A 227338-nucleotide genomic window follows, 5' to 3' on the forward strand; every position below is an offset into this window, starting at 1 on the left:
AAGCCGCGAAGACATTCGGGTGGCGGCGTTCGCAGGCGAGCGGTAGGGCCGAACGCGCTCGCCCGCGTCGGCGAGGCGCTCGCGCTGTCCTGCGCGCAGGCGCGCTCAACGCCGCTCGCGCAGTATCGCAGACCTTGCAGACCGACGCAGCCATCTGCGGGTTCCCAGGGGGCGCGTCTCGCGCGGCAATGTGTCGCGCCGATTGCATCGACGCATGCTTGTCATTTTACAACTCAGTTGCAAAATGACATCGACCTCAGTATCATCGCGCCATGTTGCAACTTGGTTGCATTAATCGGGCCGCGAACCGCGCCATGGGACGTCCGCGCGCCGTGCCGGCCTCACAAGATCAAAGGACTTTGCTGCCATGACGATTCCTCTCGGGGCATCCGGCGACGCTGACCGTCGCCTGCCCGTGACCGTGCTTTCCGGTTTTCTCGGGGCCGGCAAGACCACGTTGCTCAACCATGTGCTGCGCAATCGCGACGGCCTGCGCGTGGCGGTGCTCGTCAACGACATGAGCGAGGTGAACATCGATGCGTCGTTCGTGGAGCGCGGTGCGGCCAAGGCGGGCGCGGCGCTCTCGCGCACGCAGGAGCGTCTCGTCGAGATGAGCAACGGCTGCATCTGTTGTACGTTGCGCGAGGATTTGCTCATCGCGGTGCGCGATCTGGCGCAGGAGGGCCGCTTCGATTACCTGCTCATCGAGTCGACGGGTATTGCCGAGCCGATGCCGGTGGCCGCGACGTTTGAATTTCGCGATGAGGCGGGCAAATCGCTCGCCGACATCGCTCGTCTCGACACGATGGTAACGGTCGTCGACGCCCTGCATGTGCTGGAGGACTTCCACAGTGTCGACACGCTCTCGCAGCGCGGCGAAGTGGCCGGTGAGGAGGATGAGCGACGTCTGGCCGAACTGCTGACCGAGCAGATCGAGTTTGCGGATGTGGTGGTCGTGAGCAAGGGGGATCGCGTGGACGCGGCGCGGCTCGACGCCGTCAAGGCGCTGATCGCCGGTCTCAATCCGTCGGCCCGCATCGTGCTGGGCGAGCACGGACAGGTACCGCTCGCCGATGTGCTGGGCACGGGGCTTTTCGATCCCGAGCGGGCAGAGCGAATGGCCGGTTGGGCGCAGGCGCTCGAGGGCGAGCCTGTGTCAGAGGCCGACACCTACGGGGTGACGAGTTTTGTGCTGCGTCGTCGTGCGCCCTTGCATCCGGCGCGCTTTGCGTCGTTCATGTCGATGCCGTTCGACGGCCTCATTCGCGCCAAGGGGTATGTCTGGGCCGCGAGCCGTCCGGCGTGGGCGCTCGCCTACTCGCGCGCCGGCAATACGGCGACGCTCGAGCCGATGGGGCAGTGGTGGGCTGCCGTGGATCGGGCGGTGTGGCCACCCGAAGGTGATCCGCAGCGCGCCGACATCGAGGCGAACTGGGAGGCGCCCTGGGGCGATCGCATCAATGAAGTGGTGTTCATCGGACGCCATATGGATCGCGACGCCATTGAAAAAGCGTTCGACGCCTGCTGCCTGAGCACCGTCGAATGCTCGTTGGGGGACAGCGCCTGGCGCGACGCGGAGCACGCGCTGCCGCTGTCGATGGAGAGCGAGAGCGCGTGAACCGGGCGCGCAAGACGCACCGCAGAGCGAGCGTGTCGCCGTACGGTGCGTCTGCGTGCCGCGCCTTAGAAGTCAGGCGTTTCCACCGGGCGCAGGTCGAACACGAGCACTTCCGCGTTGGTACCGTGCGAGAGCGTGAGCGCGGTTTCGTTGCGCACGCGCACCCCGTCGCCTTCCGCCAGCGCCACGCCATTCAAACTCACGCCACCGCGTGCCACATGCACATAGGCGTAGCGGTTCGGCGCGAGCGTCAGCGTGGCCGACTCGTCGCCGTCGAACAGTCCGGCATACACACGCGCATCCTGATGGATGTGCAGCGAGTTGTCGCTGCCATCCGGCGAGATGATCAGGCGCAGTTGGCCGCGCTTTTCTTCCGGCGTGAAGTGTTGTTGCTGATACTCGGGCGCGATACCTGCCTGATTCGGCACGATCCAGATCTGCAGGAAGTGCACCGGCGAGGTGGGCGAGTGGTTGAACTCGCTGTGCGCCACGCCGCGCCCGGCGCTCATCAACTGCACGTCGCCCGGCTCGATCACCGACCCCGTGCCCATGGTGTCCTTGTGTTCGAGTGCGCCTTCGAGCACGTACGAAAAGATCTCCATGTCGCGGTGCGGATGCTTGCCGAAGCCCTGAGCCGGGGCCACGCGGTCGTCGTTGATCACCAGCAGGTCGGAAAAGCCGACTTGCTTCGGATCGTAATAATTCGCGAACGAGAACGTGTGGTGCGAGTTGAGCCAGCCATGGTTGGCAACGCCTCGGTCCGCAGCTTTTCTGATGTCCATCATGATGGGCTCCTATGTCTTCGTCGTTTCATTGAGAGGCCGGGTTGGCCTCGATGAATGTCATTTTAGAGTCCTGCAGAAAAACCACAATCCGCCTGATTTGTGAATAATTGTCCTGATTTAGGTGACAATCACGGCCGACGACGATCCCCCCGTCTTTCGGGCGCGAGGCGGACGATTCTTAGTGCGTGGGGTTCAAGCGGCCGAAAGCGCGGGCGTTGGCGCGCGCGCCGGTGCGCGATGTGCGAGACTACGGACCTTCTTTCCCATGGCTGGCCGGCCAACGCGAGCAGGCACGGCACGCTGTTATCGGACACCTGTGCGCGCATGGCTCGAGGGCCGTGCGGTCGTCCGACCCGCCCCCACTGGAGATTCGTCATGAGCCGCACCTATGCATTTCGTATCGTCAACGTCTTCGCCGAAACGACCTTCGGAGGCAACCCGCTGTGCGTTTTCGAAGATGCGCGCGGGCTGAGCGACGAAGAGATGGGATCGCTCGCGCGACAGTTCAACTTGTCCGAGACGACGTTCATTCTGCCCTCCGAGACGGCCGACGCGCACGTGCGAATTTTCACACCCGGTTATGAAATGCGTTTTGCCGGGCATCCCACGCTGGGGACGGCGCACGTGCTGCGTGCCATGCACGCCCTGGGCGACCGCGTGACGCTGCAATTCGCCGCCGGCCTGGTGCCGGTGCAGGCCAGCGGCGATCATTGGACGCTCACGGCGCCTTCGTCGGGCGAGCCGAAGATCAAGCCTGCGAGCGAGGCCGATGCCGACATCGCCGCGCTGGTGAGGCTGGGGCGCGACGATCTCGCACAGTCGCCCCAATGGGTCGACACCGGGGCCGATCAACTGCTGATTCCGTTGCGCAACGCCGACGCGGTCGCGCGGGCGCAACCCGACAGCGCGCGTCTGGAACGCTGGCCGCTCTCGAGTCTGGAGCGTAAAACGGGCTACGTGTTTTCCATCGACGAGGCGACGGGCGGCGAGTTGCAGGTCACGGCGCGCTACTTCTTCACGACGCAGGGCGGCGGTGTGAGCGAGGACCCGGGCACGGGATCCGCTTGCGCCAACCTTGGCGGCTGGTTGATCGGACAAGGGTATCCGCTGCCGGTGCGCGCGCACGTGTCGCAGGGCGACGCCATCGAGCGACCGTGCCGGTTGACGCTCGAAGTCACGGCGGATCGTCGGATCCTGGTGGGCGGTAACGTCATCGAACTCGCACGCGGCGAAGTGCGCCTGTAAGGCGCCGGGAGACGACAGTCGTATGTATGCATTGGCAGCGCCGGTCGACACCGAGCTGGACATCAAGAAGAGCCGGTTCATCGGCATCGTCATGCCGGTAACGTCGCGCGAGGCGGCCATGCGCGAACTCGGCGCGCTGCGTGTGCGCTACCCCAACGCCACGCATTATTGCTGGGTGTTGTTGTGCGAGGGCGCGTCGGGTTTCGACGACGATGGCGAGCCGGGCGGCACGGCGGCCAAGCCCATGTACAACGTGCTCATGCACAAGGGCCTGACGAATGTGCTGGCGGTCGTCGTGCGCTATTACGGCGGTATCAAACTGGGCGCGGGCGGCCTGACCCGCGCCTACGGGCAGGCGGTGAGCGAAGCGCTCAAGCTCGCCACGCTCACGGCGGTCGAGCCGACGACCGAGCCGCGCTACCGCTGCACCTTTGCCCACGAAGCGACGCTGCGCCGGTTGGCGGAGCGTCATGGCGCCGAGGTGCTCGACGCCACCTACGACGACGCCGTCACGCTGCGGTTACGACTGAAGATGCGTGACGTGGCGGCGTTCGAAGCCGACGCGACGCAAGCCCTCAGCGGCGGCCTCAAGCGGAGCGATTGAGACGATGAGGCGGCCGGTCGTCGCGTGAGACGGCGCGCCGTGGCCGGACAGGGGCAGAAACGGCGAAGCGCGGCGTCAATGCTCGAAGAGGTGGAAGGCCTCGAAGTGGTTCCGCCGTCGCGAGAGCGCCACGAGATTGACGATGCACACGAGCGCAACCAGCGCGAAGAGGGGCGCGGAGACTTCGATGGTGTCGCGCGCGAGCAGCGAGACGAGTGTCAACGCCACCATGATCGCCAGCATCGCACGATGCAGCCACGTCGCCAGCCGCAGATGCCGCTCGGATTGCGCCACGAGCACGATCAGCGAGACATAGAACGGCGCGGCAAGCAGGGCCAGCACGCAAAGCGCTAGGAGCACGCCAAGCACGCTGGCGAGCAGTGCATGCCCGTCGGCGGCGCTCGATTGCACGCCGACGACCGTTGCCGCAGCGAGATAGAGCAGCATCAAACCATCCAGAACAATCGCGGTTCGGTTCATGACATCTCTCCGACGAAAAAGGTGCGGAGGTGAGATCGCCCCGCGCAAGGCGACGGGGTCCGGTTGCGGTCCAACGCTCAGAGGAAGGTTTCGGTACTTGGCGGCAGGCCAGATTAGCCACGCGATGCGATAGCACCGTGACAGCCGCCCGCGGTTCGGAAGTCGTCGTCAGCGGGGTGGTTTCGGTGTGGCCAACGAACGTGGCGTGTCGTCCAGGCCGTCCGCGTTGCCGGCCATCGGTGGCGCCAGGCCCAGCCAGACGGCGGCCGCGTCAATGGCTACCGGGTCCACCGTGGCTTGTATGCGGTAGATCGACACGTTGCCACTTTCGTCGGCACAGAACAGGTCGCGCTCCAGATCCGCCAGGATGTCGAGCCGTTGCTGACATCGGTAGAAGCCCAGTGGCGTGAGATCCTGGACCAGCGCGGCCAGCGTTTCGGGATAGAGGTAGAGGCGGCGCGGCCAATGACCGTGCCGGGAGCGGAACGTGCCGAGGGCGCCGAGCACGTGGGCCAGCGTGCCGCCATGACCGCGAACGCACTCCATCAGGCACGACGGGTCATGCGCCAACGCAATGTCAGGGTCTGGCGTGCCGGGGCGAAGTCGGCCGGGAAGGGTCGGGTGTCCCATGGTTCACCCCGCGTAACGCACGACCATGCGTGCGCACGGCAAGCCAAGTATTGCCGATAACGTACAGGTATCCACAAACACTCCGTTGACTTCCCGAAGTTGCGTGCCCGGCGAATATTGGTCTAGTGATTTGATAGTTGCAGACGACTGCAACGGGCGAAATCCGCACTTTCGCCTAATCCGTCGGCATGAGGTGCCGACGATCTCGCACTGGACGGCGACACGGACTCTGTGGCGCGTGAGCACGCAATGAAAACCGGCGGACTGAGCCGCCGGTTGATGCCCCATCGGGGCGTCGCCAGCCGCGTGTACCGGCGCGGCATGGTATGGGCCAAGCAGACTTGGCACCGGAAGGCATTGCCGTCATGCACTGAACCGTTTCCAGTTCCCGGCCGTGCCCATGCAGTTTGACTGCCCCTTGAGTATAGGTCGCGCGCGTGTAAGCGAATCGACTTTTCGGATGAGGGGCGCCACGGGCGGGCCCTTCGGTGGGCAAGCCCCGAATTGACACAGGATTTGCGTCGTGCCCACGGTTTCGTCCGCGCCGACTTTGGGGTCTAATGTCACCATTCACGACGTGATCGCAACGCATGCGGCTCCCGCATCGTCATCGCGCGATACGACGCCAGACCCCAGCCGAACATTCCAATGATGGCAATTAATTCTCTACAACGATGGACCCTGCTTGCCTGCCTCTGTGCGGCGCAGTCGGCGATCGCCGCCGACCAGTGCGAGGGTATCCTCATGCTGGCCAAGAGCGCGCAGACTGGCTTTGACAACATCTCCGGCCCGCTTGCGGCCAAGAACGACCGCGGCGAGAGCTATCAGGCCACCTACTCGGTGCCGGGCGGCGACTGCAAGGTGTTCCGGGCAAAGGGGCTCGCACCGACTTACGAATGTGTCTGGGATTACCAGAAGATCACGCCGGCGGATCTGCGCCGCGAGGCGCAGGGATTCGCCACGCAGGTCTCGCGCTGCACCCGGGGCGTGACCACGCTGCGCACGACCACGACAAACGCTGCCGGTTTGCCGGCCGAATGGCAGAGTGCGAGCCGGAAGTATGCGCGTCCGGTCAACTTCACCGTCACGGCACAGGACTTGGTCACACCGCGCGGCGAGCGCCTGCGAGAAATCTCGCTGTCCGTCGAAAAGCAGATCGAGAAGTAAGCGGTGCGCTACCGTCGCCCGGGGGGACCCCCTCTCGCGCGAGGCCGCTCGGTGGCGCGCCCCGTCCCGCTGGAAGGGGCTGGCGCCACCATGAAGCGGCCGTTACAAACGGTTGCAGACCGCGCCACGCATTAACATCTTTTCGGTCGACGCTCATTCGACCGACCCGGTACAGTCATTCTTGAGGCGTATGGCGCACAGGTAACCCATCGGTGCCGTCCGCGTCTCGTGCCAACCGGCCCCACATTAGGGCCGGCCGCGATGGCTGAACCCAAATGAGTGCCCGACTTCGTTACTGTTTCCTGTTGCTGCTTGTGTGTGCCTATCCTGCCTGGGCAGGGGGCGGGCGCGGGCGCGACATGCTGGATTTGAACAAGGCATCGCTGCGGGAAGACATCAGCCGTTTCAGCGCCGATCGCGGTCGCGGTCAGGCGGCCTATCCGAACTGGGCGGCCCCGGCGGAGCCGCGTGAGCGCCAATACTCGCCGCAAGGCGAGCCACGCGGGTCGCGCGGCGGTGGCGGTGGCGGCCGTCGCGGTCGCTGACGCTTGTTGCCGCGGGCGGTCCCCCGCCGGCGTTGCTGTCCCCACTTCCAGTTTTTCCCCTCCCCTCCGATGTCCTTGGACGAGCCAGGCGTTGCACATGTGCAACATCGGATGCGCTCGCCCATTCCCAGCAACGTCTGCCAATCACGCGTCCCGCGCCTCCATTATTTCCCGACATCACGGCGAATGTGAGCAATCGCTAACTTGCTGATGTAAGGGACATATCGATTTCGTTATACCGAGACTAACTTTGGCGCGGATGGTCGGCTGAATTTTGTCTCCCCACCATTTCCCGGCCACTTCGTGTGGTGCGTTTTTTCTCGACGGTTCGGCCTATCTGCGCACGGCACGCCTGTGCGAGAATCACGGCCGTTTATCAGGGAGGCGCTTCGCCAGCGGGCGCCAGCCGCTCCCGTGCACATCGGGAACGGGCACACAAAAGACATAAACCAAGGAGAAGTGAATGAAGCGGAGCATGGCCAAGGGCATTGGCGGGGCACTCGTGTTGGGCGCGTGCATGAGCGCGCCGGCGTTCGCACAATCGAACGTCACGCTGTACGGTCAGGTCGACGCCTGGATGGGCGCGGTCAAGAACCCGGGCGGCGATCGCGCCTGGACGCAGGGCGGCGGCGGCATGTCGACATCGTACTGGGGCATGAAGGGTAACGAAGATCTCGGCGGCGGCCTGAAGGCGGTGTTCGTGCTGGAGGACTTCTTCCGTCCGCAGAATGGTCAATACGGCCGCTTCCAGGGCGACTCGATGTTCTCGCGCAACGCGTACGTCGGTTTGTCGTCGGACACCGCCGGCACGGTCACGCTCGGCCGTCTCACCACTTCGTACTTCGTCTCGACGATCCTGTTCAACCCGTTCGTCGATTCGTACACCTTCAGCCCGATGGTGTTCCACACGTTCATTGGCGCGGCAGGCCAAGGCATCGTGGGCGACTCCGGCTGGAGCAACGCCGTGATGTACACGACGCCGAACTTCAAGGGGCTGTCGGGCAGCGTCTCGTATGCGTTCGGCAACAAGGCCGGTGAGACGGGGCAGAACAAGTGGAGCGCGTCGGCGTTGTACTTCAACGGTCCGTTTGCGGCGAGCGTCGCTTACCAGCAGGTGAAGTTCGATTCGCAACCGGACGACCTCGCCGGCATGACGGGCTTTCGCAGCCAGCAGGCCGTGCAAGTAGGGGCGACGTACGACCTGCATGTGGTGAAGTTGTTCGGCCAGTATCAGTACATCCGCAACAACATCACCGGCGGCGGTGTGTCGGAGAATGGCGGCCAGCTCGGCGTGTCGGTGCCGCTGGGCAACGGCAGCGTGCTCGCGTCGTACGCTTACACGAAGAGTTCGGGCGCGAGCAATGTCAACCGCAAGACGTGGGCGCTCGGTTACGACTACCCGCTGTCGAAGCGTACGGATGTCTATGCTGCGTACATGAACGACCGGGTGAGCACGCTGTCGGGCGGCGATACCTTCGGCGGCGGCGTTCGCATGAAGTTCTGACGTTCCCCGCGCACGCGGACTTTATGCGCGTGCCGAAGGAATCATCGAAGGGGGCAGACGCCGATTGGGCGCGTCTGCCCCCTTCGTTCGTTATGTCGATCGCGATGTCATGGTTTGCCGACACCGACACCGACACGCCCGGCAGATCACACGCCAGAGTCAGCATCGTTTCGCAGAGCGGTTTCATGTGTCACCGAATCCACGGGTCCGCGCTATGATTTGTGCACCGCGCAAGACGGTATTCCCGCCATCCCCCGAGCACAAACGGAGTAGAGACGACATGACGATTCAACACGTAGGCATCATTGGCGCAGGCACCATGGGCAACGGCATTGCACAGGCCTGTGCGGTGGCCGGGCTGCCGGTGACGATGGTCGATATCAGCGATGCCGCCGTACAGAAAGGCGTGGCGACGATTGCCGGCAGCCTCGATCGCCTGATCAAAAAAGACAAGCTCACGGCCGCCGACAAGCAAGCCGCACTGGCGCGCATCACGACCTCAACCGACTACGCCTCGCTGGCCGACGCCGACATCGTGATCGAGGCGGCCACGGAGAACTTCGATCTGAAGGTCAAGATTCTCAAACAGCTCGAGGGCGCGACGAAGGACAGTGCGATTCTCGCGTCCAACACGTCGTCGATCTCGATCACTCAGCTTGCCGCCGTGGTCGCCAAGCCGACGCAATTCATCGGCATGCACTTCTTCAACCCGGTGCCGCTGATGGCGCTCGTGGAGATCATTCGCGGCTTGCAGACGAGCGACGAGACGCATGCGCGTGTCGATGCCCTCGCGCGCCGACTCGGCAAGTCGCCGATCACGGTGAAGAACGCGCCGGGCTTCGTCGTCAACCGGATCCTGGTGCCGATGATCAATGAGGCCTTCTTCGTGCTGGCCGAGCATCTGGCGTCGCCCGAAGAGATCGACGAAGGCATGAAGCTCGGCTGCAATCATCCGATCGGACCGTTGGCGCTCGCCGACATGATCGGTCTCGATGTTTGCCTGTCCGTGATGAACGTCTATTACGAATCATTTGCGGACTCGAAGTACCGTCCGTGCCCGTTGCTCAAGGAAATGGTCGCCGCCGGGTATCTCGGACGCAAGACCGGGCGCGGCGTGTACACGTATTGATGCGCGCCGGCTGAACGGGCGGCAGCTCCGGCGCGTGCGACGCGCCGGGGCCGGATGCGCAGGCGGATCCGAATGCGCGTGACCCGGGTCTCACTCCGACGGCGCGGGGCCGGTGCCTCGCGACAACACCGTTTCCGACGATGTCCGGCTGGTGTCCTGGCTGGCGCTGGCCGATGCCGAAGGCCCCAGCGAACTCCCTGAACTCCCTGAACTCCCCAAACGCTCACGGCCGACCGACCCCTTCGGGCTGGGCCGGTGGATGCCGAGCGGGCGGGTCAGGGATACGGCGTAGGGGGTGCCCGGCAGATGCCCGATATCGGTGAGTGCCCGGTTGATGATGCGCCCAGCCTCGTAACGGGACGTGGCGCCCGCGAACGAGATGGCTTTCGTGGTGCTCCACGGGTCCAGCAGCAATGTCGAATGGCGCGTCAAGTAGGCGGCTTCCCGGAAGAATTCCCGACTGATGCCGTCGCGATGGTGCGGATGGGGCGGGTTGGGCGTTGAGCGATCCAGTAGCTTGATGAAGTGTTCGGACTCCGTATAAAGCACCATGACATGGGGCGGCCGATTTTGCGGCTTGAAGGTAATCATGCGGATTTGCTCTTTGGCGACACCGTTTGCGATCAGGCGATGGAAGAGAATCTCGGCGTTCTCCTGACAAAAAGCTTCCGCCGCGGAGTTCCACTCGTAATACATTGACGTGATCTCGGCTGCAACGCGTTGTTGTTTGGGCAACGGCAAGGTCGGATCAATCTCCTTGCTCATGGAGCCGCGAAGGGCCGTGCGATGGCCGATGATCGAGTTGTCGCGATTCGGCTGGAGATCTGCGCGATTCGTCCGCAGCAAATGCAGTTCACTGAGTTCGGCAAATGCGAGTTGAATGGCTTCTTGCGAACTTTCGTCGGGAACGTGGCGGACAGCATGCGAAATGTCTTCGAAACTGGTGGCGATGCTGTCGGGCGGATACGCCAGATGGCTCGAACCGCATCCGCCACCACACAGTCGCAGCGGGGCATGGGCGTGCCAGGTGCCGGTGCTCGCATCGTAAGTCACTGGCACTTGCGCGCGGCTTTCGGCGCTTAGAGGGGCATCGACCAGCCAGTGATCGCCACTGAGGCCGCGCCGGGCCCGGTAGTAACCGGCTTCACCCCTCAGGTAATGCTGGCCCTTTACCACAACGACGCGCGCTGGCTTCCCAGCGGGGAGTTGATCGGCCGGCAAGAGCAGCTCGTAGCCACGCAGATACTCGTCTTCGTCAACGATTTCCGGTTCGTTCACGCGCGCGGGGGCGTTCGCAGGGCTGGCCGGTGGTGCGGGGGCAAAACGAGCGACGTCTCCCGCGTCGGCAGAGTCATCGGCATCGATACCCACGCTCTCGTCATGCGCATCGCTTTGCGCGCCGGATGGGATGGGGTTGCCCGGACCGGCACCGTCGACGACTTGCGGCGCAATACCGTCGACCATCGCTTCGGCAGGCATCGCGTCGGCGTGACGCGTCTGTAAGGACTTGATGATCGGCCGAGGCGCCGACGGCGCGGGCACCGGCGCGGACGAATCGCCGCGAAGCGGCGGCGCCGACCCCATGACGCGCGGATCGGCATATTGGAGAAATCCGGCGATTTTTTCCGGATCGAGGCTTTTGCCTTCGAGTTCGTCGCAGGCGATGTCGGCCAGGTCGCCAGGCAGCCGCAATAGCGGCACGACGGGCAGCAAGTCTGTCGCAAGGTCCAGCGCTTCGCCGCCTTGTCGAACGCGTTGCCGCACCTGCGGATCGACCTCCTCGCCACTCAGGATCTCGTAGGCGTCACCCACCGATTCGCCGAGGTAGCGGAACGGTGCGCGGGCTGCGGCCACCGCTTTCAGGAAGTCGTGAAACGTGTAATCCGACTTGATCAACGGGTGATCCACCGGCCGTATGTCCACGTCGTCGAACTCGGTTCTTGTGGTTGTGTTGGCCAACGCAAGCGCTTCGGCATCGATCGCCGTGTCGATGTTGGCACTGACTTCGCCGGAGCGGTCGGGGGCAAGGTCGCGTTTTGGCACGGCGCCGGATGCGGGGGGCGCGAGATTGGCGACCAGCATGATCGCGAGGGCGGCAGGCCATGCCGCGTTGTGTGTCGGCCGGCCGGTGCCCACGCGCTCAAGAAGTGCTGGGACGTGTAGCCCGGTCCCGGGTCGCCCGAGGCGCGCGCCGCGAAACGCATGGGACAAGCCCGCGGCGGGCCCCGACCCGTTCGCGCGATGTTGGGGCGCATGCGGGAGTCCGTAGCACGGGGAGACACGGGGGAGGCGGTGGTGTGAAGCAAATGGCATGAAGTCCTCCAAAGGGGCGGTCGGTGAGGCACACCGACCGCCATAACGCGCAGCGCGCGACAAAGCGGGCTGTGAGGGCGAACCCCACCGTCACGCGAGGGCGTGTGGCGAGGGCGGGGCATCCTTCCGACGATGCGGATTCGCCTCGGCGCTCCGCCCGCTCGGGGTCGCGCTATGCATGCCGAGCGGGCGCGTCACGGAAACGACATAGGGATGTCCGGGAACGTGTCCAATATCGGCGAGTGCCCGGTGGATCATGCGGCCGGTCGTGCGCCGGCTGGTCGCGCGCGCAAACGAGATGGCTTTCGTAGTGCTCCACGGGTCCAGCAGCACCGTTGAATCGCGCGTCAAGTAGGCGGCTTCCTGGAACAACTCGTGACTGATGCCGTCGCCGTGAAGGGCCGACGGTGGCTGCGGTGTCGAGCGGTCCAGCAACTCGATGAAGCTGTCGGATTCCGTGTACAGCACCGCGACATGCGACGGCTTGTTGTGCGGCTTGAGGGTGATCATGCGAATCCGATCTCGCGAAATACCGTTCTCGAGCAGGCGATGAAACAGGATCTCGGCGTTCTCCTGGCAAAACGCTTCACTTGCCTCGCGCCATCCGTAATGCGTCGCCGTGATCGTGGACGCGATGCGTTGCTGCTTGATCAGCGGCGCGTTCGGATCGATCCGTTTTCTCATGGCGCCGCGCAAAGCGATTCGGTGATGGATGATCGAGTTGTCGCGACCGGGTTGCAGATCGGGTCGATTCGTTCGTCGCAAGCGTAAGGCGCTCAATTCGGAGAACGCCGTTTGAATCGCCTTTTTCGCCCCTTCGTCCGGAACATGGCCTATCGCCTGCGCGATGTCTTCAACGCTGTTGGCGATGCTGTCCGGCGCATCGGCGGGGCGACTCGCCCCACATCCACCGCCGCACAGGCGCAGCGGCGCGTGAGCGTGCCATGTGCCGGTGCTTGGGTCGTACGTCACCGGCACTTGCGCCCGTCGCTCGCTGCCCGGCGGGGCATCTATCAGCCAATGGTCGGCGCTCACGCCGCGATGTGCCCGGTAATAGCCTGCGTTCCCTTTCAGGTAGTGATGGCCGTTCACGAGGACGAGATCCGGCGATTCGCCGCCGGGGCGCCGAGCGGCCGGCAGCGGTTGCGCATAGCCGCGCAGATGGGTATGTTCGTCGACGATGCGGTGCCGGTTCGCCGGTGCCGGTTCGCGTGCCACGCCCGCCGCAGGGTGCTGGGCGGGCCGGGCGGGGTGTGCTGCGGCCGCAGTGCGAGTGCCCGCGATTTCGCCCCGCGCGGTCGCTCGCGCGAGCGTTCGCGGCGCCGATCCCATCACGCGCGGGTCGGCATATTGCAGCAGGCCGGCGAGCTTGCCGGGGTCGGGAGGTTTGTGCCCGAGTTCATCGTCGAACAAGTCCGCCAGATCGCCGGGAAGTCGCAACAGCCGCACGCCGGGCAGCACGGAGGTCGCGAGATCCAGGACATCGGCGCCTTGCTCAACGCGGCGGTGTACGTCTGGATCCATCGTCCGGCCGCTGAGGACTTCGTAGGCGTCGCCCACCGACGCCAACAGGTAGTGGAAAGGGGCGCGCGCGGTGGAGACGGCTTTCAGGACGTCGCGAAACGTATAGTCCGTCTTGATCGTTGTCGAGTGCTTCACGGGGCGGCGAATCACCTCCGCGTGCGCGGACGCGGCCAGGGTGCCCGACGGCGGCACCGCGTTGGCATTGATTGATCCGACGCACGGGGTGCCCGCGCCCTCGCCCTCGCGCGTGTGATGCGAGGATGCGGGCACGCGCGCGAGGGCCGGTGCGGCGAGATTGGCGACAAGCAGGAGGGCCAGCGCGGCGGGCCAGACGTGATCGCCGGGCGTGTGTTGGGTGGCAGACCGCTCACGCGGTACGCGGGTCGACGAACCGGACTCGGCGCGTGTCGGGCGCGCACCGCGGAAGGCACGGCACAAGCCCGTCGCGCCGCTTGGCGTGCTTTCGTGCCGTCGCGGTACGTGAGGTATGTGAGTGACGCGAGGTGCATTCGGTAGCCCGTAACAAGGCGCGACTCGCGTGTCGCGGCGGTGCGAAGCGAATGGCATGAATGCCTCCAAAGGGAAGGGGGATCAATTGTCCGAGGCCGCGAGGGCGGGAAGGCGCAATGCGCGAATCGGAATCGTCGGCGTGTGCTAACGCGTGACACGCGCCGGTATCAGACCGGCGTACCGTGTTCGCCGCCCGCAAGTTGAATCGGCGGGTTCCGGCGCACCGAGCCGGACCTTGGCAAGGTGCCGGCCGAACTGATGACCGGACTTCTTGCGTCGGCGGCGCCGCCCGTGGCTGCCGCAGCGCGCTCGCGCGGTGTGGGGTAGGGCCGGGTCAGCGACACCGTGTAGGGGTTGCCGGTGCGGTGGCCGGCATCCGCGAGCGAGACGTCCAACATGCCCATCAACGCCTCGACATCGTTCGCGTGCCGGAACGACGATGCCTTGATTCGGCTCCAGGGGTCGAGCAGCACGGTGGTGTCGCGCGTCAGGAACACCGCGGCCGTGAAACGATTGCCGTTGATGCCGTCGACATGCCCTTTCACCGGCGGTTGCGGCGTGGACAGATCGAGCAGATCGATGAATTGATCCGATTCGGTGTAAAGCACCATGACATGCGGCGGGCGGCCTTGGGGCTGCACGGTGATCATGCGGATATGGTGGCTGGGAACGCCGCGGACCAGAAGATAGTGAAAGAGAATCTCCGCGTTTTCCTGGCAGAAGGCTTCGGCACTGAGTTCGTGGATGTTGTATTCCGGGTAGTTGTCATAGTGCATCGCCGTGATCAGGGCGGCCTCGCGCTGTTGTTCGAACAAGGTGGAATACGGGTCGATGCGCATCAGTTGGGGTACCAGGACACGGCGGTGCTCAATGATCGAGTTGTCGCGCAATGCCCGCAGGTCCTCACGGTTCGTTCGCATCAGGTGCAGCGCTCCCAGATCGCTGTACGCCTGCAGTATCGCGCGCCGCACGTCATGATCGGCGAGGTGGCGGATGGCGTCGGCGACGTCGTTCTTGCTCATGGCAACGCTGTCGGGGGTGGACGAGCGGCTCGGACCGCATCCGCCGCCGCACAGGCGCAACGGGGCGTCTGCATGCCATTCGCCGGACGGCGCGTCGTAGGTCACCGGCACTTGCGCGCGCGCGCCGCGCGGCGCGTTGATCAACCATTCGCCCGCGCGCTGTCCGGGCGTCACTTGGTAATAGCCGGATTCCCCGCGAAGATAGTGGCGGCCGTTGATCGTCATCAGTTGGCGCCGTGACCCTTCCGGAATGCTCTCGGGCGGCAACGATTGTTCGTATCCCTTAAGGTGTTCGCGCTCGCCTTCGATGCGCAATCCGTGTCCGACACCGAGACCTTCGACGTCGGCGGCCTGCGCATCGACGATCTCGGCGCCGTGCTCAGGCGTCGCGTCGCGCGGCGGTTCGAGTCCGTCGCCGTCAACGTCAACGTCGCGTACCACGGGCGCGTCGGCCTCGACGCCAGGCGCTGACACCGGCGCATGCACCGGCCCACGCCTGAATAGCACCGGTTGTGCCGGCGCGGACGCGTCCTGAATCGGCATGTCTCTGCCGATCGTGCGCGGGTCGCCATATTGCAGAAAGTCGGTGAGCTTGGCCGACGACGGCGGTCTACCGTCGAGTAGGTCGGCGGCCAGATCGGCGAAATGTCCGGGCAATCGCGCGATTTGGACTTCCGGGATTAGCCCGGTGGCGACGTCCACCACACCGCCGAGGCGTTGCGCCGCGTCGAGCGTCGGTCGATCCACGGGGTTGCCGCTCACCGCGCTGTAGGCCTCGCCGATGGATCTTCCAAGATGCCGAAACGGTGCGCTGGCGGTGGCCACGGCCCTGAGAAATTCCTGGAAGGTGTAGTGGGTCTTGATCAGCGAGAGGGGGAGCGGGTGTATTTCGACGTCGCTTGGGACGTCTGGTAGTCCGTCTGAAGGCAGCGCCGTGGCGTTGGCGAGTGGACTGTCTTCCCGCACACGGCTGTCGAGGAGGCGGGGGAGCATCGGTGTGGCGCGTACCGTGGGGGCCATGAGATTGGCGACCAGCATCACGGCGAAGGCCGCCGGCCAGGGACTGGCGGGCGAGGCCTTGGGGGGGCTGACGCGATGGCGCATGGCCGCGTCGTCATGACAGCGCCTTTGGGAATTGCGTGTGCCGTCGAACGCGTGCGGGAAGTCGGGTGAAGTGGGCGCCGGCGTCCTGCGAGCGGGCGTGGCGTCGCGGGCCTGGTTGCGAGGGGGAGGGTGGATTGCGCGACAATGCGACGAAAACCGCATGAAATTGCCTCCTGACGATGGGGTGAAGGTGCGTGCCGGCGCCAACATGAAGCCGAATCGACGTCCATGGGCGAAGACTGCCATCGCGTGAAGGGGCGTGTTTGCGCTTCGGCCGAGCGCACTGTCGATTCCGGCGCATTGCCGCGAGGTGCGGACGTGACGTCATGACGCGACCGGCCACCGGCGCGACGGGGCATTGTGTCCGGCGACGGGCGCGACGAGGCCGCGGCGAATGGCGAGGCGGGAGCGGTGGTGAGGGGGCGAAGTGGGCGGCGGGGAGAGCGGCGGCCGTCGAGTCGCAGTGAAACGCCGCGCCGAAACGTCGATTCGTCCGGCGCGCGCGTGCGTTGTCAGCCGGCCAGTCGTTTGCGCGTGTCGTCGTATTCCTGCTTCAGGCGCGCAATGATCTCGGCTGCGGGGCGCACGTCGTCCATCAATCCCACCCCCTGACCCGCGCCCCAGATGTCCTTCCACGCCTTCGCCTTGGAGAAGTTCATGGCGCTCTTGTCGGCCGTGGGCAGGTCATCGGGGTCGAGGCCCGCATTCAGAATGCTCTGGCGGATGTAGTTGCCCGACACGCCGGTGAACAGGTTCGTATAGATGATGTCGTTGGCGCTGGCCTCGACGATCGCCTGTTTGTAGGTGTCGCTGGCGTTGGCTTCGGAAGAGGCGATAAACCGCGTGCCGATATACGCGAGATCGGCGCCCATGGCCTGGGCGGCGAGAATCGATCCGCCGTTGGCAATCGCGCCGGAGAGCACGATGGGGCCGTCGAAGATCTTGCGCACCTCGCCCACCAGCGCGAACGGCGAGAGCATGCCCGCGTGGCCGCCCGCCCCGGCGGCGACGAGGATCAGCCCATCCACACCGGCTTCGAGCGCCTTGTTCGCATGACGCAGATTGATCACGTCGTGCAGCACGATGCCGCCATAGCTGTGCACGGCGTCGAGCACCTCCTTGGGCGGCGCGCGCAAGCTGGTGATGAAGATCGGCACGCGATGCTCCACGCACACCCGCACGTCGTGTTCGAGCCGCTGGTTCGACTGGTGCACGATCTGATTGACGGCGAGCGGACCCACGATGGCGTCCGGATTGGCCGCCTGGTATGCGGCGAGTTCCTCGGTGATGCGTGAGAGCCAGTCTTCGAGAATTTGCGGCTCACGCGCGTTCAGCGCAGGGAACGAGCCGACGATCCCAGCCTTGCACTGCGCGAGCACCAGTTCCGGGTAACTCACGATGAACATCGGTGACGCCACCACGGGCAGCGCCAGGTTTTGCAGAATCTTGGGAAGGGCCATGAAGTCTCCTCGAGCAGGACATTCGGCGAGCGACATCATTGCGTCGACGCCCAATTCGCAGCGGGTTAATTTCGCGAACGATCGTTCGATTATAGGGGGATTCGTTCGTCGACCGTTGAGCGGGCACTCGAAGAAAGCTTCGGTTCCGTCGAGGGAATTCGCGCGCGTATCAGGGAAAGTCCCCTTGGGGGACGGGGGCGTCGCGACTAGGATGAAAGCGCGTGCCAAGCGGCGTCAGCATCAAGACGCCACAGGACGGGCGCCGCGTTAGCGACCGCAGCGTTCGTCCGGCACGTCACGTCCTCAAACGCCGCTTGCCGTGACTGGCAAGCGGCGTTGTTTTTTTCAAAGATCTCGAAAGCCCGGTGCGCCTAGACGGCGTACAACGTATCCGTCTCACACTCGTAGCGCACTGCGCCTGCCTTGGCGAGTTCCGCCACGAGGCGGTCGAGCAGATCGGGCCAGGCCGACGGCGGCGCAAGCATCGCGGCGGCGCTGCGCCATGCCCGCGCGGTGTCGAGTGTGGCCTTGAGCGCTGTGCCCGTCATCTCATTCTCGGCCATGAGACGGAAGACGATCAGCACCTTGAGCGCGTTGCGCGCATTGCGTGCCGGATCGCTTTGCAGATAGTCAAGGCGCGCGCGCGCGGTGGCGAGTGCGCCGTCGATATCGCCGAACGGCTTGCCGTGTCCTGGAATCACCTGCGCCACATCGAGTTGCTCGATGAGGTCGAGCACGGCCGCCTGTTCGGCGAATCCGGACTCGCCGTCGAGCTCCGGAAAGATCACGCCGAAGCCGCGTTCCCACAGCGCATCGCCGGAAATCAGGATGCCGTCGGTGGCGTTGTAGAGCATCAGCGCGTGCGGATCGTGGCCCGGGGCGCCGAGAACGAGCCATTCGCGCTCGCCGAGCGTCATCGCGTCGCCGGGCGAGAGGGTGTCGTCGAAGGTGAAGCGCGCGCACTGCTGGCCGGTCGCCTCGAACGACAGACGCCGCGCATCCCAATGGCGCACGGGATCGGCGTCGGCGGCGGGGACCCATGTGCGGCAACCGTAGCGAGCTTGAAGTGCCGCGTTGCCGCCGCAGTGATCGGAGTGCAGATGCGTGTTGACGAGCCGTGCGAGCGGCTGACCCTGCGGCAGCGCGTGCGCGACGAGCGCGAGCGTCTGCTCCGCATGCGTGACGTAGCCGCTGTCGACGAGTGTTGGCGCGTCGCCGAGGAACAGGACATTGTTCGAGGAGAGCCAGCCGCGCTCGAACACGCGAAGCCCGGGGGGCAAGGCAAGCGAGGTCATGGACGTAGGGGCGTAAGGGGCAACACGAGGCGCTGGCGGCGTATCAGGCCGGTTTGGCGCTCACGAGGATCTTGGCCGTGGCCGCGATCACCGTCTCGCCGCGTTGATTGACGGCCTCGCCGTCGAGCGACACGATGTCGCCCGCGAGTTTGTCTTTCCACAGGCTGTCGGTCACGGTCCAGCGCACGGTGATGTCGTCGCCCGCGTGCACGGCGCGGCGCAACTTCATGTCGAATTCGAGCCCGAGCGGTTGGGCCGTCTTCGAATAGTGCGTGGCGAGCAGGGCGGCCAGATAGGACATCTGCTGCGTGCCCGACGAGATCAGTCCGCCGAAACGCAGGTCGGCGGCCGCATAGTCCGCGTCGTGGTGCAGTGGATTGAAGTCGTGCGCGAGCGCGGAAAATTCGCGGATCGAGTCAGGCGAAAAATGGTGGGTGGCGGCGAAGGTCTCGCCAATGGCAACGATTTTTCCCATATGCGGTATAGAAAGCGTTATGCGTCGGGGCGCGTTATGCGTTGCCCGAGCCGGGGTCGTTGGCGATCACACGGCGATACTGCACCGGCGGCGGCTCGTGTTCGACACGTCGTGCGGGCAACAGCGACCAAATGTGGCGCTTGTCGCCCTCGGCCATCGTCGACCACGCGGCAATTTCGTCGAGCGTGCGCCAGCAACCCGAGCACCACCCCGTCGCTGGATTCATGCGGCAGATGTTGGTGCAGGGCGACGGCACGGGGGACTCGGGCAGGGTCATGATGGCCTTGGGGGCGCTTAGTCGCGCAGCGCCACGTCGACGACGGGCGCGCCCGTCATCGCCACGAGCTGCGTTGGCGTGAGGTTGAACACGGCATGCGGGTGCCCGGCGGCGGCCCACAGGCTGGTGAGCTTGAGCAGGTCTTCGTCGATCAGCGTGAGCGGCGACACGACGTGCCCGATCGGGCAGACGCCACCAATTGAATAGCCCGTCTTCTCCTTGACGAAACGCGCATCGGCGCGGGCAAGGTCGCCGACCTGTGCCGCCACCTTCTTCTCGTCGACGCGATTGATGCCGCTCGCGATGACCAGCACCGGGGTGTCGTCGGCGGCGCGGCGAAAGAGGATCGACTTGGCGATCTGGGCCACGTCGCAACCGAGGCCGGCAGCGGCCTCGGCCGAGGTCTTGCCGGTGCTCGGCAGAAGCACGATCGGCTGGTCGTGGCCCAGGCCGGCGAGCAGCCGTGCAACGTGACGTGCGCCTTCAGGAAGCGCGTCCTGTTCGGCGGGTTCGGGAGTCCGGGGTGTCTCGCTCATGGTCGTGTCAGTGTCTTCGAATCACGGGGTCGACGCGGGCACATTGGCCCGCGCGGTATCACACACAGGTGGGCGCGCCGTCCTGCAGTTTCGCGAGCATGGCGCGGCCGACGCGTGACGCGTTCGGCCGGTCGATGGCGCGCGAAATGAAGTCGCCCGTGCGTACGACGGCGTCCAGATCGATGCCGGTCTCGATGCCGAGACCCTGCAGCAGATACACCACGTCTTCCGTCGCCACGTTCCCCGTTGCGCCCTTGGCGTACGGGCAGCCGCCAAGACCGGCGACGGACGAGTGGAAAATCGAGATGCCCGAGAGCAGCGCGGCGTAGACGTTGGCAGTCGCCTGGCCGTAGGTGTCGTGGAAGTGGCCGGACAGACGCTCGATCGGGAACACCTTCGCGCAGGCTTCCATGACTTCGCGGGTGCGCGACGGCGTGCCCACACCGATGGTGTCGGCAATGTCGATTTCGTCGCAGCCGAGCGCCGCGAGTCGTTGCACCACGTCGACCACGCTCGCGACGGACACTTCCCCTTGGTACGGGCAGCCGAGCGCGCACGAGATGCTGCCGCGCAAGCGCAGACCGGCGTCCTTCGCCGCGCGCGCGACGGGTTCGAAGCGCTCGATGCTCTCCACGATGGAGCAGTTGATATTGCGCTGCGAGAACGCTTCGCTCGCGGCGCCGAAGATCACCACTTCGTCGGCCTTGGCCGCCACCGCCCCCTCGAAGCCGCGCAGGTTCGGCGTGAGCACCGAGTAGATCGTGCCGGGACGACGCGTAATGCCCGCCATCACCTCGGCGCCGTCGGCCATCTGCGGCACCCATTTGGGCGAGACGAACGACGTCGATTCGATATTGGCGAAGCCGGCGGCCGACAGTCGGTCGATCAGCGCAATCTTGATGTCGGTCGGTACCGGCTGCTTTTCGTTTTGCAGACCGTCGCGCGGGCCGACTTCGACCACTTTCACGTGCTTCGGCAGATTAGACGTGGACAAGGACATGCGGTGTCTCCTTGGAGGGGTTCGGGCAATGGCGCGCGTGGGCGACGGCTCAGTAGCCGCGCGTCGGATCGACGATGCCGGTGATCGTTTCGCCGCGTTCGAGCGCGGCGATCTTCCCGGCGATCTGCGCGACCGTTTCGTCGCGCAACGTCAGGGCGGAAATGTGCGGTGTGAGCGTCAGGCGAGGTGCGTGCCAGAACGGATGGTCGGCCGGCAACGGCTCGGTGCGAAACACGTCGAGCGTGGCCGCGGCGATCTGGCCGCTGTCCAGCGCGGCAAGGAGATCGTCTTCCACCAGGTGCGCGCCGCGCGCGACGTTGATCAGGAACGCCCCTTGCGCCAACTTCGCAAACAGCCTGGCGTTGAGCACATCGACCGTTTGCGGCGTGAGAGGCAGCAGGTTGACGAGTATGCGGGCGCCGGACACGCAGGCATCGAAGCCGGCGTCGCCGTGGTGCAATTCGATGCCGCTATCGTCGCTGCGCTGGCTGCGGGTCCATGCACGTACCGGAAAGCCGAACGCCTTGAGTGCCTTGGCGACGTGCGCGCCGAGCGTGCCGTAACCGAGCACCGCGACGGGGAAGTCCGCGAGACGGTTCGGCTTCTGGAACTTCCACTGACCTCGGGTTTGCTGCGCATCGAATTCGTCGAGACGGCGGAAGTAGCGCAATGCGGCGGCGCTCACGTACTGCGCCATCTGGTCGGCCATGCCGGCGTCTTCGAGACGGACCAGCGGCACGCCCGCCGGCAGGCGATGTGCGCCTTCGCCGTGCGCGCCGAGCACGCCGTCCACCCCGGCGCCCAGGTTGAAAATCGCTTTCAGGCGCTCGCGCGGTTGCAACACTTCGGCATTCGGCTTCCAGAGCACCAGGTAGTCGGCCGGTGCCGTGTCGCCGGGCTGCCAGCCGCGAATGCCGGCCTGCGGCAAATGCTCGGCGAGGCCGGATTCGTAGGCGGCGGTCTTGCCGTCCGGAGAAAAGATCAGGATGTCCATGAGTTGCGGGGCAGACGCGTATAGGAATGAGCCATGGCGATAGGGCCAGCGAGGTGACGACCGGTGCCGGTCTTTCTGGGGGGCGTTGGAGACGCGGCCGTGTTCACTCGATTGACGTTAACGTCAAGTGTAACGCAGCTTGTGGTGTCGCGCGTACTGCGGCGAGGCCGGAGGCGCGGAGGGCGGCGAGCCGCGTGGACGGAGAGAACGGCGAGGAGGGCGAGGGCGGCGAGAACGGCGAGAACGGCGAGGAGGGCGAGGAGGGCGAGGAGGGCGAGGAGGGCGAGGAGGGCGAGGGCGGGGCGGTGACGTTGTGACGCGGCGCAGCGGCACAGCGGCACAGCGGCACAGCGGCACAGCGCGCCGCGCCGCCGTCGGGGAATGCCCGAAGCCGGTCAGTCGTTGGCGGCCGCGCGCAACGTCACGAGGTTGACGGCGAAATTGTGGCTGTCGTCGGCGATCCAGACTTCACCGTCCTGAATCGTGCACTGGAGGCGCATCGTGCGCGCGGCGAGTGCCGTGAGCGCCTCGGCGGATGTCTCATCGAGCATGCGCACCGTGAGGTTCGACAAGCGGGTGATCTGCGACTCGGTCGCCTGCCACCAGACGGCGGCGGGTTTGCCGCCGTACGCTACGACGTCGACATGCGTCGCGCGGCCCGCGGCTTTGACAAGGCGCCGTGCGTCGGGCTGCCCGACGTCGATCCAACGGACGATGTCGCCCCCGAAGTCGTGTTCCCACAGGTCGGGCTCGTCGGCGTTGGAGAGGCCCTTGCCGAACGTGAGCCGTTCATCGGCATACAGCATGAAGGCCAGCAGGCGCACCATCATGCGTTCGTCGGTTTCCGACGGATGCCGGGCGAGCGTCAGGCTATGGGCGGCGTAGTAGTGGCGGTCGAGGTTGGTGATCTGCACCTCGGCCTTGTATATGGTGGCTTTGAGTGCCATGCCGGGAAACCGCAGGAATGAAGGGAGTCGCAAGCATACACTAGCGCGTAGTCCCCGCTCTCCCAGGCGGCATGGCAGGCCGATGGCGCACGGCGGCAAGCGGGCGGCAAGCGGGCGGCAAGCTCGGTATACTGGCGGCCCGCCTTACCTGATGTGTCTCCCATGCCGGTTCCTGTACCGCAAACGATCGACGTCAACGGTTATCCGATGGCGTACGTCGAGACCCCTGCCCCCGCCGACGCCAGTGGCGCGCCGCTGTTGCTGGTTCACGGTTCGCTTTGCGATTGCCGTTACTTCAAGCCGAACATGGCGCCGTTGGCGCAGCGGCGGCGGGTGATCTCAGTGAGTCTGCGTCACTACTGGCCCGAAGCCTGGAGCGGCCACGACGGCACGTTCTCGGGGGAGCAGCACGCCGAGGACCTGGCCGCGTTCGTCACGGCGTTGGGCGTCGGCCCGGTCCATATGCTCGGCCATTCGCGCGGCGGCTATGTCGCGTTGCGCACGGCGCTGCTCGCGCCCGACACCGTACGCTCGCTGATACTGGCGGACCCGGGCGTGGAAATCAGCGGCGGTCCGGCGCAGACGCCACTCGACCGCGAGCGGGGCAGCTTCCGCGAACAGGCGCTTGCCGCCATCGAGTCCGGCGATATCGACGGCGGACTGGCGATCTTTATCGACACCGTGAGCGGCCCGGATACGTGGCGGCGCATGGTGCCGTGGTTCAAGCAGATGGTGCGCGACAACGCGCACACCCTGATCGGTCAGGTGGCCGAACCGCGTACGCCGTTGCCGATCGACGCCCTTGGCGCGTTGCATGCGCCGGTGCTTCTGATGGGCGGCGCGCAAAGTCCCGCACCCTATCCCGACGTGCTGAATGCGCTCGCGTGCGCCATGCCGGAAGCCCGTCGCATGGTGATCCAGGACGCATCGCACGGCATGAATCTGGCCAATCCGATTGCGTTTCACCGCGCGGTGGACGCCTTCCTCGGGAACGACTGAACCCGAGTAGCGACGCCGGCGCGCGGGCCGGCGTTGCCCGGCGCCGGACACGCGCGCGCCGCGCGGCCGTCGCGTCCCGCGATCAATCGTCCCGCTCTCATTCGTCGCGCAACACGCCGTGGCCCAGACGCAAGCTCAGCGTGCGGACCAGATCGGCCATCCACGCCTGATCGCGGTCCGACAGTTTCTGCATGGCCCGGTTGAGCGAGGGATACGGATCGCAGGGCACCGCCACCCCCGAGTCAGCCACCATGCCGTTCGACGAATCGAACGCCAGCAACTCATGCGGCGGCAGTCCCAACGTGTCGGCGAGAATGCAGATGTTGCGCAGCGAGATATTGCGCTTGCCTCGCTCGACACCGCTCAGGTATGAGCGCGCCAGACCGCTTTCCAGGGCAAGCTTGTCTTGCGCCCAGTTGTACTTCTTGCGCAAACCGGCCAGGTGTCGGCCGAATCTGAATAAATTGGTGTCCATAAGAATGTTTTCCTTGTTAGGGACAAGAAGATTGAAACAAAAAACCGGCATTGGGGACGGTGCCTCGGGTATCCCCCGTTTGCGAGGCACGAACTACCGGGTCCGCAACGCGGATTTTTTGCAGACTTTCGGAGAAGGCACAAAGAGTGCGTGCTTTCAGACGGTAGTGGTGGCGCCAGTTTGCGTACCGCTCTGCTGGTGTTTCGATACGCTTTGTCGCACTCCCGTGAACCGGAGCCGCGCAGTGTGACACCGGACATGGCGGCGCAAGCCATCACGCGATTCTGAAAGTTTCCGCCTTGGGATGTCACTCGATGTTGACGGGGCGAACCGGACGTTGTGTCGAGCGGCGCGAATGGTCGGCAGTCATCGGCCGGCTGTCATGCTTGATAGGCTTGGCGTGCGTGAGATAGGCACGGCGCGGCGATACGTCCATTGCGGGGATGTAAGACGCTCGCCGCAGCGAGCGTTTTCACGGAAGGCCAGGTCACGCTTACAAGACGAACGCTCGCGCAACGTCCCCGCGATGCTGGGGGGACTTTGCGCAATGTCCTAAGAATCAATTGCCTCGCTTTCGCTCACTCGTCATCGCCGGTGGGGAAATGCCGCGAGTCTTCGCGTGCGATGGCGTCGGATCTGGCGGTATTGGACGACGTGACGGATGCGTCGTGGCGTTCGGATGGGGTGCGCCCGGGGTCACAGATGCGCGCGACGGGATGGGCGGCGTCGGTGCCGGTGTCGTCGGCAACGCGGTAGTCAGCTTCCCTAGGCGCGGCGAGTTGAAGATGGGCAGGAAAGCCTGCGGAGAACGCTGGGGCGATGGGCGTCTGTCTAGCGGCGTTGGGAAGCGCCGCGGGCGGAGGGGCGGCATCATCGAGGTCGTCGAAATCGTCGAGATCCTCGGCATCGTCGATGTCGTCGCGCGCTTCGTGTCGATTGCGCGTATCTCGCGCATCGCAGCAGGCACTGCCGTGTGCGACAGACAAGGGGCCGCATCGGTCTGCGTAAGCGTCGGTCGCCAACGGCGGCGCCGCCTGACTCAGGCGGGAGCTGAGGCTTCGAATGATCTCGGCGAGCCAGACCTGATCGCGGTTCTCGAGGCGGCACAGCGAACGGCTGATCTGCGGCAGTGGCGTGCGATCGGGCAGCGCTGCGGTGTCCGCGGCCCCGGCCGCCTGCGCAAAGCGCAGCATTTCTGACGTTGGCACGCCGAGCGTATCGGCCAGTACGCAGATATTGACCAGGGCGACGTTGCGTCGACCGCGCTCGATGCCGCTGACGTACGAGCGTGCCAGGCCGCTCTCGAGCGCCAGTTTCTCCTGCGACCAGCCGCGCGCCTTGCGCAGGCAGGCCAGATGGTCTCCGAACAGCGCGAGTGGATTCGTTTGCATGGCGGAACTCCGTTGACGAGTCAGACAGCGTAATCAATCCCCCCGCGTCTTGCGACGTTATATCGCTCTCCTCCCCATGCGTTACAGGCGGGCCTCTATACAGAGTTGGCGACCTCTATAGCGCAGAACTTATCGGACGCTTCCCAATTCGTGGGGCCGCGCCATCACACGGGACGTTGTCAGCCGATGGGGCGACACGCTGACATGGAACGGCGCCAGTGCATCGGATGATGCTGGCCGTGGCGTAGGGCAATGATGTCGATCAGCGCAGGCAGAAGCGGGCTAGCGCTCCGCGCAGGACGGCGGGCAGCGCGGCGGCGAAACCGAACGGGCGCGACAGCGTGGCCAGGCCCTCGCCATTGAGCACGCGAGCGCCTTCCAGGTGGGTGGCCAGCCGGCAGAAATCTTCTCGATTCATGCCGACGCGCTCGCAGGCGATATCGAGCTGTTTCACATCGTTCGGATGCAGCTCGAGGGTGAGGGTGATGCGCTCTGAGGCGGTGTTCATGTCTGCCAATTTTCTCGGGTTCAAAACATTGGGCATGCCGCGCGGGTGAAGCGCATGCCGAAGCGCCCACGCAATAACGCGAGCGAGCGTGATCCGACGGCGCGCGATGGAGGGCGTCGGGGGGCTAATGCAATGCGTGGGCAATACGAGGCTGTGGGCGCGAAATCGGCCGCCCGAGCCGTGGGCGGCGGTACGGCGCTAACGCGTGAGAGCGATGCCTCGTAACGGCGGGGAGGGATGACTCTCTATCCGGCTAGGACATCTGTGCCGGAATACAGCATGAGTACTGCGGACTACGGACTACGGACTGTGACTTCAAGTACGACGACAACTCGGTGCGACTCGTTGAACGGTCACTGACGACTTCGGTTCCGGCAGCGTCTGCGCCAACGGTGGCTGGCCAACGTCAAATTACGCGGCGTCCTTCAAGCGAATGCGCGAGCAAGGGGTACGGCGATGACTACGGCGATATCGCAAGACTCGTGAGACGTGGGTCGCCGCCGCGGTGCGTGCGGCAGCGCGTTGCAGTTGCATGACACGTGCCACTGTCGCCGTGACGGCGAGCGTCGCGACCCCTAGCCAGATGACGAAAATCACAAACCCTCTCCCTAAGCGACGACAGCGCGGCGTAACAACAGACCTAAGCGATGACTGTGCCCAGTGACGACCGGCCCGAGTGGCGGCAGCGCGAGAGACATCGGCGCGCGTCGAACGCAAGGCGAAATTCAGAAAGCGGGGACGCCAGTCGTCGCAAGTCGGTTGCTACCGCAACAAACTTCAACAGGAGCGAATTCTAAATAGATTCCCGAATAGGGTAAATACCAATAACGCAAATTGTGTATTTTTTAAGACAGAGGAATCGGAATTGTCCAAACGATCGTTTGAATTCCAGGTGCTTAAATTCATTGGAGAAATCGGCCCGAACCCGCGGGCTTCCACGTGTTCGGGCCGATCGGGACGAAGGGGCGTCAGAAGCTGTGCTTCAGGCCCATGCCGACCAGCAATTGCGTTCGTGCGCCGGCGTTGAAGCCGTACGAACCGACCGACGCGGTGGCTTCCACCGTTTGACCGCGATCCAGCGTCTTGCCGATGGCCTGTTGATAGCCACCGATGACGTAGGTCGACGTGCGCTTGGACAGCGCATAGGTGACGCCGGCATTGAACTGGTTGTAGTGAGCGCCGAGGTTGCGCGCACCGCGCATTCGCGTGTAGCTATAGCCGATGCCCGTGTTGATCGCCGGCGTCAGGGCATACGTGGCGAAGGCGTTCACGGTGTCGAATGTCGCCGTGCCGGTGAATTCCGACAGACCATCGCTCGCGTACTGGGCATTCGAATACGACAGCCCAAGGATCGCCGGGCCAACGGCATACTTGCCGGCCACGCGCGCGATGCGTACCTTACTCGCCGTACGGAAGCCACTGTTGATCGGCGAGTTGAACAGCGAGCCCGCGCTGCTGGTCCACTCGCGATAGCCATAGGCCGCCCGCGTGTTGCCACCGTCCGCGAAGAAAAAACCGGCGCCGAGCGCGAGCGGACCGTTGTTGTAGGCACCGGCGATGCCATACGACCGGCCGGCCCCGGTTTCCCCGGCCACGTTGCCCGATGCGTACATGCCTTCGAACTGCAAGCCGCCGAAGTTCGGTGTGGCGTAGCGGATCGAGTTGTTGATGCGTGCGCCATTGTCGTAGTTGTCGACGTCGCCCGGCGTGGCAAAGAACCCACCGAAGTAGCCGTCTGCGGTCATGCCCTGCACGAGATTGACGACCGGGTCGTACTGACGGCCGATCGTCACTTCGCCCCATTCGGTGCTCTTCAGGCCGACGATGGATTTGCGTCCGAACGCCCGGCCGCCGTTCCCCATCTCGCCGTTGACCGCATTGAAGCCGCTTTCGATCTGGAACATCGCGGACAGTCCGCGGCCCAGCGGCTCGGTACCGCGCAGGCCCCAGCGGCTGCCGGAGATGATGTTGCTCGTGATCATCGATCGCGATTGCGGGCCGTTGACGCTGGCCGTGTGATTGGCGTGGACGAAGCCGGAATCGATCGTGCCGTAGAGGGTGACGTTGCTTTGCGCATTGGCGCTGGCAGACAAAGTCAGGAGGGTGAGTGTGGCGGCGAGCGCAATGGCGCGCGGGCCGATGAACGAGTGAGGACGTTGAGTCATGGTGTCGAGCGCTTAACCGCGCATGGTGGAAATCGACACCGAGAATATTTCCGAACAGCCATTCGGATTCCTTATGAAAATTCCGAATGCGCTGAAATCCCCATGGCAGCGACCCCCTGTCGGGGGCGCTGCCGAAGTTTCTAGGAAGTGTCCTCAAATTTCATCGAGCGCTACCGCAGTAAGCGGTAGCGCGAAAAGCACCGTCCTGCGCGAGTCAATGGGGATCCGCGCCATCGTGCGCTGCGGCGTGATGCCGGAGCACCGCGCCAGGACGATCGCTATCGCTTGAACGCCAGCAACTGGGCGCCTTCCGGCACCTGGTCGCCGACGGCGAACAGCACCTCTTCGATTTCACCGTCCGCGGGTGCGCTGATGGTGTGCTCCATCTTCATCGCTTCCATCACGAGCAGCGGCGCGCCCTTCTCGACCTTCGTACCGGCGGGCGCGAGCACGGCGATGACCTTGCCCGGCATCGGCGCCGTCAGCCGCCCCTCGCCCCCTTCCTGCGCCCCCGCTTGTGCCAGCGGATCGTGCCAGCGCAGCGTCCAGGACTGACCGTCGGCGAAGACGTGCGCGGCGTCGTGCTCGAAGTCGACATGCCCTTGAACGCGGCGATCGCCGAGCGTCACGCGATACACCCCGGCGTCGTGGGCGTAGCGATACGGGTACGTCTGCCCGTCCACGGTGAGCGTGCTCGCCTGCGGCCCGCTCGTGAGGAGAACCGATAGCCGCGTCTCGCCGTGATCGAAGGCGAGGGTGCGCTGGTAGTCGCCGTTCAGGCGCCACCCGGTGGCGAGCTGCCACGGCGAGTGGTGATCGATGCTGTCCTGATATTTGCGGCGGCCGATCACGGTTTCGCGGGCCAGCTGCGCCGCGACGGCCAGTGCCAGCGTGGTCGCCGGTACCGGGGCGGCGGCCGGGAACAGCGTGTCGCGATGGCGCTCGATCAGCCCGGTGTCGAGATCGGCCGCCGCGAACGGCTCGCTGGCGACCAGGCGTCCGAGGAACGCGATGTTCGTCTGCACGCCCACCACGCGATACTGGCCCAGCGCGCGTCGCATGCGGGCGAGTGCTTCGTCGCGGTCCCGACCCCACACGATCAGCTTGGCGATCATCGGATCGTAGAAGGGCGAGATGGTGTCGCCTTCGCGCACGCCCGAGTCGATGCGCACGGCGGCCGGTGCGTCGGCGCTGCCGATCTCGAACTGGACCGCTGCGGGCGGACGCAGCGTGCAGAGCGTGCCCGTCGACGGCAGGAAGTTGTTATCCGGATTCTCGGCGTAGATACGGGCTTCGAGCGCATGCCCCTGAATGCGCAACGCGTCCTGCTTGCGCGGCAACACTTCGCCCGCCGCCACGCGCAATTGCCATTCGACCAGATCGAGCCCGGTGATCATTTCCGTGACCGGATGCTCGACCTGCAGGCGCGTGTTCATCTCCATGAAGTAGAAAGAGCCGTCCTGATTGGCGATGAACTCGACCGTGCCCGCGCCGACGTAGCCCACGGCCCGCGCGGCATTACAGGCGGCTTCGCCCATGGCGCGACGACGCTCGTCGGTCATGCCCGGGGCGGGGGCTTCTTCCAGGACCTTCTGGTGACGGCGCTGCACCGAGCAGTCGCGCTCGAACAGATAGACGCAGTTGCCGTGCGTGTCGGCAAATACCTGAATCTCGATATGGCGCGGACGCGTCAGATACTTTTCGACCAACACGCGCTCGTCGCCGAAGCTGCTGGCGGCTTCGCGCTGGCAGGACGTGAGCGCGGCGCGAAACGCCGAACTGCGCTCAACCACGCGCATGCCCTTGCCGCCGCCGCCTGCGCTGGCCTTGAGCAGCACGGGGTAGCCGATCTCGTCGGCGCGCTCGTGCAGGAACGCGGCGTCTTGATTGTCGCCGTGGTAGCCCGGCACCAGCGGCACTGCGGCGCCTTCCATCAGGGTTTTCGCGGCGCTCTTGCTGCCCATCGCATGAATGGCGCCGACCGGCGGGCCGATGAAGACGATGCCGGCCTCGTGACACGCAGCGGCGAAGGCTTCGTTCTCGGACAGGAAGCCGTAGCCCGGGTGGATGGCCTGGGCGCCGGTGGCCTTGGCGGCGTTGATGATGGCATCGATGCGCAGATAGCTCTCGCGCGCGGCGGCGCCACCCACGTGCACCGCTTCGTCGCACACGGCGACATGCTTGGCGTGCGCGTCGGCGTCGGAATAGACGGCCACCGTGCGAATGCCCAGCCGTGCGGCCGTGGCGGCCACGCGGCAGGCGATTTCGCCGCGGTTGGCGATGAGGATCTTGTCGAACATGCTGCCTCCGGAAAATGATCGATTGGGGCGGCGCCTGCACATCGCACTTCGCTTGTGACGAAGGGCCACTGCACTTGCGCCATTCTCTTTGCTATCCAACTTCGCCGCGTCGGCGGATCGTCTTTTTGCGATCTCGTCGCCGTCGTGGCGGCTTAACCTGTCAACACATCCTTCAACGCCAGCCCTTCACCGTGCCGAAAACGCTCAGTGCGTGGCGCAGGCCGTCAGGCCATTGCACTCGCCTGCGGGCTCGGCGGCGCCGAGCTGTTGCTCGGTCGACGTGTGCATGCCGAGACGCGCGAGCAACGCGCGGTCGTGTTCGGCTTGCGGGTTTTGGGTTACGAGCAGTTTCTCGCCGTAGAACATCGAATTCGCACCGGCGAGAAAGCACAACGATTGCAGGGCGTCGTCCATCATCTCGCGCCCGGCCGACAGCCGCACCATTGCGCGCGGCATCGTGATGCGCGCCACGGCGATCATGCGCACGAAGTCGAACGGATCGACGGCGTCGTTGTTCTCCAGCGGCGTGCCTTCGACCTTCATCAGGTTGTTGATGGGCACCGATTCGGGATACGGCGACAGGTTGGCGAGCTGTGCGATCAGGCCGGCGCGCTCGCGGCTTGTCTCGCCCAGGCCGACGATGCCGCCGCAGCACACTTTCAGTCCCGCGTCGCGCACGCGGGCCAGCGTGTCCAGGCGATCCTGATAGGTGCGCGTGGTGATGATCTGCCCGTAGAACTCGGGCGACGTGTCGAGGTTGTGGTTGTAGTAGTCGAGGCCGGCGTCGCGCAATTGCTGCGCTTGCCCGTCACGCAGCATGCCGAGCGTGACGCACGTCTCCAGGCCCAGCGCCTTGACGCTGCGCACCATCTCGCCCACCGCGTCGACCTGGTGCGGCTTCGGGCTGCGCCATGCGGCGCCCATGCAAAAGCGGGTGGCGCCGGCGTCTTTGGCGCGCTGCGCGGCGGCGACCACTTCCTCCACCGGCATGAGCTTCTCGGCTTCCACGCCGGTGTCATAGCGCGCCGATTGCGGGCAATAGGCGCAGTCCTCCGGGCACCCGCCTGTCTTGATCGAGAGCAGCGTCGAGAGCTGCACGGCATTGGCGTCGAAGTGTTCCCGATGCACTTGCTGTGCGCGGAAGATCAGGTCGTTGAACGGCAGCGCGAAGAGCGCCTCGATGTCGGCGACGCTCCAGGGCGTGTCGTTGCGGCGCAGGGCTTCGTCGTGACCGTGAGCGGCCGTGTGGGCGTGAACTTGCATGATGTGATTCCTTGAATTCGGTGAGTTCGTTAATGTCGCGCGATAGGGCAGTGGCGCGCTCAAGGCCGCGTCATGTCGACGAGCGGCCCGATGTCGAGATAGCCGGAGGCGGTCGCCGCGTCGGGGTGCGCCAGATGCGGCACTCGCCCGAGCAGCGGCGCGGGCAAGCGCGCGGCAAGTGTGTCGATGTTCGCCGCCACGTGACGCATCTCCGGATCGACGTGATTGGCGACCCAACCCGCGAGCGTGAGCCCGCGGGCGGTGATGGCTTCGGCGGTGAGCAGGGCGTGGTTGATGCAGCCGAGCCGCAAACCGACGACCAGGATCACCGGCAGGCCGAGCTGGCGCGCCAGCTCGGCCGTATCCGGTGCATTGGCATCGGCGCCGAGCGGCACGCGAAAGCCGCCCACGCCCTCGACGATCACCAGATCGGCTCGTGCGGCGACACGCGCATAGCCCGCACGGATCACGCCGCAATCGAGCGCGATGCCCTCGGCGGCGGCGGCGATGTGCGGTGCCGTGGCGTCTTTCAGCACGTAAGGGCAGTACCAGTCGTCGGGCAGCTTCAGGTTGCTTGCCTGATGCAACTGCTCGACGTCGTCGTTCACGAAGCGCCCGTTGTGCTCGGAGGCGCCTGCCGCGACCGACTTGAGCCCCGCACACACCAGCCCGCGGCGACCGGCCGCGTGCAGCAATGCCGACGAGACGAGCGTCTTGCCGATCTCGGTGTCGGTGCCCGTGACGAAGAACGCATGGCGCGCGGGCGTGGCGCGTTCGGCGGGCATATCGAGGGGGGCGCTGAGATGCGGGTCATCCATGCGCGTGCTCCGTCCAGTCTCGGTCGAGTTGATTGATGGCGGTGGCGAGCCGGGCGACGTCGTCCGCCGTGTGCGTGGCGCAGAGCGTCAACCGCAGTCGCGATGTACCGGGCGCCACGGTCGGCGGACGAATGGCCGGCACCCACAGCCCTGCTTCGGCCAGCCCTGCCTGCGCGTGCAGCGCGGCGGCGTTCTCGCCGAGGATGATCGGCTGCACGCCGGTGGGCGAGACCATGTGCCGCCAATGCCGGAGCGTGAGCGAGTCGCGCAGTTGGGCGATACGCGCTTGCAGCGCGGCGCGGCGCTCGCGGCCCTCGTCGCCGGCGATCAGCGCCAGGCTCGTGAGCAGTGCGTGGGCCTGCGACGGCGCGGCGGCCGTGGTGAAGATATACGGCCGCGCACGATTGACGAGCCATTCGATGACACGCTCGTTGGCGGCGACGAATGCGCCGCCGACACCGGCAGCCTTGCCGAGCGTGCCGATGATGACAAGGTTCGGCGAGCGCAGATCGAAATGCTCGAACACGCCCCGGCCAGTCTCGCCGACGACGCCGAAGCCATGCGCATCGTCCACGACCAGCCACGCGTTGTGCCGTTCGGCCAGTGCGAGCAGTTGCGGCAGCGGCGCGATATCGCCGTCCATCGAGAACACGCCGTCGGTGACGATCAGCTTCGTCTCGGCGGTGCTGGCGTCGAGCAGCGCGGCCAGGGCGTCGACGTCGCCGTGCGGGTAGACGTGCGTGCGCGCGCGGGACAGACGTGCGCCATCGATCAGCGAGGCGTGATTGAGCGCTTCGGAGAAGATCTCGGCGTCCTTGTTGGCGAGCGCGGAGAGGGTCGCCAGGTTGGCCATGTAACCGGTACAGAAGTACAGCGCTCGACCGTCGACGAGATGGGGCGACATGAAGTCGGCGAGCGCGTCTTCGAGTTCCGCGTGGGCCTGCGAATGACCGCTGATGAGGTGCGATGCGCCGCTGCCTGCGCCGTAGCGCTGCGCGCCCTCGATGAGCGCCTCGACAATCTTCGGATGCGCGGCCAGACCGAGATAGTCGTTGCTGGCGAATGCGAGTACGTCGCGGCCGTCGGCGCACACATGAGGCTGGCACGGTGTGGACACCACGCGACGGCGGCGTCGCAGATGCGCGCGGTCGATGTCGGCCAGGCCGGCGTCGAGCCGGGCGAACAGGGGATGGGGGGTCATGCGGGCACCTCCGTGCCGTGCGTCGTCGTGGCGTCGAAGGCCGCAAGCGTTTGCGCCGCGAGCCAGTCGATGGTGTCGTCGTCGAGCACGTACGGCGGCATCAGGTAGACCGTGGCCCCGATGGGGCGCAGCAGCACGCCGCGCGCCCGGGCTTCGGCGTAAAAGCGTTTCGCGAAGGCGCTGGCGGCGCCGGGGGCGTCCGGCAACACCGCATCGAACGCCCAGATCATGCCGCGATGACGCACGTGCCTGGCCCGCGGATCGTCGGCCAACGGCGCGAGTGCCTGTGTGAGGCGTTGTGCGCGAAGCATGTTGCTTGCGAGCACGTCGTCGTCGGCAAAGATGTCGAGCGTGGCGAGTGCCGCGCGGCACGCCAGCGGATTTCCGGTGTACGAGTGCGAGTGCAGGAAGCCGCGTGCGGTGTCGTCGTCGTAGAAGGCGTTGTAGATCGCGTCGCGCGAGAGCACCAGCGACAGGGGCAGATAGCCGCCGCTGATCCCCTTGGACAGGGTGAGCAGATCGGGCCAGATGCCGGCCTGCTCGCTCGCGAAGAAGGTGCCCGTGCGTCCGCACCCAACGGCGATTTCGTCGGCGATGAGATGCGCGCCGTGCTGATCGCACAGCGCGCGCACGCGGCGCAGATACTCGGGATCGTGCATCGCCATCCCGGCCGCGCATTGCACGAGCGGTTCGACGATGACGGCGGCAATGCGTCCCTCGCGCTGCGTGAGCAACGTCTCGAGGTCTGCCGCGGCGCGACGCGCGACGTCGGCCGGCGTCTCCCCGTCGCGGGCGTCGCGCGCATCGGGCGAGGCCACCACGTGGGCGTGGCGCAGCAGCGGGTCGTAGGCGTCGCGAAAGAGTGCGACGTCGGTCACGGCGAGCGCACCGAGCGTCTCCCCGTGATAGCCGTGACGCACGCAGACGAATTCGCGCTTGTCGCTGTGGCCCTGATTGCGCCACGCGTGAAAGCTCATCTTCAGGGCGATCTCGACGGCCGACGCGCCATCGGACGCGAAGAACGCATGCCCGAGCACGCCGCCGGTCAACGCCGACAGACGTTCGGCCAGGGCGACGACCGGTTCGTGGGTGAAGCCCGCGAGCATCGCGTGTTCGAGGCGGCCAAGCTGATCGACGAGCGCCGCGTTGATGCGCGGATTCGCATGGCCGAACAGATTGACCCACCACGAACTGATGGCGTCGAGGTAGCGCTTGCCGTCGGTATCGACGAGCCAGGGGCCTTCGCCGTGGGACAACGCGACGAGCGGCAGCTTTGCCTGTTGCTTCATCTGGGTGCAGGGGTGCCAGACCTGTCGCAGACTGCGCGCGGCGAGATCGCCGGGACCGGCGGGGGGGCGCGAAGAGGCGTCCATCGGTGACTCCTTGGTTGGCCGCGACGGATGGCGTTCACAAGGCAATGTGTGCCGTCCGTTCGGCTGGCCGGTGACGGGCATTGCGCAGGGCGCTGCCGCACGGGGCCGGAGGTGGGGGGATGGACGCATGGTAGGCAAAGCGTTTTAGTAGGGCAATAGGCGGAATTGGTGCGAAAAATCGCTGCTTTGTGTGCCGTAGCGAGACGTTATCGATAAATTCGCAAAACCCGCCGATAACGTTGCGGCATCTCCGCCGTCACCCCTCCCCCAAAAAATTTGTAACCGATGATGTGGCCTGACGCACGTGCGTGGCTCAGGACGCCTCGCGCCATGCTGGCGTGCGCTTCTCGAGGAACGAGCGCACCCCTTCGCGGCCTTCGTCGGACGCGCGGATCTTCGCGATGCGGTCCGCCGTGTCGGCGATGGCGCTGTCGTCGATCTCTCGACTCGCGAAGTCCTGCACGAGTCGTTTGCACGCTTTCACTGCGTTCGGGCTGTTGTCGACGAGCGCCTTGGCCAGCGCCTGCACGGTGCTGTCGAGCGTCTCGGCGCTCACGACTTCGTGCACGAGACCGTGACGGTGCGCGGTCGCGGCGGTGAAGCGCTCCGCCGTGAGGAAATAGCGACGTGAGGCCGACTCGCCGAGCGCGCGAATGACATAGGGGCCGATCGTCGCCGGTATCAGGCCCAGCTTCGCCTCCGACAGGCAGAAGTGCGCGGTGTCGACCGCCACGACCATATCGGCCACGGCGGCCAGACCCACGCCCCCCGCGTACGTGTCGCCCTGCACACGAGCGATCACCGGCTTCGGGCAGCGATAGATCGTGCTCAGCATGACGGCCAGCGTCATCGCGTCGGCGCGGTTCTCGGCGTCCGAGTAGCCGGCCATCTTCTGCATCCAGTTCAGATCGGCGCCCGCGCAGAAGGCGACACCTTCTGCGGCGAGCACGATGGCACGCACGTCGTCGTTCGTGGCGAGCGCGCGAAACGCGCCTGTCAGTTCCTCGATGACCGTTTCGTTGAACGCATTGCGCACGTCCGGACGGTTGAGCGTGACGGTGGCGACGTGGGCGTCGACGCTGACTTTTAACGTGACGAGATTCATGACGTGGAATTCCTCGATGGGCCGTTGCGGGCGATTACATGCGGAACAGGCCGAAGCGCGTTTCGGGAATGGGCGCGTTGAGCGTGGCCGACAGCCCCAGTCCGAGCACGGTGCGGGTGTCCGCCGGATCGATCACCCCGTCGTCCCACAGGCGGGCGCTGGCGTAGTACGGATGGCCCTGGCGCTCGTATTGATCGCGAATCGGCTGCTTGAAGGCATCCTCTTCCTCGGCGCTCCACTGGCCGCCGCGGCCCTCGATGCCGTCGCGCTTGACCGTGGCGAGCACCGACGCGGCCTGCTCGCCGCCCATCACCGAGATACGGGCGTTCGGCCACATCCACAGGAAGCGCGGCGAGTAGGCCCGACCGCACATGCCGTAGTTGCCCGCGCCGAACGAGCCGCCGATGATGACCGTGAACTTCGGCACGTTCGCGGTGGCGACCGCCGTCACCATCTTCGCGCCGTGCTTGGCGATGCCCTCGTTCTCGTACTTGCGCCCGACCATGAAGCCGGTGATGTTCTGCAGGAAGATCAGCGGGATCTTGCGCTGGCAGCACAGCTCGATGAAGTGCGCGCCCTTCTGGGCCGACTCGGAGAACAGGATGCCGTTGTTCGCCACGATGCCGACCGGATAGCCCCACAGATGCGCGAAGCCGCACACGAGCGTGGTGCCATAGCGCGCCTTGAACTCGTCGAACTCGGAGCCGTCGACCAGGCGCGCGATCACTTCGCGTACGTCGAACGGCTTCTTCGTGTCTGACGGAATCACGCCGTACAGGTCGCGGGCGTCGTACTTCGGCTCGACCGGCGGCTTGACCGCAACGGTGGCCGGCTTGCGACGGTTGAGGTTCGCGGCGATGCTGCGCGCGATGGAAAGCGCGTGCGCGTCGTTCTGCGCGAAGTGATCGACCACGCCCGAGAGGCGCGTGTGGACGTCGGCACCGCCGAGGTCTTCGGCGCTCACTTCCTCGCCGGTGGCAGCTTTCACGAGCGGCGGGCCGCCGAGGAAAATCGTGCCCTGTTCCTTGACGATGATCGACTCGTCGCTCATGGCGGGCACATAGGCGCCACCGGCCGTGCACGAGCCCATCACCACGGCGATTTGCGGAATGCCCTGCGCGGACATCTGCGCCTGATTGTAGAAGATGCGCCCGAAGTGATCGCGGTCGGGGAAGACATCGTCCTGGTTCGGCAGGTTGGCGCCGCCCGAGTCGACCAGGTAGATACACGGCAGATGGTTCTGCTCGGCGATCTCCTGCGCGCGCAGATGCTTCTTGACCGTCATCGGGTAATAGGTGCCGCCCTTGACCGTGGCGTCGTTGCAGACGATCACGCACTCCTGGCCCGACACACGGCCGATGCCGGTGATGATGCCGGCGCCCGGGGCGTCGTCGTGATACATGCCAATCGCCGCGAGCTGCGAGAGTTCGAGAAACGGCGAGCCCGGATCGAGCAACTGCTGCACGCGCTCGCGCGGCAGCAGCTTGCCGCGCGCGATGTGCTTCTTGCGCGCGGCCTCACCGCCGCCACCGGCCAGTTGTGCAATGCGGGCACGCAGGTCGTCGACCAGGGTCTGCATCGTGGCCGCGTTGCGTGCAAAGTCTTCGCCGCGCGGGTTGAGCTTGCTTTCAAGAATCGGCATGTGACGAAATCCGGTGGAGAGTGAGGGAGTCGTTGGAGGCGTTTCGTGGACGTGCGCCGCGGCGGGGTCAGTCGAACAGGTCGCCGTCGATGTAGCGCCAGCGGCCGTCGTCCGAGCGCTCGAAGCGGCTGCGTTCGTGCAGCCGGTGCGCCCGTCCGCCGACCTTGTAGCGGGCGACGAATTCGACTTCGGCATGCGACGCGTCGCTTTGGCGATGGGCCTTGATCTGCAGGCCAAGCCATTGCGGCGCGTCGTCGAAGTCAAGCGTGGCGGGACGCGTGCGCGCCGCCCAGGTGTCGAGCAGGTACGCGGCGTTGTGACGCACGAACGCCGTGTATCGCGAGCGCATCAGCGCTTCGGCGCTCGGCGCCATGTCGCCGTGTTCCAGGTAGCGCGCGCAACAGTCGTCGAATGTGAGCCCGCCGCAAGGGCAGGCGTCGCGCTCGATGTCTGGCGTCGTCGCGCTGCGCGACGTGAGGGGTCTTGCCATCGTGAGTCGTGCCTTGTTGTCAGATCTTGCCTTGCGTCAGACAGGCCTCGACCTGTGGGAAGTGGTCGAAGCCCCAGAACGGTTCGCCGTCCACGATCACGAAGGGCGAGCCGAACACCCCGCGCGCCATCGCCAGATCGATTTCGGCCTTGAGATGGTCCTTGGCGGCGGGCGAGTGCATGCCGGTGTCGAGCTTCGTGCCGTCGATGCCCAGAGCCTCGCCCAGGCGCACGAGTTCCGCCGGGTCGCCGATGTTCACGTCGTCGACGTAAAGCGCGTGGAAGATCGACTTCGCGAACTCGGCGGACAGGTCGCCGCCGTGATGATCCTGCACCCAGAGCACGGCGCGCTCGGCGGCTTGCGTCGGGATCGGGAAGTGCGTCGGCCGCTTGTACGCGATGCCATGAAACCGCGCGGTGCGCTCCACGTCATGCCGCAGATACGCGGTCTTGATCGGATGCTGCGTCGGTGCGCCCGTGCCGTTCACCTTGTAGACGATGTCGAGCAGGATCGGATGCCACGCCACGCCACGCCCGTGTCTCGTCGCGATGTCGTCGATGCAGGTGCTCGCAAAATACCCATACGGGGATGCGAAGTCGAAATAAAAGTCGATGGCGGACGTCATGTGGGCTCCGTTTCCGAGTGACGTGTCTGGCCCGCGAATCAAAAGATGCGGCGGTGTGGCTACAGCTTGTTATTCCGTCTCGCGCCAGACGATGCCTGCCCGGTCGCGAATTTATTTTTTCCTGCGATTACCACGCAAACGCGCTGCCGTCGTAATTGAAGAAACCCCCGTTGTGCGTGGCGCGCTCGCCCGGTGCTCGGGCGAGCACACGCCGCATGCCGGCCACGCTCGTCTGCACGTCGATGTCCGCGTTCTCGCCGCCCATGTCCGTGCGTACCCAGCCCGGATGCATCGCGACGCAGGTGGCGCGCTGCGCTTCGAGCGACGTGGCCTTGACGACCGAATTCACGGCCGCCTTGCTTGCCCGATATAGCCAGCTGCCATTGGTCTCCATCAGGGCGATGCTCCCCATGCGACTCGAAAGAAAACCAAACGCGCCGCCGGCGGCTTCGACGAACGGCAACACAAGCGGCGCGGCCTGCATGGCGCCGAGGACATTCGTGTGGAACACGCGGTCGAACTCGGCCATGGTGATCGGCGCGAGGCCCGTGGTGCGCTCCGAATTCACGCCTGCGTTGTAGATGGCGACGTCCAGGGCCACGCCGTCGAGTTGCCACGACAGGCCGGAGAGCGACTCCACGCGCGTGACGTCGAGCTGCAACGGCTCGGCGTCCAACTCGCGCAGGGCAGCCAGACCGTCCTCATCGCGGGCCGTGGCGAAGACGCGCCAGCCGTCGCCGCGATACTGCCTGACGAATTCCATGCCGATGCCGCGCGACGCACCGATGATGAGTGCTGTTTTCATGACGTGCGATTCCTGTGGGCCAGTGCGTGAGCCTGCGGGGTCATACGAGTTCGATGGCCATCGCTGTCGCTTCGCCTCCGCCGATACACAAGCTGGCCACGCCGCGCTTGCCGCCGGTCTGGCGCAACGCACCGATGAGCGTGACCAGGATGCGGGCGCCGGAGGCGCCGATCGGATGGCCGAGCGCGCAGGCGCCGCCATGAATATTGACCTTCTCGTGCGGCAGGTTGAACTCGTGCATTGCGGCCATCGTGACGACCGCGAAGGCTTCGTTGATTTCATATAGATCGACGTCGTTCGTCGACCAGCCGGTCTTCTCGAAGAGCTTGCGCATCGCGCCGACCGGCGCCGTGGTAAAGAGGCCCGGCTGTTGGGCGAATGTGGTGTGTCCGGCGATGCGCGCGAGCGGTGCGAGGCCGAGACGTTTGGCCGTCGATTCGCGCATCAGTACCAATGCGGCGGCACCATCCGAGATCGACGACGAATTTGCCGCTGTCACCGTGCCGTCCTTGCGGAAGGCTGCCTTGAGCGTCGGGATCTTTTCGGGGTTGGCCTTGAACGGCTGCTCGTCCTGATCGACCACCGTGTCGCCCTTGCGACCCGGTACCGTCACTGCCGCGATTTCCCACGAGAACGCGCCGTCCTTCGTGGCCTTTTGCGCGCGTTCGAGCGAGGCGATGGCGAAGGCGTCCTGGGCCTCGCGGGTGAAGGCGTAACGGTCGGCGCATTCCTCGGCGAAGGTGCCCATCAGGCGGCCCTTGTCGTAGGCGTCTTCCAGACCGTCGTAAAACATGTGGTCGATGACCTGACCGTGCCCCATGCGCATGCCGGTGCGTGCCTTCGGCAGCAAATAGGGGGCATTGCTCATGCTTTCCATGCCGCCGGCGACGATCACATCGGCGCTGCCGGCCACGAGCATGTCGTGCGCGAACATGGCGGCGCGCATGCCCGAACCGCACATCTTGTTGACGGTGGTCGCCCCGGCGGCGAGCGGCAGACCGGCGCCGAGCGTGGCCTGACGCGCAGGCGCCTGACCCTGACCGGCGGGCAGCACGCAGCCCATGACCACTTCGTCGACCTGCTCGGGTTGGATCCCGGCGCGTTCGACGGCGGCGCGAATGGCGGCGGCACCCAGTTGCGGTGCGGCGACATCGCCGAATACCCCTTGCAAGCCGCCCATCGGCGTGCGGGCGGCGGAAACGATAACGATCGGGTCGTGTTGCATGGCAGTCTCCTGTAATCGCTTGCGGAGGCCAACGATCGTCCTTGCGGACCGGGTCGTCAGCCCCCGAATATCCAATGCTTCAGTCCTTGCATCGTCCGTGCGCCCGGCGAGGGGTGTCCGGCGCGGCCGGACAACATGGCTCGCTTAGGCGCGCGGATTGCGTAATTCGGCCATCGCGGCCACGCAGCGGTCGTAAATACGCGGCAGGGCTTCGAGGCTGTTGACCGACATGCGCAGGTCGCGCACCAGACCGTCGCGCAGGCCGTACACCCAGCCGTGCACCGTTACGGGCTGATTGCGGGCCCAGGCGTCGCGCAATACCGTCGTATGACAGATATTGACCACCTGCTCGATGGCGTTCAGTTCGCACAGTCGGTCGTGACGGGCGTCGCGCGACGGCAGCGCGTCGATTTGCTCGACGTGGCGCTCGTACACATCGCGCACGTGGCGCAGCCAGTTGTCGACGAGGCCCATCTTCGCGCCGTCGAGCGCCGCGCCCACGCCGCCGCAACCGTAATGGCCGACCACCATGATGTGGCGAACCTTCAGCACTTCAACGGCGAACTGCAATACCGACAGACAGTTCAGATCGCTGTGCACCACGACGTTCGCGATATTGCGGTGGACGAACACTTCGCCCGGCGCGAGGCCCGTGATCTGGTTGGCCGGCACGCGCGAGTCCGAGCAGCCGATCCAGAGGTACTCCGGCGTTTGCAGCTTCGACAACCGCTCGAAAAATGCGGGGTCTTCCGCGTTCACGCTGGCGACCCAGGCGCGGTTGTTATCGAGCAGATGGAGGAGAGGTTGGTCTTTGTCTTCGGTCATGATCGTGTCATCCGGTGAACGTGTCGTGTGCTGGGAGACATCGCATGCTCAAGCGGCCGCCGCGCGGGGCGGGGCGCCGGTGGCACCGTGGCCGGTGCCGTAGCGATTGACGAAACGCAGCGAGACATCGTACGGATAGAAGTCGTGCATCTGTCCGGCTCGCACCCGGTCCTGATAGTCTTGCCACAGGCCGGGGTCGAAAAAATCCGGATGATGCTGGCTCAGGGAGTGCCGCACGCGCGCGTCTCCTGTCAGGAACGTCTCGAACGTCTGCGGAAACACGTCGTGCGGGCCTACACGGTACCAGACTTCCCCCGACATCGCCTCTTCTTCGTTACGGGGTTCCGGCACTCGACGGATGTGGCAATCCGTCAGATATTCCAGTTCGTCGTAGTCGTAAAAGACCACCCGGCCGTGGCGCGTGACACCGAAATTCTTGTACAGCAGATCGCCGGGGAAGATGTTCGCCGCCATCAGCTCCTTCACCGCATTGCCGTATTCCCGCATGGCGCGGTCGACCTCGGCGTCCGATGCCGTTTGCAGCCACAGATTGAGCGGCGTCATGCGGCGCTCGATGTAGCAGTGGCGGATCACGAGGGCGTCGCCGTCGATTTCGAGCTGCGAGGGCACTTCTCGCTGGAGTTCGGCGAGCAGGGCGTCGTCGAAACGCGCGCGCGGGAAGGCCACGCTCGAGAACTCCAGCGTATCGGCCATCCGGCCCACGCGATCATGCTGCTTGACCATCAGGTACTTCGCTTTCACCTGCTCGCGCGTGGTCTCCTTGGGCGGCGCGAAGCGCTCTCGAATCACTTTGAAGACATACGGATACGAGGGCAGCGTGAAAACCAGCATGACCAGCCCGCGAATGCCCGGCGCGCTCACGAACAGGTCGCTCGAATGCTTCAGGTGATGCAGGAAATCGCGATAGAAGAGGTTCTTGCCGTGTTTCTGCAGGCCGACCGACGTATAGATCTCCGCTTTCGGCTTGCCCGGCATGATCGTGCGCAGGAACTGCACATAGGCCGACGGCACTTCCATATCGACCATGAAATAGGCATGCGTGAAGCCGAACACTACGCGGAGTTCCTCGCGGCGCAGCAGAGCGGCGTCGAGCGCCAGCATGCCGTTCGCGTCGTGCATGATCGAGAGGGCGAAGGGCGTGGTCACGTCGCCGTTCACGATACGTCCCACGATATAGGCCGCCTTGTTCCGGAAGAACAGCGACGCGAGCACGTGAATCTGAAAGTTCGGTGCGGGCACGAAGTCGCCGAGCGTTTCGTCGAGCGCGCGCATCACATAGCCGACGTCGCGCGGCAGATCGGCAAACGGGCGGGTGAGCTGAAAATTCGTGACGATACGCGCGATCGTGGCCGCCATGCCGTCTGGCGCGGGGTAATAGACGCGATACGTCGGTTTTGCGGCGGGGGCGTCGTTCTCGATGTACTCCGTCGCCACGGCGGGGCGAACGAAGATGAAGCGGTTGTTGAAATACGAACGGTGCAGGATCTTGCAGCACACCGAGTTGAAAAACGTCTCGGCCAGCTCCGGCTGACGATGCTCGGTGAGCAAGCCGATGTAGTGCAGCTTCACTTGCTGCCAGACATCGTCGTCGAGCGACTGGGCGTCGAACTCGTCTTCCAGCGTCACGACGCATTCCCGCACGCGTTCGTCGTAATAGGCGATGCGGTCGCGCTGGAGCTTCTGGATGCCCATGAAATCGCCCGCCTCGAAACATGCCTGCGCCGCGACGCAGACGTCGCGGAAGATGCGGTAATGCTTGTCGAAGCCGTCCAGCATCGTGCGGGCGACGTCGTAAGCAAACTGCGACGACAGGAGTTTCGGGAAGTGATTCATACCGGTCGGGACAGGCGCGGGAGCGGTCTCAGTGGATTGTAGCGCTGCTGCCTGCGCCTGAATGTCAGTCGATGTGTCGTCGGCTTACATCGTTTCCGCGAACAACTCGCGGCCGATCAGCATGCGGCGGATCTCCGACGTGCCCGCGCCGATTTCGTAAAGCTTTGCGTCGCGCCACAGGCGCCCGACCGGGTACTCGTTGATATAACCGTTGCCGCCGAGAATCTGGATCGCTTCACCGGCCATCCACGTCGCCTTCTCGGCCGTGTACAGAATCACCCCCGCGCAGTCCTTGCGCACCTGACGCACGTGATCGCGACCGAGCAAATCGAGCTGGCGGCCCACCGCGTAGAGATACGCGCGGCTTGCCTGCAGAATCGTGTACATGTCCGCGACCTTGCCCTGGATGAGCTGGAACTCCCCGATCGACTGGCCGAACTGCTTGCGGTCGTGGATATAGGGCACGACCACGTCCATGGCTGCCTGCATGATGCCCAGCGGGCCGCCGGCGAGTACCGCGCGCTCATAGTCCAGACCGCTCATGAGCACCTTCGTGCCGCCGCCGATCTGGCCCAGCACGTTCTCCTCGGGCACCTCCACGTTCTCGAACACCAGCTCCCCGGTGTGTGAGCCGCGCATGCCGAGCTTGTCCAGCTTCTGCGCGACCGAGAATCCCTTCATGCCCTTCTCGACAAGGAAGGCCGTCATGCCGCGGGCGCCCGCTTCCGGATCGGTCTTGCCGTAGACGACCAGCGTGTCGCAGTCCGGGCCGTTCGTGATCCACATTTTCGTGCCGTTGAGCACGAAGCGGTCGCCGCGCTTCTCGGCGCGCAGCTTCATGCTGACCACGTCCGAGCCCGCGTTCGGTTCGCTCATCGCGAGCGCCCCGATATGCTCGCCCGACACCAGCTTGGGCAAGTACTTCGCCTTTTGCGCGGCGGTGCCATTGCGGTGGATCTGGTTGACGCAGAGGTTCGAGTGCGCGCCGTACGACAGGCCGATCGACGCCGACGCGCGCGAGATTTCCTCCATCGCGATCATGTGCGCCAGATAGCCCATATTCGCGCCGCCATACTCTTCCGAGACCGTCATGCCGAGCACGCCGAGGTCGCCCATCTTGCGCCAGAGGTCCATCGGGAACTGGTCGGTGCGGTCCACTTCGCCTGCGCGCGGGGCGATTTCCTTGGAGGCGAAGTTCGCGACCGATTCGCGCAGCATATCGAGGTCTTCGCCGAGCATGAAATTGAGTCCGGGCAACAGGGTCATGACACAGTCTCCAGAGGGTGGCGCGTGGCTGTTAGCCCGCGCATGGGTTCGATGGTGCGGCTAATGAGGTTGATTCGGCGATCCGGTGGCGGGGGCGCTCAGCGAGTCTTGGGAGACGACGTTGCCGAGGGACTGGCCGCCAGCACGAAAAGCGTTTGCTGCATCAATGCGCAAAGCGTCCATTTGCTGTCGTCGACGACAAACAGTTCGGCGGTGGCGACGATCAGCGTGCGCCCGGATTTCACGACCTGGCCGCGTCCGACCAGTGTATCGCCCTTGCCGGGGGCGAGAATGTTCAGTTTGTATTCGGCGGTGACCAGTTCCTGGTCCGGCGAGATGCGGGTGTAGCCCGCGTAGCCGCCGGCGGAGTCGGCGATGGCGCCGATCACACCACCGTGAAAAAAGCCGTGCTGCTGGTTGACCTTGTCCGAGAACGGCAGCGAGATTTCGCAGTGGCCGTCGGCAAGATGCGAGAGAAGCGCGCCCCAATGCGTCATGACGCCCTGCTTTTCGAAGCTGGCGCGGATCTTTGCGGCGACGGCGTCGTCGAGCGGTGCAGCGTGGGAGACAGGGAGGTTGGCCATGATGGGAGCGAAAGTACGGACAAAGCCGAGTGCCCAGATATTACTTTACGTTTACGTAAACGTAAAGTAAGGGCTTTCCAGCATCGAAAGTGCGAAGGTCGGCCGGGCGGGAGGCGACCCCGGACAGGATGCCGGGCGAGGCGGATTCAGGCGGGTTGGGCCGGGTTTGGGCGGGTTGGGGCAGTAAGTGGTTGAAACCGAGGCCGACGCCAAGGCCGAGACAGAAGTCGGAACAGAAGTCGAAACCTGACGAATCAGTGCGACACAGCCGTCGTCTTCGACCGTCGAGCGACGTCGGCGGGTGCGGCTTCGCCGGCAGCCTCGAGCAGCGCGAGACATTGGGCTTCGTGTTGCGCGACCTCGTCGAGCGTGGCGTGAAGATCCTCGAGTTGCTGCTCAAGCACCTGCCGATGCTGGGACAGCGTTTCGAGGAACACGCGAAGCTGGGACACCGTATCCTTGGGCGACGCGTAGAGATCGAGAATCGACTTGATCTCCGAGAGCGTGAGTCCGAGACGTTTGCCGCGCAGCGTCAGCTTCAGACGCGTGCGATCCTGCCCGGTGTAGACGCGGTGGCGCCCGCCGGGACCTTCGCGGGCCGGTGTGAGCAGCCCCTGATCCTCGTAGAAACGGATCGCGCGGGGCGTAATGTCGAACTCGCGGGCAAGCTCGGTAATCGTGTATGTGAGCATCGGGTTAAGCAGGTGCTTACCATTGCAGATAGAATTGCCGTTTACGTTAGCGTCAAGTTGCTTCCTATGCAATCGGTGACGGCGTTAGCCGATAACGACAGAACAAGTCCATCTGGAGCGTGGTCCTCGTGAATGCCCTTGAACAACAACTGAATTACCCCCTCGGAGAATTCTTGCCGGAAGGCGGCACCGTGCACGAAGTGGCGCCAGGCGTCTTCTGGGTGCGCATGCCGCTGCCGTTCGTGCTCGATCACATCAACCTGTGGCTGCTGCGCGACGATATCGACGGCGTCAAAGGCTGGACCGTCGTCGATTGCGGCATCACACATCCGCAGATCAAGGCCTATTGGGAACAAGTGTTCGAGCACGCGCTCGGGGGCGACCCGGTTCTGCGTGTCGTCGTCACGCATTGCCACCCCGATCACCTCGGCCTCGCGCACTGGATCTGCAAGGGCGGCGACAAACCCCGCTGGTCAGCTCGGCTCGCCATGTCGCAGGGCGACTACGCATGGGGCCGCCTCATGTCGGAGGCCGTCAACAACAACGCCGCCAATGCCGGCGGCGAGTTCGCCGTGGCGCACTTTATTTCGCATGGGCTTGCCGATGAGGCCATGATCGACCAGATCCGCCACCGCAAGACCTACTTCAGCGACCTCGTGCCCGAAGTGCCGTCGCGCTTCTTCCGCTTGCGCGATGGCGAGTCCCTGCGCATCGGCGGCAGCGACTGGCGTTTGATCGCGGGTTACGGCCACTCGCCAGAGCACATGGCGCTGTACTCCGAACGGCACAACGTGCTCATCTCCGGCGACATGGTGCTGCCGCGCATTTCGACCAACGTCAGCGTCTTCGACATCGAACCCGAAGCCAACTCGCTGCAACTGTTCCTTGACTCGCTCGGCGTCTACCTCGATCTGCCCGCCGATTGTCTCGTGTTGCCCTCGCATGGCCGGCCGTTCACCGGACTGCACACCCGCATTGGCCAACTGCGTGATCACCACACCGCACGGTTGCAGGAAGTGCGCGACGCCTGCGCCCGGTCGCCGCAAAGCGCGGGCGATATCGTGCCGATCATGTTCCATCGCAAGCTCGATGCGCACCAGACCACCTTCGCCATGGGCGAAGCGCTGGCGCACCTGCACATGCTCTGGCGTTCGGGGGAACTCAAGCGCGAGCGCGATGCGAAGGGCGTCTGGCGCTTTTCTCCGGTTTGATCGGACCTGCGTGACGACCTGCACGATGACCTGCCTTCGCGGCAGGTGCGAGCGGCAGGCATGAGTGGCAGGCGTGAGCGCCGCGCATGAGCGGCTGACCGGATCAGTTGGCCACAAAACAATGCCCCGGCGACCGATTCAGGTCGCCGGGGCATTGCATTTTTGCGTACGTGCTTTTGGCGTCGCGTGCGACGTCAGGCGTGCTGCGTCGATGCCGCCGTGTTGCGGCCGTCGCGACCGAGCAAACCGTACGTCACCAGGCTGATCGTCACCGTCATCAGAATGTAATACGCGGGGGCCAGCGGGTTCTGCGTCGCCTTGATCAGGTACGTGATCCAGAACGGCGCGAGACCGCCGAACAACATCACCGAGACGTTGTAGAGAATCGAGACGCCCGTCGAGCGCACGCCGACCGGGAACACCTCCGTGACCGCCGTCGGGAACGCGCCCCACACGAAGCCCATGCAGACGGCCGGCAGAATCTGCGCGAGCAGCAGATTGCCCATCGACGGCGCACCGTGCAGCCGCGTGAACATCCAGAACGACGTCAGGCCGTAGAGCAGCACGAACAAAAGAATCAGCGGTTTGCGGCCCACGCGATCCGAAATCCAGCCCGTGAACGGGCACAGCGCGGCGATCAGCATGGCGGCGATGAACGTCGACAGGCTCGCGGCGCCCTGCGTCAATCCCAACTGCTTGACTGCGTAGATCGGCGTATAGATCAGCGTGACGTAGAACGATGTCGTTGCGGCAACCGTCAGGCCGAAGCCGGCGATGAGTGCGCGATAGTGATGCGAGAAGACGTCGGCGAGCGGTGTGCGGCGGGTCGGTGCACGCGCGGCCGCGTAGGCCAGAAACTCCGGCGACTCCGTCATGCGACGTCGAATATAAAAGCCCACCGGACCGATCAGAATCCCGAACAGAAACGGAAGACGCCAACCCCACGATTCGAGTGCCTCCTTGGTGAGCGACGTGTTGAGCACATACGCGCACAGCCCGGCGAACGCGACGGCCAGTGCCTGCGAGCACATTTGAAAGCTGCCGTAGAAGCCGCGCAGGTGGGGCGGCGAGAACTCGATGAGCATGGCCGTCGAGCCGCCGAATTCACCGCCCGCCGAGAAGCCCTGAATGACGCGTGCCAGCAGGATAAGCAACGGCGCGGCAAAGCCGATCGCCGCATACGTCGGCGCAATACCGATCAGGCCCGTGCCCAGCGCCATGAGCAGCACCATGACCGAGAGCGCCGACTTGCGCCCAGCCCGGTCGGCGTACAAACCGAATGCGAGCCCGCCGATGGGACGGAAGAAGAACGCTACGCCAAGCGACGCCACACTCGCCAGCAGCGAGTTCGTATCGTTTTCCGCGGGGAAGAAGAGCTTCGCGATGATGACCGCGAAGAGACCGTAGACCGTAAAGTCGAACCACTCGAATGCATTGCCCAGCGTGGAACCGATCACCGCTTTGCGTCGCAGTGCCGGATCGATGACCGGCGCGCCGGTAGGGGTTGCCTGCATATGCCTCTCCTGCTTGGTTGGGCGTGCCGCAGTCGGATCGGTCTGCTAACGTCCGTCGACATCCGTCCGCTCGCTGACGGCAAGACCGGTTTAACGTCGTGTGTACCTCTATCGAAGTTACACAAGCACTCTAGCGCAGGTTCGCAATGCACCACAACGGTTCAATAATCCGCGCCGCCACGGCGGCCGGTGGCGTGTTCCAAGGGAGAAACGCAGGCGTATCGAGCTATCGATTCCCCCGGCTGCCCTTCCACCGATAGTCTCGTTGACCGACCCATTCCCACGTGCCGGTGTAGGGATTGAACTCGTAGCCTTCGCGGTATTCGCTGGTGTAGCAGCCGCCCTTCTGCAGATAGCATTTCTCGCTCAGGAAGTGAGCGGCATCGCGCGACGTGCGTGGTCGCGCCTGCGGCACGACGATATACGGATGCGCGGGGGCGATCACCACGGGCGGGCGCGGCGCAATGATCACGGGCGCCGGGGTCACGATCACCGGTGCAGGGGCGACGATCATGGGCGCGGGCGCGACGAGGGTCGGGGCGGGGCGGATGTACGATTCCGGCGGGCCGACGATTTGCCAGTTGCCGGGATCCAACGCAGCGCACCCGGAAACCATCAGGGCGAGCGGTAGGCTAAGGATGAGGGCGATGCGTCGATGAAGCGCGACGCCGCGATTGGGGCAAGCGCGTGACGCGGCTTGCGTTGATATGGCGTTCATGGGGACGTCGCGCGTTAGGGATGCGGAGCAATGTAACGCGTGACATTCAGCTTTCCCCGGCTTCGCCCGTAGATTTGGGGAATATCCCTGCGTTGGCCGCTATTTGGGGCCTGTTGAGGGACCGTCCGGCGGCTGGACGGTGTTGGCCGAGGGGGCGTTTTGTACGTTGCGCTCGGACAACCGTGGCTTTCGCGGCGCACGGGCGAAGAGCCTGTCGTAAAGCCAGCGCGGCAGGCATCGCAGGACACAGGCCACCACGCCCATCGGCCACGGCAGCACCACGAAGCGCTTGCGTCGGGCGATCGCCGCGGCCGCCTTGCGCGCGAACGTGTCCGCGGGCATCAGGAACGGCATCGGGAACGGGTTGCCATCCGTCATTGGCGTGCGAATGTAGCCCGGCGCAATCGTTACGACCGCGACCTTGGCAGCGCGCAATTCCACTCGCAGGCTTTCGAGGTACGTCATCGCGGCGGCCTTCGAAGCACTGTAGGCGCCGTGCCCTGGCAGACCGCGCACACCGGCCACGCTGCCGATACCCACGAGCGTGCCGTGCTTGCGTTCGCGCATCGGTGCCACGAAGGGGCTGAACGTGGCCACCATCGCCAGCCAGTTGGTGTCCATGACCGACGCGAAGTGCGGTAGATCGGCCGGGTCTTCAGTCGTCACGCCGTGGCTGATGCCCGCATTGGCGATGACGATGTCCGGCACGCCGTGACGGGCCATGAAGTCGTCGGCCGCCGCGTGCAGCGCGAGCGTGTCACGCACGTCGAGCGCGTAGCTATGTACGGCATGCGGATGGGGGAGCGAGGCGGCCAGATCGGCGAGCCTGTCGCCGCGTCGACCCACTAGCCCGAGGATGGCGCCCTGCGCGGCGTAGTGGCGTGCGAGTGCTTCGCCCAATCCACTTGAGGCGCCCGTGATAAAGACCTTCGGTGATGTCGTGTGTGTCGCCATCTAATGCAAAAGCCCGGCCGGGGCCGGGCTGGGTGAGCGGCGAAGCTTACAGCTTCTTCGCGCGGATCTGGTTGATGATGGCGTCGGCCGTCTTGAGCGCCGCATCGAACGTCTGCTGCTCGGTCGTGGCCGGCTTGCCCGCCTTTTGCAGGGCGTCGCCCGAGGTGGCCGGCGAGACCAGGTACTTGCCCTGGATCGCGATCGTCGGCACGCCGTCGATCTTGTAGTCCTGCCACGTCCTGTTGGCCGTCTTTACGCTGGCCTGGGTCGAGAAGCCGTTATAGGCGTCGAGATACTTCTGCTTGTCGATGCCGAACTGCGTGAGGAAGTCGGCCTGCGTTTGCGCCGTCAGCAAATAGTTGTGCTTGACGTGGATCTCGTTGAAGACCTTCGGTGTGAGTTCAGCTTCGCGGCCCAGCGCGTGGAGTGCGTAGAACATGCGGGTGTGCGGCTCGAAGCGGTCCTGGAAGGCGACCGGCACGCGCTTGAACACGACATCCTTGCCTTGCTTCTTGACCCACGCTTCCAGCGACGGTTCGAGCGCATTGCAGTGCGGGCAGCCATACCAGAAGAATTCGGTGACTTCGATTTTGCCCGCGCCGGCCGACGTGGGCTGTGCTTGCGGCAACACCAGGTAATCGGTTCCCGCGACCGGGGCTTCGGGCGAGGCCGAGGCGGCGCCGCAAAGGAAACCGAAAGACAGCAGAACGGTACCAAGAAGTTTTTTCATGATCGTTGTTGAGGAGTGAGGCAGACGCGCCAGCCATCGGTTGGCCGGCGCTCCTGCGAAACCATATCCCGGATTCACATAGATAAGCTAGTGCTTATGACCAGCGCCGCGCTGCCGGGTTCAACCTCCCGGCAACCCCGGCGTTTCCCGAACGATGCTGCCGGTAAACCATGCATTCCGCGCGGGTGCGACGCGGTGCCGGGCGAGGAAACAAGAGGCGTTGCCCTGATCGAGCAGCGCCTCTTGCGGTTATTGCCTCGTGAAGCGGATAACGGCTGTGTCGTAGCCACCATCCTGCAGGCGCTGACGCACGTGGTTCATCTCGTCGAGCTTGCCATACGGGCCGAGGCGCACGCGGTAGAGCGTCAGACCGTTGGCATCGCGCTGCGTGACTTTCGCCTCGAAGCCCGAGAGCGCCAACTTGGCGCGCAGTTGCTCGGCGTCGCTCTGCGACTTGAATGCGCCGACTTGCAGGAAGTAGCCCGTGTTGGCGGTGTCCGTCGCGCTGGCGGGCGGCGTGGTCTGCGGCGCGACCGGCACGGTCGACTTGCCGCTGAGAATATCGGCGGGCGACGGCTTTGTCGGGGCCGGTGCCGTGGGCGCGGACGCGGTGGGCGACGTGACCGGTGTGCCGGGTACGAGCGGCGACGTCACGGCCTGCGAGGCCGACTCCGGCCCGGCCACGGCCGACGCGGCGCCCGGCAGTGGCGTGCGCGGCTGCAGCGACTTGTTCGGATCGGGCGCTTGCGCGGCCGGCGAGTTATCGGCCGGGCGCGGCGGCGTCTTTTCGACGAATGGGGTCGGCGTCTTCGTGATGTAGAGCGCGACGACGACGGCAACGGCCAGCCCAACGATCAGGCCGAGCACGATGCCCAGAAAAGTACCGCCCCGCTGGCGGGGAGGCCGACGTGTGTTTGCCATCGAGTCGATTCCGTCCTTACAGAGTTCCGATGCGTTTGCCGTTCGGAAGGGTTGGATAACTGGGGCTTACATCTTGGCCGGGGTCGACACGCCCAGCACGGCAAGACCGTTGCGCAGCACCTGACGCGTCGCCGCCAGCAGCGCCAGACGCGCGTGCTTGACGGTCTCGTCGTCGACCAGCACGCGATCGGCGTTGTAGAAGGAGTGGAACGCCCCCGCCAGATCCCGCAGATAGAAGGCCACGGCGTGCGGCGCAAGTTCCTCGGCCGCGCGCGTGAGCATGTCCGGGTATTCGGCGAGCAGTTGCAGCAGCGCGAGCGCGCGTTCGCTGTCGAGCGGCGCGAGGTCGGTGTGGGCCAAACGGCCGTCGTCGCCGCCCCATTGCGTGAGGATCGAGCAGATGCGGGCGTGCGCATACTGCACGTAGTACACCGGGTTCTCGTCGTTCTGCTTGAGCGCGAGATCCACGTCGAACACGAATTCGGTGTCCGCCTTGCGCGAAATTAGGAAGAAGCGCACGGCGTCGCGGCCACGGCGCAGGGCGGCTTCACGCTCGGCCGGATCCGTGACCGGGGTTTCGGCCGTGATGCCGCCCGACCACTCGATCAGGTCGCGCACGGTCACGTAGCTGCCCGCGCGCTTGGAGATCTTCACCTCTTCTCCGTGGCGCATGACGGTGACCATCTTGTGCAGCACGTAGTCGGGGTAGCCGGTCGGAATGCCGATGCCCAGGGCCTGCAACCCCGCGCGCACGCGGGCGATAGTGCCGTGGTGGTCCGACCCCTGCACGTTGATGACTTGATGGAAGCCGCGCGCCCACTTGCGGGTGTGATAGGCAACGTCCGGCACGAAGTACGTGTAGGTGCCGTCGGACTTGCGCATCACGCGGTCCTTGTCGTCGCCGTAATCGGTGGTGCGCAGCCACAGCGCGCCGTCCTGTTCGTACGTCACGCCCGCATCGACGAGCGCCTGCACCGTGCGCTCGACACTGCCGTCGGCATAGAGCGACGACTCGAGGTAGTACTGATCGAAGCGCACGCCGAAGGTCTGCAGATCGATGTCCTGCTCGCGGCGCAGATAGGCCACGGCGAACGCGCGGATCGAATCGATGTCCTCGATGTCGCCGCTGCCGGTGACCGGGGCGCCGTCGGACGCCTGCACGGTCTTGTGTGCGAGGAAGTCTTGTGCGATATCGCCGATATAGTCGCCGTTGTAGGCCGATTCCGGCCACTCGGCGTCGCCCGGCTTCAGGCCGCGCGCGCGCGCCTGCACCGAGGTGGCGAGCGTCTGGATCTGCACGCCGGCGTCGTTGTAATAGAACTCGCGATGGACCGGATGGCCTTGCGTGCCCAGCAGCGCCGAGATCGTGTCGCCGAGCGCGGCCTGACGGCCGTGACCCACGTGCAGCGGGCCGGTCGGGTTGGCCGAGACGAACTCGACGAGCACCGGCGCGTCGTCGTGGCGCACGGCGCAGTGGCCGAAGGCGGCGCCTTCGGTCAGGATCGCACGCGCCACCGACTGCTTCGCGGCGTTGGCCAGACGCAGGTTGATGAAGCCGGGGCCGGCGATCTCAACCGCGTCGACGAGTCCGCTCGCGCGGGCGTCGGCGAGGATGGCGTCGGCAATCTTCTGGGCCAGCTCGCGCGGATTGGCGCGCAGCGGCTTCGCGAGTTGCATCGCCACGTTGCAGGCCAGATCGCCATGCGCGGCGACTTTCGGGCGTTCGAGCAGGATAGTCGGCAAGGCCGGCGCATTTTGCGCGGGGGTCGCAGTGCCGTCTGCGGGCATCAGACCGGCGACGACGTCGCCGATCAGCGCGACGAGAGCATTCTTTTGTGCAGGTAGCATTGGCGGGTGTTTCGGGTGCGTCCGGACGCGTCCGGACAGGCAGTTGAATCGTCAGCACCGGATTTTAACAGGTGTATGATGAAGTCACGGTACCCGCTGATCCCACGCGTTGGGTGACATGCGCTCGGAGCGGCGGAGGGGGTCACAACGCTAATAGGGAGACAACCATGCTGGTAACGTTCAAGTCGCACGCTTCGCCCACGATCACGATGCTGGAAAATCTCGCGCAGTTTCTGCTCGGGCTGGTCGGCAAGAAGCTTGGCGAGCGCGGTGCCATCGGCGAGGACGAAATGGGCGAGGCCATTGCGAAGCTGGAAGCCGCCATCGCGGAAGACAATGCCGCCGCGAAGAAGGAAAACGAAGGCAAGAAGTCCGGCGAACGAGAGGAAGAGGATCGTCTGCGCCTGGCGCAACGTGCGTATCCACTGCTCGATATGCTGCGGGAGTCCCGCAAGGAAAACGTCGCCGTGATGTGGGAGACGGGCCGCCGCTAAGCGGTCGAAGGCAACTGCAGGCCCTCGCAGACAGCGCGGGGCAGGCTACTCCCCTTGTCCGGCACGACGCGCCCGTCGTCCGAGCGCGTCGCTCGCCAACCCTCTCGCTTTCGCGTGAGTTCCCCGTCCCGGAATCTGCAACTTTCAGTGCCAGCGATCGATGCTGCGACGCCCTCGCATAGGCCGTCATCGCGCATCGTTCGGCATGTTTCCCCTAGTCGTCCGAACGGCTCGACCAGAACACCTGATTCACCCCCGGCAGCGTTTCCAGGTGATCGGTGAGGGCGTCGAGTTCGCCAGCCTGCACGGCGGTGGGCAGCAGCAGCGCTTCGATCTCGACGTCGGCTTCGCCGAACGGGTGAATATCGAGCGCGCGCACGGGATAGTTCGACGCTTCGAGCCAGGCTTCCACCTTGTCGAGCACTTCTCGTTGCGTCGTGCGGGCGCAGATAACGGACAGCGCGTAAGTCGCCTCCGACGTCGCCTCGTTGATCGGGGCGCGGTTGATGCGGTTCACGACGGGACGCAGCAGCGTATTGGCCGCCAGCACGAAGCCCGCCACGACGACGGCTTCGACGATCAGACTGGCCCCGGCGGCGGCGCCCACGGCGGCCGAGCCCCATAACGTGGCGGCGGTGTTCAGGCCGCGCACCGAAGCGCCGTCTTTCATGATGGCGCCGGCCCCGAGGAAGCCGACCCCCGACACGACGTAGGCAATCACGCGCGTATCGCCGGGCATGAGCCGCATCGACAAGTCGACGAAGGCGGCGGCCCCCACGGCCACGAGCACGTTGGTGCGAAGACCGGCCGTGCGCTGGCGGACTTGACGCTCCACACCGATGATCGTGCCCAGGATGAACGCGACGAGCAGCGAGACGGCTGTGTTGAGCAGCGGCAGGAGGTGAAAATTCTGAATGCTTTGCAATGCGTGCATGGAACCTCTCGAAGTGGGCCGGTCGACAGATGGCAAGGCGCCGGCGGCCGAGGATTCGATCTGCCGGCTCAGCCCGAACGGGCGGGACACTACGCGTCGGTTGCGACAGGGGCGTGACACCGGCATCGGCGTGCAGTCGTCATGCCGCCCGCCGGGTCACGCGAAGGAATGCGATTACGACAGTTGCGGGGCCAGCAGGCGCCGGGCGGTGGCCTCGTCCACGTTGGCGCGTTCCATGAAGTCCTCGACCTGATCGGGGCCGATCTTGCCGACGCTGAAGTACGTGCTGTCCGGATGCGACAGGTAGAAGCCCGAGACGCTCGCGGCGGGCAGCATGGCGAGCGATTCCGTTACGCTCATGCCGACTTCATGGGCTTGCAGGTAGTGGAACATCGGTCCCTTGACGGAGTGCTCGGGGCAAGCCGGGTAGCCCGGGGCCGGGCGAATGCCGACGTACGCTTCCTTGATGAGGGCGTTGTTGTCGAGCTGCTCGCCGCTGGCGTAGCCCCAGAACTCGCGACGCACGCGCGCGTGCATGCACTCGGCGAACGCCTCGGCGAGTCGGTCGGCCAATGCCTTGAGCATGATCGCGCTGTAGTCGTCGTGTGTGGCGAGGAAGCCGGCTTCCTTGGCGTCGACACCGAGGCCGGCCGTCACCGCGAACACGCCGATGTAGTCCGCCACCCCGCTGTCCTTGGGCGCGATGAAGTCGGCCAGTGAGCGGTTCGGGCGACGCACGCCGTCGACCACGGGCCGCTCGCTTTGCTGTCGCAGGTTATGCCACGTGAAAGCGACTTCCGAGCGCGACTCGTCCGTATAGATTTCGATGTCGTCGTCGCCGACCACGTTGGCGGGCAGCATCGCGATCACGCCGTTGGCCGTCAGCCAGCGGCCCTTGATCATGCGATCCAGCATCTCCTTGCCGTCCGCGAAGACGCGTTGGGCCGACTCGCCGACGATTGCATCGCTGAGAATCGCGGGGAAGGGGCCGGCCAGATCCCACGTCTGGAAGAACGGACCCCAGTCGATGTAGTCCGCCAGTTCGGCCAGATCGTAGTTCTTGAACACGCGCCGGCCAATGAACTTCGGCTTGGGCGGGACGTACGTCGACCAATCGATCTTGAACTTGTTCTCCCGCGCCGTGGCGAGCGAGACCATCGGCGTGGCCCTGCGATTGGCATGCTGTGCCCGCACGCGCTCGTAATCCGTCTTGACCTCTTCGAGATATCGCTCGGCGGCCTCGTCCGACAGCAGATTCGAGGCGACCGACACCGAGCGCGACGCGTCGGGCACGTAAATCACGGGGCCGTCATAGTGCGGCGCGATTTTCACGGCCGTGTGCACGCGCGACGTCGTAGCGCCACCAATCATCAGCGGAATGTTGCGCAGGCGGAAGTAATCGTCGCGCTGCATTTCCGAGGCGACGTAGGCCATCTCTTCGAGGCTCGGCGTGATGAGACCCGACAGGCCGATGATGTCGGCGCCTTCCTCCTTCGCCTTGGCGAGGATGTCGGCGCAGGGCACCATCACGCCCATGTTGACCACTTCGAAGTTGTTGCACTGGAGCACCACCGTCACGATGTTCTTGCCGATGTCGTGCACGTCGCCCTTGACCGTGGCCATCACGATCTTGCCCTTCGAGCGAACGTCTTCCCCGGCGGCGGCCATGCGCGCCTTTTCCTCTTCGATGAACGGCACCAGATGCGCGACGGCCTGCTTCATCACGCGCGCGCTCTTGACGACCTGCGGCAGGAACATCTTGCCCGCACCGAACAGATCGCCCACGACGTTCATGCCGTCCATGAGCGGGCCCTCGATCACCTGGATCGGACGGCCGCCCGCGGCGTGGATCTTCTGGCGCACTTCTTCGGTGTCGTCGACGATGAACGTGGTGATGCCATGCACCAGTGCGTGCGCGAGACGCGCTTCGACCGGCTGGTTGCGCCACTCCAGGTTCTCTTCGCGCCGTTGGGCGCCGCCCTTGAAGCGCTCGGCGATCTCCAGCAGACGCTCGGTGCTGTCGTCGCGGCGGTTGAGCACCACGTCTTCGACGCGCTCGCGCAGTTCGGGATCGAGGTTCTCGTACACGCCGAGCTGACCGGCGTTGACGATGCCCATGTCCATGCCCGCCTGAATCGCGTGGTACAGGAACACGGTGTGAATCGCTTCGCGCACGAGGTCGTTGCCGCGGAACGAGAACGAGACGTTCGACACGCCGCCGCTGATCTTCGCGCCGGGCAGGTGCGCCTTGATCCAGCGCGTGGCGTTGATGAAGTCGACCGCGTAGTTGTTGTGTTCTTCGATGCCGGTGGCCACCGCGAAGATGTTCGGATCGAAGATGATGTCCTCGGGCGGGAAGCCCACTTCGTCGACGAGCACGCGATAGCTGCGCGCGCAGATCTCCGTCTTGCGCGCGTAGGTGTCGGCCTGCCCGTGTTCGTCGAAGGCCATGACCACGGCAGCGGCGCCATAACGGCGGATCAGCTTGGCGTGATGCACGAACGCGTCGCGACCTTCCTTGAGCGAGATCGAGTTGACGATGGCCTTGCCCTGCACGCACTTGAGCCCGGCCTCGATCACTTCCCACTTCGACGAGTCGATCATGATCGGCACGCGCGCGATGTCCGGCTCGGAGGCGATCAGGTTCATGAAGCGCACCATCGCGGCCTTGGAGTCGAGCATCGCCTCGTCCATGTTGATGTCGATGACCTGAGCGCCGTTCTCGACCTGCTGACGGGCGACCGCGAGGGCTTCATCGAACTGGCCGTTCAGGATCATGCGCGCAAACGCTTTCGAACCCGTGACGTTGGTACGCTCACCGACGTTGACGAAGAGCGTGCCCGCGCCGATGTTGAAGGGTTCGAGGCCGGACAGGCGCATCGGCTGCACTGGCTCGACAGATTCGACAGGCGTTGGGAAGGGCGTTTGGCTCATGGGGCAATCCGTTCAGTGGTTGGCGCGTCGGCCGTGCCTCCTGCGTGAGAGGCGAGGGCGGCGCGCCGGGCTTGCTGCAATCAGTCTTGTCTTCTTCGGGCGGACGGTCGCGACGCTCAGGTGTCGTCGCCGTCGTCGCCATCCGTGCTGTCGCTGCCGCCGGTGGGGCGATATTGCGACGGCCATCGGCGCGGCTTCACGTCAGCCAGCGCCTTCGCGATCTCCGCGATGTGTTCCGGCGTGGTGCCGCAGCAGCCGCCCGCCAGATTCACCAGGCCCGCCTGCGCGAATTCCCTGAGCAGGCTCGACGTCACGTCGGGCGTCTCGTCGAAGCCCGTATCGCTCATCGGGTTGGGCAGGCCGGCGTTCGGGTAGACCGACACGTAGGTGTTGCACAGCTTGGCCAGTTCCGCGATGTACGGACGCATGAGCGTCGCCCCGAGCGCGCAGTTCAGGCCAAACGTGAGCGGGCGGGCGTGACGCAGCGAATTCCAGAACGCTTCGACCGTCTGGCCCGACAAAATGCGCCCGGAGGCATCGGTGACGGTGCCTGAAATCATGATCGGCAATACCTCGCCGGTGTCTTCGAACAGCTCGTCGATGGCAAAGAGCGCGGCCTTGGCGTTGAGCGTATCGAAGATCGTCTCGACGAGGAACAGATCGACGCCGCCTTCGAGCAACGACTTGGCTTGCGCGTAGTAGGCGTCGCGCAGTTGGTCGAAGTCGACGTTGCGCGCGCCCGGATCGTTCACGTCCGGGCTGATGCTCGCAGTCTTGGGCGTCGGGCCGATGGCGCCGGCGGCGAAGCGTGGCTTGTCGGGTGTGCTGAAGGCATCGCAGGCCTCGCGCGCCAGACGTGCCGACGCGCGGTTCATCTCGTCGGCCAGATCCTCCATGTGATAGTCGCTCTGAGCGATCGTCGTCGCCCCGAACGTATTCGTCTCGAGGATATCGGCGCCTGCCGCAAGGTATTTGCGATGAATCTCGCTGATGATGTCGGGGCGCGTGAGCGAGAGCAGCTCATTGTTGCCCTTGACGTCGTGCGCGAAGTCGGCGAAGCGCTCGCCACGGTACTGAGCTTCGCTCAGCTTGTACTGCTGGATCATCGTGCCCATGGCGCCGTCCAGAATCAGGATGCGCGATTCGAGCAGCGCGGGCAGTGCCTGACCCCGCGTGTAGCGCGGCTGCGAGCGGGCCGGAGCCGTGGTCGATGCGGTCCCCGTAGGGGCGTTGACGGCGGATGGGCTAGCGGTGGTCATGACGGACGTCGCCTTGGAGTGGCCGGAAAACCTATAATTGTAATGGTTTTCGCGCCCGCCGCCCGCGCGCCACCGCCTGCCGGGCGGCGCCGGCGGCGATCCGTGACGCGCGCGCCGCGCCGTCCTGACCCGCTTTCGCCAACGATATGGAATTCCTGCTCCCGAGCGCCGCTCACCAGTTTCTGCAAGCCAAGGCCAATGCCCTGTTCGTCGATTGCCGCAGCGAAATGGAATACCTGTTCGTGGGACACCCGGCCGGGGCGATCCACGTGGCGTGGAACGACGGCCCGGATTGGGAGATCAACCCGCACTTCGTCCAGAGCGTGCGCAAGCTCGCTGGCGCTGGGGGCGAGCGCCCCGTCTTGCTGATCTGCCGCAGCGGCAACCGGAGCACCGCCGCCGGCGAGGCGCTCGAGGCGGCCGGTTTCCGCAACGTGTATGCCGTGCTGCACGGCTTCGAGGGCGATCTGGACGGCACCCATCACCGCAACGCCGTGAACGGCTGGCGCTTCGAGGGACTGCCGTGGGAGCAGTGCTGACGGTCGGGCCGAGGCCGTTGGCGCGCTGGATTCGCCGATGACGCCTGACATGGCGTCAAGCTTTGGCGCCATGAAAAAACCCTCGCCGAGGCGAGGGTTTTGTGTGGGTGGCGGCACCGCGCGGTGTTGGCGTCAGTGGAGCACGACCGGGTTCGTCATGAAAGTATCGAACTGGCCGAGGAATTCATCGACTTCATCCTCGGAGGGCTCACTGGCGATCAACTTCTGCACTTCTTCACGGAATTGCCGGGCAAGCGTGCCGTCGAGAAAAATCTCACGGCCAGCGGCTTTGTCCACGATTTCATAGCCACCGGCAGATAGCGCGTGATCGCCGTTATCCGCGGCAAACTCGACGACATAGTAGTTCGGGCTGTTGTAAATCATGAGCATGGCAACTCTCCTGGTGTTCCTGCTTGGTCCTCAGTAACCCACATAGGGGCAACGCGGCGCGATTTCAAGAGGCAGTGCCCCATGATTCGCTTATCGGCACACCGGCTGACGAATTCAATGGTTTTGGCCCTCCTAGTCAAAGATCCCGCGACAGGTCCCGCAGCATGCTGGTTCAAACGTTAGAGGAAGCCCCGAGCAAAAACGTTGCAAGGGCATTGGTTACGAACTGTTTCTGCTCGACGATCGACAGATGGGCGGCGTCGGGCACGATCTCCAACCGGGCACCGGCGATGCCGCTGGCGATGCGTCGCGCGACGGCCGGAGGCGTGGAGGGATCGTTTTCCCCGACCAGCACCAGGGTCGGCGCGTCGATTTCCGACAGTTTGGCTCGCACGTCGAACGCGGCCAGCGCTTCGCAGGCGGCCGCGAAACCCTCCGGATGCGCCTTGGCCACCAGCGCGCGAACGCGTTCCGATGTCTCGGGGTGGCGCTTGCGGAAGCGCTCGCCCAGCCAGCGCTCGAGCGTGCCGTCGGCAAGCGCCTTCATGCCCTGTTCGCGTGCCCGCGTGGCGCGCTGGCGAAACACCTTCGCGTCGGCGTCGTCGTAACCGGCCGTGGTGTCGATCAACGTCAGGCTGGCGATGCGCTCCGGCGCATCGAGCGCGACTTGTTGCGCGACGGCACCGCCCATCGAAATGCCGACGAAGTGCGTTCGTGGGATTTCCAGCGAATTGAGCAGTGCGGTCGCGTCGGCGGCCAGTTGTTCGATGGTGTAAGGGCCGGCGGGGACGTCGCTGCGGCCATGGCCGCGGCTGTCGTATCGGAGCACCCGGAAATGGGCCGCGAGGTCGGGCACCAGATCGTCCCAGATCGTGAGATCCGCGCCCAGCGGATGCGCGAGCGTCACCCACGGACCGTGGCCTTCCACCGCGTAATGAATCGATGCACCGTTGGCACTGACTTTCATGGTGAGCGGCCCCCCAAATCTCGTCGATGCGTTGGCGAAGTGGCGTAGGTGCAGTGGGATGTTTCTGATTATGTCAGGAACCTTGGACTTCTGCTGGCGAACCGTAGTAGCAAGGCAACACTGCGCCGCGCGGCGGTGCGACGCGCATATCGCTCGAAATTCTAAGGAGTGGGCGCGCGGGTTTGGTGCCCCGGCGGGCCGGGCCGTGCGAAGCCGGCTCAAGGCGACGCCTTCTGTGTGAAAACCAATTCGAATTCGTTGCCCGACGGCTCGGTCTGCTTGACGCGCACCGGCATCCAGTCCAGCGATGGCGCGAGCCAGATGTCGACGCGTCGCTCGTCACCCGCCTTACGCGGCAACCGCGTGAAGTGGCGGGTCTCGACATAGCCCTGCGGCGTGCGCAGGGTTTCCCGGCCAACGTACTGCACTGGCCAGACTTCGCTGCTGTCCGTGTCGACCACCGTGAACTCGTGCGTCACGCCGACCTGCGCGTAGCGTTCCGGATTGCCTCTCGCATAGCTTGCCAGCTGCATCATCACGCTGAATCGGTCTTGCGCGCCGGGCGCGAGCGGCATGGACTGGCCGGAGCGCGAGAAGTGCAGCATCGGCGTGCCATCGCGATGGAAGTCACTGACGTATTCGGCGCGACGACCGCGTTTTTCGACATAACGGGATGGCGCAATGCCGTTCACGTCAAAACCGCCCTCGCTGATGAACTCGAACGTGCCGAAGAAGATGATCGGCACCGCCACGCGCAGGCGGTAATGGCCGTTTGCGTTGACCCATTGCAGTTCGCCGGTCTGATTGCGCACGCCGTTCATGTACGCGTCGTACGCCATCGTGGCGGAGGGCGGCGGATCGAACCTGTCGCCATTGGCGGCGGCTGCCGTGAGCGGCGGGCCGGGCGGCGAGGTGGCTTGCGCGCTGCTGGCGGGCGCCCCGGACGTGTCGCCTTCGCTTGCGACGGTCTGCGAGGCCGCCTGCGGCCCGGGCGTGTTCGCCGTGGCCGGTGCGGCAAGTGTATCGGGGGCGGCCCGCGGCGCGGGGGGGGCGAGCTTGCGGGGGCGCGGCTTGACGGCCGGCTTGGGCGCTGACGGTGCGGGGAGCGCTGGCGGCGCTGGCGGTGCGGGAGGCGCGACAGGTTTGAGCGGAATCAGCGTGACCGGAATGTCGGGAATCGGCGTGTCTTCCATCGACGACCGGTCGCTCGCGACCCACAATGCGATGAGCCCGTGGACGGCGAGCACGGCGGCCATCACGCCCGCCCAGACGAAGCCACGCGTGCGCCAAAGCCCGCGCTGGCGAGCCGCCGCTGACGGTGTCGGGCCAGCGGGCGGCAAGACCGCGTCCTGGGAATCGTTGGGGGCCGGAGGCACGTTGGGCACTGCTTGGCAAAAGGAGCAATAAGGGCGATACGGACAATGCGGGCGATTCCGACGTTTGGCGAGCGACGGCACGAGCCACGATCCACCGGAACGTCACGCGCTCAGGATCTCACATCGCGATGTACTCGGTTCGACAGATCGTGTCGGCGGCCGTTCAACGGGCGGGCAATGCCCTCAGGTAGAATCTTTGGCTTCACGCGCCATTCTATCGGGCCTCAGGTGGCCCGCAGACTCCATATCATGAAACTCGCTACCCGCAAGGACGGCACCCGCGACGGCCAACTGATCGTCGTGTCGCGCGATCTGTCGAGCGCCTGCATTGCCGACGCCATCGCGCCCACATTGCAACGCGTGCTCGACGACTGGACGTTCTACGCGCCTCAGCTCCAGACGCTCTATACCGAACTCAATCACCAGCGTGCGCGCAACGTCTTCGCGTTCGATCCGGCCGAGTGCATGGCGCCGCTGCCGCGCGCGTACCAATGGGCCGACGGCTCGGCCTATGTGAACCACGTCGAGCTGGTGCGCCGCGCACGCGGGGCCGACATGCCGCCCGAATTCTGGACCGATCCGCTCATGTACCAGGGCGGCAGCGATGACTTCCTGGGACCGACGGACGACATCGTCTGCGCGTCAGAAGACTTCGGCATCGACTTCGAAGGCGAGGTTGCCGTGGTGACGTCGGATGTGCCGATGGGCGCAAGCCCGGCGCGCGCGCTCGAAGGCGTGCGTCTGTTGATGCTCGTCAACGACGTGAGCCTGCGCAACCTGATTCCCGCCGAACTGGCCAAGGGGTTCGGCTTCTTCCAGAGCAAACCGGCAAGCAGCTTCTCGCCGGTGGCCGTCACGCCCGACGAGCTGGGCGATGCCTGGCACGCTGGCCGGGTGCACCGGCCGCTCACGGTGAAGTGGAACGACAAGAAGTTCGGTGCGCCCGAATGCGGCGAAGACATGGTGTTCGACTTCGGCCAACTCGTGGCGCACGTGTGCAAGACGCGCAATGTGCGCGCGGGCACCATCGTGGGCTCGGGCACGATCTCCAACAAGGATCGCAGTCGCGGCAGCGCATGCATTGCCGAGAAGCGCATGCTGGAGACGATCGACAAGGGCGCGCCGGAGACCGCGTTCATGCGCTACGGCGATCGCGTGCGCATCGAAATGTTCGACGCCCAGGGCAAGTCGATCTTCGGCGCTATCGATCAGGCCGTCTCGCCGCTGGATGAATGACATCTCGTCGCCAGCGCGGTGGGAAACGCCTGTGAGCCTTCAAGATCGGCGTCCCGCAGACCTTTTCGGCGCTCGCGGGGATGCGTCAATAGGGTGAACCCGGATATGGCGGGGAATTCCGGCTCCGCTATGCTTTGTCTCCTTGAGTCGGTTCGCACCCCTATCGGGTAGGCGAGCCGGCCCTAATTTTCGCCGGCGCTGCGCGAGGCACCTTTTCCAGGGGGCCCGCGCAAGAGAAAAAACGAGCGCGGGCCAGACCAGATCAGGAGACTCTCCATGCGAAACCCCGTGCGCACTGCCCTGCTGGGCGCGATGTTGCTGGCGATGGCCGGCGGTGCTGCCGCTCAAGTCAAGATCGGCGTGAATATCTCGCTCACCGGGCCTGCCGCGTCACTTGGCATTCCCGAGCGCAACACGATCACCATGCTGCCGACCGAGATCGGTGGCCAGAAGGTCGAGTACATCATGCTCGACGACGCGTCGGACACCACGACCGCCGTTCAGAACACCAAGAAGCTGATCTCCGAGAATCATGTCGACGCCATCATCGGGTCGTCGATCACGCCGAACACGCTCGCGATGATCGACGTGATCGCCAGCGGCACGACGCCCACGATTTCGCTGGCATCGTCGGCCCGCATCATCGAACCGGTCGACGCCAAGCGTTACTGGATGTTCAAGACACCGCAGACCGACGCGCAGATGGCTTCAGCCATCGCCGAGCATGCGAGCCGTCATGGCGTGAAGACGATGGCGTTCATCGGTCAGGGGGATGCGCTGGGTGAAGCGTTCTACGAGGAAGTCGCCAAGTTCGCCGCTCTGCACAAGATCAAGATGGTCGCCAGCGAGCGTTTCGCCCGTACCGATCCGAGCGTGACGGGGCAGATCCTGAAGATCATGGCCGCGCATCCGGACGCCGTCGTCGTGGGCGCCGCCGGCACGCCTGCCGCGCTGCCGCCGAAGGCATTGGCCGAGCGCGGCTACAAGGGGCTCGTGTATCACAACCACGGTGTGGGCAATAACGACTTCCTGCGCGTGTGCGGCAAGGATTGCAACAACACGTACCTGCCGGCGAGCCCGGTGCTCGTGGCGTCGCAACTGCCGAACGATCATCCGGCCAAGGCGGTGGCGCTCGACTACATCAAGAAGTACGAAGCCAAGTTCGGTGCCGGCACGGTGGCTGCCTTCGGTTCGTATGCTTGGGATGCCGGCATTCTGCTTCAGCGCGCCATTCCGATCGCGCTGAAGACGGCCAAGCCGGGCACGCCGGAATTCCGCAAGGCGTTGCGCGACGCGCTCGAGACGAGCAAGAACATGCACGTCACGAATGGTGTGATCAACATGAGCCCGACCGATCACCTCGGCCTCGACCAGCGGGCTCGCGTGATGGTCGAAATCGAGAATGGCAAGTGGCAACTCGCGCCGTGAGTGAAGCGCGAACGTTGTGAGTCCTGCCGATCTCGCATGACGGTGAGGCGGCCGACGCCGCGCGCATCCACCACAGATTGACCGTCGGTGGTATCGGCGTTGTCCGGTGCCGCCGCCTCCCCATCCCCGCCTGCGCGGGGATATTTTTTTGGAGCGGTAAGCCATGTCGCAAGACCCATATCAACACTACCAGTCGCTGCAATTCAAGCGGCATCCCAATGGCGTGCTCGAACTCATCATGGGCGCCGGGGCAAACAAGAGCGGCCTGTCGACGGCCGACCATCGCATGCACCAGGAACTGGCCGATGTGTGGCGCGATATCGATCGCGACACCGAGACGCGCGCGGTCGTCATTCGAGGCGAAGGCAAGGGGTTCTCCGGCGGCGGCGACCTGTCGCTCGTGGAAGACATGGCCGACGATTTCGCCGTGCGCGCCCGCGTGTGGCGCGAAGCGCGCGATCTCGTCTACAACGTGATCAATTGCAGCAAGCCGATCGTCTCCGCCATGCACGGTCCGGCCGTGGGGGCCGGGTTGGTCGCGGGCCTGCTGGCGGACATCTCGATTGCCGCGAAGACCGCGCGCATCATCGACGGCCATACGCGGCTGGGGGTTGCGGCGGGCGATCATGCCGCCATCGTCTGGCCACTGCTCTGCGGCATGGCGAAGGCGAAGTACTACCTGCTGCTGTGCGAGCCGGTCACGGGCGAAGAGGCCGAGCGCATCGGGCTCGTGTCGCTCACCGTCGACGAGGCCGACCTGCTGCCGCGCGCGTTCGAAGTGGCCGACAAGCTGGCGCGTGGCTCGACCACGGCCATTCGCTGGACCAAGTACGCGCTCAACAACTGGTTGCGCAGCGCGGGGCCCTCGTTCGATGCGTCGCTCGCACTCGAATTCATGGGCTTCGCGGGGCCGGACGTGCGCGAAGGCATTGCGTCGCTGCGCGAGCGTCGCGCGCCGGATTACGGCGGTGACGCCCCGTTCTGACACACCACTGGCGCACGCTCGGCGTATGATCGATATCCATACGCCCTTCGCGCGCCGATGTGCGCGAGAAGGCGCTCAGGATGTGCGCGACTTGCCGGGATTGCCCCGCGGGCCGTGCGTCCCCGACCGTGACTGGAGACTGTAATGAGCGATTCGACGAGTGCCATGCCCAACGGCTTCGACATTCTCAAGAAGATGTGGGAAGCGTTCAGCCCGCCCGCGACATTTACCTCGCCGCTCACGCAGCTGATGCAGAGCGCGGCACCGTTGCTCGATCCCGACGAGATCGAGAATCGCATCGCCGAGATGCGTGCGGTGGAGCAGTGGCTCACGCTCAATCTGAACGTGCTGCGCTCGACGATCCAGGCCTTCGAAGTGCAACGGGCCACCTATGCGACGCTTCGCTCGTTCGGCACCGGCACCTTCGGCGCCGCGAGCGACGCGCAGGCGAGTGCGTCGCCGTTCGGACAGGCGGGCGCGGCGAACTTCTGGCGCTCACCGTTTGCCACCGAGGCGCCGGCGCAAGACGTCGAGCCGCAGGCGAGCGCACCGGAACCCGAGCCGGAACCGGAACCGGAGCCGGAACCCAAGGCGGCCGCGGCCGAGGAAGCCCCGGCGGGCGGCGACACACAGTCGCCGTTCGCGCAGGCGGGCAACGCTTACGGTGCGTTGGACCCGTCGCTTTGGTTCAACGCGATGCGCACGCAGTTCGACCAGATTGCCGCTGCCGCGCAGGCGGCCGGCGTGTCGGCATCACAGATGACGGAAGCGGCGGCGGCGCAAATGTCGGAGGCTGCAGCCAAGGCGACGCAGGGCGCGACGGCGAAACCCGCAAAGCCCGCAAAACCCACGAAATCGGCGGGGGCGGAGCCAACGCAGGCGTCTGGCCAGGCCACGGCAAAGGCCAGCACGGCGAAGCGGGCGGCGGGTACGAGCAAGGCGACGGGCAAGACCGCGGCCAAGCGTGCGCCGGCCAGCAAGACGCCGCCGGCGAAGTCGGCCGCGGCAAAAACGTCTGCCAAGACGTCGGCGAAGGCCGCGCCCGCCGCAGGCAAGACGCCGGGTAAGCAGGCCGGCTGGAAGTGGTAGGGCGGTCGGACCAACGACGCATGCGGCAGGAGCGACGGCGGCATCGGTCACGGCGATAGCGACAAAGGCAGCCACAACCACAACGTTGACCACGGCGGGAGGAGGCCCCCATGATTTCAGGCGAACGTACTGGCCTCGTCCTGATGGGCGGCGGAGCACGCGCGGGGTATCAGGTGGGCGTGCTGGCCGCGATCGCCGCGATCCAACGCGAGGTTCTGCCGTCGCGGCGCGCGATTCCGTTTCCCATTGTCTGTGGCACCTCGGCCGGCGCGATCAACGCCGCCGCGCTCGCTTCGCACGCCGACGATTTCCAGCATGGGGTCATGAAGCTGGACGCAGTGTGGCGTCAATTTCACGCCGGTCAGGTGTTCCGCGCGGACTCGCTGGGCATGGCGGGCACCGGGGCACGCTGGCTGGCGGCGCTTTCGCTCGGTTGGGCGCTGCGTCGCTCACCGCGCTCGCTGTTCGATTGGTCGCCACTCGGCGACATGCTGCGCAGTGCGATTCGTCTCGATCGACTGCCCGACGTTTTCGCGTCGGGGGCGCTCGAGGCTTTGTCGGTGACGGCGCTTTCGTACTCGTCAGGCAAGCATGTCACCTTCTATCAGAGCGCCGAGCCGATTCAGGCCTGGAAGCGTTCGCTGCGCCTGGCGCGTGCGGTGCCGCTGAGCGTGCAGCACTTGCTGGCATCGAGTGCGATCCCATTTCTTTTCCCCGCCGTCGAGCTCGATCTCGACGGGCAGCCCGAGTATTTCGGCGACGGATCGATGCGCCAGATTGCGCCGCTCAGTCCACCGATCCATCTGGGCGCCACCCGCATCCTCATCATTGGCGCGGCGCACGGACAGTACGGACTCGACAGCAGCGGCGAGCGCATCGGCGGCTATCCCAGTCTGGCGCAGATTGGCGGGCAGGCGCTCGCGAGCGTGTTCATCGACGGCCTGTCGGCGGATCTGGAGCGACTCCAGCACATCAACAACGTGCTGCGGCATGTGCCCGAGGCGCAACGCGAATCCAGCGGCTGGCGGCCCATCGAGACGCTTTTGATCTCGCCAAGCCAGCGCATCGAGCCGATTGCAGCGCGTCATCTGCAGCAGTTGCCGCGGGCCGTTCGTACGATCCTCGGCGCGATCGGGGCGGACGAAGCGCGCGGCGCGGCCTTCGCCAGCTACCTGCTGTTCGAGTCGTCTTACACGCAGGAACTCATTGCGCTGGGCGAGGCCGACGCCTACGCGCAGCGCGACGCGATTGCCGCATGGCTCGTGGCGGAAGCGGATGGCACCAGCCCGCTCCATCGTGTCGAGGCCGGGGCGGTCGGGGGCGTGGGGTTGCCGGCGAATTCGCCGCTATCGGCGGAGTCGCCCGCCGCCGTGGCGGATACTGGCAAGCCGGCCGCATGAGTTGTTGTCCTCACTGATCCTGTCCCTATGTCGAAATCCACTGTTGCGTGTCCGTACCCGTCGACGTTCTGGCGCGATCCGGCGCTGCCGTTTCTCGAAGCGCGAGAGGTGCGCGATGGGCGTCGCGTCTGCTACGCGTTGCACAGCCATGAGACGTTTTCCATCGGCGCCGTGACGGGAGGGCGGAGTACCTATCGGAATGGCCGGGCACGCGAGACGGTGGGCCGCGGCAGCGTTGTCGTGATGAACCCTGACGCGGTGCATGCTTGCAATCCCATTGACGACGAGGCGTGGGCCTATCGGATGCTGTTCGTCGACACGGCGTGGTTGCGCGAAACGCAGCGGGAACTGGGTTTCGGGCATGGACAGGATTTGCATCTGTTCGACCCGATGTCCGCTGACGATCCGGTGTTGTACCAGGGGCTTAACCGGCTCTATGACGTTTGCACCGACGCGACGCGCGACCGGCTTGAGCGCGAGAGCGTGGTACAGCAGTTTTTCATCGACGTGCACGAGCGGTTGAACCCTGCGCCGCAACCGATGCGGGACGACTCGCACAAGCTGCGCCGCGCCGCCGATTTCATCCGTGCCCACTGCACAGAGGCGCTGACGCTTGCGCAGATTTGCGCGGCGGCGGGCCTGTCGGCGTCTTACCTGACACGCGTCTTTCGAGAGCAATACGGACTCACGCCGCACGCCTTTCTCATGGACCAGCGGATTCAATATGCACGGCGCCGACTGCGCCGTGGACATGCCATTGCCGAGGTGGCGCTCGATGCGGGCTTCGCGGACCAGGCGCATTTCCAACGCGCCTTCAAACAACGCCTCGCCACGACGCCGGGGCATTACCGGGAGCCGCACGCCGCGTGATTCGACGCCGCGAAGGCGCATGTTTCCTTAGCCGGTCGCGACAAGATACAGGGCACTTCCCGCCAACAGCGCCGCCATCGCGCAGTTCAGACGCCGCACGCGCCGCGCGTCGCGCATGCGATGACGCAACATCGCACCCGCGGCGGCCCAGCATCCCACCGAGCACCAGCAAACGACAAAGTAGATCGCCGCGAATTGCCAGATGCGCGCGGGATCACCTGCCGTGTACGCGCCCATTCCGGCCAGCGCCGCGAGCCAGGCTTTCGGATTGAGCCACTGCATGACGGCGCCTTTCGATAGGGTCGGGCCACGCCGCGTGTCGGCGTCGTTCAACACGCCGTTATCGATCGCCAGTTTGTAGGCCATATAAAGCAGGAACGCCACGCCGAACCACTGAATCGCGTGCATCAGTACGGGCATCCGGTGCAGTAACTCGTGCACGCCGAAGCCGACCGCCACGAGCAACGCGACGAAGCCCACCGTCGCACCGGTCACGTGACGCAGGCTCGGTCCGAGGCCATAGCGCGCGCCCGCGCCCAGTGCCACGACATTGACCGGACCCGGCGTGATCGAAGCGGCCAGCGCGAACGCCGCCATTGAATAGAAAAGTGTCATCGGATGCCTCGATACTGAAGAAAGCGGGTGAAGCGAGGTTCCGAATGTAGGCGGCGACGGACGCCGTGTATTGAAGAAAACTGCCCTTTGGCAAATGGCCGTGTGCCGACGTCTCAACGAAACAGTCGATGGCGTAGCCAACGCAATAGACGTCCGAAGATGGGGAGCTTGACGTAGATATCTTCAGTGGCGTCCCAATAGTCGCGCTGATAGGCCACGCGTCCGTCCACAGCGAGTCGCAGGTGCGATGCGCCATGAATGACCTGTTCGTCGTCAAGCCACCGTTTGGTATGGAAATGCAGATTCCACACCAGCAGCGCCTGATTGTGTTGCAGCAGCGTGGCGGTAAATTCAATGCGCGGCACGTCGACGCGCTCGAATAGGTGCGTGAGCAGCGTCGCCACTTCGGCGGCGCTGCGCACCTCGTGCAGCGGCGTCTTGAGATAGACGTTGGGCGCGTAGAACTCGCCCAGATTCCCGACGCTTTGGCGGGTGAGGGTCTCGAAGTAGCGCGTCAGGCGCGTGAGCGCAGCCGCATGATCGATATCCATAGGCATGCTCGCGTGGGCGCCTGGACAGCGCGATTCGATGGACCCGTCCATGGCCGGGGCGGGGCCGGTCTCAGTCATCCCGGGCGCGCGGCGCCGGGATCGACTTTTGGTCAATTATCAATCGCAACGCACGTTTGCACCGCGATGTTGCAGCGTGCGTGGCGCGGATGAGACACCGGCGGCGTTGGCCGCCCCGGCGACTTATCGCGCGTCGCTGATCAATTCGGCGCGAAGGTCGGGGGCACTGGTGCGCGGATCCAGCCATATGGCGAAAAAAGCACGGCCAAAGGCGTCGCCCGCGATTTGGCCGATCAGTTTGCCGTCCGAGAAGAACCGCGTGCCGTCGCCGGGCAGGAAGACGCCGGTCAAGTGCTGCCCGGCCGTCACGTCGGGCAGGATGCGCGCCAGTTCTTCCGCCCAGCGCTCCCGTTGCGCATCGGTGGCCACTTGCAGCTTGGCCATTTCGATCAGACTGCGCTGCACGAGCGTATGAGATTTGAAACTGCGCGCGTAGCGCAGATCGAGCACCAGCGGATGCGCACTCCAGTTCGCGCTGATGCGATCGGCGCCTGAGAAGAGTTCCGCGTCGTAGAGATGAAAACCCAGGCGCGTGAAGGACCCGTGGCCGACCAGATGGGCGGTGGGGATTTCTTGCGACGCGAGTTGCCCGGCGTCGAACGCCAGGGCGCCGGGGGCCGTTGCCACCGTCGCCAGAAAGCAGACGGTGCGTAGCCATGCGGCAAGTGCGGGACGAGTGGGCATGCTCGGCTCCTTATCGGTCAAGGATCCAGTCGAGTCGGTAGGCCCGTTGGCGGCGCATGGCTCGTTCTGCCGGTGCGCCGGCCGATACAACGTGTTGCGTATTTGCGACTGAGAACTTTCCTCAAAGCGCGGCGCGGAAAAAGGAAACGTCGGCGTCGGCAGGGATGGGGGCTGTCACCCGGTCACACTTACGGAACGATTGATTTCAGCGTAGACCATCGGACGCCGTGCGCGCAGGCCCGTGGCACAAGGGCAAACCCTGACGCGCTGCCGTGATGTCCGCATTCGCACGCGTCGATGCTCAAGACGCGCAAGCGGCTGGCCGCGCGCCGGGTTGGCCGCCGAAGGTGTGTCGGAAAGCCGGTCGCCCAATGAGCATAGGCGCTTTGCGTGACAATTTGACGGGTGTCAACATTACGACGCATTACTGTCACGCGAGGGGCGACGTTGGCGGGATTAAACGGCTTTTATGTTATGATTCAAGAGTTTGGCCATATTTTAGTAGGCTCGCTCTAAGCCATATCGCCAGGATGCGGCCAGATTACAGGCGTTAATTCGTCGTCCTTCAGCGACGGCAGGGTTCAAGACGTGAAGTCGGACGGCGGGGGCCGCCCACGACACGCTCACCGTTTTGTCTGTCGAAATTCGGCGTAAACTTTCACAATACTATCTTGAGTCCTGGTGTAAGGTCTCGCGACCTTGGGGGTAATTGAAATGAACGAAATGCTGTATCCCGAACTGTACAAGTCGTTGGAGGCAGTGCGTTGGAACATGGAGAAGGACATTCCATGGGACAAGTTCGACGCAAGCCAACTCTCCGACGATCAGGCGCGCACCATCAAGATGAATGCCATCACGGAATGGGCGGCGCTGCCGGCCACCGAGATGTTTCTGCGCGACAACCGTGACGACAGCGACTTCTCCGCGTTCATGAGCGTTTGGTTCTTCGAAGAGCAGAAGCACTCGCTGGTGCTCATGGAATACCTGCGCCGCTTCCGCCCGGACCTCGTGCCGACCGAAGCCGAGCTGCACGCCGTGCGCTTCCCGTTCGACCCGGCCCCGCCGCTCGAGACGCTGATGCTGCACTTCTGCGGCGAAATTCGCCTGAATCACTGGTATCGCCGTGCGGCCGAATGGCACACCGAGCCGGTCATCAAGGCCATCTACGAAATCATCTCGCGCGACGAAGCGCGTCATGGCGGCGCTTATCTGCGCTATATGAAGAAGGCACTGACGAGCTTCGGCGATAACGCGCGCGCCGCGTTCGCGAAGATCGGCGTGCTGATGGCGTCGGCGCGTCGCACCGAAAAGCCGCTGCACCCGACCAATCTGCACGTGAACAAGGACCTGTTCCCGAACGACACGGTGCAGTCGCGTTTGCCGGAACCGGAGTGGCTCGAACACTGGCTCGACGAGCAAATCAAGTTCGACGACAGTTGGGAGAAGAAGGTCGTCGAGCGTATTCTGCACAACATGTCTCTCCTGTTCGAGCACACGTTCGCGACGGCGCAGGACTTGAACCGTTACCGCAAGGAAATCACCAGCCGTCTGGCGGCGGTGGCCGCACCGGCCGTTGCCACGGCATCGTAATCGCGCGTTCGGCGCCGACGGTATCGACAGGAAAGGGGCTTCGGCCCCTTTTTTGTTGCCTCATACGCGGCGTGGGACAATACCGCACCTATTTCGAACGATCGTCATGTCCGCTTCCCAAGTCATTCCTCCGGCCGATTTCGAGGCCAAGATTCTCCCGCGCGAGGCGCTCGCCGCATTGGCGCCGACGCTGCCGCGACCACTGGTGTTCACCAACGGCGTGTTCGACATCTTGCATCGCGGTCACGTGACCTATCTCGCGCAGGCGCGCGCGTTGGGGGCGTGCCTCATCGTCGGGGTGAACAGCGACGCCTCGGTGCGCACGCTCGGCAAAGGCGACGACCGGCCGATCAATAACGAAAACGACCGTGCCGCGCTGCTGGCGGCGTTGCAAAGCGTCGACTATGTCGTGACGTTCGGCGAATCGACGCCCGAGGCGCTGATTGCCGCCGTGCGTCCCGACATTCTCGTCAAAGGCGGCGACTACGACATGGACACGCTGCCGGAGTCTGCGCTCGTGCGTGGCTGGGGCGGCAAGGCGTTGGCCATTCCGTTCGAACATCAACGCTCGACGACGTCGCTGCTCAAGAAGGTGCGCGCCCAATCATGAATCTGGCCCCGCTCGTTGAAGTCACGCGCGGCGCGATGGGCGTCGATACGGTCGAGTGCGTGCATTACGGCGCCGTAGCCGTGGTCGACGCGCAAGGGCGCTTGCGATATGCCGCAGGCGACCCGTCGTTTCTGACGTTTTCGCGCTCCACGCTCAAGCCCTTTCAGGCGCTGCCGTTCGTCGAGGGCGACGGCGTCGCGCATTTCGGTCTGACGCAGCCGGAGCTGGCGTTACTGTGCGCGAGCCACTCCGGTGAGGCGTTTCACGTCGACGGTGTGAAAAGCCTGCTGAACAAGGCGGGTTGCGACGAGCATCATTTGCAGTGCGGCTGTCACATGCCGACGTTTTACTCCGCCACCGGTCGACGTGCACCGGCGGATCTGAAGCCGACGTCGCTGCATCACAACTGTTCGGGCAAGCATGCGGGCTTTCTCGCGTATTGCGTGCAGCACGGCTTGCCGCTCGATACCTACCTGGATCCGGCGCATCCGCTGCAACAGGCGATTCGCGCACGCGTCGGCGATGTCGTCGGCGTGAAGGGCGAGACGCTGGCGTTGGGCATTGACGGATGCTCCGCGCCGAACTACGCGTTGCCGCTCGACAGACTCGCTGCCGCGTACGCCCGGCTCGCCGCAAGCGACGATGCGGCACTCTCGACCTTGTTCGCCGCCATGACGCAGCAGCCGGAGATGGTGTCCGGCACGGCGCGCAACGATCTGGCGTTCATGCGCATGGCACCCGGGGACTGGGTGGCCAAGATCGGCGCCGATGGCGTGCAGACGATCGGCGTGCGCTCCGCGGGCCTGGGCATTGCCATCAAAGTTGTCGACGGCAATATGCGTGCGTTATATACCGCAGCGGTGGCCGTACTCAAGGCCCTCGGGTTGGTCGCGTCGCCCGAGGCGACCGGATTGGCGCCGTGGGTGTCGCCGATCGTCAAGAACGCGCGGGGTATACAGACCGGGATTGTGCGGCCCGTCGTGTCGTTGAAGCGCGTCGGCTGAGCGTGGCTGAGCGTGGCTGAGCGTGGTTGAGCGTGGCTCAACCCGGCTCGGGTCGCGTCAGCTCGGATCGGCTGGGCTCGGACCGGCGCAACCGAACATAACCCGATGCCGTCAGCCGCCAGCCGTCAGCCGCCAGCCGCCAGCCGCCAGCCGCCAGCCGCCAGCCGTCAGCCGCCAGCCGTCAGCCGCCAGCCGCCACCGGCCGCAGCGGACGTCATCCGACGAAGCGTGACGCGACCGTTACCCCGGTGCGCTCGCGGCCGGGGCGGGACAAGTCTGCACCCATTGCGCAGTCCACTGTTGCGTCACGACGCTGCGAATCTGGGCCGCGGCATTCGCGTTGATGCCGACAATTCGGTAGACGATCCGGCTCTTGGCATTGGGCCTTTCGCTCAGTTGCGGCGTGATGCCTCGCTTCTGCGCGGCGCTCATCAAGCGCACCGCACGCTCCTTGTCGTTGAACAGTCCGAGCGAGACGACGAGCGTCGAGCCTTCGCCGTTGAGCAGGAAATACTCCGTCACCCCTGCTGCACGCAATTGCGCAACCTGTTTATCGGCGGCGGGTTTATTGGGCACCGGGTCGAGATGTACCCAGTACCGCTTGTCGAGCGCCATCGATTGAATCTCACCTTGTCCCGAAGGCAGTGCGGCGAGCAAAAGGCCGCGCGCTTGTTGCGCGTCGTTGGCGGCGAACGGGCCGACATCCAGGCAGATGGACGTGACCTTCGCGGCGGCGGCCTGCGAAGCCGCCGAATCGCCCGATACCGCGTTCGTTGTCGCGGCGGCGACGGCCCGGCTTGCGGCCATCGTCGTCAATGCCGACTCGGACGTTCCGGGGCTGGACGACCCTGCCGATGCAACGCTCGCCCCCGAAGCGCCGGCCGTCGCCGCCGCTCGTGAGGCTTGCGATTCGTGTCTCCCGCCCGACGTACCGACGGGGGGGGAGGCGGCGGGCGACTGACCGCTGATCGCTGCTCCGGTCAAGCGGATGCGCTCCGGTTCGATTTGCCTTTCGACCCGCGCCGGTTCGCGGCCGGTGGCAGGCAGCACATCGTGCCATTTCAGCCAGCCGAACTGCACAGCGGCGAGTGCTGCATTCGCCGCGAGAAACATGACAAGCAACAGCGCACGCAACATCTCAAGCACCCCCGGGGGATGGATCGGCATCTTGCGATGGGGATACCGACATATCGGTCATGTGGGGGACGGATGTGGCGCTCGCCGCTGCGCCGCCCTCGGCAGCCCGAAGCGCCACCTCGTATAAGCCGGCCGGTACCAGTTGATCGTGTTCGGTAACGGGCACGGTCAGGGTGTGCGCAAGCGCCTGGCGTGCGCCGCCCGCGAGCACGCAACGCACGGGTGCGCCGAGTTGTGCCTGCAATTGCGCGTGACTGCGCTCGACCAGGCCGGCTTGCGCCGCGGCGCAACCGCGCAGGATGGCATCGGTCGTGCTGCATGCAAATGCTTGTCCGCCGGTTGGCATGGTGGCGTCTAGCGTCGGCAATTGTGCGGTGCCGTGGGCAAGCGACTGGAGCATCAGTGCGGGCCCCGGGGCGATCAGCCCGCCGAGATAATCGCCGTCGGCACGCAAGGCTTCCACGGTGGTGGCCGTGCCCAACGTGACGATCAGCAGATGTTCGCCCGGCCACGCGGCGTGCGCGCCGATCAGGCTGGCCCAGCGGTCGCTGCCGAGCTGTGTGGGGACTTGATAACCATTGCGCACCCCCGCTCGCGATTCGCTGGCGCGCAAGACCTGCAGCCAATCGGCCGATGGCAGGCCCCACAGCGTTTGCAGTGTCATGCGCACGGCTTGTTCCGCGGGATCGCCCGCCACATTGGCAAGCCAGACACCCGCTGGCGCAGGGCAGACGAAGCCTTCGTCCCGTCTGCCATGGCCGGTGGCGAGCGGTGTCATGTTCGGCGCGAAGTGAGCCTCTCCCGAGCCCGACACCAGCGCGGCCCAGCCCGCGCGAATTTGCGTGGCGAGCGTGCGCCATTCGGCGTGATCGACCGCACCGCTGGCCAGAAAGGACGGCGCCGCTGCGCGCCAACCCGCTGGGCGCACGGCCGGCGCAAGCGCCCATTTGATTCGGCTGTTGCCGGCATCGACGAGCAGCCACGGTGCACCGTCAGCGCTGCTTGCGCCATGTGTGTCGAGGCTGTCGCGCGAGGCATTCGCAAGGCGGGTGTCCGCCACCGTTGCCGCAGACTTCGCGGTGTCCGCCGGTCGTTGTGGCGGTGTCTGTCGGGCGGCGCTCATCCACGGCCCCCTTGGGCATCACGCGTGCGGGAAGCATCGAGCAATCGCACGGAGACTTCTCCGCTGGCAATCGTGCGCTCGCCGTCAGGCGTCGCGACGCGCAGCCGACCTTGCGAATCGACGCCGAGCGCCACGCCCTGCAACAGATCGCGACCATTTTCGATGACGCGAATCGACGCCCCACCATAGGCGTGCATGGCTTCCCAGTCGTCACGGAAGACACCGAAACGATGCACGGCGAAGCGATCCAGCATGGTGGCGAGACGCTGGACCAATGCGATCAACACCGTCGACATATCCGGATCGACCAGCACCGATTCGAGCGCCGCCGGCGGCGTGGCCTGCACGGCGGTCGATGAGGTCGTGCCGCCGTCGGAAGGCGCGGCGTTGTCGATGCGGGCGGCCACGTCAGCGACCCGCCGAAGATTGACACCGATGCCGATCACGACGCCGATGCGCCCTGGGCCGGCCGGGAGCGTCTCGATCAGGATGCCGGCGAGCTTGCCGCCGCGCAGTAGCACGTCGTTGGGCCATTTGAGTCCGAGCGCCTGCGGTGCCGACAGCGGCAGATCCGAGAGTCCTTCCACCACCGCGATGCCTGTCGCGAGCGACAACCCGGCCAGTTCGGCCGGTCCGCCCGGCATCACATAGGCGAGCGAAAACGTCAGGCTGTCGCCCGGTACGCTCTGCCACGCGCGGCCACGTTGTCCGCGTCCGCCCGTCTGGCGCATCGCGGCGCGCAGCATGGGCGCGCACGACGCGTCCTGACGAAGGCGGGCCAGCAGATCGAGGTTCGTGGAACTCGTGGTCTCGACCACGTCGATCTGCCAGTTGCGGCAAGTGGCGGCCAGCGCCGAGCGAATTCGGTCGCCATCGAGCTGGCGGGATACGGTGTCGCGCGACGGCTCGCCACCCTCGTCGGCGGGGCGTTCAGACGAATCCGCCGCCATTGGGGCGAGGGGGGCGTTCGGCGAGGAGGGCGCGGCTTTATTCATGGTTGCTATTGTAGCGGCGAGGCCGGCGCCGCGCCGGTCTGCACTGCCGTCGTCCCCGTTTTTCGGTATTGTCCGAGGACCCAATCGGCCAGCACCACCGCGTTTTCAGCCTGCGCCGGGTTGCCATCGACTGGTCGCCCCTGTACCGTACAATGACCGCGTTTTGCCGGATTTCGACGAGTTTGTCGCCAGGAGATCGTCTGTTTTGAACCTCGATGCCGTGCCCACTCTGGAGCTGACCACCACGGCGCAAGGCCCGGTGGTCATGCTGCACGGTCTGTGGACAGCGCTCGCCCTCTCGCAGCGCAAGAAGACGCTGTTGCGCCTGGTCGATTCGCTGCCGCAGAGCGACCTGGCGTGGGACCTGACCCGCGTCGAGCGGCTCGACCACGTCGGCGCGCAGGCGCTGTGGCGTTATTGGCAACGTCGGTTTCCCGAGCGCGTCGCGCTTACGCCGACACAGCGGGCGCTCTTCGATCACCTCGCCGAATTCGATCGCTCGCGACAGAGTCCGGCGCCCACCCGCCGCCTCGATCCGATCAGCCGGCTGGGGGCGTCGCTCTTCACGCTGGGCGAGCATTTGCGCGACGGCGTCACGATGTTCGGACGCTTCGTGATCGACCTCGGCCGCGTCATTCGTCATCCGGTTCGTGCGCCATGGCTGGAGATGTCCGCCAATATCTATAGCGCCGGGGCCAAGGCACTCGGCATCACGGCGCTGGTGGCGTTCCTGATCGGCATCGTGTTGTCCTATCTGTCGGCCCAGCAACTCAAGTTGTATGGGGCGAGCACGTTCATCGTCAACATCCTCGGTCTCGCCGTGATCCGCGAACTCGGCCCGGTGCTTTCCGCGATTCTCGTGGCGGGTCGCTCGGGGTCGGCCATCACCGCCCAGCTCGGCGTGATGCGCGTGACCGAAGAGCTCGACGCGATGCGCGTCATGGACATTCCGCACGGTTTGCGGCTCGTCCTGCCGAAGGTCATTGCGCTGGCCATTGCCATGCCGCTGCTCGTCATGTGGACGAACATCATCGCGCTGCTCGGCGGCGCGCTCGCGGCAAAGTACGAACTCGGTATCGGACTGCGCTACTTCTTCACCACGTTGCCCAATGCCGTGCCCATCGCCAATCTGTGGATCGGCCTGGGAAAAGGGGGCGTCTTCGGCATGCTGATCGCGCTCGTGGCCTGCCATTTCGGCATGCGGGTCAAACCGAACACGCAGAGCCTTGGGGAGGGCACGACACAGTCCGTAGTGACGTCGATCACCGTGGTGATTCTGGCCGATGCCATCTTCGCGATTCTGTTTCGCAACACGGGGATCGGCTGATGTCCCAATCCCCCGTACCCGATCGTGCCCCAGCGCTCGCTACCTCGGCCGTCGCGGCCGTTCCCGCCGCGCAGGCTTACGCCAGCGATGTGATATCCGGCGCCGCGGCGGGTTGTCCGCCTGTGTCGTCAAGCCTGCCGGGCGATGCCGACCCGGTGATCGAGGTGCGCGATCTCACGAAGCGCTACGGTACGCACACGATTCATGAGCATCTGGATCTCACCGTACGGCAAAGCGAGATCATTGCGCTTGTCGGCGGCTCAGGCTCGGGCAAGACCACGCTGATTCGCCAGATCATCGGGCTGGAGTCGCCGACCACTGGCCACATCAGCGTCTTCGGTCACGACATCACGACGATCGATCGTCGCAGCGCGCACCTGCTGCGCCGCCGCTCGGGCATGTTGTTTCAGCGCGGGGCACTGTTCTCCGCAATGACGGTGTTCGACAACATTGCGCAACCGCTGCGCGAACTGCACACGCTCTCGGAAGACCTGATTCGCGATGTCGTGATGTACAAGCTCGAGATGGTGGGGCTGTCGGGGCGCATGGCCAACCGCATGCCGTCGGAGCTGTCGGGCGGGATGATCAAGCGCGTAGGGATCGCGCGGGCCATTGCACTGGAGCCGGAACTGCTCTTTCTCGACGAGCCCACGGCTGGGCTCGATCCGCAGGCGTCAGACGAATTCGTGGACATGGTTCGCGGCCTGCACCGCTCGCTGGGCCTGACCGTCGTCATGGTCACGCATGATCTGGACACGGTGATGATGCTCGCCACGCGCGTGGCGGTGCTCGCCGAGCGGCGGGTGCTCGTCAATGCGCCGGTGGAAGACGTGGTCCGTGTCGATCACCCGTTCATCCACAGCTTCTTCCTCGGTGAACGCGGCAGACGCGCGTTGCTGGCATTGCCTGCGGCGCGGCGCGCCAAGATTTCGGAGTTACTCGACGATGGAAAATAAATCGCACGCTTTCATGGCGGGCCTCTTCACGCTGGTGTTGCTTGCCGCCGTCGCCGGGGCGGTGTACTGGTTCAATCGCGACAACCGTGTGCGCCTTCCCTACGACCTGGTCTCGCACACCAACGTGACCGGACTCAATCCGGAATCCGCCGTGCGGTACCGCGGCCTGTCCGTCGGGAAGGTCGAGTCGATCAAGTTCGACCCGCGCACGCCTGGGCAGATTTTGATCCGCATTCTCGTGAACAAAGGCACGCCGATGACCCGGTCGACATTCGCCACGTTGAGCTATCAAGGGGTGACCGGGTTGGCATTCGTACAATTGGACGACGATGGACGCGACCGAACGTTGCTGTCGTCGTCAGAGAAGCAAGTCGCGCAATTGCAACTGCGCCCGAGTTTCGTGGACGAACTGCAGCGGCGCGGCAACAACCTGGTGCATCAGCTCGAAGAGGCAACGTCCTCGGTCAATACGCTGCTGTCGCCCGACAACCGGCAGGCCATGCTCGATTCGATCAACAGCGTGAAGGCCGCGGCGCAAAGCGTGGATCGCGTGGCGCAGCAGCTCGAGCCCGTCACGGCGCAGTTACCCGACACCGTGCGCGAGCTCACCGGCACGCTTGCCGGGGCCCATCGTCTGACCGATCAATTGACCGATCCTCAGGGGCCGCTCGTGCGCAACCTGGATAGCGTGGGACGCGCGGCCGATCAGGCGGCGTCGAGTCTGGCGGCGTTCCAGGGAACGATGGAAACATTCGAAGGGTCGCTGCAACAGGAAGCGCTGCCGCGCCTGAACACGCTCTCGGACGATTTGCGCTTCACGACGCAGGCCGTCGGGCAAGCGGCCGAGACGATCAATCGCAATCCGCGCGCACTGCTCTTCGGCACGTCGCCACCGCCACCCGGTCCGGGGGAAGCGGGGTTCTCGTGGCCCGGCGGAGGACGTCAATAATGCGCAACACCGTCATGCAAGGGGATATCGAGATGATTGAGCCGATCGACGCGGTCAACGCCAACGAGGTAGCCGTCGCGCCTCGCGGCGGCGAGCGTGCGCGTGCGCTCGCCGCCGGGTGGCTTTGCGCCGCCGCGGTTGTGCTGGTGGCGGGGTGCGCCGCCCCGGCACCGTCGGCCTCGTTGACGCGCTTCGATCTCGGCCCGCCGACGATCCCTGCCGCGTCGGCCAATGTCGCTGCCAATGCCAGGGACACTAGCGCCAACACCGCCGCCAACACCGCCGCCAACACCGCCGCCCCGGCATCGGACGTGGCCGCGACCGGTGGCCTGCGGATGTCGCCGCTGAAAGTGGTGGTCAATGCGCCAAGCTGGCTCGACGTCGACACGATCTACTACCGCTTGCCCTCCAGCGATGGCGATCAGGCGCGCGGGTATGCGAACAGCCGATGGCTGGCGTCGCCCGCGCGGCTCTTCGGGGATCGGCTGCGCGCGGCGTTGTCGGTCGACAGGCCGGTGCTGGCGGCAGGCGATCCGACCGCTGCGCCAGCGCTGCGCGTGGAGATCGAAGAGTTTGCGCAGTACTTCGACAGTGCGTCGACAAGCCACGGCGTTGTCCAGGTGCGCGCCACGTTGTTCGATGGACCGAAGCTGCTCGCGCAGACGACGTTACGTGCGCAGGCCCCCGCTGCGAGTGCCGACGCAGCCGGCGGCACCCGCGCGCTTGCCGCGGCCAGCGACGCGGTGCAGACGCAACTGATTCAGTGGCTTGCCGGGCGCGTGCCGGCACCGTCGGCTACGGCCGGGACAGCGGCACGCGCCCGGCCGTCGTTGCCTGCCGCGTCGTCGGCCCCGGGCGCGACAGCACGATAGGCTCGTGCCGCCGATGACCGATCAGGACATCAAACCCTGGCAACGACGCGCTTCGCCGCTTGCGCGTCAGGCGCTGCTGTGCCTGATACTGCTGATCGCCTATGCGAGCCTGTATCCGTTCGAGTTCCAGCGTGCGGCCGTGGGGCCGTTCGACTATCTGTTCGCGCCGTTACCCCGCTGGATCACGCAGTTCGACGTGATCACCAACGTGCTTGGATACCTGCCGCTGGGCATGTTGACCGTGCTGGCCCTGCATCCGGCCTGGCGGGGTGTGCGCGCCGTCGTCGCCGCCTTCGTGCTCGGCGCATTGCTTTCCGGTGGTATCGAGGCGTTGCAGACGTACTTGCCGACGCGGGTGGCGTCGAATGTCGATCTCGCCACGAACGCGCTCGGCGCACTCATCGGTGGCGCCATCGCGGTGCCGCTCACGAGCCCGTTGCTCGATCGGGGATGGCTGCGGCATTTGCGCTTCGCATGGTTCGAACGCCACGCGAGCCTGCTGCTTGTGTTGCTGGCCCTGTGGCCGTGGGCGCAGGCTTACCCGCAGCAGTTTCTCTTTGGCGATGGCGATCTGGTGCGCCAAATATGGCTCTGGCAGGATCCCGACGTCACCGGTCTGGTGATCGACTGGGTGCCGCGCTTGGGGCAATTGCAGGACTACCTTTCCGAACTCGATGCCGTCGCCAGTCATGCCCTGTGGGAGACGGTGGTGAGCGCCAGCGGTACCGTGCTGGCCGGGCTGCTCGCCACGCTCGCGATGCGCCGGACGGCACCGCGTGTGCCGTTGTTGTGTGCCATGTTTACCAGCGCGTTCGCGATCAAGGCCATCGCGTCGGCGTGGCAGTTCTCGCCCGCGCAGGCATTCGACTGGGTGACGGCGGGCGCCATTTACGGTGTGGTCATCGGCGCGCTGGTGTTGCTCGTCGCCGGCCGCGGACCGCGTGCGCTGCGCGGGGCCGTCGCGCTGGGCGCGCTTGTCGTGCTGCTGGTGTTCGTCAATCTGCTGCCCGCGAATCCATACTACGAGGCGGCGCTCCAGTCTTGGCGGCAAGGCCGCTACGTTCACTTCAATGTGCTGGCGCGCTGGCTCGCCTGGACATGGCCGTACCTCGTGCTGATCTACCTGCTCGCGATGTTCGATCCGAGCCACCGCGGCCCCGCCCGCACCGCTGGCGTGCGGCGCTAAGGTCCCCCCGGCCTGGACGAACGGCTTGTTGAGTGGCGCATTGTTGCCAAATCGGCAATAGCGTATTGGCCGCCATCCCATTGGTCCGCAAGCCGGCAACGCCTAGACTCCCATGTAAGGCACGCTGACACTCGGTGTGTCATGACCGCCCGGCATCTTCAGGCAGATCCCGGGCGGTTTTCATTGGCGAGGCGAAGATGAATTCCTGGGGATTGCGGTTGGCACACACGACACGGCAGCGCGTGTTGATGGCCGTGATTGCCGCCGCCACAGGCATTGAAATGCTGGAGAACGGCATGTTCGTGTTCGCGTCGTCCCATATCGCGGGCGGCGTCGGTGCCGCCCCCGAAGAATACGCGTTTGTCTCGACGCTCTACGCCGTGGCGGGGATCCTCGTGATTCTCAAGCAGCGCTGGCTGGCCTCGCGCCTGGGGTATCGCGCGTTCCTCACCGGCGCGCTCACGCTCATGGCGTTTGGGGCATGGCTGTGCGGCATGGCGCACACGTCGACGCAGCTCGCCGTCGCACGTTTCGTGCTCGGGTTGGGTGCGGGGTCGCTGTTTACCGCCAGCCGAATTCTCATCAACCTGTGTTTCGCGCCGGAGCTTCGGCTGAGGGCGTTGCGCTTCTTTACCTACGGCTTCTTCGGCGGACAAATCTCCGCGCCACTGCTCGCCAGCTATCTCGTCGATCACTTCGTCTGGTCGTCGGTGTTCTTCGCCGTCGTGCCGATCGCGCTCGCGGGGGCGATCGCCTCGTGGCTCGTGATCCCGGACTTCCGCGAGCGCTTGCGCGACGAAGGCGAGTTTGAAATGCGTGGCATCGTGTTCTTCGCCGCCGGCGTGCTGTTCGTCGAAGTGATGATGCAGCGCTCGCGCTTCGACTTCTTCTCCGATCCGCTGCATCTGGTCGAACTCTGCCTGGTGGGGGCGATCTGCGCGATGGGCTACATGTGGCATCAGTATTCGCATCACAAGCCGCTGATCGATTTTCGCGTGCTGGTGCGCAATCCGGCCTATGTGCTGGGACTGGGCGGCTATGCCGTGTACTACTTCTTTTCGTATTCGACGTCGTATCTGTTCCCGATCTACATGCAGCAAGGGCTCAACTGGAGCGTGGAGCACACCGGCTATCTGCAGGCCGTGGCGTCGGTGACGAGCCTCGTTGTGGCCGTGATATACACCGTCGCGCGTCCGAAGTTCGTGCAACTCAAGCCGTTTGTGCTGCTCGGTTACTTGTGCCTGCTCGGCTATGCCTTCCTGCTCTCGCAAAGTTATCAGGGCGTGTCGAGTCAGTGGCTGCTCCTGCCGATGGTGCTGAGCGGGCTCGGCGGCGTGTTCGCCATGATTCCAATTGCCGAGCTGACGTTTCGCGGTATGGACGAGTACGTCTTCCAGCACGGCTATCAGACGAAGAACATCGTGCGCCAGTTGGTGAGCTCGATGTCGGTGTCGGTAATGGCCGTGCTGATGCAGGACCGGCAGGCGGTCTTCATGCATCAACTCACGCCGTCGATGACGCCGCTCAACCCGGCGTACAACGCGGCCGTCTCACAAGCGCAGCAGGCGTTCGGCGCCAGTGTCGATGCGACGACCGCCGCGCACATGGCGTCGGCCTGGGTGGGCGGCCTCGCGTCGCAACAGGCGCTCGTGCTTGCCTGCGTGAACGTGTTCTTCGGCTTCGCGTGTCTGGCGGCGCTCTGCGCCGTCTTCATGGCCGTGCAGCGACGCCTGCGCTAAGGGCAGGGCGCGCGCCGCCCTGCGCAGGACGAGACGTCCCGGATTTCGCATTTCCCTATGTTCCGCCATGCGGTGCCCGGTGAGCGCACCGGGGCCGTCCCCGCAAGGCCCCGGCAGGTCGGTTAGAATGGCCCGCAATACGTTGCCACTCCGCCAGAGCCCCGACATGGCCACCCAGCCGCAGTACTACCAGCATCACGTGTTTTTCTGCCTGAATCAGCGCGAACCCGGCGCCGATCGCCCGTCCTGCGCCAACTGCAACGCGCAGGCGATGCAGGAGTACGCCAAGGCCAAGGTCAAGCAACTCGGCCTGGCCGGTCCCGGCAAGGTGCGGATCAACAAGGCCGGGTGCCTCGATCGCTGTGAGCAAGGGCCTGTCGTGGTGATCTATCCCGAAGGGACCTGGTACACGTATATCGACGAATCCGATATCGACGAGATCGTCGAAAAGCATCTGGCGCAAGGCGAGATCGTCGAGCGTCTGCTGATCGACTGATCCCGGCGACACAGACATGGCCCCGCGCACGGCGCACGGCCCTCGCCGCACTTCAGCCCACCATCGCTCATGAACGCCCAGACTGAACGCTTCACCATCGACGGCCCGGTCGGCGCCATCGAAATCGCCATCGACCGTCCGGCCGGCGCGCCGCGCGGCATCACGCTCGTCGCCCATCCGCACCCGCTGTTCGGCGGCACGCTCGACAACAAGGTCGCCCAGACGCTCGCCCGGGCGTTCGTCCAGCTCGGCTACGCCGTGGTGCGCCCGAATTTTCGTGGCGTCGGCAAGTCGGCGGGCGAGCACGACAAAGGCATCGGCGAGCGCGACGACTTGCTCGCCGTAATCGACTGGATGCGCCGGCAACCGGGCTGGGAGACATTGCCGCTCGCACTCGCCGGTTTCTCGTTCGGCACCTTCGTGCTCTCGCATGTCGCGAAGACGCTGGAGGCGGCGGGGACCGCCGCGCAGCGTCTGGTCTTCGTGGGCACGGCGGCGAGCAATTGGGAGGTGGCGACCGTACCGGCCGACACGCTGGTCATTCACGGCGAACTCGACGATACGGTGCCGCTGCAATCGGTGCTGGACTGGGCGCGTCCCCAGACGTTACCCGTAGTGGTCGTTCCCGGCGGCGAACACTTTTTCCACGGCCTGTTACCCCTGCTGAAACAGCTCGTGGTCGACGCGTGGCGTCATTGATACACCCGGGGCGAATTTCGGCCGATTTCCACCGTCGAGGCCCGCCCCGCTGGGGACGTGAAATCACGACGGGTATAATTCGACCCTGAACCTTGTCATGCCGCGTCGGGTCTATGGTTCCGACAGGCATGGCTCCGGCGCTCCGGCGCCGCCGTCTTCTTCGCTGTGCCGCGCGCTCGTCAACGTGTCGGCGGCACGGCGTTTCTTCAAGCGCAGATGCCCCTGAGCCTCACATCGTTTTCCTCATCGCCCATGAAATTCAACGCTTCGCTGTCCCGTGCCGCCGCTGCCGCGGCGCTCGTCGCTTGCGGCTCGCTTGCCTCGCTTCCCGCTCGTGCCCAACAGATTCCGCCGCCGCCGATGTCGGCCACGGCGTGGACGATTGTCGACGTCAACAGTGGTCAGGTGCTGGCCGCCGGTAATGCGGATGCGCGCGTGGAGCCCGCGTCGCTCACGAAGATCATGACGTCCTATGTGATCTTCGAAGCCCTGCGCGACAAGCGCATTTCGATGGAGCAGACTGTCATTCCGAGCGATTCGGTTCGCAAGGTGGGTCGCGACGAGTCGCGCACGTTCATCGAGGCGGGCAAGCCGGTTTCGGTGCACGATCTGATCTACGGCATGATCGTCCAGTCGGGTAACGACGCGTCGATCGCGCTGGCCGAACTCGTCGGCGGCTCGCAACAGGGCTTCGTCGAACTGATGAACCGCGCGGCGCAGCGCATGGGGCTCAAGCACACCCATTACGCGAACGTCGACGGGCTGACCGATCCGCAGCATTACACGACCGTGGCGGATATCGCGGCGGCGTCGACGCACCTGATTCAGGACTTCCCCGAGTACTACAAGATTTACGCGGAGAAGAGCTTTACGTACAACAACATTCGCCAGCCGAACCGTAATCGGCTGCTGTACCTCGATCCGACGGTCGACGGCTTGAAGACCGGCCACACGAAGGAGGCGGGATACTGCCTCGTGGCGACGGCGTCGCGTCCGATGCCGGGGGCGGCGGGCGTCAACCGCCGCGTGTTGTCCGTGGTCGTGGGCGAGCCGACCGAGCGCGCGCGCGTGCAGGACAGCCTCTCGGCCCTGAACTATGGCTACCAGAACTTCGACACGCTGCGTGTGTACGGCGCCAATCAGGTCGTGGCCACGCCCAAGGTCTGGAAGGGCAAGGACAGCGAGCTGAAGATCGGCGTGAAGAAGGACACCTTCATCACCGTGCCGAAGGGCACCGCCGACAAGATCAAGCCGCAACTCGAACTGCGTGAGCCGCTGATCGCGCCAATCGCCAATGGTGCGCAGGTCGGTACCGTCAAGGTCATGGCCGACGGCAAGTCGCTGGCCGAATTCCCGGTTGTGGCCCTCGCCGACGTTGCGCAGGCCAGCTTCGTCGGCCGCGCATGGGACGCGCTGCGCCTGATGTTCGTGAAGAAGTAAGCATGGATAACCCCACCGTCTGGCTTAATGGCGACCTGATCCCGCTCGGCGACGCGAAAATCTCCGTCCTCGATCGGGGTTTCCTGTTCGGCGACGGCATCTATGAAGTCGTGCCGGTCTATCGCGGCAAGCCGTTCCGGCTTGCGCAGCATCTGGACCGGCTCGAGCGCAGCCTCGCCGAGATCCGCATCGCGAACCCGTACACGCGCGCCGAATGGGAGGCGCTCTTCGCGCGCCTGTCGGCCACGTGTTCGGCCGATCCGCACAGCGTCTACGTGCAGGTCACGCGCGGCGTGGCACCGCGTCAGCACACATTTCCGAAGGACATCGTGCCCACGGTGTTCGGCATCGCAACCCCGCTCACGCTGCCCAGCCGCGAAAAGGTGGCGCAGGGCGTGGGCGCGGTCACGCATGAAGATCGACGCTGGCTGAATTGCCATATCAAGTCGACGTCGCTGCTGGGTAACGTGCTGATGGCGCAGTACGCCGCCGATCACGACGTTCAGGAAACAATACAGTTCCGTGACGGGAATCTGACCGAGGCGTCGTCGAGCAACGTATGGGTCGTCAAGGGGGGTGAAATGTTCGCACCGCCGCGCGACAATCGTATTCTGGAAGGAATTCGCTACGGCGTGCTCGAAGGTCTTGCACGCGAATGCGGCATCCGGTTCCATGAGTGCCCGGTCAGCGAAGCGGACGTGCGCAACGCCGACGAGCTGCTCATCACGTCCGCGACCAAGGAAGTGCTGGCGGTCGTCACGCTTGACGGCAAGCCCGTGGGCGATGGCACGCCGGGCCCCGTCTTCCAGGCGCTGTATGCCGCGTATCAACGCGCCAAGGAGGCACTGTGACCCTGGAAAAGAAGGAAAGCCTGCTTGAGTTTCCGTGCGACTTTCCCATCAAGGTGATGGGGGCGACGCAGGACGGTTTCGCCGACGCCATCGTGGCATTGCTGCGAGAGTTCGATGCCGAATTCGACGCTGCGACCGTGGAGATGCGCCCGTCCAGCACGGGCAAATATCTCGGCCTGACCGTCACGGTGCGCGCCCACTCGAAAGCCCATCTCGACGATATCTATCGCGCGTTGACCGGGCATCCGATGGTCAAGGTGGTGCTGTAAGCGTGCACCGCGTGTGAGGCGCAGGCGATGCACGCATGCGCCTCACGAACGCGCTTGCGGCGCACCCATCACGCGTGCGTCGGTGCGCCGTCGTCGGGCGGCGATGAAGCCGTGAGCCCGGGTTGGATGCCCGGTGCGGTCTCGCCCGCAGTGGTGACCATGTCGGCCTCCCAGTCGACGGACGTCGGGCGCGCCGGGCGGCGCTGCATGTCCTTCACCGACTCGAACGCCTTCAACTCTTCCAGAAACCACGTTCTGAACGCCTGAACACGCTGCGTTTCCAGCACGGCGGGCGGACACACGAAGTAATAATCCCAGTCACACGGCGTATCGACGTCGGACAGCCGGACAAGGCGTCCCGCCATGATGTCGCCCACGGCCAGCGAGCGGCGTACGAGCGCCAGCCCCTGGCCGACGATGGCCGCTTGCGACAACATGCCGGAATCTTCGTACATCATGCCCTGCGTCGGCTCGGGCAGATCGAAGCCCGCCGCCGCGAACCACGGCGCCCACGGCTCGCCTTCCGAGCGCAGCAACGTGCTGCGGCGGAATTCCTCCGCCGTTTGCGGCAGATGCCCCTGGTTGTATGACGGGCTACAGGCCGGGAAAAACACATCGTCGAGCACTTTCTCAATGTGCAGCCCGGGCCAGTTGCCCTTGCCCATGCGCAGGGCGACGTCCACATCTTCGCGCTCGAAGTCGATCAACTGGGCACTGCACCGCAACTCCACTTCCAGCTCCGGATGCCGGTCAATGAAGCGCCCGATGCGTGGTGTGAGCCACCGGCTTGCAAACGACGGCATGGTGGTCAGTACCAGCCGCCGCTCGCTGCGCGTGCCCGCTTGCAACTTGCGCGTCGCCTGGGCAATGTCGCCGAGCGCGGTACGGATCGACGCGGCGTACTGGCGTCCCGCCGGCGTGATGCTGATGCGTTTGCCGTTGCGCGCGAAAAGCGTCGTCCCCAACTCCTGCTCCAGCGCGCGAATCTGATGGCTGATGGCGCCGTGCGTGACGAACAACTCTTCTGCCGCGCGCGAGAAGCTTTCCAGGCGGGCCGCCGCCTCAAAGGCGCGCAGGGCGCTCAGGTTGGGAAGTCTCCGAATATCCATGTGAATTTTGTTAGCAACGCCGTGAAAATATGTCGTTTGGTGCAGCGCCTGCCAGTCCCTATGATTCAGTCATTGTCTCGCACTGAGTGGGGGTCGTAAAATGCAAAACAATTTAACAAAGGTGCAGTACTTCTACGGTATCCGCCCCGGGGACGTCATCAGCCTCGACCTGCATCACGAGCATACGCTGGTGGCACGCGGCGCGTCGGTTTGGGTGACGCGTGCAGGCGATCCGCGCGATTACTGGCTCATGCCCGGTCAGCGTCTCGCCGTCGAGCCCGGCCGCCGTTACTGGGTGTCGTCCGACGGGGTGGCGGAAGCCGAGCTGCAGCGCGAAGTGGCGCACCGTTTCTCACTGGTTCGTGTGCTGCGCCGGTGGCTCGCCGGGCGCCGGGCATCGCGCGCAGCGAACGCTTGCGCGGCCGCCGCCTGACGAACGCCGGTCGTGGGTCCGGCGCGCAGGTTTGGCGCCCGGGGTCATCGACATCGCGCGCCCCTTGGCCTTCGTTGCCGACGGGCGCGCGTTTCATTCCAGAGGGTGACGTCGACGTCGTCGATGTGTCAATGGAATTCACAACAATCTGTGCGATGAGCGGAATGCCGGCAGAGCGAAACTACGCCGGAAAAGTCGCCATCTCGCGCCCGGGGGCGTGGCTTCGAGCACGTCTGTGCAGGTTTCGTTAAAATTGCGGGCATGACCTCCCCGATCGAAGTGTGCTGGCGCGGCACCGAAGACTACGCCGCGTCGTTCGACGCCATGCGCGCGTACACCGACACGCGTGGCGCGCACGGCCCCGACCAGCTCTGGATCGTTCAGCATCCGCCTGTCTACACGCTTGGACTGGCCGGCGACCCCGCTCACTTGCTCGTTTCGAATACCGGTATTCCGCTCGTCAAGGTCGACCGTGGAGGCCAGATCACGTATCACGGCCCGGGACAGGTGGTGATTTACCTGCTCGTGGATCTGCGCCGGCGCAAGCTCGGCGTGCGCGAAATGGTGCGTTTGATCGAGCAGGCGGTGATCGACACCCTGGGCGCGTATAATCTCGAGGTTGAGCGTCGGGCCGGCGCACCGGGAATCTATGTGAGCCCAGGCGACGGTGCCAAAGCGCATGCCGGTGCGAAAATCGCCGCGCTCGGGTTGAAGATCCGCAACGGATGCAGTTATCACGGCGTGTCGTTGAACGTTGCGATGGATCTGCGGCCGTTCGACTGGATCAATCCGTGCGGCTATGCCGGCCTGCAAACCGTAGACATGGCCACGCTCGGCGTGGCCCCGCGCTGGGACGAAGTGGCCGCGCGACTGGCGCAGCAACTCGGCCATCATCTCGAACAGCACACCGCGTCGGCCGAAGCCGCGCCGCAGGCCGATCCGGCCCCCAGCGCAAACGCCGCCGCCTGATTGGACGTCTGGACAGCCCCCAACATGACCACCACCGTGACTCAGAACGACACCGCGAACAAGGAAGTTCGCACGATCGACGGCGATTACGACGCCACCGCCAAGCAAAAGTCGCAAGCCAAGACGGCCCGCATCCCGATCAAGGTCGTGCCGATCGAGCGTCTGAAGAAGCCGGACTGGATCCGCGTGAAGGCGGCCACCCATACGTCGCGTTTCTACGAGATCAAGCAGATCCTGCGCGAGCACAACCTGCACACGGTGTGTGAAGAGGCGAGTTGCCCGAACATCGGCGAGTGCTTCGGCAAGGGCACGGCCACGTTCATGATCATGGGCGACAAGTGCACGCGCCGCTGCCCGTTCTGTGACGTTGGTCACGGCCGCCCGGATCCGCTCGACGTCGACGAGCCGCTCAACCTCGCGAAGACCATCGCCGCGATGCGCCTGAAGTACGTGGTGATCACGAGTGTGGATCGCGACGACCTGCGCGACGGCGGGGCTCAGCACTTCGTCGACTGCATCCGCCACGTGCGCGAGCTGTCGCCGCAAACCCGCATCGAAATCCTCACGCCGGACTTCCGCGCGCGTCTCGATCGCGCGCTGGGCATTCTGAACGCGGCGCCGCCCGACGTGATGAACCACAACCTCGAAACGGTGCCGCGCCTGTACAAGGAAGCGCGCCCGGGCTCGGACTACCAGCACTCGCTCACGCTCCTGAAGGAGTTCAAGGCGAAGCATCCGGACGTGTCCACGAAGTCGGGCCTGATGGTCGGCCTGGGCGAGACGGACGAAGAAATCCTGGAAGTGATGCGCGATCTTCGTGCCCACAACGTCGACATGCTCACGATCGGCCAGTATCTCCAGCCGTCGGAGCACCATCTGGCGGTACGTCGTTACGTCACGCCGGACACGTTCAAGATGTTCGAGGAGGAGGCCTACAAGATGGGCTTCACGCACGCGGCCGTCGGCGCGATGGTGCGCTCGAGCTATCACGCCGATGTGCAGGCGCACGAAGCGGGTGTGGCCGACGCCATCTGATTCGCCAGCGTCACCTCGTCGTCAGACACAGAACGCGGGCCGTCGAAAGACGGTCCGCGTTTTTGTTTGCCTTTCGATTACGACGCGTCACAGGATGGGCTCGGTTCAATACGCAATACGCGCGCACAAGTAGGCCTGTGCCGACTAAGTTGCGTCAAATGTGTCGCTATCTGCGGTGAACGTCGACGAATCGGACGCCTCACCCGCCAGTCGCGCCTCGTCGCGCCACGAAATATGCTGTAACAACCCTCACCTTGTCGGTTCTCCGGCATTGTTTCAGAATATTGAAACCTTGTTTTGCTTGGCAAAACAATGCGGCTGTCATGGAAATTCGCGAACAGTCGTTCCGGACGCACGCGAGGAGACTGCATGTCCCGTCAGGTCACCGAGGGCCGATATTTTGTGGAAGCGCCACAAGGGGGCCTGGGGAGGCGTTTGCCTCTGGTGATCGATGCACCGCACAGCGGGCATGTGTTTCCCCCCGATTTCGACACCATTGCGCCGACGGCTGCGATTCTCGCGTGCGGCGATGCTTACGTCGACGAGCTGTGGTCCGTGGCCACGCATCACGGCGCGACGCTCGTTGCCGCGCTTTTCCCGCGCGCCTACATCGACGCGAACCGCGCCGAGCACGACATCGATCCCGAATTGCTCGCGAGCCTGTGGCCGCACGACGCACGTCCGCAAGCCTATAGCGAGCGCGGTGTCGGCCTGCTGCATCGGTTTGCCGCGCCGAACGTGCCGCTCTACGACCGGCGACTGTCGGTGGCCGAAGTCGAGCGGCGTATTCATGACTATTACCTGCCATACCGTCACGCCCTGCGCGATGTGCTCGATGCCGCCTGGCAGCGGCACGGTGCGGTCTGGCACCTGAACTGTCACTCGATGCGTTCGCGCGGCGGGGCGCTCGATGTCGATGCCGGCATGTCGCGTGCCGACGTGCTCGTGAGCGACGGCAGCGGCACGACGGCCGATCCGGCCTTCTCACGCTGGATCATCGCCGAGTTCACACGACTGGGCTATCGCGTGGCGTACAACACACCGTGCGGTGAGGACGGCGGCGGCGATCTGGTACGTCACTTCGGACGCCCCGAGGAGCGACGCCACAGTGTGCAGATCGAGCTGAATCAGGCGCTTTATCTGAACGAATCGCGCGTGGAGAAGCATGACGGCTTCTCGACGCTGCAATCGCAACTTGGCCAATTCGCGGCGGCGCTCGCCGCCTATGCCGAACAACATAGTGAGGAAGTTTGATGGACTACACAGTCGCTTCGGTCGATACGGCGCTTACGCTGCTGTCGCTGGTCGGGGAGTGTCCTGGCCTGGGTGTGACGGAACTGGCGCATCGCGCCGGCCTGAACAAGTCGCGCGCCTTTCGTCTGCTGGCAACACTCGAGCAGCACCGCTGGGTGGTGCGCGAAGGCAGCCCGGTCACCTATGTGCTGGGCGCACAGGCCCTGGTGTTGGGCGTGGCGGGGCACGAGCAGGTCAATCTCGTGAAGGTCGCCCATCGCCATCTTCAGGTGCTCAATCGCGCGCTGAACGAGAATATCCAGCTTCGCGTACGCGACGGGCTCGAGTCGCTGTGCGTGGCACGCGTCGAGTCGACCCACGAGTTGCGCGTGCACGGCGTGGTCGGCAATCGTCGTCCGCTGTATGTCGGCGCATCAGGCCGCGTGCTGCTGGCATTCGCGTCCGACGATGTTCGCGCGCAGGTGCTGGGGCGTCCGCGCAAGCGCTACACCGCAGGCACGCTCATCGAGCGCGACGAGCTGGCTGCCGAGCTTCTCAACGTGCGCCGTCAGGACTGCGCGGTGAGCTTCGGTGAACTGGCGCCCGAGGCCGTATCGGTCGCGGTGCCGGTACGCGATGCCTCCGGCGAAGTGATCGCGTCGCTGTCGGCGTCTGGTCCGTCGTCGCGCATGACGCGGGCTCTGCTGCCCGACATCTCGTCGCGCCTGTCGGCCTGTGCCACCGAGATCTCCGCTGCACTGGGCTATCAGACGCCCCTGCCGGAAGCGCTGTCCGCCTGAGCGAGCGGTCGGGCCGCGTCGTTGATGCGACCTCGGGATTTGCCCAGGCGCCTTGTGCGACACACTACGCGTCGTGGATTTTCTGGAAATCCAGAAAGTCTATGACCTCGTTTTCCAGGTTTCCGTATTACCGATCTTCGGGTTTTCCACAGCTTCCATTATTAAAATCAAAGACTTGCATTGTTGGCATGGGTATTGCTTTTGTAGAGCACGTGCTGCCGCATGATCTGGCGTCCCTACGGGAATCCAGACGCACCCGGCAAGCCGTCCCAATAAGAGAGGAGACCTTATGTTCAAGCAATGTCTTGCCGCTGCGGCGCTGTGCGCGGCTTCGTTACACGCGTTCGCCGACGATGTCGTGCGTCTGGGAAATCTGAAGTTCGCCCACTACGGCGCGGTGTCGTACATGAAGGTCATCGGGCCGAAATACGGTCTGAAGATCGAGGAGCGGATGTTCGCCAAGGGGGTGGACATCATGCCGGCGATTGTGGCGGGGCAGGTCGATGTGTCGGCAAGCGCGCTGGATGCCGCGATTGCGGGGCGTGCGCAGGGCGCGCCGATCTACGCCGTGGCCGGGTTTGCGAAAGGCGGTGTGCGCCTTGTCGCAAAGAAGGGATTGCCGATCACCAAGGTGGCGGACCTCAAGGGCAAGAAAGTGGGCGTGGCCCGGGGCGGCGCCCAGGAGTTGATTCTATACGCCGAGTTGGCCAAGGCCGGCCTGACGTGGTCGGATAAGCCGGGCAAGGACGTGCAGATCCTCTTCATGGCGTACGCCGACCTGAACCAGGCGCTGGCCGCCGGCAGCATCGATGCGATGTGCCAGTCCGAGCCGCAGGCGTCGCAGGCCATCAACAAGGGCTTCGGCGTGGAAGTGCTCAAGCCGTACGACACGCCGCTCGGCGAACCGGTGCGCGCCCTCGTGATCACCGAGAAGCTCTACAAGGAAAAGCCCGACGTGGCGCAGCGCCTGATGTATGCGTTCGTCGAAGCCACCAACTTCTTCATCCAGCACCCGCAAGCGGCCGAGAAGTTCGTGCGCGAGGACATGTTCAAGAATCAGATCACGACGCAGGACTTCTCGGATGCCATCGGCAACTCGCCGTATAGCTACGACCTGAGCACCTCGCATGTGCAGCTCACGACCGACCTGATGAAACAGTATGGCGTGGGCCGGCTCCAGGATCCGGTGCCGAAGGCGGACGACTGGGTCAAGCTCGACCTGCTCGCCAAGGCGAAGACCCACTTGAACATCAAGTAAAGCGAGGCGAACGGATGGCCGCTGTGCTTGCTTCTTCGGGCGCGATGCGCACCGCGCGCATGATGCGCGGTGTGTTGATCCCGCTCGGGGTCGTGGTGATCTGGCAGATCGTCACGGGCCTCGGGTGGATCAACCCGATCATTCTCCCGTCGCCGCTGGCTGTTGTCGCCAAGTGGTGGCAATACCTCAAACCGACCGTGACGATGGCCGACGGCGTCGGCGCGTGGCTGAATTCGAGCGAATTGCTCATGGATGCCGCCAACAGCTTGTATCGCGTGGTCATGGGCTTCCTCGTGGGCGCGGTGATCGCGTTGCCCCTTGGCCTGCTCATGGGCACGAGCAGCCGCATCTATGGGCTGTTCAATCCGCTGGTGCAGGTGGTGCGCCCGATCCCCCCGATCGCCTACATTCCACTGGCCATTCTCTGGTTCGGCCTGGGCAATCCGCCGGCGTTCTTCCTGATCGCGCTCGGGGCGTTTTTTCCTGTGCTGATGAATACCATCGCGGGCGTACGTCACGTCGACGGCATCTATCTGCGCGCGGCCCGCAACCTCGGGGCGAGCCAGTTCACGATCTTTCGTCGCGTCATCATGCCGGCGGCGACGCCGTACATCCTGTCGGGCATTCGCATCGGCATCGGCACGGCGTTCATCGTTGTGATCGTGGCCGAGATGATTGCCGTGAACAACGGTCTCGGCTACCGCATTCTGGAAGCGCGCGAATACATGTGGTCCGACAAGATCATCGCCGGCATGCTGACCATCGGTCTGCTCGGCCTGGTGATCGACCTCGGCATGGATCGTCTCAACAACCACCTGCTCAAGTGGCACCGTGGTCTCGAAACCAAGTGAGGCGAGCGACATGCTGATCGAAATTGAACACGTGGGTAAGCAGTTCCCGATTCCGGGCGGTGTTGTCGATGCGCTCAAGGACATCGACCTGAGCATCGGCGCGGGGGAGTTCGTCTGCCTGCTGGGACCGTCGGGCTGCGGCAAGTCGACGCTGCTCAACGCGCTGGCAGGATTCGTGCAACCGACCTCGGGCGCCATCCGTATCGACGGTCGTGCGCATGCGGCGGCCGAGCCGGGCCCGGATCGCGGCATGGTGTTCCAGGAGTACGCGTTGTTTCCGTGGATGACGGTGGCGCAGAACATTGCCTTCGGGCTGGAAATCAAGGGGATGCGCCGCGCCGAGATCAACGAGCGCGTGGACCTGCTGCTCGGCAAGCTCAACCTGCGCGAGTTTCGCGACCGGTTTCCGCGCGATCTGTCGGGCGGCATGCGCCAGCGCGTGGCGATTGCCCGCGTGCTCGCGCTCGACAGCCCGATCCTGCTCATGGACGAGCCGTTCGGCGCGCTCGACGCGCTCACCCGCCGCACGTTGCAGGACGAGCTGCTGCGCATCTGGGAGGAGTTCAAGAAGACGATCATTTTCGTCACACACAGCATCGAGGAGTCGATCTATCTGGCCGACCGGGTCGTCGTCATGACGTACCGGCCGGGCACGGTCAAGCGAGACATGGTCATCGACCTACCCCGTCCGCGCGACACGGCAGGCAGCGAATTCAATGAATTGAAGAAGACGCTGGCCCAGATGGTGATGGAGGAGCAAATGCGCTTTGCGCAAAGCGAAATTCGCGGCGTCACCGCGGATTGATAACAAGGGCGGTGGCTTGCCCCGCCGCCTGAAGAGGAAACAACATGCAAACTCAGACCAAAAAACCCTTCTACCGCATCCTGTACGTACAGGTGCTGATCGCCATCGTCATCGGCATCGTGCTCGGTCACTTCAAGCCCGATCTGGCCGTGCAGATGAAGCCGCTCGGCGATGCGTTCATCAAGCTGATCAAGATGATCATCGGCCCGGTGATCTTCTGTACCGTCGTGACCGGTATTGCCGGCATGGAAGACATGAAGAAGGTCGGCCGCGTTGGCGGCAAGGCGATTCTCTACTTCGAAATCGTCTCGACGCTCGCGCTGATCATCGGTCTGGCCGCGACCCACATCCTGAAGCCGGGTGCCGGGTTCAACGTCGACATCAACGCACTCGATCCGAAGGCGATTTCCGGTTATGCCGCGAAGGCCGCCCACGGCGAGACGTTCGTCGACTTCCTGATGCACCTGATTCCGAGCACGATCACCGACGCGTTCGCGAAGGGAGACATTCTGCAGATCCTCGTGATCGCCATTCTGTTCGGCGCGGCGCTTGGCATGATCGGTGAGCGTGGCCGTGTGGTGACGAGTTGGATCGACAGCGTCTCGGGCGTGCTCTTTCGCGTGGTGCACATCATCACCAAGGTCGCGCCGCTGGGCGCCTTCGGTGCGATGGCCTTCACGATCGGCAAGTACGGCATCGCCTCGCTGGTGCCGCTCGCCAAGCTCATGGGCACGTTCTACCTGACGTCGTTCCTGTTCGTGATCGTGGTGCTGGGTCTGATCGCCAAGTTCACCGGCTTTTCGATCTTCCGTTTCCTCGCCTACATCAAGGAAGAGCTGCTGATCGTGCTGGGCACCAGCTCGTCGGAAGCGGCACTGCCGCACCTGATGGAGAAGATGGAGAAGGCCGGTTGCTCGAAGTCGGTGGTGGGTCTGGTGATTCCGACCGGTTACTCGTTCAACCTCGACGGCACCAACATCTACATGACGATGGCCGTGCTGTTCATTGCGCAGGCGACCAACATCGATCTGACCTGGGGCCAGCAGCTCACGCTGCTCGCCGTGGCGATGCTGACCTCGAAGGGCGCCTCGGGCGTGACCGGCGCCGGCTTCATCACGCTGGCCGCCACGCTCGCCGTGATCCCGACGATCCCGGTGGCCGGGATGGTGCTGATTCTCGGTATCGACCGCTTCATGAGCGAGTGCCGTGCGCTGACGAACCTCGTCGGCAATGGCGTGGCGACCATCGTCGTGTCGGCCTGGGAAAAGGAGCTGGACCGCAACAAGCTCGCGCAGGCCATGTCCAAGGACCGCGAACCTGAGCTGGCCTGACGGCCGGCGGCGGGGGCAGGAGCGTCACGTGAGTCGTTTCGCGTGACGCCACCGGCTCCCCGCCAACGCAAGATTCGCCACCGGGCGGCGCGGCACAGGCACAATAGCGCCTGAGCTTCGCCGCCCGGTGGTCCTTTGGTTTTTCCTGGTTTTGCGATGACGACAGGCGGCACGACCGCGCCGCCTGCCGCCATCGCCAGAACCGGCCGTCATCGACGTCGACAAGGCGTACGCTGCGACCCAATGGCCACTCAGCACGACAACCCGATTCGCCCACGTGAGCGCCAGGCACCGGCAGGTGCCTCCGCTTCACGTACGGACGCTTCGCCCCCCCGGCGCGACGAAGTCCCCATCGATTTCGAGAGGGCCGTGCCGATGCGCCGTTGGTCGTGGATCGCCGTCATGCTGTTGGCGAGCGTTCTGTTCTGCTGGTTGACGTACGCCCTGAGCTGGCAGCGCGGCGTGGCCGACCTGCGCGTGAACGCCGGCGCGCGTGTCGAGCGCTACGCGGGCAGTCTGCGCAGCACCGTCGATCGCTACGAATTCCTGCCGTATTTGCTTTCGCTGCATCCGGATGTGCGCGATCTGCTGCTTCATCCGAACGATCCCGCGGTCGTGCAGCGCGCCAACGATTATCTGTTCGACGTGAACCAGCGCGCCAAGGCGTCGGCCGCCTATGTGATCGATGCCAACGGGATCGCGCTGGCCGCGAGCAACTGGCGCGAGAAGGCCACGTTCGTGGGGCAGCAATATCGTTTTCGCCCGTACTTCATTGATGCGATCCGGGGCGCGCTGGGCCGTTTCTATGGCGTGGGTACGACATCGGGCGAGCCAGGGTACTTCGTCTCGCAGCCGATTGTGGTGGATGGCCAGATTCGTGGCGTAGTGGTCCTCAAGCTCAACCTGGAGTGGTTCCAGCGTGCAGGTGCCGACGCCTCCGAGCCCGTCGTCGTGGCCGACGATCACGGCGTGATATTCCTGTCGTCCGAGCCGCGCTGGCAGTATCGGGCGCTCGCACCGCTAACCCCCGCGGTGAAGGCGGCGCTCGACAGCTCGCGTCAGTACTACAACCAGCACATCACGCCGCTCGCCTGGAGCGAGGACGAGCGGCTCGACGCCGACGGCGAGGTCGTGACCGTGCGCGACGGACGCGGCGCCGGCAAGATGCGCCGCTTTCTTGCGGTGCAGCGCCGGCTGGGCGAGCCGAACTGGACGCTGATGTACTTCGCGCCGCTCGATCAGGTGATCGCCAACGCCCGGATCGCGGCGGTGGCGGCGGGCTGTCTCGCGGCGTTTACCTGCTTGCTGGGGGTCGCATGGAACCAGCGGCGTCAGCGCGTACGCGACATGCTCAAGAGCCGTGAGCTGTTGCAATCGGCGTATGCGGAACTGGGCGAGCGCGTGGCCGAGCGCACCGCCGATCTGCAGTCGGCCAATGAACGCTTGCAGACAGAGGTGCAGGAGCGCGCGCGCACCGAGCACGAACTGCGCGAGGCACAGAGCGAACTCGTGCAGGCGTCCAAACTCGTGGCGTTGGGGCAGATGGCTGCCGGTATCACGCACGAACTCAATCAGCCGCTCTCGGCGCTGCGCAGCTTTTCCGACAACACACGGGTGTTGCTCGAACGCGCTGAGTACGGCGCGGCGCAGGAGAACCTGGAGGCCATTGCGTCGCTCACCGACCGCATGGGCAAGATCACCGGGCAACTGAGGCTCTTCGCGGGCCGATCGCGCCGTGGCGACATGGAGGCGTCGGTGCGCCGCGCGCTCGACAATACGGTGACGCTGCTGCGCGGGCGTCTGGCGGACATCCCATTGACGACGACGTTTGCCGACGGATTGGACGACGTGTACGTGGCCTGCGAAGGACTGCGTCTCGAACAGGTGTTGATCAATCTGGTGGGTAACGCTATCGACGCGGTGGGAAGCGTTTCCAGCCCGCACGCACCGCCGTCGATCTGGATCGATGTGGAGGCCGACGACCTGTGGGTGCGCATGTACGTGCGTGACAACGGGCCGGGCATTTCGGAGGCGCATATGCCGCGACTGTTCGAGCCGTTTTTCAGTACCAAGGAGGGGGGGCAGGGCATGGGGCTCGGACTCGCCATCTCGTCATCCATCGCCCAGGAGAACGGCGGCCAGTTGGTCGCACGCAACGTTCCTGGCGGTGGCGCAGAATTTCTCGTGACGCTGCGCCGCGTGCAACGCACCGGCGCGACAATCGCATGATGTACAAAAACCTTCAGATCTTATTTGTCGAAGACGACGAACTCGTGCGGCGTGCCACGCTGCAGAGCCTGCAACTCGCCGGACTCGACGCCTTCGGGCTTGCCTCGGCCGAAGCCGCGCGCGAGCGCATCACGCCGGATTTCGCCGGCATCGTCGTGTCGGACATTCGCCTGATCGGCATGAGCGGGCTTGAGCTGCTTTCGCATCTGCGTCAGCACGCACCCGAGGTGCCCGTGATCCTCGTGACCGGTCACGGCGATATTTCGATGGCCGTACAGGCGATTCGCGATGGTGCCTACGACTTCATCGAGAAGCCGTTTGCGCCGGACCGTCTGATCGAATCGGCCAAGCGTGCGTTGGAAACACGCAAGCTCATGCTGGAGAACCAGGCGTTACGGCGCGAACTGGCGGAACAGGGCGGCCGCGCCTCGCGCATCATCGGACGCAGTCCGGCAATGGAGACGCTGCGCACGCTCATCGCCAACGTGGCGATGACCGATGCGCCGGTGCTCATCAACGGCGACACGGGGACGGGCAAGGAGCTGGTGGCGCGCAGTCTGCATGAGTTGTCGCGCCGCCGCGATGCGCCGTTCGTCGCGCTGAACTGCGGTGCGTTGCCCGAGGCGATCTTCGAGAGCGAGATGTTCGGTCACGAGGTTGGCGCGTTTACCGGCGCGGCCAAACGTCGCATCGGAAAGCTCGAACATGCGTCGGGCGGCACGCTGTTTCTCGACGAGATCGAGAGCATGCCGCTTGCGTTGCAGGTCAAGTTGCTGCGCGTTTTGCAGGAGGGTGTGCTGGAACGCTTGGGCTCGAATCAGTCGGTTCGTGTCGACTGCCGCGTGGTCGCAGCTGCGAAGGGCGATATGGAAGCGCTGGTGCGCGAGGGCACATTCCGTCGCGATCTGTATTACCGGCTGAATGTGGTGACGCTGGCGTTGCCGCCGCTGCGCGAGCGCCGCGAGGATATCCTGCCGCTGTTCGAGCACTTCATGCTGGACGCCGCCGTGCGTTATGGACGTCCGGCGCCCGTGGTCTCGGATCGGATGCGTCAGGAGCTGATGCAGGCAGACTGGCCGGGCAACGTGCGTGAGCTTCGCAACGCGGCGGATCGCCTGGTGCTCGGTGTGGCGAGTGCGCCCGAGGGCGACTCGCTCGCGCCGCTGCCGCTCAAGGAGCAGGTGGACCGCTTCGAGCGCGCCGTGCTGCAAGAGGCGCTGGAGCACAGCAAGGGCAACGTGGCGGCGACGGCCGAGGCGCTGCATGTGCCCAAGGCAACGCTGTATGAAAAGCTCAAGCGTTACGGTCTACACACGCGCGGTCAAGGCGAGGGAGGCGAGGGCGGTCAGACGATGCGGTGACGCGCCCGGGCGCGGCGTCGTCAAGCCTGCTTGCCCAGCGCCGTCTCGATGAGTTTGTCGAGTTCCGCATATTCCGGCTCGCCGACGTATTGCTTGAGCACCTTGCCATTGCGGTCCACGACGAAGGTCGTCGGGGTGAGCTGGACGTTGCCGTACTGCTTGGCCACGCTGCCGTCGGAATCCATCGCCACCTTGAACGGCAGTTGGCGCGACTGGGCATAGTTCACCACATACATTGGCGGGTCGTAGCTCATGGCGACGGCGACGAATTCCAGCCCTCGGCCTTTGTACTTCTCGTACGTCTGCACCATCGTCGGCATTTCCTTCATGCACGTTGTGCAGCTCGTCGCCCAGAAGTTCACGAGATAGACCTTGCCCTTGAGTTGCTCGGTGCCGAGCTTTTGTCCCGAGAGCAGCGTGAACGTCGCCTCGGGCGCGCGCTTCTGACCGTAAAACGTGAAATACGCAGCGATCGCCACGATTGCGATGATCGCAATGGCGAGGATCTTGCTCATGGGAGACTTGCGGGTGGTCGTAGCGCTCATGACACAGCCGTGTGGGAGGATGGTTCAATGGGTGACAACGATTCTACTCTGATTTCCAACTCCGATTCTGCCGCCCCGATCCCGCTGCTTCGGTAGCGCCGCCGCGATCGTGCCGCTTCGATTCCATTGCCCCGATTCCAGCGCTCCGATTCCACAGCTCCGATTCCACAGCTCCGATTCCACGCCCCCCGATGCTCAGCGCGTCGCGGTGGCGCGTCCAGCGCGCAGCTGGGTGCGGCCTTGCGCGATGGCGTCGTCGAGATAGGCGCCATAGAAGTCGGGGAGTCCCGCGCCGATCAGCGGGTTCGCGACCGGGCGTCCGCTCGTATCGAGGAACAAAACCGTCGGCGACACCTTGACACCGTGCGCGCGCGCCCAGGCAACACCCGTTGTCGTCGAGCCGTCGAACTCGCGCACGGGCGCTGTGCTGTCCATGCCGATTTCGCGGACCTCATATTTTCCAGTGCGCACGAGCGGCGCAAGTTCGCGCTGACGGATCGGGCCGCAATACACGCAGTCGCGCAGCGATACCAGCACGATCAGCGGGGCGTCGAGCGAAGCGGCACGGCGGGCGTGAGCGGCGAAGTCTGTCGCCAGCGGCACGCTGGCCTGTGCTTGCGCCGCACGCGTACCGTCGTTCTGCGCGGGCGTTGCCGCCCCGCCGCCGCCGTTACGGGGTGACGTGACGCTCCCGGTTTGCGCCGACGCGAGATTCCCTGCGACGGGGCGCGGGTTACCGCCCGAAGCCGGCGCCGCGGCCGCCGTGCCTATGGCGAAAACCGTCGTCAGCACCGCCAGCCCCCTCACAAGGCTACCGGTCCTTTGCAGGGGCGCTACGGCTTGACACCCGGGCATGAGCGCCCGCGCGGATGCAACCGTCCCGTGTCTGTCGCAGACGGTGGTAGGCAATGGGCGGGACGAGTCGGCCGTGGCGCGTTTCATGCCGCCGATGATACCGGGATCTGCAACGGCGTGTTTTTCGTGTCGCAGCACATGGCGGATAATGGCAATCTCCTTCTCTTCGGGCTCCTCCTCCTGTCTATGAATCGCGTTGTCCGTGTCTACGTCCTGCTTGCCGCGACCATGGTGCTCGCCGCCTGTTCCCCTCGCTACGATTGGCGCGAGGTGCACGACAAAGACGGGGCGTACGCCGCAACCTATCCCGCCAAACCGACACAGGACGCGCGCGAAGTGAAGTTCGCCTCCGGCCTACTGCCTATGCGCATGCAAGCCGCCCGGGTCGATGCGGCACTCTTCGCCGTGGGCGTGGTGACGCTGCCCAAGGACGACGCGACGCTACGTCAAGCAGTCCTCGCCGAGTTGCAGCATGGCTTGCTCGCGAACGTGAACGACGGGGCCGCCGCGCCGGTGCAGGTCATGGTGCGTCAGGCGGGCGACGCGCCTGCGATTCCCGGACTGGGCGTGTCCGCGCAAGGCAAGGCCAGCGACAAGACCGAGCGTTACGTTGCCGCCCGTTTCGTCGGACGCGGCAATCACGTCTATCAAGTTGTCGTGCTGGCGACGAAGGCTCCCGCGAAGGACCAGGTCGACCAATTTCTCGATTCGTTCACGTTGGAGTGATGGCCGCTGCGCTGCGCGCCCGTCACGATGACGGGGCTTCGCGGTATTGCACGGCCTCTGCGACGTGATGGGCATCGATATCGCCAATGCCTGCGAGATCGGCTACCGTGCGCGCCACGCGCAGCACGCGATGATAGGTACGTGCCGACCAATGGTGTTGCGTCACCGCGCGGTGCAGAACGTCCTGCGCGTTCGGCCGCAGGGCGCATTGCGCCTCCAGCGCACGGCTCGACAGGCCACTGTTCAATTGGCCCTGGCGAGATAGCTGGCGCTCCCGCGCCTGGCTGACGCGTGTCGCCACGACCTCGCTGCGCTCGCCGCTGGCCGGCGCGGCGAACATCTCGGCGCTCAGCGCCGGCACCTCGACGTGCAGGTCGATGCGATCGAGCAGCGGGCCCGAGAGACGATTGCGATATCGCGCCACGGCCTCGCTCGTGCAGCGGCAATTGCGCGACGGATGTCCCAGGTCGCCGCACGGGCATGGGTTCATCGCAGCCACGAGTTGAAACGCGGCAGGGAAGGTGGCGTGTCCGCCCGCGCGGGAGATCGTGACATGGCCCAACTCCAGCGGTTCGCGCAGGACTTCGAGCACGCGGCGCTGAAATTCAGGTAGTTCGTCGAGAAAGAGCACCCCGCGATGGGCCAGGCTGATTTCACCGGGCCGCGGCGCGCTACCTCCGCCCACCAGGGCCGCGGCCGACGCCGTGTGATGCGGCGCGCGAAACGGTCGCCGGCCCCAGTGGCGCATATCGAATCCCTGTACGCTCAGGCTGGCCAGCGTGGCGGCTTCCACGGCCTGTGCCTTGCTCAGCGCCGGGAGCAGTCCCGCGAGCCGCGTCGCCAGCATCGACTTGCCGGTACCCGGTGGACCGTAGAACAGGATGTGATGTCCGCCCGCCGCCGCAACTTCCAGCGCGCGCTTGGCGTGCTCTTGTCCCTTGATATCGCCCAGGTCGGGGAGGTCGCTTGCTTGCGCGACGCCGCTGTCGGCCGACGCCGCCAGCGCCAGTGGGACAACGGCGCGCGGCAGCGGCGTCGCCACGTCGGGCTCGGCGAGATGTGCGCAGACATCGAGCAAGGTGCGCGCGCCATAGACAGTGGCGCCCTCCACCAATGCGGCTTCCTGCGCGCTTCCCGCAGGTAGCACGAGCGCACGCGCCGACGGCTCGGCCAGCATGGCGCTCGCCATCGCCAATGCCCCGCGAACCGGACGCAACTCGCCGGTGAGCGATAACTCTCCCGCAAACTCGTGCGAGCGCAATCCGGCGTCGGGGAGCTGACCGCTGGCCGCAAGGATGCCAAGCGCAATCGGCAGATCGAAGCAGCCAGACGCTTTGGGTAAATCGGCCGGCGCCAGATTGACCGTGATGCGCCGGGCGGGAAATTCGAACCGGCTGTTCTGCAACGCCGAGCGCACGCGCTCCCGGCTTTCCTTGACCTCGGTATCGGGCAGGCCGACCAGCGACAGGCCGGGCAGCCCGTTCGCCAAGTGCACTTCGACGGTGACCGCGCGGGCCGCCATCCCCGTGATCGCACGGCTGCTGACAACTGCCAATGACATCTCTCCTCCTTCGAACGATTGCGACGCGTCACATCACATCGCGTCGATGTCGATAGTCGTCGCAGAACGCCGCGACGCACAATGTCCAGTCGGAGGAAATCGGGGGAGTGGAGGGTGTTTTCGGAGCGACGGCACCGACGGCTCGGCAAGGTCCGCTGCGATTTAGGAGGATTCTGATCTCAGACTGAGAATCGGGAAGTGACGACACACGACAGCTGGGTGCGCCGCAGTGGGGCATGGCGTTGGCCTTCGGCCGCCGAAGATGACAAAGGGCGCCCACGCGCCCCTTGTGTTTCGTCAGTCTTGCGCTTCGTTGCGCAGGCCTTCGAGTTCGGCCACGCGTTTTTCGAGCGCCTCGAGTTTCTCGCGCGTGCGCGCGAGCACCTGCGCCTGCACGTCGAATTCCTCGCGGGTCACCAGATCGAGCCGGTTAAACCCCTGGTTGAGCAGGCTTTTGACGTTGCGCTCGATATCCTTGGCGGGGGATTGCTTGAGCAACTCACTCACCTTGGCTTGCATGTCTTGCAGGATCTCGTTCGGTTTCATAAGCCTTCCTCTCTTCAATTCTTCGCACCAACGTGGTGCTTGCACCGTCGGTGTGCTTCGGCGCGCCGGTCTGACCGGTGCAAGGTGGTGCATCAGGGCGGCCGCCAACGTTGGCGCAACTCTAACACCGTTTCCTGCGCCCAGCCAGCGCACACAACGGCGCAACCGTTACCCGGCAAGGACTTGACCTCGTTCGACACGCCGGGTTGTCGCCGGCACCGGCGCCGGCGCGTCACTTTGCCCCCGCAATTTTGCCAATTTTTTATCCCGGAATTTGTATCTTGCGCGTCGCAGCGCATGGGGATCTGAGACCTGGCACGAGAGTTGCTCTACTCAGGTCAGAAACTGCCGCACGCTGCACCAAGACGTTAGATAACAACTCAGGGGAAAGTGATGAAGAAAGTGTCAACTGCGATGGCTGGCGTTGTGTTCTCCGGTGCGATGGCGATGTCTGCCAGCGCTTTTGCGCAGACGAGCGCCGATGGCGCGGCGCCCGCCACAGCGGCGAGTGCCGCGGCCGAACCGCTGACCGTGACCGCCAACATCGGTCTGTTCTCCGACTACCGCTTCCGCGGGATCTCGCAAACGGGCAAGCGCCCGGCGGTGCAGGGCGGCTTCGATATCGCACACGAATCCGGACTGTATGCGGGCGTATGGGCGTCGAACATCAGCTGGATTTCGGATGGCAATTCGGCGGTGAGCGCGCCGATCGAAATGGATTTCTACGGCGGCTGGAAGAAGGAAATCATCCCGGACTGGACCATCGATGTCGGGGGCCTGCAGTACTACTACCCGGGCACCTATCCGTCCGGGGCCTTCTTCCCGCGTCCGCATACGTTCGAACTGTATGCCGCCCTGGGCTGGAAAACCGTAACGCTGAAGTACTCGCACTCCATGACCCGCTTGTTCGGCCTCGTGAGTCCGGACGGCCAGGATACGTCGAACAGCGGCTACCTCGACCTCACGGCAACCTATGACATCGGCGTCTGGGGCCTCTCGGCTGTGGGTCACGTGGGGCATCAGTGGGTGCACAACTTCAGCGCGGCTGGCTACACCGACTGGAAGATCGGCCTGTCGAAAGACCTGGGCAAGAACTTCTCCGTGTCGGTCGCCTACGTCGATACGAACGCCGATGAGAAGTACTACACCGCCGCGAATTCCGGCAAGGTACTCTCCAAGGCGACGGTCGTCGTGGGGTTGTCGAAGACATTCTAAGGAGCGACTCAATATGAAGCTGATAACCGCAATTGTGAAACCCTTCAAGCTCGACGAGGTGCGCGAAGCCCTCTCGAACATTGGCGTGGCGGGGATTACGGTGACCGAAGTCAAGGGCTTCGGCCGCCAGAAGGGCCATACCGAGCTGTATCGGGGTGCAGAATATGTCGTCGACTTTCTGCCGAAGGTGAAGATCGAGGCGGTCATCGGCGACGCCCTGCTCGATCAGGCGATCGACGCCATCGAGCAGGCGGCCCGCACCGGCAAGATCGGCGACGGCAAGATTTTCGTGTCCAACGTCGAACACGTCGTCCGCATCCGTACGGGAGAGACGGGCGAAGACGCGCTGTGAAGGTCCTACAAAAGAGACAACAAATCATGAAAAAACTGCTTGCCAAACTGTTGCTCGTCGCCGCCTTCGCGGGCGTCGCGGGCACGATGGGCCTCGGCTCGACCGCCGCGCTCGCGCAGGACGCTTCGGCGCCTGCCGCCGCGTCGGAGACGGCGTCACCCGCAGCGACGGCTGCGACGCCGGCGGCTGCGCCTGCACCGTCGGCTCAGGCCGCTGCGCCGGCGCCTGCCGCCGCAACGCCCGTGCCGCCGAACAAAGGCGATACGGCCTGGCTGCTGACCTGTACCGCGCTGGTGATTTTGATGACGCTGCCCGGCCTGGGCCTGTTCTACGGCGGTCTCGTCCGCTCGAAGAACATGCTCTCGGTGCTGATGCAGTGCTTCATCATCTTCTCGCTCGTGGTCGTGCTCTGGTCGATCTACGGCTACAGCATCGCGTTCACCGAGGGCGGGGCGTTCTTCGGGGGCTTTGATCGACTGTTCCTGAAGGGCATGACGCCGGACTCGATCGCCGCGACCTTCAGCAAGGGCGTGAATGTGCCGGAATACGCGTACATGGCGTTCCAGGCCGCGTTCGCCGCCATTACCTGTGCGCTGATCGTCGGGGCATTTGCCGAACGTACCAAGTTCTCGGCCGTGCTGCTCTTCACCGTGATCTGGTTCACGTTCTCGTACCTGCCGATCGCCCATATGGTGTGGTTCTGGTCGGGTCCGGATGCTTACACGGACCCTGCCGCCGCCGACGCCGCCACGGCACATGCCGGCTGGCTCTTCCAGAAGGGCGCGCTCGATTACGCAGGCGGTACGGTGGTGCACATCAATGCCGCTATCGCCGGTCTGGTCGGCTCGTACATGGTCGGCAAGCGTGTTGGCTTCGGCAAGGAAGCGTTCAAGCCGCATTCGCTCACGATGACGATGATCGGTGCCTCGCTGCTCTGGTTCGGCTGGTTCGGCTTCAACGCCGGCTCGGGGCTGGAGGCCAACGGCGGTGCCGCGCTCGCCTTCGTGAACACGCTGCTCGCCACCGCGGCTGCCACGCTGTCGTGGACGGCCGGTGAGTGGATCGGCAAGGGCAAGCCGTCGATGCTCGGTGGCGCCTCGGGGGCTGTCGCCGGTCTGGTGGCGGTGACGCCGGCCGCCGGCTTCGTCGGCCCGATGGGCTCGATCGTGCTCGGCCTGCTTGCCGGTCTGATCTGCCTGTGGGGGGTGAATGGCCTGAAGCGCCTGCTCAAGGCCGACGACGCGCTCGACGTGTTTGGCGTGCATGGCGTGGGCGGTATGCTCGGCGCGATTCTGACGGGCGTGTTCGCGGCCCCGTCGCTTGGCGGCACGGGCATCTACGACTACGTGGCCAACAAGGTGGCGCCGGACTACTCGATCGCCGGTCAAGTCTGGATCCAGCTGCAGGCCGTGCTCACCACGGTCGTCTGGTCGGGCGTGGTCGCCTTCATCGCCTTCAAGATCGCCGACATCGTGCTGGGTCTGCGGGTGCCGGAAGACGAAGAGCGCGAGGGTCTGGACATTACCTCGCACGGCGAATCCGCTTATCACAACTGATGACGCAGACGTCGGTGGGGGGGGCGTTTGCCCCACCGCTCGACGCTGTGACATCGCATGGTTTGGGCCCGGCTTCGGCCGGGCGTGACTTCCAACAAGCGCCCGCGAATCGGCAACGATACGCTGCCAACCTCGGCCCAGGGCGAGCAAGAGAGGTTGCCGGTGGCTGGTCGGACGGCCGCCCCCGGCATTGGACGGGTACCCGGCGGGTGCCCGTTTTTTTCGCTTGCGATTCCCCGCTTCGTCCCCATCTTCTCTCACCGCGGCGTGCGCACTCCACGTCCTCCGATCCTGCCCAAGGGTGGGGGGCGCCGAGCGTATGCTCTACAATCGATATTCCATCTGGATATGAGAGAAGCATGGTTCCGCATCTCGTCACGGCTCTGAAAGGCCCTTTGCTCGACCTGGAAAAGAAGATCCTCGATGCGACGCCCGCCATCGAGCGCTGGTTCCGGCTCGAGTGGCAGGAACATACGCCGCCGTTCTATTGTTCGGTCGACCTGCGTAATGCCGGCTTCAAGCTTGCTCCGGTCGACACCAATCTCTTCCCCGGCGGCTTCAATAATCTGGCGCCTGAGGTGCTGCCGCTTGCGGTGCAGGCGGCGATGGCCGCCATCGAGAAGATCTGCCCCGACGCCAAGAACCTGCTGCTCATTCCCGAACGGCATACGCGCAATACCTTCTACCTGCAGAACCTTGCGCGACTATCGACGATCATGCGTCACGCGGGGCTCCATGTGCGTCTGGGCAGTCTCTCGGACGACATCACCGAGCCGACCACCATCGAGTTGCCCGACGGCCAGCACGTCGTGATCGAGCCGCTCGAGCGTACACCGCGCCGGCTGGGCCTCAAGAATTTCGATCCGTGTTCGATCCTGCTCAATAACGACCTGTCCGCCGGCATTCCGCCGATTCTCGAAGGTCTGCACGAACAGTACCTCCTGCCGCCGCTGCATGCGGGGTGGGCGGTGCGCCGCAAGAGCCAGCATTTCTCGGCATATGACGACATCGTCAAGAAGTTCGCCAAGATGATCGACGTCGATCCCTGGATGCTCAACCCGTACTTCGCCAAGTGCGAGGGCATCGATTTCGACGAGCGCGTGGGGGAAGAAAAGCTCGCCGATACGGTCGACGCCGTGCTCAAGAAGATCAACAAGAAGTATCGCGAGTACGGCATCAGCGAGAAGCCGTTCGTCGTGATCAAGGCCGATGCCGGTACTTACGGCATGGGCGTGATGATGGTGCACGACGCCGCCGAGATCAAAAACCTGAATCGGCGCGAGCGCACCAAGATGAGTGTGGTCAAGGAAGGTCTCGAAGTGCATGACGTGATCGTGCAGGAAGGGGTTTACACGTTCGAGCGCATCAACGAAGCCGTGGCCGAACCGGTCGTCTACATGATCGATCGGTACGTGGTCGGCGGTTTCTACCGGGTGCACACCGGACGCGGGACCGACGAGAACCTCAACGCGCCGGGCATGCACTTCGTGCCGCTCGCCTTCGAGCATACGGCACTGCCCGATGTCCACGCCAAGCCGGGGGCGGCACCGCCCAACCGGTTCTATATGTACGGTGTGGTGGCGCGTCTGGCGCTGCTCGCGGCGTCGGTCGAACTCGAGCGCACCGATCCGGATCCGGAAACGTATTGACGCGGCATGATCGGCGCGGCGGCGAGTGGCATCCGTTCACGCCCTTTCGGTCACGCGTTGGTTTGAGATGTTTCCGAATTTGAGGTGAGGCCCTGCCCGTGCGGCGGAGGCCTTGAACGCTTCAAGTTCCGTGGGGCGAAAAGAAAAAGACGCCCGGCTGGCCCCCCGACTAGCCGGGCGTCACATTTACCGGTCGCCTCATGCAACGACCGGAAATCGGGGCTTCCCTGGGCGGTTCCCCCCCGCAAACTGGTTTCCTGCGCTCCCCCTTCGACTGTTGGATCGGTGTACTGTGCCGATCCGCCGTCTCGTTCGCGTCAGCATTGAAGCGATGATGCGACCGTTTGACGTGCACCACATCCCCCGAACGGGGGATGCGCGTCCGTCTCGACGCGGAATAGGAAATTTCCTCGGAACGGGGGTGTCTGGGAGGCACATGGAAATGCAGGGGGATTTGCGCACGGGCCTTCGTCAAATCCATCAACTGCCGGTACCGACGCTGGGCTATCTGCCGCTGTGGCTGGAGGCGCTGCGCCGACGTCTGGCGGCGGATGGCGTCGCCGCGCTCTGGTGTCATGCGTCAGCCGACCCGGCCGACCCGGCCGCGACGGCCGAGGCCACCCGCTGGTACGCACCGCAGGCACCGCTGTCAGCCTGCGAGCGCCTTGCCGCCAGCGATTGGACGATGCCGCCGGTGGCGGAGTTACAGCGCTCGCTCGCGCACGGCGAGCTGTTATGCGGTCATGCGCGGCGCTCGCGGGGCGCTCTGGGCGCGGCGCCGTCGACGTTGCGTCGTCCTCCGGAACTGGCGGAATGCCTCGCCGACGGCGACTTGCTCGACGTTTGTCTGTTGCCGGCGCCCCGGGCGTGCGGCGAGGAAGCGGCGCGCAGCGACGGCGCCGATCTGTTGGCCATCGCACCCCTCGGTGTGTTGCGATTGTTCGTGTCGCGCCGCAGGTCGCAGCCGCGTTTCACTGCGCGCGAAGTCATGGCGTTCGAGGCAGCCGCCGCTGAATTCGCCACGCCACCCAAGCGCCCCGGTTTTCCGCCGATGACGGCGATGACATCGCCTGCGCAGCCCCTTCGGCCCGAGCCGTCGGGCGCGATTGGCGACGACGTGGCGGGTACGCTCGTCTGGCATCGGCGTCAGCCGGAGTGGGCCGACCCCGCAGCGCTGACGCTCATGCGACGGGTCTGGCAACGCATGCCGGGGCGGGCTTGGCCCGACGCGTGCGTCGTGGTGCAGGCGTGCCAGACGCTGGTCGACGAACTCAGACTCCACCCATCGGATGCCTCGTCGCCGGGCGTGCCGGTCTGCACGGCGGTCGAGGTGCCGGGCGGCACGCTGCATCTGCACGCCACGCACTTGTGCGGGATGGGGGGGCGAGCGACCGAGCGCGTGCGCATTGCCCTGCACCTGGCCGTGCCGCCCGCCATCCGGCTGCTGCTGCGGCTCTGGGAGACGGGGCTGACCCCGGTGCAGCGCGAGATCGCGATGCGATTGCTTGCCGGGCAGTCGCGCGCCCAGACGCGCGAGGCTTGCGCGATTGGCGTGCAAACGCTCAAGACGCATTTGTCGCTCATGCGCGCTCGTCTGGACCCCGTGCGCGACGCATCGCTGCTGCTTGGGCTGGGCGGGACGGCGGCGCTCGGAAGCGGCGCACGTGCGCTGGGGGCGCGCGAGCGCGTGGCGCCGCTCGTCGAGGCGACGCACAGCGGCAAAATGGCGCCTCGGCTAGAATAGACGCCTGTCGCCGCTGCCCGCGGTGTGTGCATCCGAACCCCCAAAGACTCCCGCCGATCGATGCAGATTCTCTTTATCGCCGACCCGCTCGACCAGTTCAAGATCTACAAGGACACCACGTTCTCGATGATGCGCGAGGCCGCGCGTCGAGGGCACCGCATCTTTGCGTGCGAGACGCACGAGATGGCATGGCAAAACGCGGCGGTCGATGCGCGCGTCAGGGAGATTCGCCTGACGGGCGATGCGATAGCCTGGTACGACGTGGTGCAAACACGGGTGAGTGCGCTTACCGAGTTCGACGCCGTGCTCATGCGCAAGGACCCGCCGTTCGACATGGAGTACATCAACGCCACGTGGCTGCTGGAAGTCGCCGAGCGCGCCGGTGCCCGGGTGTTCAACAAGCCGAGCTCGATTCGTGATCACTCCGAAAAAATGGCGATCGCCGAGTTTGCGCAGTTCGTGACGCCGACGCTGGTCACGCGCGACGCGGACCGCCTGCGCGCCTTTCACGACGAACATGGCGACGTGATCTACAAGCCGCTCGACGGCATGGGCGGCACGGGGGTGTTCCGCATCGGGCCGGATGGCCGCAACCTTGGGTCGGTCATCGAAATGCTCGGTGAATACGGGGCCAGCTCGGTGATGGCGCAGCGCTTCATTCCCGAGATCGTGCTGGGCGACAAGCGGATTCTCGTCATCGGCGGCCAAGTCGTGCCGCACTCGCTGGCGCGCATCCCGCAGGGCAATGAAGTGCGTGGCAACCTTGCCGCCGGCGGCGTGGGCGAGGCGCGCGACCTGACGGCGCGCGATCGTCAGATTGCCGAAACACTGGCGCCGATACTCTGGCAACGTGGCCTGCTGCTCGTAGGGCTCGACGTCATCGGTGATTGCCTCACGGAAGTGAACGTCACGAGTCCGACGTGTTTCCAGGAAATTACGGAGCAAACCGGCTTCGACGTGCCGAAGATGTTCATCGACGCGCTGGAACGGGCGGTGTAAGGCAAATCCGGGGCCGGTCGGGCGTCGAGTCGTTTCAGACAGCCCCTAACTTGATGAAAATTCGGGTTTTTTGCGCGCCTGCTAAAATAACAGTCCCAAAAACGACAGGTTCGCGTTCGCCGTTGTGTTTGTCTTCCAAACACGCGCGGCGCTTGGCGTACCTAGCATCATGGCTGGAATTCTGATTATTGCTCACGCACCGCTCGCCTCGGCACTTCGCGAGTGTGTTTCGCACATCTATGGCGGTTGTCCGGCGCACATCGGCGCGATCGACGTTGTGCCCGACCAGGACACGGCGGCACTCGTCGTCACGGCGCGCGAACGCCTCGCGCAGTTGCACGAAGACAACGGCGTGCTGGTCCTCACCGATCTGTTCGGGGCCACGCCGTCGAATGTTGCTGCGCAACTCGTCGATTCGAAGGTGCGTGTGCTCTCAGGGGTGAACCTGTCGATGCTCATCAAGGCGGTGTGCTATCGCTCGGTGCCGCTCGACACGTTGGTGGAGAAGGTGCTTTCGGGCGGATCTAAAGGTATTCTGGAAGTCGGCGCGGGTGCGCCGGCCACACACACTACGTCACACTGAAACATGCTTCGACAAGAAACGACGATCGTAAATAAATTGGGCTTGCATGCCCGGGCATCGGCAAAGCTGACGCAATTGGCGGCGAAATTTCAGAGTGAGGTCTGGCTGACCCGGAATGGTCGGCGCATCAACGCGAAGAGCATCATGGGCGTCATGATGCTGGCTGCCGGGATTGGCGCGACGGTCGAAGTGGAGACTGAAGGCGCTGACGAGCAACAAGCCATGGATGAAATCCTGGCGCTCATCGCGAGCAAGTTCGGCGAAGGGGAGTAACACGCCGTTGCGGTGAGTCGCGGTGCGCCGCGAGCGTCGATCGCGCCTGTGCCCAATGGCGACTCACCGTGCCGAGCGCCGCCCGTACGCGGCAAAATACACGGACTTCGGTCGAATCATCCGCCTCTGAACCGGGAGACTTCCTTGTCTTTCACCCTGCACGGCATTCCCGTTTCCCGCGGCATCGCAATCGGACGCGCCTACTTGCTCGCGCCCGCCACGCTCGATGTTCCGCACTATCTGCTGGACCCTACCCAGGTCGACGACGAAATCGCGCGCTTTCACGGCGCGCAGGCGACCGTCCAGCACGAACTCGACACCCTCAAGGTTGAATTGCCCCACGATGCGCCGGGCGAGATGGGCGCATTCCTGGACGTTCACTCGCTGATCCTCAACGACACGCTGCTGGCCGACGCCGTCATCAGGCTGATTCGCGAGCGCCGCTACAACGCGGAATGGGCGCTGACCACCCAGCTCGAGGTGCTCGTCGCCCGTTTCGAGGAGATCGACGATGAGTATCTGCGAGAGCGCCGCGCCGACATCGAACAGGTGACCGAGCGCGTACTCAAGGCGCTCGCCGGTGCACCCGGCATTCGCCATGTGGTGGCTGAGACGCCACGCGACGACATGATCGTCGTGGCCCGCGACATCGCGCCGGCCGACATGCTTCAATTCAAGTCACAGACGTTCAAAGGCTTCGTCACCGATCTTGGCGGCAAGACGTCGCATACGGCCATCGTCGCGCGCAGCCTGGGCATTCCGGCGGCGGTCGGCGTCGCGCAGGCCAGCCTGCTCATCAAGCAGGACGACGTCATCATCATCGACGGCGATCACGGTATCGTCATCGTCGACCCGGCGCCGATCGTGCTCGAGGAGTACAGCTACCGCCAAAGCGAGCGTGCGCTCGAGGAGCGCCGTCTCCAGCGTTTGAAGCATTCGCCCGCGCAGACGATCGACGGCACCCACATCGCGTTGCTGGCCAACATCGAATTGCCGGAGGACGCAGCGACGGCGGTCGCCGCCGGCGCGGTGGGAGTGGGGCTGTTCCGCACGGAATTCCTCTTCATGAACGAAAAGGAGGCGCCGGCGGAAGAGGCGCAGTTCGAGGCGTACAAGCGCGCCGTCGAATCGATGCGAGGTCTGCCGTTGACGATCCGGACCATCGACGTGGGCGCCGACAAGCCGCTCGACAGTCATGAGTCGTACGAGACGGCGCCGAACCCCGCTCTGGGGCTGCGGGCCATTCGGTGGAGCCTCTCCGAGCCGCGCATGTTCCTCACGCAGTTGCGCGCGATTTTGCGTGCGTCGGCGTTCGGCAAGGTGCAGATTTTGTTCCCGATGATCGCGCATGCGCAGGAAATCGACCAGACACTCGAACTCGTTCGTGAAGCGAAGGCGCAGCTCGACGCGGCGGGCCTGCTCTACGACCCGGGCGTGAAGCTGGGCGCGATGATCGAAGTGCCGGCGGCGGCGCTCACGGTGTCGATGTTCCTCAAGCGGCTCGACTTCCTGTCCATTGGCACGAACGACCTGATTCAATACACGCTCGCGATCGATCGCGCGGACAACGCCGTCGCCCATCTATACGACCCGCTGCATCCGGCGGTGCTGCGACTCATCGCCATGACCATTCGCGAAGCGCATGCGTTTGGCGTGCCGGTGGCCGTATGCGGGGAGATGGCGGGCGATCCGACGGCGACCCGTCTACTGCTCGGCATGGGCCTGCGCGAGTTTTCAATGCATCCGAGCCAACTGCTGCAGGTCAAGCAGGAGATCCTGCGGGCGCATCTGCCGGATCTGGAGCGGCCGGTCCAGGAGCTGCTCGCCGCCACTGAACCCGAGGAGATGCAGGCGGCGCTGGCGCGCCTGGCGGCGGCCTGACGGGCAGGCCGGGGCATCGCGCATCCCCCAACTACGAAAAAAGCGGGTCTCCTGTCGCAGGGGCACGCTTTTTTTCGCCCGCGCTCACCGGGCATTGAGCGCGATTGGAGTGTTCGTGCGACGCCGGGTCAACGTCGGCCGGACCCTATGCCTTCAGTGGCGCTGGCCGCAGACCTTGCACTCCGGATTGCGGGCGCAGTGCATGGTGTGCCAGCTCATTCTGAGGGCGTCGAGCATCTGTAGGCGCCCAACGAGCGGCTTCCCGATGCCCGTGATGAGCTTGATCGCCTCGGCCGCCTGCATGCTGCCGATAATGCCTACGAGCGGGGCGAGAACCCCCATCGTGGCGCAGGCCTGCTCAGGGAAGGGTTCGTCGGCGGGAAAGATGCATTCGTAGCACGGCGACGCGTCGTCGCGCACGTCGAATACGCTGATCTGTCCGTCGAAGCGCAGGGCCGCGCCGGACACGAGCGGCACCCTCGCCGTGACACAAGCCCGATTGACGGCGTGACGTGTGGTGAAGTTGTCCGACCCATCGAGCACCACGGTGGCGCCGCGGGCGAGCGTTGTGAGCTGCGCTTCGTCCACCCGTTCGGTGACGACGTCGACGACCACGCCGGGATTGATCTGCGCAATGCGATCGCGTCCGGAGACCACCTTGGGCCGCCCGACGCTGCCTGTGTCGTGAAGAATCTGTCGTTGCAGGTTGGTGAGATCGACGTCGTCGTCGTCGATCAGCGTGATGCGTCCGATGCCGGAGGCCGCGAGGTAAAGCGCGGCGGGCGAGCCGAGACCGCCTGCGCCCACGATCACGGCGTGGGCCGCGAGCAGACGCTCCTGACCCTCGATACCGAGTTCGTCGAGCAGGATATGGCGGGAGTAACGCAGCAACTGGTCGTCGTTCATCGCAAAACGGAAAAGAATAAAAAAACCGTGCCGGCTTTCGCGGGCACGGTTTGTAGTGTAAAGCCGATGCTTACTTCTTGTCCGACGGTTTGGCCGGCGTCGCGGCAGGGCTGGCGGCCTTGGACGCGTCCTTCGGCATCGGGCCGGCATTGGCTTCCAGACGGGACTTCGTGCGTTGGACCGGCTCGCCCTTGAGCTGGTGAACGGCCTGCTGCAGCATGAAGTCGTCGGCGCTGCCCAGATCCGGCAGGCGAGCGTCTCGCTCCTTCTTGCGCTCTTCCGGCGTCTTCTTGGCGTTCTCTTCCTCGAGGCGGCGCAATTCTTCCAGTCGACGGGCTTCGCGGGCGTCGATGGCCTTCTGCTCGTCAGGTTTCTGCGTGTTGTGCAGATGGTTCTGGTAGTCGATTTCGCGCGTCACCAGCACGTCTTCCGGATCGCCCTTCGGATTCTGGTCGACCGGCACGTCCGGCGTGATACCGATGGATTGGATCGAGCGCCCGCTCGGCGTGTAGTAGTAGGCCGTGGTCAGACGCAGCGCCGTGTCCGGCGACAGTTGACGCACGGTCTGCACGGAGCCCTTGCCGAAGGTCGTCTTGCCCATGATCAGCGCGCGCTTCGAATCCTGCAGCGCACCGGACACGATCTCCGAGGCCGACGCCGAGTAGGCATTCACCAGCACGACCATCGGCACCGTCTTCCAGAAGGCGGCTTCGCCCTTGAGCGGATCCTCCGGGCTCGCCGACAGACGGTAGTTGTCGAAGGTGGCCGTGTACTTCTGCTTGGCGTCTTCGATCTGGCCGTTGGTCGTCACGACCGTGGCACCTTCCTTCATGAAGGCTGCCGACACGCCGACGGCCGACTGCAGAATGCCGCCACCGTTGTTGCGCAGGTCGAGCACCAGACCCTTGATCGGTTGATCCTTGGCCAGCTCCTGCAGCTTCTTGGCCAGATCCGGCACCGTGCGTTCCTGGAAGCTCGTGATGCGCACGTAAGCGATGCCCGGCTCGAGCATCTTGCCCTTGATGCTTTGGACGCGAATCTCAGCACGTACGATGGACACCGGGAACGTGCGCTCGTCCGACTTGCGGTAGATGGTCAGCGTGACCTTGCTGCCGGGCGCGCCGCGCATGCGCTTGACCGCCTGATCAAGGGTCATGCCGCGCACGGGTTTGTCGTCGATGCGGGTGATGAGGTCGCCAGGCTTGAGGCCCGCCTTGAAGGCCGGGCTGTCTTCGATCGGCGAGATGACCTTCACGAGGCCGTCTTCCTGAGAGATCTCGATGCCAAGACCGGCGAAGCGGCCACGCGTCTGTTCCTGCAACTCCTTGTATTCGTCCTTGTCGAGATAGGACGAATGCGGATCGAGGCTGGACACCATGCCCTTGATGGCTGCGGTCAGGAGCTTCTTGTCGTCGACCGGCTGCACATATTCGCGCTTGATTTGACCGAACACTTCGGCCAGCAGCCGGAGCTGTTCGAGCGGCAACGGCGTGGTAGCGGTTTGTGCGGAAGCCTGCGAGAACGCGAGGGTGGCAGCCGCACCGGTTGCGAGGCCCAGCACGATCAGGCCGATGTGTTTGAGGGTTTGGCGCATATAGGCGTGGAAATTCCGGATTTTTCGGGGCGCCCGCCAAGGGGCGCGCGCACTTTGGCGAAGTATAACCGTTTGCCCGCAGGGCGGGCATTGCCCATTCGACAGGGAGTTTTCCGGAGTGGTTCTACGAAAAGTTCCGGTTGCGGCGACTTTGTGGGGGATGTTTCCGGGACGAGGCTCGATAACGGCGGGCTTTCGCTGGCGGAGCGAGCATTGGCGAGGATTGGACCTCGCGGGGCAGGATGCCCGAAAGCGATGAAAATCGTGTTACGGCGCGTTACTGGAAGGGGCAGCGGGGGTGTTCTTGGGGAAGTGCAGCAAAAGCGGCGCAAGGGAGGAACGTAGCGGCGCGCCAAACGGGGGGCGAGCGCGCCGCAAGGGGGCGGCGCGCTCGGTGTCGGCAATTGACGCAGGCGAGGGTCGACGATTACTTCGACTTGCCTTGCGCGGCCACGGCGGCCAGCGCGCCGGCGATCTTCTCCGCGTCGCCCAGGTAGTAATGCCGGATCGGCTGGAGGTCGGCGTCCAGCTCGTACACCAGCGGCGTGCCGTTCGGGATGTTCAGACCGGCGATATCGTCGTCCGAAATGTTGTCGAGATGCTTGACGAGCGCACGCAGCGAGTTGCCATGCGCGGCGACGAGCACCTGCTTGCCGGCCCGCACGGCCGGGGCGATCGACTCGTTCCACAACGGCAGCACGCGCGCCACGGTGTCCTTCAGGCATTCCGTAAGCGGAATCTCGTCGCGCTTGAGCTTGGCGTAACGCGGGTCGCGGTACGAACTGCGCTCGTCATCCGCGGCGAGCGGCGGCGGCGGCGTGTCGTAGCTGCGGCGCCAGACGTGCACCTGATCGTCGCCGTACTTGGCGGCGGTCTCGGCCTTGTTCAGGCCGGCAAGCGCACCGTAGTGACGCTCGTTCAGGCGCCAGCTATGGATGACGGGAATCCACATCTGGTCCATGGCGTCTTGCACATGCCAGAGCGTGCGGATCGCCCGCTTGAGGACCGACGTATAGGCGAGATCGAACGTGTAGCCGGCGTCAGAGAGCAATTTGCCGGCCTGAATGGCTTCGGCAGCGCCCTTCTCGGTCAGGTCGACGTCGACCCAGCCGGTGAAGCGATTTTCCTTGTTCCACGTCGATTCGCCGTGGCGGATGAGAACGAGCTTGTACATGAGAAAACGTCAGTCAGAGTTGGAAAGCGGGGGCAGCCGGCGAGCGCATTGCTACACGCCGCGCCTTGCGCAGCAAGGCCCGGCAAGGGGATTTGCGGCAGCAATTCAGAGACGTTCGGGGGCGCGGCGAAGGGGCCGCCGACGTCCGGCGCAGCGATTGGCAACGCAACCCGTCGGCGCAATCACGGATTATTTTATAATGATCGGATTCTTTTGATATTTTTCAGGTGGTTTGTGACGTTCTTTACTGATTACACCAACCTCGCGCTGATCGCCATTGCCCTCGTTTCTGGGGGCATGCTGGCATGGCCCGTAGTCAAGCGCGGCGGGCGCGGTCTGTCGACTGTGGAAGCGACCCAGCTCATCAACCGTAAAGGCGCCGTGGTGCTCGATGTGCGTTCTGGCGAAGAGTTCGCCGCAGGCCACTTGCCCTCCGCGCGCAACCTGCCGCTCGACGACGTCGAACAAAAGGTCGGGCAGGTCATCAAGAACAAGGCCGCACCGGTCCTGATCGTGTGCAAGAACGGGCAGGGCGCCGCGCGCGTCCAGACGTTGCTGCGCGGTCTCGGCTACGCCGAGGCGTTCAGCCTCCAGGGCGGGATTGCCACCTGGCAGGAAGCCGGCCTGCCGGTCGTGAAGTAATCGAGGAATCGCCAGTCATGCCGAAGATCGTGATGTACAGCACGCAAGTGTGCCCGTATTGCCAGATGGCGGAGCGACTGCTGCGTCAGCGTGGCGTTCAGGAAATCGAGAAGGTTCTGATCGACAAGGAACCCGCCCGCCGCGAGGAAATGATGACGCGCACGGGGCGCCGCACCGTGCCGCAGATCTACATCGACGAGCGCCACATCGGCGGTTACGACGATCTGTCGGCACTCGACCGTGCCGGCGGCCTCGTGCCGCTCTTGCAAGCCGCCTGATACCGCCCGCAAAATAGTGCGCCCAGCCGCGTGTCTGCGCGGCTGTCTTATCCCAAGGAAACAAAATGTCCGACCAGAATCAGCCGTTTTTCAGCATCCAGCGCGCTTACTTGAAAGATTTGTCGCTCGAGCAGCCGAATTCGCCCGCGATCTTCCTCGAGCAAGAGATGCCGACCGTGGAAGTGCAACTGGACGTCGCCGCCGAACGCCTGGCCGAGGAAATCTTCGAAGTCGCCGTGATTGCCACCGTGACGGCCAAGATCAAGGACAAGGTTGCGTTCCTGGTCGAAGGTAAGCAAGCCGGTATCTTCGAAATTCGCAACGTGCCGGTCGAACAGCTCGACCCCCTCATTGGCATTGCTTGCCCGACGATCGTCTACCCGTACCTGCGTGCCAACGTGGCCGATGCCATCAGCCGTGCCGGTTTCCAGCCGATCCATCTGGCCGAAGTGAATTTCCAGGCACTGTACGAACAGCGACTGGCGCAACTGGCTGAGCAACAAGCGGCCAACGGCGAAACGCCGGCCCCGGGCATCGTGATGCCCGACGGCTCGGCCGCCCAGACCCACTAAGCGCTTGCGCTTGATCGACGCGACGGCCGGCCCGGCGTCAGCCTTCGCGTCGAGGCCTCTCTCATGAAGATTGCCGTATTCGGTGCAGGTGCCTGGGGCACCGCGATGGCGAGTCACATGGCGGCACGCCATGAGGTTGTCCTTTGGGCGCGCGATGCGGCGCTCGTTAAGCAACTGAGCGCCTCGCACGAAAATTCCCTCTACCTCCCTGGTTCGCCGCTGTCGCCTCGTCTGCGATTCGAAGCCGACTTCGCGACGGCGCTCACGCATGGCACGGGTGAACGCGCCTTGTGCGTAGCGGCTGTGCCCGTGGCCGGCCTGCGGGCACTGGCCGGCCATATGGCGCTTGCGGCCGATGCGCCGCACAACCTGATCTGGCTGTGCAAGGGTTTCGAGTCCGATACCGGACTGCTGCCACACCAGATCGTTGCCGAGGTCTTCCCACAGGTGGCGGGCGGCGCGCTCTCCGGGCCGAGTTTCGCCCGCGAAGTCGCCCAGGGACTGCCGGCGGCGCTGACCATTGCGAGCGCGGTGCCGTCGCTGTGCGAACTGACGATCGCCGCATGTCACTTCGGCGCGCTGCGCATCTATTCGAGTGACGACGTGGTCGGCGTCGAGGTCGGCGGCGCCGTGAAGAACGTGCTCGCCATCGCCACGGGTGTCAGTGACGGACTCGGTCTGGGACTCAATGCCCGCGCGGCGCTCGTCACGCGGGGCCTGGCCGAAATGACCCGCCTGGGCGTCGCGCTGGGCGGCAAGCCCGAGACGTTCATGGGGCTGGCCGGCATGGGGGATCTGATCCTGACGGCAACGGGCGATCTTTCGCGCAATCGCACCGTCGGTCTGCAACTGGCGTCGGGCAAGTCGCTCGACGACGTGCTGGCATCGTTGGGGCACGTCGCGGAAGGCGTACGATGTGCACGTGCGGTGCGCGATCTGGCCCGCGCGCATGGGGTTGAAATGCCAATTACCGACGCGGTATGCGCTACGCTGTTCGAGGGGCTACCCGCCCGTGCGGCGGTGGAATCCCTGCTGCGGCGCGATGCCCGCGCGGAACGCGAGGACGATACCCCTGCGGGCTGAGGTCACTGGCAAATTGCGGCGGTTGTCCGGTCTTGCCCGGCGCGGCATGACCGGCCTGCGATGTTTCGCAGGAGGGTCGGCGCGCCGTTTCCCCGATGGCGGAATCCCGTCGTCGGCACTCGCACAAGGGAGTCGAACCCATGTCGCCAGTTGCCCATCTCCATACCTCCGAAGGCGATATTACGCAATCGTCGGTCGATGCCATCGTGAATGCCGCGAACGAATCGCTGCTGGGCGGTGGCAGTGTCGACGGGGCGATCCATCGTGCCGCCGGCCCGGAATTGCTGGACGCCTGTCGCAAATTGCGGGGTTGCGCGACGGGACAGGCCAAGCTCACACCGGGATTTCGACTCAAGGCGAAATACGTGATTCATACGGTGGGGCCCGTATGGCACGGCGGCGCGAACGATGAGCCTGCGCTGCTCGCGAGCTGCTATCGCGAGAGCTTGCGTCTGGCGGCGGCGCACGGCTGTCGCAGCGTAGCGTTTCCGGCCATCAGTTGCGGCATCTACGGTTATCCCCCCGAGTTGGCGGTGCCGCTGGCTGTCTTCGCCGTGCGCGACGCGCTGCCGCATTTCCCGAGCATCGAGCACGTCGAGTTCGTTTGCTTCGACGGTGCGATGCTGGCGCGTTATCGCGCCGAATTGGCGAGTCAGGACCCGCCGGCGTAACCCTGTTGACGCCACGCCTCGAAGACCACGACGGCAACCGTATTCGAAAGATTGAGGCTGCGATTGCCGGGGCGCATCGGCAGACGCACGCGCTGCGTCGTGGCGAATGTATCGAGCAGTTCCGGGGCGAGGCCGCGGGTTTCCGATCCGAACACGAACCAATCGCCCTCGGCAAACGACAGCTCGCCGAACGGGCGCGAACCGCGCGTCGTCAACGCGAACATGCGCGTGGGATCCGGCGCTTCTGCGCTCAGAAACGCGGCCCAATCCCGGTGGACCTTCATCTCGGCATACTCGTGATAGTCGAGCCCGGCGCGGCGCATACGCGCGTCGTCGAGCGGGAAGCCTAGCGGTTCGATCAGGTGCAGGCGCGCGCCCGTATTGGCACACAGGCGAATGACGTTGCCGGTGTTCGGCGGAATTTCGGGGCTGACGAGAACAACGTTGAACATGAGCGTTGAGGCAGAGTTATGAGGTGAGCGGCGTGCGCAATGCGACTGCCGCAATCACATGCGTTGCGCCGGCGCGTTTGAGGGCGGCGGCCGCGGCGTCGCACGTCGCACCCGTCGTCATCACGTCGTCGATAAGCACAATCCGACGCCCACGGACTTGGTCGCTCGCGACGAAGGCGCCGCGCAGGTTGCGTCGGCGTTCATCGCGCGAGAGGCGTCGCTGCGCGGCGGTCGTTCGCTCGCGGTGCAGCACGTGGGCGCTGGCGGGCAGATGCGACCGCCGCGACGCGACCCGCGCGAGTTCCCACGCCTGGTTGAACCCCCGCGTCGCGAGTCGCGAGGGCGCCAGCGGCACGGGCACCAGCAGCGCAGCCTCGTCTCGGCAATTCGAGAGGGCATCGCCGAGGCGTTCGCCGAACTCGCGCGCGAATGGCAGGGCGCCTTGATATTTCAGACGAATCATCAGCGTATCGAGCGGTGCCACGTAGTCTGCGAGGGTCAGTGTCGTATCGAACGCGGGTCGTAACCGCAGACATTGTCCGCACACGGGCGGGGGTGAGGTGCGGCAAATTGTCGCACCTCCTATACCCTGCGCGTCGGTTTCGTCCGCGCAAGTGGGCCGCGATGGCAATGCGACCGCACATTGACGACAGCGCAGCGGCGCATCAGGCCGGTCGGCATCGAAGGCGTGTGAGCAACCGACACAGATCTGCCGCGGTGCGCGCCGGTGGCAAAGCGCGCAGTGATCGGGCAACGTCATGCGCAGCCACCCGCCAGCAAGCTTGGCGAGCGTTGGCAAGGTGGCATGGAGGAAGGGCAAGACGATAGCGGCGATGAAGTGGTGTGGAAGGCGGCGCGGTCGACGTCGTCGATGCTCGGCATGGGACGGCGTGCGACGGGGCGCGTGGCGGTGCCCGATGCGTTCGGTTAGCAACGAGTATACTGCCGACTCGCCTTTTCGCCCGTCCCATGAAGCCTTCCGCCGCTCCCCCGACCCCGTCCTCCGCGTTCTCCACTCGCTTTTTGCGCACTGCGTTCGACCGCCGAGCGCCGAACTGGCCGCAGGCCGACTTCCTGATGCGGGAGGTGGCGTCGCGGCTCGCGAGCCGACTCGATTACATCAAGCTGAAGCCGACCCGCGTGCTCGATGCCGGATGCGGCACGGGCGGCGATTTGCTGAGCTTCGGCGAGCGTTACCCCGAGGCGTATCGCGTGGGGCTCGATGCGTCGCTCGCGATGGTCAAGGCCGCCGCGGCGGCAGGCGCAGCAACCGGCTGGCGCCGACTGCTGCGCAGTGCGCCGCCCTATGGCCTCGTGCAGGCCGATTTCTCCGCGCTGCCGTTCGCGCCGCGCACCTTCGATCTCGTCTGGTCGAACCTCGCGCTCCATTGGTATCGCGAGCCGCATCGCGTCATTCCCGAGTGGCATCGCGTGCTTGGTAACGACGGTTTGCTGATGTTTTCGGCCTATGGTCCCGACACCCTGCGGGAGTTGCGAGCGGCGTGGGCGGAAGTCGATGACGTGCCGCATGCCCTCGAGCCGACGGACATGCATGACTTGGGCGACATGATGGTGGCGAGTGGATTCGATACCCCCGTCACGGACATGGAGCGCCTCACGCTGACGTTCGAAACGCCTGACACGTTGCTGCGCGACGTGCGGTTGCTCGGCGTGAATCCACGACCCGAGCGTCGCCGGGGCCTCACCGGGCGGGCGCGTCTTGCGGCTTTGCGTGCGGCGCTGGAACGACAGCGCGGTGCGGACGGCACGATCGCATTGACGTTCGAACTCGTCTACGGGCACGCCTGGAAAATTCCCGAGAAGACCGATGCGGCCGGCAATGCCGTCGTTCGCCTTCAGGACATCGGACGCGGCGGCCGGCCTCGCTGAGTTTCGCCGCGTTTCGCGGACCCGCCACCTCCCGCTGGCGCCCTGACGACCCACCGTATCCTGCGTCCTACACGACCTTGCAGGTGTTCCGCGCACGTCCGATTCGCTTAAATGACGCTTCACGGCGTGCATGAGCACAGGGCCTTGCGGATTGCCTTCGCTACGCCACGCCATCGAATCGCCTTCGGGCGAGACATCGGGAGGTCGGGGTGGGGAACCAGCACGAAACGTGGGCGGCGTCGCCGCAGGTCGAACCTGCGCAACGCGAAACAACGCGCGATCGCCAGAGGCTGCGCGTCGATGGCGCCTTTCTGCGACCGACCTCCCCCGTTTTCACGGCGATTGACGGCCTGTGTCGCGCCACGGTTCACCTCAAGCTCGAAGGTCTGAACGCGGCGGGCTCCATCAAGCTGAAGCCCGCGCTTCAACTCATCGAGGATCTGGAGGTGGCGGGCCGCGTTGACGTGAATACGCGGATCGTCGAGTCTTCCTCGGGCAATCTCGGGATGGCGCTGGCGATGGTGTGCGCAAATCGCGGCTACCCGTTCACTTGCGTCACGGATCCCAACACGTCGCGTCATGCGATCCGCGCCATGCAGGCGGCGGGCGCGCACGTCGTGCGCGTTGAACGTCGCGATGCGCAGGGGGGGTATCTCGGCACACGCATCGCGTGGATCCGTGAGCAAGTGGCGCGTAACCCGCGTTGGGTGTGGGTCAATCAGTACGCCAACCCAGGCAACTGGCGTGCGCACTATCGATGGACGGCGCCGGAAATCTTCGCGGCCTATCGCAACGTCGACCACTTGTTTGTCGGCGCGGGCACCACCGGCACATTGATGGGCTGCCTGCGTTACGTACGCGCCCATCGACTGCCGACCCGTGTCATTGCGGTCGATGCCGTCGGTTCGGTGACGTTTGGCGGCCCGCCGGGGCCTCGCCGCATCCCTGGACTGGGCACGAGTTGCCGCCCGGCGTTGTCTGAGGCGTCGCAGGCCGAGCCGCCGGACGCCATCGTCTACGTTGACGAGGCCGAAACCCTCCGCATGTGCCACACGCTGGCCGCGCGCGGTTTGCTCGCGGGCGGGTCCACGGGCAGCGTGTTGCGTGCCGTGCAAATGTCGTCGGGCGAGATCGCCGCCAACGACACGGTCGTCGCCGTCGCTCCCGATATGGGCGACAAATATCTCGACACCCTCTACGACCCCGATTGGGCCGCTACCTGTATCGATGGCCGCCCAAGTTCGCCATGCGGAACGTCTCCTCTCGTCGATACCGTCGATCCTTCATTGCCATGAACGCACTACCGCTACCGCAATTTCGCGTGTTCACCGGAGAGCAGGTCGGTTCGACTCTCGGGACGGGGACGGCTGCCGTTCTCGAAACGGTCGAAGCGGCGTATCGCGCGCATCACGCCGGGCGCACCGTCAATCCGGAGAGTCAGTTTCTCCGCTTTCCCGACGCGCAACGCAATCGCATCATCGCGTTGCCTGCGCACCTTCGCGATGATCACGGCGAGGCGGTGACCGGCATCAAATGGATATCGAGCTTTCCCGCGAACGTCGAACGTGGCATGCCGCGCGCGTCGGCCGTCCTCATTCTGAACGATGGGGCGACGGGCTATCCGATCGCGTGCATGGAAGCGAGCCTCATCAGCGCGGCGCGCACGGCGGCGAGCGCGATCAGCGCGCTGCGGTGTCTCGCCAGCGATGCGCTCGCCACGAAGGCGAGGGGCAATACCTCAGCGAGAAGCCTGCGCGTGGCGTTTGTCGGCGCCGGCGTGATCGCACGCCACGTGGCCGAGTGTCTGCCGCTCGCCGAACTGCCAATCGGTGACGTGACAGTGCACGACCTGAACCCGGACTACGCCACGGCACTTGCCACCCGCATCGGTATGCGCCTCGGCTACGAAGCGCGTACCGAGGCCTCGCTCGAACGTACCGTTCGTGCGTCGGACGTGATCGTGTTCACCACGACGGCGCCCTCGCCCTATGTGAACGACCCGGACTGGTTCTCTCACTGCCCCGTCGTGCTGCACCTCTCGCTTCGCGACCTTGCGCCAGCGGTCGTTCTTGCGTCCCACAACGTCGTCGACGACATCGATCATTGTCTGCGGGCGATGACCTCGCTGCATCTCGCTGAAGTCGAGACCGGTCATCGGCGCTTCGTCACGACGTCACTGCCGCATTTGCTCTGTGGCGGACAGGCGCCGGTGCGTGATCGACCGATTGTGTTTTCGCCGTTCGGTCTGGGCATCCTGGACATTGCCGTCGGGCGTTGGGTCTATGAACAGTTGGCTGCGCAGCAGGCGCCCATCCCCCATTTTTTCCACGATATGCAACGCGCATGACCTCCGTTACCTGTAGCGCCTCCTTCCCCGCCGCTCACCTCGCTTCGCCTCCCGCCGAAGGCTTCGCCGACGTCCTTGTCGGTCTGCAATATGGCGACGAAGGCAAAGCGAAGATCATCGACGCCCTCGCTGCGGGGTACGACGTGATCGCCCGATTCAATGGCGGCGCCAACGCCGGCCACACCATCGACACACCCTTCGGCCGCATCGCGCTCAAGCAACTGCCGTCAGGCGTGTTTCATCCCCACGCCACGCTGTACATCGGGTCTGGGTGCGCGCTCAACCCGTGGAAGCTGGCTGACGAGATCGAACAACTCCGCGAGATGGGCGTCTCGCTCGAGGGCCGGCTACGCATCAGTGCGCGCGCCGCGCTCGTGCAGCCCCACCACATTGCGCTGGATCGACGCGGCGGCGGCACGATCGGTACCACGGGTAACGGCATCGGGCCGTGCTACGCCGATCGCGCCTTGCGTGTGCGCAACGACAAACGCGTCAATCTGATGCTCGGCGATCTGCTCAATAGCGAGGCGGACACCGTGGCCTCGATGCGCGACGTCTTCACGCGCATGATCAACGCGGAAGGGGGAACGTCGCCCTGGGTCGCCGAAATGTCGGATCTGTTGTTGAGTCTGCCGAAAGTCGCCGACACCTTGCGCGCCTACATTGAACCCGATCGAGGATGGCTTGCGAATCGCGTGAAGCAGGGCGCCAGGGTGTTGTTCGAAGGGGCGCAGTCGGTGTTGCTCGATGTCGTTGACGGCTGTCAGCCGTATGTCACGTCGAGCCACACGGTGCCGGCATATGCGTATGTGGGGGGGGATCTGTCGCCGAAGTATCACCGTCGGACCATCGGTGTGGCGAAGGCCATCATGTCGCGCGTGGGGCGTGGCCCGTTTCCGTCGGAGTTGGGGGGCGAGCGCTCGGCGCAATATTGCGATAACGCGTCACAGTCTCACCTCGGCGTGACCGACGAGCAGGTACGCTTTTCGCCGGAGCAACTGCTGCGCTCCAACGATCCGTTCGACGTTGGCACTGCGCTTCGCATGCTCACCGGCGAGTACGGCACGGGGACGGGGCGCCCGCGTCGTATCGGCATGCTCGACCTCGCGCAGTTGCGAGAGGTCGTCAAGGCCCACGCTGTCGACTGCGTCTACCTCAACAAGGTCGACTGCCTGGCCCACTACTTCCATTCGACTTATCAGGGCGTGCCGATGCGTGTGCATCGCGATGTGTTGTCCAGCGACGTCACGCCCGACGTGCTGATCTATCCCGGACTGTCCGAGCATTCACTCACACTCGGACGCGAAGGCCAACTGGATGCTGCCATGCATGGCTTCGTCGATTTCGTCGAGCGGCAAATCGGCGCGCCGCTGGCCGGCATCGGACTGGGGCCGGAACGGGCCAGCCTGGTATCGCTGAGCGCGCATCAACCGGCGCTTGTGGCCGCGGCGTCCCCGCATGTCTGATCGGCATGCGGAGAGCGGCGTTGAAACGTGCATGCCCGGCGATGGCGGGTCGGTTGAGCATGGGCAGCGGCCGTGGCGAGACGTCGCCGCCGTGACCCGCGGCGGCGGGGAGGCACCGTTCCCGCCGCTGCGGCCCGAGCATCTGTTCTTCAACCTGTCGCTCATGCCGTATGCCACGCATCCGCTGGTCTGTGAACGCGGTCAGGCGGCTCGGCAGCAGTTGAGTGCGCGCCGTCTGGCCGATTACCTGAACAAAACGGAACGTGTCGAACTACACATCGTGAATCGCGCCATCGAGCAGATGCTCGACATTGCTGGCATCGCGTCGGTCAGCCGTGACGATCTGCTCGCCATCTACACGGACGAGGGCTTTCACACGTGGATGATGGAGCGCTTCCGCGGACAACTGTTGAAACAGGCGGGGTATGAGCTGGCGCGAACGCCATCGCTGAGTGTCGTGCGCGTGCTGGCGTTGTGTGAGGCGGTGCCCGAAACGCATCGCGAGATGGCCATCGTCGCAGCGGCAACGGTGACCGAGACGTTGATCACAGGCACGCTGCGGCAGGCGGGGGCCGGTGACGACATCTACCCGCCCGTGCGCGCAATGCTGAGCGAACATGGCGCCGACGAACGACGTCATCAGGCGGCGTTTGTCCGCTTTTCCAGCGAGTGGATACCGTCGTTATCCCCAGCGGACCGCGCGTTTCTCGACACGCTGCTTCCTGACCTGATGACCGCGTTCCTTGCGCCTGAATTACCGGTGTGGCGAGCGCATCTGTGTGCCGTCGGGCTGGATGCCACTGAAGCCGAACTTGTGATCCGCGAGAGCATCGACCCGCTCGAAGTGGGCGTGCAGATGATGGAAGCGGCGCGGGTGCCACGGCGTTTGTTCGAGCGATTGGGTATGGCCTGTGTGGAACGCTTCGCGCAACAAGCGAGTCGCTGGCGGCCGCCTTGATCGTTGGCCACTCGAGCCGATGACGTTGCGACGCGCGCGACCATGCGGCCGAGCCGGTTCAACCCGGCGGGCAACGTGGTGGTGTCCCCGCGCTTCACTGATAAACGACCAGGAGAGATCTGTGAATTGCCACTGGCTCGCCCCCGATTTGACCATGAGTGCGGCGGAGTATCGCGCACTCCTCGAGGCGGCGCTCGCCTTCAAGCGCCGCTATCCGCAGCACACGGAATCTGCGCTGCGCGGCCGAACGATCTACTTTCTGTTCTACAACGCGTCGTTACGCACTCGCAGCAGCTTCCAGACCGGACTGTCGCGAATGGGCGGCCATGCCATCGTGCTCGATCCGCTGAACGGGATCTATACACCCGCGCTACCCGAGGCGGAGATTCCGTACTCGACGGAGCGCGTGGCCGACGTGGCGCGCGTGCTCTCATCCTATGGCGACGCGATTGCCATTCGCATGTATGGCGCGCCGGCCGGGTGGGTGTACGGTGCGGCGCATCGTCATCTCGAAGCTTTTTCTCAGTCAAGTCGGGTGCCCGTCATCAACATGGAGTGCGACCGCTTTCATCCGTGTCAGGCGCTTGCCGATGTGATGACGATGCGTGAGCAATTGGGCGGACTGGCCGGTCGAAGGCTGTGCATCAGTTGGGCGTATTCCGGCAGCTGGCACAAGCCAGTGGCCGTGCCGCAGAGTCTGTTGCTCGCCGCAGTGAAATCCGGGATGGACGTGACGCTTGCGCATCCGCCGTCGTTCGGCCTCGATCCGCAGGTGATGACCGCGGCCACGCGGTTTGCCGAGCAGACCGGGGCGCGTCTGCGCGTGACCCACGATCTGCGCGACGGCGTGACCGATACGCACGTCGTTTACGCCAAGTCGTGGTGCAGTCTCGCGCATCTTCCGCAACGTCACGGCGATTCGGTCGATGAGGCCGCCATGCACAACGTCTTCGAGCGGTACCGGGACTGGTGCGTCGACGCCGACGTCATGCGACGCGCAGCGCCCGACGCAGGCTACCTGCATTGCCTTCCCGCTGACCGGGGGCAGGAGGTGACGGACGACGTGATCGATGGCCCGTCGTCGTGGGTTTTCCACCAGGCCGCGAATCGACTTCATGCGCAGAATGCCGTGATGGCGCACCTGCTGAATCCGGGGTGCCTCGCGTGAGGGCGCCGTTTTCGTATCACTACGTGTGTGTGAGGTGTGCAACGCCGCAGTCGTGGGGCACGATCCGTTATCGCTGCCCTGTGTGTGGGCAGAATCTTCGCGTTCAACGGCGGGCGGACGCGGATTCGCCATGTGCCGCGGACATCGTGAATACGTTTCAGGGACGGGGAATGTGGCGATATGGCGCACTCCTTCCGGTTGAAGCCCACTGGGCGAGCCGGTTGGTCGTGGGCGCCACGCCGTTGGTCGATTGCGGCGACGACAGTGGGGTCCGTCTCTGGGTGAAGGATGAGTCGCGGAACCCAAGCGGATCGCTCAAGGACCGCGCCACCGACGTGGTGCTGGCGGTCGCCAAACGCGCCGGGTGCCAGCATGCGGTGACCGCATCGACCGGCAATGCCGGTGCGTCGCTGGCGTGCCTCGCGGCGTCGCAGGGAATGTCGGCCACCGTGGTCGTGCCGGCAAGCACGCCTCGCGTGAAGCTGGCGCAGATTCGCGCATATGGGGCGAAGGTCTGCGAGGTCGAGGGCAGCTACGACGACGCCTTCGACATCGCCGAGCGCATGGCCGACGACGCCAGCGTGTGCTGTCGCAATACGGGCATCAATCCCTTCACGCGCGAAGGGAAGAAGACGTGCGCGTTCGAGATGGCGGAAGCGCTCGATTGGCGGGTACCCGATTGGGTCATCGTACCCACGGGGGACGGCAACATTCTGTCAGGCATCGCGGCGGGGTTTCTCGATCTCTATTCGCTCGGCATTACCTCCGCCATGCCGCGCCTGCTTGCGGCGCAAGCCGACAGCGCGAATAGCATCACCCGCGATTGGCGCGCCTGCGACGATGCCATGGCCTTGCCTGCGTCGCCCACGCAGGTCAGCCCGGACACCGTGGCCGACAGTCTGGCGGTCGGTCGTCCACGCGATCACTTCGCGGCCCTGCATGCCTTGCGCGCCACGCGCGGCGCGTGCGTCGCACTCAGTGATGCACGGATCATGGCGGCGGGGCGCATGCTCGCGCAGCGCTTCGGCCTGTGGTTCGAACCGTCGACGGCCGCCGGCTACGCCGCGTTGGGCGAGTGTCTCGCAACGGGGCGCATCGAGCCCCGGTCGCGCGTGGTGCTGCTCGGGACGGGAAGCGGCCTGAAATCTCCGCCGTGTTTTGACGCTGTGACGCCCGGCCAACTGCGGGACTATATCGATGCTGCACCGCGCCGCATGCCTGACGACCCAGGATACGTGCAATCGGAGGCGCAGCCGTGATCCGCCCGCGCATCATTGTGCTCGGTGCCGGGGTCAGCGGCCTGACGACGGCCGTGACGATGGCGCTGGCCGGGTGCGACGTCGTCATCTACGCGGCAGAGGGGCCGGCGCAGACGACGTCGGCGCTCGCGGCGGCCATCTGGCATCCGTTCTATCAGGCGCCCGACCTGGTCTATCTCGAACGCGCCCGGCAAACCTACGCGACGATGCGTCGACTGTCCGCCGACGCGGCTTCAGGCGTACGGATGCGCATGCTCACCGAATATTTTCAACGCGATGCCGGGCCGCCGTGGTGGACGGAATGCGCCAGCGGCCTTGAGCGTCTGGCGCCGGCGGACGTGCCGTCGCGCTTCGCCTGCGCTTACCGCATGGACGTGCCCGTGGCCGACGCAGCGGTCTATCTTCGCTACCTGATGACGCTGTTCCTCGAACTCGGCGGCCGGTATGTGGCGCAGCGCGTCGGCGATCCGGCGTCGTTGCTCGGCGACGCCGAGCACGTCGTGAATTGCTGCGGTTATGGAAGCCGGCCGTTTGGCGACAGCGATTTATCGTTGTCGCGCGCCATTGTGCTTCGGGCAGAACGCGACGCCGCCGTGCGCGGCTGCTTTATCGACGATTCCGATCCGCAGGCGCCGACATACGTGGTCGAACGGAACGAGGACGTCGTACTGGGCGGTACCGCCGATCCCGACCTGACGTCGACCGTGATCGGCGAGCGGCAGGTCGAGGACATCGTCCGCCGATGCACCGGGCTGTGTGAGGGCGTAGCCGCGCTGCGTGTCGTCGAAGTCCGCCTCGGATTTCGGCCGATGCGACGGGTGACACGGGTGGCGTGCGACGCGCACCACCCGCGTTTGCTTCACAACTACGGCCACGGGGGCGGGGGCTTCACGTTGTCGTGGGGATGCGCCAATGAGGTGCTTCGGCTCACGGGCGTGGCATCACGCAACTAGCCCCCGCCTTCGGATAGCAGGCGAGGGATGACAACTCTGGGAGACGACATGGAACTGGATCCGGCGACGCTCGACGAGGCAAGTCGCTACAACTTCATGATGAGTACGATTCTGCCGCGGCCCATCGCATGGGTGAGTACCGTCGACGCGCAAGACCGGCCGAATCTGGCGCCCTATGCGTACTTCATGGGCGTGTGCTGTGTGCCGATGACGGTACTGTTCTGCCCGGTGGTGCCGCCGGCGCCGAAGCGAAAGAAGGACACGTTGCTCAACGTCGAGGCGGTGCCGGAGTTCGTCGTGAACGTGGCGAGCCTGTCGTGTATCGAGGCCGTGAATCTCTCGGCGGCGCCGTTGCCGCCCGGCGAGTCTGAGTTCGCGCTCACCGGCATGACACCGGTTGCCTCGTCGCGCGTGCGACCACCGCGTGTTCAGGAGGCTGCGGTCGCGTACGAATGCCATGTCCGCGACATTATCGAGATCAGCGCCGCGCCGGGCGGCGGATGGGTCGTGCTCGGCACCGTCGTCGCGGTCCATGTCGACGACGCGTTGCTCGACCCCGTCACACATCACGTGGATTTGCAGGCGCTCCGTCCCGTGGGGCGATTGGGCGGCGGCTCGTTCGTGAATGCCGCGAGCGACACCTTCACGTTGACGCGATACAAGACGCTTGCCGATCTTGCGGCGCGGACCCGATGACAGCCGACCCGCCGCCGGCGAGATCGTCGAGCAGGCCGTAATCGCTCGCCAGCTTCGCTGCCCGATGGCGGCTCGAGACGTCGAACTTGCGCATGACGCTGCGCAGATGAAACACCACACCATGCTCGGAGAGCGTGAGAATGCGCCCGATTTCCCATGACGTCTTGCCGCGCGCCACCCACCGCAGACACTCGCGCTCGCGCGGCGTCAGCACGGGGGCGCCGTGATGCACGGCGTCGCGCTGCACGATGCGCCACACGGCTTCATGTACATGCATCGCCAGCGACGCGCCGGCATGCGGCTTCCAGGCATGCGCGCCGGGTGCTCGCACATAGCCGGGAGGCGGGCGGGTCGATGAGAGACTCAACATGCCCGACGCGCCCGACGGGGTGAATACCGGATACGTCACGCCGTAGCGCATGCCCGCGGCCCGCTGATCACGAAGCAACCGCCGGGCGTCGGGCGATGTGTAGAGCGCCGGCGTCCATTCGACGGGGGTGAGTTGCCGGCTGGCGCGCGCCAGCACCGGATCGACGCTCGCATAGCGCTGAGCATCGTAGTGCGCTTGCCACGCATGCGGCACGTTGCCGAGTCGCGGCGTTGCCCGTTTACCGTCCGGCAGAGGGAAATGTCCGCGATAGCTGAAATAGCGGTGGCTGAGCGAGCCGCACAACGTTTGCAGCAGGGCGCACAAGGCATCGAAGTCGGTGGCGGAGCGCAAGGCGCTCAGACCGTCGGCAAACGAGCGGGGAGTGACGCAACGCGTGGCACGCATGGCATGGCGAGGTGGGGAACAGGTTTCGGTTTTAGCACGCGTTGTATCGTCGCGCGCATCGACGGACGCCGAGGGGCCGGCGCGCATTCGCCGTGCAGCCGCCGCGGCGCGCCATCTCAGGGCGCGACATAACGTCGCACGCGCCCCCGGGTGCCGCATCGACGGTTGACGGATATCGGACGAATCCCGCATCGCAGCGAAGGCGGCGGGGCGTGCGTCGCATTGCGCCATTTGCGTGACGGGCATTGGACGGGGTGGGGCGACGATCGTCTGTGGAGGGGGGGCGTCAGGTAGTCAGGACACCGCAACGAGTCGTCGCGTTGTTGCAATGTGTCAAACCGATGACGCATAGGGAGTATCCCGTAGTCGCTTCGCCGTCGCGATTTCAGACTAGGGGAATAAACGGATTTCCCTTTTGCATCAATGAGTTCAGGAGAATGCTATGGTGCGCCAAATACTCGGTATCAATGTTGTCGCTTGGAGAAGGCGCGTTCTATAATGCGGCAGTTTGTCGCGGCCCGGACGCAGCAAGTTCCCGGCCGTCGGACATGAAAGACCCAAAATGCCCCACGGGTGACGGCGATGCTCGCAGCCTCTTCTTCCGATGCCGATTCGGTGACGAAGGAATGGAAGCACAAGCGCAACTGCGCGATATCGCCGCGCCAGTTTGTCCTGTTCTACCTGTCGTTGGCCGCCGTGTCGCTGGGTGTTGCCTTGATTGCGGCGTGGCGCGGTGGGTGGTTGGTCTTGCCGTTCACAGGCCTGGACTTGCTCGTGGTGGGCGTTGCGTTTGTCATTCATGCCCGGCATGCCACAGATTACGAGGTCATTCGGTTGTCGCCCGTGAGCCTTGTGGTCGAGCAACGTTCAGCACAGAGGTTGACGCAGTACGAGTTCAATCCCCGCTGGGTGCGCATCGACATCGAGAAGCCGCCGCGTTTGCGCATTGTCTTGCGCTCGGGTAGCCGCTCGGTCACTGTCGGTGCTTACCTTGCGCCGCATCGCCGCGAAACGTTTGCGCGCGAGCTGCGCCGTTGTCTTGCCCAACAGGCCTGAGAGATGGAGACAATCTCGGGCGACCGCCAGGGAGGTTTGGATGGTAATTTTGGGTAAGGAAGCTATGAAAAAAACGAAACACGCCTTGGCGGCCTTCCTTGCGGGCGCCTCGTTGCTCGCCTGCGTTCCGGCCCTGGCGGCGGTCACGGACATGCCCGGGGGGCCGGCCGTCAACGAACTCAACTTCCAGCCGCCGGTCACGAAACTCGCGCAAGAGCTTCACAGCCTGCACACCATGATGTTGATCATCTGCCTGGTGATCTTCCTCGGCGTGTTCGGCGTGATGTTCTACTCGATCTTCAAGCACCGCAAATCCAAGGGCCATCAAGCCGCGAATTTCCATGAAAGCACCACGGTCGAAGTGATCTGGACCGTCGTGCCGTTCATCATCGTGATTCTGATGGCGCTGCCCGCCACGAAGACCGTGGTCGCCATGAAGGACACCACCAACGCCGATCTCACGATCAAGGTCACCGGTTATCAGTGGAAATGGGGTTATGACTACCTCAAGGGCGACGGCGAGGGCATCAAGTTCCTCTCCACGCTCACCACCCCGCGCAGCCAGATCGACGGGGAGTCGCCGAAGAGCAACACGTATCTGCAGGAAGTCGACAACCCGCTGGTCGTGCCGGTCAACAAGAAGGTGCGTCTGATCACCACGGCCAACGACGTCATCCATTCGTTCTACGTACCGGCCTTCGGCATCAAGCAGGACGCGATTCCGGGCTTCGTGCGCGACACGTGGTTCAAGGCCGAAAAGGTCGGCGAGTATCGCGGCTTCTGCACCGAGCTGTGCGGCAAGGAACACGCGTTCATGCCGGTCGTGGTGAAGGTCGTCTCGGAAGCGGATTACAACACATGGGTCGAGTCGCAGAAGAAGCTGATGGCCGCGTCGGCCGACGATCCGAACAAGACCTACACCGTGCAGGAGTTGATGGAGCGTGGCCAGAAGGTCTACGCGTCGAATTGCGCGGTGTGCCACCAGCCGAACGGCAAGGGCGGCGGCGCCTTCCCGGCGCTCGACGGCTCGAAGATCGCGAACGGACCGGTGGCCGACCACATCAGCATCGTGCTGCATGGCAAGAATGCGATGCCTAACTGGTCGCATCTGAACGATGTGGAGCTTGCGTCGGTGATCACATTCGAGCGCAACTCGTGGAGCAACAAGACCGGCGACGTGATTCAGCCGGCCCAGGTGCGCGAAGCGCGGGGCAACAAGTCGGCCAAGGCCGCAGGGGCTGCCGACGCTGGCGCAGCGAAGAACAGTTAAGTGCCGTTCGACCAGTTCGAGGAAGGAGATTGGGTATGAGTTCCATCGCTCACGATCACGTGGCGGGTCACGACGATCACGCGCACGACCATCCGCACGGGTGGCGTCGCTGGTTGTTCGCGACGAATCACAAGGACATCGGCACGATGTACATGATCTTCTCGTTCGTCATGCTGCTCTCGGGCGGCGTGATGGCGTTGATGATCCGTACGGAGTTGTTCGAACCGGGCCTGCAGTTCATTCGTCCGGAGTTCTTCAACCAGCTCACCACCATGCACGGGCTGGTGATGATTTTCGGCGCGATCATGCCGGCGTTCGTGGGGTTTGCGAACTGGATGATCCCGCTGCAGATCGGCGCGTCGGACATGGCCTTCGCGCGCATGAACAACTTCAGCTTCTGGCTGCTGCCGGTCGGCGGCCTGCTGCTGCTCTCGTCGTTCCTCGTGCCGGGCGGCGCCACGGCAGCCGGCTGGACGATGTACGCGCCGCTGTCGGTGCAGATGGGGCCGGGCCAGGATCTGGCGATCTTCGGTGCGCACATTCTCGGCGCGTCGTCGATCATGGGCGCGATCAACATCATCGTGACCATCCTCAACATGCGCGCGCCGGGCATGACGCTGATGAAGATGCCGATGTTCGTGTGGACGTGGCTGATTACCGCCTATCTGCTCATCGCCGTGATGCCGGTGCTCGCCGGCGCGATCACGATGCTGCTCACGGACCGTCACTTCGGCACGTCGTTCTTCAACGCGGCGGGCGGCGGCGATCCGGTCATGTATCAGCACATCTTCTGGTTCTTCGGACACCCGGAGGTGTACATCATGATTCTGCCGGCGTTCGGAATCGTCTCGCAGGTCATTCCGGCGTTCTCGCGCAAGCCGCTGTTCGGCTATAGCTCGATGGTCTACGCCACGGCGTCGATCGCGATCTTGTCGTTCATGGTCTGGGCGCACCACATGTTCGTGACGGGCATGCCGGTCACGGGCCAGCTCTTCTTCATGTACGCCACGATGCTGATCTCGGTGCCGACGGGCGTGAAGGTGTTCAACTGGGTTGCCACGATGTGGAAGGGCTCGCTCACGTTCGAGACGCCGATGCTCTTCGCCATCGGCTTCCTCTTCGTGTTCACGATGGGCGGCTTCACCGGCCTCATGCTCGCCATGGCGCCGCTCGATATCCAGATGCACGGGACTTACTACGTGGTGGCGCACTTCCACTACGTGCTCGTGGCCGGTTCGCTCTTCGCGCTCTTCTCAGGGTTCTATTACTGGGTGCCGAAGTGGACAGGCCACATGTACAACGAGTGGCGTGGCAAATTCCACTTCTGGGGCACGCTCATCTCGTTCAACGTGACGTTTTTCCCGATGCACTTCCTGGGGCTGGCCGGCATGCCGCGTCGCTATGCGGACTACCCGGCGCAGTTCACGGATTTCAACCAGGTGGCGACGATCGGCGCGTTCGCCTTCGGCCTGATGCAGGTGTACTTCCTGTTCTTCGTGGCGCTGCCGACGTGGCGCAGCGGGCCGGCGGCCGAAGCGAAGCCGTGGGATGGTGCGGAGGGCCTCGAGTGGACCGTGCCGAGCCCGGCGCCGTTCCATACGTTTGAGACGCCGCCGAAGGTGCATTGATCATGGCTTCGACTCGCGAGCAACGCGCGAAGAACCTGCGCACGGGGCTGATCCTGGGCTCCGTCGTGCTGGTGTTCTTCTTCGGGGTGATGATCAAGGTCAAGCTGGTGGGCGGCATCTGATCCGGACGTCCCGTCGCACCGGCGGGACGCGCGGTACGGGAAGCGGGTTCACGACGGCACACGACGGCACACGACGGCACACGGCAACCGACGGCATCGGAGGACTGACGGCCGTCAGGCAGGGAACCGGCAAGGCGAATATGAGCGGTTTGCGAAGAATCAATGTGCGCACCTTCAGCAAGCTGCTGCTGATGGTCGTGGTGATGTTTGGTTTCGGTTACGCCATGGTGCCGTTCTACCGGGCGTTCTGCAATCTGGTGGGTATCAACCAGTTGGGCGATCGCGCGACCGAGATCACCGCTCGCAATTCGCAGGTCGACGAAAGCCGCACGATCACCGTCGAGTTCGACGCCAATGCCCAGGGCCCGTTGCGCTTCAAGCCGGCGAAGAGCAGTCTGACGGTGCATCCGGGGCAGATCGCGACCATCGAGTACGAAGTGGCGAACCAGCAGTCGCACGAGGTGCGTGCGCAGGCGATTCCCAGCTATGCGCCGGCGCTGGCCGCGAGCTATTTCAAGAAGATCGAGTGCTTCTGCTTTACCCAGCAGACACTCAAGGCCGGAGAGGCCAAGGAATACCCGGTGGTCTTCGTGGTGGACACGAAGCTGCCCAAGGATGTGAATACGATTACGCTGTCCTATACTTTTTTCGATCTCGGCAAGAACGACGCCAGTCCGCGTGCGGATACCTCAACCGGTGCCCAGGCTGGCGAGTTGAACGCAGAACCGACGGGGGGAGGCAAGGGCAGCAATGGATGACTTGAAGGAGGCGACCCAGCGCAAGCTGTCATTCGTCCAGACCGTCAAAGCCGTGTTCTGGTCGTTTTTCGGCGTGCGCAAGGGGCGTGATCATGACCGCGACATGGCGCAGCTCAACCCTGTGCATCTGATCGTCGCGGGGCTGATCGGAGGCATCCTGTTCGTCGTGGCGCTGGTATTGCTGGCGAAGCTCGCCATTCGGCTCGCGACGTGAGTGGCATCGACAAAGAGAACCAAGCCTGGAGAGATAAGAATGAGTGGTCAACACCAAACGGCGCCTTACTACTACGTGCCGGCCCCGTCGCGCCATCCCGTGAGCTGCAGTGTCGGCCTGCTGGTGGTGCTCGGCTCGGCGGCCGCGTGGGTCAATGGACAACCGTGGGCCCCGTGGACGGCGCTGGCCGGCCTGCTGTGGGTACTGTGGGTGCTGCGTAGCTGGTTCGGCGACTCGATTGCCGAGTCCGAGGGCGGCCTGTACGGCAAGCGCATCGACGCGTCCTACCGCTGGGGCATGAGCTGGTTCATCTTCTCCGAGGTGATGTTCTTCGCGGCGTTTTTCGGCGCACTGTTCTACGCCCGCACCCTGGCGATGCCGTGGCTCGGCGATCTCGACAACAAGCTGCTCTGGCCCGACTTCAGCGCCGTGTGGCCGAACGCCGGCCCGGCCGGCGTGGTGGACGCCTTCGAGACGATGGGCCCCTGGCCAATCCCCACGCTCAATACGGCACTGCTCTTGACCTCGGGCGTCACGCTGACGATCTCGCACCACGCGCTGCGCGCCAACCATCGCGCCCGCGCGATTTTCTGGCTGTTCGCCACCGTGGCGTTGGGCTTCACGTTCCTGGGCTTCCAGGCTTATGAGTATCACCACGCCTATACCGAGCTGAACCTGAAGCTGACCTCGGGCGTGTACGGCTCGACGTTCTTCCTGCTCACCGGCTTCCACGGCTTTCACGTGATGTTGGGCGCGATCATGCTGACCGTCATGATGGTGCGCATGATGAAGGGGCACTTCACGCCGGAGCATCACTTCGGCTTTGAGGGCGCCGCGTGGTACTGGCACTTTGTCGACGTGGTGTGGCTGGGACTGTACGTGGTGGTCTACTGGCTCTGACGCCGACAGCCGTCGGTGCATCGGGGGAACGCCGCCGAATTCCGGCGGCGTTTCCTTTTGCAGCGATGGCGGGGGCTGAGGCGAGGGCAGCGAGGCGAGGCGGCGCCCGGCACGCGCTTTCACGGCACGATGGCCGACAGGATGGGCGTGATGGACGTGATGGACGTGATGGGCGAGGCGAAGGGCGGCGGCGGACGCAATGCGGCTTTATGTCGCACGACCGTCGTCGGCCGGCAAGCCATGACGCCGCGCGACGACCCGTCGCATGACGTGGATCGAACCCGTAGGGTGGGCATGGGGTGCGGCGATTTGCCGCAGAGAAGCGGCGCGGGACTCAGTATCGTATGCCCGTGCTGTGAATCCACCCCATCCAGTTGGCGAACAGGATGAGCAGGAACAGCGTCACCGACAGGCCGACGCGCACCATGAGCGAATGCACGGTGCGATTCGATCCGCCCTTGTCCCGCATCATGAAAAACAATGCGGACGCCAGACTGCCGAGAATCAGGACGAAGGCGATGGCAACGATAATGCGCATGATGTGTCCGATGACAATGATGCGACATTATCGGGCAACGAACACGCGCTGGCACGCTGCAATGCGGTGTGTTGATCGCCCGCCTGCGTCGCGCTGCCAGACAAGGAATGGATGTGTTGAAAACCCTTTTGCGCGGAATGCGCCCGGTGCCGGCGGCGCTGATGCTGTTGGCCGTGGTGCTTACGGCGGCGCTTGGTGTGTGGCAATACGAGCGTGCCCAGATGCGTCTGGCGCGTCAGGCGCAGATCGAGCAGGCCGAACACGCGCCGGTACTCGTGCTGGGCGCACGGGCATACACGCTCGGTGACGTGGCGAACCGGCGCGTGCGCGTCACGGGACGCTTCCTGCAGAACCGCGTGGTGTATCTGGACAATCGTCCCCGCAACGAACTGCCCGGTTTCTATGTGGTGATGGCGCTGCAGATCGCACCGGATCGCGTGGTGCTCGTCAATCGTGGATGGTTGCCCCGCGATTTGCGCGATCGCACGTCGATCATGCCGTACGCGACCCCAGCCGGTGACGTCACCATCGAGGGCCTGGCGCAGCCGGACCCGTCGCGTGCCTTCGAGTTGGGCAAAGGCGGTTCCGCGGCGGGGATGACGATTCGCCAGAATCTCGACGTGGCGGATTACGCGCGCGAAACGGCGCTGCCGCTGCAGCCGTTCGTGATCATGCAAACGAACGACACGGGCGATCATCTGTTGCGCGACTGGCCTGCGCCGGCCAGTGGGGCGGATCGCAACTACGGGTATATGGCGCAGTGGGCCGGCATGTCGCTGGTGCTCGCGCTGCTGGGCTTGCGTCTGGCGTATCGGCGAGGACGCCGGCTGGCGGCGTCCCCCGACAACAACTTCAAGCGGGCATGAGGCGAGCATGAGTACAGAGGTGAATCCCGGGCACGCCGACGGCCCCGCCATCGATCCGGCACAGCGACGCCGAGCGCGGCGTATGTTGGTGCTGTTGTTCGTCGTGTGTGCGGCGCCGGCGGTGGCAGCGTACCTGATGTATTACGTGTTCAAGCCGCAGGGCGGCACGTCGGCCTACGGCAAGCTGATCGAGCCGCAGCGGCCGCTGCCCGCGCTGGTGGCGCGCGACGACGAGACTGGGCAGACGCTGCCGCTGTCGTCGCTCAAGGGCAAGTGGCTGATGATCAGCGCGGACGCGGCCGCTTGCGACGAGAATTGCGTGAGCAAGCTCTTCTACATGCGGCAGATTCGCGTGTTGCAGGGCAATGAGCGCACGCGAGTGGAAACGCTCTGGCTGGTGACGGATGCCGCCTCCGTGCCGCAGAAAATCGATAGCGCGTATCCGGACACGCGACGTCTGCGCGTCGATCCTGCCGCACTGGCCGCCTGGCTGCCAACGCAGGACGGCACCCAGGTGAGCGACCACATCTACCTGGTCGATCCGCTGGGCAACCTGATGATGGCGTTCCCGAAGCACGCCGACCCCAGCAAGATCAAGCGCGATCTTGCTCGCCTGCTCAAGTGGTCGGGGACGGGTTGAGGGGCGAGACCCGACAACGGCAACGAGACCGTGTGCAATGGCGCACCGGACATGACGAAGACCTGACGTAAAACCGATGCTTTACCTTCTGGAACTGGGCTTTATCGGCCTGTGTATCGCGGTGCTGCCGCTGGGCTGGGTGCTGTTGCGCCGCGACACGAACAAATACCGCAAACTGGCCTGGGTGACGACCTTTCTCACGCTCGACCTGATCATGTTCGGCGGCTTCACGCGGCTCACGGATTCGGGGCTCGGGTGTCCTGACTGGCCAGGCTGCTACGGCACGTCGTCGCCGTTCGCCGCCCATGCGGACATTCATGCCGCGCAGTTGCTGCTGCCGAGCGGCCCGGTGACGTTCGTCAAGGCGTGGATCGAGATGGTTCACCGCTACTTCGCCATGGCTGTGGGCGTGCTCATCATTGCGCTGATGGTGACAGCCTGGGTGAAGCGACGCGAACTGAAGCAGTCGCCCTGGCTCGCCACCTGGCTGTTTGTGCTCGTTTGCGTGCAGGGGGCGTTCGGCGCCTGGACCGTCACGATGAAGCTTCAGCCAGTGATCGTCTCGACACATTTGATGTTGGCGCTCACTTTATTGGCGTCGCTCGTTTGGTTGGCATCGCGCCAGATGCCGCTCGCCAGCGTGGCAGCCGACCCCGGCGCGCTGCGCTGGCGCTGGGCTGCGCTCATCGGACTGGCGTTGCTGGTGTTCCAGATCGCGCTCGGTGGATGGGTGAGTACCAACTACGCAGTGCTTGCCTGCACCGATTTCCCGACGTGTCAGGGCCAGTGGGTGCCGCCGATGGACTTCCATAACGGCTTCAGGCTCTGGCGCGCGCTGGGGAAAACGGCCGGTGGCGAGGTGATTCCCATGGACGCGCTGGTCGCGATCCATTGGGTGCACCGGACGTTCGCGGTGGTGGTGGTGGCGTATCTGGCCTGGCTGGCGAGCCGGCTGCGGCGTCATGCGGCGCTCAGAAAGCCATCGATCCTGGTGTTGATCCTGGTGTTTGTGCAATTCGCGACCGGATTGTCGAACATCGTTTTCCAATGGCCGCTGCTCAACGCCATTGCCCACAACGGCGGTGCGGCGATCCTGCTGCTATTGCTCGTTATGTTAAACTTCCGCATCCGCGCCGCCAAAACGGCGTTAACGGCGGCCCGCCTGAGCGATCAGGCTGATGACCTTCCGGCCCGCCAGAAGCCCCTCCCAGCAGCGCAGCCGGCTGCCGCTCCACTCGCCGGCGCCCCGACTGGCTCGGCGTAGCGCATTGCCTCTGAGTGTATGAAAAGCACGACCCTTCCCCATCCGCCAGCGAGCCGTATCGCACAATACTGGGCATTGACAAAGCCCCGTGTGACGCAGCTCGCCGTGTTCTGCGCCGTGATCGGCATGTTCCTGTCCACGCGGGGCATGGTGCCGCTGCAGGTGCTGATCGGCGGCACCCTCGGTATCTGGCTTCTGGCTGGATCCGCCTTTGCCGTGAATTGCCTGATCGAGCAACGCGTCGACGCGCTGATGCGCCGCACGGCGTGGCGGCCATCCGCCCGTGGCGAGATCGCGCCGTGGCAAATCATCGTCTTCTCGACGATTCTCGGCGCAGCCGGCATGGCGGTGCTCTACACCTTCACCAATGCGCTGACGATGTGGCTCACGCTGGCCACGTTCGTCGGCTACGCGCTGATCTATACCATCATCCTCAAGCCGTCCACGCCGCAGAACATTGTGATCGGCGGCGCGTCGGGGGCCATGCCGCCGGCGCTCGGCTGGGCCGCGGCCACCGGCGCCGTGCCGGCCGATGCGTGGATTCTGGTGCTCATCATCTTCGTCTGGACGCCGCCGCATTTCTGGGCGCTCGCGCTCTATCGCCGTCAGGATTACGTGAATTCGGGGCTGCCCATGCTGCCGATCACGCACGGCGAGAAATACACGCGTCTGCAAATCCTGCTCTACAGTGTGGTGCTGTTCGCGGTGTCGCTGCTGCCGTTCGCGCATCGCATGAGCGGTTACGTCTACCTGGTGTCGGCGGTCGTGCTCTCGGGCATCTTCCTCGGCTACGCGATCAAGCTGTGGCGCCACTATTCCGATGCGCTCTCGCGATCGATGTTCCGCTACTCGATCATCTACCTGTCGCTGCTGTTTGCCGCACTGCTGGTGGATCATTACGTTCAGATCTTCCTGCTGGGCTAAAACCTTGCCGTTGCGGTTGTAGTCGCGGGTGCGTGGTCCGCGGTCGGTCGAGCCACGATGACAGGCGCGTTACGGTATTCCTGGCCGGCGCGCCTGTTGTCTTTGCGCGACGCATTTTTTCATCCGTTTTTGGGGCATTCGTTCATGAATCTGGCTGTCATCTGGTTGCGTCGCGCGCTATTGCTGATGGGACTCACCGTGCTGCTCGCCGCCTGCGGCAACGACGGCCCGACGTTCCAGAGCCTCGATATCACCGGCAACAAGGCGTTTGCGCAAAACTTCTCGCTGCAGGATCCGCAGGGCAAGACGCGTACACTCGCCGACTACAAGGGCAAGGCGGTGGTGATGTTCTTCGGCTACACGCATTGCCCCGACGTTTGCCCGACCACGATGGCGCAGCTCAATCAGGTCATGCAGAAGCTCGGTCCGGACGCGCAACGCGTGCAGGTCGTGTTCGTGACCGTCGATCCGCAGCGCGATACGCCGGAACTGATGGCGCAGTATGCGCCTGCGTTCAACCCGACGTTCGTGGGGCTGCGTCCGGCTGACGACGCGGCGCTCAAGGCCGTTACCCAGTCGTTCCGCGTCGTGGTGAACAAGGTGGAAGGTTCCACGCCGACCAACTACACCATCGACCATACCGCGGGCATCTATGTCTTCGACCCGAGCGGTCAGTTGCGCCTGTTCATGCGTCCCGACGAGTCGGTCGATGCAATGGCCAAGGATCTGCACACGTTGCTGAGCTGAGTCGGCATCGCGCGTGACGCACAAAAAAATCGCGCCCCTCGGGGCGCGATTTTCATTTCTGCCGAGCTGGCCCCGAGCGGGAGCACTCAGGGGCCATTGCCTTCCTGACTGCGGCGTTCGAGGTCGTCATGCGCTTCGAACCACATCACATTGATGATGCCGAACGCGAGCGCGAGGCCGAGGCCGAGAATCCAAGAGAAGTACCACATGTCGCGACTCCTTGATCAATACATCGTGTGCGGGTTGTCGTTGACCGTCTCGATCGTCACGCGTCCACGAATCACGCGATACACCCAGCCGGTATAGAGCAGGACGACGGGCAGGAAGACGACGACGGCGATGAGCATGATTTGCAGCGTGAGCTGACTCGAGGTGGCGTCCCAGACCGTCAGGCTGTTGCCGGGCACCGTGGCCGAGGGCATCACGAACGGGAACATCGAGAAGCCCGCGGTGAGGATGATGCCAGCCATCATCAGGCCGGTGACGACGAACGTCCACGCGTAGGCCCGGCTGGTCGCCAGCAGGGCCGCGAGCAGGGCGCATAAACAGGCAACGATCGGTGCCGCCATCATCCACGGGTACGTCTGATAGTTCGAGAGCCAGAGGCCGGGGCCCGTCGTGACCTGCTTCAGGAGCGGGTTGGCCGGCGAGTCGGTCGCGGCCATCTTCGTGATGGCGAAACCGTCGACATGCGTGGCGACGAGTACGCCCGCCACGAGGAACAGCAGCAGCGTGCCCAGCGCGGTGAGGCGCATGATGCGTCCGGCGCGTTCGGCCACGATCGGATCGGCCTTCATGCGCAGATGGGCCGCGCCGTGCGTGAGCAGCATCAGCAGGCTCACGAGGCCGCACAGCAGCGCGAACGGATTGAGCAGTGCCCAGAACGAGCCGGTGTACGCGGAGCGCATGGTGTCGTCGAACGAGAACGGCAGGCCGAGCAGCAAGTTACCGAAGGCCACGCCGAACACCAGCGACGGCACCACGCTGCCGGCGAACAGCGCCCAGTCCCACGAATTGCGCCAGCGTGCGCTCGGCAGCTTGTTGCGGTAGTCGAAGCCGACCGGTCGAAGGAACAACGCGAAGAGCACGAGCAGCAGTGCCCAGTACAAGCCCGAGAACGCGGCCGCGTAGACGAGCGGCCAGGCGGCGAACATTGCGCCGCCCGCCGTGACGAACCAGACCTGATTGCCTTCCCAGGTCGGCGCGACCGTATTGATGATGACGCGGCGCTCCGCGTCGGTCTTGCCCAGGAAGGGCAGCAGCGTGGCCGTGCCCATGTCGAAGCCGTCGAAGAAGGCGAAGCCGATCAGCAGTACGCCGATGAGCACCCACCAGACCAGCTTGAGTACGGTGTAATCGATCATCATGATGTGGTGTCTCCCTGACGATCAGACCGAAGCCGTCGGACGCTTGCCAACCATGGCCGCGCCGTCGGTCCCTTCGGTCTCGAAGTGATAGCGGCCGGTGTGCAGCGACGACGGGCCGAGCTTGACGTACTTCACCATCAGGAACATTTCGACGATGAGCAACGCGGTGTAGAAGATGATGAAGCCCGCGAGGCTCAGGTACAGGTCGGTTGCCGAGAGCGACGAGACCGAAAGGTGGGTCGGCAGCACGCCGGCGATGGTCCACGGCTGACGCCCCATCTCGGCAACGATCCACCCGAACTCGATGGCGATCCACGGCAGCGGAATCGCCCACACCGTCCAGCGCAGGAACCATGCCGAGCGCGGCTTGAGCAGACGACGGCGTGCGCACAGCCAGAACGCCCAGAGGAACGTGAACAGGAACAGGAAGCCCAGCGCGACCATGACGCGGAACGACCAGAACACAGGCGCCACTCGCGGAATCGTGTCGTTGGCCGCCAGGTGGATCTGCTCGGGCGTGGCATCGACAACGTTCGGTGTGTACTTCTTGAGCAGCAGACCGTAGCCGAGATCGTCCTTGTATTTGTCGAACTCGGTGCGCACGGCCGGCGAGGTATCGCCGCCGCGCAGCTTCTCGAGTGCCGCGAAGGCGAGCATGCCGCGCCGAATGTTCTCCTCGTGCTCGTCGCGCAATTGCTTGAGACCAATCACCGGCGTGTCGATCGAGCGCGTGGCGATCAGGCCCATCGCCCAGGGAATCGTCACCGCGCGGTCGGTGCGCTCCTCTTTCTGGTTCGGGAAGCCGAACAGCGTGAAGGCGGCGGGCGGCTTGGCCGTCTCCCATTCCGCTTCGATCGCGGCGAGCTTGACCTTCTGCACTTCGCCCGTGGTGTAGCCCGATTCGTCGCCCAGCACGATGACCGACAGCGTCGAGGCCAGACCGAAGCCGGCCGCGACGGCGAACGAGCGCAGCGCGAACGGCACGTCGCGGCGCTTGAGCAGGTACCAGGCCGAGATGCCGAGCACGAACATGGCGGCGGTGACATAGCCGGCCGAGAGCGTGTGCACGAACTTCACCTGGGCCACGGGGTTGAAGATCACGTCCCAGATGCTGGTCAACTCCATGCGCATGGTCTCGTAGTTGAAGTGCGCGCCGACCGGATTGTTCATCCAGCCGTTCGCCACGAGAATCCACAACGCCGAGAGGTTCGAGCCCAGTGCCACCGCGAACGTGGTGGCCAGGTGGCCGATGCGCGAGAGCTTGTTCCAGCCGAAGAAGAACAGACCGACGAACGTGGCTTCGAGGAAGAACGCCATCAGGCCTTCAATCGCGAGCGGCACGCCGAAGATATCGCCCACGTAATGCGAGTAGTACGCCCAGTTGGTGCCGAACTGGAATTCGAGCGTGAGACCGGTGGTCACGCCCATCGCGAAGTTGATCAGGAAGAGCTTGCCCCAGAACTGGGTCATGTCCTTGTAGATCGGCTTGCCGGTCATCACGTAGACCGATTCCATGATGACAAGCAGCCACGACAGGCCCAGGGTGAGCGGGACAAACAGGAAGTGATACAACGCCGTTATGGCGAACTGCAGGCGCGAGAGGTCAACGACTTCGCTACTGATCATGGCGGACACCTTGACTTGGGGTGGGGGATGGCGCTTCGACGGCTTGCGGCCCGATCAGGGCGCGGGCCACGACATCCGGCGGCAGTTGCATGTGCTTGGCCATCGGGGCGTCGAAGAACGCGTGCTTCAGGATGAAAAGGAGTGCTACCTTGATCGCGAGGACGATCAGGATTTCGAACATGAAGCGGGACGGGCGGTTGCGCCAGCGCTGCATCGCCCAGGTACGCAGGGCGGCGATGGCGGGACGCGACGCCGCGACAGGCGCGGCCGTGGCGGGAGGCTTCAGACTGCTAGGAGAGTGGGTGTCCATCCGTGACGGCTCCTGGCGTCAAAAGTCGTTGTGTCGGAAACCGCGTCGACTTTCGCCGCATTTTGCCTCATCGCTTGAAAATGTCAAACCGCGGCGCGGGGGCGGATGACACGCCGACGACGCCATTTCGATGCGGATCTACCGTCAGGCAAGACGGCCGAAGAGAAGCGGATTCGAAACACGGGTCCGGCGCAGCGAACGGCCCCCGGGCCGTCCTTCGCACGTAACATGGCCACGTGCAGATTGATTCTATCGACCGCGCTCGCCGGCGACTTTGCGATGCATCAAGTCCGACGCAAATGTCGCGTGAACTTTCGAAGTCCAATAAAAAAACCCCGTGGATCTCACGGGGTTTCGGTGTCGGCGATGTCGTGTGGCAACGTGACGCATTGCCGTCGACAATCCGATCGAGGTGTTACGCAGAGGCTTGCAGCGCGCCCTTCATCTTCTTCATTGCGGCGACTTCGATCTGACGGATGCGCTCGGCAGACACGCCGAATTCGTCTGCCAGCTCGTGCAGCGTGGCGCCGCCGCTGCCGTCGTCGGCCACCGACAGCCAGCGCGCTTCGATGATGCGGCGGCTGCGTGCGTCGAGACGGCCGAGGGCCGTTTGCAGGCCGTCGCTTTGCAGACGGTCGCGCTCGCGTGCGGCGATCACGGCGGTCGGCTCCTGGTGCGAATCGGCCAGATACGCGATGGGGGCGAAGCTTGCGCTGTCGCTGTCGTCGCTATGCCCTTCGAGGGCGATATCGCCGCCCGACATGCGCGTTTCCATCTCGACGACGTCTTCGCGCTTGACGTTCAGATCGCGGGCGACCTGATCGATCTCGTCCGGCGTGAACGCCTGCAGGCCTTGCTTCTGGCTGCGCAGATTGAAGAACAGCTTGCGCTGGGCCTTGGTCGTCGCAACCTTGACCGTGCGCCAGTTGCGCAGCACATACTCGTGAATCTCAGCCTTGATCCAATGCATGGCGTACGACACGAGTCGCACCCCCTGGGTCGGATCGAAGCGCTTGACGGCTTTCATCAGGCCGATGTTGCCTTCCTGGATCAGGTCAGCGTGCGGCAGACCGTAGCCGAGGTAATTACGTGCGATCGACACCACCAGACGCAGGTGCGAGAGCACGAGCTGACGGGCGGCTTCGAGGTCGTCGTTCTCACGCAGACGCTTGGCGAGCGACTGTTCTTCCTCGGCGGTAAGCAGCGGAATACGGTGGACGGCTTGAATATAGCTTTCGATATTGCCCAGACTGCCCGGCAGCATCAATGCAGACGGGGCAAACGCAAGGGCTCGCGAAGTCGGCGCCGTGCCGGTGGCCGGCGTCGTCGGATGCAAAGTGGCGGCAGTACTCAAGTGGCAGACTCCTGGTTAGCCTCTGGAAAGCATTTTAGCACTCTCTTCGAATGAGTGCTAAAGACGTTAGAACCCTTACCGGACGGGAAGTTTCCGCAATCTCGGGGTTTTCCAGCACCCCCCATCAAACGGGGAAAGTCACTGGCGCAAACGTCACGCGGATGGTGTAAATTGCAACCCAAGCCGCGCGCGATTGGGGCGAAGACGACGGGAGGTCGACATGGCGGAGAAGCAAATTGACGCGGTACGCGAACGCGAGTCGGCGCGCTTTGACGCGATGGTCGAAGGGGACGTCGAACAACTCGACGCCCTCTTGGCCGACGGTCTGCACTACGTTCATTCGAACGGCAAACGCGAAAGCAAACGCGAATTTCTCGACGCGCTCACCTCGGGCCGCCGTCGTTACCTCGACATCGATATCCGCGCACAGGAACTGCGCCAGTTCGGCGACACCGTGGTCGTCACGGGCAAGCTGAAGGTCGAACTGGAAACCGCCACCGGCTCGCTCGAGTCGCAAATGGCTTATACGGCGGTGCACGTGCTTGAGGCCAACGAATGGCACCTCATCTCGTGGCAGGCGACTCGCATGGCGTCGACCGACTGAATCGCCAGTATTTCGTCAGGCCGATTGGGCCGCGCATTTCCCTGGCACTCGCTGGATATTTGCCCCAAAACAGTATAATTGACTAATTTCGGAATGAAATGTTCCGAAAATTATCAAGCATTCTTGGAGGCGTCGAAATCCAGGGGGGCCTCGCCGTTGCGCTCGAGTGCGTGCGACTGCTTTCTATTGGATGCGTCCCAGTGCCTGACGAATCACCTCGACTTGCCGGGCGATCGGCGCAGGCACGGCAACGGTGCCGGCCAGCACGGCTTCAATCCACTGCGCGGTTGCCGGCGCGTCGGCCGCCGGGAGCATCGGCGGCGTGCCCGTTGCACCGTCTTCCGCTTCCTGCCAAAGCTGGTAAGCCCCATCCGAAAAGCCGTCGATGGCGGCCTGGCGGCGGGCATCCGCGACCGGTTCGCCTTCCGTGCCACGCGCGAGCAGCACGCCCGGCGCCGGACTGTTGGCCGCGTCGGCAAACATCTCACTGAGCGTTTCTCGATATTCCGGGTGCGTGTAATTCACGAGCCGCAACGCCGGGCCGGCAAATGGCTGCAACAACTTCACCACGGTGTGGCCGGAGTTGCGAACACCCAGCGCCGAACGCATCTCCAGCAGTCGCTCCAGCGCCGGGGAAAGCGCCGCAATCGGCAGATAGGCGACACGACGCGTTCGCAGCGCTGCCTCCACCTCGGCCGCGGATTGACAAGCGGCGTGACCCAGCGCGGTAAAGATCGCCTGGGAGCCCACGCGATTCGCGCCACTGTGATGCTGACCGTGCACGAGTACCGGAATCCCCTCGCGGGCGAGCAGCAGGGCAAGCAGCGGCGTGAGGTTCGGTTGCTTGCGCGCGCCGTTGTAACTGGGCAGCAGCACCGGCGGCGGGGCGTCGGTGGGGGCGACGAGCGGCGTAAACGTCGCGTGCGCGGCGTCGAGCATCGCGCGCAGTTCGACCGGCGTTTCCCCCTTGATACGATAGGCGATCAGAACCCCGCCCAGCTCCGCAGGGGCCACGCGGCCGGCGAGGATGGCGTCGAACAGGGTACGCGTCTCGTCGGCGTTGAGTGCCCGTGCGCCTTTCGCCCCGCGAGCGATGATTTTGAGCAGCGGTGCACAGGCGAAAGGAGCGGCAGAGGTCATGGCACGTCGGTGTTGGGGTCGCGGGGGCGGTGCAGGGGACGGTCGAGCCGCTGTGATCCTGCCGCCGGATATCCATCCATCATACGCAATCAAGTGTCATCGGGGCCAGCGCTTGAAGTACCATTTCGTGTTCAGACGCGGCCCCTCAGGCTTGAAGCCGGCGCCGCGCCTTCCCCAATTTCGCCTCCGAGGTCAGCCATGTCCACGCTGTATAGCTATTTCCGCAGTTCCGCCGCGTATCGCGTGCGGATCGCCCTGAATTTGAAGGGCCTCGATTACGAGACCGTGCCGGTGCATCTGGTGCGCGAGGGCGGCGAGCAGCGCAAACCGGCGTACCTTGCGCTCAACGTCAACGGATTGGTGCCGACGTTCGTCGACGAGGGCGTGAACCTCCATCAATCGCTGGCCATCATCGAGTATCTCGAAGAGGTGCATCCGACGCCTGCGCTCCTCCCGGCCAACCCGGTGGCGCGCGCTCAGGTGCGAGCGCTGGCGCTCGACATCGCCGCCGACATCCACCCGATCGACAACCTGCGCGTGCTGCGTTACCTCAAGCGCGACCTGGGGGTGACCGACGCGCAAAAGGATGCGTGGTATGTCCACTGGGTCGTGGAGGGTTTCGCGGCGCTGGAAGCCCGGCTGGCGGCGCAGTCGCCGCAAGGCAGGTTCACCTTTGGTGACACCCCGACGCTCGCGGATTGCTGCCTCGTGCCGCAGGTCTACAACGCGAACCGATTCAAGGTAGACATGACGCCCTTCCCGCGAATCGCCGCCGTCAACGCACATTGCCTGACACTCGACGCTTTCCAGCGCGCGGCGCCCGAAGCGCAACCCGACGCCGAGTAAGCCTCACGATGGTCGATCCCGCGTTCTGGCGGGGCATGGCGCTGGGCGCCAGCCTCATCATGGCCATTGGCGCGCAGAACGCGTTTGTGCTGCGTCAGGGCATTCTTCGACGCCATGTCGGCGTGGTCGTGGCCGTTTGCGCAATTTGCGACATGGTCTTGATTGCGGCGGGGGTCGCGGGCATGGGCGGCTTGATTGCCGCCTATCCGCGCTTCCTGACGGCGGTGACGTGGGGCGGCGCGGCGTTTCTGTTCTGGTACGGCCTGCGCGCGTGGCGTGCCGCATTGCGCGGTGCGGGTGCCTTGCAGGCCGACGGCAGCCGTGCGGCCACACAGGCGATGACCTGGCAGCGAGCGTTCGTGCTCGTGCTGATGCTCTCGTTACTCAATCCGCACGTCTATCTCGATACGGTGATTCTGCTGGGCGGGATCGGCGCTCGCGAGGTGCCGCCCGGGAATGCGTGGTTTGCCGCGGGGGCAATGACTGCCTCCGTGTTGTGGTTCTGCGCGCTGGGCTATGGCGCCCGGTTGCTTGCGCCGCTTTTTGCGCGCGCGCGGGCGTGGCAGATCCTCGATGGGGTCGTCGGCACGATGATGTGGGGGCTCTGCGCAGGACTCGTCGCGCAGCAGTGGTAATGCGTTGTTATCGGGCGGCGCTGTCTTGCGTCGTCTGAAAAGGCAACGGCCCGCCGCGTGATGCAGGCGGGCCGTTGCCTTTATGGTCGGCGTTGCGGACCGTGCCGTCGGACGCGCTTCGCTGAGTTCGCTGAGTTAGCCGAGCAAGGCGTCGGCGAATTCGCGCGCCGAGAACGGCTGCAGATCCTCGACCTTTTCGCCCACGCCGATGAAGTACACCGGCACCGGACGCTGGCGCGCAATGGCGGCGAGAATGCCGCCCTTGGCCGTGCCGTCGAGCTTTGTCACGATGAGGCCGGTGAGTTGCAGCGCGTCGTCGAACGCCTTGACCTGAGTGAGCGCGTTTTGTCCCGTGTTGGCGTCGATCACAAGCAGCACCTCGTGCGGTGCGCCCTCGGCAGCTTTGCCCAACACGCGCCTGATCTTCTTCAACTCTTCCATCAGATGCAATTGTGTGGGCAGTCGACCCGCGGTGTCGGCCATCACGATGTCGATCTTGCGCGCGCGTGCGGCAGTGACGGCGTCGAAGACGACGGCGGCCGGGTCGCCGTTTTCCTGTGAGACGACGGCGACGTTGTTGCGCTCACCCCAGATCGCCAGTTGTTCTCGTGCCGCGGCGCGGAAGGTGTCTCCGGCGGCGAGCAGCACGGACTGGCCGTAGTGCTGGAAGTGTTTGGCGAGCTTGCCGATGCTTGTCGTCTTGCCTGCGCCGTTCACGCCCGCGATCATCACGACCAACGGCGCCTCGCGACCCAGGACCAGGCTTTGTTCCAGCGGCTGCAGCAATTCGACCAGCAGATCGTGCAGCGCGCGCTTGACCTGCTCGCCTTCGGTCAGCCGGTCAGTCTTGACCTTCTTGCGCAGGGCGCCGATCAGGAAAGCCGTGGCTTCCACGCCGGCGTCGCTCATCAGCAAGGCGTCTTCCAGTTCCTCGAACAGGTTCTCGTCGACTTTCACGCCGATGAAGATGCCCGTGAGGCCGGCGCTCGTCTTCGACAGTCCTGCCTTCAGGCGCGTGAGCCAGGACCGCTTGGCGGCCGGAGCTTGCGCGGGGGCCGCGACGATCTCGCCGATGGCGTCGCCGTGGGCATCCTTGACAACGACGGCCGGGGGCGGTGCGGCCGGCTCAATCGGCTCAATCGGTTCAATTGGCTCGAGGGGCTCCGCCAGTTCCGCCTGTTCGGGCGCGATCTGCGGAGCGAGCGTCGGCGTGGACTGCGCAGGCGTGACGAGCGATGGGACATTCCCCCGCGCCGGTTCGGACAGCGCCGCATTTTCGACCGGGGTGACAGGCGAGGACGGGGCGTCGATCGGCGCGGTGGGCGCCGGTGCGGCTTCGGCCGGCGCGGGCGTGGGGGCAACGGCCGGTGCGATGTCGGCCTTCGCCGCAGCGTCTTCGACTGGCAAGCTTGGCGAAGCGGGCGTTTCCGGGATTTCCGGCGATGGCGCCAGCGCGTCGGACGCGAGAGATTCGGTCGATGCGGGACTCGTCTCGGCGGCTTTGTTACCGCCCGACTTGAAGCGCTTGAAGAAACTGAACATGGGGTGAAGAACTCGACGTGGGCGCACGCGGTCGGCGTGCGTCTGTGATTTGTCTTGCCATTCGCGTCGCACAAAACGCCCTACAATGGGCGGGTCGTGATTTCCGACGCGGGAGATGCGACGTATTTTATCAGACGCGAATCAACGTCCGCGACGGGCGAAAGGGGATCCATGACGGGAACCATGCGCTGGCGACATACCTTGGCCGGACTCATCCTGGCCAGTGTGGCATGCCTGAGCCAGGCGGCCGACACCGCCGGCAGCAAAACGGCGGATAACACGTCGGAATTCACGTTATCGAACGGGCTGCGGCTGATCGTGCGCGAAGACCACCGGGCACCAACGGTGGCCCATGTGGTCTGGTACCGAGCTGGCTCGCTCGACGAATTCAACGGCACGACGGGCGTGGCCCACGTGCTCGAACACATGATGTTCAAGGGCACCAAGACTGTCGGGCCGGGCCAGTTTTCGCGTCAGGTGGCGGCCCTGGGTGGCCGTGAAAATGCGTTCACCAGCAAGGACTACACCGGCTACTTCGAGCAGACGGAGAAGTCGCGTCTGCCGGAGATGATGCGTCTCGAGGCCGACCGCATGGCCAACCTCACGCTCTCCGGCGACGAGTTTGCCAAAGAGATCCAGGTGGTCATGGAGGAGCGCCGGCTGCGCACGGACGATCAGCCGCGCGCATTGCTCTACGAGCAACTGATGGCCTCGGCGCTCGTTGCCAATCCCTATCGTCGCCCAATCGTCGGCTGGATGGACGACCTTCAGCACATGACCGTCCAGGACGCACGCGACTGGTACGCGCGCTGGTACGCGCCGAACAATGCGGTGGTGGTCGTGAGCGGCGATGTCGATCCCGCGCAGGTCAAACAACTCGCCGAGACCTATTACGGCCCGCTCAAGCCGCATGCGTTGCCTGATCGGCGTCCTCAGAACGAGCCGGCCCAACTCGGCGTGCGCCGGGTGTTCGTGAAAGCGCCTGCCGAGAATCCACACGTGATGCTCGCGTGGCGTGCGCCTCGTCTGACCGACGTCGAAAAGGACGACGATGTCTATGCGTTGCAGGTGCTCGCCGCCGTGCTCGACGGCTATGGCAATGCGCGTCTGACGAGCCGTCTCGTGCGCGAGCAACGCATCGCGAACGATGTCGGTGCCAACTACGATGGCGTGGGCCGTGGCCCGCAATTCTTCCTTCTCGACGGCACCCCCGCGAAGGACAAGACGCCTGAGCAGCTAGAGAAGGCGCTTCGCGCGCAGGTGGCCGATATTGCGGCGCATGGTGTGACCGAGGCGGAACTTGGGCGCGTGAAGGCGCAGGTCGTCGCCTCGCAAATCTACAAACGCGACTCGGTGTTCGGCCAGGCGATGGAGATCGGCCTGAACGAAATGTCGGGCATCTCGTGGCGGCAGATCGATCGCATGCTCGACAAGGTGAAGGCGGTCACGCCGGCACAGGTGCAGGCGGTGGCCGGCAAGTACTTCGGCGACGCGTCCCTGACCGTGGCGACGCTGGTCCCCCAGCCCATCGACGAAGCGACACGAAAGCGCCGCGCCCAAGGGGCGGAAGACTTGAAGAACATGCGCTGAGAGGGCCACACGATGATGAAAATTTCCGCACTGTTGCGTGCGTTCTCCGTGCCTGCGCGCACGGGCTTTACGGCGAGCGTTGCTGCCGTTGCCGCGGGCGCGATTATTGCCGTCACACCGCTGAGTGCTCGCGCGGCGCTGCCGATTCAAAGCTGGGTGGCGCCGTCGGGCGCCAAGGTGATGTTCGTCGAGAGTCGTTCGATCCCGATGATCGACCTGAACATCGACTTCGATGCCGGCAGTCGCTACGATCCGCCGGGCAAGTCCGGTCTGGCGATGCTCACGGCGGGCTTGCTCGACGCGGGCGCGTCCGCCGCAGCGGGGCGCCCCGCGCTGACCGAGGCGCAGATTGCCGATCGCTTTGCCGACGTGGGTGCGATGGAAGCGACGAGTGCCGGACGCGATGCCGCAACCGTCACCCTGCGCACGCTGTCGTCGGCGACCGAACGCGATGCGGCGGTCGGCGCGATGGCGCAGTTCCTGCAACATCCTACGTTCCCCGATGCGGTGCTCAAGCGGGAAGCGGCGCGTCTGTCGTCGGCGATTGCGGAATCCGATACGAAGCCCGAGGCGATCGCCGAGAAGGCATTTCGCCGCGCGATCTATGGCAGCCATCCGTACGGCGTCAGCCCGACGGTGGCGAGTGTGACCGCCGTGAAGCGCGACGATCTGGTGCGTTTCTACCGCGACATGTACAGCCCGAAGCGGGCGGTCGTGACGATCGTCGGGGACATTGATCGAGCGCAGGCGGAGGCGCTCGTCGCCATGCTGACCGACGCCATGCCCGTGGGCGTGACGCCGCCGGCGATGCCGCCGGTCGCGTCGTTGGGCAGTGCCGTGCAGATCGATCTGCCGCACCCGGCGGAACAGGCGCATATCGTGACGGGGCAGGCATCGGTGGCACGCAGTGATCCCGACTACTTCCCGTTGCTCGTGGGTAACTATGTCCTGGGCGGCGGGGGCTTCGTGTCTCGCTTGACGGCAGAGGTGCGCGAGAAACGCGGTCTGACGTACGGTGTGTCGAGTGGCTTCATGCCGCAGTTGCAGGAGGGGCCGTTCGAGATCAGTTTGCAGACGCGCCGCGAGCAGGCACCGGAGGCGCTCAAGGTCGTGCGTGAAACACTCGCCAAGTTCGTCCAGGACGGGCCGACCGACGCGGAGATGCAGGCCGCCAGGGACAACCTGACCAACGGCTTCCCGCTGCGACTCGACAGTAACCGCAAGCTGCTGGCGAACGTGGCCGCTATCGGCTTCTATCACCTGCCGCTGGACTACCTCGATACGTGGACCCGCAACGTTCAAGCCGTGACCGCCGCGCAGGTAAAGAGCGCCTTCGCGCGTCACGTGCAGCCGGACCGGCTCGTCACGGTTGTCGTGGGGCCGAGCAACGTCTTCGGCGGCGCAAGCGCAGGCGCGGCGGCGCCCGGCGCCAAATCTTCGGCAGGCAAGCAAACGAAATAATCGTCGCATCGTCGTGGGATTGACGCGACGTATTGGCATACGACTGACGGCACCGACAGCTTTCGGTGCCGTTTTTCGTTGGCTTGCGTGAGCGGGCCCCGAAAGGTACGGCGCGGCGTTACCGAAGAATGCGCCTGCGCAGCAGTACGAGTGCCGCGGCGAACCCGACGACCGCATAGATAGCGAGCGCGCTTGCATGCAGCCATGGCAGGTCGATGGGGCGTCCGAGCATGGCGGGGCGGATCAGCGCTACCGCGTGGGCCAGGGGCAGCCATTCAGTGACGTGACGGGCTGCCGCCGGCAGTTGCGCCAAGGGGAAGAACACCCCCGAGAGCAGCAGCATCGGTGTCATGACCAGCGTCTGGTAAAACATGAAGAAGTCATAGCTCGGCGCGAGCGCCGTCATCACCATCGCCAGACTGGCGAACGCGAGTCCCGCCAGCAGGATCGCCGGCAGTACGACAGGTATGCTGTCGATGCGCGCATAGCCGAGTGCGCTGGCCACCAGCAGGATCGCGACACCTGAGAGCACGGCCTTGCTCGCAGCCCACACGACTTCGCCGAGCACGACGTCGCCCAGCGTGAGCGGCGTGTGCATGAGCGCTTCCCACGTGCGCTGCACATGCATGCGCGAGAAGCCCGAGTACATCGATTCGAAGCTGGCGGAGAACATCACGCTTGAGCCAACGGTCCCTGCGGCGAGAAACGCAATGTATGAGGTGCCGTCGACCTCGCCGACCATCATGCCGAGGCCGAACCCCAGCCCGAAGAGATAGATCATCGGGTCAGCCAGATTGCCGAACAGCGACGCGATGGCGAGCTTGCGCCAGACGAGGAAGTTGCGCCGCCAGACGCCCATCCACGACGAGATGCCGGGCAGGTAGCGAGGCGTCTCCGGGGGGCGTTCGTGGGGTGGGCCCGCGCGGTGCGCGCCCGCCGTCGAGACTGCCGCGCTGTCGCCGGTGTCGCGTGTTTCGCGTGTTTCGAGTGTGTCGGGCATGGGATGGTCACGTTCAGTCATCGCGCATCTCCCGGCCGGTGAGTTTGAGAAAGACGTCCTCCAGATTGGCTCGCCGATGCAGATATCGAACGCCGGGCTGATCTTGCAGCGCTGCAACGACCGGCACCGCGTCGCGCACATAGCAGAAGTGGGTCTCGCCACTCGTCTCGATGCGCTCGGCCAGCGGCGTCAGGCGCGCGAGCAGGGCTTGCGGCACGTCGCCGAACACCTCCACGACATCGCAGCCGATTTCGCGCGCAACCAGTTCGGGCGGCGTGCCCTCGGCGATCTTGCGGCCGGCGTCGATCACGCACAGACGATGGCACAGGCGCTCGGCTTCTTCCATGAAGTGCGTCGTGAGCAGAATCGTCTTGCCCTCGTTCATCAGCGACTTGAGCCGTTCCCAGATCAGGTGGCGAGCTTGCGGATCGAGGCCCGTCGTGGGCTCGTCGAGCACAAGCACATCGGGATTGTTGATGAGCGCCCGGGCGAGTGTGAGACGTCGTTTCATGCCGCCTGAGAGTTGGCCGACGCGGGCGTCTGCCTTCGACTCGAGTCGCGCGAACGCGAGCAGGGCGGGCACGCGTTCCCGAAGCTCGGCAGAGGAGAGTCCGAAATAGCGTCCGAAGACCGCGAGGTTCTCGCGCACAGTGAAGTCGGGGTCGAGGTTGTCGAATTGTGGCACGACACCGACGCGGCGTCGCGCCTGTGGCGCCTGTCGCGGCACGGACAGGCCACCGAGACGGATTTCACCGCTGTCGGGCGTGACCAGGCCCAGCAGCATGCGCAACGTGGTGGTCTTGCCGGCCCCGTTGGGCCCGAGCAAGCCGAAGCACTCGCCCGGTGCGACGCGCAGCGAAAGATGGTCGACCACGGAACGGCCGTCATAGGCCTTGCACAGCTCAATTACCTCGATGGCGGCGTCGGTCATGGCGAATCGGGCGGTTTCCTGTGATGTCCTGCCGGGCGCGTCGTCGTTGTGCCACTGGTGTCGAGGCAGACGCTCGCCGCTCGGGATCGACGCATCGCCTGCCATCGTATGCCTTGATGGGGCAGGTCTTGCGGGCGATGTGGTATGTTTCGCCTCAACAATGTAGCGTGAATTGTCATGATTTTGGATTCCTGGCGTGCGCAGCCGCGCGCGCGAACTCATTTTTGCACGGGTGACGGTGTCTCCGGCAAGGCTGTCCTGCGGGGAACACGATGAAGTCCGGTTCGGGAAACGTGGCACGCGGCGCGCCGCAGCAGGTGCGCATCATCGGCGGCCAGTGGAAGCGCACGCCGCTGCCGGTGCCGTCGGGCGAAGGCCTGCGGCCCACGCCTGACCGTGTGCGGGAAACCCTGTTCAATTGGCTGGGGCAGGATCTGGGCGGCATGCGGTGCCTCGACGCGTTCGCAGGCAGCGGCGCGCTGGGATTCGAGGCCGCCTCGCGCGGTGCCGCCCGGGTGCTGATGGTCGAGCACGCCGCGCGGGCCGTTCGGCAACTGCGTGCCAATCAGGCCAAACTCGGGGCCGATCAGATCGAGATCGTGCAGGCCGATGCCCGCCGCCTGATAACCACACTCCCGCCCGGGGCTTTCGACGTGGTGTTTCTCGATCCGCCGTTTGCGAGCGGCTGGATGAACGACCTGCTGGCGCCCGCGGCCCGTCTGCTCGCCCCTGGCGGGGTGATCTACGCCGAATCGGACATCGCGCTGGAGGACGACGCACTGGCGGTGCTCGACCTCACATGCCTGCGACGGGCGAAAGCCGGGGCCGTGCATTATCATTTGCTTGAATCGATACCGAAAACCTAGAGACCACAATGAACAAGTACGCAGCACAGGTCCCCAGCCGCGAGGAGACGTTCGCATGGTAGTGGCGATTTATCCGGGGACGTTCGACCCGTTGACCCGAGGACATGAAGATCTTGTCCGCCGTGCGGCAGGGATTTTCGACAAGCTCGTCGTCGGCGTGGCGGATAGCCGAAACAAGAAGCCGTTCTTCTCGCTGGAAGAGCGCATCGACATCGCGCGCGAAGTGCTGGGTCACTATCCGAACGTCAGCGTGGAAGGGTTTTCCGGGCTGCTCAAGGACTTCGTGCGCAAGCACCAGGCCCGTGTGATCGTGCGCGGCCTGCGCGCCGTGTCCGACTTCGAGTACGAGTTCCAGATGGCCGGGATGAACCGCTATCTGTTGCCCGATGTGGAAACGATGTTCATGACGCCGTCTGACCAGTACCAGTTCATCTCGGGCACGATCGTGCGCGAGATCGCGCAACTGGGCGGCGACGTCAGCAAGTTCGTGTTTCCTTCCGTCGAAAAATGGCTGATGACGAAAGTCGGCAGCCTGCCGACGAACGGATGAGTATCGCGTACGCCGGCCCGGCCCTTGCGGCTGACCGGCGTTGCGATACGGCTGGAGGTGCCGTATGGCCTTGATGATTACCGATGAATGCATCAATTGCGACGTGTGCGAGCCGGAGTGCCCGAACGACGCGATTTCGATGGGGGTCGAGATTTACGAGATCGATCCGAACAAGTGCACCGAGTGTGTGGGGCACTTCGATGAACCGCAGTGCGTGCAGGTGTGTCCGGTGGAGTGCATTCCCCTCAACCCCGAACACGTCGAGACGCCCGAGCAACTGCTCGAGAAGTACACCCATCTGCAAGCGGCCAAGACGGCCTGAGCGGCGTGCAAGCCAAGCGAGCCGCGCACCGCGCGGCAGCGCCGCTTACTTCCCCGGCGCGGCGTGCAGGCGCATCATTGCCTTTTCCATCTCGCCTTTGACGACCTGATCGACGATGTCGAGCGAGCGCGACATCGCGTCGTCGATCTGCGCTTGCTCTTCCTTGCGCGGTGGCTTGAGCACGAAGTCCACGACCTGCTGTTGGCTGCCCGTCGGCTGAAGCGTGCGCGGATGGCCGATGCCCAGGCGCAGACGCCAGAACTCGGGCGTCGTCAGATGCGCGGCAATGTCCTTCAGTCCGTTGTGACCACCGCTGCCCCCACCACGCTTGAGTTTCACCGTGCCGGGTAGCAGATCGAGTTCGTCGTGCACGACGAGGATTTCATCCGGCAGGATCTTGTAGAAGCGTGCGAGCGCCACAACCGACTGCCCCGAGCGGTTCATGAAGGTCTGTGGCTCGAGCAACCAGACTTCCTGGCCGGCAATGCGGGTGCGCGCTGCAAAGCCGTGGAAGTTCTTCTGGTTCGTGAGCGACGCACCGCATTGCTGCGCCAACGCGTCGACGAACCAGAAGCCGGCGTTGTGACGCGTTGCTGTATATTCGGCGCCCGGATTGCCGAGCCCTACGATCAGCTTGATCATTTCGGTATCACGATCTTGGCGCGCGCCGAATCGGCCTGCGCGCCGCCATAAAAAAACCCGCCGGACATGACGTCGCGGCGGGTCTTGCGTCCAGCGTCGCCGCTGAAGGCCAACGCGCGGGCCTTAGGCGGCCGGCGCTGCACCTTCGGCAGCCGGGGCAGCCGCTTCGTCAGCAGCCGCACCTGCCGGTTGGACGGCTTGCGCGACCACCGGGTTTTCTTGCTCAACGTGCAGCGTGAGCGTCACGCCGGCGGGCAGCTTGACGTCCTTGGCGTGCACCGTCTTGCCCGCTTCCAGCTTCGACAGGTCGACTTCCAGGAATTCCGGCAGCTTGCCCGGCAGGCAGTTCACGTCGAGTTCGTTCACGGTGTGGCTGATCACGTTCGACGCCAGCTTCACGGCCGGGGCGTTCTCAGCGCCCAGGAAGTGCAGGGGCACCTTCACGTGGATCGACTTGTTCGGATCGACACGTTGGAAATCCACGTGCAGAACCAATTGCTTGAACGGGTGGTACTGCACATCGCGCAGCAGCACTTGTTCGGTCTTGCCGGCAACTTCCAGCTCGAGAATCGACGAGTGGAACGCTTCCTTGCGCAGGGCATGCCACAGCGCATTGTGATCGAGTTCAATCATCTTCGGATCAACGTTTCCACCGTACACGATGCCCGTGGTCTTACCGGCATTGCGCAGGCGGCGGCTCGCACCCGTACCTTGCAGATTACGCTCAAAAGCGACGACTTTCATAACAACTCCTTGGACTGCCCGCGACCAGGCAGCGATAGCTTCCCAAATGCCGTGCAAAAAACATCGGCTTCAGGAATGACAAAGGCGGGGAGACGCTCCCCGCCGACACAACAACGGCGCCACACAGGCGCCGTCGCAAAAATTTACCGAACGCTTATTCCGCGAACAGCGACATTACCGAGTCGCCACGACGGATACGCGAGAACGTCTCGGCGAGCAAATTGGCACAGCTCAACTGGCGGATCTTGCCACCCTTCGAGTCGTCGCGCAGCGCGATCGTGTCCGTCACGACCACTTCGTCGAGTTCCGACGCGTTGATGCGCGCCGCCGCACCGCCGGAAAGCACCGGGTGCGTGCAGTACGCGTAGACTTTCTGTGCGCCACGTTCCTTCAGCACCTGCGCGGCTTTGCACAGCGTGCCGGCCGTGTCGACCATATCGTCCATGATGACGCAGGTGCGGCCTTCAACTTCACCGATGATGTTCATCACTTCGGCGACGTTGGCCTTCGGACGACGCTTGTCGATGATGGCCAGATCGCAATGCAGTTGCTTGGCGAGCGCACGCGCACGCACCACACCGCCAACGTCCGGCGAGACCACCAGCAGGTTTTCGTGGTTCTGCGCGCGCACGTCGGCCAGCAGCAGCGGCGATGCGTAGATATTGTCGACCGGGATATCGAAGAAACCCTGAATCTGGTCCGCGTGCAGGTCCATCGTGATGATGCGCTCGACGCCCGCGATTTGCAGCATGTTGGCGACGACCTTCGCCGAGATCGCCACGCGCGCCGAACGGGGGCGGCGATCTTGACGGGCATAGCCGAAATACGGGATGGCAGCGGTGATCCGGCCGGCAGACGCGCGCTTGAGCGCATCGACCATGATCATCAGTTCCATCAGGTTGTCGTTGGTCGGCGCGCACGTCGACTGGAGGACGAAGACGTCCTTGCCGCGCACGTTTTCCTGGATTTCGACCTGGATCTCACCGTCCGAGAACCGGCTCGCCATGGCCTTGCCGAGGGGAATGCCGAGAGTGTCGACGACCGCTTGGGCCAGGGCGGGATTGGCGTTCCCGGTGAATACCATTAGGTTATCACTACTCATCTGGCTACCTGCGGAACGTTGGGATGCTGAGACTGCACGACAGAGAAATTGGCAGGGGAGGAAGGACTCGAACCCTCGTATGCCGGAATCAAAATCCGGTGCCTTAACCAACTTGGCGACTCCCCTACACTAACCGTTGCCCTTGCCGCGTCGTAGGAAACGCAACAAAGTAAAACCCTTCACGCGAAGGCGAACAGCGGGTGTTCGGCCAGACTGGCGGTCACTTGACCCAGCCAGCGCTCTGGCAATCGCTGGTATGCCGCTTCCGCCTCTGCCTTCGTGTCGAATGCTGCAAACACACTGGCGCCGGAGCCCGTCATACGTGCGGTGGTGAAGGTTCTGAACCAGTCAATCACCGCAGCGACTTCCGCGTATTCTCGAATCACTGCCGCTTGCATGTCGTTACGGAAAATTTCATCCGTTCCTAACACGTTTTTGCTGGTGTGTTCGAGAAAGAACGCCATTGTGACGATCTTCGAATCCCTTGTCAACAGTGGATCGCGAAATATTTTGTCGGTCGCGACGTGGACGCGCGGGTTGACCACGAGGAAGTACCTGTGCGGCAAATCCACGGCGTGCAATTCCTCGCCCAGCCCTTCGGCGAACGCATTGCGGCCGAAGACGAAAAACGGCACGTCGGCCCCGAGTTGCAGGGCGAGCGCCTGAAGTTCCGCGCGCGGTAGATCGAGTTGCCACATGCGATTGAGCGCGAGCAGCGTCGTCGCGGCGTCGGAGCTGCCGCCGCCGATGCCGCCACCGGCCGGCAGCCGCTTCTCGATGGCAATCTCCACGCCGAAGCGCACGCCGCAATGGTGCTGCAGAAGGCGGGCGGCGCGCACCGTCAGATCCGTCTCAGGCGGCACCCCTGGCAGCGGGTTCGTGTGGACGATCCGTCCATCGTCGCGACGCGCGAAATGCAGCGTATCGGCCCAGTCGATCAGCTGGAAGACAGTCTGCAGCTCGTGATAGCCGTTCGGCCGGCGTCCCACGATGTGCAGGAACAGGTTCAGCTTGGCCGGAGCCGGGCAATCACGCAGGATTTCGTACATGGCGATGCAAAACGATGGCTAACGAGCGTCGTCGCGGCAATGTTGTCGCAACGTCGGTGTCTGGAGATGGGGACTTCCCCGCGCAATTCGATCCCTGCTCTCAAGGCGCGCGTGGCACTCGACGCGCGCTGGACCGGGCGGCGCCAAGCATAGCACCGTCGCAACAAGCGCGCCCAAGTGGCCGCCGATGCCGCCGAAGCGATGGCGGTGCCCGGACCAATCGGCGTCGCTCGACCTTACTCGTCGATCACGAGCCGCACAGCGAGCGGCGACCCGTCGAGATCGCGCGACAGGTCGATGCGCTTGACGCGTAGCGGCGCGCCGTCGAAAAAGGCCTGATAGTCGATCGTCCACCCGTCCTGCTTCAAATGCGTCGGCCGTTGTGTCTGGGGATCGCGCTCGATGCTCGCCTGCGATCCCGGAGCGCCCTGCATTTGCAACCAGTAGCGCAGGCCGCCCACCGGCAGCGCGAAGCCCAGGGCGTCATGCATGACATCTTCGAGGCGCGGGCCACTCAACGGTGCCTTGCCGGGTAATTCGAGCGACGCACGACGGGGATTCTCGCGCACGATCGCCTGGGTTTGTCCGAGCGGGTCGAGCAACTGAACGATCGCGTTGTCGCCGTTCTGCTGCCAGTCGAAATTGCCGTAGGTGTTGCGCGTTTCGCCATTCTGCTCGTAACGCACAGAGAAGCGGCCGCGGTAATGTTCGACGCTGGCGCCCGCCGTCGACGTCACCGCGGTGGGCGGCGCGAGGCTCGCACAGCCGGTGACGAGCCCGGCGAGCGCACAGGCCAGAACCAGGGTCGTGGCGCGAGCCGAACGCGACGCCACGCGCGAAAACGGCGACCTCATCCGCATTACGGCGTCACGTTGTAGCGTTTCATCGTCGCGCGCAGCGTGTCGTCGTCGCCGTCGAGCTTGAGGGCTTCACGCCAGGTCTTGCGTGCCTCGTCCTGCTGGCCCGATTCCCACAGCACCTCGCCCAAGTGAGCGCCGATCTCGGCCTGCGCCTGAATGCCATACGCGCGGCGCAGCAGTTCGAGCGCCTGCGGTTTGTCGCCGAGGCGGTACTTCACCCAGCCCAGGCTGTCCAGAATGTACGGATCGTCCGGCGCGAGCGCCGACGCCTTTTGCAGTAGTTTGAGCGCTTCCGGCAGACGGGTGTTTCGCACAGTCAGCGAGTAGCCGAGCGCGTTGTAGGCCTGTGCGTTTTCCGGCTGTGACGCCATCACACGACGCATCGTCTTTTCCATGACGTCGTAGTGTTTGTTCAACTCGGCCACCATGCCGTACTGATACAGCAGGTCCGGATCGTCGGGATGGTTCTTCACCTCGACCGCGAGCAGCTTTTCCGCCTCGTCGTAGCGTTTTGCCTTGACGAGCAAATCCGACTCGGCGCGCTTGAGCGCGAGTTGCTCACGCGGATCGCTCGTCTTGATGCTGATGCTGTGCAGCAGCGCACGGCCTTCGTCGACCTTGCCCTGGTCGGCGAGCAGCTGCGCGCGCCCGATCTGCGCGGGCAGATACGCGTTGCTGTCTTCGCGAATCTTCGAAAGCCACTGGTCGGCGGCCGGGTAATCCTTGCGGTCCTGGGCGATCTGCGCAAGATAGACATAGGCTTGCGCGCCGTCGGTGTTCTGCTGCTCGGCTTCCGACGCGTACTTCTGCAGATATTGTTCGGCCTGCTCCGGATGTTTGGCGTGCAGGTTGAGCAGCGCGAGCGCCATGAGCGTCGAGAGTTCGTGCGGGTAACGCTTTTCCAGCGTTTCGAACTGCTTCTGTGCCGCGTCGAGCTGATTGTCGGCCAGCAGGAGCTTGGCGTAGGCGAAGCGCGCTTCCTTGGCGTTCGGATTGCGATCGAGGAAGGTCTTCAATCCGGCAATGGCGCTGCTGCGCTCTTCCGGCCCCATCTGACCGTAAAGCAGTGCGGCGGCTTCGTAATCGGGCTTGAGACTGAGCGCCTTTTCCAGCGACGCACGTGCGCCGGCGGTGTCGCCGGCATCGAGTTGCGAGCGGGCGATGGCCAGTTGCGCCTCGGGGCGTTGCATATCGTTCGCCAGCATCCGCTTGAGCGACGCGATCCCTGTGGCGCGCTCCGGGCTGCGCGCAATCATCTGCTGCAGCTCGAGAATGGCCTGGCCGCGGCGCGCTTCCGGTACCTTGTTCAATTCGCCGACGAGCAGTGGCTCGGCTTCGGCCAGATGGCCGGTGCCGACCTCGAGGCTCGCGAGCAACTGCGATGCAGGACGCCAGGTCGGATCGAGTTCATGCCAGAGTCGGGCGGCAATGAGCGCGTCTCCGAGCTGGCGGGCGCCGAGCGCGATCTCGACCGCGCGGCGGGCCATGCGCGGGTCCTTCGTGCGATTGGCCAGTGCGACGTAGGTGTTGAAGGCGGGCGCCAGGCTGCCTTGCTGCAGGCTCAACTCGGCGGCCATCACCTCGAAAACGATCTCGCTGGAGAGCGCGACGTTCGGAAGCTTTTCGCGCGGGACATTCGCATCGGACGCCGCGGCCTCGCTGCCGGCGTTTGCCGAGGCGTCGCTCGCCCCTGCCGGCGCGCTCGCCGGTGCGGCTTGCGCCGTCGGCCGGGACTGTGCGAACGCGTTCGACGAAGGCAGGAACGCCATGATGGCGCTGGCGCAGGTTACGCCAAGCGCCGTTGCGCCGGCCCACGCCCCGCGTGCCAGGGCGCCGCGCAGGCGCAAAACCACGGGTGCCACGGTGAGCGCCGTGCTGGTCGCGGCGGGGATGGACTGGAATCGGGTGTTCGGCATAGGGATCCACGACAGGTTTCGAGCGATTGTAGCGCGCCCGATACAATAGAGTCTAAATCCTCAGCAAACGTTCGCAGGCATGCCTGAACTCCCAGAAGTCGAAGTTACCCGTCGCGGAATTGCGCCGCACGTGGCAGGCACACGCGTTGCCCGCATCGACGTGCGCAACGCCTCGTTGCGCTGGCCGGTGCCCGACGGGCTCGACACGCTCCTGCGCGGCGAAACGCTCGTCGGCGTGACCCGTCGCGGCAAGTACCTGTTGCTGGAATACGCGCCCGGCTGGCTGCTGGTGCATCTGGGCATGACCGGCACGTTGCGTGTCCTGCCCGAGCCGCAGGCGCTGCCGGCCGCCGGGGTGCACGACCATATCGATCTCGTTTTCGAGCGATGCGCGCTGCGCTATCGCGATCCGCGTCGTTTCGGCGCGGTGCTGTTCCATCCGCGCTCGGCGGGAGACGTGCTGGCGCATCCGCTGCTCGCCGGTCTCGGTGTCGAGCCGCTGACCGACGATTTTGACGGCCAATGGCTTTACGCCGGCACGCGCGGCAGGACTGTCGCCATCAAGCAGGCATTGCTCGCGGGCAGCATCGTGGTCGGGGTGGGCAACATCTATGCGTCGGAGAGCCTCTTTCGCGCGGGCATCGCGCCGCGCATGGCGGCGGGCAAACTCTCGCGGCCCCGCGCCGAGAAGCTCGCCCAAGCCATCAAGGACGTGCTTGCCGCGGCGATCGAGAAGGGCGGCAGCACGTTGCGCGACTTCGTTGGCAGCGACGGCAATCGCGGCTATTTCCAGCAGGAATATTTCGTCTACGATCGTGCCGGGCAACCCTGTCGCGTGTGTGGCACCCCGATCCGGCAGATCGTGCAAGGGCAGCGCTCCACGTTCTTCTGCCCGCATTGTCAGAAATAACGCAGGCGGCAATGGCCGATCGCGCAGCGGGTCGGCGGTTTGGCCGCGACGGCTGCCGTACACGACGCCCCCCAAAAATGATATGAACGACTCCCTCAACGACTCCACCGCCGGCCCGCCGGCGAGCCATTTCGCCGAGCGTCTGATTGCCTGGCAGGCCGAGCACGGCCGTCACGACCTGCCGTGGCAGAACACGCGCGACGCCTATCGCATCTGGCTCTCCGAGATCATGTTGCAGCAGACCCAGGTCGCGACGGTGATCCCCTACTACACGCGGTTTCTCGAGCGCTTCCCCGACGTCGCGGCATTGGCGAGCGCCGCGCAGGACGACGTGATGGCGCTCTGGAGCGGCCTGGGCTACTACTCGCGGGCGCGCAATCTGCACCGTTGCGCGCAGGTCGTGGTGGCCGAGCACGGCGGTCGTTTCCCGTCCGACCCCGAGATGCTCGCCTCGCTGCCGGGCATCGGCCGTTCGACGGCCGCGGCGATTGCCGCGTTTGCCTACGATGCGCACGCCGCGATTCTCGACGGCAACGTCAAACGAGTCCTCGCGCGGGTGTTCGGCATCGAGGGATTTCCGGGCACGCCGAAGATCGAGCGGGCGATGTGGACGCTGGCCGAGTCCCTGCTGCCGCAACGCGACTTGCCCGCCTACACGCAGGGGATGATGGATCTTGGGGCGACGCTGTGCGCTCGCGGCAAGCCGCGTTGCGGCGAGTGCCCGTTCGACGGCGATTGCGTCGCGCATGCAACCGGACGCGAGCGCACGTTGCCGACGTCCAAGCCCAAAAAGGCGCAGCCGGAGCGTTATGTCGATGTACTGGTGATTTGCGCGGGCGAGCGCGTGTTGTTCGAGCGACGGCCGGACAGCGGTATCTGGGGCGGGTTATGGAGCCTGCCGGAACTGACCCCGCCGTCCGACGCGCGCGACGCCGACGATGCGTTGCTGCGCGAGCGTCTGAGCGCGCATGCCGCCGCGATCGGTGCGGGTAACGGGAGGGTGCAGTCGCTCGAACCGCTACACGGTCTCACGCACGTTTTCACACATTTCCGGCTGCACTTGAGGCCGTGGCGGGTGACGCTGGACGCGAGCGCCGCGGTGCCGCCAAACGGCTCACGCCACGCATGGCTGGACGCCGCAGGCGTTGCCGCCGCCGGCTTACCCTCGCCGATCCGCAAGATTGCCGACGCCTTGTCGATCGGTTCGCCGAGCGACGGCCAACTGTCGTTGCCGACCTGAGCGGGCTGTTCCGGCTCAGGTCGTCGACTCGAGCGGGGCGAGTTCGCGATGGCGCACCAGCACGCTGGCTTCGGTGCGAAAGCGCTTGCCCAGCGTTTCGGCGATGAACACGGAGCGGTGTTGACCGCCCGTGCAGCCGATCGCCACCGTCAGGTAACTGCGGTTGTCGCGCATATAGCTCGGCAGCCACTTCTGCAGATAGGCGCCGATATCGTTGGTCATCTCGTCGACTTCGGGGATGGCCGACAGGAAGTCGATCACCGGTTGATCGCGACCGGTCAGCGGACGCAACTGGGTGTCGTAATAGGGATTGGGCAGCGAGCGCACGTCGAAGACGAGATCGGCGTCGAGCGGCACGCCATGCTTGAATCCGAACGACTCGAACATCAGCGTGAGTCCGGTGTGATCGTGCTGGACGAACTCGCGGATCCAACGGCGCAACGCGCTCGCGCGCAAATTGCTGGTGTCGATCTGGTGACCGAGTTCGGCCACGCTGTTGAGCATTTCGCGCTCGGTCTCGATCGCTTCGACCAGCGAACCATTGGCCGAGACGGCATCATCGCTCATCACGGAGAGTGGGTGACGGCGGCGTGTCTCCGAGAAGCGCTGAACCAGCGTTTGCGTGGTGGCGTTGAGGAACAGGGCTCGCACGTCGTGACCGAAGCGACGCAGGCCGCCAATGATCGGTGGCAGATCGGCAAGCGAGCCGCCGCTGCGCGCGTCGATGGCAACGGCGAGGCGTGTGTAGTTCTGCGTTTCGAGATACTCGGCGAGTTCAGGGAGAAAGCGCGACGGTAGATTGTCGACGCAGTAGTAACCCGCATCTTCGAGGACGTTCAGGGCGAGCGATTTGCCGGAACCCGAAACGCCGGTAATCAGTACGATCTTCATGAGATTCCCCGGATACAGCGATCATGGTAAGCGATTGTGTCGTATGGGTGTCGAGCGGCCAAAAAGAAGAACGTTCCATGCGTTTTTGCTCCATTCGCGAGACGGACGCGCGAGAAACGACAACGGCGCCCGCGAGGGGCGCCGTTGTGTCAGCCTGTGGGCGGTCTCGCCGCTTATCCGCCCATCCGTCTATCCGTCAGAAGGTCGGTGCGGGCAAGCCCCCGATGCGCTTACTTGTTCGACAGGCACGACTTCATGAACGCCTTGCGATCGTCGCCCTTCTTGTCGCCAGCCTGGGCATTGCAGGTCTTCATCTTTTCCTGCTGGGTCGGTTTGGCGGCGGGCTTGTTCGACAGGCATTCCTTCATGAACGCCTTGCGATCGTCGCCCTTCTTGCTGCCAGCTTGCGTATTGCAGGCGCCCATCTTGCTTTGTTGGGCATTGGCGGCCTTGGGCGCAGGCGCGGGGGCGGCCGTCTGGGCAAACACGGGCGATGCGAGCAGCGGGGATACCAGAAGCAATGCAGCGAATGCTTTTTTCATGATCGTCTCTCCATAAGGTCGACACGCACGGGATTGGACCGCGTGGCGATTACAACATGAAAGAAAACGCGCCGCAATCGCGCGGCGTTGACAGAAAGACGCAGAAATTGCGGTAAACCCGGGGCATTCGTCCGGCAGGAGATCGCTCAGAGCAGCCGGTTCTGCATGCCGTCCGGATCTTGCATGGCTTGACGCTGGCGCTCCATGAAATCCTTGAGGGTGTCGATGCCACGCAGTTGCAGGATCGTGTTGCGCACGGCGGCTTCGACCAGCACGGCGAGGTTTCGCCCGGCCGCCACTTGCAGAATCACCTTGTTGATGGGCAGGCCCAGCACATCCACGGTTTGCGCTTCGAGCGGCAGCCGTTGGAACTCGCCGTCGGGGCGGCGCACCAACTGAACGATCAACTTGAGCTTCATCTTCCGGCGCACGGCCGTCTCACCGAAGATCGTCTTGATGTCGAGCAAACCCAGGCCGCGCACTTCCAGCAGGTTTTGCAGCAGCGGCGGGCAACGGCCTTCGACGAAATCCGGCCCGAGGCGCACGAAATCGACCGCATCGTCTGCCACCAGTCCGTGACCGCGGCTGATCAGTTCCAGGCCGAGCTCGCTCTTGCCGAGGCCGGAATCGCCGGTGAGCAGCACCCCCATGCCCAGAATGTCGAGAAATACGCCGTGCATCGTGCATCGCGGGGCGAACACACGCGAAATGTACATGCGCAGACTGTCGATGACCGCCGCAGTCGACATCGGCGTGGTAAACAGTGGCGTGGAGGAGCGGGTACAGCGCAGTACGAGATCGGGCGGCGCTTCGAGGCCGTCGGCCACCACGAGGAACGGCGGCTCGAGCGCGATGACTTCGCCCATGTGGCGCTTGCGGTTTTCGTCGGTGAGGCGCTGGTAGTAGCGCAGCTCGGCCTCGCCAAGGACCTGGATCCGGTTCGGATGAATGAGGTTCAGGTGACCCACCAGGTCGGCGCTGGAGGTGGCCGTCGACACGCTCTCGGGCGTAAAGCCGCGCTCCCACCCCTCGTGCCCGGTCAGCCACGACAAACGCAGCGTGGCGGCGTTGTCGTCGAAAATGCTTTGCGCGTTGATGCCGGTCAGTTCCACCGCGTCGCCTCGTTCGGTTGGGGTTGGGTGCTACGGAGTTCGTCCAGCGTCGCGGCGCGATACCCCGAAACACCGGGATAGCCGCACCCGCGCCGGCTCAGGGTTGCCAGTTCGCGAGCGCGGTATGGATATCGTCGGCACTCGGCGCGGAGGTCAAGGTCTCGCGCATCGCGCGATCCGAGAGCAACTGCGCAATTTCGGACAATATCTCGAGATGCTGCTGCGTTGCCTGCTCCGGTACCAACAGGAAGAACAGCAGGGACACGGGTTGCGCGTCGGGGGCCTCGAAGGGAATCGGATCGTCCAGGCGCACGAAGGCTGCCATCGGATGCTTGAGGCCCTTGATGCGCCCGTGCGGAATGGCCACACCTTCTCCCAGTCCGGTCGAGCCGAGACGCTCGCGGGCGAACAGATTGTCGGTGACAAGCGCGCGCGACAGGCCGGCATTGTTCTCGAAGAGAAGCCCGGCTTGCTCGAAGACGCGCTTCTTGCTGGTGACAGACAGCCCAAGCAATATGTTGGACGCAGGTAAGAGTTTGACTAAACGGTTCATCTTGTAATGCGGGCGAACGCATGGTCGCCCTCCAGCCCCCCGGTTGACCTCGCATTATAGACCACCCGTCGACGCACTCCCGGCGATGCGAGGGGGCATGCAAAAGGGGCCGTTCAACGGCCCCGCGGTGGGTGATGCCAGACTTACGACAGACGTCGATGTGCGCGTGGGCTCCCTCGCGAATCGCCGTCAGTGTCGGTCAATGCGGCTACCTTGCCCGGACAGACTCATTGCAGCGGTTCCGCCTCGGGAGGTTCCTGGTGCTTGAGGGCCTCGCGGCCATGATCCTGAACCTTGTCCTTGTATTGCATAACCTTGCGGTCGAGCATGTCGATCAGCTTGTCGATGGCAGCGTACATATTCTCGTCACACTTCTCGACGAAAATCTCCTTGCCCTTGAGATACACGGTGACGCTAGCGATCTGGCGTCCGGTCTTCTCCTTGGTCTTGTCGACAGATAGGATCACCTCGGCACCGATGAGCTGGTCGAAATGGCGCAACACGCGTTCAAGCTTGTTGACCACGAATTCGCGCAGCGACGGCGTGAGTTCGAGATGATGTCCACTGATCTTCAGATTCATAGCTGCTCTCCTTGCTGAAATGCCGAAGTGCAGGCCGCGTCACAAGCAACGCTGGCTAGCGGGAGTGCGAGCCATTGGCGTGACGCAATGTCGCACTGCGGCGTGATGCCCCAGCGAGCCAAGATGGCACACCAGGACCGTCCTACAAAGATTTGCGCAAGTTCACTGCGGGAATGCGCATGGCTTCACGGTATTTCGCGACGGTGCGTCGCGCTACCACGAACCCTTGCTCTGCCAGCAGCTCCGCGATACGGCTGTCGGAAAGGGGGGTCTGCGGATCTTCTGCTCCTATGAGTTGCTTGATGAGTGCGCGGATGGCGGTCGATGAGGCTGCGCCCCCGGCTTCCGTGGCCACGTGTGAACCAAAGAAGTACTTAAGCTCGAAGGTTCCGAATGGAGTGAGCATGTACTTACTGGTTGTCACGCGTGAAATCGTGGATTCATGTAAACCCAGCGTATCAGCAATTTCGCGTAAAACCAAGGGCCGCATGCCGATTTCGCCATGCGTGAAGAAGTTCTTCTGACGCTCGACGATCGCCTGCGACACGCGCAGGATCGTGTCGAACCGCTGTTGGATGTTCTTGATGAGCCAGCGCGCTTCCTGAAGTTGCTGCTGCAGGTTGCCGGTTCCCGGCGCATTGCGGTTGTTGCGAAGGATGCGCGCATACATTTCATTGATGCGCAGGCGCGGCATGACCTCGGGATTGAGTTCGGCGGTCCAGCCGCCGCCCTGTTTGCGCACGAGCACGTCGGGGATGACGTAATCCGCCTGGGGCGAGCCGTAGGCGGCGCCCGGGAACGGGTCGAGCGAGCGAATCAGTTGATGCGCCGCGCGCAGGCTGTCTTCGCTCACTCCCAGCAGACGACGCAAGCGCGTGTAGTCGCGCGCGGCGAGCAGCTCCAGATGATCGGAAACGATGCGCAGCGACAGCGTTCGCACGCTGCTTGCCGGCAGTCGCTGGAGTTGCAGGCGAAGGCATTCGGACGGGGTTCGGGCGCCCACGCCTGCCGGGTCGAAGCTCTGCAGCAGCGCGAGCGCGGCATTGATCTCTTCGGTCTCGAGCCCGAGCTCTTCGGACATTTCCGATTGAATTTCGTCGAGCAGGGTGCCGAGATAGCCGTCTTCGTCGAGCGATTCGATCAGGAATTCCACCAGCAGGCGATCGCGCGGGCTGGCTTTCGTCAGGCGCAACTGGGCGAGCAGGTGTTCGCGAAGATTGGGATGATCGACGTGCAGTTGCGGCCGCTCATTGTCGTCGTCGTCCGACGCACTGCCCGAGCGGGCAAAGTCGTTCAGGCTCCAATCGTTGCCACCGTCGCGCGCGCTGTCGTCGAAGCGGGTCTCGCCGTCGAGTTCGCGGGCGTCGTCCTGGCCGCTGCCCGATTCCGGCGTGTCGTTGGTGCTGCTGCTCGACGAGCCCCGCTCATTGCGCAGCGATCCGTCCGTGCCCACACGAACCGTGCCGGCGAGCCAATCGTCCTCGCGCTCGAGCATCGGGTTCTGGGTGAGGGCGTGCTCGACTTCCTGCTGAAGTTCGAGCGTCGACAGTTGCAACAATCGGATGGATTGCTGCAACTGAGGCGTGAGGGTCAGGTGCTGGGAGGTGCGGAGTTGAAGGGTCGGTTTCATAGCATTTCTCGCCTTCATTGTAGAGGCTTTGTCACGCCAGCGAAACCGGCCCGGTCCCCTATCGGAGGCAGGGTTTACATGCGAAAAATTTGCTTTACATCCGGAAGTTTTCGCCCAGATATACGCGCCGCACGCTTTCGTCGGCCACGATCTGGTCGGGCGTGCCGGCGGCGAGCACCGAGCCTTCGCTGATGATGTAGGCGTGATCGCAGATGCCGAGCGTCTCGCGTACGTTGTGGTCGGTAATCAGGACACCGATGCCACGATCTTTCAGAAAACGCACGATTCGCTGGATTTCCAGCACGGCGATCGGGTCGACGCCCGCGAACGGTTCGTCAAGCAAAATGAAGCGCGGTTGCGTGGCCAGGGCGCGGGCGATTTCCACGCGGCGGCGTTCGCCGCCCGAGAGCGACATCGCCGGATTTTCACGCAAATGGCTCACCTGCAACTCGTCGAGCAGCGCTTCGATGCGTCGGTCGATCTCGTCGCGCTTGAGCGGCTTGCCGTGCGCGTCGAGCTGCAATTCGAGCACCGCCCGAATGTTGTCTTCGACCGTGAGCTTGCGGAATACCGACGCTTCCTGCGGCAGGTACGAGACCCCCATGCGGGCGCGCTCGTGAATCGGCAGTTCGCTGATCACGTTGCCGTCGAGCTGGATTTCGCCGTCGTCGGCGGGCACGAGGCCCACGATCATGTAGAACGATGTCGTCTTGCCCGCGCCGTTCGGGCCGAGCAGTCCCACGACTTCGCCGCTCTTCACATCGAGCGAGACGTCCTTGACGACAGTACGGGCACCGTATTGTTTCTTGAGCGAGCGCACGACGAGCGCGCTCGGCTTGCCGGATTGACCGTCGCCCGGATGGATCGTCGAGGCGTTGCTGTTGACAGGATTACTCACGCGGATTCCCGATGCTTTTGGAGGGAGACAGCGGCGGCAGATCGCCCTTGGGCGCGGCCGCCGGCTTGCTCGCGCCGCCGGCGCTGGGCTGGTTCGCGCCAGTGGCATTGCGCGGGGCGAGCGTGGCGCGCACGCGGCCGTTCGGATTGTTGGCGTTGACCTGATCGGCACCGCTGTTGGCGGTATAGACCTCGTTGTACGTGTCGTAAGTGATCACGCTGCCGTGAATTTCGTCGAGCACCCTCGTGCCGCCGGCCAGGCGCTTGAGCGTGGCTTGTGTGGTCAGCGTGGCGACTTCGGTCTTGCCGTTGTAATAGATCGTCTGGCCCCAGCCGTCGATGTATTCGTCCAGGCCGTCGCGCTTCTGGCGCATGTAGGCGAGCGGGCCGCCCGGCTTGTAATAGGCCGTGGCGTACTGATAGCCCTCCGGATCCTGAGTCACTTCGACGCGATCGGCCTTGAGGAGAATCGTCCCCTTGGTCATCGTCACGTTGCCGGTGAAGATGTTGACCTGCTTGAGGTCGTCGTAGCTCATGTGATCCGACTCGATATTGAGCGGCTTGTCGCGGTCGGCGCGTTCGGCATGGGCGAGCGGCGACGCGAGGGCGCCGAGCATGGCGAAGGCGGCGGCCAGTGCGCGTAGGCGACGCAGCGACAGGGAGACGGGGCGCGGTTGGCGGCGATCGGTCATGGGGTCTTGGGGCCCGGTTTGGTCTGAGTTGGCGCGCTCGGCGCGGCGGCCGGTGCCGGGCGTGTGCCGCCCAGTTCCGCCGGCTGGATCGTGCCGTGAACATTGCCGAGCAATTGTACGGCGCGCGAGATGTTATTGAAAATCATGCCGTCGCCGTACATCACGGAAGCACCGCGGAACAGCTGGACTGGCAATTCCGTGCGAACGATGTCGTCGTTGACGAGCACCTGGAAGTGCTGGGACAGCGCGCGCATCTCCGGATCGCGCGGTCCGGCTTGACGTACCACGACCGCGTCGTCGTACAGATCGACGACGGACATGTCGGCATTGAGCGTGCCGCGTTTGCTCGTGGCGGTCACTTCCGGTTGATTCGGCGTGAACGCGCGCACGGCGGGCATGGTCATGGCCGTGGTCTGGTCGTCCTCGAAATGCGTCATGTGCACGGCATTGACGCGGTATTGCGTGAGGCCGGTCGCCGACAGGGTGGAGATCACCATGTCGTCGGCGAAGTAATCCGGAATGTGCTGCTTTACATACGGCGCGCGGTCGGCGTCCGACGGCAGCGTGCGTTGCACGAGCCAGTAGGTGCCGGCGGCCAGGCCGGCCAGCACGACGATGGCGACCAGCGAAGCGGGTGAGAGGCGTTGAGTGGCCATGGATGATCGGCTTCCTCGACGCGTCAGGCGAGCGCGTCGGCGAGCAGGGCGTCGTAACGTCCCTGGGCACGCAGGATGAAGTCGCACAGCTCGCGCACGGCGCCTTCGCCGCCGCGCGTGGCGGCAACCCAGTGGCAGCGTGCCCTGACTTCGGCATGGGCATTGGCCGGGCAGGCGGCGAAGCCCACGCGGCTGAGGATCGGCAGATCGGGCCAGTCGTCACCGATATGGCCGCAAACCTCGCTCGTCACCGACACCTTGGCGCACAGGTCTTCGAATGCGGCGCGTTTGTCCTGCACGCCCTGATAGACGTGTGCGACACGAAGATCGGCCGCCCGTTTGGCGACGATCTCGGACTGGCGTCCGGTGATGATGGCCGTGACGATGCCGACTTCGGCGAGCAGCTTCAGGCCGTGGCCGTCGAGCGAATCGAAGGTCTTGATGACTTCCCCGGCCGGTCCGTAGCGCAGGCCGCCGTCGGTGAGGACGCCGTCGACGTCGAACACCATGACACGCAGGCGAGCGGCGCGCGCAGCGGCGTCGGTCACGTCGGTTGCATCAAGCGGGGCGGAACGAGTGGGTTGGGCGATGCTGGGCTGATTCATGGGCAAGCGGCTCACACGACCTTGGCGGCGAACAGGTCGTGCACGTTGAGCGCACCGACGAGGCGGTCGTTCTCGGTCACGAGCAATTGCGTGATGCCGAAACGTTCCATCAGTTCGGCGGCTTCGGCGGCGAGTTGATCGGGGCCGATGCTGCGCGGGCCGGCCTTCATGACGTCGGCCAGCGTAAGCGTGGTGAAATCGAGCGTGCGCTTGAACAGGCGGCGCAGGTCGCCGTCCGTGAAGATGCCCACAACGCGATCGTCGGCGTCGACAATGGCCGTCATGCCCAGACCCTTGGCGGTCATCTCCAGCAGGGCGTCGGACAGGCTGGCATCGGCGCGCACGCGCGGAACGCGCTCGCCGGTGCGCATGACATCGCGCACGAACGTCAGCAGACGTCGACCGAGCGCGCCGCCCGGATGCGACCGGGCGAAGTCCTCTGCGCCGAAACCGCGCGCGTCGAGCAGCGTGACGGCAAGCGCATCGCCCAGGGCGAGAGCGGCCGTGGTGCTGGCGGTCGGTGCGAGGCCCAGCGGGCAGGCTTCTCTGTCGACATGCGCGTCGAGGTGCACGTCGGACAGGCGCCCCAGGCTGGACGCGGCGTTGCCGGTCATGGCGATGAGCTTCGCGCCGATGCGCTTTATCATCGGGAGAATGCTGACCAGTTCCCCCGTTTCGCCGGAGTTGGACAGGGCGACAACGACATCGTCGGTCGTGATCATGCCCAGGTCCCCGTGGCTGGCTTCGGCGGGGTGAACGAAGAAGGCGGGTGTGCCGGTGCTGGCGAACGTAGCGGCCAGTTTGCGGCCGATGTGGCCCGATTTGCCCATTCCGGTGACGACCACGCGCCCGCGGCAGGCGAGCAGCAGAGAGATCGCTTCGAAGAAGCTGTCGTCGAGGTGCGCGGAGACGCGTTCGATGGCGTCGGCTTCGGTGCGCAACACCTCCCGGGCGACCTCGAGTGCCCGGCCTGGATTGATTTTCGCTATCATGCGCGGAGTATATCAAAACGCACGCGGCGCCGAGGACAGCCGCGCCAGGCTTGGACCTGCACCGTTCGAGACCACCCAGGAAGCGGCCCGGTGCCTCGTCGGAGACCGCCGCGCCAACGCTATCTGGCACGGCACTTGCATAGCAAGTACCGCGTTCCGTCAGACCGCCAGCATTCAGATTCACTCAGGAAACCCACCTTAGCCGATGGCATCACCGCTCGAACTCACTCTCGTCCTGCTGTTTGCCGCCTGTGTCGGGGTGGTGTTGTTCCGCATGCTTCATCTGCCGCCGATGCTCGGCTACCTGAGCGTGGGCATCGTGATCGGCCCGCACGCGGTCGGACTGGCTGCCGACACGCAGCGCGTGCAATATCTCGCGGAGTTCGGCGTTGTCTTCCTGATGTTCTCCATCGGCATCGAATTTTCGCTACCGAAGCTCAGGACGATGCGCCGGATCGTGCTCGGGCTGGGCGTGTCCCAGGTCCTGGGGACGCTGCTCGTGGCGGTGGGACTGGGGGCGCTCGTCAACCTGTTCTGGTCGTTCTCCTGGCAGGCATCGGTGGCGCTGGGCGGCGCGTTGGCCATGTCCTCGACGGCCATCGTCACCAAGATGCTGGCGGAGCGCCTGGAACTCGAGACGGAGCACGGCCGCAACATCATGGGGGTGCTGCTGTTCCAGGATCTGGCCGTCGTGCCATTGCTGATCGTGATCTCGGCACTGGGCGGCAACCCGAAGGCGCTGGTCCTGGCACTGTCGCTGGCCGCGCTCAAGATCACCGGGGCGCTCGCGCTGTTGCTCTGGATCGGCCAGAAACTGGTCGGACGCTGGTTCCACATCGTGGCAGCGCGGCGCTCGCAAGAGCTGTTCATGCTCAATCTGTTGCTGCTCACGCTCGGGCTGGCTTACGTCACCGAGAACCTCGGCCTGTCGATGGCGCTTGGCGCGTTCATTGCCGGCATGCTCATCGCCGAGACGCCGTTCCGCCATCAGGTGGAAGACGACATCAAGCCATTTCGCGACGTGCTGCTGGGGCTGTTCTTCATCACGACCGGCATGTTGCTCGATCCGTCCATCGTGGTGCAGCAGCCGCTGCTCGTGCTGCTGTTCTTCGTTGGCCCGCTGGTCGTCAAGTTCACATTGATCGCTGGGCTCGCGCGCCTGTTCGGCAGCCCGCCCGGCACGGCGATCCGCACCGGTCTGGGCCTGGCGCAGGCGGGCGAATTCGGTTTCGTGCTGCTCAATCTGGTGATCGACCGGCACCTGCTCGACCCGTCGCTTTCGCAAGCCGTGCTCGCGGGCATGCTGCTCTCGATGCTGTGCGCGCCGTTTCTCATCATCAATGCCGACCGTATCGCGCTGCGCTTCGTCGCCAATGAGTGGATGATGCAGTCGTTGCAGATGACCCGGATCGCCACGCAGAGCATCAAGACGTCGGGCCACGTCATCATCTGCGGCTACGGCCGGTGCGGCCAGAATCTGGCGCGCATGCTCGAACAGGAGGGCATCGGCTATGTGGCACTCGATCTCGACCCCGATCGGGTGATGGAGGCAGCGAGCTCCGGCGAGACGGTCGTCTTCGGCGACGCGGCCCGGCGCGAGGCGCTGGTCGCGGCGGGGATTCACCGCGCCGCCGGCATCGTGGTGACCTACGACAGCACCCCGGCCGCGTTGAAGGTGCTCTCGCAGGTGCAGGCGCTGGAGCCAACCTTGCCGGTGGTGGTGCGCACGGTCGACGACACCCACATGGACGAACTGATCGCGGCGGGCGCGACCGAAGTCGTGCCCGAGATCGTGGAGGGCAGCCTGATGCTGGCGTCGCATGCGCTGGTGCTTCTGGGCGTGCCGATGCGCCGCGTGCTGCGCCGGGTGGCGCAGGCGCGTAACGAGCGTTACAGCCTGCTGCGGGGTTACTTCCACGGCCTCGACGACGAGGACGAGGGGGGCGAGCGCGAGCAGGTCAGACTGCAATCGGTGCCGCTCACGCTTCACTCGGACGCGGTCGGGCGCACGCTCGGCGAACTTCGGCTCGACAAGCTCGGCGTGACCGTCACGGCCATCCGTCGGCATGGCATTCGCGGGGTCGAGCCGGTGTCGGAGACGCGTCTGATGGCCGAGGACATCGTGGTGCTGCGCGGATTGCCCGACAAGCTGGTCGCCGCCGAGGCGCGTCTGCGCGGCCACGAATAGACGGCGGCGAATGGACGACCCGGCCGGGAAGAGTGCGTGCTGCCGGGGCGCGCATCGTGCGCCGGGCGGCGCTGCCCGCCCCCTCGCGGGGCGCCAGGCGATTTTTGGCATAATGTGGCGTGTTTCCCCTCAGTATCCCAAGAAGGATCCCCGTGCAGATCGACGAGTCCCCTGCCGCCTATATCAAGAGCCAGATTCGCACCGTGCCGGACTGGCCCGCGCCGGGCGTGCAGTTCCGCGACATTACCCCGCTGCTCAAGAACCCGCGCACCTTGCGCGTGCTCATCGATGTGTTCGTGCATCGGTACATGACGCAGCGTCCGGATTACATCGCGGGTCTCGACGCGCGCGGCTTCATCCTCGGATCGATCCTCGCGTACGAATTGAACATCGGCTTCATCCCCATTCGCAAGAAGGGCAAGCTGCCCTATCAGACGGTCGCGGAGGAGTACGAGCTGGAATACGGCAGCGCAACGGTCGAGATCCATGCCGATGCCTGCGGCCCGGGCGACCGCGTGCTGCTCATCGACGACCTGGTCGCCACGGGCGGCACGATGCTCGCCGGCAAGAAGCTGCTGGAGCGCCTGGGGGCGACCGTCATCGAAGGGGCGGCCATCGTCGACCTGCCGGAACTGGGGGGCTCGCGCCTGATTCGCGACGCCGGATTGCCACTGTTCCTGCTGTGCTCGTTCGAAGGCCATTGAACCCGGTTGCCTGAGCGGACGCTTTGCCGCGTCCCCACGCATGAGCGTCCCCATTACCCCACTTCGGACACGCCGATGCCCAATCTCTGGCTGTTCTTGCTGACCTCGGTGGCGATCACGCTTGCGCCGGGGCCGGACAACATGCAGGTCATCGCGCGCGGCATTGCGCAGGGCCGTCGGGCGGGACTGGCCGCGGCCGCCGGTTTCACGTCGGGATGTCTCTTCCACACGAGCGTCGCGGCCATCGGCCTGGCCGCCGTGCTGCGTTCGTCGCCGTGGGCCTTCGAGGGGATCAAGCTCGCGGGGGCCGCCTATCTGATCTGGATCGGCATCAAGGCGATACGCGCGCGCGGCGCTCTGGCGTTGGCCAACGAGGCCGCGCCGCAACCGCTCGGGGCCGTCTTTCGTCAAAGCGTGCTGGCGAATATGCTCAACCCCAAGGTCACGTTGTTTTTCCTGGTGTTCCTGCCCCAGTTCGTGAGTGCCGACACGGCCCATCCCGGCGCGCAGATGCTGTTGCTCGGCCTGGTGTTCATGGCGCAGACCATCGTTGTGTTCAGCGCGTACGGATGGTTCGCGGGCGTGCTGGGCACGTGGCTCAAGCAACGCCCCGGCGCGGGGCGCTGGCTCGACCGTGCCGCCGGCGCCATCTTCATCGGCCTGGGCTTGCGCGTCGCGCTACAGGCGTAGGACGCACGCGCGCGCGCGCATGAGCGGCGGCGACCGCGCCGATGCCTTCCAAGAATTCGTAGTCCCACCGACATTGCCAGATCATGCTTGCCGAACAACGCCAACAGTACGTGCTTGAACAACTTGCCAAGACCGGGGCCCTCGCGATCAGCGATCTCGTGCGTGAGCTGGGGGTGTCGCGCGAGACGGTGCGCCGCGACCTCAACACGCTCGCCGCGCGCGGACTGCTGCTCATGACGCACGGCGGCGCGCTGGCCGCCGATCGCAGCGAACCCGACTGGACGCTGCGCGAGAACGTCAACGCCGTAGGCAAGCGGGCCATCGGCATGCGCGCGGCGGAACTCGTACCCGATGGGGCGTCGGTGATCATCGACTACGGCACGACCACGCGGGCGGTGGCGCAGGCGCTGCTCGCAAAGCATCGGTTGCGCATCTACACGAACGACTGGCAGATCGCACGATTGCTGGGCCGTCATCACGACAATCAGGTGACGTTGCTTGGCGGCGAGCTGCAGGACAACGAAGATGCCGTGCAGGGCTGGGATGCCATCAACCAGATATCGCAATACCATGCCGACTTCGCATTCATCGGCGTAGGCGGCGTGACCGAGGACGGTGGCATTACCGACTTCAACCGCGCGGCCGCCGAGCTTCGCGCGCGCATGCTGCTGTGTGCGAACATCTCGGCCGTGGTGGCGGACCATACCAAGTTCGGGCGCGTGACGCCCGTGCGTATCCGCCATTTCGAGGCGGCCCGCTACCTCATCAGCGACGCGGCGCCGCACAAGAGCATGCTGGCGCAACTGCGCGCGCGCGGCCCGGAACTCCTTATCGCGTGACCGGGCGCGATCACATCGCGTCGACGGGCCGATGGGCATCCGCGCCCACACAGCACACCAGTACCTCCGCCGGCTGCTTCCCGGTGCTCAGGTACACGTGGCCAACCGAACTATCGAAGTACAGACTGTCGCCCGCCTTCAGGTGGAACATCGCGCCGGTCTCGAACCGCAGTTCGAGCGACCCCTTGAGCAAAAACACGAACTCTTCGCCGCTGTGGCGAATGTAGTCGGGGAAGTCGGAGAACTTGCGTGCCCGCACCAGGCCGCGCATCGGCACCATGCGCTTGCCCGTCAGCTCATTGGCGAGCATGCGATATTCGTAGTTTGGCGTGTCGTAGACCATTTGGTGGTCCGATGCCGTGAAGGTCGGCACGAGCGGGCTCGCCGCCTTGATCGGTGCACGTTCGAACAGTGCGTCGAAGCTGACGTCCAGCGCCTGGGCTAGCGCCGCAAATTTGTCGTACGTCAGTGCGATGTCGCCACGCTCGGCCTTCGAGATGGTCGACACGGCGATGCCGGAGCGCGACGACAAATCCATCAACGTCAATTTTTTCGCTTTACGCGCGTCGCGCAATCGCGCGCCAATCGCCTTGCGATCGAACTGCGGCAACGACTCGGCGGGCGCCGTGCGCGCGGGGGATCTGGCCATCCTCGGTCTCTCTCATCGGAATACGGGTTTTGTCGTATACGAGAATTATATTTTTCTCATATATGATAACTCGCATCCAGGTTCAACCACGAAGGAGCCGTCGCCGTGTTAACGCTTGCCATGGAAAAAACAGGTCTGTCGAGAACCCAAGTCATCGCCGCGACGACGCTGGGTACAGCGCTGGAGTTTTACGACTTCACGATTTACAGCTTCTTTGCGATTCAAATCGGTCAGCTTTTCTTCCCGTCGGCATCGCCGGTGAACCAGTTTTTGTTGTCGATCGGCGTTTTCGGCGTGGGCTTCGTCGTGCGGCCGCTGGGTGGCATCGTGATCGGTGCCTATGCAGACCGCGCGGGGCGCAAGAAGGCGATGGTGCTGACCATCATGTTGATGGCGCTCAGTTGCGCGCTCATCGCCGGTGCGCCGACGTACGCGGTCGCCGGCGTCGTCGCGCCGTTCATCGTGCTCGCCGCGCGATTGATCCAGGGCTTCGCTGCGGGCGGCGAGTTCGGCCCGGGGACCACGTTGCTCGTCGAATACGCCTCCGACTCGACACGCGCCTTCTTTGCGAGCTGGAACTTCTCGGCCACGGCCCTTGGGCTTGCGATGGGTGCGGGGGTCGCGACGCTCGTCAATGCCACGCTGCCCAAAGAGGCGGTGCTGGCGTGGGGCTGGCGCATTCCGTTCGTGCTCGGCATCGTGGCGGCGCCGGTCGGCATGCTTATCCGTCGTCGACTGGAAGAAACACTGAGCGACGCCTCGTCGCGTGGCCCGGCTCGGCAAGGTGCGTTGAAGGAGGCGCTCACCACGCACCTCAAGCTGACGATTCTCGGCACCTTTGCGGAGCTTGGCGGTTCGGTGTCCGTGTACATCACGGCCTTCTTTCTGCCGAGCCATGCGGTGCGCACGCTGCATCTGTCATCGACTGCCGCTGTCGTGTCGGGCGTGGTCAGTTCGCTGGTGCTGTTCGCGGCGGCGCCGATCGCCGGCAAACTCGCCGACCGCTACAGCCGAAAGCGTGTGCTCGTGGTGTCGCGCGTGACCCTGTTGCTGAGTATCTATCCTGCGTTCGCCTGGCTCTCGGCGCAGCCTTCGATGTGGCTGCTGTGCGCGGTGTCCGCGTTTCTGGCCGTGTTCGTTGCCGGACAAATCGTGCCGGTACTCGTGATGATCCCGGAGCTTTTCCCGAAGCACGTTCGGGCAACGGGCATCGCACTGACTTATGTCGTCAGCGCTTCGTTCTTTGGCGGGTTTTCTCCGTTCATTGCGAGCTGGCTCGTTGCGCGCACCGGCGACGTGCTCGCGCCTGCGTGGTATGTCGCGGCGGCTTGCGCCGTCTCGCTCGTGCCGCTGATCTGGCTGCGCGATCGCACCGGCGAAGCGCTCGACTGAAACGTCTTCACATTCAGGATTCCCATGTCAGATAACGACGACCTCGTGAGCCGCAGTGCGGTCGAATTACGACGCATGATCGGCGCGAAAGAGCTCTCGCCCGTCGAATTGCTCGAAGCGTGCATCGAACGGATCGAAGCCATCAATCCGGCCGTCAATGCGATTACGGCTACCTGCTACGACGCGGCGCGTGAGAACGCCAAGGTCGCCGAACGCCAGGTGATGGCGGGGACGCCGCTGGGGCTGCTCCACGGCTTGCCGCTCGGGGTGAAGGACCTCGAGGACACGGCGGGTTTGCTCACCACCTACGGCTCACCGATGTCGCGTGGTCATGTGCCGTCGCGCGACGTGGTGCTCGTCGAGCGGTTGCGCGCGGCGGGCGCGGTGCTCGTCGGCAAGACGAACGTGCCGGAGCTTGGCGCTGGCGCGAACACGCGCAATCCTGTGTGGGGCGCGACCGGGAATCCGTTCAATCCGGCGTTAAATGCCGGCGGATCGTCGGGCGGGTCGGCCGCCGCGCTCGCTTGCGACATGCTGCCCGTCTGCACCGGCTCCGATACCGGCGGGTCGCTGCGCATCCCGGCATCGAAGTGCGGCGTCGTCGGCTTCAGACCGTCGGCGGGGCTCGTGCCCAACTCACGGCGTCTGCTCGGATGGACGCCCATTTCCGTTGTCGGTCCGATGGGGCGCGATGTCGAGGAAACCGCATTGCAACTCGCGGCGACGGCGGGCCTCTCATCCGGCGACCCGCTCAGCTATGACGTCGACGCGCCCGGCTTCACCGCATTGCCTGAGCTCGATCTCGCTACGCTGCGCGTCGGCTACACGGAAGACTTTGATGCGTGCGATGTCGATGACGAGATTCGCGCGGTGTTCCGTTCGCGCATGGCGGCGCTCGGCAAACTGGTGCAGACATGCGAGCCGGTCAGCTTTGAACTGGGAGAGGTGCACCGCGCATTCGACGTGATCCGTGCGGAGAGCTTCGTCGCAGGGTTGCGCGACGCGTATGCGCGCGATCCCGGGGCGCTCGGACCCAATACCCGGGCAAACTATGAGATGGGTGCGGCGATGACGCTTGCCGACAGCGCGTGGGCGCAAGCGGAGCAGACGCGCATTTTCAGGCGTTTCCAGTCGGCGTTCGAGCGTTACGACGTGATCGTCTCGCCGACAACGCCGGTGTCGCCGTTTTCGTGGGGTGAGCTGTATGCTGCGCAAATCAACGGCCGCGCGCAGGAAAATTATTACCGCTGGCTCGCGCTGACGTATGTGGTCACGCTCACCACCCATCCCGCGATCTCGCTGCCATGCGGTGTCGATCTTGCGGGCATGCCTTTCGGTTTGCAGATCGTCGGCCCGTTTCGCGGCGATCTCAAGACCCTGAGTGTCGCGCGCGCCATGGAGCGTGCCTTCGACCAGGAACCTTCACTGCGCCGGCCGCGCCCCGATCTGTCGAAGCTTGCGCAGGCGAACCCGGCGCTCAAGTCAATCGTTACCCATCCGCCGATCCTGCATTCGGCGGGCGAAAATCAATCCGGAATGTCATCCGTTTAACTTCAGGGAGTCTGTCATGTCCAATGAAATCACAAGATTGCAAACCAACGCGCGCATGAGCCAGATCGTCGTCGCGAATGGCGTTGTCTACCTGGCTGGACAAGTCCCCGACACGGCAGGCGGTTCGATCACCGTGCAAACGAATGAAGTGCTGACGCGCATCGACGCGCTGCTCGCTACGGCGGGGATCGACAAGACGCGCCTCGTCACCGCGAACATCTGGCTCAGCGACCCGAAGCACTTCGACGAATTCAACGCGGCATGGGAGGCATGGGTGCCCTCGGGCCATGCGCCGACCCGCGCCTGCGTGCAGGCCTTGCTGATGAAGTCGGGGCTGGATGTTGAAGTCGCCGTGACCGCGCTTGCGTGACGTGACCGTCATGAAATTCGATACGCTTGTTCTCGGCGGGGGCATGGTTGGCGTCTGTGTTGCCGTGCACTTGCAGCAGCGTGGGCTCTGCGTCGCGCTGGTCGACCGCAAGGCGCCGGGCAACGAGACGTCGTTCGGTAATGCCGGGCTGATCCAGCGCGAGGGCGTCTATCCCTATGCGCTGCCACGCGATCTCGCCACGCTCATGCGCTATGCGCGCAATCGCTCGCCCGACGTGCGCTATCACGTGCGGGCTATGCCGCAGGTGCTTCCGTTTTTGTGTCGGTATTGGTATCACTCGCGTGCGGACCGTAACGCGGCCATCGCCCGTTCGTACTCGACATTGATCGAGCATTGCGTCGACGAGCATCGGGCATTGGTCGAGGCCTCGGGGGCGCAGGCACTGCTGCGCAAGGGCGGCTGGCTCAAGGCGTTTCGCAGCGCGCGAAAGCAGGAAGCGGAGTCGCGTGTGGCGGAGCAATGGCGATCCGAGTATGGTGTCGCGTTTCAGTCGCTCGATGCCGGGCAACTGCGGCGCGACGAGCCGTCGCTGGGGCACGCGTTGATTGGCGCACTGCGCTACACCGATGCGGACTCCGTGAGCGACCCCAATGCGTTAGTCACCGCCTACGCGTGCTACTTCGAATCGCTGGGCGGGCGAATCTTCATCGGCGACGCGACGACGCTCGCGCCGCATTGGAGTGTCGACACCGAGGCGGGCCGCATCGATGCACATTCCGCGGTGATCGCGCTGGGACCGTGGTCGGATAGGGTCACGGCACGGCTGGGCTATCGACTGCCGCTGGCCGTCAAGCGCGGTTATCACATGCATTACGCCGCGCAGGAAGGCGCGCGCCTGAAGCAGCCGGTGCTCGATGCCGAGATCGGCTACATGATGACGCCCATGGCGCGCGGCATCCGTCTGACAACGGGGGTCGAACTCGCTTACCGCGATGCGCCCGCCACGCCCGTGCAACTCGATGCCATCGAGCCTTTCGCGCGCGACGTGTTTCCGCTTGGCCAGCGGCTGGACGCGCAACCTTGGCTCGGCTGTCGTCCTTGCACGCCGGATATGATGCCTGTGATCGGGCCCGCGAATCGGCACAGGGACTTGTGGTTTGCGTTCGGACACGCGCATCACGGGTTGACGCTCGGCCCCATCACCGGGCGTTTGCTCGCCGAGATGATGGTCGGCGCCGATCCGATCGCGGATCCACGACCGTTCCGCGCCGATCGCTTCAGCTATTGATCGAGTCCGTGCCCGTGCCTGTGCCTATGCGCGACATGGACTTCTGTTCGTAGACACGCGATCGTCCCCGCTTGCTGCTCGGATCGTCGAAGCGGCACCTCCCCCGGAAATATGTAGACAACATCGGCGCTCGCCCCCGAGGCCGATGACGTCGCGCCCCGTTCGGCGTGACTTCGACGCCCGCGCATCCGTGCGTGCCGTGGCGCCGAAAACGTTGTTAACTCCTTGACCCAATAAGGATTTTCAACGCCCATCGAAAAGCTCATCGATTGTCACTGTCCTGTCATCGGCACTTCTTAGACTGCTGTCACTTTTGGCACAAATTGCCACAAAACAGCTAGTCGAGCGATGCGGGCGACGTGCTCCCAACCTGGGGCGCGGTTAGCGGGAACGCATCGGATCCGACCGGCGAGTCGATTGACAGGTGACCCGTGGACGAAGCAATTCGAATCGAGCGACTGACCAAGACTTTCGGGGGCGGCCGCCGTGCGCTCGACGAGGTGGCGCTTACCGTGATGCCGGGCGAAATGGTCGCCCTGATCGGGGCGTCGGGCTCGGGCAAGTCGACGCTGATGCGTCACATGGCGGGTTTCGTGGCGGCCGATCCGCAGCCAGGCGGCATCGACATTCTCGGTCGTCCGATTCAGCGCGACGGCCGCATCGTGCGCGAAGTGCGCCAGATTCGTCGCGACATCGGCTTCGTCTTCCAGCAGTTCAACCTGGTGGGCCGGATGCCGGTGATCACCAACGTGCTGACGGGGCTGCTCGCGCGCGTGCCGCTGTGGCGCAGCCTGCTGTTCCGCTTCACGCCGGCCGAGCGTCAGGCGGCGATGGCGGTGCTCGCGGAGGTCGGCATCGCCGATCTGGCGTTCCAGCGCGCCAGCACGCTCTCGGGCGGTCAGCAGCAGCGCGCGGCGCTGGCGCGCACGCTGGTGCAGGGCGCGAAGATCATTCTTGCGGACGAACCGATTGCGTCGCTCGATCCGGAGTCGGCCCGCAAGGTGATGGACATGCTGGCCCGCATGAACCGCGATCACAAACTGACGGTCGTCGTCTCGCTGCATCAGGTGGATGTCGCCATGCGCTATTGCGTGCGAACCGTCGCCCTGCATCAAGGACGCGTGGTGTACGACGGCCCGTCCGCGGCGCTGACGCCCGACCTGCTGCGCCGCCTGTATGGCGTGCAGGCAAGCGAACTGCTTAACGACCGTGTTGACCACGTTGACCATGTGGAAGACGCCGACGACAGCGACGCTGCCGACGCTTCTCCGCGCGCCGCCGGCCCCGCGCCGGCCAATGCGCAAGCCCCATTCCTCACCTCGATGTCCCTCAGTCTGACCTGACCAGGAGCTTGCTCTCATGAAACTTTGGAAAACCCTGCTGGCCGGCGCGGCCATGCTTGCCTCGGTGGCGGCAGTGCACGCGCAGGAAATCAATTTCGGCATCATCTCGACCGACTCGAGCGCGGCACTGCGCCAGCGTTGGCAGCCGCTGATCGACGACATGGAGAAGCAAACCGGCATCAAGGTGACGCCGTTCTTCGCCACCGACTACGCCGGCGTGATCGAAGGCATGCGCTTCAACAAGGTGCAGCTCGCCTGGTTGGGCAACAAGGCAGCGATGGAAGCCGTGGACCGCTCGCAAGGCGAAGTCTTCGCGAAGATTATGTACGCCGACGGCACCGAAGGCTACTACTCGCTGCTGATCGCGAACAAGGCGAGCCCGTACAAGACGCTCGACGACGTGATCAAGAACGGCAAGAAGATCAACTTCGGCCTGGGCGATCCGACCTCGACGTCGGGCACGCTGGTGCCGGGCTACTACGTGTTCGCGAAGCACAACATCGATCCGCGCACGTACTTCAAAACCGCGCGCAGCTCGAATCACGGCGCCAACCTGATGGCCGTGCTCAACAACCAGGTCGACGTGGCCACCAACAACACCGAAGAGATCGACAAGCTCGAGGCAACGCAGCCGGAGAAGGCCAAGCAGGTGCAGGTGATCTGGAAGTCGCCGCTGATCCCGTCGGATCCGCTGGTGTGGCGCAAGGACCTGCCGGAAGCGACGAAGAAGAAGATTCGCGACTTCTTCCTGGCGTACGGCAAGGACGCGCATGAGAAGGAAGTGCTGAAGAACATCTACAACTACGGCGGCTTCCGTGCGTCGAGCAATGCGCAACTGCTGCCGATCCGCCAGCTCGAGCTGTTCAAGCAAAAGCAACAGATCCAGTCGGATGCCAACCTCGATGCGGCCAAGAAGCAATCGCAATTGACCGACATCGACAGCAAGCTCGCCGCGCTCGATCAGGAAATGAGCAAAACGAAGTAAGCGCCTGATTGCCTGGGCGTGGAACGACACGATGTCACAGAGCGGCGCACGGGCGTTGTTCTGTGATCGATGACGGCGGGCCAGGTCATCTGGCCCGCCGTGACCTCTGGTGACCTCTGTGGTCCGATGATTTGCTGGTCGATGCTGCACCGGCTTGCCTTGTGGTACACGACATGAACACCAGCGTATCCCTCACTGCAAATGGCCGCCTGCCGGGCGAGCCGCCCAAGCGTTCATGGCTGACGTTGATCGGCTGGGGCGCATTCTTCCTGATCTTGGTGTGGTCGTGGGGCGGCGCCGACATGCGTCCGCTCGATCTGATTCGCGATTCCGGCAACATGAGCCAATTCGCGCACGATTTCTTCCCGCCCGATTTTCACGACTGGCGCGTGTATGTCCACGAGATGCTCGTGACCATTCATATCGCTGTCTGGGGCACGGTGCTCGCCGTGGTGTGTTCGATTCCGATGGGGTTGCTCTCGGCGTCGAACATGGTGCCGGCGTGGGTGTACCAGCCGGTGCGCCGCGTGATGGACGCGTGCCGCGCGATCAATGAGATGGTCTTCGCGATGCTCTTCATCGTGGCGGTAGGGCTTGGCCCCTTCGCCGGGGTACTGGCGCTGTGGGTGCATACGACGGGCACGCTCTCGAAGCTGTTTGCCGAAGCGGTCGAAGCGATCGATCCGCGTCCGGTCGAGGGCGTGCGGGCCACCGGGGCGCGCGCGATCGATGAAATCCTGTACGGCGTGCTGCCGCAGGTCATGCCGCTGTGGATCTCGTACACGCTGTACCGCTTCGAGTCGAATGTGCGTTCGGCGTCGGTGGTCGGCATGGTCGGCGCGGGCGGCATCGGCGTGGTGCTCTACGAAGTGATCCGCAGCTTCGAGTACGCGCAGACCTGTGCCGTGATGCTCATCATGATCGTGGTCGTCACGTGCATCGACGTGTTTTCGGCCCGTGTGCGCAAGCACGTGATCTGATCGTCCCGCCGCGTCGATCGCGTCAATCCGCAAAGGGCACTTGGGTGCCCTTTGCTTTTTCCTGACGGCAGCCGCCTCGCGACGGCGCCGAGTCCCGCACAGCGGCCAATGCCGATCGCCCGGGCCGTGACGCCGTTCCCGGCGCGCGGCCAAACTGGAGCTCCCCCATGCCCTCAGCCTTGCCCACTCACGCTCGCGTCGTCATCATCGGTGGCGGCATCGTCGGCTGTTCCGTCGCCTATCACCTTGCCAAACTGGGATGGACGGACGTCGTCCTGCTGGAGCAGGGACAGTTGTCGTGCGGCACGACGTGGCACGCGGCGGGGCTGGTCGGCCAGTTGCGCTCGCAGGAGAGCATGACGAAGCTCATCCGCTATTCGACGAAACTCTACAGCGAACTGGAAGCGGAGACGGGGCTCGCCACGGGATGGAAGGCATGCGGGTCATTGTCGGTGGCCCGCACCCAGGCGCGCATGACGCAACTCAAGCGCACGGCGGCGGTGGCGCGTGCCTATGGCGTGCAGTGCGACGTGATCTCGCCGCGCGAGGCCGGCGAACTCTGGCCGGTGATGCGCACCGACGATCTCGTCGGTGGGGTGTGGCTGCCGGGCGACGGCAAGGCCAACCCGACCGATCTCACGCAGGCGCTCGCGCGCGGCGCGCGCAGCCGTGGCGTGCGCATCGCGGAGAACACGCGCATCACGGCGATTCACACGGCGTCGCCTGGCGGGATTCGCACGGCGACCGGGGTAGCCTGGTGCAATAAGGACGGCGAAAGCGGACGCATCGACGCGGAGATCGTCGTGAACTGCGCGGGGCAGTGGGCCAAGGCCGTAGGTCGCCTGTGCGATGTGAGCGTGCCGCTGCATTCGGCCGAGCACTACTACATCGTGACGGAACGGATCGAGGGCGTGCATCCCGATCTGCCGGTCATGCGCGACCCGGACGGCTACACCTACTTCAAGGAGGAAGTCGGCGGTCTGGTGATGGGCGGCTTCGAGCCGAACGCCAAGCCATGGGGCATGAACGGCATTCCCGAGAACTTCGAGTTTCAACTGCTGCCCGACGACTGGGACCAGTTCGAGATCCTCATGGAGAATGCACTGATGCGTGTGCCCGCGCTCGAGACGGCGCAGATCCGGCAGTTCTACAACGGCCCCGAGTCGTTCACGCCGGACAACAACTTCATGCTCGGCGAAGCGCCCGAGCTGCGCAATTTCTACGTCGGCGCAGGCTTCAATTCGATGGGCATTGCGTCGGCGGGCGGGGCCGGCATGGCGCTGGCCGAGTGGATTGTCGCGGGTGAGCCGACGATGGACCTCTGGCCCGTCGATATTCGCCGCTTTGCGCGATTCAACGGCAACGACATCTGGCTGCACGATCGCGTGAAGGAGACGCTCGGCCTGCACTACGCCATGCCGTGGCCGAATCGCGAACTGGACACGGCGCGGCCGTTCCGTCGTTCGCCACTGCATGCGACGCTGCTCGCCAAGGGCGCCTGCTTCGGCAGCAAGATGGGCTGGGAGCGGCCGAACTTCTTCGCGCCGTCGCCCGAGCAGGCGACGATCGATTACGGCTTCGGTCAGCAGAACTGGCACGCGTGGAGTGCCGCCGAGCATCGCGCATGCCGCGAGGCCGTCGCGCTGTTTGACATGAGTTCCTTCTCGAAGCTGCTCATCAAGGGCCGCGATGCCGAGCGCGTGTTGCAAGCGTTGTGTACCAATGACGTGGCCGTGCCGCCTGGGCGCACCGTCTACACGGGAATGCTCAACGAGCGCGGCGGTTACGAATCGGACTTCACGCTCACGCGTCTCGCGCCCGATCAATACCTAATGGTCACCGGTTCGGCCCAGACGACCCGCGACATGGACTATCTCGAACGGCGCATCGCCCAACGGCCCGACGATCCGCGCTGTACGGTCGTCGACGTCAGCGGGCAGTACGCGGTACTGGCGCTCATGGGGCCGAATTCGCGCGCGCTGTTGCAGCGGGTGTCGCGCGCCGATTTTTCCAACGAGGCGTTCGCGTTCGGCTCGAGCCGGGAAATCGATCTCGGCTACGCCACGGTGCGTGCCACGCGCCTGACCTACGTCGGCGAACTCGGTTGGGAGTTGTACGTGCCCGTCGAGTTCGCGGTGGGCGTCTATGAAACGCTGCACGCGGCGGGTGCCGCCTTCGGGTTGAAGGATGCGGGCTACTACGCCATCGACTCGCTGCGTATCGAGAAGGGCTATCGTGCCTGGGGACGAGAACTGACGCCTGACACGAATCCGGTGCAAGCAGGGCTGACGTTCGCCTGCAAGCTGGCCGGCGGTCTCCCGTTTGTCGGCCGCGAGGCGGTCGAACTGGCCAAATCGACGGGGGTCCGCCGCAGGCTTGTGAGCGTTGTGCTCGACGGGGCGAGCGACAGAATGCTCTGGGGCGGTGAGGCGCTGCTTCGCAACGGCGTGCCGGTCGGCTTCCTGTCGTCGGCCGCGTATGGGCACACGATCGATGCGCCCGTCGGGCTCGCCTATCTGACGAATCCCGAGGGCCTCGTGTCCGCCGAATACGTGGAAACGGGCCGCTATCAGGTCGATCTCGCGGGTGATCGGCTCGACGCCCGAGTCCAACTGCGCGCGCTGTACGAACCGAAGGGCGAGCGCGTGAGCGCTTGAACGGGCGAGCCTGTCGCGGTGGGTCGCGACGACGACGCCGGCCGCCGCGACACCGGAGGCGGGCGGACTCGCCGCCGCTTCTGTAAAATGCCGCTTTTGCCTCGATTTCGCGCGTCTCCGACGGGGGCGCGTTCGGTCTCTGACGTATGCCTTTTGCTTGTATTGCGGCGGCGCGCCGCTTCGACGACACGGCGCATCTGCCGCTCGTGATCGGTTCGCAGCGTTATGGGTGGATTCGCCGTCGCGACGCCGAGTCGCTGTGCCGTTGGCCCGACGTGTTCGAGATCAGTTCACTCGCGGTGCGGATTCATCCGCGCCACGATACCTGCGAAGCGCGCACGGCGGCGCTGGCGCCGGTGATCGAAGCGCTTGCGGCCGAGGGCCTCATCACGGGTTGGCGCAACGAGCGCTATGCCATTCGGCAACGGCTCTACGACGCGCCGCTCGCGTGGATCGAACGCGCCGCCTCGCGCTTTTTCGGCACGCGCACGTTCGCCGTGCATGTGAACGGATACGTGCCGGCCCGCTTCGTCGGTGAGGCGCCGAAGCTCTGGATTGCGCGGCGCAGTGTGCTCAAGGCGACCGATCCCGGTTGTCTCGACAACACGGCGGCCGGGGGCATCGGCAATGGGATCGGCGTAGGCGATACGCTCGTCAAGGAGTGCTGGGAAGAGGCCGGCATTCCGGCGCATCTGACGAACGACGCGCGGCCTGGCCGCACGCTGCATATCCTCGCGGAAATTCCGGAGGGCGTGCAGTCCGAGCAGATTTTCGTCTACGATCTCGCGCTGCCGCGCGGCTTCGTGCCCGAGAACCAGGATGGCGAGGCGAGCGCGCACTGGCTGTGCTCGGCCGGCGACGTGCGCGAGGTGATCGCAGACGGCAAGATGACCGTCGATGCGAGCCTCGCCAGTCTCGATTTCCTGCTGCGCGAAGGCGCCATTCGCACGAAGGACTGCGCCGGAATCGAGGCGTTGTTCAAGCCGGCGGACGAATGATCGAGGCCATCGGACGCACGTCCATCGACACCGATTTCTACACTGCAACGACATTGCAAGCCTTTGCCCAGGAGCAATCATGGCACCGATCGAAAATAGCTACATTCTGAAGTTGTCCTGCCCGGACCGTCCCGGCATCGTCCACGCGGTGGCCGGTTTCCTGGTCGAGCGCGGCGGCAACATTCTCGACTCGGCCCAGTTCAACGATCGCTTCACCGGTGGCTTCTTCATGCGCGTGCATTTCCAGCAACTGCCGGGCCAGAGCGATCTGGCCGCGTTGCAGCGCGACTTTGCCCCGCTCGCCGTGCAGTACGAGATGCAATGGGAGTTGGTCGACGCCGCGATCAAGCCGCGCGTGATGCTCATGGTCTCGAAGATCGGTCACTGCCTGAACGATCTGTTGTTCCGCTACAAGACGGGCCAGCTCAACATCGAAATTCCGGCCATCGTCTCGAACCACAAGGATTTCTACCAACTGGCCGCGAGCTACAACATTCCGTTCCATTACCTGCCGCTCATGAACGCAACGCCGGAATCGAAGGCGGCGCAGGAAGCAAAGGTGTATGAACTGGTGCAGGACAACGACATCGATCTGGTGGTCCTCGCGCGCTACATGCAGGTGTTGTCCAGCGATCTGTGCGAGAAGCTCGCAGGCCGCGCGATCAACATTCACCATTCATTCCTGCCGAGCTTCAAGGGCGCGAAGCCGTACTATCAGGCGTTCGACCGTGGCGTGAAGCTGATCGGGGCGACGGCGCACTATGTGACATCCGATCTCGACGAAGGTCCGATCATCGAGCAGGAAGTCGAGCGCGTGGATCACACGATGGACCCGGAGCAACTGACCGCCATCGGGCGCGACGTGGAATGTGTGGCGCTGGCGCGCGCCGTGCGTTATCACGCCGAGCATCGCATTCTGCTCAACGGCCACAAGACGGTGATCTTCCGCTAAGCGAAGCACTAGGTGCGCCGCGCCAGCTCACTGCCGGCATCGCGCGCAAGCCGCGCAATCGAGATCGTCGAACTCACGGCAATCAGCCCGACCACCAGGAACGCCCACGGGAAGTCGACGTCGATCACATGATCGCGCCCGTGCAGCCACGACGACGTCTGCAACACGGCGGCGCCGATGGTAATGCCCAGCGTGAGCGACACCTGTTGGGCGACGCTGGCCAGGCTGGTCGCCTGACTCATGCGCTGCGCCGGCACGTCCGCGTACGAAATGGCGTTCAGGCTCGTGAACTGCAACGAGCGGAAGCATCCGCCAAACAGCAGCGTGCCGAGAATCACCAGATGCGACGTCTGTGCGGAGAACAACCCGTAGCCGCCGATCGTCGCCGACGCGACCAGCGCGTTCGTCATCAGCACGCGGCGAAAACCCCAGCGTTGCAGAATGCGCAGCGAGAGCGTCTTCATGAACATCGCGCCCGCGGCCGAGATGAACGTGAGCGCGCCCGATTCCATCGGCGTCATCCCGAAACCCAGTTGCAGCATCAGCGGCAGCAGGAACGGCGTGGCGCCGACGCCAATGCGAAACAGCGTGCCGCCCGCGACACCGGCACGGAACGTGGGGATGCGAAAGAGGTCGAGCCGCAGCAGCGGATGCGCGAGCCCCTTCGCATGACGCAGGTAGGCCACGAGCAACGCCGCACCGATGGCGACGAGTCCCAGCGCGAGCGATACGGGGATCAGATGGCGGCCGATGGTGGACAACCCCAGCATCAGGATCGAGAGTCCGAGGCCCGACAGCACGAAGCCCCGGATGTCGAGCGGCGGCACGTCGTCCTCAAAGAGATCGGGAATGTACTTCGTTGCAAGAACGAAGCCAAGCACGCCGATGGGGATGTTGATATAGAAGATCCAGCGCCAATGCCAGTACGTGGTGATGAAGCCGCCAAGCGGCGGGCCGAGCACCGGGCCGACCAGCGCGGGGATCGTGAGGTAATTGAGTGCGCGCACCATGTCGCGCTTTTCCACGGACTTGAGCAAGGCGAGGCGTCCCACCGGCACCATCATCGCCCCGCCCACGCCCTGGATGAAACGCGCGATCACCAGTTCCGGCAGCGTGCTCGAGATGCCGCAGCAGATCGAGCCAAGCACGAACACGCCAATGGCCGTGCGAAAGACATTGCGCGTGCCGAAACGATCGGCAATCCATCCGCTGATCGGAATGAAGACCGCGAGGCTGATGAGGTAGGTCGTGAGCGCGAGCTTGAGCGTGATCGGGCTCTCGCCGAGATCTTGCGCAATCAACGGCAACGAGGTGGACAACACGGTGGAATCCATGTTCTCCATGAACAGCGCGCAGGCAACGATCAGTGGAACAAGCATGAGGCATGACGTTGCCGTCGCGGCAACCGGGTAAGCAAACGAAGAACGACTCGACACACGAGCGGCGGTGCGTCAGCGGGGGCAATCGATAACACGGCGGTGCGCCGGTCATGGCAGGCTCGATGGCGGCGCAGTGAGGGTTATAGCAAACTTCTCCGCGGTCCGTGCCCGTCGTGTGCAGCGCCAGGCGCCATGCGGGTTTTCACGGAGCCCGCGGCGGGCAACATCGTTTTGGAGGGTGGAATACGGTGTTGCACCACAATACGTTGTCGCATCCATCGAAACGCGCGGCCGATCGTTGCCTGCTGGCGGTTGCAGCGCCACCGGCGTCGATGCCCTGGCAGGCGTTCGAGCCTATCGCGATGTCAGGAAGTCGCGCAGCAGGTCGAGGTGCGTGTGCGCATCCTCCTCTTCCAGTCGATGGGCTGCGGTGAGCAACGTGATGGGGCCTTCGGTCAATCGCGTGCGCAAGTCCGCGAGCGTGGCGTTTCGCTCGGCGTCGAGCGCGGCGAGTTCATCCAGATAGCGTTGACGGAATTCGTCGAACTGCTCGGGATGCTGGTGAAACCACTGGCGCAGCGGCGTGCTCGGGGTGGCGTCCTTGGCCCAGAAGTCGATTTGCGCCTTGGCCTTGGCCAGACCACGGGGCCAGAGGCGATCGGCGAGCACGCGTTGGCCGTCGGCGGCCTCGGGGGCGTCGTATACCCGCTTGAAGCGAATCTCGGGAAGTTTGGCGCCGCGCTTGCGAGCGGGGTTGGCTTTGACCGGCGGGGCGGCGTCAGGTGTCTTCGACGACGGCATGGGCGGCGACCTCGGAGCGTGGGAGCGCAAGCGCGCGACACCCGAAAGCTTACCCGAGGCGCCCGAGGCCGGCGAGTCGCGTGTGCGTTCGGCGACGCCGAGTTGCGTCGCCGAACGTGAGGGCCGTCGAGAACGCCGCGCGCTGCATGCGCCGGCGTCGGCGGCTACCCCATCACGCCGCGCGCGTGAGGGCCGCGACTTGCCGAATGCCGAGCGACGCCAGCGACTGCCCGATCGCCGCGACGACGTTGCGCATTTCGTTGTCGTCGACGGCGCCAATGCAGCCCACGCGAAACGTGTCGATCTGCGTGAGCTTGCCCGGATAGAGGATGTAACCCCGCTCGCGCACCGCCGCATAGAACGTCTGGAAATCGTACTTGCTGTCGGCGGGCGCGTGAAACGTCACAATCACGGGCGCCTGAATCTCCGGCGCGAGGAACGGTCGGAAGCCCAGCGACGCCATCCCCTCGACCAATGTCCGGCAGTTCTTGCGGTAGCGTTCGCCGCGAGCCGGTTGTCCGCCCTCGGCGAGAAACTGATCGACGGCCGCGCGCAGGGCAGCGACCACGTGCGTTGGCGGGGTAAAGCGCCATTGCGTGGTCTTTTGCATATACGCGTACTGGTCGTGAAGGTCCATCGCCAGCGAATGGCTGTTGCCGCCGCTCGCTTCGAGCACTGAGCGCTTCGCGATCACGAAGCCCATGCCCGGCACCCCTTCGAGGCATTTGCCGCTCGCGGCGACCAGCGCGTCGAACGGCATTGATCGCACGTCGATGTCCAGCGCACCGAAAGAACTCATGGCATCGACGATCAGCCCTTTACCGTGCTTCTGACAGACGCGTGCGATATCCGCAAGCGGATTGAGGACCCCCGCGCCAGTTTCCAGGTGCACCTGTGCAACATGCGTGATCGACGGATCCCGCGTGAGCACTTCGTCGATGGCGGTGGCATTGGCCGCCTGATCGTCGGGGATGGGCAGGGCGACGGCGTCGCGCCCAAGATAGCGACAGATCTTGAGCAGGCGCTGGCAGTACGCGCCGTTGTCCGGCACGAGAATGCGTGCGTCGCGCGGCGTGAGCGTGCCGATGGCCGCTTCGACCGAGAACGTGCCCGAGCCTTGGAGCGGGACGCAAACGTGCGTGTCGCCGCCCTGCACGATGCCCACGAGATCGTGGCACAGCGACGCGGTGACGCGGTTGAACTGCGCGTCCCACGAGCCCCAGTCGCGCAACATGGCCTGCCGCGTCGCCGGCGACGTGGTGAGCGGGCCGGGGGTCAGCAGAATCGGTTCCTGACCAAGAATCATGACCGCCTCCTATCAAGCGGGAAAACAAGCTGCGTTCGGGAAACACCTCGGCGAGGCGATGTGTTGCATATTATTGGCAAATTATGTCGTTTTATTGAAACCGTTGAGGTGTTGTCATCTGTTCGTCAAATACCTCGAATAGTATGGAAATCATTGATTAAGATGGGGTTTTGTCGTCGCCGTGTGCAACGTTGTCCGGCTGTTTTGCGATGCTGCTGGGAAATGGCGAATACGATTTGTTGACAATCTACAAATCGTTGTGCTTGAATGACAAAAAACACAAATAATCGCGTAATGCCACAAATTGCCACGGATAAGTGGGGAAGCGGTTTGTGCTTTGCGGGATCGCGTCGCAGGGTGGCGCCAGCGTTCAGAGAGAAGGAAGACCGGTATGAATCCAAATCCCACGTCGCCCTCGGCGATCGAGCTGTTACAGAGCCAGTCGCTGACCACGCTCGTCCAGCACGAAATCGAGCGCCAGATCATGGCGGGTACCCTCACGCCCGGTACCAAGCTCAACGAGATTGAAGTGGCTGGACGTCTGGGCGTGTCGCGGGGTCCGGTGCGCGAGGCGTTTCGTGCGCTGGAAGAAGCGGGCCTGCTGCGCACCGAGAAGAATCGCGGCGTGTTTGTGCGCGTCATCTCGCTGGAGGAGGCCGAAGAGATCTACACGCTGCGCGGCGTGCTCGACGAATTCGTGGCGCGCACGCTGGCCGAGGCGATCACCTCGGCGCAGCTCACCCGTCTGCGCGAGTCCGTCGAGGCGATGCACATTGCGGTGGAGGCGGGCGACAGCGAAGCGTATTACCGGCTGAACCTGGCGTTTCACGACGCGCTCGTCGAGATGGTCGGCAATCGCAAGTTGATCGAAACGTACCGGCGCCTGGTCAGGGAACTGAGCCTGTTCCGTCACGAAGCGTTGACCGGCGATACGTCTGCGCCGCCGAAGTCGGCGCGCGAGCATCGCGACATCGTGAGCGCGATTGCGTCGCGCGACCCCGAGCGTGCGGCGCACGTCACGCGCGAGCATCTGTCGCGAGGCCGCGCGCGCATTCGCGAGGCCCTTGCGCGAGCACCCGGTGCCGCCGTGCAGGCGAAGGCCGGCTGAAGGACCGTGAACGGTTTGTATTGCTGAATACCCGGCCGCCGGGTGCGTGTCGCCGCGAGGGCGACACCGGCGGTCATTTGCCGAGTTGCGCTTGAGGAGACCCGACGTGAACCCGTCCGTACAGATCGAAGTGAACGGCCGCCAATACCGGTTGCCGCAACAGCCGACCGTCATCGTTTGCGTCGATGGCTGCCAGTTCGAGTATCTCGAAGCCGCCGCGGCTGCCGGCGTCGCCCCGTACCTGAAGCATCTGCTGGCCGACGGCGCGGTGTTCCAGGGCGACTGCGTCGTGCCGTCGTTCACCAACCCGAACAACCTGTCGATTGTGACCGGCGTACCCCCCGCCGTGCATGGCATCTGCGGCAATTACTTCTTCGACCCGTCGGCCGATGGTGGTCGCGGCGCGGAAGTCATGATGAACGACCCTGCCTACCTGCGCGCGGGCACGGTGCTTGCCGCCGCCGCCGATGCGGGGGCGAGCGTGGCGGTCGTGACCGCGAAGGACAAGCTGCGCAAGCTGCTCGGCCATCGCATGACGGGCATCTGCTTCTCGTCGGAAAAGGCGGACCACGTCACGCTCGCCGAGAACGGCATCGACGACGTGCTTGGACTCGTCGGCATGCCGGTACCGGACGTCTACAGCGCGGCACTTTCCGAGTTCGTGTTCGCCGCCGGGGTGCGCCTGCTCGAGACGCGTCACATCGACCTGATGTATCTCTCGACGACCGACTACGTCCAGCACAAATGGGCGCCGGGCACGCAGGGCGCGAACGATTTCTACGCGATGATGGACGGCTATCTGCGTCGCATGGACGCGCTGGGCGCCGTCATTGGACTGACGGCCGACCACGGCATGAACGCCAAGCACGATCCGGCGACTGGCCGGCCCAACGTCATCTATTTGCAGGATCTGCTCGACGACTGGCTCGGCAAGGGCGTGGAAGCCGGCGGCGCGCGGGTGATTCTGCCGATTACCGATCCCTACGTGGTGCATCACGGCGCGCTCGGCTCGTTTGCCACGATCTATCTGCCGCGGGATGTGGATCGCGACGCCATGCGTCGGCGCATCGCCGCGATGCCCGGTATCGAGGTCGTGCTGAGCAACGCCGAGGCATGCGCTCGCTTCGAACTGCCGCCTGACCGCGTGGGCGACCTGGTCGTTGTGAGCGATCAGTCGGTCGTGTTGGGCACAAGTGCCAGCCGTCACGATCTGACCGGACTCACGGTGCCGCTGCGCTCGCATGGCGGGATCTCGGAGCAGACGGTGCCGTTGCTTTTCAACCGCAAGACCGTCGGCATTCCGGGCAAGGCGCGGCTGCGCAACTTCGACATTCTCGACGTGGCACTCAATCACGTCTGACGCGGTACCGCAACGCCTTTGCCCTGTGAGCCCGCGGCGTGCAACCCAGAACGGTTGCGTCGCCGGGCCCCGACCCGTTGGATACGCTGTGGAGAACCCCATGAACGCGCCGCACAAGCTGCATCCCGAGTTCCGCGCCGAAGCGCTTCGCATCGGCGGCGAGAAATTAACCCGCGATCGGATCATCGAAATCTTCAATCCCTACTCGGGCGATCTCGTCGGCACGGTGCCGAAAGCCTCGCTCGACGACGTGCGCCGCGCGTTCTCGATCGCGAAGCAGTATCGCTCAACGCTCACACGCTTCGAGCGCGCCAACATTCTCGATAAGGCCGCTGCGTTGCTGCGCGCGCGCACGACCGAGGCGGCGGCGATCATCACGATGGAATCGGGGCTGTGCAAGAAAGACGCGGTCTACGAAATCGGTCGCGTGGCCGATGTGCTCGGGTTCGCCGCCGGCGAAGCGCTCAAGGACGACGGACAGGCGTTCTCGTGCGATCTCACGCCGCATGGCAAGAAGCGTCGTGTCGTGACGCAGCGTGAGCCGCTGCTCGGGGCCATCTCGGCCATCACGCCGTTCAACCATCCCATGAACCAGGTGGCGCACAAGGTGGCGCCGTCGATTGCGACCAACAACCGCATGGTGCTCAAGCCATCGGAAAAGGTACCGCTCTCGGCCTGCTACCTGGCAGACACGCTTTATGAAGCGGGTCTGCCGCCGGAGATGCTGCAAGTCGTGACCGGTGACCCGATGGAGATTGCCGACGAGCTGATCACGAACGAGAACATCGACATGATCACCTTCACCGGGGGGGTATCGATCGGCAAGTACATCGCGTCGAAGGCGGGCTATCGTCGCATCGTGCTCGAACTCGGCGGCAACGATCCGTTGATCGTGATGGAGGACGCCGATCTCGATCGTGCGTCCGATCTGGCCGTGCAGGGGTCGTACAAGAATTCAGGCCAGCGCTGCACGGCCGTCAAGCGCATGCTCGTCCATCGCGACATCGCGGCGCAGTTCACCGATCTCGTGGTGGAAAAGACCCGCGCGTGGAAGTACGGCGACCCGGCCGACGGCGCCAACGACATGGGCACGGTCATCGACGAAGCAGCCGCCCGCCTGTTCGAGGCACGCGTCAACGAAGCGGTGTCGCAGGGCGCGCGCTTGCTCGTGGGCAACCGGCGCGAGGGTGCGCTGTACTCGCCGACCGTCATCGATCGTGTCGATCCGAAAATGACAGTCGTGCGCGAAGAGACCTTCGGGCCGGTGTCGCCGATCCTGACGTTCGGCAGCATAGACGAAGCCATCGCCATCTCCAACGGCACGGCATTCGGTCTGTCGTCCGGCGTGTGCACGAACCGCCTTGATTATGTGACGCGTTTCACCAACGAACTGCAGGTGGGGACGGTCAATATCTGGGAAGTGCCGGGCTATCGCATCGAGTTGACGCCGTTTGGCGGCATCAAGGATTCCGGGCTCGGCTACAAGGAAGGCGTGCAGGAGGCGATGAAGAGCTTCACCAACACCAAAACGTTCACGTTGCCGTGGGGTGTCTGAGGCAGGTGATCGACCGCGCAAGGGGCACCCGCCGACACGCTCAAATGGGGCGAAAAGCCGCGTTTCGCGGCGCTTCGGCTCAGGCTGTTCCCCTTACGCAACAAGGCTTGGCGGAATCAGGGTAAAAATTGTGACAAATTGATGACACGATTGTTGCGCTGTTCATTTTGGTGTACGGTGTTTCGATTGGGGATACGCATGACGCGTGAACTTCATACGCATCCCGACGCCAGTGTTGGACTGACGCGGGATGCCGGTTTGGCAAACCAGTGTGCGCGTCATGATGGCGGCGCAAGGCGCTGCCCGCCCCGTCGACGATAAGATCACGGAACACTGGCATGCTGACACTCCTCAACCTTCTCTCCGGCGTTGCAATGCTGATCTGGGGTACGCACATCGTGCGCACCGGGGTCTTGCGCGTCTACGGCGCCGATCTGCGGCGCATTCTGTCGCACAGCATTTCGAATCGATTCCTCGCGTTTGCGGCAGGCGTGCTCGTCACGGGACTCGTGCAGAGCAGCAACGCGACGGCGCTCATCGTCTCGTCGTTCGGTGCACAGGGCCTGATCGCGCTTGCGCCCGCGCTGTCGATCATGTTGGGGGCGGACGTCGGTACGGCCCTCATGGCGCGAATCCTGACGTTCGATCTGCATTGGCTCTCGCCGTTGCTGATCTTCTTCGGCGTTGTCTTCTTCCTCTCGCGCAAGCAGACGCGCGCCGGTCAGATCGGCCGCGTGGCCATCGGGCTCGGGCTGATCGTGCTGGCGTTGCAACTGATCGTGAACGCGACCACGCCGATGACCGAGGCGGCGGGTGTCAAGGTACTGTTTGGGTCGCTGACCGGCGACGTGATGCTCGACACGTTGATCGGCGCGCTCTTCGCGATGGTGTCGTATTCGAGTCTGGCGGCGGTGTTGTTGACGGCGACGCTGGCGTCGTCGGGCGTGATTTCGCTCAAGGTGGCCTTGTGCCTCGTGATCGGCGCGAATCTGGGCAGCGGCATGCTCGCGATGCTCACGTCGGCGGGGCAGAATGCGGCGGGCCGTCGCGTGGTCTTCGGCAGTCTTGTGTTCAAACTGATCGGCTGCCTGGTCGTGCTGCCGTTCGTCGACTACGCGCCGGCGCTGGTGAGCTGGCTCTCGGATGCACCCGCGCAAGCCGTCGTCAATTTCCATGTGCTCTACAACCTGGTGCGATGCGTGGTGTTTCTCGCGTTCACCGAGCCGATGGCGCGCCTGTGCGTGCGTCTGCTCTCGGAACGGCCGGAGGCGGACGGCGTGATGCGTCCTCGCCACCTGGATGAGAGCGCGCTGGAGATGCCGTCGGTGGCGCTGTCCAACGCGACACGCGAGACGTTGCGCATGGGCGACATCGTGGAGCAGATGCTCAATGGGTTGCTCGAAGTCATTCGCAGCAACGATGTGGCGAGAGCGCGCGAAACGCGTCGTCTCGACGACGACGTCGACCATCTCTATACCGCGGTGAAGATGTACCTGACGCGCGTGTCGCGCGAGAACCTGAGCGAGCAGGACAGTCGCCGCTGGACGGACATCATTTCGCTCACGATCAATCTGGAACACGCAGGCGACATCATCGAGCGCATGGTGACGGAGGTCGAGGAGAAGAAGATCTCGCACAAACTGTCGTTCTCGGAAGCGGGGTTGCAGGAAATCTGCGACATGCACGCGCGGCTGGTGACGAACCTGCAACTGGGGCTCTCGGTGTTCCTGAACACCGACCTCCGGAGTGCGCAGCGGCTCATGGCCGAGAAGGAGAGCTTCCGCGATCTGGAGCGCGCCTATTCGTACACACACTTGAACCGTCTGGCGGGTCAGTCGGTGCAGAGCATCGAGACGAGTTCGCTGCACCTGGACATCATCAGCGACATGAAGCGCTTGAACTCGCTGTTCTGCTCGACCGCGTATCCGGTGCTCGACGATGCCGGTGCGCTGCGCAAGAGCCGCATGCGGGACAAGCCGAAGGACGGCAAGGACGCGAAGGATGCAAGGGATTTGAAGACGCCCAAGGAATCGAAGGCGTCGACGTTGGCGGTATTGGCCGATGTCGCGACGGCCGCCGCCGCTGGTGTTCGCGACGACAACGAGAGTTCACACGATGGCCCTGAGCCTGCCGGACATCCGCACCCTGTTCGATAAATTCGGCTCGCTTGCCTACAGCGGCGAGCCTGTCACGCAACTGGAACATGCGCTGCAAAGCGCCGCACTGGCCGAGAGCGAGGGCGCCGACGAGGCGCTCGTCGCCGCCAGTTTCCTGCACGATCTCGGCCATCTGCTCAACCTTCAGGGCGAAACGCCCTCCGAGCGCGGCATCGACGACCTGCATCAGTACTTTGCCCTGCCTTTTCTGCGCCCGTTGTTCAGCGACGCGGTGCTCGATCCCATTCGTCTGCACGTGGATGCCAAGCGCTGTCTGTGCGCGGTCGATCCCGAGTACTTCGGCAAACTCTCGGCCGATTCCGTGCGCAGTCTGGCGCTGCAAGGCGGGGTGTTCAGCGATGACGAGGCGAAGACGTTCCTGGCTCGCGAGCATGCCGAGGCGGCGCTGCGGCTGCGCCGCTGGGACGACCGGGCGAAGGTTGCCGGCATGCCGACACCGTCGCTCGATCACTACATGACGTTGCTCGGGCGGGTAACGCTTCAGTGAGGCAGGCGGGCGCGCCAGCCCGCAGGGACCAGCTTCAGGACGGCCGCGCGCGACGGGTGCCATAGGGCCGACAGCAGCAATAGCGCGCCGCCGACCACGACGGCGACCACCGCCAACGCGTGCGTGTCCTCTGACGTCACCAGAAGGTTGAGCATTGCCGTAATCACATACAGCAGCGACGACATCATCAGGGCGCGACGGTCGATCGCGAGCGATATTCCCGTGAGCAGTACGAAGAAGGCGATGGCTGCGGCAGAGTGCTCGGGCATGAGCGCCCAGAAGATCGGATGCGTGACCATGCAAGCCGCAAGCAGGTGCAGCCAGAAGGCGACATCGGAGCGGAAGGTCGTGCGCTTGGGGTCGCGGACGTCCCAGCGCAATGCCCAGACGAAGATCGCGAGACCGGCGACGATGGTCACGGCGCGCATGGCGTCGATGAGGTTGTCTCCGAGAATCACGACGAAGAGCCAGGTCAGGCTTACCACCGCGCCAATGCCCATGGCGAGGGTGACGGGCACCCGAAAGCGTCGCCAGTAAAGCACCGTGCCGATAGCGATGCCGGCGTAGCTCGCAAAAAGCGATAACAACACCTGGGCGCCCAGCGCGAGTCCTTCGGCTTCTGGCGGGATATGTTCACTCGCGCCGAATCCATGCCCGGTGGCTTGTATGCCGATGAAGCCGACGCTTGCAAACGCGGCGATGAAGCCGAAGCAATAGACGAGTGCGGGCAGCGCCATGCGGCGCCGCCGCACGAATACCTCCGACAAACCCCACAAGACCGCCGCGCAGACGAGCGCCGTGATCCACGGCGCAAGCGAGTGTGTGAGCCACACCGTGCCGAACATGAGCAGCGCCGACGCCACGACGACGAACACGTCGTTGAAGCTGGTAATCAGGCGCATCGGCTCGTCGTCGATGCGTTGCTGCGGTTGGGAGGACGGCGGCAGATCTGGCGCGGCCCCCTGCGGCGAGGGCGGGAAATCAGGAGTTGTCATGGCGTGATGGTCGTTGGCGTTCGTGGCCCAAAGTGTATCCGTCGGACGAATCTGTACGCGCGGAAATCCTGGGAAATTTCGCAAACCGTCGTGTGGGTTTGGAAAACGGACGCCCCATCCGGTGGGGAAGGCGTTAAACAGTGAGCGCTGCGCCCCCGAGCCTCTATCCCTCGAAGGGGGCATCAGGGCGCGTCCCCATTGCGAGGTCGTTACGCAATGACGCAGCCCAATCAGCCCGCCAACGCCGTCGCCTCGATCTCCACCGCCACACCGTGACTGAGGGCGGGCACCGGCACGACCGCGCGGGCGGGCTTCGCTTCGCCTGCCCAGGCGGCGTAGACCTCATTGAAGGGCCCCCAGTCGTCGACGTTCGTGATGTACACGCGCACCTGCACCAAGCGGTCGATGCGCGTGCCGCACGCGGCAAGAATTGTCGCAACGTTATCCAATGCCTGCTTCGCCTGTACGGCGAACGGCGCGCCGGCAAGGCGTTCGCCTTCCGGCGTGATCGGCAACTGCCCCGACACGAAAACGAAACCGCCCGCGCGGACCCCATGCGAATAGTGACCGCGCGGCGGCTGCAACGCCGCCACGTTCACGGCGTCGATGCCATCGGCCTGGGGGCTCATACCGTTTCCCCCAGCGTGAGTTTGGCGAAGCGCGCCATATCGACGTTACCGCCCGACAGGATGACGCCTACGCGCTTGCCGCGGATATCCAGCTTACCTTGCAGCACCGCCGCCGCGGCGAGGCAACCGGTCGGCTCGACCACGATCTTCATGCGGCTTGCGAGGAACTGCATCGTCTGTACGAGTTCCTCGTCGGTCACGGTCACGACGTCGTCGACGAGCGCGCGGATCACCGGGAACGTGTATTCGCCGAGATGCTGGGTTTGCGCGCCGTCGGCGATCGTGCGCGGTGTTTCGATGTGCACGATCTTGCCCTTGCGAAAACTCTGCTGGCCGTCGTTGCCTGCGGCCGGTTCCACCCCGTAGATCTCGATGTCAGGATTCAATGCGCGCGCCGCGACGGCGCAACCCGAGAGCAATCCACCGCCGCCGAGGCACGCGACGAGAGTGTCCAATTCGCCGGCGTCCTCGATCAATTCCTTGGCCGCCGTGCCCTGGCCTGCCATCACGTGCGGATGGTCGTACGGCGGGATCAGCGTCATGCTGCGCTCCTGCGCGAGACGCTTGGCGAGCGCTTCGCGATCCTCCTGGTAACGGTCGAAGAGAATCACTTCCGCCCCGTAGCCGCGCGTCGCGTCAATCTTCATCTGCGGGGCGTCCTGGGGCATCAGGATGACGGCCGGTACGCCAAGCTCACGCGCGGAGAGCGCGATCGCCTGCGCGTGATTGCCCGACGAGAAGGCCAGCACGCCGCCGCGCTTTTGATCTGCCGTGAACTGCGAGATCGCGTTGTAGGCCCCGCGGAACTTGAACGCGCCCATACGCTGGAAATTCTCCGCCTTGAAAAACAAGCGGGCCCCCGTCACGGTGTCGGCGGTACGCGACGTCAACACGGGCGTACGATGCGCCGCCTCGCGAATCCGGTCGTGGGCGGCAACGATGTCGCCATAGGTAATCGCCAGCGAAGAAGTTGTCATGATGAGCCTTTCGTGTCGCAGAGATAGGTGTAGACGGTCGAGCGGGCGACGCCCAGCGCACGTGCCACTTCGGCGTGGGCGTGGCGCAGATCGAGCAGACCGCGGGCTTCGATGAGGCGGATGGCTTCGCGGCGCTGCGCGAGCGTCAGGCCCTGCGGCGTGGTGTTGCGCTGCGCGGCGAAGTCTGTGATCAGTGGAACGATGTCGTCGAGACGGCGCGTCGCGAGCGTCTCGCGCACGGGCGTCGGCGCATGATTGGGCACGCTCACCAGTTGCTGCACGCTGGCCGCCGCCGCCGCGAGCATCGAGATGTCCATGTTCAGGCAAATGGCGGCGACATACTCGCCGCGACCGTTTTTCAGACCGATGGACGTGCTCTTGGCCGGACGCCCATCGGGAAACCGATTCGCGTAGTTCGCGATGACCTCGGGAAATGCCGGGTCGGCGATGCGCGCGAGGCCCATCTCCGTGACGGCATCGCCGGGTTCGCGCCCCGACAAATTGTTGGCGATCGCCACGATGGCATGGTCTGGATCGGTCAGGTCGTGCAACACCACTTCGACAAGCGGCGCGAACGTCCGACCGAGCGCCTCGACAATCTTGCGGCTTTCACGAAGCAGCAAGGCGTTCTCGTCGAGCTTGCGGGTGGCGGACGATTGGGCAGATTTCATGATTTGACATTATGTCATTCAGTGACGAAATGTCAAATGGCATCCGGAAAAAAGCCCGGTGCCTGTCGATGACTCGACGGTGGCAGCAGGCGCCAGGGCGCCGGGCGATGCTCAGACGAGTTGCTTTTCCGCCAGTTCGCTTTTGAGATAGCCGTAATAGATCGGCGCGGCGACCAGTCCGGGCAGCCCGAACGCGGCTTCCATGACGAGCATGGCGAGCAGGAGCTCCCAGGAGCGCGACTGGATTTGCGTGCCGACGATGCGCGCGTTCAGGAAGTACTCGAGCTTGTGAATCACGATCAGGAAGGTCAGGGCGGCGATGGCCACGTACAACGAGACCGACAGGCCCAGCACCACGATGAACGTGTTCGAGATCAGATTGCCGACGACCGGCAGCAGGCCCACGGCGAACGTCACCACGATCATCGTCTTGCGCAGCGGCAAGTGAACGTCAAACAGCGGCAGCACACCGATCAGGAAGATCGCGGTGAAAAGCGTGTTGATCGCCGAGATCTTGACCTGGGCGAACACGATGCGGCGAAACGCGTCCCCAAACAGCGTGACGCGCCGTGAGAGGGCGGCCGAGAGCGGGCGCATGCTGTGCACGGGCCGGATCGACGAGAGGGCCACGAGTGCACCAAGCACGAGCCCCACGATGATGTGCACCATCGCGTTGAGCGCTTCCTTGCCGACGAGCGACATCTCCTGCGTGTGGTCCTTCAGATAGCCGGTGATCGACTGGTGGATGTCGTCACTGTCGGCCGGCAGGCGTGCCGTGATCCAGGCGGGCAACTGCGCACGCGCCTGCCCGACCACTTCCATCATCCGACTGTTGAGGTGTTCAAGATGGCCGGCGTCGCTGCGAAAGAACGTGATGATGCCGAAGATGACCGCGGTCATCAGCGCGACGATCACCGCCGACAGGAGGGCGACGGCGACCAGCCGGGCGCGTTCGCTGGAGATGCGCAGTTGCAGGCGCGGCCCGAGCACGTGCACGAGCTGATAGACGACCGTCCCCGCGAGCACCACCGAGAGCAGGTGGATGCTGAGAATCAGCCACAGGGCCAGGGCGGCCGCGGCATAGCTCGCCAGTTCGATCCAGGCATCTCGATCCGGATGCCAGCCAGAGCGCGGTTCCATGCAATGACGTCCTTGTCATAAGACTCTGCCGCGACGACACGGGCGGCGCTCGCCCGTGTCGTGACGTAAGACAGCCCGAACGGGCGATGCGCTTACTGCCCGCGTGCGAGCAATGGGGCGAGATACTTGCCGGTGAAGCTGGCCTTGTTCGCCGCCACTTGCTCGGGCGTGCCTTGCGCAATGATCTGCCCACCGCCCGCGCCGCCTTCCGGCCCGAGATCGATCACCCAATCCGCCGTTTTTATCACGTCGAGATTGTGCTCGATGATGACCACGGTATTGCCTTGATCGCGCAACCGGTGGATCACCGTGAGCAGCAACTCGATATCGTGAAAGTGCAGCCCGGTCGTCGGTTCGTCAAGGATATAAAGCGTTCGGCCCGTGTCGCGCTTCGAGAGTTCGAGCGAGAGCTTCACGCGCTGCGCCTCACCGCCCGAGAGCGTGGTCGCCGACTGGCCAAGGCGAATGTAGCCCAGGCCCACGTCCAGCAATGTCCTGAGCTTGCGCGCGACCACCGGCACCGGCTTGAAGAACTCATGCGCCTGCTCGACCGTCATGTCGAGCACCTCCGAGATATTGCGGCCCTTGTACTGCATTTCGAGCGTTTCGCGGTTGTAGCGTTTGCCGTGGCAGACATCGCAGGGCACATACACATCGGGCAGGAAGTGCATCTCGACCTTGATGACGCCATCGCCCTGACAGGCTTCGCAGCGTCCGCCCTTGACGTTGAACGAGAAACGGCCCGGGTCGTAGCCACGCTCCTTGGCCGCGGGCACGCCGGCGAAGAGTTCGCGGATCGGGGTGAACAGCCCCGTGTAGGTGGCCGGGTTCGAGCGCGGCGTGCGTCCGATGGGCGATTGGTCGACGTTGATGACCTTGTCGAAGTGCTCCAGCCCTTCGATCTGGTCATACGGCGCCGGCTCGGCCGACGACCCGTAGAGATGCCGTGCGACGGCGTGATACAGGGTGTCGTTGATCAGCGTCGACTTGCCCGAACCGGATACACCGGTTACGCAGGTCAGCAACCCGACGGGCAAATCCAGCGTGACGTTTTTGAGGTTGTTGCCCGATGCGTCCAGAATTCGCAGACGATCGTCGCTCGGCGCGCGTCGCTGCGCAGGCACTTCGATACGCCGCGCGCCGGACAGGTACTGCCCCGTGAGCGACTCCGGCGCGCTTTCGATCTGCTCGGGGCGGCCTTGTGCGATCACCCTGCCGCCGTGGATCCCCGCGCCCAGCCCCATGTCGACGACATAATCGCTTGCGAGAATCATGTCCTCGTCGTGTTCGACCACGATCACCGAGTTGCCAAGATCGCGCAGATGCTTGAGCGTGCCGATCAGGCGGTCGTTATCGCGCTGATGCAAGCCGATGGACGGCTCGTCGAGCACGTACATCACGCCGGTGAGGCCCGAACCGATCTGTGACGCCAGGCGGATGCGCTGCGCTTCGCCGCCCGAGAGCGTATCGGCGCTGCGTTCGAGCGACAGGTAGTCGAGGCCCACGTTGTTCAGGAACGTGAGGCGGGCCACGATTTCCTTGACGATCTTGTCGGCGATCTCGCGCTTCGCACCGTGCAGTACCAGTTCGTGGAAGTGGCCGAGCGTTTCGCGCAGCGGCAGGTTGCCGATCTCGTAGATCGCGCGCGCCTGCTGGCCTTCGCCGACCTTGACGAAACGAGCTTCGCGACGCAGGCGGCTGCCTTCGCAATCGGGGCAGGCCTGATTGTTCTGGTACTTGGCCAGCTCTTCGCGCACGGCGACGGAATCGGTTTCGCGATAGCGTCGTTCGAGATTCGGGATGATGCCTTCGAAGGCATGCTCGCGCACCGATGTGCGGCCCTTCTCGTTCACATAGGTGAAGGGGATGGTCTGCTCGCCCGAGCCGAAGAGTACGATCTTCTGGGTGGCTTCCGGCAGTTCCTCGAAGGGCGTGTCGACATCGAAGTCGTAGAACGCCGCGAGGCTCTGCAGCATCTGGAAATAGAACTGGTTGCGGCGATCCCAGCCCTTGATCGCGCCCGAGGCGAGCGAGAGCGCCGGGAAGCCGACGACGCGCTTCGGATCGAAGAAGGTCATGTGGCCAAGACCGTCGCAGCTCGGGCACGCCCCCATGGGATTGTTGAACGAGAACAGCCGCGGCTCGAGTTCCTGAAGCGAATACGAGCACACCGGGCATGCGAACTTCGAGCTGAAAACGTGTTCCTTGTCGGTGTCCATTTCCAGCGCCACGGCCCGGCCGTCGGCCAGTCGCAGTGCCGTTTCGAACGATTCGGCCAGACGCTGTTTCAGATCGGCGCGTACCTTCACGCGGTCGATGACCACGTCGATCGAGTGCTTTTCCGTCTTTTTGAGCTTGGGCAGGGATTCGATGTCGTAGACACGCGCCGTGCCTTCGTTGGCCGCGCCGCCCCCCGAGCGGATGCGAAAGCGCACGAAGCCCTGGGCCTGCATCGTCTCGAACAGGTCGACGTGCTCGCCCTTGCGATCGACCACGATGGGCGCGAGGATCATGAGCTTGGTGTCTTCCGGCAGCGCGAGCGCTGCGTCGACCATCTGCGAGACGCTTTGCGATTGGAGCGGCAGGCCGTGGTCGGGGCAGTAGGGTGTTCCTACACGCGCGTAGAGCAGACGTAGGTAGTCGTGGATTTCGGTGACCGTGCCCACCGTCGAGCGCGGGTTGTGCGACGTGGCCTTCTGTTCGATGGAGATCGCGGGCGAGAGGCCTTCGATCAGGTCGACATCGGGCTTTTCCATCAGTTGCAGGAACTGGCGGGCGTAGGCCGACAGGCTCTCGACGTAGCGACGCTGACCTTCCGCGTAGAGCGTGTCGAAGGCGAGCGACGATTTACCGGAGCCTGACAGGCCGGTGATCACCACGAGCTGGTGACGCGGCAAGTCGAGATTGACGTTCTTGAGGTTGTGGGTGCGAGCCCCACGAATACGGATGGTTTCCATTCACGGTTCCGGGTCGTCGCCGAGGAATCCGCGCGGCGAATTGTCGCGGGGCGGTTTCCGGCCCCCAAGAGTCCGAGTTTCCCGGGACGTCGCGCGATATCGGCGCGGCGTTGGCCGGGCGTCGACGCAGCAGGCGGCGGGAGCGGTCGGGCGGGCCGCTGGGGGAAAATCCGGGCGGCTAAACCTGCTAATATACCTAAGTTTGATGGCTGGGGCTGAACCGGCTGACGGGCAGTCTCGGGCGATGTACCTGCACGGGCCATAGGTGGGGGCGAATCGACCGCTTTCCAGGGGGCTGGCGTCGGGCCGTCGTCCAGAGGCGGCCATCGACGTACCTCCGGGCGGTTGGCGTGCTGCGCGCCCGGGCAGCGATCATCAGACGATTCCGAGGCTGCACGATGTTGCGCGCGCTTTTTCCATCTCTCAGGACGTAATGTCTACCGATTCCGTGACTTCCGCTTCCCCTGCCACGACGCGCGGCCGAGGTGGCCGCATGACCCCGCTAGAAGTGCGTGCGAGTGCATCGCTCGCGGGGATTTTTGCGCTGCGCATGCTCGGTCTGTTTCTGATCATGCCGGTGTTCTCCGTGTTCGCCCAGACGATTCCGGGCGGCAACAACACTTTTCTCGTTGGACTGGCCATCGGCATCTACGGTCTGACGCAGTCCTTGCTCTATATCCCCTACGGCTGGGCTTCCGATCGGCTGGGGCGCAAGCCTGTCATCGTGTTCGGCCTGATCGTGTTCGCGATCGGCTCGCTCGTGGCGGCGATGGCGCATGATCTGGCGTGGATCATTGTCGGCCGCGCGATTCAGGGCGCGGGAGCGATTTCCTCGGCGGTCATGGCTTGCGTGGCGGATCTGACGAGCGATGCCAACCGCACGAAGGCGATGGCGATGATCGGCGGCAGCATTGGCCTGTCGTTTGCGGTGGCCATCGTGTGTGCACCGTTCCTGTATCACTGGTTGGGCATGAGTGGCCTGTTCTCGGCCATCGGCATTCTGGCGGTGCTGGCGATTTTCGTGGTGGTGTGGGTCGTGCCGACGCCGCCCGCGCATCCCAAGGTGGGCCCGGCGCCGTTCTCGGAAGTGCTGCACAACCCGGAGTTGTTGCGTCTGAATTTCGGCGTGTTCGTGCTGCATGCGACGCAGACGGCGCTGTTCGTGGCGATGCCGCGCATGCTGGTGGCGGCGGGATTGCCGGTGACGCAGCACTGGGAGGTGTACCTGCCGGTGATGGGGTTGTCGTTCGTGGCGATGGTGCCGGCAATCATTGCGGCCGAGAAGCGGGGCAAGATGAAGGTGGTGCTGCTCTCGGCGATTGCGCTGGTCGCGGTGGCGCAGGCGGCGCTGGGCGGATTGCCGCCGACGGTGGGCGTGATTGCGTGCGTGCTGTTCGTGTACTTCCTGGGTTTCAACGTGCTCGAGGCCTCGCAGCCGTCGCTGGTATCGAAGCTGGCGCCGGGGCAACGCAAGGGTGCGGCGGTGGGCGTGTACAACACGACGCAGGCACTTGGGTTGTTCTGCGGTGGGGCACTAGGGGGTTTTCTGATGACCCACTACGGTCAGAACGCAATCTTCATGACTTGCTCAGTCGGGGCTCTCGTGTGGCTTATAATCGCCGCACCGATGAGGACGCCAGCGCCTCGTCAATCCTGATCGGATATCAGCAATCGCGGAGAAAGATTTATGGCATCAGTCAACAAAGTGATCCTGGTCGGCAATCTTGGTGCCGACCCCGAAGTCCGCTACATGCCGAGCGGCGATGCGGTCGCGAACATTCGTCTGGCGACGACCGACCGTTACAAGGACAAGCAATCTGGCGAGTTCAAGGAGCTGACGGAATGGCACCGTGTGTCGTTCTTCGGCCGTCTCGCGGAGATCGTGAACGAGTACCTGAAGAAGGGCTCGGCGGTGTATATCGAAGGTCGTATCCGCACGCGCAAGTACCAGGCGCAGGACGGCACCGAGCGTTACAGCACGGAAATCGTGGCGGACCAGATGCAGATGCTGGGCGGCCGCAGCGGTGGTGAGGGCGGTGGTGGTGGTGGTGGTGGTGGTGGTGGCTACTCGCGCGGCGGTGGTGGTAGCGGCGGCGACGAAGGCGGCGGTGGCGGCTATTCGCGTGGCGGCGGTGGCGGTGGTAGCGGCGGCGGTGGTGCCCGTCAGCAAGCACCTGCCAAGCAGTCGGGTGGCGGATTTGACGATATGGATGACGATATCCCGTTCTAATAGGCACTTAGGCGCTTGAGAACGTGTGATCAGCTGGCCCGCAACCGTCTTCGGTGCGGGCCTTTTGTTTTTTGTGCTGCGGGCGTTCGAGTTGCGAGGTCCAACCCTCACGGTCCGCCCAAAATCGGCACAGGTCTGTCGACAATGCGGGTAGGGTGTGCTCGCCGTCTTGCCGCGTCCAGAATGCCACGTCCGGCCTCCCTAACGTTAGCCATAGCGGGAATCTCTGGACGGGATATGCCAGCGCGAACGGGGCGCGTGGCGCAACTGCCCCGGACGGCTTCCTCTCGTGGGTTTTCCTTTGATGAGCATCAAGGCGGTTCACCCGTCGTCGCCTAGACTTAGTTCGACAGGTCGGCGCCGAGCTTGCCACTGCGCACCGCGTCGGTTTGTGGTCCTTTTTTCGGGCCAACCGCAGGCCAAGCCAGATGGGGGGGCTGCCATGCACGAGCGAGTTCTTGTTTCACCGGATGAATTGACGCAGTTGATGAAGTCCGGGCCGGTGGTCCTGATCGACACGAGAGACGCGGCAAGTTTTGCCGAAGCCCATCTCTGCCAGGCGCGGTGAATATCCATGAGATATTTACCTATCTGGCGACCTCGACACCCCAAGGTCTTGCTGCCTTGCGCGACACTTTCACTGGGGCATTTGCGAAGGCTGGGTTGTCCGGGAGGGAGACGGCCGTCATCTACGAACAGTCGATGACAACGGGATTCGGCCAATCCTGTCGGGGCTATGTACTGCTCCGCCATCTCGGCTATCCCCGCGAAAAAATCAAGGTACTTCACGGCGGCTACAGTGCATGGCGTGCCGCTGGACTGCCAAGCACAACGGAAGTTCCTTCACCAACACCCACCGAGTTTCCTCCGGGTACGAGCGGAAGCAGCATCCTTGTCGACTTGGCAGGGATGAAGGACGCCGTCGCAGACCCGCACATCGTGAAGCTCGACGTGCGCGACGTCGACGAATGGATCGCCGAAAGCTCATCGCCTTATGGCAAGGATTTTTGTCCGCGAAAAGGCCGTATTCCCGGCTCGGTCTGGCTGGAGTGGTATCGAATGATGAAGCCGACCCCCACCGGACAGATGTTCAAGTCGCCCGCCGAGATTCTGGCCGAGTGTGCGACCGTGGGTATTCGTCGCGATACGCCTGTTGTTGTCTTCTGCTTCAAAGGAGCGCGAGCCTCCAACACCTTTGTCGCCCTGGAAGAGGCCGGCATCAGGGACGTGCGCCTTTACCTCGGCTCGTGGAATGAATGGTCAAGGGATCCTTCGCTGCCGATTGATGAGGGGTTGCCGTACTAGGTCCGTGCGGATACGCACCTCCACGTCATCGGTCGGTGTCAGCGCAATTTACACGTCTGCACCCCCCGCCCCGCGCAAGCTGCGCAGCGTCATCTGCGCTGTCTCGAGCAGATCTGACGCGGTACCGATCATCCTCCGGTACCGCGTCAGATCCCGTGTCACGTCGTCGCAAGCCTTAGAAGCGATGGACGATACCGGCGATGAAGCTCACGATATTGTTGCCGGCGGTCACGGGGATGCCTGCGCCGCCCGCATTGTTGATCGTGAAGGCCGCGTTGGCGTTGTTCTTCACGTAGCTGGCACCCGCATACAACCCGGTGCGCTTCGACAGGAAGTAGTCGTAGCGCACGCCATACGACAGCGCGTTGCCTGACGAATTGCCGCGCAAGCGGTACTGACCGAAGCTCAGCAGCAGCGTGCCGTTCGCCAGGTTCGGCACCAGCGCATTGATTTCATAGAAGTCGTTTTCCGGATTCGCGTAGGCCGCGTTGCTCGCGGTCGTCACGCTATCGGTATTGCGGTGCATCTGATACAGGAATGCCGGCTTGACGAACCCGAAGTCGTACGAAGCGCCGAACAGGTAGTAGCGGCCGGTGCCCGTCGGCGACGCCGTCGTGACGGTCGACGTCGTGGTGAAGCGTTGTTGCAGGTAGTCGGCGTCAGCCGAGAATTGCCCCACCTTGAAGTTGAAACCCACCGACGCCGTATCGCCCAACGTACGCGGCTGACCAGCCGCGCCATTGGCGCCGCGCGCATACAACGCGCGTACGGTCAGGCCCGCGAACACCGGCGACACATAGCGAATCGAATTGGCGGTGCGCGCGACCGGCACGAAGACGAAGTTGTTCGTCGCGTTGCCCCAGCCGAGTGTGTTGAGGTCGCCCAGCGAATACGTCACATAGGTTGTGAACAGCGGCGTGTAGTTGTTGCCGACCTGCACCTGCCCCCACGAGTTACTGCGCAATCCGACCCAAGCCTCGCGATTGAACAGCGCACCATTGCCCGCAATCGTGCCGTTGTTCACGTTGAAGCCATCTTCAAGCTTGAACACGGCAGCCAGGCCGCCCCCCAGGTCTTCGGTGCCAATCATCCCCCATCGCGACGGCGCCACCGAACTCGATTCCACCCGCGACACGCTGGTGCCGCCCGTATGCGCATACTGCACGCCCGTGTCGATGATGCCGTACAGCGTCACGGATTGCGCATGCGCGCCCACGCTCGCACACAGCGAAAGCGCCGCAGCGGCGCCAAAACGTCGAATCATTGCCATGTCTCCATTCCTTTGTCGTCATAGACCATTCATTTGCACAAAAATGGCTTATTGCAATTTTTGTATATATTTTTTAGCAAATCAAATTTTAATGTCACAACTCGGGTAAACCGGGAGTATTCGTGATGTGTGTCTGCAACACGCGGCACGCGTGAGCGACGCGAAATGTGACGATGCGGGAAAGGAGGGGAGGCAGCGTTGCCAGCCCGAGCGATCGGGCCGGCCGTGCGAGACGGCTTATTCCGTGGGGAAGAGATTGGCGTCGGCGAGGATGATGTCGGCCGTGGTTTCGTAATGCTTGCGCATGAGCTGGATCGCACGCGCTGCGTCGCGCTCGATGACGGCGTCGAGCATCGCTTTGTGCTCTTCGCGCTCGTGGCGATTCGGGTAGATACGCTTCACCGACAACTGGCGATAGCGGTACAACTGATCCGAGAGTTGCTCGCAGAAGTTGAGCAGCCAGCGTGACTGGCAGCCGCTGATGAGCGTGCGATGGAACGCCCGATGCAGCCGCTCCCATTCGGGATTTTCGAGGTATTGAGTTTCGCTGAGCGAGCGCGGCACCTTGGAGAGACGGTGATAGGCCAGCACGAGCGCCTCTTCCCACTCCGGCTGGTCGGCCGCAAACGCCTCGCGCAGGGCGACTTCCTCGAGCCAGACGCGCGTCTTGGTGATCTCGCGAAGGTCGGCGGCGCTGATGCCGGTGACGGCAAATCCCCGCTGATCCCGCCGCTCCACCAGGCCATCGGAGGTCAACCGGTTGAGCGCTTCGCGTACCGGCGTCTGGCCCGCCTGGTATTGATCGCAGAGGAATTCGATCTGCAACTTGCGACCCGGCTCGAGCTTGCCGGCCAGAAGATCGGCCCGCATCCGGTCGTACAGATTGGTCGCCAGCGTGACGTTCGACCCGGCCTGGCTAGCGGTCTGGCTGGCAGAGGACAGCGCGGATATGCGGGACAAAACGTTACCTCGATCAGATGGGGGCGGGAAGTTACGTGCAAGTATATCTGAAACGGGTCAGCCCAATGCCAACGACGGAAACCTAGGTGTTTACGATAATTTATGTACGAAAATAACAAATCAGTGTTTTTGTATATATAATTGCTCGCAACAAAGGTCCGGTGCGATCGCTTGATCGAGATCGCAACGCCTGGACGCGTTCGGAGATCAGTCGTATGGCATCCCCCCTGACGTTGGCGCACGCCAACGAAATCATCGCGGCGGCACTCGCTGCGAGTCACCAACATCAGTACAAGGCGATGGCGGTCGTCGTGCTCGACGATGCTGGCCACATCAAGGCCGTGCAGCGCGAAGACGGCGCGTCGATGTCGCGAGTGGACATCGCGACCGGCAAGGCATGGGCCTGTGTGAGCATGGGCGCCAGCAGCCGCGCGCTGCTCGCTCGTGCCAAGGACAATCCCGCCTTCTTCAACGCGCTTGCGGTCACGCACGGCGGCAAGTTCATTCCCCAGACCGGCGCCGTTCCGATTCGCGATGCCGACGGCCGCGTCATCGGCGCCGTGGGCGCATCGGGCGGCACGGGCGACGAGGACGAAGCGATCTGCATCGCCGGCGTGATGGCCGCGGGGCTGCGTCATGAGTGAGCATGTCGCACACGGCCATGGTTGCGACTGTGCTGCGCTGCCCGGTATCGACGTGCACTGCCATGTGATTCCCGCCGAGTTCCCGAAATCGCTGCGCATCACGCCGGCCGGCTGGCCGTCGATGGCCCCTGCGCACGAATGCCATCGGCACGTGATGATCGACGGCGGTCTCTACCGCACGGTTTCCGACCGTTGCTGGGATGCCGGCAAGCGGCTCGACGACATGGCGGAACAGCGGGTCGGCCTGCAAGCACTGTCGCCCATGCCCGAGTTGCTCGGCTACTGGCTGCCGGCAACCGATGCCGCGCATCTGAATCGCTACGTCAACGATGAGATCGCGAAGATGGTCGCGTACGCGCCGACGCGCTTCATCGGGCTTGGCGCGGTGCCGTTGCAAGACATCGATCTCGCCATTGCCGAACTGACGCGACTGATGGCCTCGGGCGAGTTCGCGGGCGTGGAACTCGGCAGCAATATCAACGGCGTGCCGATTGGCGCGGCATGCTTCGATCCCTTTTTCGAAGCGGCCGAAGCGCTCGGCGCGGCAATTTTCGTGCACGCGCTGCGTCCGGCCGGCGAAGCGCGGCTAGTGGGGCCCAAGCCTTTGGTGCAAGCCCTCGGCTACCCCACCGACATCGGTCTGGCGGCCGCGTCGGTACTCACGACAAATCTGATCGTGCGTCGCCCGACGCTGCGTATCGCGTTCAGTCACGGTGGCGGCACGCTTGCGTCGCTGTTGCCGCGACTCGAACGCGCGCACAAGGTGTTCAAGCCGCTCGAAGACACGCTGCTCGAATCGCCCAGCGCGCAAGCGCGGCGTCTGTACTACGACACACTCGTGTTCGACGATGACACGCTCGCGCACCTCGTCAGCAGCTTCGGCCACACGCAACTGATGCTCGGCACCGACTATCCGTTCGCGTTTCGCGAGACCACGCCGGTCGCCAGCATCGAGCGCGCGTTCGCCGACGCGACACGGCGCGAATCCCTGATTCATCTCAATGCCGAACGTTTTCTCGGCATGCCCGCAAGGAGTCATTCATGACGTCGTCCCTCGTCAGCGCACTGCGCGGCATCGCCATCGGCGTGCCGGATCTCGCGCTCGCGGAAACCTTTTATACCGAGACCTGGCATCTGAGCGTCGTCGCACGCACCGATGACGTGGTCTACCTGCGCGGCACGGGCGCGGCGCATCATATTCTGGCGCTGCATCGCAGCGACCGCGCCGACGTACGCAGCGTCGATTTCAATGTGCCCTCGCTCGACGCGCTGTCGATGCTCGCCGAGACGATCCCGGCCCATGGCGGCAAGGTGATCGACGGCCCGGCGCCGGTGACCGAACCCGGTGGCGGCACGCAGTTGCTCGCCCACGATCCGCAAGGGCGCGTGCTGCGCTTCATCGTCGGCGACGAGCGGTGGACCGACACGGCAGAGCGTGCCGACGCGCCGATCAAGATCACGCACGTCGTGATGAACAGCGAGAACGTGGCCGTGGCGCAGACATTCTTCGAAGACGCGCTGGGATTCAAGCTCTCGGATCGCACCCGCATCATGGCCTTCCTGCGGTGCGGTAGCGATCACCACAGCATCGCGCTGGCCGATGCCACCGAGACCAGCCTGAACCACATCGCCTTCGTGATGCCGGACCTCGATTCGGTGATGCGCGGTGGCGGCCGCATGAACGATGCCGGCTACCCGATCGAGTGGGGCGTCGGCCGTCACGGTCCGGGTAACAACGTGTTCGCGTATTTCCTCGGGCCGTTCGACTTCGTCATCGAGTACACCGCCGAAGTGCAACAGGTCGACGACACCTACCGCACCGGCGGGCCGGATGACTGGAAGTGGCCGCCCGGACGCATCGACCAGTGGGGTGTCGGCAAGTCGCCGTCGCCGCGCCTCAAGGAAGCCCAGAAAACCATTCGCTTTCGCCACGGCTGAGGCCGTCGCGCCAATTCTCAATCAAGTCCATGGAGTCTTACGGTGAAATTCGTCACGTTCAAGAATGAAGCAGGCGCGCGCCTGGGTGTGGTCGATGGCGACGACGTCATCGACCTGGCTGCTGCCCAACCCGGCGTGCCGTCCGATCTGCGCGTTGCGCTCGAGCAGGATGTCGATGTGCTCGGCGCCGCCAGGCGTGCGCTCGCCAATCGCGCCGGCCAGCGCGTGCGCCTGTCGGATGTCAAACTCGCACCGGCGTTGCCGCGTCCGGGCAAGATCGTCTGCCTTGGCCACAACTTCTACGATCACGCCAAGGAAGGCGGCAACCTGAAGCCGGTGTACCCGCTGATCTTCTTCCGCGGCGCGACCTCGCTGATTGCGCACGGCGATCCCGTGATCCGCCCGTACGTGTCGGAGAAGCTCGACTACGAAGCCGAGCTGGCGGTGGTGATCGGCAAAGGCGGCCGTCACATCAAGCGCAGCGACGCGCTCGAGCATGTCTTCGGCTACGCCTGCTTCAACGACGTCTCGGTGCGCGACTTCCAGAAGCGCACGTCGCAATGGACCATCGGCAAGAACTTCGACGGCACCGGCGCGTTCGGCCCGTGGATCGTCACGCCGGAAGACCTGCCGGCCGGCGCCACCGAACTGAAGATGGAACTGCGCCTGAATGGCCAGGTGATGCAGAAGACCAACACCTCGGACATGATCTGGGGCGTGGCCGAAACCATCGAGCTGCTGTCCGAATGCATGACGCTGGAACCGGGCGACGTGATCGCGATGGGCACGCCGGCCGGTGTCGGCTTCGCCCGCACGCCGCCCGTGTGGATGAAGGACGGCGATCGCGTCGAAGTGGACATCGAGCGTGTGGGCCTGCTGTCCAACCTCGTGCAGGACGAAGTCGAGGCGAAATGAGCGTCATGAACGAGTCCTACGACGTTCTCATCTCCGGCTTCGGCCCTTCGGGGGCCGTCGCCGCCAACTTGCTCGGCAAGCTCGGCGTGAGCACGCTGTGCGTCGACAAGGCGCGCGAAGTCTACGACAAGCCGCGTGCGATTGCGCTCGATCACGAGATCATGCGCATCTTTCAAGACCTAGGTCTGGCCGAGCGTATCGCCCCGTTCGTCGATGTGTTTCCGCCGTCGGAGTACTACGGCACGCAAGGGCAGTTGATCAAGCGCATCGCCACCGTCGACAAGCCTTATCCGATGGGTTACACGCCGACGATGACCTTCACGCAGCCGCCGGTCGAGCAAGCACTGCGCGATCAGGCAGCGAGCTACGACTGCGTGAGCCTCGCGCTGGGCACTGAGCTGATCGGCTTCGAAGACATGGGCGAGGCGGTCACCGCGCGCCTGCGCGACGACGCCGGCCAGACGCGCACCGTCACGGCCAAGTACCTGATTGCCGCCGACGGGGCGTCGAGCTTCGTGCGCACCACGCTGGGCATCGCGCTCGAAGACCTCGTGTTCGACGAACCGTGGGTCGTGGTCGACGTGATGGTCAACGACAGCGGTCTGGCCAAGCTGCCGAAGGTGGCGATCCAGTATTGCGAGCCGAAGCGCCCGTGCACGTACATCGTGGGTCCCGGACGGCATCGTCGCTGGGAAATCATGCTCTCGCCCGGCGAAGATCCCGCGCAAATGCGCGAAGACGACAGCGTGTGGCAACTGCTCTCGCGCTGGCTCACCCCGGAAGACGGCACCTTGTGGCGCGCGGCTAGCTATCGTTTCCATGCGCTGGTGGCGAGCGAATGGCGCCGTGGGCGCGTGTTCATCGCGGGCGACGCCGCGCATCAACAGCCGCCTTTCATCGGTCAAGGGATGTGTCAGGGCGTGCGCGACATCGTCAACCTCGTCTGGAAGCTCGAACGCGTGCTGCGCGGCAAGGCGTCGGACGCGCTGCTCGACACGTATCAAGTGGAACGCAAGCAGCATGTCACGACGCTGACCACACGCATCAAGGAGATCGGTCGCGTGATCTGCGAGCGTGACGAGGCGGCGGCCACGGCGCGCGACGCACGACTGCTGGCCGAGTGCGGCGGTGTGGTGAAGACCGTTACGCGTCAGGAGATCGTGCCGCCGTTGCAGTGCGGATTGCTTGCCGCTGACGGCAATGCCGTGAACGGCACGCTGTTCCCGCAACCGCTCGTTGCGACGACTGCGAATGCTTCCGCGTTGCTCGACGACGTGGTCGGCGGCGGCTGGCGAGTGGTCGTCGACGATGTTGCGTTGCTGGACAGCGGTTGGGTTGCCGCGGCGCGCGATATCGGCGCAAGGGTCGTGGTGCTTGGCTCGGCAGCATCCCTGCCGGCCGGCAGTGTGGCAGTGCAGGAGAAGGAAGGTGTCCTCGCGAGATGGTTCGGGAAGCACGATTGCCACGCGGCAATCGTGCGACCGGACCACTACGTTTGGGGTGTCGCGGGACACGCGAGTGAGCTGGCAACCCAACTCGACGCACTGATCGGCGCGCTGAGGTGACGGTCGGCGCCACGCCCGCTGGCGGGGGGGTGGCAAGCCGCCATTTAAATACGCGGAACACGCCGGCACCAGACCGGCGCGGCCGCGACTGACACGGTCTGGAGACAATCGTGACGACAACCATTACCGCGCGCGATGAAATCGCGCAGGCGAAATTCGGCGGGTTTCATTTCAAGTTCGCCGTGCTGCTCACTGCCATCATGTTTTTCGATGGCT

Annotated in this window: 216 protein-coding genes, 1 tRNA gene and 4 pseudogenes (1 of these 221 only partly in view); 118 read left to right on the plus strand and 103 right to left on the minus strand. The window is 64.6% G+C overall.

All coding sequences use genetic code 11. The features are described 5' to 3' along the window. The first annotated feature begins 367 nt into the window (after positions 1 to 367). Positions 368 to 1618: a GTP-binding protein gene (locus PCE31107_RS02290; protein WP_150606241.1), complete on the plus strand. Its 1251-nt coding sequence runs from the start codon at positions 368 to 370 to the stop codon at positions 1616 to 1618. A gap of 65 nt (positions 1619 to 1683) precedes the next feature. On the opposite strand, the gene PCE31107_RS02295 is transcribed toward PCE31107_RS02290, so the two are convergent. Then, complete coding sequence (locus PCE31107_RS02295; protein ID WP_150606243.1) at positions 1684 to 2403, minus strand: pirin family protein; 720 nt, start codon at positions 2401 to 2403, stop codon at positions 1684 to 1686. Between the two features lie 375 nt (positions 2404 to 2778). On the opposite strand from PCE31107_RS02295, the gene PCE31107_RS02300 reads away from it, so the two are divergent. Beyond that, the gene (locus PCE31107_RS02300; protein ID WP_150606245.1) at positions 2779 to 3648 is read left to right on the plus strand and encodes a PhzF family phenazine biosynthesis protein; all 870 of its coding nucleotides are present in this window, start codon (positions 2779 to 2781) and stop codon (positions 3646 to 3648) included. Positions 3649 to 3670: 22 nt separating this feature from the next. After that, positions 3671 to 4252, plus strand: a complete 582-nt coding sequence (locus tag PCE31107_RS02305) for an IMPACT family protein (RefSeq protein WP_130024662.1) — start codon at positions 3671 to 3673, stop codon at positions 4250 to 4252. 75 nt (positions 4253 to 4327) lie between these two features. On the opposite strand, the gene PCE31107_RS02310 is transcribed toward PCE31107_RS02305, so the two are convergent. Together PCE31107_RS02310 and PCE31107_RS02315 are read right to left on the minus strand one after the other, a co-directional pair. Then, a complete protein-coding gene (locus tag PCE31107_RS02310) occupies positions 4328 to 4732 on the minus strand; it encodes a hypothetical protein (RefSeq protein ID WP_150606246.1) in 405 nt (134 codons plus the stop codon). A gap of 168 nt (positions 4733 to 4900) precedes the next feature. Further along, a complete protein-coding gene (locus PCE31107_RS02315) occupies positions 4901 to 5362 on the minus strand; it encodes a hypothetical protein (protein ID WP_150606248.1) in 462 nt (153 codons plus the stop codon). Positions 5363 to 6010: 648 nt separating this feature from the next. Between PCE31107_RS02315 and PCE31107_RS02320 the strand changes: the two genes are divergently transcribed. The 4 genes from PCE31107_RS02320 to PCE31107_RS02335 all read left to right on the plus strand — a co-directional run bounded on the left by PCE31107_RS02320 (position 6011) and on the right by PCE31107_RS02335 (position 9707). Then, positions 6011 to 6529 carry a hypothetical protein gene (locus PCE31107_RS02320; protein ID WP_150606250.1) on the plus strand — a complete coding sequence of 173 codons (519 nt, stop codon included), beginning with the start codon at positions 6011 to 6013 and terminating at the stop codon, positions 6527 to 6529. Between the two features lie 275 nt (positions 6530 to 6804). Beyond that, positions 6805 to 7074 carry a hypothetical protein gene (locus PCE31107_RS02325; protein ID WP_150606252.1) on the plus strand — a complete coding sequence of 90 codons (270 nt, stop codon included), beginning with the start codon at positions 6805 to 6807 and terminating at the stop codon, positions 7072 to 7074. Between the two features lie 463 nt (positions 7075 to 7537). Continuing rightward, positions 7538 to 8578 (plus strand): porin, encoded by a 1041-nt coding sequence (locus PCE31107_RS02330; protein WP_150606254.1) that lies wholly within the window; start codon positions 7538 to 7540, stop codon positions 8576 to 8578. Positions 8579 to 8858: 280 nt separating this feature from the next. Further along, positions 8859 to 9707, plus strand: coding sequence for a 3-hydroxybutyryl-CoA dehydrogenase (locus PCE31107_RS02335; protein WP_130024668.1), 849 nt, complete (start codon positions 8859 to 8861; stop codon positions 9705 to 9707). A gap of 90 nt (positions 9708 to 9797) precedes the next feature. Here the strand turns inward: PCE31107_RS02335 and PCE31107_RS02340 are convergent, their stop codons facing one another. From PCE31107_RS02340 to PCE31107_RS02385, 10 genes are all read right to left on the minus strand, one after another. Beyond that, complete coding sequence (locus PCE31107_RS02340; RefSeq protein ID WP_150606256.1) at positions 9798 to 11789, minus strand: hypothetical protein; 1992 nt, start codon at positions 11787 to 11789, stop codon at positions 9798 to 9800. A gap of 321 nt (positions 11790 to 12110) precedes the next feature. Then, positions 12111 to 13982, minus strand: a complete 1872-nt coding sequence (locus PCE31107_RS02345; protein ID WP_150606258.1) for a hypothetical protein — start codon at positions 13980 to 13982, stop codon at positions 12111 to 12113. 239 nt (positions 13983 to 14221) lie between these two features. Continuing rightward, positions 14222 to 16180: a hypothetical protein gene (locus tag PCE31107_RS02350; RefSeq protein ID WP_150606260.1), complete on the minus strand. Its 1959-nt coding sequence runs from the start codon at positions 16178 to 16180 to the stop codon at positions 14222 to 14224. Between the two features lie 512 nt (positions 16181 to 16692). After that, the gene (locus PCE31107_RS02355) at positions 16693 to 17640 is read right to left on the minus strand and encodes an NAD(P)H-dependent flavin oxidoreductase (protein WP_130024673.1); all 948 of its coding nucleotides are present in this window, start codon (positions 17638 to 17640) and stop codon (positions 16693 to 16695) included. A gap of 371 nt (positions 17641 to 18011) precedes the next feature. Continuing rightward, on the minus strand, positions 18012 to 18935 hold the full coding sequence (locus PCE31107_RS02360) for an MBL fold metallo-hydrolase (protein WP_150606262.1): 924 nt from the start codon (positions 18933 to 18935) through the stop codon (positions 18012 to 18014). Positions 18936 to 18978: 43 nt separating this feature from the next. Further along, a complete protein-coding gene (locus PCE31107_RS02365) occupies positions 18979 to 19410 on the minus strand; it encodes a MaoC family dehydratase (RefSeq protein ID WP_017233243.1) in 432 nt (143 codons plus the stop codon). 34 nt (positions 19411 to 19444) lie between these two features. After that, positions 19445 to 19687, minus strand: a complete 243-nt coding sequence (locus tag PCE31107_RS02370) for a DUF1289 domain-containing protein (RefSeq protein ID WP_150606264.1) — start codon at positions 19685 to 19687, stop codon at positions 19445 to 19447. Positions 19688 to 19704: 17 nt separating this feature from the next. After that, positions 19705 to 20223: a YbaK/EbsC family protein gene (locus PCE31107_RS02375; protein ID WP_150606266.1), complete on the minus strand. Its 519-nt coding sequence runs from the start codon at positions 20221 to 20223 to the stop codon at positions 19705 to 19707. A 58-nt stretch (positions 20224 to 20281) separates the two neighbouring features. Continuing rightward, complete coding sequence (locus tag PCE31107_RS02380; protein ID WP_150606267.1) at positions 20282 to 21223, minus strand: hydroxymethylglutaryl-CoA lyase; 942 nt, start codon at positions 21221 to 21223, stop codon at positions 20282 to 20284. A gap of 49 nt (positions 21224 to 21272) precedes the next feature. Next, the gene (locus tag PCE31107_RS02385) at positions 21273 to 22217 is read right to left on the minus strand and encodes a 2-hydroxyacid dehydrogenase (protein WP_150606269.1); all 945 of its coding nucleotides are present in this window, start codon (positions 22215 to 22217) and stop codon (positions 21273 to 21275) included. 194 nt (positions 22218 to 22411) lie between these two features. Here PCE31107_RS02385 and PCE31107_RS23770 point away from each other — a divergent pair, with 194 nt between their 5' ends. After that, positions 22412 to 22534, plus strand: a complete 123-nt coding sequence (locus PCE31107_RS23770) for a hypothetical protein (RefSeq protein WP_281352547.1) — start codon at positions 22412 to 22414, stop codon at positions 22532 to 22534. Between the two features lie 78 nt (positions 22535 to 22612). On the opposite strand, the gene PCE31107_RS02390 is transcribed toward PCE31107_RS23770, so the two are convergent. Beyond that, the gene (locus tag PCE31107_RS02390) at positions 22613 to 23164 is read right to left on the minus strand and encodes a YaeQ family protein (RefSeq protein WP_150606271.1); all 552 of its coding nucleotides are present in this window, start codon (positions 23162 to 23164) and stop codon (positions 22613 to 22615) included. Between the two features lie 162 nt (positions 23165 to 23326). On the opposite strand from PCE31107_RS02390, the gene PCE31107_RS02395 reads away from it, so the two are divergent. Beyond that, positions 23327 to 24163, plus strand: coding sequence for an alpha/beta fold hydrolase (locus PCE31107_RS02395; RefSeq protein WP_150606273.1), 837 nt, complete (start codon positions 23327 to 23329; stop codon positions 24161 to 24163). Between the two features lie 97 nt (positions 24164 to 24260). On the opposite strand, the gene PCE31107_RS02400 is transcribed toward PCE31107_RS02395, so the two are convergent. The 20 genes and pseudogenes from PCE31107_RS02400 to PCE31107_RS02495 form a co-directional block, all read right to left on the minus strand. Beyond that, the gene (locus PCE31107_RS02400; RefSeq protein WP_150606275.1) at positions 24261 to 24638 is read right to left on the minus strand and encodes a helix-turn-helix domain-containing protein; all 378 of its coding nucleotides are present in this window, start codon (positions 24636 to 24638) and stop codon (positions 24261 to 24263) included. 578 nt (positions 24639 to 25216) lie between these two features. Next, positions 25217 to 26029, minus strand: a complete 813-nt coding sequence (locus PCE31107_RS23590) for a helix-turn-helix domain-containing protein (RefSeq protein WP_246181687.1) — start codon at positions 26027 to 26029, stop codon at positions 25217 to 25219. 262 nt (positions 26030 to 26291) lie between these two features. Then, positions 26292 to 26537, minus strand: coding sequence for a hypothetical protein (locus PCE31107_RS02410; RefSeq protein WP_150606277.1), 246 nt, complete (start codon positions 26535 to 26537; stop codon positions 26292 to 26294). A 968-nt stretch (positions 26538 to 27505) separates the two neighbouring features. After that, positions 27506 to 28702, minus strand: a complete 1197-nt coding sequence (locus tag PCE31107_RS02415; RefSeq protein ID WP_150606279.1) for a porin — start codon at positions 28700 to 28702, stop codon at positions 27506 to 27508. 278 nt (positions 28703 to 28980) lie between these two features. Continuing rightward, the gene (locus PCE31107_RS02420) at positions 28981 to 31002 is read right to left on the minus strand and encodes an acetyl/propionyl/methylcrotonyl-CoA carboxylase subunit alpha (protein ID WP_150606281.1); all 2022 of its coding nucleotides are present in this window, start codon (positions 31000 to 31002) and stop codon (positions 28981 to 28983) included. A 204-nt stretch (positions 31003 to 31206) separates the two neighbouring features. Continuing rightward, positions 31207 to 32199: pseudogene (gene bioB, locus PCE31107_RS02425) on the minus strand (biotin synthase BioB); the annotation flags it as partial. Between the two features lie 125 nt (positions 32200 to 32324). After that, positions 32325 to 33083 carry a dethiobiotin synthase gene (gene bioD, locus PCE31107_RS02430; protein WP_240756146.1) on the minus strand — a complete coding sequence of 253 codons (759 nt, stop codon included), beginning with the start codon at positions 33081 to 33083 and terminating at the stop codon, positions 32325 to 32327. Then, a complete protein-coding gene (gene bioF, locus PCE31107_RS02435) occupies positions 33076 to 34284 on the minus strand; it encodes an 8-amino-7-oxononanoate synthase (RefSeq protein WP_150606285.1) in 1209 nt (402 codons plus the stop codon). Before bioF ends, bioD begins: the two co-directional genes overlap by 8 nt. Continuing rightward, positions 34281 to 35657 carry an adenosylmethionine--8-amino-7-oxononanoate transaminase gene (gene bioA / locus PCE31107_RS02440; RefSeq protein WP_130024680.1) on the minus strand — a complete coding sequence of 459 codons (1377 nt, stop codon included), beginning with the start codon at positions 35655 to 35657 and terminating at the stop codon, positions 34281 to 34283. The genes bioF and bioA overlap by 4 nt, the downstream gene beginning before the upstream one ends. Positions 35658 to 35970: 313 nt before the next feature. Further along, positions 35971 to 36762, minus strand: coding sequence for an enoyl-CoA hydratase/isomerase family protein (locus PCE31107_RS02445; protein WP_150606287.1), 792 nt, complete (start codon positions 36760 to 36762; stop codon positions 35971 to 35973). Positions 36763 to 36796: 34 nt separating this feature from the next. Further along, positions 36797 to 38404, minus strand: a complete 1608-nt coding sequence (locus PCE31107_RS02450; protein WP_017231715.1) for a carboxyl transferase domain-containing protein — start codon at positions 38402 to 38404, stop codon at positions 36797 to 36799. A gap of 67 nt (positions 38405 to 38471) precedes the next feature. Beyond that, entirely contained in the window at positions 38472 to 38894 is a 423-nt protein-coding gene (locus PCE31107_RS02455) for a YchJ family protein (protein WP_130024682.1), read from the minus strand. 19 nt (positions 38895 to 38913) lie between these two features. Next, positions 38914 to 39519 (minus strand): 2-hydroxychromene-2-carboxylate isomerase, encoded by a 606-nt coding sequence (locus PCE31107_RS02460; protein ID WP_150606289.1) that lies wholly within the window; start codon positions 39517 to 39519, stop codon positions 38914 to 38916. A 127-nt stretch (positions 39520 to 39646) separates the two neighbouring features. Beyond that, positions 39647 to 40324, minus strand: a complete 678-nt coding sequence (locus tag PCE31107_RS02465) for an SDR family oxidoreductase (RefSeq protein ID WP_130024684.1) — start codon at positions 40322 to 40324, stop codon at positions 39647 to 39649. A 40-nt stretch (positions 40325 to 40364) separates the two neighbouring features. Further along, positions 40365 to 41549 (minus strand): acetyl-CoA C-acetyltransferase, encoded by a 1185-nt coding sequence (locus tag PCE31107_RS02470; protein WP_130024685.1) that lies wholly within the window; start codon positions 41547 to 41549, stop codon positions 40365 to 40367. A gap of 144 nt (positions 41550 to 41693) precedes the next feature. Next, positions 41694 to 42374, minus strand: coding sequence for a carbonate dehydratase (can, locus tag PCE31107_RS02475; protein WP_017231720.1), 681 nt, complete (start codon positions 42372 to 42374; stop codon positions 41694 to 41696). A gap of 48 nt (positions 42375 to 42422) precedes the next feature. Next, positions 42423 to 44228: a bifunctional isocitrate dehydrogenase kinase/phosphatase gene (gene aceK / locus PCE31107_RS02480; protein WP_150606290.1), complete on the minus strand. Its 1806-nt coding sequence runs from the start codon at positions 44226 to 44228 to the stop codon at positions 42423 to 42425. Positions 44229 to 44312: 84 nt separating this feature from the next. Further along, positions 44313 to 45494, minus strand: coding sequence for an isovaleryl-CoA dehydrogenase (locus tag PCE31107_RS02485; RefSeq protein WP_150606292.1), 1182 nt, complete (start codon positions 45492 to 45494; stop codon positions 44313 to 44315). 98 nt (positions 45495 to 45592) lie between these two features. Continuing rightward, on the minus strand, positions 45593 to 46078 hold the full coding sequence (locus tag PCE31107_RS02490) for a PaaI family thioesterase (protein WP_150606294.1): 486 nt from the start codon (positions 46076 to 46078) through the stop codon (positions 45593 to 45595). 254 nt (positions 46079 to 46332) lie between these two features. Further along, positions 46333 to 46770: a MerR family transcriptional regulator gene (locus PCE31107_RS02495; protein ID WP_150606296.1), complete on the minus strand. Its 438-nt coding sequence runs from the start codon at positions 46768 to 46770 to the stop codon at positions 46333 to 46335. Between the two features lie 128 nt (positions 46771 to 46898). On the opposite strand from PCE31107_RS02495, the gene PCE31107_RS02500 reads away from it, so the two are divergent. Then, positions 46899 to 47981: an MBL fold metallo-hydrolase gene (locus tag PCE31107_RS02500; protein ID WP_150606298.1), complete on the plus strand. Its 1083-nt coding sequence runs from the start codon at positions 46899 to 46901 to the stop codon at positions 47979 to 47981. A 194-nt stretch (positions 47982 to 48175) separates the two neighbouring features. Here PCE31107_RS02500 and PCE31107_RS02505 read toward each other — a convergent pair whose 3' ends face one another. From PCE31107_RS02505 to argS, 6 genes are all read right to left on the minus strand, one after another. Beyond that, positions 48176 to 49495 (minus strand): MFS transporter, encoded by a 1320-nt coding sequence (locus PCE31107_RS02505; RefSeq protein ID WP_150606300.1) that lies wholly within the window; start codon positions 49493 to 49495, stop codon positions 48176 to 48178. 226 nt (positions 49496 to 49721) lie between these two features. After that, positions 49722 to 50213 carry a hypothetical protein gene (locus PCE31107_RS02510; protein ID WP_246181688.1) on the minus strand — a complete coding sequence of 164 codons (492 nt, stop codon included), beginning with the start codon at positions 50211 to 50213 and terminating at the stop codon, positions 49722 to 49724. Positions 50214 to 50312: 99 nt separating this feature from the next. Further along, a complete protein-coding gene (locus PCE31107_RS02515) occupies positions 50313 to 51167 on the minus strand; it encodes an SDR family oxidoreductase (protein WP_150606302.1) in 855 nt (284 codons plus the stop codon). A 46-nt stretch (positions 51168 to 51213) separates the two neighbouring features. Beyond that, positions 51214 to 51897 carry a thiol:disulfide interchange protein DsbA/DsbL gene (locus PCE31107_RS02520; RefSeq protein WP_130024693.1) on the minus strand — a complete coding sequence of 228 codons (684 nt, stop codon included), beginning with the start codon at positions 51895 to 51897 and terminating at the stop codon, positions 51214 to 51216. Between the two features lie 249 nt (positions 51898 to 52146). Beyond that, positions 52147 to 52818, minus strand: a complete 672-nt coding sequence (locus PCE31107_RS02525) for an SPOR domain-containing protein (protein WP_150606304.1) — start codon at positions 52816 to 52818, stop codon at positions 52147 to 52149. Between the two features lie 66 nt (positions 52819 to 52884). Then, positions 52885 to 54606 (minus strand): arginine--tRNA ligase, encoded by a 1722-nt coding sequence (gene argS, locus PCE31107_RS02530; protein ID WP_425494708.1) that lies wholly within the window; start codon positions 54604 to 54606, stop codon positions 52885 to 52887. 227 nt (positions 54607 to 54833) lie between these two features. Between argS and PCE31107_RS02535 the strand changes: the two genes are divergently transcribed. After that, on the plus strand, positions 54834 to 55160 hold the full coding sequence (locus PCE31107_RS02535) for a DUF1840 domain-containing protein (protein WP_017231995.1): 327 nt from the start codon (positions 54834 to 54836) through the stop codon (positions 55158 to 55160). A gap of 214 nt (positions 55161 to 55374) precedes the next feature. On the opposite strand, the gene PCE31107_RS02540 is transcribed toward PCE31107_RS02535, so the two are convergent. The 3 genes from PCE31107_RS02540 to PCE31107_RS02550 all read right to left on the minus strand — a co-directional run bounded on the left by PCE31107_RS02540 (position 55375) and on the right by PCE31107_RS02550 (position 60287). Continuing rightward, positions 55375 to 56085 (minus strand): MgtC/SapB family protein, encoded by a 711-nt coding sequence (locus PCE31107_RS02540; RefSeq protein ID WP_150606868.1) that lies wholly within the window; start codon positions 56083 to 56085, stop codon positions 55375 to 55377. 183 nt (positions 56086 to 56268) lie between these two features. Continuing rightward, complete coding sequence (metH, locus tag PCE31107_RS02545; protein ID WP_281352548.1) at positions 56269 to 59028, minus strand: methionine synthase; 2760 nt, start codon at positions 59026 to 59028, stop codon at positions 56269 to 56271. A gap of 116 nt (positions 59029 to 59144) precedes the next feature. Next, the gene (locus PCE31107_RS02550; protein ID WP_150606308.1) at positions 59145 to 60287 is read right to left on the minus strand and encodes a homocysteine S-methyltransferase family protein; all 1143 of its coding nucleotides are present in this window, start codon (positions 60285 to 60287) and stop codon (positions 59145 to 59147) included. Positions 60288 to 60433: 146 nt separating this feature from the next. Here PCE31107_RS02550 and PCE31107_RS02555 point away from each other — a divergent pair, with 146 nt between their 5' ends. Further along, positions 60434 to 60826 carry a rhodanese-like domain-containing protein gene (locus PCE31107_RS02555; protein ID WP_017231999.1) on the plus strand — a complete coding sequence of 131 codons (393 nt, stop codon included), beginning with the start codon at positions 60434 to 60436 and terminating at the stop codon, positions 60824 to 60826. Between the two features lie 132 nt (positions 60827 to 60958). Here the strand turns inward: PCE31107_RS02555 and PCE31107_RS02560 are convergent, their stop codons facing one another. From PCE31107_RS02560 to PCE31107_RS02570, 3 genes are all read right to left on the minus strand, one after another. Next, complete coding sequence (locus PCE31107_RS02560; RefSeq protein WP_150606310.1) at positions 60959 to 61216, minus strand: BTH_I0359 family protein; 258 nt, start codon at positions 61214 to 61216, stop codon at positions 60959 to 60961. Positions 61217 to 61388: 172 nt separating this feature from the next. Next, entirely contained in the window at positions 61389 to 62183 is a 795-nt protein-coding gene (gene pcaD, locus PCE31107_RS02565; RefSeq protein ID WP_150606312.1) for a 3-oxoadipate enol-lactonase, read from the minus strand. 218 nt (positions 62184 to 62401) lie between these two features. Next, the gene (locus PCE31107_RS02570; protein ID WP_150606314.1) at positions 62402 to 63523 is read right to left on the minus strand and encodes a DUF3108 domain-containing protein; all 1122 of its coding nucleotides are present in this window, start codon (positions 63521 to 63523) and stop codon (positions 62402 to 62404) included. A gap of 285 nt (positions 63524 to 63808) precedes the next feature. On the opposite strand from PCE31107_RS02570, the gene PCE31107_RS02575 reads away from it, so the two are divergent. The 6 genes from PCE31107_RS02575 (at position 63809) to PCE31107_RS02600 (ending at position 70567) form a co-directional block, all read left to right on the plus strand. Then, entirely contained in the window at positions 63809 to 64795 is a 987-nt protein-coding gene (locus PCE31107_RS02575; RefSeq protein ID WP_130024700.1) for a fumarylacetoacetate hydrolase family protein, read from the plus strand. A gap of 276 nt (positions 64796 to 65071) precedes the next feature. After that, positions 65072 to 66223, plus strand: a complete 1152-nt coding sequence (locus PCE31107_RS02580; RefSeq protein ID WP_017233771.1) for an ABC transporter substrate-binding protein — start codon at positions 65072 to 65074, stop codon at positions 66221 to 66223. A gap of 163 nt (positions 66224 to 66386) precedes the next feature. Next, the gene (locus tag PCE31107_RS02585) at positions 66387 to 67208 is read left to right on the plus strand and encodes an enoyl-CoA hydratase/isomerase family protein (protein WP_130024702.1); all 822 of its coding nucleotides are present in this window, start codon (positions 66387 to 66389) and stop codon (positions 67206 to 67208) included. A 144-nt stretch (positions 67209 to 67352) separates the two neighbouring features. Next, a complete protein-coding gene (locus PCE31107_RS02590) occupies positions 67353 to 68297 on the plus strand; it encodes a PhaM family polyhydroxyalkanoate granule multifunctional regulatory protein (RefSeq protein ID WP_150606316.1) in 945 nt (314 codons plus the stop codon). 110 nt (positions 68298 to 68407) lie between these two features. After that, entirely contained in the window at positions 68408 to 69697 is a 1290-nt protein-coding gene (locus tag PCE31107_RS02595; RefSeq protein WP_150606318.1) for a patatin-like phospholipase family protein, read from the plus strand. Positions 69698 to 69724: 27 nt separating this feature from the next. Further along, positions 69725 to 70567 (plus strand): AraC family transcriptional regulator, encoded by an 843-nt coding sequence (locus PCE31107_RS02600; RefSeq protein WP_150606320.1) that lies wholly within the window; start codon positions 69725 to 69727, stop codon positions 70565 to 70567. A gap of 27 nt (positions 70568 to 70594) precedes the next feature. Here the strand turns inward: PCE31107_RS02600 and PCE31107_RS02605 are convergent, their stop codons facing one another. From PCE31107_RS02605 to PCE31107_RS02615, 3 genes are all read right to left on the minus strand, one after another. Next, a complete protein-coding gene (locus PCE31107_RS02605) occupies positions 70595 to 71182 on the minus strand; it encodes a LysE family translocator (protein WP_150606322.1) in 588 nt (195 codons plus the stop codon). Between the two features lie 113 nt (positions 71183 to 71295). Further along, entirely contained in the window at positions 71296 to 71733 is a 438-nt protein-coding gene (locus tag PCE31107_RS02610; RefSeq protein ID WP_017233765.1) for a nuclear transport factor 2 family protein, read from the minus strand. Between the two features lie 201 nt (positions 71734 to 71934). Then, a complete protein-coding gene (locus tag PCE31107_RS02615; protein WP_150606324.1) occupies positions 71935 to 72495 on the minus strand; it encodes a chalcone isomerase family protein in 561 nt (186 codons plus the stop codon). 723 nt (positions 72496 to 73218) lie between these two features. On the opposite strand from PCE31107_RS02615, the gene PCE31107_RS02620 reads away from it, so the two are divergent. The 3 genes from PCE31107_RS02620 (at position 73219) to PCE31107_RS02630 (ending at position 75699) form a co-directional block, all read left to right on the plus strand. After that, positions 73219 to 74085: a ferritin family protein gene (locus PCE31107_RS02620; protein WP_026131919.1), complete on the plus strand. Its 867-nt coding sequence runs from the start codon at positions 73219 to 73221 to the stop codon at positions 74083 to 74085. 106 nt (positions 74086 to 74191) lie between these two features. Next, a complete protein-coding gene (gene rfaE2 / locus PCE31107_RS02625) occupies positions 74192 to 74695 on the plus strand; it encodes a D-glycero-beta-D-manno-heptose 1-phosphate adenylyltransferase (RefSeq protein WP_130024709.1) in 504 nt (167 codons plus the stop codon). Continuing rightward, positions 74692 to 75699 (plus strand): asparaginase, encoded by a 1008-nt coding sequence (locus PCE31107_RS02630; protein ID WP_150606326.1) that lies wholly within the window; start codon positions 74692 to 74694, stop codon positions 75697 to 75699. The genes rfaE2 and PCE31107_RS02630 overlap by 4 nt, the downstream gene beginning before the upstream one ends. A gap of 240 nt (positions 75700 to 75939) precedes the next feature. Here PCE31107_RS02630 and PCE31107_RS02640 read toward each other — a convergent pair whose 3' ends face one another. The 3 genes and pseudogenes from PCE31107_RS02640 to PCE31107_RS02650 all read right to left on the minus strand — a co-directional run bounded on the left by PCE31107_RS02640 (position 75940) and on the right by PCE31107_RS02650 (position 78954). Then, positions 75940 to 76866 (minus strand): SPOR domain-containing protein, encoded by a 927-nt coding sequence (locus PCE31107_RS02640; protein ID WP_150606328.1) that lies wholly within the window; start codon positions 76864 to 76866, stop codon positions 75940 to 75942. A gap of 61 nt (positions 76867 to 76927) precedes the next feature. Continuing rightward, a pseudogene (locus PCE31107_RS02645) lies at positions 76928 to 77959 on the minus strand (type III pantothenate kinase); the annotation flags it as partial. Continuing rightward, the gene (locus PCE31107_RS02650) at positions 77956 to 78954 is read right to left on the minus strand and encodes a biotin--[acetyl-CoA-carboxylase] ligase (RefSeq protein WP_150606332.1); all 999 of its coding nucleotides are present in this window, start codon (positions 78952 to 78954) and stop codon (positions 77956 to 77958) included. The gene PCE31107_RS02650 and the pseudogene PCE31107_RS02645, both read right to left, overlap by 4 nt. A 205-nt stretch (positions 78955 to 79159) precedes the next feature. Between PCE31107_RS02650 and PCE31107_RS02655 the strand changes: the two genes are divergently transcribed. From PCE31107_RS02655 to PCE31107_RS02705, 11 genes are all read left to right on the plus strand, one after another. Further along, complete coding sequence (locus PCE31107_RS02655) at positions 79160 to 80281, plus strand: MlaE family ABC transporter permease (protein ID WP_150606334.1); 1122 nt, start codon at positions 79160 to 79162, stop codon at positions 80279 to 80281. Next, positions 80281 to 81237 (plus strand): ABC transporter ATP-binding protein, encoded by a 957-nt coding sequence (locus tag PCE31107_RS02660; protein WP_246181689.1) that lies wholly within the window; start codon positions 80281 to 80283, stop codon positions 81235 to 81237. The genes PCE31107_RS02655 and PCE31107_RS02660 overlap by 1 nt, the downstream gene beginning before the upstream one ends. After that, positions 81227 to 82186 carry an MlaD family protein gene (locus PCE31107_RS02665; RefSeq protein ID WP_150606336.1) on the plus strand — a complete coding sequence of 320 codons (960 nt, stop codon included), beginning with the start codon at positions 81227 to 81229 and terminating at the stop codon, positions 82184 to 82186. Before PCE31107_RS02660 ends, PCE31107_RS02665 begins: the two co-directional genes overlap by 11 nt. Further along, on the plus strand, positions 82186 to 83058 hold the full coding sequence (locus tag PCE31107_RS02670) for an ABC-type transport auxiliary lipoprotein family protein (protein ID WP_150606338.1): 873 nt from the start codon (positions 82186 to 82188) through the stop codon (positions 83056 to 83058). The genes PCE31107_RS02665 and PCE31107_RS02670 overlap by 1 nt, the downstream gene beginning before the upstream one ends. Positions 83059 to 83071: 13 nt before the next feature. Beyond that, positions 83072 to 84244, plus strand: a complete 1173-nt coding sequence (locus tag PCE31107_RS02675) for a VanZ family protein (RefSeq protein ID WP_130027672.1) — start codon at positions 83072 to 83074, stop codon at positions 84242 to 84244. Between the two features lie 197 nt (positions 84245 to 84441). Beyond that, a complete protein-coding gene (locus PCE31107_RS02680; protein WP_150606340.1) occupies positions 84442 to 85983 on the plus strand; it encodes an MFS transporter in 1542 nt (513 codons plus the stop codon). Positions 85984 to 86149: 166 nt separating this feature from the next. Then, positions 86150 to 86479 (plus strand): (2Fe-2S) ferredoxin domain-containing protein, encoded by a 330-nt coding sequence (locus PCE31107_RS02685; RefSeq protein ID WP_130024718.1) that lies wholly within the window; start codon positions 86150 to 86152, stop codon positions 86477 to 86479. A gap of 69 nt (positions 86480 to 86548) precedes the next feature. Then, positions 86549 to 87178, plus strand: coding sequence for an alpha/beta hydrolase (locus tag PCE31107_RS02690; protein ID WP_130024719.1), 630 nt, complete (start codon positions 86549 to 86551; stop codon positions 87176 to 87178). A 252-nt stretch (positions 87179 to 87430) separates the two neighbouring features. Further along, positions 87431 to 88618: a D-alanyl-D-alanine carboxypeptidase family protein gene (locus PCE31107_RS02695; protein ID WP_130024720.1), complete on the plus strand. Its 1188-nt coding sequence runs from the start codon at positions 87431 to 87433 to the stop codon at positions 88616 to 88618. Between the two features lie 2 nt (positions 88619 to 88620). Further along, positions 88621 to 89469, plus strand: coding sequence for a D-amino acid aminotransferase (locus PCE31107_RS02700; protein ID WP_130024721.1), 849 nt, complete (start codon positions 88621 to 88623; stop codon positions 89467 to 89469). Beyond that, entirely contained in the window at positions 89466 to 89738 is a 273-nt protein-coding gene (locus PCE31107_RS02705) for a DUF493 family protein (RefSeq protein ID WP_130024722.1), read from the plus strand. The genes PCE31107_RS02700 and PCE31107_RS02705 overlap by 4 nt, the downstream gene beginning before the upstream one ends. 68 nt (positions 89739 to 89806) lie before the next feature. On the opposite strand, the gene PCE31107_RS02710 is transcribed toward PCE31107_RS02705, so the two are convergent. Continuing rightward, the gene (locus PCE31107_RS02710; RefSeq protein ID WP_130024723.1) at positions 89807 to 90847 is read right to left on the minus strand and encodes a transcriptional regulator GcvA; all 1041 of its coding nucleotides are present in this window, start codon (positions 90845 to 90847) and stop codon (positions 89807 to 89809) included. 100 nt (positions 90848 to 90947) lie between these two features. Between PCE31107_RS02710 and PCE31107_RS02715 the strand changes: the two genes are divergently transcribed. From PCE31107_RS02715 to PCE31107_RS02765, 11 genes are all read left to right on the plus strand, one after another. Next, positions 90948 to 91280 carry a DUF2917 domain-containing protein gene (locus tag PCE31107_RS02715; protein ID WP_150606342.1) on the plus strand — a complete coding sequence of 111 codons (333 nt, stop codon included), beginning with the start codon at positions 90948 to 90950 and terminating at the stop codon, positions 91278 to 91280. 261 nt (positions 91281 to 91541) lie between these two features. Further along, positions 91542 to 92249: a lipoyl(octanoyl) transferase LipB gene (gene lipB, locus PCE31107_RS02720; RefSeq protein WP_150606344.1), complete on the plus strand. Its 708-nt coding sequence runs from the start codon at positions 91542 to 91544 to the stop codon at positions 92247 to 92249. Positions 92250 to 92273: 24 nt separating this feature from the next. Further along, positions 92274 to 93284 carry a lipoyl synthase gene (gene lipA, locus PCE31107_RS02725; protein WP_240756149.1) on the plus strand — a complete coding sequence of 337 codons (1011 nt, stop codon included), beginning with the start codon at positions 92274 to 92276 and terminating at the stop codon, positions 93282 to 93284. 369 nt (positions 93285 to 93653) lie between these two features. Further along, complete coding sequence (locus PCE31107_RS02730) at positions 93654 to 94538, plus strand: N-formylglutamate amidohydrolase (protein ID WP_150606346.1); 885 nt, start codon at positions 93654 to 93656, stop codon at positions 94536 to 94538. Beyond that, on the plus strand, positions 94538 to 95317 hold the full coding sequence (locus PCE31107_RS02735) for an IclR family transcriptional regulator (protein ID WP_017235605.1): 780 nt from the start codon (positions 94538 to 94540) through the stop codon (positions 95315 to 95317). Before PCE31107_RS02730 ends, PCE31107_RS02735 begins: the two co-directional genes overlap by 1 nt. Before the next feature lie 289 nt (positions 95318 to 95606). Next, positions 95607 to 96575: an ABC transporter substrate-binding protein gene (locus PCE31107_RS02740; RefSeq protein ID WP_130024727.1), complete on the plus strand. Its 969-nt coding sequence runs from the start codon at positions 95607 to 95609 to the stop codon at positions 96573 to 96575. Between the two features lie 14 nt (positions 96576 to 96589). Further along, a complete protein-coding gene (locus PCE31107_RS02745) occupies positions 96590 to 97426 on the plus strand; it encodes an ABC transporter permease (RefSeq protein WP_217425177.1) in 837 nt (278 codons plus the stop codon). A 10-nt stretch (positions 97427 to 97436) separates the two neighbouring features. After that, positions 97437 to 98231 (plus strand): ABC transporter ATP-binding protein, encoded by a 795-nt coding sequence (locus PCE31107_RS02750; protein WP_130024728.1) that lies wholly within the window; start codon positions 97437 to 97439, stop codon positions 98229 to 98231. Positions 98232 to 98275: 44 nt separating this feature from the next. Continuing rightward, positions 98276 to 99562 carry a dicarboxylate/amino acid:cation symporter gene (locus tag PCE31107_RS02755; RefSeq protein ID WP_150606348.1) on the plus strand — a complete coding sequence of 429 codons (1287 nt, stop codon included), beginning with the start codon at positions 98276 to 98278 and terminating at the stop codon, positions 99560 to 99562. A 243-nt stretch (positions 99563 to 99805) separates the two neighbouring features. After that, positions 99806 to 101791, plus strand: a complete 1986-nt coding sequence (locus PCE31107_RS02760) for a sensor histidine kinase (protein ID WP_150606350.1) — start codon at positions 99806 to 99808, stop codon at positions 101789 to 101791. Continuing rightward, complete coding sequence (locus PCE31107_RS02765; protein ID WP_150606876.1) at positions 101791 to 103152, plus strand: sigma-54-dependent transcriptional regulator; 1362 nt, start codon at positions 101791 to 101793, stop codon at positions 103150 to 103152. The genes PCE31107_RS02760 and PCE31107_RS02765 overlap by 1 nt, the downstream gene beginning before the upstream one ends. A 20-nt stretch (positions 103153 to 103172) precedes the next feature. Here the strand turns inward: PCE31107_RS02765 and PCE31107_RS02770 are convergent, their stop codons facing one another. Both PCE31107_RS02770 and PCE31107_RS02775 read right to left on the minus strand, forming a co-directional pair. After that, a complete protein-coding gene (locus PCE31107_RS02770; RefSeq protein WP_425494701.1) occupies positions 103173 to 103667 on the minus strand; it encodes a TlpA disulfide reductase family protein in 495 nt (164 codons plus the stop codon). Between the two features lie 225 nt (positions 103668 to 103892). After that, positions 103893 to 104489 carry a thioredoxin domain-containing protein gene (locus PCE31107_RS02775; RefSeq protein ID WP_246181690.1) on the minus strand — a complete coding sequence of 199 codons (597 nt, stop codon included), beginning with the start codon at positions 104487 to 104489 and terminating at the stop codon, positions 103893 to 103895. A 249-nt stretch (positions 104490 to 104738) separates the two neighbouring features. On the opposite strand from PCE31107_RS02775, the gene PCE31107_RS02780 reads away from it, so the two are divergent. Beyond that, complete coding sequence (locus PCE31107_RS02780) at positions 104739 to 105278, plus strand: hypothetical protein (protein WP_150606354.1); 540 nt, start codon at positions 104739 to 104741, stop codon at positions 105276 to 105278. Positions 105279 to 105300: 22 nt separating this feature from the next. Here the strand turns inward: PCE31107_RS02780 and PCE31107_RS02785 are convergent, their stop codons facing one another. Further along, positions 105301 to 106839, minus strand: a complete 1539-nt coding sequence (locus PCE31107_RS02785; protein WP_150606356.1) for a YifB family Mg chelatase-like AAA ATPase — start codon at positions 106837 to 106839, stop codon at positions 105301 to 105303. A gap of 297 nt (positions 106840 to 107136) precedes the next feature. Further along, complete coding sequence (locus tag PCE31107_RS02790; protein ID WP_017235617.1) at positions 107137 to 107385, minus strand: accessory factor UbiK family protein; 249 nt, start codon at positions 107383 to 107385, stop codon at positions 107137 to 107139. 393 nt (positions 107386 to 107778) lie between these two features. On the opposite strand from PCE31107_RS02790, the gene PCE31107_RS02795 reads away from it, so the two are divergent. The 9 genes from PCE31107_RS02795 to ptsP all read left to right on the plus strand — a co-directional run bounded on the left by PCE31107_RS02795 (position 107779) and on the right by ptsP (position 117637). Beyond that, positions 107779 to 108600, plus strand: coding sequence for a TorF family putative porin (locus tag PCE31107_RS02795; RefSeq protein ID WP_130024734.1), 822 nt, complete (start codon positions 107779 to 107781; stop codon positions 108598 to 108600). 13 nt (positions 108601 to 108613) lie between these two features. After that, a complete protein-coding gene (locus tag PCE31107_RS02800; RefSeq protein WP_010804740.1) occupies positions 108614 to 108952 on the plus strand; it encodes a P-II family nitrogen regulator in 339 nt (112 codons plus the stop codon). Positions 108953 to 109038: 86 nt separating this feature from the next. After that, positions 109039 to 110508 carry an ammonium transporter gene (gene amt / locus PCE31107_RS02805; RefSeq protein WP_246181717.1) on the plus strand — a complete coding sequence of 490 codons (1470 nt, stop codon included), beginning with the start codon at positions 109039 to 109041 and terminating at the stop codon, positions 110506 to 110508. Positions 110509 to 110867: 359 nt separating this feature from the next. Continuing rightward, positions 110868 to 112157 (plus strand): glutamate--cysteine ligase, encoded by a 1290-nt coding sequence (gene gshA, locus PCE31107_RS02810; RefSeq protein WP_017232716.1) that lies wholly within the window; start codon positions 110868 to 110870, stop codon positions 112155 to 112157. Positions 112158 to 112593: 436 nt separating this feature from the next. Further along, on the plus strand, positions 112594 to 113901 hold the full coding sequence (locus PCE31107_RS02815; RefSeq protein ID WP_150606358.1) for a helix-turn-helix transcriptional regulator: 1308 nt from the start codon (positions 112594 to 112596) through the stop codon (positions 113899 to 113901). Between the two features lie 60 nt (positions 113902 to 113961). Continuing rightward, positions 113962 to 114900, plus strand: coding sequence for a glutathione synthase (gshB, locus tag PCE31107_RS02820; RefSeq protein WP_150606360.1), 939 nt, complete (start codon positions 113962 to 113964; stop codon positions 114898 to 114900). A gap of 169 nt (positions 114901 to 115069) precedes the next feature. Next, on the plus strand, positions 115070 to 115483 hold the full coding sequence (locus PCE31107_RS02825; RefSeq protein WP_150606362.1) for a PTS sugar transporter subunit IIA: 414 nt from the start codon (positions 115070 to 115072) through the stop codon (positions 115481 to 115483). Positions 115484 to 115486: 3 nt separating this feature from the next. Beyond that, on the plus strand, positions 115487 to 115756 hold the full coding sequence (locus PCE31107_RS02830) for an HPr family phosphocarrier protein (RefSeq protein WP_017232712.1): 270 nt from the start codon (positions 115487 to 115489) through the stop codon (positions 115754 to 115756). A 144-nt stretch (positions 115757 to 115900) separates the two neighbouring features. Beyond that, positions 115901 to 117637, plus strand: coding sequence for a phosphoenolpyruvate--protein phosphotransferase (gene ptsP / locus PCE31107_RS02835; RefSeq protein ID WP_130024737.1), 1737 nt, complete (start codon positions 115901 to 115903; stop codon positions 117635 to 117637). Positions 117638 to 117790: 153 nt separating this feature from the next. Here the strand turns inward: ptsP and PCE31107_RS02840 are convergent, their stop codons facing one another. From PCE31107_RS02840 to gpmA, 3 genes are all read right to left on the minus strand, one after another. After that, complete coding sequence (locus tag PCE31107_RS02840; protein WP_150606364.1) at positions 117791 to 118543, minus strand: HesA/MoeB/ThiF family protein; 753 nt, start codon at positions 118541 to 118543, stop codon at positions 117791 to 117793. 70 nt (positions 118544 to 118613) lie between these two features. After that, positions 118614 to 120137, minus strand: coding sequence for a S41 family peptidase (locus tag PCE31107_RS02845; RefSeq protein ID WP_150606366.1), 1524 nt, complete (start codon positions 120135 to 120137; stop codon positions 118614 to 118616). Positions 120138 to 120564: 427 nt separating this feature from the next. Then, the gene (gene gpmA, locus PCE31107_RS02850; RefSeq protein WP_150606368.1) at positions 120565 to 121311 is read right to left on the minus strand and encodes a 2,3-diphosphoglycerate-dependent phosphoglycerate mutase; all 747 of its coding nucleotides are present in this window, start codon (positions 121309 to 121311) and stop codon (positions 120565 to 120567) included. Positions 121312 to 121545: 234 nt separating this feature from the next. Between gpmA and PCE31107_RS02855 the strand changes: the two genes are divergently transcribed. From PCE31107_RS02855 to PCE31107_RS02875, 5 genes are all read left to right on the plus strand, one after another. Next, positions 121546 to 121953, plus strand: a complete 408-nt coding sequence (locus tag PCE31107_RS02855) for a rhodanese-like domain-containing protein (protein WP_130024741.1) — start codon at positions 121546 to 121548, stop codon at positions 121951 to 121953. 17 nt (positions 121954 to 121970) lie between these two features. Then, a complete protein-coding gene (grxC, locus tag PCE31107_RS02860; protein ID WP_017232706.1) occupies positions 121971 to 122231 on the plus strand; it encodes a glutaredoxin 3 in 261 nt (86 codons plus the stop codon). 65 nt (positions 122232 to 122296) lie between these two features. Then, positions 122297 to 122803 (plus strand): protein-export chaperone SecB, encoded by a 507-nt coding sequence (gene secB / locus PCE31107_RS02865; protein ID WP_017232705.1) that lies wholly within the window; start codon positions 122297 to 122299, stop codon positions 122801 to 122803. 63 nt (positions 122804 to 122866) lie between these two features. Continuing rightward, the gene (locus PCE31107_RS02870) at positions 122867 to 123886 is read left to right on the plus strand and encodes an NAD(P)H-dependent glycerol-3-phosphate dehydrogenase (protein ID WP_150606370.1); all 1020 of its coding nucleotides are present in this window, start codon (positions 122867 to 122869) and stop codon (positions 123884 to 123886) included. A 140-nt stretch (positions 123887 to 124026) separates the two neighbouring features. Next, on the plus strand, positions 124027 to 124557 hold the full coding sequence (locus PCE31107_RS02875) for an O-acetyl-ADP-ribose deacetylase (protein WP_150606372.1): 531 nt from the start codon (positions 124027 to 124029) through the stop codon (positions 124555 to 124557). Here PCE31107_RS02875 and trmL read toward each other — a convergent pair. Both trmL and PCE31107_RS23275 read right to left on the minus strand, forming a co-directional pair. Then, positions 124539 to 125009 carry a tRNA (uridine(34)/cytosine(34)/5-carboxymethylaminomethyluridine(34)-2'-O)-methyltransferase TrmL gene (gene trmL / locus PCE31107_RS02880; protein ID WP_150606374.1) on the minus strand — a complete coding sequence of 157 codons (471 nt, stop codon included), beginning with the start codon at positions 125007 to 125009 and terminating at the stop codon, positions 124539 to 124541. The genes PCE31107_RS02875 and trmL overlap by 19 nt on opposite strands. A 16-nt stretch (positions 125010 to 125025) precedes the next feature. Continuing rightward, on the minus strand, positions 125026 to 125493 hold the full coding sequence (locus PCE31107_RS23275) for a ComF family protein (protein ID WP_174966523.1): 468 nt from the start codon (positions 125491 to 125493) through the stop codon (positions 125026 to 125028). Positions 125494 to 125736: 243 nt separating this feature from the next. On the opposite strand from PCE31107_RS23275, the gene PCE31107_RS23280 reads away from it, so the two are divergent. From PCE31107_RS23280 to PCE31107_RS02930, 10 genes are all read left to right on the plus strand, one after another. After that, positions 125737 to 125940 (plus strand): hypothetical protein, encoded by a 204-nt coding sequence (locus PCE31107_RS23280; RefSeq protein ID WP_174966524.1) that lies wholly within the window; start codon positions 125737 to 125739, stop codon positions 125938 to 125940. 38 nt (positions 125941 to 125978) lie between these two features. Further along, positions 125979 to 126899, plus strand: coding sequence for a methyltransferase domain-containing protein (locus tag PCE31107_RS02890; protein WP_150606378.1), 921 nt, complete (start codon positions 125979 to 125981; stop codon positions 126897 to 126899). Between the two features lie 209 nt (positions 126900 to 127108). Further along, entirely contained in the window at positions 127109 to 128194 is a 1086-nt protein-coding gene (gene sbnA / locus PCE31107_RS02895) for a 2,3-diaminopropionate biosynthesis protein SbnA (RefSeq protein ID WP_150606380.1), read from the plus strand. Then, positions 128191 to 129246, plus strand: coding sequence for a 2,3-diaminopropionate biosynthesis protein SbnB (gene sbnB / locus PCE31107_RS02900; RefSeq protein ID WP_150606382.1), 1056 nt, complete (start codon positions 128191 to 128193; stop codon positions 129244 to 129246). Before sbnA ends, sbnB begins: the two co-directional genes overlap by 4 nt. Next, the gene (locus PCE31107_RS02905) at positions 129243 to 130712 is read left to right on the plus strand and encodes an adenylosuccinate synthetase (RefSeq protein WP_150606384.1); all 1470 of its coding nucleotides are present in this window, start codon (positions 129243 to 129245) and stop codon (positions 130710 to 130712) included. The genes sbnB and PCE31107_RS02905 overlap by 4 nt, the downstream gene beginning before the upstream one ends. Next, entirely contained in the window at positions 130705 to 131670 is a 966-nt protein-coding gene (locus PCE31107_RS02910; protein WP_150606386.1) for a diiron oxygenase, read from the plus strand. Before PCE31107_RS02905 ends, PCE31107_RS02910 begins: the two co-directional genes overlap by 8 nt. Positions 131671 to 131791: 121 nt before the next feature. Next, positions 131792 to 132838, plus strand: a complete 1047-nt coding sequence (locus PCE31107_RS02915) for an ornithine carbamoyltransferase (protein ID WP_174966525.1) — start codon at positions 131792 to 131794, stop codon at positions 132836 to 132838. Positions 132839 to 133008: 170 nt separating this feature from the next. Continuing rightward, positions 133009 to 134097, plus strand: coding sequence for a threonine synthase (locus tag PCE31107_RS02920; RefSeq protein WP_174966526.1), 1089 nt, complete (start codon positions 133009 to 133011; stop codon positions 134095 to 134097). After that, complete coding sequence (locus PCE31107_RS02925) at positions 134094 to 135050, plus strand: FAD-dependent oxidoreductase (RefSeq protein WP_174966527.1); 957 nt, start codon at positions 134094 to 134096, stop codon at positions 135048 to 135050. Before PCE31107_RS02920 ends, PCE31107_RS02925 begins: the two co-directional genes overlap by 4 nt. Before the next feature lie 48 nt (positions 135051 to 135098). Further along, positions 135099 to 135746: a flavin reductase family protein gene (locus PCE31107_RS02930; protein WP_174966528.1), complete on the plus strand. Its 648-nt coding sequence runs from the start codon at positions 135099 to 135101 to the stop codon at positions 135744 to 135746. Here the strand turns inward: PCE31107_RS02930 and PCE31107_RS02935 are convergent. Beyond that, entirely contained in the window at positions 135694 to 136521 is an 828-nt protein-coding gene (locus PCE31107_RS02935) for an autoinducer binding domain-containing protein (RefSeq protein ID WP_174966529.1), read from the minus strand. The genes PCE31107_RS02930 and PCE31107_RS02935 overlap by 53 nt on opposite strands. A gap of 582 nt (positions 136522 to 137103) precedes the next feature. Here PCE31107_RS02935 and PCE31107_RS02940 point away from each other — a divergent pair. From PCE31107_RS02940 to PCE31107_RS02965, 7 genes and pseudogenes are all read left to right on the plus strand, one after another. After that, on the plus strand, positions 137104 to 137577 hold the full coding sequence (locus tag PCE31107_RS02940) for a DUF2244 domain-containing protein (RefSeq protein WP_017232690.1): 474 nt from the start codon (positions 137104 to 137106) through the stop codon (positions 137575 to 137577). Between the two features lie 40 nt (positions 137578 to 137617). Further along, positions 137618 to 138835 (plus strand): annotated as a pseudogene (coxB, locus tag PCE31107_RS02945) (cytochrome c oxidase subunit II); the annotation flags it as partial. 47 nt (positions 138836 to 138882) lie between these two features. Then, positions 138883 to 140475: a cytochrome c oxidase subunit I gene (gene ctaD, locus PCE31107_RS02950; RefSeq protein ID WP_017232688.1), complete on the plus strand. Its 1593-nt coding sequence runs from the start codon at positions 138883 to 138885 to the stop codon at positions 140473 to 140475. Between the two features lie 2 nt (positions 140476 to 140477). Further along, positions 140478 to 140597 (plus strand): cytochrome oxidase small assembly protein, encoded by a 120-nt coding sequence (locus PCE31107_RS23485; protein ID WP_217424916.1) that lies wholly within the window; start codon positions 140478 to 140480, stop codon positions 140595 to 140597. Between the two features lie 140 nt (positions 140598 to 140737). Further along, on the plus strand, positions 140738 to 141355 hold the full coding sequence (locus PCE31107_RS02955) for a cytochrome c oxidase assembly protein (protein ID WP_150606398.1): 618 nt from the start codon (positions 140738 to 140740) through the stop codon (positions 141353 to 141355). Beyond that, entirely contained in the window at positions 141348 to 141569 is a 222-nt protein-coding gene (locus tag PCE31107_RS02960; RefSeq protein ID WP_150606400.1) for a DUF2970 domain-containing protein, read from the plus strand. Before PCE31107_RS02955 ends, PCE31107_RS02960 begins: the two co-directional genes overlap by 8 nt. 39 nt (positions 141570 to 141608) lie before the next feature. Continuing rightward, complete coding sequence (locus PCE31107_RS02965; protein ID WP_150606402.1) at positions 141609 to 142469, plus strand: cytochrome c oxidase subunit 3; 861 nt, start codon at positions 141609 to 141611, stop codon at positions 142467 to 142469. A 334-nt stretch (positions 142470 to 142803) separates the two neighbouring features. Here the strand turns inward: PCE31107_RS02965 and PCE31107_RS02970 are convergent, their stop codons facing one another. Then, a complete protein-coding gene (locus tag PCE31107_RS02970) occupies positions 142804 to 143007 on the minus strand; it encodes a twin transmembrane helix small protein (RefSeq protein WP_026131724.1) in 204 nt (67 codons plus the stop codon). A 137-nt stretch (positions 143008 to 143144) separates the two neighbouring features. Here PCE31107_RS02970 and PCE31107_RS02975 point away from each other — a divergent pair, with 137 nt between their 5' ends. The 5 genes from PCE31107_RS02975 (at position 143145) to PCE31107_RS02995 (ending at position 147448) form a co-directional block, all read left to right on the plus strand. Then, on the plus strand, positions 143145 to 143873 hold the full coding sequence (locus PCE31107_RS02975; RefSeq protein WP_150606880.1) for an SURF1 family protein: 729 nt from the start codon (positions 143145 to 143147) through the stop codon (positions 143871 to 143873). Positions 143874 to 143880: 7 nt separating this feature from the next. Next, on the plus strand, positions 143881 to 144513 hold the full coding sequence (locus PCE31107_RS02980) for an SCO family protein (RefSeq protein WP_174966531.1): 633 nt from the start codon (positions 143881 to 143883) through the stop codon (positions 144511 to 144513). Between the two features lie 76 nt (positions 144514 to 144589). Then, the gene (locus PCE31107_RS02985; protein ID WP_150606404.1) at positions 144590 to 145777 is read left to right on the plus strand and encodes a COX15/CtaA family protein; all 1188 of its coding nucleotides are present in this window, start codon (positions 144590 to 144592) and stop codon (positions 145775 to 145777) included. Between the two features lie 18 nt (positions 145778 to 145795). Further along, positions 145796 to 146701 (plus strand): heme o synthase, encoded by a 906-nt coding sequence (gene cyoE, locus PCE31107_RS02990; RefSeq protein WP_130024757.1) that lies wholly within the window; start codon positions 145796 to 145798, stop codon positions 146699 to 146701. A gap of 144 nt (positions 146702 to 146845) precedes the next feature. Then, positions 146846 to 147448: an SCO family protein gene (locus tag PCE31107_RS02995; protein ID WP_150606406.1), complete on the plus strand. Its 603-nt coding sequence runs from the start codon at positions 146846 to 146848 to the stop codon at positions 147446 to 147448. 86 nt (positions 147449 to 147534) lie between these two features. Here the strand turns inward: PCE31107_RS02995 and cydX are convergent, their stop codons facing one another. The 5 genes from cydX to rpoH form a co-directional block, all read right to left on the minus strand. Then, entirely contained in the window at positions 147535 to 147657 is a 123-nt protein-coding gene (gene cydX, locus PCE31107_RS03000; RefSeq protein WP_017232677.1) for a cytochrome bd-I oxidase subunit CydX, read from the minus strand. A 15-nt stretch (positions 147658 to 147672) separates the two neighbouring features. Beyond that, positions 147673 to 148809 carry a cytochrome d ubiquinol oxidase subunit II gene (gene cydB / locus PCE31107_RS03005; RefSeq protein WP_174966545.1) on the minus strand — a complete coding sequence of 379 codons (1137 nt, stop codon included), beginning with the start codon at positions 148807 to 148809 and terminating at the stop codon, positions 147673 to 147675. 27 nt (positions 148810 to 148836) lie between these two features. After that, the gene (locus tag PCE31107_RS03010; RefSeq protein ID WP_150606410.1) at positions 148837 to 150441 is read right to left on the minus strand and encodes a cytochrome ubiquinol oxidase subunit I; all 1605 of its coding nucleotides are present in this window, start codon (positions 150439 to 150441) and stop codon (positions 148837 to 148839) included. After that, positions 150431 to 150751, minus strand: coding sequence for a cytochrome oxidase putative small subunit CydP (gene cydP, locus PCE31107_RS03015; protein WP_150606412.1), 321 nt, complete (start codon positions 150749 to 150751; stop codon positions 150431 to 150433). The genes PCE31107_RS03010 and cydP overlap by 11 nt, the downstream gene beginning before the upstream one ends. A 415-nt stretch (positions 150752 to 151166) precedes the next feature. Beyond that, positions 151167 to 152105 carry an RNA polymerase sigma factor RpoH gene (gene rpoH, locus PCE31107_RS03020; protein WP_026131720.1) on the minus strand — a complete coding sequence of 313 codons (939 nt, stop codon included), beginning with the start codon at positions 152103 to 152105 and terminating at the stop codon, positions 151167 to 151169. A gap of 220 nt (positions 152106 to 152325) precedes the next feature. Between rpoH and PCE31107_RS03025 the strand changes: the two genes are divergently transcribed. Beyond that, a complete protein-coding gene (locus PCE31107_RS03025) occupies positions 152326 to 152709 on the plus strand; it encodes a nuclear transport factor 2 family protein (RefSeq protein ID WP_017232672.1) in 384 nt (127 codons plus the stop codon). A gap of 183 nt (positions 152710 to 152892) precedes the next feature. Here the strand turns inward: PCE31107_RS03025 and ybiB are convergent, their stop codons facing one another. After that, entirely contained in the window at positions 152893 to 153849 is a 957-nt protein-coding gene (gene ybiB, locus PCE31107_RS03030) for a DNA-binding protein YbiB (protein WP_150606413.1), read from the minus strand. 198 nt (positions 153850 to 154047) lie between these two features. Here ybiB and maiA point away from each other — a divergent pair, with 198 nt between their 5' ends. Both maiA and PCE31107_RS03040 read left to right on the plus strand, forming a co-directional pair. Next, a complete protein-coding gene (gene maiA / locus PCE31107_RS03035; protein ID WP_150606415.1) occupies positions 154048 to 154695 on the plus strand; it encodes a maleylacetoacetate isomerase in 648 nt (215 codons plus the stop codon). A gap of 8 nt (positions 154696 to 154703) precedes the next feature. Beyond that, positions 154704 to 155330 carry a LysE/ArgO family amino acid transporter gene (locus PCE31107_RS03040; protein ID WP_150606417.1) on the plus strand — a complete coding sequence of 209 codons (627 nt, stop codon included), beginning with the start codon at positions 154704 to 154706 and terminating at the stop codon, positions 155328 to 155330. Between the two features lie 135 nt (positions 155331 to 155465). Here PCE31107_RS03040 and ftsY read toward each other — a convergent pair whose 3' ends face one another. Continuing rightward, positions 155466 to 156872 carry a signal recognition particle-docking protein FtsY gene (ftsY, locus tag PCE31107_RS03045; RefSeq protein ID WP_150606419.1) on the minus strand — a complete coding sequence of 469 codons (1407 nt, stop codon included), beginning with the start codon at positions 156870 to 156872 and terminating at the stop codon, positions 155466 to 155468. Between the two features lie 171 nt (positions 156873 to 157043). Between ftsY and PCE31107_RS03050 the strand changes: the two genes are divergently transcribed. After that, positions 157044 to 158462, plus strand: a complete 1419-nt coding sequence (locus PCE31107_RS03050) for a M16 family metallopeptidase (RefSeq protein ID WP_150606421.1) — start codon at positions 157044 to 157046, stop codon at positions 158460 to 158462. Positions 158463 to 158474: 12 nt separating this feature from the next. After that, a complete protein-coding gene (locus tag PCE31107_RS03055; protein ID WP_150606423.1) occupies positions 158475 to 159923 on the plus strand; it encodes a M16 family metallopeptidase in 1449 nt (482 codons plus the stop codon). A gap of 118 nt (positions 159924 to 160041) precedes the next feature. Here PCE31107_RS03055 and PCE31107_RS03060 read toward each other — a convergent pair whose 3' ends face one another. After that, positions 160042 to 160923 (minus strand): ABC transporter permease, encoded by an 882-nt coding sequence (locus tag PCE31107_RS03060; RefSeq protein ID WP_425494709.1) that lies wholly within the window; start codon positions 160921 to 160923, stop codon positions 160042 to 160044. Between the two features lie 13 nt (positions 160924 to 160936). Further along, complete coding sequence (nodI, locus tag PCE31107_RS03065; protein WP_130027681.1) at positions 160937 to 161854, minus strand: nodulation factor ABC transporter ATP-binding protein NodI; 918 nt, start codon at positions 161852 to 161854, stop codon at positions 160937 to 160939. 272 nt (positions 161855 to 162126) lie between these two features. On the opposite strand from nodI, the gene rsmD reads away from it, so the two are divergent. The 3 genes from rsmD to PCE31107_RS03080 all read left to right on the plus strand — a co-directional run bounded on the left by rsmD (position 162127) and on the right by PCE31107_RS03080 (position 163592). Continuing rightward, the gene (gene rsmD, locus PCE31107_RS03070; protein ID WP_130024765.1) at positions 162127 to 162720 is read left to right on the plus strand and encodes a 16S rRNA (guanine(966)-N(2))-methyltransferase RsmD; all 594 of its coding nucleotides are present in this window, start codon (positions 162127 to 162129) and stop codon (positions 162718 to 162720) included. Between the two features lie 55 nt (positions 162721 to 162775). After that, positions 162776 to 163270 (plus strand): pantetheine-phosphate adenylyltransferase, encoded by a 495-nt coding sequence (gene coaD, locus PCE31107_RS03075; protein ID WP_017232662.1) that lies wholly within the window; start codon positions 162776 to 162778, stop codon positions 163268 to 163270. A 64-nt stretch (positions 163271 to 163334) separates the two neighbouring features. Beyond that, a complete protein-coding gene (locus PCE31107_RS03080; RefSeq protein WP_130024766.1) occupies positions 163335 to 163592 on the plus strand; it encodes a YfhL family 4Fe-4S dicluster ferredoxin in 258 nt (85 codons plus the stop codon). A 45-nt stretch (positions 163593 to 163637) separates the two neighbouring features. Here the strand turns inward: PCE31107_RS03080 and pth are convergent, their stop codons facing one another. The 7 genes from pth to PCE31107_RS03120 all read right to left on the minus strand — a co-directional run bounded on the left by pth (position 163638) and on the right by PCE31107_RS03120 (position 169905). Next, positions 163638 to 164234 (minus strand): aminoacyl-tRNA hydrolase, encoded by a 597-nt coding sequence (pth, locus tag PCE31107_RS03085; RefSeq protein ID WP_130024767.1) that lies wholly within the window; start codon positions 164232 to 164234, stop codon positions 163638 to 163640. Between the two features lie 123 nt (positions 164235 to 164357). Then, positions 164358 to 164978 carry a 50S ribosomal protein L25/general stress protein Ctc gene (locus PCE31107_RS03095; protein ID WP_150606429.1) on the minus strand — a complete coding sequence of 207 codons (621 nt, stop codon included), beginning with the start codon at positions 164976 to 164978 and terminating at the stop codon, positions 164358 to 164360. 154 nt (positions 164979 to 165132) lie between these two features. After that, positions 165133 to 166080, minus strand: coding sequence for a ribose-phosphate pyrophosphokinase (locus tag PCE31107_RS03100; RefSeq protein ID WP_026131718.1), 948 nt, complete (start codon positions 166078 to 166080; stop codon positions 165133 to 165135). Between the two features lie 49 nt (positions 166081 to 166129). Further along, positions 166130 to 166206: transfer RNA gene (locus PCE31107_RS03105), tRNA-Gln, on the minus strand. Positions 166207 to 166259: 53 nt separating this feature from the next. After that, positions 166260 to 167129: a 4-(cytidine 5'-diphospho)-2-C-methyl-D-erythritol kinase gene (ispE, locus tag PCE31107_RS03110; RefSeq protein ID WP_150606431.1), complete on the minus strand. Its 870-nt coding sequence runs from the start codon at positions 167127 to 167129 to the stop codon at positions 166260 to 166262. Between the two features lie 236 nt (positions 167130 to 167365). Next, positions 167366 to 167983: an outer membrane lipoprotein LolB gene (locus PCE31107_RS03115; RefSeq protein ID WP_150606432.1), complete on the minus strand. Its 618-nt coding sequence runs from the start codon at positions 167981 to 167983 to the stop codon at positions 167366 to 167368. A gap of 5 nt (positions 167984 to 167988) precedes the next feature. Then, complete coding sequence (locus tag PCE31107_RS03120; RefSeq protein ID WP_130024771.1) at positions 167989 to 169905, minus strand: tetratricopeptide repeat protein; 1917 nt, start codon at positions 169903 to 169905, stop codon at positions 167989 to 167991. A gap of 79 nt (positions 169906 to 169984) precedes the next feature. On the opposite strand from PCE31107_RS03120, the gene mutM reads away from it, so the two are divergent. Then, positions 169985 to 170815, plus strand: a complete 831-nt coding sequence (gene mutM, locus PCE31107_RS03125) for a bifunctional DNA-formamidopyrimidine glycosylase/DNA-(apurinic or apyrimidinic site) lyase (protein WP_150606434.1) — start codon at positions 169985 to 169987, stop codon at positions 170813 to 170815. Positions 170816 to 170897: 82 nt separating this feature from the next. Then, entirely contained in the window at positions 170898 to 172055 is a 1158-nt protein-coding gene (gene mutY, locus PCE31107_RS03130; protein WP_150606436.1) for an A/G-specific adenine glycosylase, read from the plus strand. 15 nt (positions 172056 to 172070) lie between these two features. Here mutY and rapZ read toward each other — a convergent pair whose 3' ends face one another. The 11 genes from rapZ to PCE31107_RS03185 all read right to left on the minus strand — a co-directional run bounded on the left by rapZ (position 172071) and on the right by PCE31107_RS03185 (position 181206). Beyond that, positions 172071 to 172946 (minus strand): RNase adapter RapZ, encoded by an 876-nt coding sequence (rapZ, locus tag PCE31107_RS03135; protein WP_150606438.1) that lies wholly within the window; start codon positions 172944 to 172946, stop codon positions 172071 to 172073. A 230-nt stretch (positions 172947 to 173176) separates the two neighbouring features. Then, positions 173177 to 173488 (minus strand): PsiF family protein, encoded by a 312-nt coding sequence (locus PCE31107_RS03140; RefSeq protein ID WP_130024775.1) that lies wholly within the window; start codon positions 173486 to 173488, stop codon positions 173177 to 173179. A 146-nt stretch (positions 173489 to 173634) separates the two neighbouring features. After that, a complete protein-coding gene (gene hprK, locus PCE31107_RS03145; protein ID WP_017232650.1) occupies positions 173635 to 174600 on the minus strand; it encodes an HPr(Ser) kinase/phosphatase in 966 nt (321 codons plus the stop codon). 97 nt (positions 174601 to 174697) lie between these two features. After that, the gene (gene ptsN, locus PCE31107_RS03150) at positions 174698 to 175153 is read right to left on the minus strand and encodes a PTS IIA-like nitrogen regulatory protein PtsN (protein ID WP_130024776.1); all 456 of its coding nucleotides are present in this window, start codon (positions 175151 to 175153) and stop codon (positions 174698 to 174700) included. Between the two features lie 227 nt (positions 175154 to 175380). Further along, a complete protein-coding gene (gene hpf, locus PCE31107_RS03155) occupies positions 175381 to 175734 on the minus strand; it encodes a ribosome hibernation-promoting factor, HPF/YfiA family (RefSeq protein ID WP_017232648.1) in 354 nt (117 codons plus the stop codon). A 142-nt stretch (positions 175735 to 175876) separates the two neighbouring features. Then, on the minus strand, positions 175877 to 177364 hold the full coding sequence (locus PCE31107_RS03160) for an RNA polymerase factor sigma-54 (protein ID WP_150606440.1): 1488 nt from the start codon (positions 177362 to 177364) through the stop codon (positions 175877 to 175879). Positions 177365 to 177458: 94 nt separating this feature from the next. Continuing rightward, the gene (lptB, locus tag PCE31107_RS03165) at positions 177459 to 178229 is read right to left on the minus strand and encodes an LPS export ABC transporter ATP-binding protein (RefSeq protein WP_026131715.1); all 771 of its coding nucleotides are present in this window, start codon (positions 178227 to 178229) and stop codon (positions 177459 to 177461) included. A gap of 25 nt (positions 178230 to 178254) precedes the next feature. Next, the gene (gene lptA / locus PCE31107_RS03170) at positions 178255 to 178953 is read right to left on the minus strand and encodes a lipopolysaccharide transport periplasmic protein LptA (RefSeq protein ID WP_150606442.1); all 699 of its coding nucleotides are present in this window, start codon (positions 178951 to 178953) and stop codon (positions 178255 to 178257) included. After that, positions 178950 to 179609: an LPS export ABC transporter periplasmic protein LptC gene (gene lptC, locus PCE31107_RS03175; RefSeq protein WP_150606444.1), complete on the minus strand. Its 660-nt coding sequence runs from the start codon at positions 179607 to 179609 to the stop codon at positions 178950 to 178952. Before lptC ends, lptA begins: the two co-directional genes overlap by 4 nt. A gap of 23 nt (positions 179610 to 179632) precedes the next feature. Further along, on the minus strand, positions 179633 to 180118 hold the full coding sequence (locus PCE31107_RS03180; RefSeq protein ID WP_051060087.1) for a KdsC family phosphatase: 486 nt from the start codon (positions 180116 to 180118) through the stop codon (positions 179633 to 179635). 107 nt (positions 180119 to 180225) lie between these two features. Beyond that, positions 180226 to 181206 carry a KpsF/GutQ family sugar-phosphate isomerase gene (locus PCE31107_RS03185; protein WP_017232643.1) on the minus strand — a complete coding sequence of 327 codons (981 nt, stop codon included), beginning with the start codon at positions 181204 to 181206 and terminating at the stop codon, positions 180226 to 180228. A gap of 205 nt (positions 181207 to 181411) precedes the next feature. On the opposite strand from PCE31107_RS03185, the gene PCE31107_RS03190 reads away from it, so the two are divergent. The 4 genes from PCE31107_RS03190 (at position 181412) to PCE31107_RS03205 (ending at position 185627) form a co-directional block, all read left to right on the plus strand. Continuing rightward, positions 181412 to 183394 carry a monovalent cation:proton antiporter family protein gene (locus PCE31107_RS03190; protein WP_150606446.1) on the plus strand — a complete coding sequence of 661 codons (1983 nt, stop codon included), beginning with the start codon at positions 181412 to 181414 and terminating at the stop codon, positions 183392 to 183394. Between the two features lie 152 nt (positions 183395 to 183546). Further along, the gene (locus PCE31107_RS03195; RefSeq protein WP_174966532.1) at positions 183547 to 184098 is read left to right on the plus strand and encodes an adenine phosphoribosyltransferase; all 552 of its coding nucleotides are present in this window, start codon (positions 183547 to 183549) and stop codon (positions 184096 to 184098) included. Positions 184099 to 184173: 75 nt separating this feature from the next. Continuing rightward, positions 184174 to 184788 (plus strand): LysE family translocator, encoded by a 615-nt coding sequence (locus tag PCE31107_RS03200; protein ID WP_150606448.1) that lies wholly within the window; start codon positions 184174 to 184176, stop codon positions 184786 to 184788. 83 nt (positions 184789 to 184871) lie between these two features. Further along, positions 184872 to 185627: a DeoR/GlpR family DNA-binding transcription regulator gene (locus PCE31107_RS03205; RefSeq protein WP_017232639.1), complete on the plus strand. Its 756-nt coding sequence runs from the start codon at positions 184872 to 184874 to the stop codon at positions 185625 to 185627. Positions 185628 to 185637: 10 nt separating this feature from the next. On the opposite strand, the gene PCE31107_RS03210 is transcribed toward PCE31107_RS03205, so the two are convergent. After that, entirely contained in the window at positions 185638 to 186276 is a 639-nt protein-coding gene (locus tag PCE31107_RS03210; RefSeq protein ID WP_150606450.1) for a helix-turn-helix domain-containing protein, read from the minus strand. A gap of 105 nt (positions 186277 to 186381) precedes the next feature. On the opposite strand from PCE31107_RS03210, the gene PCE31107_RS03215 reads away from it, so the two are divergent. The 10 genes from PCE31107_RS03215 to purU all read left to right on the plus strand — a co-directional run bounded on the left by PCE31107_RS03215 (position 186382) and on the right by purU (position 198753). Further along, positions 186382 to 187668: an MFS transporter gene (locus PCE31107_RS03215; RefSeq protein ID WP_150606452.1), complete on the plus strand. Its 1287-nt coding sequence runs from the start codon at positions 186382 to 186384 to the stop codon at positions 187666 to 187668. A gap of 24 nt (positions 187669 to 187692) precedes the next feature. Continuing rightward, positions 187693 to 189219 (plus strand): amidase, encoded by a 1527-nt coding sequence (locus tag PCE31107_RS03220; protein ID WP_150606454.1) that lies wholly within the window; start codon positions 187693 to 187695, stop codon positions 189217 to 189219. Positions 189220 to 189235: 16 nt separating this feature from the next. Further along, the gene (locus PCE31107_RS03225) at positions 189236 to 189589 is read left to right on the plus strand and encodes a RidA family protein (RefSeq protein ID WP_150606457.1); all 354 of its coding nucleotides are present in this window, start codon (positions 189236 to 189238) and stop codon (positions 189587 to 189589) included. A gap of 10 nt (positions 189590 to 189599) precedes the next feature. Continuing rightward, on the plus strand, positions 189600 to 190838 hold the full coding sequence (locus PCE31107_RS03230; RefSeq protein WP_150606459.1) for an NAD(P)/FAD-dependent oxidoreductase: 1239 nt from the start codon (positions 189600 to 189602) through the stop codon (positions 190836 to 190838). A 431-nt stretch (positions 190839 to 191269) separates the two neighbouring features. Further along, positions 191270 to 192181: a phosphonate ABC transporter ATP-binding protein gene (gene phnC, locus PCE31107_RS03235; RefSeq protein ID WP_150606461.1), complete on the plus strand. Its 912-nt coding sequence runs from the start codon at positions 191270 to 191272 to the stop codon at positions 192179 to 192181. 16 nt (positions 192182 to 192197) lie between these two features. Then, positions 192198 to 193166 carry a phosphonate ABC transporter substrate-binding protein gene (phnD, locus tag PCE31107_RS03240; protein WP_130024782.1) on the plus strand — a complete coding sequence of 323 codons (969 nt, stop codon included), beginning with the start codon at positions 192198 to 192200 and terminating at the stop codon, positions 193164 to 193166. Positions 193167 to 193339: 173 nt separating this feature from the next. Further along, entirely contained in the window at positions 193340 to 194146 is an 807-nt protein-coding gene (gene phnE, locus PCE31107_RS03245) for a phosphonate ABC transporter, permease protein PhnE (protein ID WP_017232636.1), read from the plus strand. 167 nt (positions 194147 to 194313) lie between these two features. Continuing rightward, the gene (locus PCE31107_RS03250) at positions 194314 to 196803 is read left to right on the plus strand and encodes a GcvT family protein (protein WP_150606463.1); all 2490 of its coding nucleotides are present in this window, start codon (positions 194314 to 194316) and stop codon (positions 196801 to 196803) included. A gap of 146 nt (positions 196804 to 196949) precedes the next feature. Beyond that, complete coding sequence (locus PCE31107_RS03255) at positions 196950 to 197801, plus strand: NUDIX hydrolase (protein WP_130024784.1); 852 nt, start codon at positions 196950 to 196952, stop codon at positions 197799 to 197801. A 79-nt stretch (positions 197802 to 197880) separates the two neighbouring features. Beyond that, complete coding sequence (purU, locus tag PCE31107_RS03260) at positions 197881 to 198753, plus strand: formyltetrahydrofolate deformylase (RefSeq protein WP_130024785.1); 873 nt, start codon at positions 197881 to 197883, stop codon at positions 198751 to 198753. An 8-nt stretch (positions 198754 to 198761) separates the two neighbouring features. Here purU and PCE31107_RS03265 read toward each other — a convergent pair whose 3' ends face one another. From PCE31107_RS03265 to PCE31107_RS03275, 3 genes are all read right to left on the minus strand, one after another. Then, positions 198762 to 200132 carry an MFS transporter gene (locus PCE31107_RS03265; protein WP_150606465.1) on the minus strand — a complete coding sequence of 457 codons (1371 nt, stop codon included), beginning with the start codon at positions 200130 to 200132 and terminating at the stop codon, positions 198762 to 198764. 354 nt (positions 200133 to 200486) lie between these two features. Then, complete coding sequence (locus PCE31107_RS03270) at positions 200487 to 200933, minus strand: DUF488 domain-containing protein (protein ID WP_150606467.1); 447 nt, start codon at positions 200931 to 200933, stop codon at positions 200487 to 200489. Between the two features lie 172 nt (positions 200934 to 201105). Beyond that, positions 201106 to 202239: a 2-aminoethylphosphonate--pyruvate transaminase gene (locus PCE31107_RS03275; protein WP_150606469.1), complete on the minus strand. Its 1134-nt coding sequence runs from the start codon at positions 202237 to 202239 to the stop codon at positions 201106 to 201108. A gap of 391 nt (positions 202240 to 202630) precedes the next feature. Between PCE31107_RS03275 and PCE31107_RS03280 the strand changes: the two genes are divergently transcribed. From PCE31107_RS03280 to PCE31107_RS03300, 5 genes are all read left to right on the plus strand, one after another. Beyond that, positions 202631 to 203347 carry a phosphonate utilization associated transcriptional regulator gene (locus PCE31107_RS03280; protein WP_150606471.1) on the plus strand — a complete coding sequence of 239 codons (717 nt, stop codon included), beginning with the start codon at positions 202631 to 202633 and terminating at the stop codon, positions 203345 to 203347. 106 nt (positions 203348 to 203453) lie between these two features. Then, positions 203454 to 204707, plus strand: a complete 1254-nt coding sequence (gene phnA / locus PCE31107_RS03285) for a phosphonoacetate hydrolase (protein ID WP_130024790.1) — start codon at positions 203454 to 203456, stop codon at positions 204705 to 204707. A 100-nt stretch (positions 204708 to 204807) separates the two neighbouring features. Next, entirely contained in the window at positions 204808 to 206262 is a 1455-nt protein-coding gene (gene phnY / locus PCE31107_RS03290) for a phosphonoacetaldehyde dehydrogenase (RefSeq protein ID WP_150606473.1), read from the plus strand. A 338-nt stretch (positions 206263 to 206600) separates the two neighbouring features. After that, on the plus strand, positions 206601 to 208418 hold the full coding sequence (locus tag PCE31107_RS03295) for a Na/Pi cotransporter family protein (RefSeq protein ID WP_150606475.1): 1818 nt from the start codon (positions 206601 to 206603) through the stop codon (positions 208416 to 208418). Beyond that, complete coding sequence (locus PCE31107_RS03300; RefSeq protein ID WP_150606477.1) at positions 208378 to 208926, plus strand: phosphonate degradation HD-domain oxygenase; 549 nt, start codon at positions 208378 to 208380, stop codon at positions 208924 to 208926. Before PCE31107_RS03295 ends, PCE31107_RS03300 begins: the two co-directional genes overlap by 41 nt. Here the strand turns inward: PCE31107_RS03300 and PCE31107_RS03305 are convergent. From PCE31107_RS03305 to uvrA, 6 genes are all read right to left on the minus strand, one after another. Continuing rightward, entirely contained in the window at positions 208920 to 209921 is a 1002-nt protein-coding gene (locus PCE31107_RS03305; RefSeq protein ID WP_150606479.1) for a hypothetical protein, read from the minus strand. The two genes, PCE31107_RS03300 and PCE31107_RS03305, sit on opposite strands and share 7 nt — an antisense overlap. A gap of 230 nt (positions 209922 to 210151) precedes the next feature. Continuing rightward, positions 210152 to 210550 (minus strand): RidA family protein, encoded by a 399-nt coding sequence (locus tag PCE31107_RS03310; protein WP_130024794.1) that lies wholly within the window; start codon positions 210548 to 210550, stop codon positions 210152 to 210154. Beyond that, positions 210547 to 211527: a threo-3-hydroxy-L-aspartate ammonia-lyase gene (locus PCE31107_RS03315; protein ID WP_150606481.1), complete on the minus strand. Its 981-nt coding sequence runs from the start codon at positions 211525 to 211527 to the stop codon at positions 210547 to 210549. The genes PCE31107_RS03310 and PCE31107_RS03315 overlap by 4 nt, the downstream gene beginning before the upstream one ends. After that, positions 211524 to 212198, minus strand: a complete 675-nt coding sequence (locus PCE31107_RS03320) for a helix-turn-helix transcriptional regulator (RefSeq protein ID WP_150606483.1) — start codon at positions 212196 to 212198, stop codon at positions 211524 to 211526. The genes PCE31107_RS03315 and PCE31107_RS03320 overlap by 4 nt, the downstream gene beginning before the upstream one ends. A 111-nt stretch (positions 212199 to 212309) precedes the next feature. Continuing rightward, positions 212310 to 213338, minus strand: a complete 1029-nt coding sequence (locus tag PCE31107_RS03325; RefSeq protein ID WP_150606485.1) for an AI-2E family transporter — start codon at positions 213336 to 213338, stop codon at positions 212310 to 212312. Between the two features lie 92 nt (positions 213339 to 213430). Beyond that, positions 213431 to 216295 (minus strand): excinuclease ABC subunit UvrA, encoded by a 2865-nt coding sequence (gene uvrA / locus PCE31107_RS03330; RefSeq protein ID WP_150606487.1) that lies wholly within the window; start codon positions 216293 to 216295, stop codon positions 213431 to 213433. A 433-nt stretch (positions 216296 to 216728) separates the two neighbouring features. On the opposite strand from uvrA, the gene PCE31107_RS03335 reads away from it, so the two are divergent. From PCE31107_RS03335 to PCE31107_RS03345, 3 genes and pseudogenes are all read left to right on the plus strand, one after another. Continuing rightward, the gene (locus PCE31107_RS03335; protein ID WP_425494702.1) at positions 216729 to 217952 is read left to right on the plus strand and encodes an MFS transporter; all 1224 of its coding nucleotides are present in this window, start codon (positions 216729 to 216731) and stop codon (positions 217950 to 217952) included. Positions 217953 to 217982: 30 nt separating this feature from the next. After that, a complete protein-coding gene (locus PCE31107_RS03340; RefSeq protein WP_150606491.1) occupies positions 217983 to 218525 on the plus strand; it encodes a single-stranded DNA-binding protein in 543 nt (180 codons plus the stop codon). Positions 218526 to 218967: 442 nt separating this feature from the next. Beyond that, positions 218968 to 219830: pseudogene (locus PCE31107_RS03345) on the plus strand (sulfurtransferase). A 175-nt stretch (positions 219831 to 220005) separates the two neighbouring features. On the opposite strand, the gene PCE31107_RS03350 reads toward PCE31107_RS03345, so the two are convergent. Further along, the gene (locus PCE31107_RS03350) at positions 220006 to 221094 is read right to left on the minus strand and encodes a porin (protein ID WP_150606884.1); all 1089 of its coding nucleotides are present in this window, start codon (positions 221092 to 221094) and stop codon (positions 220006 to 220008) included. Positions 221095 to 221337: 243 nt separating this feature from the next. Next, positions 221338 to 222060 (minus strand): GntR family transcriptional regulator, encoded by a 723-nt coding sequence (locus tag PCE31107_RS03355; protein WP_240756153.1) that lies wholly within the window; start codon positions 222058 to 222060, stop codon positions 221338 to 221340. 215 nt (positions 222061 to 222275) lie between these two features. Here PCE31107_RS03355 and PCE31107_RS03360 point away from each other — a divergent pair, with 215 nt between their 5' ends. The 6 genes from PCE31107_RS03360 to PCE31107_RS03385 all read left to right on the plus strand — a co-directional run. Further along, entirely contained in the window at positions 222276 to 222704 is a 429-nt protein-coding gene (locus PCE31107_RS03360) for a GlcG/HbpS family heme-binding protein (protein WP_150606493.1), read from the plus strand. Then, complete coding sequence (locus tag PCE31107_RS03365) at positions 222697 to 223749, plus strand: amidohydrolase family protein (protein ID WP_150606495.1); 1053 nt, start codon at positions 222697 to 222699, stop codon at positions 223747 to 223749. The genes PCE31107_RS03360 and PCE31107_RS03365 overlap by 8 nt, the downstream gene beginning before the upstream one ends. Continuing rightward, a complete protein-coding gene (locus PCE31107_RS03370) occupies positions 223746 to 224642 on the plus strand; it encodes a VOC family protein (protein ID WP_150606497.1) in 897 nt (298 codons plus the stop codon). The genes PCE31107_RS03365 and PCE31107_RS03370 overlap by 4 nt, the downstream gene beginning before the upstream one ends. A 42-nt stretch (positions 224643 to 224684) precedes the next feature. After that, a complete protein-coding gene (locus PCE31107_RS03375; RefSeq protein WP_150606499.1) occupies positions 224685 to 225557 on the plus strand; it encodes a fumarylacetoacetate hydrolase family protein in 873 nt (290 codons plus the stop codon). After that, positions 225554 to 227122: a bifunctional 3-(3-hydroxy-phenyl)propionate/3-hydroxycinnamic acid hydroxylase gene (locus PCE31107_RS03380; protein ID WP_150606501.1), complete on the plus strand. Its 1569-nt coding sequence runs from the start codon at positions 225554 to 225556 to the stop codon at positions 227120 to 227122. Before PCE31107_RS03375 ends, PCE31107_RS03380 begins: the two co-directional genes overlap by 4 nt. Positions 227123 to 227232: 110 nt before the next feature. Then, on the plus strand, positions 227233 to 227338 hold the start of the coding sequence (locus tag PCE31107_RS03385) for an MFS transporter (protein WP_150606503.1). Its footprint extends 1286 nt past the window's final position; the window shows 106 of its 1392 coding nt (coding positions 1-106); its start codon is at positions 227233 to 227235; its stop codon lies off the right edge, out of view.

The organism is Pandoraea cepalis (assembly GCF_902459625.1).
GTDB lineage: Bacteria > Pseudomonadota > Gammaproteobacteria > Burkholderiales > Burkholderiaceae > Pandoraea > Pandoraea cepalis.

Coding starts and splice junctions, on each gene's coding strand:
- PCE31107_RS02290 (WP_150606241.1), top strand. CDS start 368: ATGACGATTCCTCTCGGGGCATCCGGCGACGCTGACCGTCGCCTGCCC.
- PCE31107_RS02295 (WP_150606243.1), bottom strand. CDS start 2,403: ATGATGGACATCAGAAAAGCTGCGGACCGAGGCGTTGCCAACCATGGC.
- PCE31107_RS02300 (WP_150606245.1), top strand. CDS start 2,779: ATGAGCCGCACCTATGCATTTCGTATCGTCAACGTCTTCGCCGAAACG.
- PCE31107_RS02305 (WP_130024662.1), top strand. CDS start 3,671: ATGTATGCATTGGCAGCGCCGGTCGACACCGAGCTGGACATCAAGAAG.
- PCE31107_RS02310 (WP_150606246.1), bottom strand. CDS start 4,732: ATGAACCGAACCGCGATTGTTCTGGATGGTTTGATGCTGCTCTATCTC.
- PCE31107_RS02315 (WP_150606248.1), bottom strand. CDS start 5,362: ATGGGACACCCGACCCTTCCCGGCCGACTTCGCCCCGGCACGCCAGAC.
- PCE31107_RS02320 (WP_150606250.1), top strand. CDS start 6,011: ATGATGGCAATTAATTCTCTACAACGATGGACCCTGCTTGCCTGCCTC.
- PCE31107_RS02325 (WP_150606252.1), top strand. CDS start 6,805: ATGAGTGCCCGACTTCGTTACTGTTTCCTGTTGCTGCTTGTGTGTGCC.
- PCE31107_RS02330 (WP_150606254.1), top strand. CDS start 7,538: ATGAAGCGGAGCATGGCCAAGGGCATTGGCGGGGCACTCGTGTTGGGC.
- PCE31107_RS02335 (WP_130024668.1), top strand. CDS start 8,859: ATGACGATTCAACACGTAGGCATCATTGGCGCAGGCACCATGGGCAAC.
- PCE31107_RS02340 (WP_150606256.1), bottom strand. CDS start 11,789: ATGCTGGTCGCCAATCTCGCGCCCCCCGCATCCGGCGCCGTGCCAAAA.
- PCE31107_RS02350 (WP_150606260.1), bottom strand. CDS start 16,180: ATGCGCCATCGCGTCAGCCCCCCCAAGGCCTCGCCCGCCAGTCCCTGG.
- PCE31107_RS02355 (WP_130024673.1), bottom strand. CDS start 17,640: ATGGCCCTTCCCAAGATTCTGCAAAACCTGGCGCTGCCCGTGGTGGCG.
- PCE31107_RS02360 (WP_150606262.1), bottom strand. CDS start 18,935: ATGACCTCGCTTGCCTTGCCCCCCGGGCTTCGCGTGTTCGAGCGCGGC.
- PCE31107_RS02365 (WP_017233243.1), bottom strand. CDS start 19,410: ATGGGAAAAATCGTTGCCATTGGCGAGACCTTCGCCGCCACCCACCAT.
- PCE31107_RS02370 (WP_150606264.1), bottom strand. CDS start 19,687: ATGACCCTGCCCGAGTCCCCCGTGCCGTCGCCCTGCACCAACATCTGC.
- PCE31107_RS02375 (WP_150606266.1), bottom strand. CDS start 20,223: ATGAGCGAGACACCCCGGACTCCCGAACCCGCCGAACAGGACGCGCTT.
- PCE31107_RS02380 (WP_150606267.1), bottom strand. CDS start 21,223: ATGTCCTTGTCCACGTCTAATCTGCCGAAGCACGTGAAAGTGGTCGAA.
- PCE31107_RS02385 (WP_150606269.1), bottom strand. CDS start 22,217: ATGGACATCCTGATCTTTTCTCCGGACGGCAAGACCGCCGCCTACGAA.
- PCE31107_RS02390 (WP_150606271.1), bottom strand. CDS start 23,164: ATGGCACTCAAAGCCACCATATACAAGGCCGAGGTGCAGATCACCAAC.
- PCE31107_RS02395 (WP_150606273.1), top strand. CDS start 23,327: ATGCCGGTTCCTGTACCGCAAACGATCGACGTCAACGGTTATCCGATG.
- PCE31107_RS02400 (WP_150606275.1), bottom strand. CDS start 24,638: ATGGACACCAATTTATTCAGATTCGGCCGACACCTGGCCGGTTTGCGC.
- PCE31107_RS23590 (WP_246181687.1), bottom strand. CDS start 26,029: ATGCAAACGAATCCACTCGCGCTGTTCGGAGACCATCTGGCCTGCCTG.
- PCE31107_RS02410 (WP_150606277.1), bottom strand. CDS start 26,537: ATGAACACCGCCTCAGAGCGCATCACCCTCACCCTCGAGCTGCATCCG.
- PCE31107_RS02415 (WP_150606279.1), bottom strand. CDS start 28,702: ATGACTCAACGTCCTCACTCGTTCATCGGCCCGCGCGCCATTGCGCTC.
- PCE31107_RS02420 (WP_150606281.1), bottom strand. CDS start 31,002: ATGTTCGACAAGATCCTCATCGCCAACCGCGGCGAAATCGCCTGCCGC.
- bioD (WP_240756146.1), bottom strand. CDS start 33,083: ATGGATGACCCGCATCTCAGCGCCCCCCTCGATATGCCCGCCGAACGC.
- bioF (WP_150606285.1), bottom strand. CDS start 34,284: ATGACCCCCCATCCCCTGTTCGCCCGGCTCGACGCCGGCCTGGCCGAC.
- bioA (WP_130024680.1), bottom strand. CDS start 35,657: ATGGACGCCTCTTCGCGCCCCCCCGCCGGTCCCGGCGATCTCGCCGCG.
- PCE31107_RS02445 (WP_150606287.1), bottom strand. CDS start 36,762: ATGAATCTCGTCACGTTAAAAGTCAGCGTCGACGCCCACGTCGCCACC.
- PCE31107_RS02450 (WP_017231715.1), bottom strand. CDS start 38,404: ATGCCGATTCTTGAAAGCAAGCTCAACCCGCGCGGCGAAGACTTTGCA.
- PCE31107_RS02455 (WP_130024682.1), bottom strand. CDS start 38,894: ATGGCAAGACCCCTCACGTCGCGCAGCGCGACGACGCCAGACATCGAG.
- PCE31107_RS02460 (WP_150606289.1), bottom strand. CDS start 39,519: ATGACGTCCGCCATCGACTTTTATTTCGACTTCGCATCCCCGTATGGG.
- PCE31107_RS02465 (WP_130024684.1), bottom strand. CDS start 40,324: ATGAAAACAGCACTCATCATCGGTGCGTCGCGCGGCATCGGCATGGAA.
- PCE31107_RS02470 (WP_130024685.1), bottom strand. CDS start 41,549: ATGCAACACGACCCGATCGTTATCGTTTCCGCCGCCCGCACGCCGATG.
- can (WP_017231720.1), bottom strand. CDS start 42,374: ATGACCGAAGACAAAGACCAACCTCTCCTCCATCTGCTCGATAACAAC.
- aceK (WP_150606290.1), bottom strand. CDS start 44,228: ATGAATCACTTCCCGAAACTCCTGTCGTCGCAGTTTGCTTACGACGTC.
- PCE31107_RS02485 (WP_150606292.1), bottom strand. CDS start 45,494: ATGACCCTGTTGCCCGGACTCAATTTCATGCTCGGCGAAGACCTCGAT.
- PCE31107_RS02490 (WP_150606294.1), bottom strand. CDS start 46,078: ATGGCCAACCTCCCTGTCTCCCACGCTGCACCGCTCGACGACGCCGTC.
- PCE31107_RS02495 (WP_150606296.1), bottom strand. CDS start 46,770: ATGCTCACATACACGATTACCGAGCTTGCCCGCGAGTTCGACATTACG.
- PCE31107_RS02505 (WP_150606300.1), bottom strand. CDS start 49,495: ATGCAGGCAACCCCTACCGGCGCGCCGGTCATCGATCCGGCACTGCGA.
- PCE31107_RS02510 (WP_246181688.1), bottom strand. CDS start 50,213: ATGAACGCCATATCAACGCAAGCCGCGTCACGCGCTTGCCCCAATCGC.
- PCE31107_RS02515 (WP_150606302.1), bottom strand. CDS start 51,167: ATGGCGACACACACGACATCACCGAAGGTCTTTATCACGGGCGCCTCA.
- PCE31107_RS02520 (WP_130024693.1), bottom strand. CDS start 51,897: ATGAAAAAACTTCTTGGTACCGTTCTGCTGTCTTTCGGTTTCCTTTGC.
- PCE31107_RS02525 (WP_150606304.1), bottom strand. CDS start 52,818: ATGGCAAACACACGTCGGCCTCCCCGCCAGCGGGGCGGTACTTTTCTG.
- argS (WP_425494708.1), bottom strand. CDS start 54,606: ATGCCCGCAGACGGCACTGCGACCCCCGCGCAAAATGCGCCGGCCTTG.
- PCE31107_RS02535 (WP_017231995.1), top strand. CDS start 54,834: ATGCTGGTAACGTTCAAGTCGCACGCTTCGCCCACGATCACGATGCTG.
- metH (WP_281352548.1), bottom strand. CDS start 59,028: ATGAGCCAAACGCCCTTCCCAACGCCTGTCGAATCTGTCGAGCCAGTG.
- PCE31107_RS02550 (WP_150606308.1), bottom strand. CDS start 60,287: ATGACCACCGCTAGCCCATCCGCCGTCAACGCCCCTACGGGGACCGCA.
- PCE31107_RS02555 (WP_017231999.1), top strand. CDS start 60,434: ATGGAATTCCTGCTCCCGAGCGCCGCTCACCAGTTTCTGCAAGCCAAG.
- PCE31107_RS02560 (WP_150606310.1), bottom strand. CDS start 61,216: ATGCTCATGATTTACAACAGCCCGAACTACTATGTCGTCGAGTTTGCC.
- pcaD (WP_150606312.1), bottom strand. CDS start 62,183: ATGAAAGTCAGTGCCAACGGTGCATCGATTCATTACGCGGTGGAAGGC.
- PCE31107_RS02575 (WP_130024700.1), top strand. CDS start 63,809: ATGAAACTCGCTACCCGCAAGGACGGCACCCGCGACGGCCAACTGATC.
- PCE31107_RS02580 (WP_017233771.1), top strand. CDS start 65,072: ATGCGAAACCCCGTGCGCACTGCCCTGCTGGGCGCGATGTTGCTGGCG.
- PCE31107_RS02585 (WP_130024702.1), top strand. CDS start 66,387: ATGTCGCAAGACCCATATCAACACTACCAGTCGCTGCAATTCAAGCGG.
- PCE31107_RS02590 (WP_150606316.1), top strand. CDS start 67,353: ATGAGCGATTCGACGAGTGCCATGCCCAACGGCTTCGACATTCTCAAG.
- PCE31107_RS02595 (WP_150606318.1), top strand. CDS start 68,408: ATGATTTCAGGCGAACGTACTGGCCTCGTCCTGATGGGCGGCGGAGCA.
- PCE31107_RS02600 (WP_150606320.1), top strand. CDS start 69,725: ATGTCGAAATCCACTGTTGCGTGTCCGTACCCGTCGACGTTCTGGCGC.
- PCE31107_RS02605 (WP_150606322.1), bottom strand. CDS start 71,182: ATGACACTTTTCTATTCAATGGCGGCGTTCGCGCTGGCCGCTTCGATC.
- PCE31107_RS02610 (WP_017233765.1), bottom strand. CDS start 71,733: ATGGATATCGATCATGCGGCTGCGCTCACGCGCCTGACGCGCTACTTC.
- PCE31107_RS02615 (WP_150606324.1), bottom strand. CDS start 72,495: ATGCCCACTCGTCCCGCACTTGCCGCATGGCTACGCACCGTCTGCTTT.
- PCE31107_RS02620 (WP_026131919.1), top strand. CDS start 73,219: ATGCTGTATCCCGAACTGTACAAGTCGTTGGAGGCAGTGCGTTGGAAC.
- rfaE2 (WP_130024709.1), top strand. CDS start 74,192: ATGTCCGCTTCCCAAGTCATTCCTCCGGCCGATTTCGAGGCCAAGATT.
- PCE31107_RS02630 (WP_150606326.1), top strand. CDS start 74,692: ATGAATCTGGCCCCGCTCGTTGAAGTCACGCGCGGCGCGATGGGCGTC.
- PCE31107_RS02640 (WP_150606328.1), bottom strand. CDS start 76,866: ATGCCGATCCATCCCCCGGGGGTGCTTGAGATGTTGCGTGCGCTGTTG.
- PCE31107_RS02650 (WP_150606332.1), bottom strand. CDS start 78,954: ATGAATAAAGCCGCGCCCTCCTCGCCGAACGCCCCCCTCGCCCCAATG.
- PCE31107_RS02660 (WP_246181689.1), top strand. CDS start 80,281: ATGTCCCAATCCCCCGTACCCGATCGTGCCCCAGCGCTCGCTACCTCG.
- PCE31107_RS02665 (WP_150606336.1), top strand. CDS start 81,227: ATGGAAAATAAATCGCACGCTTTCATGGCGGGCCTCTTCACGCTGGTG.
- PCE31107_RS02670 (WP_150606338.1), top strand. CDS start 82,186: ATGCGCAACACCGTCATGCAAGGGGATATCGAGATGATTGAGCCGATC.
- PCE31107_RS02675 (WP_130027672.1), top strand. CDS start 83,072: ATGACCGATCAGGACATCAAACCCTGGCAACGACGCGCTTCGCCGCTT.
- PCE31107_RS02680 (WP_150606340.1), top strand. CDS start 84,442: ATGAATTCCTGGGGATTGCGGTTGGCACACACGACACGGCAGCGCGTG.
- PCE31107_RS02685 (WP_130024718.1), top strand. CDS start 86,150: ATGGCCACCCAGCCGCAGTACTACCAGCATCACGTGTTTTTCTGCCTG.
- PCE31107_RS02690 (WP_130024719.1), top strand. CDS start 86,549: ATGAACGCCCAGACTGAACGCTTCACCATCGACGGCCCGGTCGGCGCC.
- PCE31107_RS02695 (WP_130024720.1), top strand. CDS start 87,431: ATGAAATTCAACGCTTCGCTGTCCCGTGCCGCCGCTGCCGCGGCGCTC.
- PCE31107_RS02700 (WP_130024721.1), top strand. CDS start 88,621: ATGGATAACCCCACCGTCTGGCTTAATGGCGACCTGATCCCGCTCGGC.
- PCE31107_RS02710 (WP_130024723.1), bottom strand. CDS start 90,847: ATGGATATTCGGAGACTTCCCAACCTGAGCGCCCTGCGCGCCTTTGAG.
- PCE31107_RS02715 (WP_150606342.1), top strand. CDS start 90,948: ATGCAAAACAATTTAACAAAGGTGCAGTACTTCTACGGTATCCGCCCC.
- lipB (WP_150606344.1), top strand. CDS start 91,542: ATGACCTCCCCGATCGAAGTGTGCTGGCGCGGCACCGAAGACTACGCC.
- lipA (WP_240756149.1), top strand. CDS start 92,274: ATGACCACCACCGTGACTCAGAACGACACCGCGAACAAGGAAGTTCGC.
- PCE31107_RS02730 (WP_150606346.1), top strand. CDS start 93,654: ATGTCCCGTCAGGTCACCGAGGGCCGATATTTTGTGGAAGCGCCACAA.
- PCE31107_RS02735 (WP_017235605.1), top strand. CDS start 94,538: ATGGACTACACAGTCGCTTCGGTCGATACGGCGCTTACGCTGCTGTCG.
- PCE31107_RS02740 (WP_130024727.1), top strand. CDS start 95,607: ATGTTCAAGCAATGTCTTGCCGCTGCGGCGCTGTGCGCGGCTTCGTTA.
- PCE31107_RS02745 (WP_217425177.1), top strand. CDS start 96,590: ATGGCCGCTGTGCTTGCTTCTTCGGGCGCGATGCGCACCGCGCGCATG.
- PCE31107_RS02750 (WP_130024728.1), top strand. CDS start 97,437: ATGCTGATCGAAATTGAACACGTGGGTAAGCAGTTCCCGATTCCGGGC.
- PCE31107_RS02755 (WP_150606348.1), top strand. CDS start 98,276: ATGCAAACTCAGACCAAAAAACCCTTCTACCGCATCCTGTACGTACAG.
- PCE31107_RS02760 (WP_150606350.1), top strand. CDS start 99,806: ATGGCCACTCAGCACGACAACCCGATTCGCCCACGTGAGCGCCAGGCA.
- PCE31107_RS02765 (WP_150606876.1), top strand. CDS start 101,791: ATGTACAAAAACCTTCAGATCTTATTTGTCGAAGACGACGAACTCGTG.
- PCE31107_RS02770 (WP_425494701.1), bottom strand. CDS start 103,667: ATGAGCAAGATCCTCGCCATTGCGATCATCGCAATCGTGGCGATCGCT.
- PCE31107_RS02780 (WP_150606354.1), top strand. CDS start 104,739: ATGAATCGCGTTGTCCGTGTCTACGTCCTGCTTGCCGCGACCATGGTG.
- PCE31107_RS02785 (WP_150606356.1), bottom strand. CDS start 106,839: ATGTCATTGGCAGTTGTCAGCAGCCGTGCGATCACGGGGATGGCGGCC.
- PCE31107_RS02790 (WP_017235617.1), bottom strand. CDS start 107,385: ATGAAACCGAACGAGATCCTGCAAGACATGCAAGCCAAGGTGAGTGAG.
- PCE31107_RS02795 (WP_130024734.1), top strand. CDS start 107,779: ATGAAGAAAGTGTCAACTGCGATGGCTGGCGTTGTGTTCTCCGGTGCG.
- PCE31107_RS02800 (WP_010804740.1), top strand. CDS start 108,614: ATGAAGCTGATAACCGCAATTGTGAAACCCTTCAAGCTCGACGAGGTG.
- amt (WP_246181717.1), top strand. CDS start 109,039: ATGGGCCTCGGCTCGACCGCCGCGCTCGCGCAGGACGCTTCGGCGCCT.
- gshA (WP_017232716.1), top strand. CDS start 110,868: ATGGTTCCGCATCTCGTCACGGCTCTGAAAGGCCCTTTGCTCGACCTG.
- PCE31107_RS02815 (WP_150606358.1), top strand. CDS start 112,594: ATGGAAATGCAGGGGGATTTGCGCACGGGCCTTCGTCAAATCCATCAA.
- gshB (WP_150606360.1), top strand. CDS start 113,962: ATGCAGATTCTCTTTATCGCCGACCCGCTCGACCAGTTCAAGATCTAC.
- PCE31107_RS02825 (WP_150606362.1), top strand. CDS start 115,070: ATGGCTGGAATTCTGATTATTGCTCACGCACCGCTCGCCTCGGCACTT.
- PCE31107_RS02830 (WP_017232712.1), top strand. CDS start 115,487: ATGCTTCGACAAGAAACGACGATCGTAAATAAATTGGGCTTGCATGCC.
- PCE31107_RS02840 (WP_150606364.1), bottom strand. CDS start 118,543: ATGAACGACGACCAGTTGCTGCGTTACTCCCGCCATATCCTGCTCGAC.
- PCE31107_RS02845 (WP_150606366.1), bottom strand. CDS start 120,137: ATGCGCCAAACCCTCAAACACATCGGCCTGATCGTGCTGGGCCTCGCA.
- gpmA (WP_150606368.1), bottom strand. CDS start 121,311: ATGTACAAGCTCGTTCTCATCCGCCACGGCGAATCGACGTGGAACAAG.
- grxC (WP_017232706.1), top strand. CDS start 121,971: ATGCCGAAGATCGTGATGTACAGCACGCAAGTGTGCCCGTATTGCCAG.
- secB (WP_017232705.1), top strand. CDS start 122,297: ATGTCCGACCAGAATCAGCCGTTTTTCAGCATCCAGCGCGCTTACTTG.
- PCE31107_RS02870 (WP_150606370.1), top strand. CDS start 122,867: ATGAAGATTGCCGTATTCGGTGCAGGTGCCTGGGGCACCGCGATGGCG.
- PCE31107_RS02875 (WP_150606372.1), top strand. CDS start 124,027: ATGTCGCCAGTTGCCCATCTCCATACCTCCGAAGGCGATATTACGCAA.
- trmL (WP_150606374.1), bottom strand. CDS start 125,009: ATGTTCAACGTTGTTCTCGTCAGCCCCGAAATTCCGCCGAACACCGGC.
- PCE31107_RS02890 (WP_150606378.1), top strand. CDS start 125,979: ATGAAGCCTTCCGCCGCTCCCCCGACCCCGTCCTCCGCGTTCTCCACT.
- sbnB (WP_150606382.1), top strand. CDS start 128,191: ATGAACGCACTACCGCTACCGCAATTTCGCGTGTTCACCGGAGAGCAG.
- PCE31107_RS02905 (WP_150606384.1), top strand. CDS start 129,243: ATGACCTCCGTTACCTGTAGCGCCTCCTTCCCCGCCGCTCACCTCGCT.
- PCE31107_RS02910 (WP_150606386.1), top strand. CDS start 130,705: ATGTCTGATCGGCATGCGGAGAGCGGCGTTGAAACGTGCATGCCCGGC.
- PCE31107_RS02920 (WP_174966526.1), top strand. CDS start 133,009: ATGTGGCGATATGGCGCACTCCTTCCGGTTGAAGCCCACTGGGCGAGC.
- PCE31107_RS02930 (WP_174966528.1), top strand. CDS start 135,099: ATGGAACTGGATCCGGCGACGCTCGACGAGGCAAGTCGCTACAACTTC.
- PCE31107_RS02935 (WP_174966529.1), bottom strand. CDS start 136,521: ATGCGTGCCACGCGTTGCGTCACTCCCCGCTCGTTTGCCGACGGTCTG.
- PCE31107_RS02940 (WP_017232690.1), top strand. CDS start 137,104: ATGCTCGCAGCCTCTTCTTCCGATGCCGATTCGGTGACGAAGGAATGG.
- ctaD (WP_017232688.1), top strand. CDS start 138,883: ATGAGTTCCATCGCTCACGATCACGTGGCGGGTCACGACGATCACGCG.
- PCE31107_RS23485 (WP_217424916.1), top strand. CDS start 140,478: ATGGCTTCGACTCGCGAGCAACGCGCGAAGAACCTGCGCACGGGGCTG.
- PCE31107_RS02955 (WP_150606398.1), top strand. CDS start 140,738: ATGAGCGGTTTGCGAAGAATCAATGTGCGCACCTTCAGCAAGCTGCTG.
- PCE31107_RS02960 (WP_150606400.1), top strand. CDS start 141,348: ATGGATGACTTGAAGGAGGCGACCCAGCGCAAGCTGTCATTCGTCCAG.
- PCE31107_RS02965 (WP_150606402.1), top strand. CDS start 141,609: ATGAGTGGTCAACACCAAACGGCGCCTTACTACTACGTGCCGGCCCCG.
- PCE31107_RS02970 (WP_026131724.1), bottom strand. CDS start 143,007: ATGCGCATTATCGTTGCCATCGCCTTCGTCCTGATTCTCGGCAGTCTG.
- PCE31107_RS02975 (WP_150606880.1), top strand. CDS start 143,145: ATGCGCCCGGTGCCGGCGGCGCTGATGCTGTTGGCCGTGGTGCTTACG.
- PCE31107_RS02980 (WP_174966531.1), top strand. CDS start 143,881: ATGAGTACAGAGGTGAATCCCGGGCACGCCGACGGCCCCGCCATCGAT.
- PCE31107_RS02985 (WP_150606404.1), top strand. CDS start 144,590: ATGCTTTACCTTCTGGAACTGGGCTTTATCGGCCTGTGTATCGCGGTG.
- cyoE (WP_130024757.1), top strand. CDS start 145,796: ATGAAAAGCACGACCCTTCCCCATCCGCCAGCGAGCCGTATCGCACAA.
- PCE31107_RS02995 (WP_150606406.1), top strand. CDS start 146,846: ATGAATCTGGCTGTCATCTGGTTGCGTCGCGCGCTATTGCTGATGGGA.
- cydX (WP_017232677.1), bottom strand. CDS start 147,657: ATGTGGTACTTCTCTTGGATTCTCGGCCTCGGCCTCGCGCTCGCGTTC.
- PCE31107_RS03010 (WP_150606410.1), bottom strand. CDS start 150,441: ATGATCAGTAGCGAAGTCGTTGACCTCTCGCGCCTGCAGTTCGCCATA.
- cydP (WP_150606412.1), bottom strand. CDS start 150,751: ATGGACACCCACTCTCCTAGCAGTCTGAAGCCTCCCGCCACGGCCGCG.
- PCE31107_RS03025 (WP_017232672.1), top strand. CDS start 152,326: ATGGCGGAGAAGCAAATTGACGCGGTACGCGAACGCGAGTCGGCGCGC.
- ybiB (WP_150606413.1), bottom strand. CDS start 153,849: ATGACCTCTGCCGCTCCTTTCGCCTGTGCACCGCTGCTCAAAATCATC.
- maiA (WP_150606415.1), top strand. CDS start 154,048: ATGTCCACGCTGTATAGCTATTTCCGCAGTTCCGCCGCGTATCGCGTG.
- PCE31107_RS03040 (WP_150606417.1), top strand. CDS start 154,704: ATGGTCGATCCCGCGTTCTGGCGGGGCATGGCGCTGGGCGCCAGCCTC.
- ftsY (WP_150606419.1), bottom strand. CDS start 156,872: ATGTTCAGTTTCTTCAAGCGCTTCAAGTCGGGCGGTAACAAAGCCGCC.
- PCE31107_RS03050 (WP_150606421.1), top strand. CDS start 157,044: ATGACGGGAACCATGCGCTGGCGACATACCTTGGCCGGACTCATCCTG.
- PCE31107_RS03055 (WP_150606423.1), top strand. CDS start 158,475: ATGATGAAAATTTCCGCACTGTTGCGTGCGTTCTCCGTGCCTGCGCGC.
- PCE31107_RS03060 (WP_425494709.1), bottom strand. CDS start 160,923: ATGCCCGACACACTCGAAACACGCGAAACACGCGACACCGGCGACAGC.
- nodI (WP_130027681.1), bottom strand. CDS start 161,854: ATGACCGACGCCGCCATCGAGGTAATTGAGCTGTGCAAGGCCTATGAC.
- rsmD (WP_130024765.1), top strand. CDS start 162,127: ATGAAGTCCGGTTCGGGAAACGTGGCACGCGGCGCGCCGCAGCAGGTG.
- coaD (WP_017232662.1), top strand. CDS start 162,776: ATGGTAGTGGCGATTTATCCGGGGACGTTCGACCCGTTGACCCGAGGA.
- PCE31107_RS03080 (WP_130024766.1), top strand. CDS start 163,335: ATGGCCTTGATGATTACCGATGAATGCATCAATTGCGACGTGTGCGAG.
- pth (WP_130024767.1), bottom strand. CDS start 164,234: ATGATCAAGCTGATCGTAGGGCTCGGCAATCCGGGCGCCGAATATACA.
- PCE31107_RS03095 (WP_150606429.1), bottom strand. CDS start 164,978: ATGAAAGTCGTCGCTTTTGAGCGTAATCTGCAAGGTACGGGTGCGAGC.
- PCE31107_RS03100 (WP_026131718.1), bottom strand. CDS start 166,080: ATGAGTAGTGATAACCTAATGGTATTCACCGGGAACGCCAATCCCGCC.
- ispE (WP_150606431.1), bottom strand. CDS start 167,129: ATGTACGAAATCCTGCGTGATTGCCCGGCTCCGGCCAAGCTGAACCTG.
- PCE31107_RS03115 (WP_150606432.1), bottom strand. CDS start 167,983: ATGAGGTCGCCGTTTTCGCGCGTGGCGTCGCGTTCGGCTCGCGCCACG.
- PCE31107_RS03120 (WP_130024771.1), bottom strand. CDS start 169,905: ATGCCGAACACCCGATTCCAGTCCATCCCCGCCGCGACCAGCACGGCG.
- mutM (WP_150606434.1), top strand. CDS start 169,985: ATGCCTGAACTCCCAGAAGTCGAAGTTACCCGTCGCGGAATTGCGCCG.
- mutY (WP_150606436.1), top strand. CDS start 170,898: ATGAACGACTCCCTCAACGACTCCACCGCCGGCCCGCCGGCGAGCCAT.
- rapZ (WP_150606438.1), bottom strand. CDS start 172,946: ATGAAGATCGTACTGATTACCGGCGTTTCGGGTTCCGGCAAATCGCTC.
- PCE31107_RS03140 (WP_130024775.1), bottom strand. CDS start 173,488: ATGAAAAAAGCATTCGCTGCATTGCTTCTGGTATCCCCGCTGCTCGCA.
- ptsN (WP_130024776.1), bottom strand. CDS start 175,153: ATGAACCGTTTAGTCAAACTCTTACCTGCGTCCAACATATTGCTTGGG.
- hpf (WP_017232648.1), bottom strand. CDS start 175,734: ATGAATCTGAAGATCAGTGGACATCATCTCGAACTCACGCCGTCGCTG.
- PCE31107_RS03160 (WP_150606440.1), bottom strand. CDS start 177,364: ATGAAACCGACCCTTCAACTCCGCACCTCCCAGCACCTGACCCTCACG.
- lptA (WP_150606442.1), bottom strand. CDS start 178,953: ATGACCGATCGCCGCCAACCGCGCCCCGTCTCCCTGTCGCTGCGTCGC.
- lptC (WP_150606444.1), bottom strand. CDS start 179,609: ATGGCCACTCAACGCCTCTCACCCGCTTCGCTGGTCGCCATCGTCGTG.
- PCE31107_RS03180 (WP_051060087.1), bottom strand. CDS start 180,118: ATGGTGTTCGACGTCGACGGCGTCCTCACCGACGGCGGCCTGCGCTAC.
- PCE31107_RS03185 (WP_017232643.1), bottom strand. CDS start 181,206: ATGATAGCGAAAATCAATCCAGGCCGGGCACTCGAGGTCGCCCGGGAG.
- PCE31107_RS03190 (WP_150606446.1), top strand. CDS start 181,412: ATGGCATCACCGCTCGAACTCACTCTCGTCCTGCTGTTTGCCGCCTGT.
- PCE31107_RS03200 (WP_150606448.1), top strand. CDS start 184,174: ATGCCCAATCTCTGGCTGTTCTTGCTGACCTCGGTGGCGATCACGCTT.
- PCE31107_RS03205 (WP_017232639.1), top strand. CDS start 184,872: ATGCTTGCCGAACAACGCCAACAGTACGTGCTTGAACAACTTGCCAAG.
- PCE31107_RS03210 (WP_150606450.1), bottom strand. CDS start 186,276: ATGGCCAGATCCCCCGCGCGCACGGCGCCCGCCGAGTCGTTGCCGCAG.
- PCE31107_RS03220 (WP_150606454.1), top strand. CDS start 187,693: ATGTCAGATAACGACGACCTCGTGAGCCGCAGTGCGGTCGAATTACGA.
- PCE31107_RS03225 (WP_150606457.1), top strand. CDS start 189,236: ATGTCCAATGAAATCACAAGATTGCAAACCAACGCGCGCATGAGCCAG.
- PCE31107_RS03230 (WP_150606459.1), top strand. CDS start 189,600: ATGAAATTCGATACGCTTGTTCTCGGCGGGGGCATGGTTGGCGTCTGT.
- phnD (WP_130024782.1), top strand. CDS start 192,198: ATGAAACTTTGGAAAACCCTGCTGGCCGGCGCGGCCATGCTTGCCTCG.
- phnE (WP_017232636.1), top strand. CDS start 193,340: ATGAACACCAGCGTATCCCTCACTGCAAATGGCCGCCTGCCGGGCGAG.
- PCE31107_RS03250 (WP_150606463.1), top strand. CDS start 194,314: ATGCCCTCAGCCTTGCCCACTCACGCTCGCGTCGTCATCATCGGTGGC.
- PCE31107_RS03255 (WP_130024784.1), top strand. CDS start 196,950: ATGCCTTTTGCTTGTATTGCGGCGGCGCGCCGCTTCGACGACACGGCG.
- purU (WP_130024785.1), top strand. CDS start 197,881: ATGGCACCGATCGAAAATAGCTACATTCTGAAGTTGTCCTGCCCGGAC.
- PCE31107_RS03265 (WP_150606465.1), bottom strand. CDS start 200,132: ATGCTTGTTCCACTGATCGTTGCCTGCGCGCTGTTCATGGAGAACATG.
- PCE31107_RS03270 (WP_150606467.1), bottom strand. CDS start 200,933: ATGCCGTCGTCGAAGACACCTGACGCCGCCCCGCCGGTCAAAGCCAAC.
- PCE31107_RS03275 (WP_150606469.1), bottom strand. CDS start 202,239: ATGATTCTTGGTCAGGAACCGATTCTGCTGACCCCCGGCCCGCTCACC.
- PCE31107_RS03280 (WP_150606471.1), top strand. CDS start 202,631: ATGAATCCAAATCCCACGTCGCCCTCGGCGATCGAGCTGTTACAGAGC.
- phnY (WP_150606473.1), top strand. CDS start 204,808: ATGAACGCGCCGCACAAGCTGCATCCCGAGTTCCGCGCCGAAGCGCTT.
- PCE31107_RS03295 (WP_150606475.1), top strand. CDS start 206,601: ATGCTGACACTCCTCAACCTTCTCTCCGGCGTTGCAATGCTGATCTGG.
- PCE31107_RS03300 (WP_150606477.1), top strand. CDS start 208,378: ATGGCCCTGAGCCTGCCGGACATCCGCACCCTGTTCGATAAATTCGGC.
- PCE31107_RS03305 (WP_150606479.1), bottom strand. CDS start 209,921: ATGACAACTCCTGATTTCCCGCCCTCGCCGCAGGGGGCCGCGCCAGAT.
- PCE31107_RS03310 (WP_130024794.1), bottom strand. CDS start 210,550: ATGAGCCCCCAGGCCGATGGCATCGACGCCGTGAACGTGGCGGCGTTG.
- PCE31107_RS03315 (WP_150606481.1), bottom strand. CDS start 211,527: ATGACAACTTCTTCGCTGGCGATTACCTATGGCGACATCGTTGCCGCC.
- PCE31107_RS03320 (WP_150606483.1), bottom strand. CDS start 212,198: ATGAAATCTGCCCAATCGTCCGCCACCCGCAAGCTCGACGAGAACGCC.
- PCE31107_RS03325 (WP_150606485.1), bottom strand. CDS start 213,338: ATGGAACCGCGCTCTGGCTGGCATCCGGATCGAGATGCCTGGATCGAA.
- uvrA (WP_150606487.1), bottom strand. CDS start 216,295: ATGGAAACCATCCGTATTCGTGGGGCTCGCACCCACAACCTCAAGAAC.
- PCE31107_RS03335 (WP_425494702.1), top strand. CDS start 216,729: ATGTCTACCGATTCCGTGACTTCCGCTTCCCCTGCCACGACGCGCGGC.
- PCE31107_RS03340 (WP_150606491.1), top strand. CDS start 217,983: ATGGCATCAGTCAACAAAGTGATCCTGGTCGGCAATCTTGGTGCCGAC.
- PCE31107_RS03350 (WP_150606884.1), bottom strand. CDS start 221,094: ATGATTCGACGTTTTGGCGCCGCTGCGGCGCTTTCGCTGTGTGCGAGC.
- PCE31107_RS03360 (WP_150606493.1), top strand. CDS start 222,276: ATGGCATCCCCCCTGACGTTGGCGCACGCCAACGAAATCATCGCGGCG.
- PCE31107_RS03365 (WP_150606495.1), top strand. CDS start 222,697: ATGAGTGAGCATGTCGCACACGGCCATGGTTGCGACTGTGCTGCGCTG.
- PCE31107_RS03370 (WP_150606497.1), top strand. CDS start 223,746: ATGACGTCGTCCCTCGTCAGCGCACTGCGCGGCATCGCCATCGGCGTG.
- PCE31107_RS03380 (WP_150606501.1), top strand. CDS start 225,554: ATGAGCGTCATGAACGAGTCCTACGACGTTCTCATCTCCGGCTTCGGC.